Source organism: Sulfobacillus thermosulfidooxidans (genome assembly GCF_001280565.1).
GTDB lineage: Bacteria > Bacillota > Sulfobacillia > Sulfobacillales > Sulfobacillaceae > Sulfobacillus > Sulfobacillus thermosulfidooxidans_A.
The window spans coordinates 740,176-970,861 of record NZ_LGRO01000001.1 but is presented as its reverse complement, the minus strand read 5'-3'; the positions used below and the strand labels follow the sequence as shown (position 1 = coordinate 970,861).

The following is a 230,686-nucleotide window of genomic DNA, read 5'->3' as shown; positions in this document are numbered from 1 at the left end:
CCCTCTAAAATTCCTACAGCCGTTAATCGATACCCGCTCCACAGAGCTCCGCCAGCGGCGATAACGCGAAAACCGGTGTTCAATATCCCTAGTAATCCAACCCATAAATACCATCGTCCCCGTTGCAGCATCCCGACATTGGCCGCTAACGCTAGACTAGGAACAACCTCGGCCGTGAAAACTACCAACAATGTCGGATTCACATCAAATAAATGGGCTAACATGCCCCGGGCTACCCAAATCACGACCCAAAGACTCAAACCGCCTGTCCACAACCCCAAGCTCTGGAGATAAACATTGTGGCCTTCATCTTTGCCCATACGCGTGTAAATGAGCGTGACAACAGATGCCGGAATCACCATAAATGTGGTCACGTTTAAAAACGTCGCTAAGTCCCCATAGAGTCTAGGACCTAAGACATGAGCCAGAACGACGTGATACAAATAGTTGAAGACTCCGGCTAAGAGAGTTGCCAACCCAAAGATTAGATTATCTTCCCAAAAAGCTTTGAATTTGGCCATGAAAACCTCCTCGATGTGGCCTTAGGCAGTCGTTGTTCCTTGCTTTTTTACATTCTGAGTGTTTTCAGACAAAAATATAGCCCAGGTTACGGGAAAACCTGGGCGAAAAATATTATGGAGTTCATTCAGATAAGCGTCAGTTCCAATAGAACCGACATTCTGATATTGTATCTTCGACATCAACAGGGAAAATCCTACCGTTCTCGATGAATTTCTTAGTCGTTTGACGACTAAACGCGCATTTTTAGGGTTGACGCCCAATTTGATGCAATAACAATTGCATCACCGCATTATTTGCATAGCCGATGTGCCATAGGGCAATTCCTGCCAAATGATCTTTCTTGGCCAACTGAATTTTTTGATTCATCCCTTGTAGGCTTTCCCACCACGCAATATGTGGGCCTGTAGCAGTAGTGTAATCAGCATATGTTTCTTGATAGCGTGTGCTCCACTTGGCATGCTGAATCATTGGGGTTGTTAGAGCATTATAAGGGATCGTCGTAGCGTGCGTGCTGCCCACAGGCCATGAATACCCATACAAGGCTATGCCGAGATCAATCTTAGAAGCCGGAACCGAATGGAGCATTCGAGAGAGAATATTTTCGACCCATCCGAGGGCTGCTACGGGACCTGCAGGACTGCCGTCGTCGTGTTCATCATAACTCATGAGCACAAATTGATTGACTTCCGGTGCTAGTTTGCCAAAGTTATAGGCTCCGCCTGAGTGTGGTACAACATCCATGGTAATGGTATCCGTTCGCGGCAAGAAATCTCGTAAATCAATCATAAAGCCCGTGAGCTGGTTCACATAACGTGTATGAGGAGGTTCGAAATCAATATTCACTCCCTGGTAATGCATTTTGCCGACCAGATCGGCAATATTCCTGGCAGCGATTACACGGGTAATGGAACTGGCTAAGAAGGCCTGGGTTCCAGTACCGTCATTAATTAACGGCGTAATGGCAATGTGTTCTTTTTCCGCCTGATGTAAAATTGCGGAATTCACGTGACTAATTAGGCCGCCATGGGCATCTAAGGAATACCAGAATGGCGCCAGGTCAGTAATGGCATGGGAATGAGTATACAATGGTGTTAAGGGACCGGACACATCATTCGCCCAAAACGCTAAGACCTTTAACGGCGGGGATTTTGACGATGACGTTTTGTTGGCCGCATGAACACCGATGCCACAGCCTGCTGTCAGCAGACTCATCGCGGTAAGAACCGACAAAGTCTTAAGCCGGAATGCTCTGGAAAATCTCATGATTATCACCTCTCTTCCAAGTTTCACCCGTGTGAGATGGAAGCATGCTTTTAAGCGACTATGAGGTTTCAGGAAAAAATGGCGTATATTAGCGGGATGGTTTTACAAATTTGTCCAAAAATGGATTCTTCGAAAACTCTCATTTAGCTCTCATACATAAGAGGCATAGTGTAACTATGTAAAAGACCGTGCCGAGAGTGTGGAGGAGGGATTCGTATGGTTCATCAAAAACCTCTAGCCCTACCCGCACCCCAGGAAGAACATTCACACCATGTCCGGGGGGCTGCTGCTAAATGGGTTGCGAGTATTGGACTGTCAACCATGACGGCGTTAAGCATTTTTTATGCGGTTAATTGGCAGCCTCTGACCCATTTACCGGAATTAGCTAAAGCACGTGTACTGCACGAACAAGTTCAATGGACCCCGTTAAACCGGGTATCGCCATGGTTCCAAAAAGCTCTCATTGCCACTGAAGATCGTAGTTTTTACACGAATTGGGGTATTTCTTTTCAGGGCATCGCTCGCGCTGCGTGGGTAGATTTACAAACGGGGCAGTTCACCCAAGGAGGCAGCACGATAACGCAGCAATTAATTCGTAATTTAATGCTGTCGCCCGTGAAAACTATTCCCCGTAAAGTTAGTGGAATTCTCTTGTCATTGATGGCAACCGACTTATATTCCAAAAAACAAATTTTGACAATGTACATCAATGAAGTCTATTTAGGTGATCATGCGTACGGCGTTGGTCAAGCTGCTCAGTCTTATTTTGGTGTACCCGCCAGTGCACTCACGTTACCCGAAGCGGCACTCTTAGCAGGGTTACCGCAAGCTCCATCGGCGTATGACCCGCTCGTCAATTTCCCATTGGCAAAACAACGCCAATGGGAAGTATTAAATAGCATGGTCCACGACCATATGATTACCCAACAACAAGCCCTACACGCCTATCAAGCGCCCCTGCCCCTAAAATCGCCTCGGCAAAGTGCCTAATAAACGATAAGAAGCCCCCGCAGAGAGAGATCTACTGGGGGGCTTCTTTTCCGATACTAATGCTATCGACGCAACTTTTTCAATTCACCTAACAGACGGTCATTAAGAACGCGAATGTGGGTTCCCTTCATGCCGAGAGACCGCGATTCAATCACTCCAGCCGATTCAAACTTCCGTAAAGCATTCACAATGACCGAACGAGTGATACCGACCCGATCAGCAATTTTGGACGCAACCAACAGTCCTTCCTCGCCACCAAGTTCATCAAAAATGTGTTGAACTGCTTCGAGTTCGGAGTAGGATAACGTATCGATGGCGACTTTTACTGCGGCTTTCTTGCGGGCTTCCATCTCCAACTCGTCAGATTTGGAACGTAAAATTTCCATAGCCACCACGGTTGCCCCATATTCGGCCAAAACCAAGTCTTCATCATTGAATTCCCGCCCAAACCGCGAGATCACCAATGTCCCCAGGCGGTCGCCACCTCCATTGACCGGAACCACCGTCGTGATTTTGTTCTCGTACAAACATGGTTTATCATGGAAAAAAACACATTTTCGTGATTCCTGCGAAACATTGGGATAGGTCTCATCAACTTTCAAAAGACCATTATTATAATTCGCGGGAAAAATCTCTTCGCCCAAAACTTCCCGAATCATGATATCGCATTCAAACCCGTCCAGTAAGCTATATCCCAAAACCTTACCGCGCCGACTGACAACGTAGACGTTTGCTTGAATAAGTTCGCTTAAAATTTTAGCCATTTCTTCAAAGTTTACCGGATGGCCAGCCGTTCGCTGTAGTAGTCGATTAATGCGTCGTGTTTTTTCGAGTAATTCTTCCACGACATGCACCTCCTTGATTCGACAAAATCCCCTGTCGTCACAATTTTCACCACTCGAGTATACCACAGCAAAGTTCTAATGTGGTAACGAAAAAAAAATTCAGAGTATATACCGATTGATGTCAATATTCTCTGCAATCTTAGCCAGCCGTTGTTGCACATAAACTGCGGTAATCGGAATGGTCTGACCCACTAAATCGGGCGCAGAGAAATTCAGTTCTTCCAGTACCTTTTCCAGGATAGTGTGTAGGCGCCGGGCTCCAATGTTTTCGGTATCCCGATTGACCTGATAGGCATAGCGCGCCATTTCCCACAATGCGCCGTCATCGAATTCCACTTTAACGCCTTCTGCCCCCAGAAGAGCTTGATATTGCTTGATAAGGGAGTGCCGCGGTTCAGTCAGAATTTTATAAAAGTCTTCTTCGGTTAGAGCGTTAAACTCCACTCGTATCGGGAACCGTCCTTGTAATTCGGGAATGAGATCACTAGGTTTCGATACATGAAATGCTCCTGCAGCAATAAAGAGAATATGATCCGTCTTAACCGGCCCATATTTGGTATTGACCGTGGATCCCTCGACTATCGGCAGAATATCACGTTGAACTCCTTCCCGTGACACATCCGGTCCACGCCCTTCATGACTGCTAGACGCAATTTTATCAAACTCATCAATGAAGATAATGCCTTGTTGCTCAGCTCTCCACAGGGCTTCTGCATGGGCCGCATCGGTATCGATTAATTTTTGAGCTTCTTCCTGGGTCAATACCTTCCGTGCCTCGGCAACCGTCATCTTACGGCGTTTTGTTCGCTTGGGTAACAAGCCGGAAAACATTTCACCAAGATTCATTTGATTTTCTTCCCCACCAGGAATATTTCCCATAAAAGGTAATGGTGGACCGGGATCTTCAACTTCCACTTCGACCACTTCGTTTTCCATGGCTTTCATCCGAAGTTTTTCCCGCACCTTGCGCCGTTCTTCTTCGATCCGGTGACGTTCTTCAATACTTATACTGGATGTTGCCTTGTTGGGTCGATTTCCGCCCCCAAACAATGCTTCAAAGGGATTGACAGTCGTTGAGCTATCCTCAGGAAACGGAACTAAAGCATCCACTAAACGATCTTCCGCGATGCGCTCCGCTCGATCTTGGACAGCCTGACTTCGTTCTTCTTTAACCATTCGCACACTAGTTTCGACGAGATCGCGTACCATCGCATCGACATCGCGGCCGACATAGCCGACCTCGGTAAATTTTGTTGCTTCAACTTTCACAAAGGGTACATGCAAGAGCCGTGCCAAGCGACGGGCCACTTCCGTTTTTCCCACTCCAGTTGGCCCAATCATCAAGATGTTTTTCGGGGTAATATCTTCTTGCAGTTCGGGATCGAGCTGACTCCGCCGCCAGCGGTGCCTCAGAGCAATTGCAACCGCCCGCTTGGCTTCCTCTTGACCAACAATATATCGATCGAGTTCTTCGACGATTTTCTTGGGTGTCATCAATGCATCGTCCATGACAAAACCTCCTTTTTCCTTCGGCAAAAGTGTTAATTCAAGGTTTCAATAGTCAAATGGTGATTGGTATAGATACAAATATCCGCCGCAATGTCCAAAGAACGTCTAACCAAATCTTCTAAAGGCAGCGGAGGCTCAATCGACGAAAAGGCCCGCGCAGCTGCCAAGGCATAACTGCCTCCCGATCCAATAGCGGCAATATAGTCATCAGGTTCTATCACTTCGCCTGTTCCGGACAAAATAAATAAATGTTCGGTGTCTGCTACTAATAACAAGGCTTCCAATTTACCCAGCATCCGATCGGTGCGCCATTGACGAGAAAGAGCCACTGCCGCGCGTTGCAGGTTGCCGTGACTTTCTTCAAGTTTCCCTTCAAAAAGTTCGAACAAGGTCAATGCATCCGCTACCGACCCAGCAAATCCCGCCAATACTTTATTATGATACAAACGTCGAACCTTTGTCGCCGTGTGCTTCATAACAGTATTTTGGCCGAAAGTGACCTGACCATCTCCCCCAATCACCGCTTTGCCGTCTCTCACAATCCCGAGAATTGTTGTCCCATGAAATTCAATGGCTGCCACTCTCATCTCTCCTTCATTGTTTCCATTCGCTCTATGGCGCCTGCGCTCCTCAAGCACGAGGATGGGCATTTTGATAGACTTTAGCAATATGTTCTTGGGACACTAATGTATAAAGTTGTGTCGTACGTAATAAACTGTGGCCCAAAAGTTCTTGAATCACCCGCAAATCGGCACCATTCATGAGCATATGAGTCGCAAATGAATGCCTCAGCCAGTGTGGGCTGATATTTCTTTGAATCGCGGCTTTGGCCAACACATTTTTTACAATCCGCCGCACACTACGTGTAGTCAGCCTGCCACCCCGGTAATTAACAAAGAGCGCCGTGGTGCGTGTGCGGATAAGAGCCTTTCTTCCTCGAAGTAAATATTCATCCAGTGCCTGAGAAGCTTTAGTGCCGAAGGGCACCACCCGCTCTTTTCCGCCTTTGCCTTTGACGCGCACAAAACGGCTCGTCAAATCCACATCAGCTATATTTAAAGATACCGCTTCTTGACTTCTGAGTCCCGCTCCATAAAGAATCTCCATTAAAGCCCAGTTTCTAAGTCCTAGAGGACCCGGCATAGTTTTGGCGCTTTCAATCAGATCATGGGCTTCATCCATCGTTAGAGTTCGGGGCAATAAGGGGCGAAACCGTGGAGTGAGCACTCGACTAGCAGGATTGTCGGTGCGCCATCCCTGTCGCTTAACGAACCGGTAAAACGATCGAATCACAGCCAATTTTCGGGCCACAGTTCTCGGAGCCAATCCCTGTTTCATCATCGATGATATCCATGCCCGAATATCCTTGGTGCTAACCTGATCCAACGCGCCGACAAAATTTTCTAATTGGTGTAGATCCTGAGCATATGCGCGGGCGGTGTGTTCAGATGCTTGCTCCACCAACATGAGTGTTTGGATATAATACTCAATCCACTCATTAACGGGTTTCATGGTGCGATACCTCAACACCGATGCGTTCAAGATACTCTTTCAATGACGCTAAGGCCCGGTCTCTCAACCAACGCCGCCGTGCTTTTTTGTCATGGATCTGTTGAATTTCTGGAGGTAACGTCAAAAGTCCAAAATTGGCATTCATCGGTTGAAAATGCTCCGGATCAGTATGGGTAATATAGTACGCCAACGCCCCCATCATCGTGTCCTGAGGGAAAGGTTGAATTTGACCATGCTCGAGCCATTGAGCAATGTACCTCGCTACCATAATGCCTGTTGCAGCCGATTCCACATAACCCTCAACGCCCGTCATTTGACCAGCGAACCACAAGTCTTCTCGCACCTTCGCATTTAATGTCGGTCTTAGTATCGCGGGTGACTTCAAGTAGGTGTTGCGATGCATCACCCCGTAGCGCACAAATTCGGCATCATGCAACGCCGGAATAAGTCCAAACACACGCTTTTGTTCTCCCCAACGCAAATTCGTCTGAAAACCCACAAGGCTCATTAACGATCCCGCAGCGTTATCACGGCGTAGCTGAACGACGGCATAAGGTCTACGGCCTTGTTCAAACGGATTTTCAAGGCCAATGGGTTTCATCGGACCATATAGTGGGGTTTTCACACCGCGTCTGGCCAATTCTTCAATTGGTAAACATCCCTCAAAAAAGGCTGTGGATTCAAAATCATGCCCCATATGTTGTTCCGCATGAATTAAGGCATCATAAAACGCCATGTACTCATCCTTAGTTAAAGGACAATTCAGGTAATCTTGATTTCCTTCCCGTGATCCCCAAAACGCGTGATTCATATCGACGCTTTCGGCTAGAACAATGGGAGCGGCCGCATCGAAGAATGATAACATTTTCGCCCCAACTAAATCGGAAATGGCTTCGGTCAATGATTCGTGCGTTAAGGGACCGGTAGCAATAACGGTCGGCCCGCTTAAAATTTCGGTCACAACCTCATGGTGAATCACAATATTCGGATGACCTTCCAGAATCTCGGTTATGCCCTGACTAAATGCCTCACGGTCAACCGCTAACGCCGACCCCGCCGGAACCCTAGCCGATTCTCCCGCCTTAATAATAAGTGAGTCCAATAACCGCATTTCATCTTTTAATAAGGTTGCTGGTGCCAGACCGAGTGTCGAACCCAGCGAGTTGGAACAGACTAGCTCGCCAAACTTTCCACTCACGTGAGCAGGTGTCATGGTCTGGGGCCGCATTTCGAATAGGTGAACTGTGAAACCTAACTGGGCCAATTGCCATGCAGCCTCGGATCCGGCCAAACCTCCGCCAACAACATTGACGTCATTGAGCTTGCTCTTCTTCATAACCGCATCCCTCCCGCAAGCACATGAGACTTTCGTGATTGCCGCGTCGTTTAAACGCCATGCTTGATCCACAACGTGGGCATTGTTTGTCACTCGGGCGATTCCACGTCACAAAATCACATTCGGGATAACCGGCACACCCATAAAAGACGCGTCCTTTACGGGTACGACGAACCACTAAATCTTTTCCGCATTTTGGACACATCGCGCCAGTTTTTTCGACAAAAGGCTTCGTAAAATCGCACTCAGGATATCCAGAACACGCTAAGAACTTGCCAAACCGGCCATATTTAATGGTCATGGGTCGCCCACACTTCTCGCAAACTTCATCCGTCGTCTCTTGCGGCAGTTCCACTTTTTCAATATCTTCATCGGCCCGGTGTAATTCTTCAGCAAAACGGTCATAAAATGCGTACAACACATCTTGCCACTGCATATCATTGGCAGCAACTTGGTCAAGTTGTGTCTCAACATCTGCAGTAAACCGTGTATCAACAATCTCCGGGAAATATTGTTTTAATAAATCGACAACAACCCGCCCCAATTCGGTGGGAATTAATTTCTTCTGCTCCCGGTGCACATAATCCCGTTGAATCAGCGTTTCCACAATCGGTGCATAAGTTGATGGGCGACCAATGCCTAGTTCTTCAAGCGTTTTAACGAGACTCGCTTCCGTAAACCGAGGAGGTGGTTCAGTAAAATGTTCTTGAGACGTGATATCCGAGATGGGTAGTACCATACCTTGATTAACCGCGGGCAATGGACGCGATTTGGCTTCATCTTGCGCATTGGGATCGGCGTCGTCAAACGATTCTTGATAAACCACGGTAAATCCCGGGAACTTAATCCGGGAACCCGTAGCCCTAAAAATCGCGTCCTGGTCTTTGACATGCAAATCTATCGTGGTAGAATCGTACACCATTGGCGCCATTTGACTGGCAACAAATCGTTCCCAAATTAACCGATATAAACGCAATTGGTCCCGGTTGAGACTGCTCTTAAGACTTTCGGGATGACGTCTGATATTGGTCGGTCTTATCGCTTCATGAGCATCTTGAACCCCAGGTTTCGTCTTGGTTGGACGTTTCGCTTCTTCCGAGGGCACATAAGAGCGACCATAACGTTCTTCAATATATTTCTTGGCATCGTCACGGGCCACATCAGCAATACGGGTGGAGTCCGTACGAATGTAAGTCACCAATCCTACGGTGCCTTCCCCGGCCACTTCCAATCCCTCATAAAGCTGTTGCGCCAGGCTCATGGTACGTTTAACAGAGAATCCCAATTTGCGGGAAGCCTCTTGCTGTAATGTCGAAGTCGTAAAGGGTGGTGCGGCAAATCGTCTCTTTTCGCGCACTTTCACCTCAGCAACAACCACTTCCATGCCAGGTCGCACCTGCGCCAAGATTTGCTCCGCTTCCTTTTGAGATACGCGCCCCTTTTCCCCTAAAGGCGCAATATAATGAGATAATAATGTGCCTTCTTCAGTTATGGCTGTCATGTCAATGGTAAAATATTGCTCAGGCACAAACCGCAAAACTTCATCTTCACGATCCACTAACAATTTTAACGCAGCACTTTGGACCCGTCCTGCTGACAATCCTGGACGCACTTTTCGCCACAATAAGGGAGACAATTGATAACCTACAACACGGTCCAATACCCGCCTCGCCTGTTGGGCATTGACCAGGGCCATATTTATGGGCCGGGCTTGTTTAATCGCATGATTCACCGCATCTTTTGTGATTTCATGAAATTCAATACGCCGAACATCACGTGGAGCAATGTTCAAGGCTTCGGCCAAATGCCACGAAATCGCTTCTCCTTCACGGTCAGGGTCTGTCGCTAAATAGACGCGTTCTGACTTCTTAGCCGCTTCTTTGAGCTCTTTCAGCAGAGGGCCTTTCCCTCGTATTGTAATGTATCGTGGCTGGAATCCTTTAGCCACGTCCACCCCAAACTGGCTTTTCGGTAAATCACGCACATGTCCCATTGACGCTTTTACCTGGAATCGGGATCCCAAAAAGCGACTGATCGTCTTCGCCTTGGCTGGCGATTCTACAATGATTAGAGGTTTAGCTTTAGCCATGATAACCCTCCCGGGTACAAACATTTTTACATTATATCAAAATATGCTATCTTTCCATGCGTCTTTCATTTCTTGGCACGGACCCTGAGTGCGTCTTGGAAACTATTATAAAGATAGATATTAGCATGACTGTAACAGGGAAATAGGAAGGATGCAAATTACAAGGGGAAATCAACCAATTCCTGGACAGATGACATCATTTTTCGAAGAAACGATCGACGGTGCGCCATACTCGGACCATGTTCAAGAATCCTTGCACGATGATAAAGGGTGGGATATCCTTTATGTTGCTCAAACCCATATACGGGAAATTGTAATGCCAATTCCTCCATATAGCGATCGCGAACAACTTTAGCGATAACCGAGGCGGCTCCGATGCTAGCTGACACTTGATCCCCGTGCACAATCGGCAATTCATCCCAGGGACCACCAACACGCATAGCATCCGTCAGCACAACCCGTGGTCTTATAGTAAGGTGTCCAAGAGCACGGGCCATGGCCATTCGGCTAGCTTCCAGAATGTTAATACGCTCAATCGTTCTCGGGCCGACCGCCCCAACTCCAATGGCAATAGCGTTACGACAAATTTCCTTATATAATTGTTGTCGCTGTAAAACGCTAAGCTTTTTGGAATCGTCGATTCCCACAATCTCTTTATGAGGATCCAAGATTACAGCAGCAGCCACAACAGGACCCGCTAAGGGGCCACGGCCCACCTCATCCACCCCCGCTACGATCCATCCCTTGTGCCAGAATTGTTTTTCCCACTGAATCTTCGCTAACCATATGGCTTCCTGATTCCGTCTTGTTGTCATCTAGCCTTCTCCTGGTTCTTCCAGCGTTACCCGCCCAAATTTCCCATTTTGGAACGCCAGCACGATGGCATCCGCCGTGCGTTGTTCATCAAGCACACCGCCCGTTTTCAAGTAGCCCCGAGACCTTCCCCAATCCCGCCAATTTTCTGGTAAGGATATACGGGAAGTCACTATCTCCCAAATTTTGTCAACAAGAAGTATCCGTTCCTCAGCCGTACTAGGGACAATTCCTAGAACTTTCAATCGCCAATCTTCAGAGTGTCGCGGGGTCACCACCCCCGGTAAATCGAGCCACTCCCAGCCTCCCGGCAAACGAATCCACTGCGGTCCTCGGGTGACACCGGGTTTCGCTCCCGTCATCACACGGTGCCCACCAACCATTTTATTTAACAACGTAGATTTTCCCACATTGGGAACGCCGACCACAGCCAGGCGATAAGGAGGCGCTAGAACACGACGAATGGCTTTCTCCACTTCGATCTTAGCCCGCGGATTTTGCGCTGATATCGCCAGCGTTGTCACACCTTGGGATTGAAACCATGATAACCAACGCTGCGTGGCATCCGGATCGGCAAGTTCAGCCTTATTCATGACCATTATCAACTGAGCCCGGCCAATCCATTGCTGAAGGGGCTGATGGCGGCTAATGTTGGGAGCACGTGCATCAATAACTTCAATAAACGCCGATAAATAGGGCGCTAACTCACGAATGGTCCGCTGCGTGGCAACCATATGACCGGGATACCACGATTGCCGCTTTCCCATAGTTATCCTCTCGTATCTTTCATCGTTGTCCCTGCACTGTTAATGTAAGAGATGAAAATCAGATAAAGGCCACCATACCACAAAAGCCTCACCTTTTACATTTTTCATCGGTAATAGACCAAAATATCGACTGTCAAAACTTTTGGGACGGTTATCCCCTTCTACCCATAAATACCCAGGAGGCACCTTAGTAGGAGGAACGTTCATTGAACCACGGTACTTCAAAAACGGTTCATGATATCTTTTGCCATTGATATATACCACATTATTTTCTACGCTAATCGTATCACCCGGTACTCCGATGACGCGTTTAATCCAATCCTGGCTTTTAATGACCGGTGAGCGAAACACGATAATTTGACCCGTTTTCGGCGGCTCAAAGTCATAGATCAATTTATTAACCAGAACCCGTTCCCCTGTGTGCAAGGTCGGTAACATCGAAATACCTTCCACTTGATACGATTCAAAAACGAAGGTACGAATGAGAAATGCCAACACTACTGCTAAAATAACCGTTTCAATAAATTCTAAATATCCTCTGCGCCGTTGATTTGTCATTTGGGCAGCCTCCTCAAACCATAAAGATAGCGAAGACACCTCGGGAACCGGGTGTCTTCGCCAGGCAAATTAACGTCGCTCCTTGATGCGGGCTGCCTTCCCACGAAGTTTCCTTAAGTAATAAAGCTTCGCTCTGCGGACCTTTCCCCGTCGCACCACTTGAATCGATTCCAATCGCGGCGAGTGCAATAGGAAGATTCGTTCGACGCCAACACCGTAACTAACACGACGCACGGTAAATGTTTTCGACAAACCGGTTCCCTTGATAGCAATAACTACCCCTTCAAAATTTTGCACACGTTCCCGGTTACCTTCACGAATTTTCACTGCGACGCGCACAGTATCACCAGGACGAAATGTCGGGATATCTTTCCGAATCTGGTCTTCCTCTAATAATCGAATAAAATCCACAATTTTCCCCCCTTTACGGGCCACATGAAATTATAGCATCCACATAAATGCGCTGCAAATTAGCGTTATTGCAGCAAATCCGGCCGGCGAAGTCGCGTTCGGAGTTGGGATTGCTCCTTTTGCCATTGCGCAATGCGAGCATGATCGCCGGATAATAACACTGATGGTACTTCGATGCCTCGATAAATGCGAGGGCGAGTATATTGGGGACCTTCTAGTCCGCCACTTTCTCCAAAAGATTCATGGACGGTGCCCTCATCTGCCCCCAAAACCCCAGGCAATAACCGGGTTACTGCATCGACCATCACCATTGCAGGGATTTCTCCACCCGTCAAAATCACATCACCAATTGAGACCTCTTGCGCATTTAACAATGATATCGCACGGTCATCAATCCCTTCGTAGTGGCCAGCTACGATAATTATGTGGTCTAAGTGACTAAAACTCTCGGCCATGGATTGGTCAAATTTTTCCCCTTGCGCCGAAGTCATAACCACATGAGCAGGAGCCGCATGATGCGCTTGCGCCCATTCTACAGCTGGCACGACAACATCGGCACGCAACAGCATGCCAATCCCCCCGCCGAAAGGATAGTCATCTGTGGTTTTATGCGGACCAATCCCGAACCAGCGCAAAGGAATCGTCCGAATATCGACCAAGCCCTTTGATTGCGCACGTTTCATCATGCTCGTGGTTAACGGCCCGGAAAACATTTCAGGAAACAATGTCACAATCTGGATGACCATCATGTGACGTCATCCAATCCTTCGGGGACACGGACATCCATAATACCCGCCTCTAAATCGACATGGAGAACAACCGATTTGAGTGCTGGCAGTAATAAGGGTGGCTTATTGGGGCGCATAACCTCAAAGACATCTTGGTTAGCTCCTGTACGTATCACCTTGTTTAGGGTTCCGATGATTTCTTGACTGGAACTGTCCCGGATGCTCAATCCTTGCAATTGGAACCAGTAATATTCCCCTTGCCCCAAGGGTGGCAAGGAATCAATCGGAACATACAAAGTGGCGCCCCTCAAATGTTCTGCTTGTTCTCGCGTCGTAATATTCTCCAGCTGAAGAATGACCATAGGCGGATGTGCTTGCGCATGCCGGATCACTTGGGGACCGGAAAGTGACTGCACCCATATAGTCTTCCTTTTCAAAAGCCGGTGAGGATAGTCTGTTGTCGGATAAACCCGAAATGCACCATGAACCCCATGCGGCGAGGTAATTTCGCCCACCGCCACAAAGTCAGACCAATCCTCTTTAGACATTTTGTTCGGTCTTCTTGGCTTGTTTGAGCTCATGAACCTTCTTTAACACACCGGTCTGGCGCAGCAAAGACCTGGCAGTGTCTGTCGGCTGCGCACCATTTTGAATCCATCGAATCGCTTTTTCCTCGTCGATTTTCACCACGGCAGGATTTTTGGTTGGGTCATAATAGCCAATTTCCTCAAGAAATTTGCCATCTCGCGGTGAGCGTGCATCCGCCACCACTACACGATAAAACGGTCGTTTTTTTGCTCCCATTCGACGCAATCGAATTTTTACCACATTGTTCCCTCCTCTCACACATCACCATATAAACATTTTTCTCTTACCGAAGATCAGGAAAATCTTTAAAAGGAAGCTTCGGAAATTTTCTTTTATGCCCGCTACCTTTCATCTGTTTCATGACCTTCCGCATTTCATAAAACTGCTTGACAAGGCGGTTGACTTCCTGGACAGAGGTCCCACTGCCTTTCGCAATACGCAAACGCCGGCTGCCATCAATAATGTCGGGTTTCCGCCGTTCGAGTACCGTCATCGAATTAATGATGGCTTCGACTCGATCAAGTCCCTTATCGTCCACTTGATCCTTCAGTTTGTTAAGATTTAAGGGGCCCATTCCCGGAAGAAGCTCCATCACTTTGGACAAAGGCCCTAACTTCTTGACTTGCTTCAGCATGGCTTGGAAATCTTCAAAATTAAAATCCTTCGTGCCTATGCGTTTGGCATGGGTCTCAATTTCGTCTTTGTCGAGGGATTGTTCGGCCTTCTCAATCAAGGTCAAAACATCACCCATGCCCAAAATTCGCGAAGCCATTCGATCGGGTTGAAAAGGTTCTAACGCGTCAACTTTTTCGCCGGTGGCAATCAGCTTAATTGGCAATTCCGTGACGGCACGGATGGACAACGCCGCTCCGCCACGCGCATCCCCATCCAATTTGGTCAAGATGACACCTGTGACCGGGAGCGTTTCCTTGAAAGCCTTGGCCACCCGGACCGCATCTTGACCTGTCATCGCGTCGACAACAAGTAATGTTTCGTGAGCAGGCACCTCTTTTTGCATCTGTACCAACTCATCCATAAGCGCGTTATCAATGTGCAAACGGCCAGCGGTATCGACTAAAATGACATCTTTAGCCATTTGCCGGCTTCGCTGCCAGCCTTCTCGGACCAATTGAACAGGGGACAATCCATCTTCGTAGATGACCGGAACGCCGATTTGCTGACCCAAAGCTTGAAGTTGGTCCACAGCAGCTGGGCGGTAGATATCCGTTGCAACCATGAGGGGTTGACGCCCTTGCTGCTTTAACATTTTGGCCAATTTAGCTGTAGATGTTGTTTTTCCTGAGCCTTGAAGACCTACAAGGTAAATGACAGTCGGAGGATTTGAGGCCATTTTAATGCGTTCGACGTGGTTGCCCATTAGCTCCGTAAGCTGATCCCGGACAATGCGCACAACTCCCTGAGCAGGCGTCAAGCTTTCGAGAATATCTTGGCCGATAGCTTCTTGCTCCACACGACTTAAGAAATCCTTGACGACCTTAAAGTTGACATCGGCCTCAAGGAGTGCCATGCGAACATCACGGAGACCTTCTCGCACATCGTCTTCGGTCAACCGGCCCTTATTGCGCATACGCTTAAAGGTGTTTTGCAACTTTTCGGTCAGGTTGTCAAACATCTAATAGCCCCTCCTCTCCTGCCAGTTCCTCAATAATCTTCTCTGCTTCAACTTGCCACGGTCCCTTGGGTGCACTGTGAATGAGTTTCCAAAGGGATTTCAGTTGTTGTTGGCGCCGCGTCATATGATCTATAAGCGACAACTGCCTTTCCCACTGTTCTAATGTTTTCGCGCTCCGATCGAGTAAATCGTGGATCGCCGCTCGGCTAACATTTTTGGCTTCTGCGATTTCCATGAGCGACCAGTCTTCCAAATAATACAAGCGCCAAACATCTCTTTGGTGGTCAGTCAGCATTTGGCCATAGATATCATATAAGATATTGGCACGTTCACGGTTCAGACGTTCCACAGTCCCACCCCGGTCTGCTGTTAAGCAAAAATGCTTAACAGACAAAACCCATCATACTGAACGAATAGCGGAATGTCAATGTCAAAATTCCAAACCCACTGCGGTGTGGTCAAACTCACGTATTTCGTCTATCCGTCTATTCGTTTATTTATCAGATGCGCCGTAAAACTCCGCCGTTCAGGGCGGAGATATCAGGCGCTGACCCCGCAGGGGTCCATCCGGCGTTTCCTGTTGCTCGATGTATTGCTTGATGATCGACAGTGGGGCTTCGCCAGCCGACCCGGCAAAATAACTTGGGGACCAGAGGCTGCCACCCCACAGCGCTCGCTCAATGCTTGTATAGGGCTTCTTACGGATCAGTCGGGAGGAAACGCCCTTGAGGCTATTCACCCGTCGAGAAATGGCGACCTTCAGCGGGTAGGTGATCAACTCTTAAGCCCCCAAATGCTTCTAGACATCCCTGACGTCATGCGATACAATCCCCGATGATGCTGGCGGGACAAGGTGGCGAATCAGGAGGGTCACTCCGATGGTCTCACGCCCCGCGACGCAGCCATGGTGGTTCCCCCAGAATCTCCGTCCTTTAGGGCGCGGAGGTTCAAGGAAGCTAATTGGACAAAAAACCATCATGCTGCCACACAATCAGGCGTTCTTAGCATTAAAAAGACGCTCGCCGCGTTCCTGTGTTGGAGCATGATGACAAATGCCCACATGGATTATTTAAAAAGGCATATTATTGTAAGTTTTGACCATGCATAAAGGGGCTTGGCTTTGGGCTTCTTCGGACGAGTCTATGCAAGCCTCAGTCGTTATTGACTTTGTGGTTCTAACCACTGCTGCAGTCCATCTAAAACACCTAATGCGCCCGGATAGCGCGAACGCACGATCCATTCAGGCAGGCAATTTCTTACCGAAGCATCCCCATTGGCCACCAAAACACCGGGATAGTGGTTAGCCAACATATCGCCGTCATTTTCTGCATCCCCCGCGACAAAACAATTTTGCGCTTTGACACCAATGCGGCGCAAAATATACTGCAAGGCACGGCTTTTCAGTGCAGTACAGGGCAAGATATCAAGTCGGCTTTCATTGGGATACCATAACATCCGCACTGTTAAATGATGCTGGGTTAAATACGATTTCACAATCGGCAATAAACTCGGATCTTGAAGTTCAAAAGCGACACGCCAATGGGAACTGCGTCCCCGATAAATGACCCCGGACACTTCGCTTAGTGCCGTGCGAAGGCGCCGCGGCGACCAATTACGACGTTGTTCAAATGCCCAATATTCATCGACTTCGAAGTGGGGACCCCAATAAATGTCGGCTCCCACATCGGTTGCGATCGCAAGCGGTGTGGGAAACCCATAGCGTGTAATAATTGAGCAGGCATTGTTCAGCGTACGACCGGTAAGATAAATAACTCCAAGCTCGGGATGAGCCAAAAGATAATCCCGAACTGCCTGTTCTCCCCCATGGCCGATTAAGGTTCCATCGATATCAGTAGCCAACACCCGCTTGATGGCGGCCACTGGACGCCACCTCCTCATACACTACATGTAGCCGTTGTGCCATGTGGTTAACGGTGTGGTGTCGTTGAATAATTTCTTGCCCGTTAGTTCCCATTTGTCTGGCACGATTAGGAGTTTGCCACAACTCTAACGCGTTTTGCCATAATTGGTCAATACGCGAACGCTCAACGAGAATGCCCGTGAATCCGGGCTCAATCCAGTCTTCCACACCCGGCACGTTGGTTCCGACAACGGCACAACCTGACGCCATAGCTTCAATTACAGCCATACCCAGAGTCGCTCCTTGATTCGGTGCAATTAACACCGTGGATGAACCCATATAGGTGGCAATGGCGTGATGAGGCATGGGACCGAGAAACCTCACATGCCCGTTAAGTTTTTCGGCTAAAGAGCGCAAAGTCGGGTTCGTTGGCTGTCCGTCTACAACCTCACCGGGACTTCCCCCAATAACCAAGAGTGTTAAATCCAAAGGCAACGAAGTACGCGTCATCACCTCAAGTACTTCTTGAATTCCCCGTCCTTTATTCAAACGGCCGACATATAAAATCGGAGGCTTATTTAAGCCCAATCCTCGTAATAACGGTCCAGCATCCCGCACAAAGAAATTAGTGATATCGACAGCGGGTGGTACAACATAAATAGGCACTTTCGGCGCCATTTGATGAATCATTTCACTTTCTTTCAAATAGGGCACCACAACGCCCTGGGCTTGTTCAATGAGTTGGCGCTCGGTTTGTAATCGGATGGAGGACATTTCATCCCCAGGTCGCATAATCCATTGACCCATTTTATATGGCGAATGAATCCAGGGTATACCCAATTCATGGGCCAGGCGCACAGCCACCATTCCCGAAATCCAGAAATGACTATGGATAATATGGTATTCGCGATGTTGTTCGCGAATCCACGTTAACGCTTGCTGAATAATCGCGTCCTGATTGCGATGCCAATCCTCATCTGACGACAAGCGCCCTTCCCAGCCGGTCAGTCGAATGACTTGTCCCAAATGGCCAAAGGAGTAGCGTTCGGGTAAGTGGTCTTGTTGACGTAATGTAATAATATCGACGGCATAACCTAGATGCTGAAGATTTCGGCCCATTTGCCGAACAATAACTTGTTGACCTCCCGTTTCACCGCCGTCCAAGGGATTTAACGGATCGGCGCGTAAGGAGATTTGTAGAACACGTTTCATCATCGTGCATAACCTCCATCGAACCGGGCAAAACAAAGCCCCGGATATTTCCCGGGGGAAGGAGTCAAATGAATTATTAGACCTTGAGCCCCCTACGCCTGCGAAGTTAGCTGACGGGTTCGGGCTGCGAGCATGCCCGTTGCATAGCAATTCACCCCAAAAGGAACGGGTCCTCCGCTTCTTAATCGAATTCGGCGTTATCAAGGTATATTTTGAGTATACGTGGGCAGGAGAAAAGGCGTCAATCGCCTAAAATGGCACGGACATAACTTTCCGCGTCAAACGGCATCAGATCTTCCACTTTTTCTCCGACACCGATAAAACGAATGGGAACACCCAGTTCCCGTTTTATCGACAGCGCAATGCCCCCTTTAGCTGTCCCATCGAGTTTCGTGAGGACAATTCCCGTTACATGAACCGCCTCCAAAAACACTTGAGCCTGAGCTAAACCATTTTGACCGGTCGTCGCATCAATAACCAACCAGACTTGATGGGGCGCATCGGGCCGTTCGCGCCGAATCACCCGAACCACTTTTTGCAATTCCTGCATAAGATTCGATTTATTGTGCAATCGTCCCGCCGTATCAATAATTGCTAAGTCACGAGAACGGGCAATGGCCGCTTGAACGGTATCATAAGCTACAGCAGCAGAATCGGCCCCCGCCCCTTGGCTAATTACGTCAACACCGGCTCGTTGACCCCATTCCTGCAGCTGTTCAACTGCGGCAGCCCGAAATGTATCGGCCGCCCCCAATATAACCTGGTACCCTTGGCGTTTCATCATGTACGCAAATTTTCCCGCCGTGGTTGTTTTCCCCGTGCCATTGACACCAACCATTAACCATATACTAGGTCTTTGCGGATCAAGAAGGGTAGGATCAGATGCTTTTTCAAATAGGTTCACCATAATGCGCCGGAGCAATTCCATGACGTCATCTGCACGCTGGGGATGCGCAATCCGGACTTCTTCTCGCAATTGGGTCAAGAGGTAGTCCACCGTATCATATCCAAGATCAGCTTCAAATAGGATTTCTTCGAGCTGATCCCATAAGGACTCATCCCATTGGCGTCCTTGAAACAGTGTCCGCAGACGTCCACCTAAACTGTCTCGAGTACGAGTCATTCCTTCTTTTAAACGATTCCAAAAACCAGCCATTGCCATTCACCTATCCTTCCTCTGCTAATGGAGTGTGTTCAATGCGGACGGAAACTAATCGACTGCGACCTTGACCGTCCCCAGCCACACCCCACAGTGCATCCGCTATAGTCATCGTTGATTTATGATGCGTCACAATCACATATTGGGTCCGTCCGTGATGCGCGCGAATGTATTGCGCGACTCTTTGAGCATTAGCTTCATCTAATGCTGCCTCGACTTCATCCAGAACGACAAACGGAGAAGGACGAACACTTAATAAGGCAAACAGCCAGGCAATGCCTCCGAGTGCCTTTTCTCCTCCAGAAAGCAAGGTCATGGTGCTCGGCTTTTTTCCTGGTGGTCGGATCCATAATTCAATGCCCCTTTCATCACCTTGGATCCACCGAAATCCGCCTTCTCCTCCCAACAATGATAAACAGGCTTGCTTAAATGCCTCCTCTACTTGAGAAGCCGTTTCGGCCAGGCGTGCATCCACCTCATGATCAATTTGCCGCAAGGTTTCCCGCAATTCATTTTTGGCGAGTTCGACATCATGTCGTTCGGATTCGAGATACGCTAGACGGTCTTCTAACTGTGTAAAAAGGGCATACACCCCGGGCCGTATGGGACCTAGCTGATCTAAAGCGCTTTGCCATTCGTCGAGTAAGGTTTTAGCTCGAGGAATTTCCTCATCCGGTAACGGCTCGCCATCCGGTGGCTCATAGCCATCCCATCGGGTTGTGGTTTTAAGCAACTGTTGTTCAATATACGTGATCCGCCCGGACATCTTCCGGTCCTCACTGTCAAGCGATCGAATGCGGCCTCCCAACTGTTGAACAGCGTCTCCCATTTGCACCAATGTCCTTTGATACTCCTGAATGCGTTGTGATTCGACATCAATTCGCTCTATCATATTCTCACGTTCCGCTCGGTGAGCCGAAAGTTCACGGAGAACCTCTTCCCTTTGTGTTGATAATTGTTGCCGTCGCTGAGAGATTTCCTGTGCTTGCACGGTCAAGCGTTGTTTTTCTTCGGCGTACCGAGCCATTAGTTCAAGACGGTGACTATGAACTTGCTGGGAATTTAAATAGGCTTGCCGGCGGGTGTTATATGCTTCTTTAAGCGCAGAAAGTTCTTGGTCGAGGGTGTTAATATAGTGAATTTTTTGTTCTAAAGCTTGTTTAACTTCTCCGATGCGGATTCGATGATCTGCTAACGATGAGATCAGTTCCTTAACCTGGTCTTTATTCCACTTTCCTCCCTCTAAGAGCGCACGTAAATGATTCAAGCGCTCAGCGCATCGTGTCACTACCATCCGCGCTTCTTCTTCTTGGCGTTGCCATTCGGCAATTTGCCCTTCCAGTTCTTCCCGGCGTCGCTGCTGACTTGATACCGACTGGGTTAAGGTATTGATTTGCTCAACAAGTCCCGCTTCCTTTTGCTGAAAATTATTGCTTCGGCTTCGGTCACTTCCTCCTGAAATAGCTCCTCCCGACAAAACGATTTGGCCGTCAAGAGTCACCATTTTGTATCGAAACTGATGAAGACGCCCTATAGCATTGGCCACGTCTAAGGATTCGATGAGCAGAACACGGCCTAATACATAACTTACCGCAGGAAACAGGCGCTCATCAAAGTCAATATGATCAATCGCCCAACCCACAACCCCTTTTTGCTGATTTAAGGCCCTGTCGCGGTCGGGAATTCTGGCTTCGCGGATTTGGTCAAGGGGAAGAATGGTTACACGGCCAGCCCTTTGACGCTTGAGCCATTCAATAACCTGGCGCGCGTGCCATTCTGTTTCTGTCACCACATCATGACGCTGGGCTCCCAACGCGATGTCGATGGCTTGAGAATAGTCTGTAGGAACGGCAATCAACGAGGACAAGGTTCCAAGAATTCCCTCAAGATGATGCGCTTTATGGGCTTGCAAAACTGCCCGCACACTAAGAGGAAGAGTTTCCGTCTGATCTTCTAGGGATTTCAACGCCTTAACTTGAGCTTGAAGCTCCCACAGTCTTTTCTGGGAGCTATTAATCGAGGCCATAACTTTCGCAAGTTCTCCTTGCAAATTTTGCCGTTTTTCCCTTAAAAGGTTCTGAGTCTTTTGCGCTTTTCCCCATTCTAATTGAAGTTCGCGTTCTTCCTGTTCTAAGGATTCAACCCGCGAGAGCAAATCATCGTTGGCGGATACTATTTGAAAAGTGCCTTCTAACCGAGCTAAGCGTTTCTCCAACTCTTGCTGCTGATTTTCTAAACCATGCAGATCTTGTTCCAGTTGATTTCGTTCACGCACCGATGCGTCAAACGCTTGTTTTAAAACCTGAACATCCTTATCCATATCCTGAAGTTTTGCATCAGCACGAGAGTCTGACTCAACTGCCGCGTGGAGATCATGTTGAGGATATTTGGCGTCAAGTTCCTCCAATTGTTGTGCAACCCATTGGGCTTGCTGTTTCAGGCCATTAGCTTCCCGTTCCAGGCCTTCCAACTCGGCTTCTAGCCGAGCAACGCGGGTTTCAACCATGCCCAATGACTGTTTGCGACTCTCAAAATTCCCTTGAGCCTCCTCCAATTCATGCATGAGGAGTTGTCGCTTTTTCACCACTTCTTCCTGTTGCATTTGCAGCGCTTGTAATTCTTGTTGCAAACCGTGGCGTTGTGCTGATAAAGTTTGTAAAGTTTCTTGCCATTCATGTTTTTCGCGCATGGCTAGGTAATATTGGCTTAATTGATACCGCAATTGCAGCTCACTGTGACGCCGCTGCAACTCTAGGTATTCCTTTTCGATACGTGCTTCTTCAGCAATCGCATCTTTTTGCTGGCGCACATCGGCAATTAAATCGCTTAACCTTTCTAAATTCCGTTCAACATCTGCTAAATGCTGCAAGGTCTCTTTGCGTTTCACTTTGTACCGAGAAATGCCTGCCGCTTCTTCCAATTGTTCTAACCGTTCTTTAGGCTTCATCAGCAATGCCGCTTCAACTCGTCCTTGCCCGATAATCGCATAATTAAATCGCCCAATTCCGCTGTCCAGAAACAAATCCACAATATCTTTCAAACGCACAGCACGTCCATTTAAGAGATATTCCGAATCACCCGATAAATAATAGCGACGGGTGACGGCCAAAGAGTCAGGCCAATTCTCCATTTCTCCATCATGGTTATCAAATAAAAGCGTGACTTCCGCCATTTTCGCCCGTTGGTTTCGGCTGCTGGCATGCAACAAATCTTCCCAACGCTCTGCGCGTAGCTCCTTCACCCGTTGCTCCCCTAAAGCCCAACGAATGGCGTCAATGACATTACTTTTGCCGCCTCCGTTTGGACCCACGATTACGCTAATGCCTGGTTCTAAGGCAATCCGCGTATCTTGAGCAAATGATTTAAAACCATAGAGGGTGATACTTTTTAGATACATCGAATCCATCCATTTCGTACAATATTAACCATCTAATCTCTCGTGCTGCCATTGTATCATAACCTCCCACCTGCCTAAGAGGCGGGTCCCACAGCCATTGCAAGTCTCTCATACACGTCTGGTAACCGGAGCTAAACACTTCCGCAAATTACCACTATCGTTATATACACACAATCATCGTAATTTCCTGTATATTGGGAAAGCCTGATGACGGACATGCCTATTCATCACCATTCCCCATCATGGCCCATTATTGCCAGGAGGCGATTATTTCTAATGGAAGTGCTCAATCGAATGGCTTATTTAATACTCGAAGATCCTTTCATCACGGCAGCTGAACTCTCGCAAAAATTAGGGTACTCCGAGGAAAAAACAATTTATTATTGGCTGGCTAAGGCGCATTACCAGGGGTTGCAAGCCTTCAAACGGGCTGTTGTGGCGGGACGTTTTCGGTTACCGGCGCAAATTGCCAAGGAAAACGTATCCCAATACGGTCGATTGCCAGTCTTAGACGGTTTTAATGCCGACGGTAAGCCTATTCTCACCAAGGAATCACTTTCCGGCAGTCTCGCGGCCAATGTTCTAGGAAAAATGGCCTGGCGCTATCACGGGCCGTCGCAAGGGCCGGTACAAAGTGGTGATCTCTTGCTGCTAAGCCCTCTACGCGATGAAGATCCGGCTAAATGGGTTCTGGCCGGATCGACCAAATTGCCTACGGTATTGATGAAAGTCACCACAGGATCAGACACCTGCTATATTCGTCCGGATACCTGTGAGATCGCCAGCCTCAACGTGGAAATGTACCGCATTGTTCAAATCGTCCGCAATCTCTTTTGATCCCCTGGAGGCGATGGGACTGGAATTGGAATCCACCACCTCCAACCTCCTCCAAGGTCAAAAGCGTCGTATTGTGTTACAATGGTCACCAATTAGGCGCGGCCAAGCCCGGAGTGACATGGAGCCTAAAATTCCTTCAACGCCTCACGAATGATATAGTAGCGTTGATACAGGATAATAAGGCGAGGGATGTCATGGTGTATTGTCGTCATTGTGGCGATCAAATTCCGGTCGATAGTGTTTTTTGTCCTAGTTGTGGGCAGAACTTACTGCCTGAACCCTCCAATTCCCGTCCCGAGCCGGCTCCCGAGGAGATTCCTCCTCCGAAGAGCCGGAGCGGAGCGGATTGGATGACAAAAATGAAGGCGTCAACCGGTCAACGTTACCTGGTTATTAAATCAAGCGTTATACGGTTGGGACAGTTACGTCATCATGCGTTAGGATGGACCGTATCGCAGGTTTTATTTGTTGGAAGTGCTGCTTTTTCGTTGGTTGGGTTCATTTGGAACCTTTTTGGACATCAATCCGGCTTATCATGGATCGGCTTTGGGATTGTTCTCGGCCTTGGAGCATTATATACCAAGGAGCCACCGAATAATGGCACTCCCCCTAATTTTGAGGGGTAACTTGCAAACAAGGAGATGACAAGATAGCGTGCGTTGCCCAAAATGTGGACAGGAAAATACGGCCGGTTCGGCATTTTGTCGATTCTGCGGACGCAAATTGCCTGATCCCGCTAAAAAACGCCGTGCGTTCGCGATCCCTCCGTTCAATTCAGCGTCGTCGTCAAAAGCCAAGGATTCAGCCCAAAACACTAAAACCAAGAAATCCGGCAAGATCAAAGGGCGAAGGGTGCGCTGGGGGCGCGTCGTCCTGTTAACAGTAACCGGATTAATGGTAAGCGGATTTGGTTACGGTGGCTATATTGCCTATCAAGCGTGGAAATCATTACCCTCCGTGCAGTCCATGGTCTCTTTACAAGCCATGGGCCAAGATTCTGTTATCTATGATCGATTTGGGCAGCCAGTAGCCCGACTACACGGAACAGTCAATCGCGTTAATGTCCCACTTTCTGCTATTTCTCCTAATATGCAACATGCCATTATTGCCATAGAAGATCACAACTTCTATTCCAATCCCGGATTTGACATCACATCGATTATCCGGGCGGCAATTGTTGACATTGTGCATCATAGCGCTGTGCAAGGTGCCAGTACGATCACGGAGCAATTAGCTAAAGATCTCTATTTAAGTGACAAAAAAACGTTAGTGCGTAAGGCGCAGGAATTTATGATTGGGCTCGAACTCGCCCATACTTATTCCAAACAGCAAATTTTGGATATGTATCTCAACGAGGTCTACTTGGGCGATGGAGCTAGCGGGATTTATGCCGCATCCAAAGCATATTTCGATGAAACACCCGCCCAATTGACGGTGGCTCAGGCGGCAATGTTAGCAGGACTACCTCAAGCCCCATCACTTTATGACCCCTTGGTCAATTTCAAATTGGCCAAACAACGTCAGTTACAGGTCCTTAATGCTATGGTGAAATATGGGTATCTCACCCCTGCCCAGGCCAAAGCAGCCTATGCGGCCCCCGTAAATCTGCACCCCGTCTCTGTCGATGCAGCTAATAGTCAGATCTATCCCTATCCATGGTATGTGGATCACGTCATTCGCGTTTTACAAGAAAAAGGATTTACGGGTACACAAATTTTTGACGGCGGACTAAAAATCTACACAGCATTAGATCCCACTGTATACAACATCGCGCAAAATGCGGTCGACCAATGGATGAATTATAATTTTGGCGTCTCGCATTCGGCTGATCCCACCTACCAAGCTGCCGCTGTCGTCGAAGATCCTCATAATGGCTACATTCTGGCGGTTATTGGTGGCCGAACGTTTTCACAACCTTTCCAGGAAGATTTGGCTACTAACCCCAGTGTCCAGCGGTCTACGGGATCCTCTATTAAACCGTTGTTAGAGTATACCCCGGCCATCGCCAAGGGATATACCCAAATGTCTGTCATCCAGGACGTTCCCATTTTTAAGGTCAATGGGCAATGGTGGCCTCACAATGATAATCACCTGTACCGAGGTTATCTTGACTTACGTGATGCGCTTGCGATTTCTGATAATGATGTTGCCGTCCATTTACTCCATGATATTGGTCTCACTTATGGCTACGACTTCGCCAAGTATAAATTTGGATTACCTTTGACCCAAGCGGACTTACATGCTGGGCTGGGGATCGCCATTGGTGGACTCAAAGAAGGGTTCAATGTTTACGAAATGACGCAAGCCTACGCCACATTTCCTAACAACGGCGTGCGCATGAAACCTATTTGGGTAACAAAAGTTGTCAACGCCGATGGTGCCGTCGTCTATCAAGATACGCCCCACGGCACCGTAGAGTTTAGTCCCCAAGTAGCTTATATCATGGATAAAATGATGGAACGGGTATTAGATCCGAATCCTATACCCTCCATCGGTCCCGGTTCCCTTGCCACGGGATATGATTTAGGTATTGGAAGGCCGGCAGCAGGCAAAACCGGTACCAACAATGGAGAAGCTGATGCTTGGTTCATGGGATACACGCCACAACTCGTCGTAGGCGTCTGGGAAGGTAATCGCAAAGGAGAATATCCCCAGCCATCCACTCCCAATGGTCCCGCTTATGGGGACGTGGCGGCAGGCCCCATTTGGAAAACAATTATGGAGCAAGTCAATCAAGCTGAACACATACCTGTTGAACATTTTCCACGGCCTAGTGGGATGGTTTATGTGCCTGATGTGAGTATCACGTCAGGAAAAATAGCCAGTCAATATGCTCCTAGTTCGGATATTCAAGGAGCATGGTTTATTCAAGGCACGCAACCCACGTCGATTGGCAATACCCACTATCCGGTCAAGGTCGTGGCAAACCACCCCAATGAGTTATGGCAGCAGGGTTGTGGTCCTTATGTCACCTCAGTATTCCTCCGTCGAGAGTCTGATTGGCATCCCGGTGTACCGGTCCCATGGGACGCAAAGTATTGGGCCCCCACAAAAATGTGCACGCCCAATCAACAACCGTCACCATCTCCGTCCTCGACACCGAGTTCATCAACATCGCCATCGGGCCAATCAACATCTTCCTCTCCCTCGGCAACCATTCCTTCGCCACCGCCAAAAACTACTCCCTCGACTACCCCTTCCGCGCTCGCTGGTGACGTTAATAAACCTAGTCGTCCTTCTTCTAATCCACCAGGTCCCGGACACTAATCAAAACAAGACGGCGGAGCATTGCGCTGCGCCGTCTTGTTTCCTGATATGATAGTGAAGACAGTTAATCGGGTGAAGAAGCCGAAGGATGCGGAGAAGGGGAAGCCTTTTCGGCTTCCTCCATTAAATGTTTTAACGCCAAGCGGGCACTTTGCTGTTCCGCTTCCTTTTTGCTGTGGCCGATAGCCCGCCCGATAGGAATACCACCAACGGATACTTCGACTTCAAAACTCTTGGCATGATCAGGACCATAAGATCCTACGACTTCGTAGGTGGCTTCTTCCCCACGACGACGCAGCCATTCGTTCAGAGCCGTCTTATGATCGCGTCCTGTTTCCCGCTGCTCAACGCTAGTCAGCGCAAAGCTCAAGACTTCTTGAATGAATTGTCGCGCCTGTTCCAAACCGCTATCCAAGTAGATCGCACCGATAATGGCTTCCATAGCATCCGCAAGGAGTGAATGCTTAGTACGACCTCCACTGCGTTCTTCTCCACGCCCTAGTCTCAATAATTCACCCACATGCAGGTTTGTCGCGGCTTCAGCTAAAGTCGCCTCACACACGATGGCCGCCCGCCCTTGGCTCAGCTGGCCTTCTGTCCAGTGACTATTATGGTGATACAACCACTCGGTCACGACCAATTGCAAAACCGAGTCTCCAAGAAACTCCAGTCGCTCATTATGCGTCTCTTTACGAAATCCTTCGTTAGCATACGACGAATGCGTCAGGGCTTGTTTTAGAAGATTCTGATCTTTTACCCACTGACTTAAATAATTGCTATTCATGGAATATACTCCCGAGCAATAAGTGACGCATTTTGACCGCCAAAACCAAAGGCATTGGACATCACCACGTGAATATCCCGTGATTGTGGCCGGTTTGGCACATAGTTCAAATCACAATCGGGACTGGCATGATCTAAATTAACCGTTGGCGGCACAGTCTGATATTGCAAAGCTAGGATTGACGCAATCATCTCAACCGCCCCAGCAGCTCCCAACAGATGACCTGTCGATGATTTGGTGGATGACACGGCTAATTGATAAGCGTGTTCGCCAAAGACATCTTTGATGGCTAAAGTTTCCGCTAGATCGCCCTTCATTGTCGAGGTCCCATGCGCATTAATATAATCCACTTCTTCTGGTTTTATCCCAGCATCATGAATTGCGCGGCGCATCGCTTGCGCCGCACCACGGCCTTCGGGATGCGGTTCGACCACATGATAGGCATCCGCTGAACGTCCATAACCGATGAGCTCAGCATATATGCGGGCTCCACGCTTTTGCGCATGCGTCAGAGATTCCAGTACTAAAAATCCGGCTCCCTCACCCATAACAAATCCGTCTCGTTCCTGATCAAAGGGTCTAGAGGCATGTTCAGGATCCTCATTACGAGTCGACATCGCTTTCATGGCACAGAATCCCGCAAAGGATATCGGCAAAAGTACCGCCTCCGTACCTCCTGCGAGCATTACATCCGCTTCGCCGAATTGAATCGCTCGCATGGCATCGCCTAAAGCACTGCCTGATGAGGCACAGGCCGTAACCAATGTGACATTAGGTCCCTGCAGATTAAATCGCATAGCGACCTGGCCACCGGCAATATTTCCTATCATTTTTGGAATGAAAAATGGATTCACACGTCCAGGTCCTCGTGATAACAGAGTTTCGTGCTGGTCGGTTAATGTTTCCATTCCTCCAATACCAGTGCCGACCGAAACTCCTGCTCGATCTGGATCCAGATCCGATAATCCCGCGTCATCATAAGCGTCTTGTGCAGCTCCTATTGCTAGCTGCACAAACCGATCCATATGTCGTATTTCCTTTTTTTCGAGATACTTAAGAGGATCAAAATCGTGCACCTCAGCCGCAATTCGGGTCGAGAAAGGTGAGGCATCAAATCGGGTTACGGGTCCGACAGCACTTCGCCCGCTGGTGAGACCTGCCCAAAAGTGCTCAAGGCCTGACCCAACAGGGGAAATCACTCCCATTCCCGTAACCACTACGCGTTCGCGCTGCATTCGTTACTCCCTCCCCCAGTCACCGGGAATCCGCTCCCTAGACTAGGGACGTAAATTAGGCGTTTTCCCGAATATATTCCACTGCATCGTTGACAGTGCTGATTTTTTCTGCTTCATCATCAGGGATCTCCAGACCAAATTCTTCTTCCAGAGCCATAATCAATTCCACAATGTCCAACGAGTCTGCTCCTAAGTCATCAATAAACGAGGCTTCTGGAGTGACCTCTTCTTCGTCCACACCCAGTTGATCCACAATAATTTCTTTCACTTTGTCGAAAACCTGTTCTTTGTTTGCCACTTTCTAGACACCTCCAAAATTAGTCCATTACAAGGCCGCCGTCTACCACTAGCGTCTGACCCGTAATGTAATCAGCCTGAACAAGAAACCATACGGCATCGGCAACGTCTTCCGGTCGTCCCGCACGTCCCAGTGGCACTTGCCGTACCAATTGATCATACGCATCCTGGTTCATGTGTTGAGACATTTCTGTATCAATAATCCCGGGAGCGACAACATTGGCCGTAATCTGCCGAGATGCCACTTCACGTGCTACAGAACGCATAAATCCTATTACTCCGGCTTTTGCCGCTGCGTAATTGGCTTGGCCCGCATTGCCCAAAATTCCTGCAATCGAGGAAATCGTCACAATGCGTCCAAATTTGTGCTTGAGCATAGGACGCAACGCTGCGCGGGTACACGCGAAGACGCCGGTAAGGTTGGTTGCGATAACCTGTTCCCAATCATCAGTACGCATGCGCAGCAATAACGTGTCCCGAGTAATCCCTGCATTATTCACCAATATATCCAAGCGACCCCAATCTTCAATCACCGAATTGACAAGAGATTGCGCCTCATCAACATTCGAAATATCAGCGGGGTAGAGCGCACATTGCCCGCCATGCGACCGGATGATCTCTTGGGTCTCTTGTGCAGCGGCGTCATTACCCCGGTAATTGACCGCTACCGTAATACCTTGTTGGGCTAATTTTAGAGCGATGGCGCGACCTATGCCCCTGGAGGCTCCAGTCACCAACGCCGTTCTCTGTTCCCAAGGCACCCGCAAATCCTCTCCCTATCGGTCATATGGCTTCCAGGCGATAATTCTTAGCTATTATAGCCTGGGCCCTGGACGAGTTCAAGAGCTTTGTCTAAGCTCGCCTCATCTTCTACATTAAAGACTTTTTGTTTGCGATCAATCTTTTTCAACAAACTTGTCAAACTACGACCAGGTCCGAATTCAATGAATCCCAAAATATCGAGCGCCATCGCCTGTTCAACACACTGTTGAAATAAAACAGGATGAGAGACTTGGTTAATCAAGCGCGGAATAATATCAGCTGCATCATAACACAATGTCGCATCCACATTGGCTAACACCGGAAACTGGGCCCTTTGAATATCGATATCGGCCAGAGCTTTAGATACCACGGCGCCAGCAGGTGTGAGCAAGCGGGAATGAAAGGGCGCTGAAACTGACAGGCGTACCACCCGTGCTCCCCGAGCACGGGCCGCGGCTTCAACGTGATCCAGACCCGCAATCAGACCTGAAACCACTATTTGACCCGGCGCATTATAATTGGCGGGTTGGACCCACCCTACCTGAGAGGCTTCATGACAAAGTGCTTCGACCTCTTCACTTTTTAGTCCTAATATTGCCGACATCCCGCCCAACCCTTTAGGTACAGCTTCTTGCATGGCTCGGCCTCGGATTCGTGTCAGTCTCACTGCATCGCGGAGTGTAAAGGTGCCTGCAGCAACATAAGCAGAATACTCTCCTAACGATAATCCAAAACCTACACTTATCGGTAATTGGGGTTGTCGAGCCCGAAACACAGTCCATGCCGCCACACTGACTACTAAAATAGCCGGCTGTTGGACTTCAGTATCTCGTAGCCGTTCTTCTGGCCCTTCAAAAATCAGTTGAGATAACTTATAACCTAATGCGTCATCTGCCTCATAAAAAACGTCCCGAGCTTCCTGGTATTGTTGAAAGAGATTGAGACCCATACCGACATATTGGGCTCCTTGGCCCGGGAACATAACGGCCCATCCTGACACATAGTTTCCTCCTCTTTAGCAGTGGTGATAGGGATTATCGTCCCCAGCGGATGACATTGGAACCCCATGTCAATCCCGCTCCAAAGGCACAGAGAACGACCACATCCCCATCATGAACACGTCCTTGCATGCGCGCTTCCTGCAATGCTAATGGAATGGTAGCAACAGAAGTATTGCCATAGCGATCGATGTTGACCACAACCCGTTCGGGATCGAGTTCAAAGCGCCGTACTGCAGCATCGATAATACGTAAGTTGGCTTGATGAGGTACCAGTAAATCCATATCTTCGACACCTAAACCGGCACGTTTTAATCCTTCTTCGACTGCTTCAGGCATCGCTTTGACGGCAAACCGGAAGGTTTCATTCCCATTCATTTTTAAATAGTGTTGGCGGGCTTCTACCGTCTCATGGCTAGCTGGCATTAAGGATCCTCCCGCTGGCTGTATGAGCAAGTCTCCTCCTCGCCCATCTGCTTGCAGGTATGAGCCTAAAATTCCATATTCTGTATCATCTTTACCTTGTAAAACAAACGCTCCGGCTGCATCCCCAAATAAAACGGCTGTGGTACGGTCCTGGTAATCCGTAATGCTTGTGAGTTTGTCAGCCCCAATCACTAAAATATTGCGGTAGGCACCACTTTGAATGAGCGCGGATGCTAATTCCATTCCGTATATCAGCCCTGTGCATCCAGCTTGAATGTCGATACCCGGTATGGGCTTATCCGTCAACTGGTGCTGAACACGGGCTGCCGTCGACGGAAAAATGGTATCGGGCGTATTCGTCGCGCACACAATAAAATCTAAGTCTTCCGCCGTAATATTGGCGTCAGCTAAAGCCTGACGGGTCGCTTCGCTGGCCATCGTCGACGTGGTTTCATCATCCCGTGCAATATGACGTTCCCGTATTCCCGTCCGGGTAACGATCCACTCATCAGAGGTATCCACCATCTGTTCTAAGTCGTGGTTCGTGAGAACCTTTTCGGGCACATAGGTCCCTAATCCTGCCACAACAGCGCGTCTAGTCATTGATGTGCTTCTTCCTCCCTTACCCGTTCTCGGAGTCGAGTTTGGGTATTCTTTTGGCAATAATTGTAAGCCACTTGGATGGCGCTGTAAAAAGCTTTCTCTTGACTGGCTCCATGCACTTTATAGACTATCTGGTCCAGTCCCAATAGCGGTGCCCCACCGTATTCCTGGTAATCCATGCGGCGTTTTAAATCCATCAAGCCGTCTTTCAACAAATACGCCGCCATTTTGGTTTTGAAATTCTTCATCAACAGCTTTTTAAACTCGCCCATCAAGTCACGGGCTAACCCTTCAGTGAGTTTGAGGGCAATATTCCCGCTGAATCCATCAGAGACTACGATGTCGGCGCGGCCTTGCATCAATTCGCGGGACTCAATATTACCCACAAAATTCAGACCGGATTTTTGTAACCGTTCATATGTTTCGCGAATCAATGGAGTCCCTTTCCGCGGTTCTTCCCCAACGTTTAATAAACCAACTCGCGGGTTATCAATCCCATAAACTTCTTGGCAATAGTAAGCCCCCATGATTCCATATTGAACAAGTTGAGACGGTTTGGGATCCAAGTTGGCACCGACATCCAACAACAGCAATCCCCATCCATTCATAACTGGCAAGAGAGCGGACAGCGCTGGCCGTTCGATGCCTGTCATCCGCCCTAAAATAAACAGTCCGGCTGTCATCAGCGCACCAGTATTACCAGCGGATATGACAGCAGCGGCCTTTCCCGTTTTAACCAATTTCATAGCTTGGACCATCGACGAATCGGGCTTTCGCCGCACCGCTTGGACCGGCGCCTCACCCATGCCAATGACATCAGGAGCATGATGAATATGTAATCGGGTATGGCGCGGACTGTCTTGAATCAAGGGCATTATCCGGTCATGATCGCCCACTAAAATGATTTCTAGATCGGCAATCTTCTCGATGGCTTGTAAGGCTCCATTAACTGGAGCAGATGGTGCGTTATCTCCGCCCATTGCGTCGACCGCGATTTTCACGACAGGGCTCCCTCCTTGCGATCTCTTTCTGCGTGTCTGTGACCGTCAAAAGGGTCGGTCAACACAACAAACTTCCCACGAAAAACTGTCGTATCGCCGACACGACTAATCACCAGAACAACCCACCGATTGCCGCGGCGGCGAATGACTTCCGCGCCGGCCACAATCTGTTGCCCTGCCTCCACAACATGCTTAAATTTCGCATTCGCAAGGCCTGTCACAGCACTATCGCCGTCAACCACCGCTAAGGCTAAAGAATCTGCTTGCGCAAAAATAAAGTGGGACTGCACAACACCGGACCCGGCAAAAGCCATTGATTCATCCGTTGTGAGCAAAGATCGTCCGCTTTGTCCAATGACTAAATCGACTAAGTCGCCAATCATGTCTTGACGTTTCAGCGTACGCGTATGCACGACGCTCAAACGCGCAAGACCTTCCGAGCGAAGGCGCAGTTCGGGAATCCCCAGATGAAGCCGATCTAGCCGAATTGTCGGGACGCTTACTCCAAAACGTTGCGCCAGATCTTCATCAGTTTGCAAAGGATCTTCCCGAAGAGCTTCAGCTAATTTCCGTTGTCGCTCGACACGGTTTAGGCGAGCCATACGGCACCTCCACTTATGAACAAATAATATGACTATGTCATAAATATGACAATAAAAAGATTCCATGACTAAAAAAGCCATGGAATCAATAATTAGGCATCATGTTGAACAACAATGCGTCCATTGTAATACCCACAATGCGGGCAGACATGATGAGGCAACCGGTCTTGGTGGCAACGCGGACACTCAACCCATTGTGGAGCCGTTAATTTCCACATGGAGCGTCTTTTGTGCGTACGCGACCGTGATAATTTCTTCTTTGGAACGGCCATCTGCTTCCTCCTCTATGCAAATCTTAAGCACTAGTGCTGCGATGGGGACGGGTCGTCCGGAAACTTAATCCGACTTAATGCGGCCCACCGGTTGTCTGTCGGGGCTTCGCACTCACAAGAGTCCGTATTGAGATTGGTCCCACAGATTGGGCACAGTCCTTGACAGTCATCATGGCACACTGGCGCGTAAGGAATGGACACCCCAAAGGCGTCAGCAACGATATCATCGAGATAAATCTTATCGCCTTGAAAACGAAAAAAATCTTCATTGGGGTCACTATTCCCCGCTTCTTCACGGAATTCTTCCGCAGCAGAAAACGGGACAGCTAAGTCAAACGTTTCCAAACACCGTGAACACACGGCAGAAACGTGTCCAATCCCTTCCAATTCCACAATTAAGGCTCGACCAATATTTCGCACTGTTACATCCATTTCCGCTACTCCACGCATCGGATAGGCGGACCGTTCTTGAACAACCTCCGGCCAGTCCTCGGACAAGTGCTGCGTTTCTTGGCGGCCTACCCATTTCTTGACGTCAGAAACTCGGATATGCATGCAACCCACCTCGCAAAACTCCAATGAATTATAGCCACTCCCTGCTTTATCTGTCAACTTACCTCGTTCACAACTAATCGAGTTACAAGCGTTTTTTGATCACGGCTTCCACAAATACCCAGACGGCAATGGCCGCCGCGGCAAAAAAGGTAAAGTCGACAATTGGGATATTGGCGATTTGTTGGAGATGATCCTGGTGGACAACCAGAGCTGTCCCCAGAATTAGCGCGGCAAGTAACATACTCAATGCAATGCGGTTCATTAATTTCTCCCAATGAGAGAGAATCTTTTCTAAATTATTGTCTTCTAAAATAATACGAAATTCTCCTTGACCTAAGGTGGTCATTACTTGCCGTAACCCCTGAGGTAATTCCGATCCGAATTCAATCCAGTCTTTGATGGTATCTATTAAGTGTTCTCCCCACTCTGAGGGATTGAAGCGGGTCCATATCAATTGTGGAGATAGCTTTCGGCCAATTTCAACAAGGGATAATTGATCATCCAATTGACGAACCACACCATCGGCTATTACGGCGGTACGCGCAAGCAAGGTATATTCGCTAGGAATCTTAATATGATATTTTTTGGCGACATGCAATAAATCGGCAATGGCCTGGCCAATGCGAAAATTTCGCAAATCGGCATCATAATAACGGCGACGCAACACTTCCACATCGTAATAAAGACTCTGCGTGTTGATATTAGGCGGGGCGACCCCCATGGATAATAAGGCTTCCACGACCTTGTCAGATTTCCCCTGGGTTAGTCCAATGACTAAATCCAAGGATCTTTTTCGCATGGTCGGAGAAAACATGCCTACTAGTCCCCAATCAAGAAAAATAAGGTCGCCGTTTGATGTCACATGCACATTGCCCGGATGAGGGTCCGCATGGAATAGCCCCGCCACAAATACCTGTCCATAAATAGCGCGAATGTAACGCTCCGCGATATCTTTAAGATCCAGACCCATTTGCCGCAAAATAGCTGTATCGGATATTTTTATGCCTTGTAATTCTTCCAATACCAGCACATCAGGATGCGTCAGCGACAAGATGGGTTCCGGAACGAGATAATCTTTGGCACGATAGGTCTTGTGAGCCAAAGCCGTGTAGTGTGCTTCCATACTAAAATCGAGTTCATTACGTAATGCGGCAATCAATTCGCGCATGACATGACCCAAATCATATTGCTTCGCCCATTCGGTGCGCTTTTCTGCTAAATCCGCTAAACTTTGTAAAATCGCAAAATCAGACTCACTTCGTTGAACAATTCCCGGTCTGCGTACTTTCACGACAACTCGGCGTCCATCTTTTAATATTCCTTGATGAACTTGTCCAATAGACGCGGCGGCTAAAGGCACGGGATCCAAATACTCTAAAACCTCAATAATGGGTTCTCCCCATGCATTCTCGATAATCTGCTGGACCTCCTCAAACCCAAAAGGAGGGACATTGTCTTGCAAATGTGATAGCGCGTCAATAAGAGAATCCGGTAGTAAATCAGGACGGGTTGATGCTAATTGCCCGAGTTTAATATACGTGGGCCCTAAATCTGCTAAAACTAATGGAATGCGCTCAGGCCAATTCGCCCCGGTTTCCGGTTGAAACTTGCCCAATAGTCTTGTTGACCACGATAAATACCGTGACAATCCGAGCCGATCCAGCACCATAACAAATCCGTGGCGGGCTAAGACTTCGGCTATCTCACGTGTCCGGTGCCAATGGCGAGGCTTAATAGCCATGGAGATCTCCTTGTTCAAAAGTATCCCAGTGCATAATGCGTCCTTGATTCATCATAATCTGGCCTTTGGCGATGACCGTATCGATTTGGTTGTCTTTAATCAACACCGCGTGGGCGACACTACCGACTTTTAGTTGCCCAATATCCTTCTGCCCTAAAATTCGCGCTGGTGTCGACGTAATCGGCCTGATGCATCGCTCCCAAGACCACCCCGTTTTTTCGTGCAATTTGACTACCTCATCAAACAAGGTCCGAGAGGAACCGATATCCATCCGTATAAGATGTCCTTGCTCGTCGAATACTGGTATAGAACCTTGTGCGTCTGAGCTAAATGAAATGTGTTCCCAGGGAACGCCTTGTTGTTCCAACACCACGGCGCTATCTGCCGCGCTCAGACCTTCAGGTTCCCTGGCGGTAGATACAATGCCTGTGGTCAAATCGCAATAACCTCCCTGGTTTCCCCAGGTTATGGCATCCGCTAAAATGCGGGCATGCCGGTTTAAATGTGTTGGCACAAATGTTGAAATCGGCAAATCACCGATTTCCATCATGCGAAACAAACTACGAAGTCCACTCTTCCCCTCCCCAACATGCAAATGCAATATTCCCGGTTTGCCAGCGAGTAGCCCGCCCACTCGAGCTTCGGACGCTAAATGAAGCAATTCTTGATCACTGGGATGGCTTCCCCGGTGGTCATTGATCGCAATTTCTCCAATGCCGATTACGCGATCAATCAAGATAATGTCATCCCGCGCGGATCCGGTAATGGTTCGCGTAGGAATTTCATAAGCGCCTGTGTAAATCCATGTAGACAATCCTTGTTCCCCTAATGCCCGTGCTTTAGCCAACAGACCGGACACGGACCGGGTCGTGCCGTCTGTGCCTAATACACCCACCACACTCGTAACCCCCGCCCTAATCAGTTGGGATAAACGGATTTCCGGCGTGCGAAACTGAGGGCCTCCTTCTCCTCCTCCCCCGGCCATATGCACATGCATATCCACAAAGCCTGGGATTAACATGGCGTCTGGCGCATCAATAATCGTTGCTGTGATCCATTCAGGCAGCGTAATCTTAGAGCCTATGGCCACAATCCGATCATGCACCATAAGGACCTCGCCGGGACCAAGCTCCTCCGGAGCATAAATCGCGCCAGCCCGAATCAACACAGCTGAAACCTTCATTCCTTGTTGCCACTCCCCTTTTCGCCATGGCCTAAGACCAATTCAATCTTCTTAGCAATTTCTTGGCTTTGTTGAATGACGCTACGTAATTTATGCAAATTCGCTTCTAATTCTTGACTCAACTCATACTGGGCTTGCGTCAAAACTTGTGCGACGGTTTGTTGCGTGTTTGCCGATGTTTTAGGCTGAACACTTGCCTTTTTCGATTTTACCGTCTGTCCCACATGCGACGCACTCGATGATTTCGATGTTTGAGAGGAAGCACTCCCCGATGTTCCGGTGGTATTAGACCGGGTCGACGATGAACCTCCGGCATTGGAGCTTCCCGACTGTGATGAAGAAGATTGTGCAGATTGCTGTGAGCTACCTTGACTAGATGGCTGAGATTGACTATTGGCCGATTGCTGAGAATTCGAACTGCCTCCATTCCCTTGTTGCATCCGCATCAATTCTTCTTGAATAATTTGCCGTACTTTGCCAAGAGGTGAACTTCCTCCGTTTTGACTACCAGAAGTTGATTGTTGGTTGGATCCTCCTTGGCTAGAAGAATTAGTTTGATTCGTTGATCCGCCTTGACTCGACGAACCGCCCTGATTCGATGACCCGCCTTGGTTTGAAGATGACGACTGCTGAGTATTTCCCTGGTTAGAAGCCTGTGCATTGTTCTGCGACTGAATCTTCTGGAGCTCTTGACGAACGAGTTCACGCAAAGATTGCTCATTGTTATGGCTTTGCGTAGTTCCTTGTATGCCCATAACTACCCTCCTGATATCAAGATCTAGAGTAGTATGAGACAGCTTTTTCAACTTTATGCCGTTTTAGGTCGCTGATTGTTCAATATCGTGTAGGGCCTGTGTCAAATTCGTCACCGGATAAATTTTCATTTGGTAGCCCTTACGTTTGGCCATCGCTTCCGCTTTGGCATAGTTAGCGGCAGGACAGAGAAATACTGTTGCTCCCGAACGATGGACTGTAATAACCTTTTGAGCAACTCCGCCAATAGGTTGAACCTGTCCCGATGGGGTAATTTCTCCAGTCCCGGCAATGATCCGGCCCTTAGCCAAGTTTTTCCCTGTGATTTGCGAATAAATTTCTAAGGCGAACATCATCCCTGCACTTGGTCCCCCAATTCCTTCACTATTGATTGTCACGGGTCTTGGAATAACAGGAACCTGCAATGCCGAAATGAGCACGCCGATGGCCGGGGCCGAGTCCTGGGGAATATGGGTTGTGCGAATGGGAACGATTAATGTTTGATGGTGGCGCTCAATAGTAAAGGGCACAATTTCTCCATAAGTGAAATGCTTTTTCATAATCCCATGCACCTGATTGGGATTTGTTATCGGATAGGGTCCAATTTTAGTAATCAGATCCCCTGGTTGCAATTTTCCCTGAGCGTTGCCGTTTTTTAAAACGCCGACCACGAGAGCTCCCGGCACTGTTTTTACATAAGCATGAAGCCCCGCCAACCGCTCTCCCGCTACTTCTGCAGCCAATTTGCTATTGTTCATAAGACTGACATTGTATTGGACATATTGCTTCATGTTTAGTCCGCCCATCGCATAGCTCGACTTCAATAATTCCACGTTCGGATCTAAACGCGACCCTATGTACGTTAATTCATTGACGGGGGCAATACCTACGGCCACCATCAGCAAGTTGCCGTGATTGCGCTGCTTTCCCCCTTGCACCTTCACCATTTGTGCCAAGTTGCCGGTCACACCCGGATAAATGACAACGTACGAAGTGGGAATGAACCATAAAACAATAGCGACCACTATGAGCAGTACAACACTCCACACTATCCATTTAAGCGGCTTACGTTTGATCATTGAACGCCTCCTTGATCGTCATTAAGTAGCTGTTGAATATAAGGAATAGCCTGTTCACAGGCTTTCTCGCCGGCGCGAATGATCTCCTCCACATGACTCACATGCGATTCACGACTGAATCCAACGTGCGGCTCAATGACCACATCCGCATCAATGGGCTGACACTGTCGCAATTCCCGCGCCATGATGTCAAACGTCTGAAATAGTACATCAAACATCGATTGTACGCGAGGAGCCAAGTCAACTCCGACATCGACTGCTACCACAATACTATTTGGCACAGACTTAATGACATTCACCGGTACACGATTAATAATACCCCCATCCACCAAAATGCGCCCCTCCATGACCACCGGGCTAAATATACCTGGAATGGATGCTGTGGCTCGTATGGCCTGGGCTAAAGGCCCGGATTTCAAAATAACTTCTGAACCCTTTTCGATGTCGACCGCGACGACCTGAAGAGGAGGTTGACAATCCTCGAAAGTCTTGCCTTGTGTAAATAAATTAATGAGTCCTTCAAGTTTTTTTCCCGCAAGTAGTCCCATGCGTGATACAGAAAAATCAATCCAATGACTCCGTCTTATACCCTTTGCAATATCTTCAATCATATCAGCGGAATATCCTGTCGAATACAACGCCCCAATAACGCCACCCATCGAGGAACCAGCAATAGCCAAAATCGGTATCTGATAGCGTTCTAGTACTTTCAAAACGCCTATATGGGCCAAACCTCTGGCGCCCCCTGACGATAATGCTAATGCGATCCCATTCTTTCTCATCCTAATGAGATGAACTCACCTCCTCGAACAACCCCCAAGTGACCGTATTGGGTGGGCTGTTCTTTCAATGCGTCACATATACTCTGAGTAACCATTTCTCCAACTTGGTGAACGAATGCCAATACATACTCAGAAATATTCATGGAAAAGCATAGCGGATTTGTTTTCCGTATTCGGTTTCTGCCTTATCTTCTTAATATTACAACCACGCCCATTGTCTCACTTCTATGGCCTGTGGCACCATACCCTCATGTATTGGTGGGATATTCTGGTTCCTGCCTTGTTCCCGCCATTATCCCTAGCTTTGTTTCTATTTTCCCGCTCATACGAGCATTTACCACGTTTCAGCACAGCGCTTCTTGCTATTTCTAGTTTACCCGTGGTGCCATTAATCATCGTGGGTTCTAAACCGTCAGCTTCACCCAAGCAAATCGCTTTAGCCGCTCTATGGGGAAATTTGTATAACCCTTTAATCTTTCCCCACACGGTCCCTATTGTCTCATTGGATATCTGTTCACTGATGATTGCATTTCTCTTGGAAACGGCGGGATTCCCTGAAATCGACCCGAATCAACCTCTGCCGCCGTCATTTGAAGCCTCATCCAGCGTCTGGCATCATCCTATTGAACAATCGATGAATTTAACCACCACCATTGGAGGATTTTTAGCTCTGATTCATAGTCTTAGAACGTCTCTAACGCCTCTTAGCGTGCTCTTGGATCCCATTTTATCCTCAGCTTACGCACCCTATAATCTTCTCATCATCCCCATCTTACTAATGAACGGCTTCGCGTTTTTGCTTTACGGTACCATCATGGCAAAAAGAGGGTGGGCCATACTCATAACAATCCGTGTCACCCAAGTCGCCCTGGGATCAGTCCTTTGGCTCTTGCTCTCGCTATTCTTGCCGCAATTCCGCGCGATTGGCTTCTAAATTCTCGGTGACTTGATGTAACTCCGTAATGAGCCGGGCAAGAATTTCGTCAGCATAAGCCCGTGCACTAAGATGGATTTCTCGCGCGGTATTTCGCGCTTGCTCAATCATTTGCTCGGCTTTGCGCCGGGCTTCCTGTAAGACCTCAGATTCATCGGACAATTTGTCCACTTGCCCACGGGCTTGTGCAATTAAACTTTGGGCTTGCTCACCAGCTTCACGTAAAATTCTGTCACGTTCCTGAATGACCCACCGGGCTTGTTTGATTTCTTCGGGAAGAATATGCTGAATTTGTGTTAGCAAGGTCGTCAATTCCGCTTCATCAATCAGCACGCGACCAGTCCACGGCAAACGTTTAGATTGATGGACAAGCTCTTGAAAGCGTTCTAGTAAGACACTAAGTTCGGACATCATCGGTTCATTGGTCATACTCATCCTCGATTTCTGTGATATTTTTCGTGCAAGGCCGTCGCTACGTGCCGCGGAACTAAATCTTGCAAATCTGCGTCATATGATGCTAGTTCCTTAATCAGGGTCGAGCTTAAATAAGAATATTTTTCTCCAGTCAAAATGAAAATCGTTTCTAATTCTGGTGCCATTTTTTTGTTCATCAAGGCAATCTGAAATTCGTAATCAAAGTCTAAAACGGCTCGCAATCCGCGAACAATAGCATCAACGCCCCGTGTCGTGGCATAACGCACTAAAAGGTCGGTACTTCGCTCCACAACCACATTAGGCACATGTTGTGTTGCTGCCTTTACGAGTTCAAGCCGCTCGACATCAGTAAATAAAGGTGTTTTGGCCGTGTTGACAAAGACGGCCACAATTAAAGTATCAAACAATTTGGCGGCTCGTTCAATGACATCAATGTGGCCGAAATGGATAGGGTCAAAAGATCCCGGATAGACTGCCAATCGCCCCACCATATTCCTCCTTCCGGTAACGAAAATCCGGGTTGGTCATGACTCTGATAATGCAGATGAGTCGTCATGAACCCAATAGCTTAAGGTTGTCCCCCCATATTTCCGTTGTCTAGATAAACGCAACCCCTCAAAGGGCCCAAAGTCAGTCCCTGAGGGATGTTCGATTAATGCAATGCCGTCATCGGCTAATAAATTGACAAGGGCCATTCGCACCGTTTGATTAAGACCTTGACGCCAAGGAGGATCACAAATAATTAAATCAAACCTGGCATTTTGTTCTTGCAACCGTGCCACCGCTTGTTCTGCAGTAATGGGCCATAGTTCGCTCATTTCTTTTACCTTGAGGTGAAGGATGTTCGTTCGAATAGCGTTCAGAGCCTGACGATTCGGTTCAACGAAAAGGCAATAACTAGCCCCCCATGAGAGACTTTCTAATCCCATGGCTCCACTACCCGCATACAAGTCCAGCACACGAGCGCCGGACACCCAGCCCTGAAGACTATTGAATACAGCCTCTCGCACTCTTTCACCTGTGGGTCGTGTCAGTTGACCACCGGGTGCTATGATGCGAAGACCAGAAAACCGTCCCCCTACGATGCGAATCGAATAACGTCCTTTCTCTATGATGGATGCCCTGATTTATTCACTGCCAGTATAACATTGCCTTACGTCTTAATGCATCTTCATCAACTGCGAGACGGTTACAAAGCGGTAACCACGCAAACGCAAATCTTTAAGAATGATTGGCAACGCTTCAATGGTCTGTTTGCGATCGGATCCGCCGTCATGAAACAAGACAATGTCACCCGGCTGTATATGACTAAGAACTCGGCTGACGATCGTCTCCACTCCAGGATTAGACCAGTCCCGAGTATCTTCTGTCCATGACCACATCACTAAATGGAGATGTAAGACAGAAGCCGCTTTTAATACCGTACGATTATAGGTCCCATATGGAGTTCGGAGTAACGTCGGGGTAATCCCTGTCGCCTGTTTAATGGCACGATTTGCTTGTTCTAAATCCGATACATCTTCAGCATAACTATGGCGAACCAGATTAATATGGGCATAGGTATGATTGCCAACTTCCATCTTGTCCTTAATTTCTTGCCGCACAATTTGCGGATGCCGAACAACTTGTTCTCCGACAACAAAAAATGTGGCCACAGCATGATAGTGTTTCAATATGTTTAAAATTTCCGGGGTTGACGATTTCCATGGACCATCATCAAAGGTTAAAGCCACGACTTTTTGATGCGTCTGAACATACCAGGTGATGTGCGGATTATTACCACCGCGTGCCGAAGCAGCTTGGCTTCTATGCCACTCACCCAAGCCAACGACCAAGAGCATGACAGCTAGCACCAATTTCCAATGACGCCAAAGACGCCGAAACGATAAAGTAAAGAAACCCGTCATCGGGTCGTCCCCCACAAAATCATGACAACCCCTGCCCCAATCCAAGCGATTTTCGCCACCGGAACTTTCGTTGCAGCCAGTCCCGCAATACCCAAGAGCATAGTTGTTGTCAAAATAATAGGACCCGCAAGACCTAATAACCCGTTAATGCGAACAGCCATATCTAAGCGTTGATAGCGCCACATTAAAAACGCTCCCGTAAATTCAATCGATGCCGAAATCAATCGAATTAAAACCATACCTTTTAAATACATATCGCTTGACATGATTTGTCCTCCTTCGTTCTTCCCTTCATCATCAGTTAGCGCATCAAATGTCCTAACCATCCAATGACTTCAAGCATTAAATAGGTCGTTCCAGCCGCCATCAAAGGCCCCACCGGAATCCCCCCCCAAAACACAATGCCAATAATGGAACCTACAATTAGCCCAAACATCAGATGGCTGTTTTCTGCTAGCAGCTGCAATCCTCGGCCATTGAGGTTTGTTGCCACTGCTCCCCCGATAACGGCCAAGATTCCCGGTATTGTCAAGAAACTTTGAAAAACTTCTTTGATGTTGACCTTCCCTAGTGCAAAAGGAACTAGCATGGCCATGGTTAAAAAGAGTAATCCAATTTCGACACCACGACGTTCAAGGACGGGATACAAGAAGGTCATTCTCGTAAACCGAATCACCAATAAAATTGCTGCCGATGCAGCAACAAGATTGGACCGGGCCCACATTCCCAAAAGCAACAAGATCATGAGACCAATGGTTTCTGTGGTATACATAATTGCCCCCTTGTTCCTTGTCCGACGGCAATACATATGAAAAAACCACAAAAAAAAGACCGGCCCCTAAAGGAGCCGGTATCAAGCTATGGCATTTATTCGGCAATAAACCAGTTGTCTTTTTGTCGTATAGGAACGCGAGAATAGATGTTTAACGATGCAGCAAATTCAACGTCGCGTTCCAATCCTTGTGCAATCAAGGTTTTAGCATGGGATGCACGGCGTATACCTTCTACAAGATTATGGCGCCATTGGTCAAATAACGCATATGCCAATTGCGCACTATCACTGCGCGCAGTTTCCGGCCAATAATTGACCAATGCGCCGGCAGCGAGAACATCTTCTAGTGCTAAATTTCCTTCCGTTCCTGCACAGACAATCAAACCCTGATTCTCGGCCTGCATTTGCCAATCGGCACAGGCTTGGGCATTAACCAACGCACCCAATGCAACAAAGGGCGCTGAGGCAACCCGTTCGACGGCTTGAGTTCCGTTCGTCGTTGTCAAAACGACACGGTGGTCTTGCACTACCGAAGCAGGGTAATCAAATGGCGAATTACCCCCATCAAATCCGGGAAGCGGAACATTGTTCCGCTCTCCTCCTAATAATGTATTGGGATATTGGGAACGCAATGCGAAACCCTGATCGACATCTCCAATGGGCAAAACTGCCAGAGCACCCTGTTCTAGAATGGTCGCCATAGTCGTTGTGGCGCGTAATGTATCAATAACGACCACAGCCTTGTGGTCAAGCGGAGGGAGATCGTCTTGCCAACGAAATATTACGTCAACTGAGCGGATGATTGACACCTCTTTCCACGCCATTCTTCACCGATGTTGGTCCGAGAGCTGGCGTTTTGACTTGGCATACAGTTAAATAGTACTGACGAAGCGTATCGCCACGCAACCCAACACGCAATGCTTCTAATGCAAGAACATCCTGAGGTTGTACATTGCCAAGATTGACATTCGCGCCAAATCGTAAGATGAGTTCTTGCTGCTGGCTCTTCTGGGGAGCTTCCCATAAAATACGGCTGGGATCGGTGATGTGAGAAACGAGTTCTTGTAACTCTTCTTCAATGACGCGCCCTTCATCGTCATAAATAACAACACCTTCCCCACTTTCCCGACCTTCAACGATAACCGTATCGGCGCCAGCTTCAAGATCCTGATTGACTTGTTGCCACAAGGCTAAACCGGTAACTTGATCTCGAACGTCTTTTTTCCCCACTTCACTGAGTACTAAGGAGAATCCGTATGCCCGGGCCAGTTGAATGGTTTGCCACCGGGTTTCTTGATCCAGGGAAATGGTGCCATCCGAAATTTCGATTCCGGTAAAACCTAACTCGCGAGCGCGATCAAAATATTCTACAACGCGGCCTTGGAGTAAGGCTAGTTCTAAAAACGTGCCTCCAGGAAATATATCCACACCGTAAGATTTGACCAGTTCGATTTTTTGCCGCAATAACCGAGTCTTATAAAACGCCGATGTCCCAAAGGTTAACTTCACTTGATCAACATAGTCGCTGGCCAGTTCCATTAAGTCGCGCGTATCGGTTAAACCTAGCCCTTTATCAATAACCATGGTCAGGCCGCGTTGGCGAGGTTTTTCTGTCCGGTCGGGATGAGGAAAATCGAGAATATCAAACCACGCTTTATCCTGCTTACTCATGTTGCGTGCCTCCATTTCTTATGCCGTTCTTTGGCACCATATTCACGGCAAAAGCTGGAGGTGATAGAGAAATATTGGAATCATGCTGGCATCCAAACCGGGACATGTTAAACGTGTTAACGTTGACGACGAATGAAACGGAGGCGGCAATGGTATGGCTCAGCAAGCCCAGGTACACAATCAACAAAGCACAACCAGTGATAAAGATCAACGCTCACACACATGGAAGTTATGGGTGTTGGCAACGGTCCCTTTTATTATGGTTCTCGGTAATTCAATGCTAATTCCCGTTTTACCCAAAATGATGAAGGTGATGCATTTATCCCTGTTTCAAGTCGGGTTAATCATTACAATTTTTTCCATTCCTGCGGGTATTATCATTCCCTTTGCCGGCGCCTTATCTGACCGCATTGGACGCCGTGTCATCATGACCCCGGCCCTGTTAACCTATGGCATTGCAGGATTAGGAGCAGGAATATCCGCCTGGTTAATTCCTAATCCTTATTATTGGATTATGGGATTTCGGTTGCTTCAAGGTATCGGAGCGGGAGGAACCTACCAGCTAGCGATGGCAGTGGCCGGTGACATGTTTCAATCCGAAAAGCGGGCCGGCGCATTAGGCACGCTGGAAGCGGCCAATGGGTTGGGGAAGGTCATTTCCCCTATTGCAGGGTCCGCTCTCGCTTTAATCATCTGGTTTGCTCCCTTTTTTGTTTACGGCCTTCTGTCATTCCCCATTGCAGCAGGAATTTGGTTTTTGATAAAGGAACCCAAAAACCAAAAGGCTCAAGGGGGCCTTGGTGAATACTGGCAAGGATTAAAAACCACTTTTGCGACCAAGACCGCATCCATTCTCACCACCTTTTTAGGAGGTTCCGTGGTTCTTTTTATTTTGTTTGGTGTTCTGAGTTATCTCGCTGACATTTTAGAAAAAGATTTTGGCTATGGAGAATTTACGCGCGGGCTCATCATTGCGATTCCTGTCCTCGCGTCTGCTGTCACTTCGTATGTGTCCGGAACGGTCTTACAAAAGCGTTTGGCGCAATGGTCGCGTCCCATTGTCGTGATTGGCATGGGTCTTATTGCCTTAGCCATGGCCATAGAGCCTTTTTTTGCAACAACCAACCCGTTTTTAGCTATTGCCGTTTTGGTTTTTCAAGGGATTGGAACCGGTAGCGTCCTGCCGTCGATAAATACCCTCGTTACCAGTGCCACCACATCTAAAGAACGGGGCGTTGTGACAAGCCTCTACGGAAGCGTCAGATTTTTTGGGGTCGCTATGGGCCCGCCCATCTTTGCTATGGCAATGTCACATCGCTATCTCACCTTTTGGGGAGCGGCTGTTCTGGCCGCCATCACAGCTGTACTATCATGGTTCTTTATTAACGAAAAACAAATGTTGCCTAAATCAATTCGCGGAGGCGGCAGCGGTGGTGGCGGACAACCTCACCATAAAGAGAAGACCCAATCTCCTAAAAACTCTGCGCGTTCTCTCCGGCCATCGCGTTCACCCCTTCGCTAAATTAGAACGAGTTTGATAATTTGGTAAATCATTCTGATTGAATGCGAAGAGATTCCCAAAGGTTTCCGGATTAAAAAATTCACCGCGAGTCATACTAACAACACCACGCAAACAAGGAGGTGAAAACAATGGCACGAGGCAGCAACACCGGCAACCGCGCCTTGGTACAAGGAGCACAAAAGGCTCTTGACCAGTTCAAATATGAAGTCGCTCACGAACTGGGTCTGCAAGGCGTTGAAGACGGCTACTGGGGTGAAATTCCCGCCCGCCAATGCGGAGCGGTGGGAGGACACATGGTGCGCAAAATGATTGAAATGGCCGAACAAAACATGGCAGGTCGCACCAACCGTTAATCCTTCGAACTCGTCAGTAGCGTATAAAAATGGACGGGAAACCGTCCATTTTTTTGTTGTATGTTAAGACCTATTTACTTATTATGTAAGTATTCTTTTACATATAAGGAGATGGATAATGACACATAAAAAGTTTTATACGCTTTTGGTATCCTTCAGTTTCTTAGGCATCCTCACAGGGTGCGGCACCTCTTCATCTATTAATGCGCCGCATACCTCTTCTACCGTCCATGTCGCCTACGCGGGATCCTTAGAGCTTTTAAATAATCAATTTCTTGGTCCGGCTTTTGAAAAGGCCCATCACATTCATTATCAAGGACAAGGAGGAGGATCCTACGGGATCGCCCATGAAATTGCTGCAGGCAGCATTCCCGCTGATGTCTTTGAAAGTATCGGATATGGTCCCATAAAAGTTCTCGAACCCGCCAAAACCTCATGGGCCATCGCCATCGCTTCGAGTCCCCTGGTTGTAGCCTACAATCCACATTCCCGGTTTGCTCCTGAGCTTAACCAAATCCGCAGAGGGCAAAAGCCCTTGAAAGACTTGTTTGAACTCATGGCCCAAAATGGTTTTAAGTTAGGACGGACTAATCCTAACACCGATCCTCAGGGCCAAGCGTTTGTCATGGCCATTGAGTTGGCCCAGAAAACCTATCATTTGTCTCCGGATATTGTTTCGCGCATTTTGGGGCCAATAAATACCGGAGGAGAAATTTACACGGAAGAGGGCATTTTATCCCTGCTTCAATCAGGAGGGTTAGATGCTTCCAGCGCCTTCTTGTCCGAAGCTATCCAACGCCATCTAGACTATATTATGTTGCCACCAACCTTAAACTTTGCCGATCCGGCTTTGGCATCCTGGTATCATCGTGTTCATATTACGCTCTCAAATGGAACGGTCGTTTACGGCACGCCCTTGACAATCGATGTCACCACAATAGGTAAACCCGCGAATCCCAACGCGACCCAGTTCGTCCAATTCCTGTTGTCCAAGACAGGACAACGCATTTTTCAGCATGAGGGTTATCATCTGTTTTCGCCTTATGTGATTGGGAAGTCTGATGCTCTTCCCCATGCCCTGCGCCAGGAATTACATCATGCTTAGAAAAGCAGCTTGGGGAATCAGTATGGCGGTATTAATCGTCGCCGCCTTACCAGTGGTCCTATTATTTTTAGAAGGCGCCCGATTTTTTAGCAGGGCAATCCAATCTCCAGGCGCTTTATCGGCATTGTTCACGACCTTGACTTCAGGACTCATCGCCCTAGGACTATGTTTTCTTTTGGGGCTGCCGACCGCATATTGGTTGCGCAGCCAGTCGTCTCCCATTATTAAACAAGTGGCTGCAGTCCTCTTAGTGTTGGCCTTATTAATGCCGCCTTTGGTGCTGGGATTGGTATTAGCCTTTGTTATGGCACCGACAACCCTGATAGGGTCTTGGCTCAACCTTATTCACAGCGCTTCCAACAGTTTTCCCGCTCTCGTTTTGGCTGAAATCTATGAAGCGCTTCCCTATTTCATACTCACAGCATGGAGCGCTTTCAATATGATTCCCCGGCAATGGGAAGAAGAGGCCTGGAGTCTTCATAAAACACCATGGCAAACCTTTCATTTCGTATTGTGGCCGGCGTCAAGGCCGGGCCTCATGACCGCAACGGCCATGGCGTGGGCCAGAATTGTCGGCGCGTTTGGCGCCCCGGTGGTCGTCGCTTATCATCCTACGGCCTTGCCCGTCCAAATCTGGATCACGATTGAGGAATCTGGTCTACCGCAAGCTCTGGCGTTAGCGTTGTGGCTTGTTCTCATTGGATTACCTCTGCCGGCATGGCTTACGTGGCGAAAAGGAGAGATCTCATGACGCTTAAAGCTTTATTCCGTGGCCACAAATTCCTCCAAGGGGAGAGTGAATGGCACGAGGGCCTCCATGCCATTATTGGACCTTCCGGGTCTGGAAAAACTACACTATTACGACTATTGGCAGGTCTCGGTGAGAGCACTCCCTATATTGATTTGAATCATAACGTGTGGCAAGATGGCAAAAAGCATAGCCCTGCCTATCACCGCCCTATATGCTACGTGCCTCAGCATCCTAGTCTGATTCCTTTTCGCACCATTCGGCAACAAGTCCAATGGGTGATGGCCGAATCTTTTGAACCGGCCGTCTTAGCCCACTGGGCCGATCGTCTCGAAATCCTTTCCCTATTAGACCGCTATCCCCAATCTTTATCGGGAGGCCAGCAACAACGTGCTGCCGTACTGCGTGCTTTAGCCACCCGCCAACCCGTGCTTCTTTTGGATGAAGCCTTGTCTCAAGTCGAAGAACGGATTCGGCGGCAATGTTTACAATGGTTCCGAAACGAACCGCCCGTTCCATGGATCTTCTATTCCACCCATCAATTACAAGAAGCTCTCGCTTTTAGCGATACGATTACAGTTATCGTGGATGGCCAGGTGTATTCCCCCCTGTCGCCCGATCAGTTGTTGAAACATCCCCCTACTGCTCAAATTGCCTGGATGTTGGGTTACCGGGGCAGTTTCCGGCTAGACGATAACCGTCACGTACTCCTGCATCCTGCCCGGATTTTGATTGGCGCCTATCCGGAGCAAGGCCTCGTTTTAACGGCTCGCGTGGACATCTATCCCCAAGAATATAGCCTTAGAAGTCACTGGATTATCAAGCGCCATCAGCCTTATTGCGAACAATGGGAATGGGATCTCCCTCAATACCCTGCTATTTTACATGCAGACGCGATTACATTGATTGATCCACCTTATGTTTCTTACGAGCTTTCTCCCCAGGAGGTGTTAACGAATGTCTCGTCTATCGCTTGGTAACATGATTCGACTCGAGCGTCACCGTAAACAACTTACGCAGTCACAGTTGGCCGCACTCCTTGGCATCTCCCGGCAAACGCTGATTCATATGGAGCAAGATAAAGTAAGTATTCCCTTTCATATTATGGTACGCTTGCAAAAAATCCTTGATTTGTCTTTAGATAATTTGGCAACCCTTCTTCAGGTGCCGGATTCGTGGAGTTGGTTTCCGGATCCTCCGACTCATTCTGGCCCGGTTGTAGCGGCTATCGTTTTCGATCAGCTCATTGTGGCTCCCACATTGTCCACATTGACCCAAGATGCGAGTAACGGATGGTGGGATGCTGCCACGCATACGATTCATTGGTATTCGCAAGAGGCGGTGGTCTCTCAAATCTTTGTAGCAGGTTGTGATCCCTTTTTACCCTGGCTGGTGCGCAGTTTCCATGAAAATCACAGCGCTTTTCGTTTAATTCCCTTTTCCATGTCGAGCCAAAAGGCCTTTAACGCCTTACGTAACGGATTCGTACATCTGGCGGGTTCCCACTTGTATAGCCCTCAACACCGCAAATATAACCAATTAAGCACAGACCAAGAAAAATGGGCTTATACCGGATATCTTGAGTGGGAAGAAGGCCGGGTATTTTCTAATAAAGATTCCAACCCCTTATTTTGGGCATTACGAGAACCAGGCAGTGAAGCGCTAGCTCTATGGGAAAGACAGCATAATGTCGAGTCAAATTCCTATCATATTCAACACTTTTTGTCCCATCCCGATTTGATTCGATTTGTGCAATCCTCCGGTATCCAAGGCGTGTCTATAGGAAGTCTTGCTCATTTATACGGATTGTCGTTTGAACCCTGGGCACTTGAACAATATGAGTGGATTTGTCATCCCGATGCGGTAAACACTCCCTGGTTTAAGGCATTTATCAGCGTCCTTCAACAAACGTCTTTATCCCAACAGCTCGCGGTTCTCCCTCATCAACGATGTTTTAACTGGGCACAGGTTCGCACGGATTAAGCCCACTCGCTCCGGTCCAAATGAGGCTGAAGAGCACGATTCAACGACTCAGCGAGCACATCCGCCATATCATTGATTAACAGATCAATTTCTTTGGGGGTCACCATCAATCCACCCAAACGTTCAGCTAAGACTTCTTGCATCAAGCCCTTTTGATTGGATTCGCCCAGTTCCTCTAAAATTTTGTAAAATTTCACATCATCCGCAAGTTGTTGCGCTAAGATGTGCACGGCTTCTTCTGCGATGCTCATGGCTTGCACCACTGTACAGACTCCAATAGCCAATACGGGAACACCAACCGATTCTTGACTTAAGCCTTGGCGCCGGTTGCCGACACCAGAACCCGGATGAATACCGGTATCCGCAATCTGTACGCTGCCTAATAGCCGGTCCAGGCTTCGTGCAGCTAATGCGTCAACTGCAATAACAAGATCAGGATGAGTCTCATCCACAATGCCTTTGATCATATCAAGAGTTTCTATCCCTGTAGTGCCTAGCACTCCTGGTGCAACGGCCGCAACGGGTCGCATGCGTTCTCTGACGTCGTCAGGAACAATATCGCTAAGATGCCTGGTAACGAGAATCCGTTCGACTACACGAGGCCCCAAGGCATCTGGCGTGGCATTCCAATTGCCAAGGCCCACAACGAGTACCGTGTTATCCACGGTTTTGGGAATTAAATCTTTGATTTGCTCGGTGAGCACCCGGGTTAATTCCTGACGTAATGACGCATCCCGGTCGCGAAAATGCGGCACGTCTAGGGTCACGTAGTGACCTTGAGGTTTTCCCATTAAATGAGCTCCCTCATCAGTAAAAATTTCGACTCGGGTAATCTCTACCTGATGATCTTGTTTGTGATCGACCCGAACACCGGGAACTTCTTCATGGGCATCACCCCGGACAATATCTCGCGCCTCAATCGCCATGTCCGTTGTCACCTGAATGGGACGGAAATTCGCCACCCGCCATTCGCCTCCTTGCTGCGATTAAACCTTAGACTATGCGCTCTTACGGCAGTTTATGCGTTAGTCTGACACTCTTCGCGCGATGACGAGCCCAAGGCATGACTGCGGAGGCCAACAATGTTAAATCACGAAAGGCAATAATGGGCGCTGGCACAATATCCACAAATTGTTGCAAAAAAGGGCTGTTAGTCGTTCCCAACGCTAACCATCTCATCGCTAAACCAAAATCCAAGAGCCCCGCGGCATTAGCGGTTAACAACAACGGGATGTTAACATCGATCCACAAAATGGCATAATAAACCCATAACATGTACTGGGGACTATAGACTTTGTTACATAAGAACCACCAACTGAGTGCCGCAGTGCCAGCCTCAACCGCATCCAATCTTCCTTTCCATAACAGCGCCAAAAATACCAAACCTCCGGCCAAGGTCAAAACCGCACTGAGCAAATTCACCGTATCAATATGCAGTATTCCCATTTGAAAAAGCCATTGATAGATGCCTGGGTCAGGACCTCGGCCACTGTTAAAGGTAAAGAATTCCGACCATCCCTCCTCGGCGAACAGTGCAAACGGTAAGTTTATCCCGATACCAGTTAAGGCAAATCCCCAAAAAAACTGTTTCATGTGAGCGCGGTGGTATTTTTGGTATAAGGCCACCGCCATATAGGGAAATAACACCACCGGAAAAAACTTGGTCACAATCCCTAAACCTAAAAATAAGCCGGTGTGAAACCAGCGCTGCTTGCGCCAAGAGGCAATGGTCAATCCCCATGTCAACAGGCCCAGCATGTCCCAATTTAGCATCCCAAACACCAACAATAAGGGAGAAAAGGTAAACCACCATGCCGCTTTATCTCCAGCACTTTGGCGGAGAAGATACAAGGCACCCACAAAAGCCGCCATTAAACCAAGGCCCGACCCGACAAAATATCCCCAAAATCCCGGTAGCCATGACATTGCCGACATATAAAGACCAATGAGAACCGGATACTCAATAATATTTTGAAAATATGGGATGGTATGAAGAAATAATCGCCGGGCCCCATACAACGCCACCACGTCGGAATAGGCCCAATGAAGAAAACTGTAGGAATAATAGCTGACATTGGGATGCCCTCCTGGCAAGAGAAAATTCGGGGGCGCAATATGTATCATGTTCATCGTCATCAAGATGAGACCTGGGATCATCATCCAGACAAACTTATGTTTGGGTTCACTCAGAGCTTCTGCCTCCTCTAGCCATAGCGTGATGAATCCCACAACTGTCATCATACCGCATTACTACCGGATTCCCCAATGCCGTCGCCTGTAATTCTTGAACACTGAATTCGTTTTTGCCGGGACAGACGTGGCAATATCAGTCTCAGTGCATCATAAAACGTAGAGGAGGGATGGACATGCGCAAAAGACGCTCCTTGTGGTGGGGCACATTAACATTGACAGGAGCCGCCCTGGCATCCCGCGGACTCGGGTTGATCTACCGTATGCTGTTAGCTCGTTTTTTGGGTTCAGAAGGTTTAGGATTTTTTCAAATGATTTTCCCGTTTTATATCGCGTTGGTCACGTTGGCTATTGCCGGTACCCCTATAGCCGTATCCCAGTTGGTCGCTGAAGAGCATGTGAATCGCCCGCTATTAGTCCGGCGGGCACTGACGGTGGTATTTTTCACGAGTCTGCCGTTGATTGCTTTTGTGATAGGAGGAGCGAAACCCTTAGCCATGCTCCTTTATCACGATATGCGCTTTGTTCCTCTGCTGATCACCCTGGCTCCCGCCCTCATTGCCGTGGGCTTTTCTGCAGTCTTGCGCGGCTATTTTGTGGGTGTACAGCGTCTTGCTTATCCGGCACTATCGCAAGTTGCCGAACAATTAAGCCGCGTCGTCATCCTCTATACAATTCTCAATGTGTTCGGCCAACACGCATTTAGTAATGCTCCCTTAGTAGCGGTCGCATTAATTCCCCTCGGCGAGGGAATTAGCCTGATCATTTTAGGATTGGCGTATTATCGTTCCCTGTCAGGCGATTCTTTGTCAGCCACTAAACCCATCTACATATCCCAAATTCTGCGCTTGTCCATTCCCGTCACGTTAAGCCGCCTATTAGGATCATTGGTGGGTGTCATCGAAGCTTTTCTCATTCCGTGGCGGCTAGAAATGGCGGGTATGAGCACATATAACGCCATTCGCTATTTTGGTCAATTAACGGGAATGGCACTCCCTCTTATCCTCTTCCCAACGGCATTGTCAATGGCATTAGCGACCAATCTCATACCAATAATTGCTCAAGCCCAGTCACATCAGGATCAAAACAGTATCCAATTGGTCTTGGTGGAAAGTTTAAATACTACCGCGTTGTTCACCATTCCGGTCACAATTTTCCTGTTAGCGTTTGGAGTGCGCCTCGACGACCTCTTCTTTCATGCCCACATCCCATCCAATTTATTTTATCCGCTGGCCGTAGGAGGATTTTTTCTGTACTTTGACATTACTTTAGCTGGCGCTTTACGAGGCTTAGGGCGAACAGACCTTCCCATGCGCAATGACTTGATTGCCAGCGGGATCGAACTCGCTCTCATCTGGCTATTCACCATGCATCTTGAGTTGGCACCCCATGGCATCGCTGTGGCCATTGCCATCGGTTTTGCTGTTAGTCCCATTTTAAATACCTTAAGCATCCAACATTTAACCCATATATCTATTCCCTGGTTTCGTATTGTAATTAGTCCCCTGATGAGCACGATTCCGGCACTTATGACCCTTATTCTTTGGAACCTATGGAGTTTGCCGTGGCATATTAATCCCTTAATACACCTTCTTGTAGGTATGTTTCTCACCCTGGGCACCTATGGCCTCTCTCTGACTATGACAGGCCAGTCTCTTAAAACATGGATATAAGAGACCCGATGGAGGGGTCCCTTATATCCAGTGTCACAAAAAAATATTACGGGTTTAAGAGTTCGTGAAGATAAGGGGCCATGGCTTGTCTAGATAGAAATGCTCCCGTATATACGGCCAATATTTTTCCACTGGAACTGATAAATACCGACGTGGGCAAATACTGAACTCCATAAGACGCTGCCACAGAACCCTGACTATCCAAAAGCACGGGATAATTCATTTTCTTTGCAATCATATATTGAGTTACGGTAGAAGCTGGCTGTTGAATGGCGACACCGTAAATATCGATGCGATTGCCATATTGGCTCTTCACTTGCTCGATTTCGGGAATTTCTTTTTTACACCATGGACACCATGTAGCCCAAAAGTTCAGCCAGACTGGATGACCCCGCAGCTGAGCCAAGGTTACAGTATTTCCTTGCGTTGTCTTCAATGTAAAATTAGGAGCAAATTGACCCGGCACTAATCCTGACTGAGGCGTACCTGCGCTTGTACTCGCTTGCGTTGTCGCTTGCGACGCTGTCGATGTATGAGGCTTTGGCGTTGCCGTCGGGTGGGCCGTCGAATGGCCCACGATATAGCCGCCATAAATAAATGCCCCAAACAACACGCCCCAGCCCGCTACACGCTTGAGGGAAACCACCCGATTCCTCCTTTCTCGCTTTTGCATCAGGGAAGAGAATGCCTAATAGACCGGTGCATCCGCCACTTTCGAAATATCAAAGCGCAATTCGCCATTGACTTCATCCACGGTAACCGTTTGCTTTCCAACCAACTCACCGTCCAACATCTTCATAGCCAAGGGATCTTGCAATGTACGCTGAATTAGCCGTCTCAATGGTCTTGCTCCAAATTGAGGGTCATATCCCCGCGCTGCTAACCAATCAATAGCTTTTTCCGTAACGTTAAGGGTTATATCCCGATCTTTCAACCGATTTTCAATATCTTTCAAATTGAGCCGGACAATCATCCGAAGTTCTTCTTGGGTGAGTCGTGAGAATGTAATAATCTCATCAATCCGGTTCAAGAACTCGGGTCGGAATGCTTGATGCAGCACCGCGTCTAGTTGTCGTTGACGCTCTTCGGGATTATCTTCTTCCAAAATAATCTGGCTCCCCAAATTTGACGTCATAATGATAACCGTATTGCGGAAATCCACCGTACGTCCCTGGCCGTCCGTTAAACGCCCGTCATCCAACACTTGCAATAAAATGTTAAAGACCTCCGGATGAGCTTTTTCGACCTCATCCAATAATACCACCGAATAAGGCCGTCTCCTGACTGCTTCGGTTAATTGCCCACCTTCTTCGTAACCGACATATCCTGGAGGAGCACCCACTAAACGTGATACGGTGTGCCGTTCCATGTATTCGGACATATCAATACGGATTAAGGCATTTTCGTCATCAAACAGAAATGCAGCTAACGCCTTTGCCAATTCTGTCTTCCCCACACCCGTCGGTCCCAGGAATAAGAATGAACCCATTGGTCGTCTGGGATCGGATAAGCCGGCACGGGCACGACGAACGGCATTGGACACGGCTTCAACCGCTTGTTTTTGCCCGACCACGCGTTCTCCCAAACGTTTCTCCATCTCAACCAACTTGGTTCGTTCACCCTCCAAAAGACGCGTAACTGGAATACCCGTCCATTTGGCCACAACCTGGGCGATGTCCTGTTCGGTCACTTCTTCTCGTAACAGGCGATCGGACCCCTCCAGCATTTGCAGCTGTTTTTGAGCCTCTTCCAATTCCTTTTGAAGACTCAACAACTTCCCATAACGCAATTCCGCCGCTCTGGCCAAATCGCCTTCTCGTTCTGCTTGCTGTTCTTCAATACGGGTTTGATCAATCTCTTGTTTGATTTGATTCACTTTAGCCACTTGAGCCTTTTCTTTTTCCCAACGAACCATCAAGGCATCCCGTTGTTCACGAACGTTGGCCAGTTCTTCTTCTAGCTGTTGCAACCGAGCTTTAGAACCCGGGTCGTCCTCTTTCGATAAGGCTTCCCGCTCAATTTCCAGTTGCAAACGGTGCCGCTCCATTTCATCTAATTCCTCTGGCATACTATCCATCTCCACACGGAGATGGGACGCCGCCTCATCAATGAGGTCGATGGCTTTGTCCGGAAGATATCGATCGGTAATATAGCGATGACTCAAGCGTGCCGCAGCAATAAGAGCACTATCACGAATGCGCACACCATGGTGCACTTCATAGCGTTCTTTTAGCCCGCGTAATATTGCGATCGTGTCTTCTACACTTGGTTCATCAACATAAACCGGCTGGAACCGGCGCTCTAACGCCGCATCTTTCTCGATATACTGGCGATATTCATCAAGGGTGGTAGCGCCTACCGCACGTAATTCCCCACGCGCTAAAGCAGGTTTCAAAAGGTTAGCCGCATCCACAGCCCCTTCGGCTTTCCCTGCTCCTACCAGGGTATGTAACTCATCAATAAATAAAATAATCCGTCCTTGTGCCCCTTCAATTTCTTTTAACACGGCTTTTAGTCGGTCTTCAAATTCGCCCCGAAATTTACTTCCAGCGATTAAAGAACCTAAATCCAAGGCCAACACGCGTTTGTCTTTGAGACCTTCGGGAACGTCTTGTTGTACGATGCGTTGCGCCAATCCTTCAACAATTGCGGTCTTCCCGACCCCTGGCTCCCCAATCAGCACCGGATTATTCTTGGTGCGCCGGGACAACACTTGGATCACACGACGAATTTCCTCATCCCGACCAATCACGGGATCTAACTTCCCTTTTCGGGCGAGATCGGTTAAGTCCTTACTATATTTCGTTAATGCTTGATATTTTTCTTCGGGATTTTGGTCAGTCACGCGGGCTTGACCGCGAACATCCCGAAGAGCCATCAATACCGAATCACGCTTCAATCCATAATCGCGCAAAATGCGTCCTGCTACAGTTTCTGGTTGTTCGACCATTGCCAACAGCAAATGCTCAGTAGAAATATATTCATCCTTCAGCGCATCAGCTTCTTTTTCCGCATTGTCGATAATCCGGGTCAAACTTTGACTTAAATAGGCTCCCGGTTGCGTTCCGCTGACCTTGGGCAATTTTGCAATTTCCCGTTGCACAGCCTGTTCCAAGGCCGCAAGGGGAATCCCGACCTTCTCAATTAAAGGCCGGACAATTCCATCGGGTTGCGCCAAAAGAGCCGCTAACAGATGTTCCGGAGCAATTTCTTGATTTTGCATATCACGCGCGATATTTTGAGCTTCAGACAAAGCTTCTTGAGATTTGACCGTCAACTTATCGAGGCGCATGGATTTCTCCCCCCACTTCTTTATGATTGGCGCGGAGCTGTTGATAAAGTTTGTCGTCTTCAGCAGTAAACGGTTCAGGGAAACGCAAGGTAACTTCTAATAGCAAATCACCCTTAATACTTGTCCCTCTTTGGGGCAAGCCCAAGCCGCGCAAGCGTAACATTTTACCTTGATTCGTGTGGGCCGGCACTTTAACCATGACGGTTTCCCCCACTAAAGGCTTCACCGGCACTTCACCACCTGTAGCGGCCAAGGGCACCGGCACCATGAGTCTGCCGATGAGATTATTTCCTTGTCGGACGAATCGTGGATGGGGCGCAATTTCGACACGCAGACGGGCATGATTTCCTACCCGGAGTACCGATCCCGCTTCTATTCCAGGCGGAATCGTAACTGCGAACTTTTTGGGCTCCATCACTTGTCCCAATCCTCCACACCGAGGACAATCGGGATTGGTTCCATGGCAAACAGGACAAATTTGTGGCTCGGAAACCGTTAATTGGATAGTATCTCCACGAGCCACTTGTTCTAAAGTTAAGGTCACTGTTTCTTCCGGAACATTCTGAGTCCGGGTTCTGGTTGTGAACCCGTTATCCGCACCGGCTTGTGAAAAAAGATCCTCAAAAATGCTTCCCCAATCTCCGAATCCTCCATCAAAGGTCACGCGTTGATAACCCGGCCCTTGACTGCGAGCTTGACGATGGGCATACCCCAAACGCATTTGATCATACTCTCGGCGTTTTTTGGGATCAGAAAGCACTTCATAGGCTTCATTAATTTCTTTAAATTTATCTTCTCCGGCTTTACCGCTCACGTCAGGATGATATTTACGCGCGAGTCGTCGATATGATTTTTTGATTGTCTCTTGATCGGCTTTTTCATCGACTTCGAGAATTTTATAGTAGTCCTTCGGTGCAGCCATGGTCCGTCACCTCACCTCGGCAATCAGAGGGCTGGCTCAAAGCCAGCCCTTCTGTCGTGGTCTTTACATCATTCGGTGGGCCGGAAATCCGCATCAATGACATCATCGCCACCTGTTGTGCCTCCATTAGGGGGTGGGTTGCCATCTTGGGAGTTGGCCGCTTGTTGCTTGTACAGGGCTTCGGCAAGTTTATGAGAAACAGTTTCTAATTGACTTAAGGCCGATTCAATAGCCGCTTTGTCATTGCGTTCGATCGCCTCTCGAACCGATTTAATCGCCTCTTCGGCTTGGGTTTTATCCGTTGCATCCACTTTGTCGCCTAAATCCCGAATGCTCTTTTCTGTTGCATATGCCATGGATTCAGCACGGTTTTTCAAATCGGCCAACGCACGACGCTCGTCATCTTCGTGCGCTTTTTCTTGCGCTTCGCGGACCAACCGCTCCACTTCTTCTTTAGACAACTGCGTTGACGCCGTCACCGTGATCCGTTGTTCTTTGCCAGTGCCCAAATCCTTCGCCGACACATTCACGATACCATTCGCATCGATGTCAAATGTGACTTCGATTTGAGGAACACCACGAGGAGCCGGGGGAATATCGGTCAAACTAAAACGGGCCAATGTGCGGTTATCTGCCGCCATGGGTCGTTCTCCTTGCAGCACATGGATTTCGACCGAGGTCTGATTGTCTGCTGCCGTGGTAAACGTCTCACTTTTACGCGTCGGAATGGTCGTGTTGCGCTCGATCAATTTGGTAAATACGCCACCCATGGTCTCGATACCGAGGGACAAGGGCGTGACGTCAAGAAGAATCACATCTTTCACTTCACCAGCCAAGACACCACCTTGAATTGCCGCTCCTACGGCCACCACTTCATCAGGATTGACACCCCGGTGAGGCTCTTTACCCGTCAGTTTCTTGACCAATTCCTGGATAACGGGCATACGAGTAGATCCACCAACCAAAATGACCTCATCAATCTGGCTCTCCGTGAGTTTTGCATCTTGCAAAGCTTGACGGAACGGAATGACGGTTCTCTCAGTCAAATCCTGGGTTAATTCTTCGAACTTGGCCCGGGTAATTGTCATTTCGAGATGTTTGGGTCCGGTTTGGTCGGCGGTGATGAATGGCAAGCTCACTTGAGTTTCCGTAACAGAGGACAACTCAATTTTCGCTTTCTCTGCTGCTTCAATTAACCGTTGCAACGCTTGCCGATCTTGTCGCAAATCAATACCATTTTCCCGCTTAAATTCATCTGCAATGTAATCCACAAGCTTCATATCATAGTCATCCCCACCCAGATGGGTATCTCCTGCGGTGGATTTGACTTCAAATACCCCATCTCCAACCTCGAGCACCGACACATCAAAAGTGCCTCCACCGAGGTCCCAAACCAAAATTGTTTCATTCTTCTTTTTATCTAATCCATACGCTAAAGCGGCGGCTGTTGGTTCGTTGATAATCCGCAGAACATCTAATCCAGCAATTTTTCCAGCGTCCTTGGTTGCCTGCCTTTCTGCATCATTAAAATAAGCCGGCACCGTAATGACCGCTTGCGTCACGGTTTCTCCCAAATACTTTTCGGCATCCGCCTTCAATTTCGCCAAAATCATGGCGGAAATTTCTTCTGGCGTCATCTTCTTTCCCGCATTGGGGAGATCCACTAAAACCTGTTGGTTAGGTCCTTCCACCACTTTATAAGGAACTCTTTCCCGTTCTTGCGATACTTCACTGAAGCGCCGACCTATAAAGCGCTTAATAGAAAACACGGTATTTTGAGGATTCATGACCGCTTGACGCCTGGCCAATTGCCCCACTAGACGTTCACCGTTTTTCGTAAAAGCTACGACAGATGGGGTTAAACGGCTCCCTTCGGTATTCAGAATTACGGTTGGTTGTCCACCTTCCATGACCGCAATAACTGAGTTAGTCGTTCCCAAATCGATTCCTACGACCTTGGCCATAAGTCAATTCCCTCTCCTTGTCTTTCGTTGTTCTCTCTATGTAGTGCTTTGCAGGAGGTTCTGCTATCCCTAGGATCGCCCGTATTCCTGCAGCATTGATGCCTTGCTTAGTAAGCTCTCGAATTCTTACAAGACGATAAAAATCATTTTCAGAGTACAGCCGATTATTTGTCTCCGTCCGGGCGGGAATCACCAAACATTCCCTTTCCCATATGCGAAGCATTTGCGATGATACCCCGACTAGCCGCGCCATGACCCCTATGGTGTAAACGGGCTCATCAGGACCGTGAATCGGCATACAGCACCACATCCTCAAAATCGTACTCTGTCTTTAATAATAGTCTTACCTACTGATTCATGCAATAATCTTATCCAATTTCGATAAGAAATCTATAATACTTTTACATATTTTTCAACCCCTTGACATAAACTTTTTAAAACGTTATTCCCTTCACTCCAAACTGATTGAAGAAAGGACGTTCTAGCATGGCTAAGCGATTCCGACTACCCTCTGGTCGCACACCGCTGTTAATCGTATGGCGCCGTCCCTGGCAAGCCCTGTCCGCTCATGGTCTTCGGGACCTCCATGCATTATACGCGGTTTATTGGTCCAGCATTGCCATCACAGCCCTTTTAGTATCACTCTACCAGTTCTTTAGTATTCTTCCCGCGCGTGAGGTGATCATCCGTATTCTGCTCGGCATCGGGGTCGTCTATGCCGGAGGTTATGTATTTCTTCATGCCCTCATTTTTAGCACACAACAAATACTGTCCATGATCCATTATCCCGACACGTCCCAGCAAATTCCCTGGGTTGTCCTGTCTTTGGGCCCTTGGATTGCTGGAATTAGTCTTGTAGCCGTTTTGACCTCAACATATTGGATTTGCGATCTTTTAGGCATTCTTGCTCTCTTATTTTTCATGAGACAATTAGCGAGATCGGTAAACATACCCATAAGCATGGCCGCGACCGTGATTGGGATTGAAATTGTGCCAGTCCTCGCCATTTTGTTTTACTGGGCTTGGGTTAGAGGTTGGAATTTTTATCCTTTTTGGTAATGTGTTTAATTTGTTGTGGGAAAAGATTCTAGGATTTATGCGTCAACATCATCCATAATCCATTTATGCATACGCTTGTCGCCAGAGTTGTCGACTCAACAGTCGGTGTTCGTGCACCGCAGCAAGGAGATCCACTGTCACAATTTGTCCTTGGTCCACACGGACATCCCCACCAATGACTACGTAGTAGGCTTTTGTCGGCGCCGATAAGATCAAAGTATCTAGGGGATGAATGCCACCAGCATGCTCGAGATCATCGAGACGAAACAGTGCGATATCAGCATTGCGCCCGGGTGCCAGTTCGCCAATTTCCGGCCAATTTAACACATCCCTTCCTCCACGCGTCGCCATATAAAAAACATCGTCAATGCCCATATCTTTCACGCCATGCACAGCCCGAGCTAAAAATAGAGCTTGCCGCATTTCAGCTTGGAGATGAGAACTATCATTGGAAGCCGAACCATCCACCCCTAGACCAACCGGAATATTAGCTTTTAAAAATTGAGAGATGGGGGCGACGCCAGATCCGAGGCGCATATTTGAGCTCGGGCAGTGAGCAATGCCGCTCTTGGCGTGGGCCAATTTTTCCATTGTGGTCGCATCCACATGGACTCCATGCGCAAACCAAGTGCGTGCACTTAACCATCCCCATTCTTCGAGCAATTCGGTTTGCGTTTTCTGATAATAGTTCACTGCCCAGGTATCCTCGTCTTTGACTTCCCAGGCATGAGTATGCAGTCGTACCTCTAACTCTTCGGCCAACTTCGCCGATTCTTGCATTAACCGGGAAGATACCGCCGGCACTGAAACCGGTCCCAAAGCCACCTTGACCCAAGCTTGAGGACGAGGATCATGAAACTTATTGACCAAGTCCTGCATACTGGTCAAGACCTCATCTTCATCTTCTTTCAAATAATCAGGTGTGCGCCCCCCATTATTTTCACCCAGCGTCATCGCTCCTCGTGTGAGGTAAAAACGCATGCCGAGGGTTTTCGCTGCTTCCACGGAGGCGGAGAAAAAGCGCATGGCATCTTGTCCGTGCGGCACAAAATATAAATGATCAGACGTGGTCGTACATCCCGAAAGCAATAATTCGCTGAGACCAATAAGCGCCGCATAGTAAATGTGTTCTTCCGTTAAATTTTTCCAAATAGGAAACAATGTGTCAAGCCATCTAAACAAGGCCTGGTCGGTGGCTAAGGCCCGGGTCATAGTCTGAAACAGGTGGTGGTGGGTATTAATCAGGCCAGGTAGAGCAATACATCCGGAGGCATTAATCACGCGGCGAATGTCTTTGTTTCTTGTGATGTCGCCACAACCGATTTCGGCGATGGTTCCTCCTTCTTGCGATTCCTTAACCAAAATATATGCATCGCGTATAGGCTTCCCAACTCCTGAATATAGACAGTCAATATGCTCAATGGCAATCATTGCAGTCCCCTCTAATGAAGTCTATTTAAGTAAATATAGACTAGATACGCGAGGTTTCTTTGTGTCGCCTGACGAAATGTCTCAATGAACTTGTGATACGATGAAAATAGCATGAAAAAACTTTTCACCGATATCATGAGGTCAATATGCGCCAGATTCTTACGCCCAATGAGCCATGGACTCAAGATAAAGTTGAACTCCATATGCACTTGGAAGGCTGTTTGGAGCCTGACTTGTGGAATAAATTCCAACGAAAATATCCATCTTTAGGTATTGCACCCGTCACCACAGTAACGTATCCGTTTACCGATTTATCGAGTTTTTTAGCATGGCGATATCAAGGCGATCGGCTCTTGAATGAGGAAGAGGACTTCTTCGATTTAACATGGCGTTATATCGAACGAGCTTTAGATAATCACATTGTGTATGCCGAAATCTTTTTTGATCCGCAAGCCCACACGGCACGCGGCATTTCTCTCGATACCGTCATGTCCGGAATCATTCGAGCCTTAAGGCAGGCCGAGCAGCGCTACGGCTGGACGGCCCGTTTGATTCCAAATATCTTGCGAGATCATCCCCTGAACACGGCGGAAGAGGATTTAGCCCATTTAGAATCGTATGGAAAGTGGATTATTGGGGTGGGATTAGACTCTAGAGAATTGCCATATCCCCCGCGTCTTTTTCGTGATCTCTTTGACCAGGCGCGGCGTAAAGGTTGGCATATTGTAGCCCACGCTGGTGAAGAAGGACCTGCATCCTATATTTGGGAAGCCCTTGATGAACTAGGAGCCGAACGTATTGACCACGGTATTCATGCGATCGATGATCCCATATTAGTCGCCCGCCTCAAAACCGACCGCATCCCCTTGACGGTTTGCCCTTGGTCTAATAAACGTTTAGGCGTCATGACTGATCTTCGGACTTATCACCAACTCTTTCAGGAGGGAGTGGTTTTAACGGTAAATAGTGATGATCCTGCCTACTTTTCCGCCTACCTGAATGCCAATTTTGAACTCATCTCTCCATATTTCTCGACCGAAGCTCTCCAACAACTGATTGATAATAGCTTCGCGGCGTCTTTTCGCACGGATTTTTGAGACAATTCTCTAGCAATGTGGCGGAGAAATCCAGTGACCGTGCTTTAAAGTTCCTATTACCTGATAATCGTGATTAAGTTGCACTAAATCAGCATAGTATCCTTTTTCAATACGGCCATAGCCTCGTAATCCCAGCCGGATTGCAGGGGCTTCGCACCATCCATGAACAATTTCCCGCAACGAACAACCCCATTGCAACAAATTACGAACAGATTGATCCGGAGTCAAAATACTGCCCGCTAACGTACCATCGTCAAGACGAGCCGAATGCTCATCTACATGCACTAGCCATTGGCCTAAGTGATATTTTCCCGGAGGGCAATCAATGGCAGAAATTCCGTCAGTCACCAAAATAATGCGCGAAGATGCTACATGAAATACTAACCGAACCATATCGGGATGGATATGAATTCCATCAGTAATCAACTCGATCCACAATCCATCCGTAATCAGGCCGACGCCAACCATTCCGGGTTCTCGGTGATGAAGGCCCTTCATGGCATTAAATAAGTGAGTGATGCCATCTGCACCTTGCGCAATGGCTTGTAACGTTTGCTCTCGATTAGCCCCACTGTGTCCCATGTTCACATGAATTCCCTCTTGTCTCAACCACCGTATAAGCGCACCGCTCGAGGGAACATTTGGCGCAATGGTCATGAGCCGCAAGGGTACTGTGGCTGATTGGAGACGGCTGACGATACTTTTTACTTCTTGGAGCGCAATGGGACGAATCGCTTCATGGGGTTGAGCCCCTTTAAAGGCAGGGTCGATATAAGGTCCTTCAAAGTGTAATCCGATAAGATTATGGTAGGGATACTGGGGAAATTCTTGGGCGCACGCCATCACCCGTTCCAAATCATCCCAAGGTGCGGTGATAGTCGTTGCGAGGAAACTGGTCACCCCGTGACGCGCCAATGCTTCACTAATAGCTTCCCAACTCTCGCACGATGCCTCCATAACATCGTGACCATTGGCCCCATGAATATGCTCGTCGATAAATCCCGGCAAAATAATGGGAAGATCATTTGTGCGCGTATCCAGACGCTGAATGTGTTCAATGCGCCCATCATGATCCCAATGAATCCGGGCTGGCACTAAATTTCCCGTTGCCGATAAATACACTCGCCCGGTAATAGACCGTTCCCCGGAATCATGACTCAGGAACATCATAAGGCCGCCTTTCTTGACTCCATTTTTTTGCAAGCCACACTGCCCCATATACCGCAGGCTCGTCAATCACTAACAAAGACATCAAGGGATTTTCTTTTTGGATTAAACGCGCCAGATACGGTTGCCAAAACCGAGCAAGCCCTCCACTCACGCCCACAATGGGAGCATCGATGGGCAATGCAGTAATTAATGTGTCGAAATTTCTCATAATTTTTTCGGCCTCTGCCTTCAGCAATTGATCAGCGAGGAGATCCCCCATCATGGCAGCAGAAAAAACCTCGGACGCAAAATCAGCAAGGTGTCGCAGGGGAAAAGATGGACGATACAGTTGGTCTAGAACGTCTTGCATCGAGGATACAGCAAAAAATTCCAAACACTTAGGCACCAAAAGAGTGCGCGGTTGGATACCTTCCCATGATTCCATAGCTTTTCTGATTGCTTGTTGTCCCAACGATAGCCCAGAGCCCACATCCCCCAATTTCCAACCATACCCGCCTAAACGTAATGTTTTGGCGCCATGCCTACCAAAAAATATCGATCCGGTCCCCAATATACCGATGACCCCATCAGCGCCTTTGGTAAAATTGGCCCACGGCAACCAATAATCGCCTGTAATCCAGAGTCGTTTAATCCCACGCCTGGCAAAATACCGTTGCCATGAACTCAGCACTTCCAGCCGATCAGCTCCCGCTACGCCGATAACGCCTTCCACTACACTTATATCGGCCTGTTGACTGAGACGGTCAATAACCTCATCCATAGCCGCATACGCGAGATCTGGGCCGACCATTAGGAGATTCGACGCCGAAGACGTCGCCAATTCCCCGAAACGGCCGTCCTCGATTTCTATTATGCCGCGCGTAGAAGTACCCCCACCATCAACACCAATGTACATAACATAATTCCTTCCACGTGGTGGTCATTGGATCTCTAATCGTGAAAAGCGTAACCCTGTTGCCAGTGCTGATATTGCTCAAAAAACGTGGGGTAACTGATAGCCACACTACTTACATCATCCAGGATTACCGGAGATGATGCAATAGCTGCCGCCACTGCCAACATCATCGCCATGCGGTGATCACCAAAACTTCTGACAGAACCGCCATGTAGCGGGGTGGGGCCATGAATCACCATGCCATCCTCTTTCTCTTCGATGTGTGCACCGAGTTGTTTAAGATTTATAACCGTAGCTTGAATGCGGTCAGTTTCCTTAACCCGCAATTCTTCTGCTCCAGATATCACCGTGTCTCCGAGGGCTTGAGTGGCCATCAACGCGACCAAAGGAATTTCATCAATCATATCAGGAACTTGTTCCGCTGTAACCGTAACCGCGTGAAGAGGCTGGTGCGTGACCGTCAAATGGCCGATATCCTCTCTGTCCGATACCATATCGATATCAATTCGGGATCCCATTTGCTGGAGTAGTCGAAAAAACCCAATGCGCCGAGGACTAAGAGAAATTTCTTTTAATGTTAAAGAAGAACCCGGAATAAGAGCGGCTAACGCAGCCCAAAACGCCCCCGAAGAAGGATCGCCAGGAACCTGGAACGGAACAAGACTTAACGCCTGCCAATCGTCAAGTGGTTCAACCATAATATGATGGTCCGCCGTAATCATTATTCGTGCCCCCATCTGTTTCAGCATCCGTTCTGTATGATCGCGCGTGGGATAGGGCTCTATAATTTCAGATGGTGTCCTGGCTCCTAACGCGGCAAGGATCAGAGCGGATTTCACCTGAGCCGAAGCCATCGGCATCGAATAGCTAAGACCATGGTAGGGTCCGCGATTGTGAACCATAACGGGGGCATGGCCTTGCGTAGTCTCGACATCGATTCCCATTTGCCGGAGTGGACGCGCCACGCGTTCCATAGGTCGTTGCGATAATGACGCATCACCGATTAAGGTGCGACCGGAAGCCGATAAAGCTAGGAGTCCCATCCCCAGTCGCATGGTGGTTCCGGAATTCCCACAGTCAATTACTGCCCTATCGCTTTGCCACCCTGTAGGTCCTGGCGAAGTCAGGATCCATTCATCAGGTCCAGCGTTCACGCTCACGCCTAAACTTTCCACTAGTCGTCTACTCGAAAGGGTATCTTCTGCCACCAAGGGATGAGCAACGCGTACGGTACCTCGAGCTAAAGCCGAAAACAAGATCGCACGGTGAGTAATGGATTTATCACTAGGAGGACGTAAAATACCCTGGACAGGATGATTGCAGGGTGTTAATTCCATAACCATGTTCATTCCTTTCGATTACTAAAAATTGGCGGACTTAGCCATTTGGCGGTGAGGAGGTCCGGGGAAATTTTGATACGGCCTTGTTACGGATGGCTGCAGTATCCTGCAACGCTTTCGGCCATTCCCCGCGTTGAATTTGGTCGTTCCATTCGTGAATTAATTGCGTAAATTGCGCAAAAGTTTCTCTTATATGCCCTTCATTCGCTTTGAGTATTTCTTTCCATAATCGTTCATCACTGGCACCAATGCGTGTCACATCCAGAAAACCTGTTCCCACCACTTGAGGCCACAAAGGTAGCGTGTTGTCCGAGTTTTTGGCCAGCGTCAAGACGGCTGCGGAAATCAAATAGGGAGTATGGCTTACCAGACTCATCAGCTGATCGTGCTGATCCCATGGCACCCATACCGGATTACTTCCCAAAACGGTCATCCATTGTTGAACGAGATGAGGGTCTGGGCGGATTCCCTCGACCTCCACAATCAAACACGAGCGACCTTCAAACAAGCGGCTATCGCTATGTTCAAAGCCTCGAACCTCCTTGCCGGCCATTGGATGCAGGGATAATAGGGCGAATGGGGGTTGAATTTGCGCATAAATGGATTGAAATATGCCTTTGACCGAGCTCATATCAACAATCGTACAACCCGCCTGGGAGTGATTTAAGATTCGTGGGATCCATATAGCAACATCGTTCAAGGGCGTGGCCAAGACAATTTGATCAATGTCTTGAATCCACTGTTGCCATGTCGTATCGACAATAATTCCCTCTTCTCGTGCTCGTTCGATTACCCGAGAATTCACGTCATAGGCATAGACTGTCCATCCAGCCCTCAGGCAGGCTTTTGCCACCGACCCGCCAATTAACCCCAATCCAATGACCCCGACTTTCACAAGGTCCGTCCTACCGCTTCGGCAATGGGACGCAAAGACTCAACTAACTCGCTCAAGTGAGGAAGGCTGAGACTCTGCGGACCATCGGACAATGCTTCCGTGGGATTGGGGTGAGCCTCGATTATTAAACCGTCAGCGCCAGCAGCGACGGCCGCTCGTGCCATGGGTGCAACCCAGCTCCATTGTCCGGTTGAGTGGGACGGATCAATAATAATTGGGAGATGGGATAACTGCTTTACCACAGGGATTGCACTTAAATCTAGGGTGTTTCGGGTCTTAGTTTCGTAAGTCCGAATTCCGCGCTCACACAAAATAATATTGGGATTCCCATTGGCGGCAATGTATTCGGCAGCCATCAGCCACTCGTCAATCGTGGCCGAAAGCCCCCGCTTTAATAGCACGGGTTTATTCGAATGTCCTGCGGCCTTTAATAACTCAAAGTTTTGCATGTTACGGGCACCAATTTGAATAATGTCGGCCCACTCAGCCACATAATTTAAACTTTCCCGATCAACAGCTTCGGTCACGACCATCAGTCCAAATCGCTCTCGCGCTTCAGCTAAAATCTTAAGTCCTTCAACTCCCATACCTTGGAAACTGTAAGGCGAGGTTCGGGGTTTGTAGGCGCCTCCACGCAGAACCATGAGTCCCAGATCATGTACAACACGAGCGGCCTGCATAACCTGTTCATGACCTTCGACCGCGCACGGTCCGGCAATCACAACCACTTGCTTGCTCCCAAATTTGGCATTTCCCACTTGAACTACCGTATCATCAGGATGAAAATCACGGCTCACTAATTTGTAGGGCCGTCTTACGGGAACAACTTGCTCAACCGATTGCATGGATGCCAAACGAATTACCTCCTCTGTTCCTTCGCCTATTACCCCAATTATCGTTTTTTCGACTCCCCGTGAGATATGCACTTGAAATCCTTCCGATTTCAACCGTTCTGTAACGGCATCGATGTCTTGCTCTGGAGCATTTTTCTTCATGACGACAATCATGACCCATCCCTCTTCCGTGACGATTTTTCCAAAAAAATAAGGCCCATTGTCCCTTAGGGACGAAGGCCTTGAATTCTCCGTGGTACCACCCTACTGACTAGTTACCTAGCCACTCAGCTAGCTGCTAACACAGCTACTCCTCGTTAACGGTAGGACTCCGGATTCTCTACTAGTGTACAAGACACGTTCGATGCACACTCATGGGGGTACGGTCTGGAATCAAAGGATCGGCTTACACCACCCGCCGACTCTCTGCGCCTTCGATTTCCGACCCCTTCCCAATCATCGCTTTACCATGTTTTCACGGATAATACACCGTCATCTGGGTGATGTCAAGGCCTTTTTTTAATCTGATAACGCCTTGCGTAGTGCCGAGACAAATTCATACGTTTGCTTGGCCGCATCGACCCCTGCCTCGTCGATGCGGCGGACTAGCGCACTCCCGACAATGACGCCATCGGCTACGCTTCCCACATAGCGTGCATGCTCGGGGGTTGAAATGCCAAATCCGATAGCTAGAGGCAGTGAAATCTGCCGCTTAACCCGTTCCACCAGAGTTTTCACGCCGGCATCCACTTCTTGACGTACCCCTGTCACACCCGTCACGGACACGCCGTACACAAATCCGGTCGCTTTGGCCAACGATGCAATGTGCGCATCCGTCGATGTGGGCGCCACAAGGGGGATCAAAGACATTCCTAATTCTTGAGTGTCATGAAATACCTCATCGCTTTCTTCCCAGGGCAGATCGGGGATGATGATTCCTTTCACGCCACTATCCCGGGCGGCTTTAAGAAAATCCCGCACGCCATAGTGAAAGACAGGATTAAAATAGGTGAGATAGACAAGTGGGACAGAGTGCGCACTGAGCCTCTCCGTAGCCTGCAGGACATCACGGATTTTAGTCCCATTATTTAAAGCTTTCGTGGCCGCTTTCTGTAATACCGGGCCATCTGCTAGGGGATCAGAAAAGGGAATCCCGATTTCAATGATGTCGGCTCCGGCATCATTCATGGCGCGTACAAGTTCTTCCAGATCGCCTAAATGGGGATGACCTGCCGTAACATACGGGATGAGTGCTGCACGCCCTTCGGATTTGGTATGCTCAAAAACTTGTGCCACGCTGGTTCCGACATTAATCATGATGTCCCTCCTCATAATCCCTCACGGAATCAATATCTTTATCGCCACGGCCTGATAAATTAATCAGTACGCGTGCCTGTTGCTCCCGTAATGGGTCTTGTTCTTTAATAACCCAGGCTACAGCATGCGCGCTTTCCAAGGCAGGAATAATGCCCTCCAACTCCGAGAGCTGGTGAAAAGCCGCTAGGGCCTCTTTGTCCGTAATCGCATCATACCGGGCGCGTCCTATATCATGAAAATAGGCATGTTCAGGGCCCACACCGGGATAGTCGAGTCCTGCAGAAATTGAATGCGCAGGCATGATCTGACCATCATCATCTTGGAGAAGATAACTGAGACTTCCATGTAAAATACCCTTCATGCCGACGGTTATCGTCGCCGCGTGTTTTCCCGTTTCAATTCCGGATCCGGCTGCCTCGACCCCAATTAACGCGACGGGATCATTGCGGAAGGCATAAAATACGCCCATTGAATTGGATCCGCCCCCGACGGGTGCGACAATATGCGTGGGCAATGTCCCCGTGAGATTCTGAAATTGCTGTCGGGCTTCTTTTCCAATCACGGATTGAAAGTCACGTACCATCATCGGATAGGGATGAGGTCCTACAACGGAACCAATGACATAGAATGTCGTGCGGACGTTGGTGACCCAATCCCGAATCGCTTCATTGGTAGCGTCTTTTAAGGTCTTGGAACCTGAGGATACGGGTATGACCTCAGCTCCTAAAAGCTGCATCCGGTAAACATTCAAGGCTTGGCGCTTGACATCTTCCTCCCCCATATAAACCTGCGCTTTAAGCCCAAATAACGCGGCAGCCGTAGCCGTGGCGACCCCGTGCTGACCCGCACCCGTTTCCGCAATAATACGAGATTTTCCCATACGGCGGGCCAATAAAATCTGTCCCATGGTATTGTTGATTTTATGAGCACCGGTATGGTTTAAATCTTCCCGTTTTAAATACACATCAAATCCCAATTTTTCACTAAGCCGGTCCGCCCGCCGCAACGGAGTAGGACGTCCTACATAATCTTTAAGGAGGGCATCCAGTTCCTGGTGAAAAGCGGGATCGTGTTTAGCCTGTTCGTAAGCAACAGATAGTTCATCCAAGGCTGGAATTAAAGTTTCAGGAACGTAACGTCCTCCAAAAGAACCGTACCGCCCGCGTTCGTCAGGAACCTCTTTCATCATCGCCATTGTTTGGCCTCCTTAATGAATTGCCGAATTTTGCCAATATCCTTCACGCCATCCGTTTCGACGCCACTAGAAACATCCACGCCATCGGGACGCAACGTGCGGACAACCGTTCCCACATTTTCGGGCGTGAGTCCTCCGGCGATCCACACCGGTTTATCACTTGCCGGACGCTGCCAGTCCCATGTCCGGCCCTGCCCGGGTTCTGGGCCATCCATCAAAATAATATCAGCGCGCTCATCGAGTCTGGTGGCGACCGCCTTGCGGCCAGCCTCATGCACCATCGAGATCCAATCAAAATCAGCTTCTCCATGATATTGAACTGCCCAAAAGGGTACTTTTTCTAATAACTCCTGCAGTGCCTCGCGACTCATGCGACGAACAACCGCGACAAAGCGAACGGCAGGCAAGGTCATAACCAAGTGGCGTGCGTGATCAAGAGATATTTGACGGGAACTGGGAGCTAAAACCAGTCCAATGTAATCAGCACCGGCCTTGTGCGCTTCCAGCGCCGTTAAAGCATCTTTGACGCCACAAATTTTGACTTCAGGTTCCACTCTGTAATGCCTCCAATAAGTTGCCACCACGCATTAAATGTTCTCCCACCAAAATTCCGGTATAGCCATGGCGCCTTATCTGCTCAACATCCTGGGATGATTGAATCCCACTTTCACTAATCTTCACGACGTCTTGAGGAATATGGGAGCTCAATTCCAAAGAAAACGTTAAGCGCGTTTCAAAACTGTCCAAATCGCGGTTGTTTACCCCTAAAATATCAGGCTCGATAGTCATGGCCCGGTCTAGTTCGTTTGGGGCATGGATTTCGACGAGCATTTCAATGCCCACATCCCGAGCTGCTTGAGCTAAATCTCTTAGCTGCACATCGTCCACAATGCGGACGATAATTAATACCGCATCCGCCCCGCTACTTCGGCTTTCAAAAATTTGGACCGGATCTAGCACAAAGTCTTTACGGAGTACTGGCAGGCTCACGGATTGCTTCACTTGTTCGAGATGAGTCAAATGGCCAGCAAAAAATTCCGGTTCCGTCAAAACAGAAATACCATGAGCCCCGCGCTGTTCGTAACCTTTGGCCTGCGCTACCGGCTCATAATGATCAGTTAGCCATCCCTTGGACGGTGATTTTTGTTTGCATTCGGCAATAATACCTAAGGGCATCGAAGGATGTTGCCGAAGAGACTGCGCGAGAGATTTCACTGGCCCTTGGCTCTTCGCTAAATCATATAACACGGTTTCTTGCGCTTTTAACGCATCGACGCGGTCTTTAACGGATGCCACAATCTTTTCGAGGAACATGCCTATGCCTCCTGTTGCTCTTGGTGCTGGCTTTGAGAGATGAGCTCGTCAACAATCCGTGCTGCTTGCCCGCTTTGAATCGCCTCGCGCGCCATATCGACACCCTCTTTAGGTGTCGATACCGCCCCCGCCGCATAAAGCCCCACGCCTGCATTAGCCAAGACCATGTCCAGGTAAGGCCCTTCTTCCCCACGCAATACCTGGTAACATATTTGAGCGTTTTCTGCCGGATCTCCCCCACGAAACGCCTCTTTGGGATACATGGGCAAACCCAAATCCTCTGGGATCCATTGTCCATAACGGATACCCTCACTATCGGCGATACCAAAAATTGTGGGACCAGCTAGAGACACTTCATCAAGACCGCCCGCCCCATGAACCACAACAGCACGTTGTAATTTCAACCTAGACAGCACTTCAGTAATCGGCTTCACCCATTGCTCGCCGAAAACACCCAACAATTGATATTCGGGATGCACAGGATTGGTTAAGGGTCCCAGCAAATTGAAAACGGTGCGAACCCCTAATTCTTTGCGAGTCTGGGCTGCAAACCGCATCGACGTATGAATTTGCTGGGCGAATAGAAAGCCAAATCCGATTTCGTCTACGAAGCGGGCAACCTCCTCCGGATTTTGAGTAATACGAATACCTAGCGCTTCTAATAAATCGGCGCTGCCACTTTTCGATGTCGCTGAACGGTTTCCATGTTTAGCGACACGGACCCCACTAGCGGCCACCACAAATGCAGAGACTGTCGAAACATTAAACGTGAAGGACCGATCTCCTCCTGTACCACAGGTATCGAGCACTGGGCGGTTCGTTAAAACAATAGGTGTCGCATGATCTCGCATTGCTCGGGCAAATCCTGTCAATTCATCTACCGTTTCACCGCGCACGGCAAGAGCCATCAGGATGCCGGCCACTTGAACCGGAGTCGCTGCACCATTCATAATGGCGTCCATCAATGCGTATGCGTCTTGTTCATTCAATTTATTGCCTTGACTTAACAGCATAAGATCATGACGTATCAACTCTTCTTCAGTATTCATAGCGATGCTCTCCTTGATAATGAGATTGGGCAGCTTCCGATAACTCCAAGAAGTTTTTCAAAATGTCCATGCCTAAAGGGGTTAACACAGACTCAGGATGAAACTGGATGCCAAAAATCGGATAGGACCGGTGTCTAATGGCCATGACCGTGCCATCACTGCTTTTGGCCGTCACTTCCAACTCATTGCTGGAATCAACGTTGACGGCCAGCGAATGATAGCGCCCAGCCAAAAATCCTTGCGGCAAACCGCGGAAAATGTCTTCCTCATTGTGAAAAATCTTATCGTCCTTACCATGCATTAGACGCACGGCTGGTCCCACTTCGCCGCCAAAGGCGTAAGCAATTGCTTGATGGCCTAAGCAGACTCCCAAGACAGGAATTTCGGGACCTAATGCGCGGATCAGATCGACCATAATCCCCGCATCTTCTGGACGTCCTGGACCCGGTGACAGAACAATGCGAGAAGGATTCATCTGCCGAATTTCTTCCACGCTCACTTCATCGTTCCGCACTACACGCAATTCATGGCCAAGAATCCCTAAATATTGAACGAGATTATAGGTAAAAGAATCATAATTGTCGAGGACAAGAATCACAGCCATTCCTCCTCAGTGGCATGTAACACAGAAAGAGCTGCCGCCGCTTTATTCATCGATTCCTGAAATTCAAATTCCACTTGCGAGTCAGCAACAATGCCGCCCCCAGCTTGGACCGACACCGTGTCTCCCATCACATCTAGTGTGCGAATAGTAATACAGGCATCGAGATCGCCCCGGTGGGATAGATACCCCACAATACCGCCATAGGCTCCCCGAGCCTCAGGCTCTAATTCTTCAATGATTTCCATTGCCCGGATTTTTGGAGCGCCTGTTAACGTGCCCGCGGGAAAACATGCCGCTAAAGCATCGAGGGCGTCATATTGCGGTTTGAGATGTCCTTGCACTTCCGAGACAATGTGCATCACATGAGAATAGATTTCCTTGGTCATAAATTGGGATACGGTTACAGAGCCATATTCGCAAACCCGCCCCAAATCATTACGAGCCAGATCGACAAGCATCACGTGCTCGGCTTTTTCTTTGGGATCAGCAATTAACTCATTCCATAATCGCTCGTCCTCCGCTGCATTCGCCCCGCGCTTTCGCGTCCCCGCAATAGGTCGATTCGAAGCCACATGATTGGTCACGCGCACTAAGGCTTCAGGGGAAGATCCAGCCAGTGTCCGCCGCGGGGTTTCTAAATAGAATAAGTAAGGCGAGGGATTGATATGACGTAATTTCCGATATAGCGAAAATGGATCGCCCGAGATATGGGTCGATAAAGTTTGGGACAATACCACTTGAAAGATGTCACCGGCTAAGATATAGTCTTTGGCCCGCTTTATCATCTGGTTATAATATTCACGCGTCATATTTGACTTAATTGGCGTTAATTGTCTGACATGAGGTTCAGCCAACATCAGCGGCTGACGTAATGCATCGACGAGAATTTCCATCCGGGTAAATGCTTGATCCATTTGATCGCGTAATGATTCGACTATCACCGCGACTTGTTGCTTGCGGTGATCGAACGCAATAACCGCTTTCGGCCAGACCCACTCCCAATCTGGACCCCGTTTAGCGTGCCGCCGCGGCAATTTTTCCAACCGCCTTATCCAGTCATATCCGAAATATCCAATCGCTCCGCCAACAAACGGCCATTCAATCTCCTGCGGCACTGCAATGCGTTGGCGCTGTTGTTGACGACGAATGAGCTCTAATGGATCATTAGAAACTTCGGTACCTTCAGGACCGACCAACACCGCTTGACCATCAGCTTCTAGTAAACGCGCCCATTCACCAATAGCAATAAACGAATACCGTGCAACCTTATCGTCGCCTTCAACACTTTCCAAAAGGGTGTGTGCCCCAAACGGACGCAGCCGTAAAAATGCCGAGATTGGGGTAATTTGATCCACCGCAAAATTTCTAACAATAGCAATGTGTTCGCAATCCGGACTGTCCCATAATGCATTGTGGCCTATTCGGTCCATCAGCCGGCTCATCCTTTCATGTTGCTTACATAAAAAAAATAACCTTCCATCCCAATACAAGGGACGAAGGTTTCTCCGTGGTGCCACCCTAATTTAGACTGAACAATCCAGTCTCTTATTTTCCATACAGGCGAAATCACCGATATGGCTTCTATGATAACGGTAGAAGAACCCGGCCAAGCCTACTCGACAATTCGGTTGGCAGCTCCTGGGCCCATTCTCATGTACTCCCCTTACCGACCTTGCACCCACGCCGGCTCGCTAAAAAGGTTGCATACCGATACTCTTCCCAATCATCGCAAACACATTTTTATGATTTCTTTTTTCATTTTATCCATCCGTAAAATTTCTGTCAATGGGCCAATACAAAACAAACTCAAGAACTCCCAGAAAATGAATTTCATATAATGCCACTTAATGCAAAACTTGTGAAGGGACACCGTCGTCCATCGCATCTAGAACCCATGTCCGCAATGCTTGGTGCTCAGGCTTCACTAATTGGGGATCGGAGCGTATGATTTCTCGTGCCACCAGACGGGCTCGCTGCAACAAGTCTAAATCTTTAAGAGGATCGGCCAATTGAAATCCTGTTAAACCATGTTGGCGCATCCCTAAAATTTCTCCTGGACCACGTAGACGCAAATCTTCTTCCGCTAATTTCAGTCCCTCATGAAAACGGACCATAGCCTCCAGGCGTTCTCGGGCTTGATCCGTTTTGGGATCGGCAATCAGAAAGCACGTTGCCGGCTTAGCCCCCCGTCCCACTCGTCCACGCAACTGGTGTAATTGGGCTAATCCAAACCGATCAGCTTCTTCAATGACCATAATAGTTGCATTAGGGACATCAACACCGACCTCCACAATAGTGGTTGCAACCAAGACATCAATGTCACCTTGGCGGAACTGTTCCATAATGCGTGTCTTATCTTTGGAATGCATCTTGCCATGCAATAAACCAATACGCCATCCAGGAATTTTTTTCATGCCCAGGGCCAAATCCACCGCAGCTTTTGCCTGACTTTCTTCATCATCACCGCCTACTAGAGGACAGACAACATAAGCTTGTTCGCCACGTTTGACAGCCGCCATCACGCGTTGATAGGCTATACGCCGATCCTTGTGCGATAAATGAATAGTTTCCACAGGTTTTCGTCCCGGTGGTAGACCCTTCACCTCTGATACTTGCAAATCGCCATAGACTGTGAGAGCCAAAGTACGAGGAATAGGTGTTGCAGTCATCACCAACATATCTGGGTATTCGCCTTTCAAGGATAAGCGAGCACGTTGCTTTACCCCAAACCGATGTTGCTCATCGACGACAACCACGCCCAATCGTTGAAATTCCACACGGTCACCAATTAATGCCTGGGTTCCGACCACAAGTGGAATGCTTCCCGCTTTCAATGCTTCCCGGTAAGTATCTGCATGCCTGTCCTTGCCCGTTAACAAAGCAACAGAAAGCCCCAAAGGACGAAGAAAATTTTGCAGCACAAGCCACTGCTGCTCCGCCAACAATTCGGTGGGTGCCATAAAAGCCGCCTGGTGGCCGGCGTCCACCGCAGCCAACATGGTCAAAATAGCAATGACCGTTTTCCCGGATCCCACATCGCCTTGCAAAAGCCGGGCCATAGGTGTTGGCTGCCGTAAATCATGTTGAATCTCGCTCCATGCCTGTTTTTGCCCATCGGTTAAGGAAAAGGGAAGGGACGCTAAGAATTGCTGCACCAAGGGTCCGTCAGGCTTTTGCACCATACCGGGCACATGCGGATCGACTTGATGCATCAACAACACTGCCAAAGCCATACGTAAAAATTCGTCAAACACGAGTCGTTTGCGAGACGCTTCCAGTGCAAGCGTACTGGGTGGAAAATGCTGATGCAAAATTGCTTCCGGGCGTGAGATCAAGCCTTCTTGCTCTTGTATCGACGGAGGCAAGGGATCAGGAAGTTGTGGGGCAAAGCGAGGAACGATGTCCCGCATAAGTCGCTGCATAAATACCTGTTTTAAAGACCCTGATAAGGGATAAATTGGCACCAAACCTAACAGTGGTTCCCGGTCTGAAGTCATCACTTGAAAGTCAGGATGGGCCATGCTTAACTGATGGCCGCGTCGCTCGGCTTTACCGCTGAAAATCGCCGTGCATCCCGGTTCAAATTGACGTTTCAACCAGCTCGCATGGAAAAAGATAGCCGTTAATGACGTATGTCCCTCTTGAATCTGCACACGCAATATCTTTTTAATGGGATCATACTGTGCGTTTTGAATGGTTCCTTGGACGGTTACGCTCTCACCGTCTTGGAGCATCCACAATGGAGTCATGACAGAGCGATCTTCATGACGGTGAGGCCACAGACCTAGGAGTTCTTCAATTGTTTTCACCCCAAGATTTTCTAATTCTTGCGCCCGTGTTTCCCCTATCCCGGGCCATTTAGTGACCGCATCGCCTGGCCCCAAAGGTACCGAATGGGTCATTCGGCTTTTTGCCACGCCACAAATCCCTCCTACAATTCCGCCAGTTTCCCTTTTAATGGGTAGACTCGGGAGTACCGGAGCGAATGCCTTGCACTTCGACCACAACTTTAGCCGGGCGAATCGAAACCGCATCGGATAAGGCTTGGCTAATCCGGTTTACAATTCGGCGTCCCAGCACGGGAATGCGTTCTCCATAGTCCACGACCACGGCAATTTCTACAACGAGTCCTTGATCCGTGTCTTGAAAGGTTACTCCCCGTGTTGCCGTGTCTTTTTTGATCAACTCGGTAAGACCCTCTCCCAAGCCAAACGTCCCCACATCGGCAACTCCAGGCATCTCAAGAACAGCCGATTGAACAATGGCTGCAAGCACCTCATCGTTAATCGCTAACGTCCCATATTCGGTGCGTCTTTCCATGGCTTAGCCTCCTCGTTTTGTTCTTGCAGTTCACTTGTCCCTATGTTACCATAGCAAGGAATGTCATGGCATCGAGGAGGTTCCGTAATGGCGTATCGCTGTGAGGTTTGCGGGAAGCATACCGTACATGGAAATAACGTTAGCCATTCCCATCATAAGACGCGACGGGTATGGAAACCCAATATCCAACACGTTCGTGCTCGGGTTAATGGTAAAGTCCAACGGATTTATGTGTGCACACGCTGCTTACGCTCCGGACGCGTAGACCGAGCAATCTAATCTATCGCCCGGTCCAGCAATTTCTCAATATCACTTTGGGAAAATTGATAAGCGGTGTGGCAATAATGGCAGACAACTTCTGCCCCCTGATCTTTTACAAGTTCTTCAATTTCACCCCGGGGTAAACTGGATAAAATTTCCAGACTCCGGGTTTTGCTACACTCACACTGATAGTAAATCGGCTCGGGATCGTACCAATGAAGAGTAATACCCATGACCTCTTCAGCGAGTTGTTCAAGGATTTCCCCCTCTGCTAATCGGTGGCTAAGGTGGTCCAAATGGGAAAAGCGCGTACTCACACCATCAATATAGGGCTCACTACCCGGCAAGGCCTGGACAACGAGACCGCCAGCAGCTTGAACAAAAGAATCCGTGCCGATCAGAACACCCAAAGCCACAGCGCTAGGAATCTGTTCAGAAAGCGTATAATACTGGGCGAAATCTTGACCAATTTCCCCGCTCAACAATTCCACTTGCCCCTGATAAATTACGCCATTATGCTCCTCGCGCGTCACTTTAAACACGCCATCGCTGCCAACAGCTTGTCCGACCGCTAATTTGCCATCACTTCGCAGTGGCAATGTCACATGAGGATGTTCAGCGCGTGCCCGCACCCGGCCGCCAGTCCGGGCTTCCGCAATAACCCGTCCTAATGGCCCCCCACCATCTACTTCCACTTTAACGAGTGCTGCATCTTTAAAATCGGCGGCCAAAAGGGCTGCCGCTGTTAACAGCCGCCCCATGGCGGCGGCAGCCACAGGGGAGGCTTGGTGGACACGCTGAACTTGTAGCGCGGTATCTTTCGTGTTTGCTACAATGATTCGCATGGTGCCATCGGCTGCCGTCGCCTTACGTCGATAATCCGTCATAATCACCTCAGTTATGATTTCTTTTCTTTAGCCCAAAAGCTTAACACCACTTGTAGGATTTTGCCAACAAATCGGGGAACTTTCACTACTTGAACCTGCATTGTCATCCGTCCTTTCTCATTGTGCCCTGTCTTTACCACCCAGATAACAGCTTCCATCCTAACCAAATGAGCCCAATTCCTACTAATACCGGCCCGAGCCCGGCCCAAAACATCCATAAACCCACAAAGACTGGCCAAATCCATAAAGGAAACACTTTGATAACAATAATGCCACCGGCCAATGATAAACCAGCCCCTGTTAATCGGCGCGTCAATGTCTGTCGGGACCCCATTGCATAACGACGATATCTCATCCTTCTCACCTCCTTCACGGATCATTCACCATGGTACGGAATCCTCCGCAAATGGTGCATGAACCCGTCATGTCGAAAAGGTGAGTCGTCGAATGCAATGGAACATCATAAGGAAGGTCTTGCGCCTCATTTCATGATATGCGAGAAGGTGAATAAGTGAGTCGTCATCTTTGCAAGATTGTAGGCTGTCTATGGCCTGGTAAATTAATCCAGCCTTAATACCGTTTAACCCATTGGCTAAGAATGAGGCGGTAATGCTCATAACGCAGAGGATCATAGATCCCTTGCCTCACTTTCGGCAATACATCACAACCAGGCTCGTCAATATGAAAGCATCCAGGAAAACGGCAGGAGGCGTTATCCCACTCCCAGAACGCTTGCCGAATTAATTGCGGATCCTTAACTGACATATCTAAGGCGGTATAGCCAGGAGTATCCGCTAACCAGAATTGCCGAGTCTTCAAAAGACGGACCCAACGCGTAGTTTGTTGGCCGCGACCAATTCGACTTAATCCTTGAATAGAGAGGTCTTCATGCGGTAACAGCGCTTTAGCCAGGGACGATTTGCCCGCTCCACTCTCGCCCACCATAACCCATATTCCCGTCCGGGGTGCCTCCAAAAATGCCGGAATTCCTTCGCCCGTTGTCACGCTCGTAGCCCAAACCCTGTATCCAATATTTTGATACAGCGTCATAAACCGGGTTAATTTCTCGGGATTGTCGACTAAGTCAGTTTTCGTTACCACAATTTCCGCTTCCACATTTAAAATGTGCGCCATCACCAATCGTTTATCCAGCAATTCCAAACTGCCCCGGGGTTCTGTAAAGCTGAAAATGACAAATAGCCCGGATACATTAGCCACAGGAGGACGAAAGAGTGAATGGGACCGGGGCAAAACTTTGGTAATAATCGCCTCACCCGGATCCGTCGGCATGATCTCCACCCGGTCTCCGACCAAAATACGGCCAGCATCCCGTTTAATTTTTCCTCGTAAATAGCACAAAAACCGTTGTCCGTCATCCGTTTCCACCGTGGGACGATTCGCCTCTAACAACACGACTAATCCCTGCACACGTCACGACTCCTTTTTCCTTATGAGGGAGGTGTACTTGTCCCGACAGCGGGACTCGTCGTATTACCGTTTGCGGTTAGTGGCTGGGGTGCTTGTGCTTGCCCATTGAGAAATACCAACAATTGGCCGCGCGTCCCATACCACGTTACCGGAATTTGAATTTGCTGGCCCGGATCCACCTGCTGATAAATGACCTCCTCGTTGCCAGCACTGTCTGTAACCACTACTTTCAAGAGCGACTTAGGCGGTGCATTATTCGGAATTTGCCATGTCGCCACGGTGACGTTTTTTGGCAGGTTGGCACTTTGAGGACTTGGTCCTTCGGAGACTGTGACATTTACTTGGCTCACATTCGACAGTGAAGAATACGGCTCAGGATTTTGATCAATAATCGTATTCACAGGTTCCGTGCTATAACTTGATGTGGGTGTGCCGACAGAAATATTCATCCCAATGAGCAAACTAGCTGCTTGGGAAACAGATAATCCTTCCAAATCCGGCATGATTTCCTTACTGGTTGGCGGTCCATCCGACACCCAAATGGTCACAGGCTGTCCCTGTGCCAAATTAGTACCAGGGGCAGGGCTCTGCCGAATCACCTGCCCTTTGGCAGCGTGACTCTTGAGATGCTTCGTTATGGCCGTAAGCCCCTCCGTCTTAAGGTTTTGCACCGCCTGAAAAACATCTTCGCCTTTAACATCGGGAACCAGCACTTGCTGAGGGCCGGTTGATAAAATCACTTCGACACTTTGCCCTGCTTTAACCTGGGTTCCTGCTGCCGGAATCTCGTTCAAGATGTAGTCCTTGGGAAGATGCGAGGACGGCGCCTTTCCCCCTACTGTTACCGTCAAACCAAGTTTCCCCAGCTTAGCCCGAGCCGTACTCAGGGGCTCTCCCTTAACATTGGGTAATGTTACCGCTGGGGTATAAATCCAGCGATCAAACGCGTAAAGACCAGTTCCGACCAATAAGGCCACAATCAGCGCAGCAATCGCCCATGGCAACCATTTTCGCCGGCGTTTATCAGTCGATCGTGGTTCAATTCCTGGTTGTTTGGTCGCGACTTCTGGCATTGCTGTCTCTTCCCCATGCAAGGCACGTTGAATGTCTTGTTGCATGGCTTTGGCACTTTGATACCGTTCAGCGGGATCCTTTGATAATGCGCGCTGAACAATCTTTGCCACCGGCTGAGGAATATCTGGGCGCAAGGTGGTCACATCAGGGGCTTCGTCTTGAAGATGCTTAATGGCGACACCAATAGGGCTATCCGCTTCGAACGGTAATTGGCCCGTTAACATTTCAAATAAGACAATCCCCAAGGAATAGAGATCAGACTGGGGTCCCACAAGTTTTCCCCGAGCCTGTTCGGGACTTAAATATTGTACGGTTCCGAGCAGTGAACCCGTATTCACCAGCGTACCAGATGTGGCTGCATAGGCAATGCCAAAATCCGTCACTTTCACCGTACCATCAGCCGCAATTAGAATATTTTGCGGTTTGATATCCCGGTGAACGACCTTCTGGGCATGGGCGGCTTCTAATCCTTGCGCTACTTGGTCGGCAATGCGTAAAGCACATTCGACAGACAAAGGCGCATCCCGATCCAGTTTATTGCGTAATGTTTCTCCCGATACCAATTCCATAACCATATAATGGATATCAGGATCTTCGCGTCCGACATCATAAACTTGCACAATATGACGATTCACTAAAGAAGCAGCGGCACGTGCCTCTTGATCGAAACGATGCACCACTTCGTCATCTTCAGCCCATTGATGTTTGAGGATCTTCACGGCAACCAGGCGATTGAGCGTAATATCACGGGCTCGGTAGACTAAGGACATACCGCCTTGTCCAATTCGCTCTAAGATTTCATATCGACTACCTAAAATCTTACCTACCATTGCTTTCACCACGGTCTTGCACTACTTCTGCTAATACAACGGTAATATTATCTGGGCCGCCTCGCCTGAGCGCCGCATCAACGAGTTGGTCAATTAGGTCTTGGCCGTGATACCGTTCGGCATAGCGCAGAATTTCATCATCAGCAATGACGGAGGTTAGACCATCTGTGCATAAGAGTAAGCGATCCTCATAGGACCACGGCATATCAGCTACATCAATCCGCACCCGATCAAATGGACCTAAGGCCCTGGTCAGCACGTGTCTTTTGGGATGATCTTGAGCCTCTTCCGGCGTAATTGTACCGGCCCGTTCCATTTCACCTGCCACGGAATGATCCATGGTCAAACGAATAATTTGATCATGGCGTATGCGATAAGCCCGTGAATCCCCAACGTGACTGAGAAGAAGACGGTCGGGAAATAATACAGCGGCCGTCAACGTTGTTCCCATACCTTCCAACCGGGTATCACCTTGCCCCAACTCGAAAATGCGCCGATTAGCCAAGGATACCGCGGACACCAGGCGCGAAACATCAACGACGTTAACCCCTACTGCATCATCCATGGCTTCTAAAGCCATATGACTCGCGCGACTTCCCGCCGGGCCGCCTCCAATCCCATCAGCCACTGCGAGCAAGAATCCCCCATCTTCAACAGGCCGAATCAAAAAGTCGTCTTGATTTTCACTGCGCACCAGGCCTTGGTCTGATCGACCATAAGTCTTCACGGTGATAACAATTCCTCCTCACGCCGTCGTAACTGACCACAAGCCGCTTCAATTTCTTGTCCCATTTCCTTTCGTATCGTACAAGAAATTCCACGTTCCTGCACGATTCTTTGAAATTCTTCTGCCCGTTTTTTAGAGGATGGTTGGAAAGGATGTTCAGGAACAGGATTCCAGGGAATAAGATTGACGTGACAGGAAAAATCTTTCAGGAGATTCGCCAGTTGCTCGGCCTGTTGGTTCGAGTCATTAATCCCCGCTAATAAAGCATATTCGAAACTCACACGGCGACCCGTTTTGTGAAAATAGTCTTTGCAGGCCTCAATCAGTTGATGAACCGGATAAGCCTTATTAATCGGCATCAATTGCCGTCGCAAATCATCTGTGGGTGCATGCAATGATACCGCTAAGGTCAGTGGAATCCCTTCTTGGGCCAGACGATAAATATCAGGTACTAAACCACTCGTCGATATTGTGAAATGACGATAGCTCAGATTGAAACCGACCGGATCATGTGCGATTTTAATAAACTGCATTACATTCTCATAGTTATCCAACGGCTCGCCAATCCCCATCAAATCCACACGACTAATGCGGGCCTGTTGATCTGTAATCAAATCATTAGCCAAACGTACTTGGTCTAAAATTTCTCCTGCGCTGAGGTTCCTGGTCCGTTTTAACAAGCCGGAAGCACAAAATTTACAGCCCATGTTGCAGCCAACTTGGGAGGACACACAGACACTGTAGCCATAATCATGCGGGAGGACAACGGTTTCAATATGTTGACCATCATATAGACGGCCGAGAATCTTGAGCGTACCATCATGACCTCTCTGCACAGTCTCAGCCTGTAAGCGGTATAAGGGAAACCGTTTAGCCATGTCCTCCCGCAAGGCTTTGGGCCATGAGGTAATCTCCTCATAATTCTTAACCCCATGCCGCCACAATGCCTCAAAGAGCTGGGTTCCGCGATACCCAGGCAATCCTTGCGCCTTCATCCATGCACTCATCTCGTCGTTGGGCAGTGACAGCAGATCCCAACCCTGGTTTTTCAACTGATTTCACCTCATGTTCGTAAACGTGCAATAAAAAATCCATCCATTCCTAAGTCCCCAGGGAGTAATACCAAGTTCCCATCCACGACAAACTCTTCGAAAATGGGATCCGGCAAATACTCTCGAACATCCTCGTGATGTATCGTGGGATGTGTCGCCAAAACATGGTCCAGCACCATAATAGTTTCCTCAGGTTCTACCGAACACGTGCTGTAGACAATGACTCCACCTGGTTTGGCAACGGTGATGGCAGCCGTCAAGAGTTCTTGCTGGAGATTTTTGTGTTCTTGTAAATCATTCTCTTGTTTTTTCCAGCGCGCATCCGACCGTCTACGCAAGACCCCAAGATTACTGCAAGGAGCATCCAATAATACCCGGTCAAATTCATGGACATTACCCGCCGCAAAATGCCGGGCATCCATTTCCATCACCGTAACATGATTAAAAAAGCCTAAACGAGTCAAATTTTCTTGAAGCAATTTCAACCGGGTCCGAGACAGATCCACAGCCGTAACCTTCGCCTGTCCCTGTGTACGTTCCAAAATGTGACCGGTTTTGCCCCCGAGTCCTGCTGTCAAATCAACAATGCGCTCGTCAGGTTGTGGATCGAGTACCCATGTCACTAACATGCTGCTTTCATCTTGTACTGTCACTAACCCATTTTGAAACGCTGGCAAATCTTCTAACCAAAAGGACCCCGAGACCCGTATGGCTTCAGGTACATAATGGGACAGCTCAGAGCGTACTCCTTCTTGATGCAATTCTGCCAGTACAGCTTCCCGTGACGTTTTTAACACATTAACACGCAAGGACAGTGGGGGCACTTCGTTATTCACCATCAAAATCCTTCGCGTTTTTTCTGTGCCAAACCGGTTTTGCCATCGATGAACTAACCAATCAGGATGCGAAAATTCAACGGCCAAGGGTAAATTTTTCGGTTTCTTAGTCGGTGCCCGTCGTAAAATGGCGTTGACCATCCCGGTTGCCCTGGGAGATACGGCTTTTGTTTGTTCAACCGCTGCATCAACAATCGCATAAGCCGGGACTCGGTCTAAAAATCCCATTTGGAACAAAGCCATCCGCAAGATGTCCCGCACCACGGGTTCTAATTCTCCACGCAGGAAGGGAGCAAGCCAGGCATCCAGATACCGTTGATTGCGTAGGACACCATAGACAATTTGGGTCATCAACGACCGGTCGGCCGGAGACAATTGTCCAAGACGTGTTCTTTGTGCCAAAGCCTCTGCAACTGGCTCACCGCCCCGGATTAGCGTCAACACGTTTAACGCTTCGATTCGGGCAGGTCCTGGCCCCGTCATTGACACACCACCTTACCTACTACATGTAAGCCTCGTTGAAAATCTCCGGGCGTCATATCCTTCCGACCAGCCGGTTTGATTCGTTTAATAATCACCACACCATCGGCCGTCCCAATATGCCAATTATTACCCACTAATTCCGCCGTCGCTATGGGCTGTGTACCCTTATCGTATGCACTTTCTAAGATTTTGACGCGAATTCCTTGACACATAGTATAAGCCCCGGGTTCAGGGCTCATGCTTCGAATTAATCGGTCAATTGCGATAGCAGGTTGATGCCAATTAATCCGACTATCTTCTGGCGCAAATTTCCCGGCGTAGGTGGCTTGACTGTCATCTTGTGGGGTTTGTTTCGCCCGTCCCGACAATAAGCCATCTAAATGCTCTAGCAGTAAATCACGGGCTAGCAGCGCAAGTAAATCCGTTAATTGGCCCATGGTCATCTCATTGGTAATGTCCAGGGATCGTTGAGCAACAATATCTCCCGTATCGACCCCTTGATCCATCCGCATTAAGGTAACACCTGTTATGGTGTCACCCGCCCGAATCGCCCAGGCAATGGGATTCGGGCCCCGCCACCGTGGCAATAATGAGGCATGCAAATTAAAAGCTCCTTGCTGCGGCAGCGTCAGAACCCATGGCCGAAGAATTTTACCATACGCCGCAGTAATAATGAGATCAGGAGCCCACTTTAGCCAAGCTTCTTTGTATGCAACAAGCTGATCCGGCTTATCCACCACAAGCCCTACTTCTGTGGCCCGTTGAGCGACCGGAGATGGCGTTAAGCGCATATGCCGACCTTGTGGGGTATCTTGTTTGGTGACGACGCGAATCGTCAAATCGCTGCGGCTTAGCAACCCATCTAATATCACCCGTGCATACTCTGGGGTTCCCATAAATAATATCCGTGCCACGCCTAGTCTAACACCACCTCATCATCAACCTCTACAGATTCACGCGGAACCACTTTTAAGGCGAGGTCTGTAAAAAGAATACCGTCCAAATGATCAATTTCATGTTGCAAACAGCGGGCGAGCAGTCCTTCACAGTTCAACCATATTTGATGCCCATGCCGATCTAGACCTGTCACCCGAATTTTCTCAGCACGTTCGACTTCTCCTACTAAATCAGGAATAGACAAGCAGCCTTCATAGCCACTTTGAACGCCTTCCCGGTATAAAATCTGTGGATTTACCAATTCAATGAGACCGTCCCCGACATCTGCGACCACAACTCGTTTGGAAATCCCAACCTGTGGGGCCGCTAATCCAATACCGTCTGCCGCGTACATGGTTTCAGCCATTTCTTTTAATAGTGATTGAATCTCTTTATTCACCTTGCGGACCGGTTTAGCAATTTGTCGTAAGATCTCATCTCCCGCCAGACGAATCTCCATCATATTAAGTCACCTCGTGTCATCATATCTCACCATTTATAACATATAATATGGATCCACCGTAATACTACAGGATAGTTCGTCTCGCTCAATTTCCGTAAGCATGGCCATAATCCGTGGGTTTTTCGCTCCTTTTAATAGAATATGGTATCTAAATCGTCCCCGCATTTTCGGCAAGGGGGCAGGTGCGGGTCCTAGCACCTCGATCCCCATGTTCATCAACTCTGTGACTTTCTCAAAAATCCGTTCAATGGTCTCTTTCGCTTTTTGCTCCGAAGCATCAGCGACTTCTAAGAGCCATAGATTTCCAAAAGGCGGATATCCTAATTCCCGGCGATATTGAATCTCTTGGTTGTAGAAATCATCATAACCATGAGTGGCTGCACTTTGAATCGCAAAATGCTCCGGTTCATAGGCTTGTACAATCACGATTCCCGGAAGATCTCCCCGGCCAGTCCGCCCGGATGCTTGGACAAGCAGTTGGAACGTCCGCTCTGAGCGCCGAAAATCAGGCAAATGCAAGGCCACATCGGCAGCAACAATCCCCACTACGGACACGTGAGGAAAATCCATCCCTTTAGCAATCATTTGGGTGCCTACCAATACATCGGCCCGGCGGTTCACAAAATCATCATATAATTGGTAATAACTATGGCGAGACGATAAGGTATCACGATCCGCCCGTAACACTCTGGTACCGGGCCAAAGTTTCATAACTTCTTCGACGATCCGTTCTGTACCGGCCCCAAAGTAGCGAATACGCCGGCTCCCGCAATGAGGACATACTGTGGGAGGATTGACGGTATAAAAGCAATAATGGCACATAAGTTGATTCTGGTCTTGATGATAGGTCAGGGTCACTGAACAGTGAGGGCATTGCACGGCCTGACCACAATCGCGGCACATCACAAAACTCGCATATCCGCGGCGATTGAGAAACAAAATGCCTTGTTCGCCCCGATCTAACGCCTTGGTGAGGGCCTGCTGCAATGCCCGGCTAAAAATTGAGTGATTTCCCTCCTGCAATTCTTCGCGCATGTCGATAATTTCGACCGGCGGCAAGGAGCGAGTGCCAATTCGCCGGGTCAAACGAATCCAGCCGATGAGTCCTTGGCGGGCATAAAAAGCTGTTTCTAAAGACGGTGTGGCACTGCCTAAGACAACTTTGGCACCAATCTTCTCCGCAAGCCAAAATGCCACATCTCGCGTATGATAACGGGGGTGCTCCTCCTGCTTGTAAGTGCTTTCATGTTCCTCATCAAGTACAATGAGCCCGAGATTGCGAAAGGGTAAAAAAATGGCCGAACGAACACCTACGACAATTGCTAACTGACCATCCCGGACGGCTTGCCATGTCTTGGCACGTTCCGAATCAGTAAGGGAACTATGCCATAATCCTACAGCCTGCCCGAATCGACTCTGGAAACGGCGCACGGTCTGAGGCGTCAAGGCAATTTCTGGTACCAAAACGAGAGCCTGCTGACCATGCTGGACAATGGTCTCAATGATTTGCAAATATACTTCAGTCTTGCCCGATCCTGTAATACCTTCTAACAACCATTTCGATCCAGGAGGTGCTTCCACAATCGTCGTCACAGCATGCATTTGTTCTTGATTAAGAGTCAAGGGCGATTCTTGTCCATTTACCATAGGGGCGGAGGGTGAAGCGGTATCCAGCCTTGTGATGACGACAGTTCCCTCTTTAACCAAATCGCGCAGCACCGGACGCATCTCCGGCATTTCCTTTAACAAGTCTTCTTTAAGTATCGGACCCCGTTCGGCTAAAACATCCCACAAGTGTTGCCGTTTGGATGGACGTCCCTGTCTTTGCCCGACCGCCTGGCAAAATTCTTGCTTCGCCGCCGAAAAAGATCGCAAGCGAATATTCCGGGGCAACATAGCCTTATACGCTTGAATGGGAAAACAGAGATATTCCTCCGCCATCCACATTCCTAGCTCGATCATGACCGGACTTAACACCGGCACCGGATCCACCACGTTGAGCACGGGTTTTAAAGCGACTTCCACTGCCGAATCGGGTTTCGCATATTCATCCACAGCCGTGACAATGCCCAGGGTTTCTCCCTTTCCAAATGGCACCCGAATACGGTGACCCACACGGATGTCCATGCCCTCCGGTACCATATAAGTCCAAGCCCGGTCCAAACCACGGGCCGTTCGATCAATGATAACATGAGCAACTTTCATGGATGTCGCCGCATTAACATCGTGATTTCTGCACTCATTAGGGGATTCCAATCCTGATCTTCGGTCGTCATGTGAACTTGGACCAATCCCCCGTGCTCATGATGACGAAGATTGGTACAGACTAGACGCACATGAATAGCCGTACCGATTGTCACTGGACGCAAAAAACGGACATGATCTAATCCATACAGTGCAATCACTTCAGGGGCTTTTAAGGGAATCAGGCCAAAACTTATCGACAACGTGCCCAAGCCGTGAAAAATTCTTTCGCCGTACCGAGTCGTTTCAGCATAGGCCTGGTCGGTATGTAAGGGATACCGGTCACCGCTCCATTCCGCAAATATATCAATATCCTCAGGTTGAATCGTGCGGCAAGCACTAATGTATGTATCTCCTAAGTTAAACGACTCAAAATTCCGATCAAACATTTGTCGTAGTCCCCTTTTTAGGTCGGAGAATACTTAATAAATCAGCCACTTCACTCGCCAACTGCTCTTTGGTCATATGATGTAACGCCGCATTGTCATCCTCAGGTCGAATGATTGCCGCCTGATATTCGCCTTGTCCAAAACCGCGGGAGGCTCCAACCTGATTAGCAATAATGGCATCAAGACGTTTCCGCCGCAATTTATCCCGTGCTGATTGCACGACATCATCGGTTTCTGCCGCAAATCCTATGAGAATGATGGTGTCATGATATTTTTTTCCCAATTCGGCCATAATGTCAGGATTCGTTTCCATTATCCAAGTAAGATTTAATTGACTCTTTTTTTGTTTCTGCAAGTGGGGATGAGCGGGGCGAAAATCGGAAACAGCTGCCGCTCCAATAACCGTATCTATGTGCCCGATGTGATTCTCCACCGCCTTTAACATATCCCGGGCTGAAACAATTTCTTCATAGTGGACGTGATTAATAGCTCGCTTCTGGACACGTGGACCATGAATGACCAAAACCTCGGCCCCACGAGCGCTGAGTTCCCGGGCCAAAACGATTCCAACCGTTCCCGTCGACGGATTGGTCAAAATTCGTACCGGATCAAAATGTTCCCACGTCGGACCCGTTGTTATCAATATGGAACGTCCTTGTAATGTCTTGGGTCGGAATAATGCCCATAAAGCCTCGAGCATTTCCTCAGGTTCAGCCATGCGTCCGGGCCCTATTAATCCCGAGGCTAAACGTCCCATATTGGGACCTACCACAGTAATCGCGCGATCCTGCATTAAATCTTGGAGTCGGGCCTGGGTCTGGGGACTCAGCCACATTTCGCTTTCCATAGCTGGGGCCACCAACACAGGTCCAGAAAATCCTTGAAAAATAAGGGTCAGCAAATCCGATGATAAACCTAAAGATAGTCGCGCAAGTAAATTCTGGGTTAGCGGAGCCACAATCATCACGTCCGCCCAATGGGCCATTTTTACATGTGACAGTGGCCCCATCGGCTCATCGGTGGCATGAATACCTACGGGATTTCCCGTTAGGGCACGAAAAGTTAACGGCCCAATAAATTGCGCCGCACTTTCAGTCATCACCACAAATACCTCATGCCCGGCTTTCACCAGGCTACTGGCCAATTCACAACTTTTGTAAGCGGCAATGCCGCCTCCAACACCTAAGATGATGCGCATATCCTATTTAATGCCGACAGGAGGGACTTCTACCGTAATAAGTCCTTTGTGAATCTCTTCTAGAGCAATGGTTACCGGTTTACTCGCATGACTTTCAACCAACGGATGGCTGCCTTCGGTAATGGCACGGCCTCGGCGTGCTGCTGCTACAGCTAGCGCGTATTTACTTTCATGTCGTTCCGTTAATTCTTTCACTGTCAATCCACGTGGATCCATGTGCCTATCGCTCCTCTTCTTCTGCTTCGACGGTGTCATCGTCGTCCTCGTCTTCGACCGCTGACACTTCTCGGCTGGCTAATCGATTGGCGACCGTTTCCGGTTGAACAGCCGACAAAATGACATGATCGCTGTCCGTAATAATGACCGCGCGCGTTCTCCGACCATAAGTCGCATCAATTAGCACGCCGCGATCGCGGGCCTCGGTAATAATACGCTTAATAGGCGCCGAGTCAGGACTAACGATTGCCACGATTCGGTTTGCAGAAACAATATTACCAAACCCTATATTGACAAGTTTAATATCCAAACCTTAGCCTCCCGAAGTGGCTTGCAGAGCATCTTACCCACTCTGTTATCGTTTTTCATCATATCATAGATGCTGAGTAACAGACTAACTTTGCGTATTGGCAAAGCAGATCCATATTCACGTTATATGCATCTCTGAACGCCAGGGTTCTAAGACAATCATGCCACAAGACATCAAAATTCATGAGAAAAGGAGGATTTTGCCCACTTGGCTAAAATCCCTAAGGGGCGATCGCCAATAACACTAATACAATGGGCTCTATAACGAAAAGATAGTGTACTCCATAAACCATCAGTGATGCCGCTAAAGCCGGGATAGCCATGCACAGGAATATGGTAGCGACGGCATGCCTGAGCTTCCGCTGATTGCATGGATGAGACAACCACCATAATTTGATTCAATCCACGGCCGTATCGTACGACCTCCTGATTCGGCCACTTGGAAACATGGGTTTGTGTGAGCGGCCCAAAATGTTCCGGCACAATATGCTTATCTAATCCTTTTGACCACTCAACATGTGTCATAGGGTAGGTATTAAGCAAGGCCGGCCCTTTTACAGACGGACCCGGGTTCCCCGATGAATACACCAAAGCTTTAGCCTGAAATTCAAGGTGCCGGCCTCGGTACAATGCCACACCTAAGGGTTCGTCGGTACGGCCTTGAAAGAAATAGGTCATCCGGGTAAGGGATGCAGGTACCAGGGGATTGACCAAATTCACAGCATAGCAGGGCACACCCGCTACCATGGTCTGGCTCACATTCACTTTCCATTCTTGTAATTGTTTGAACGTTGGCACCATCCACTGAATCGGCCACGGCAATGGGGCGGTCAATCCTGTGCTGATCAACATTCGTGTGTGGGATTGGGGATTCACTAGCTGGATCTTGCCATCATTCGCTAACAAGGTCGACAGAATCTTTCCGTTCGTGGTGAGAGCATCGACACGCCAAAGTTGGGGAGATGCCTCATAGAAATTAATCAGCCGCGTTGCCGGATCTTCCATGATCTTGTGAACCCATGGTCCCCACTCGGCAGCAAATTGCGCATGGGTCAACCCCAACGTCTCCACAAAGTTTCCCTGTCTGACAGCTGAATAACTTCTTTGCACAATCTCTTGAGCACTTTCTTGAGGTAATGTTCCCCGGGCTTCAGCAGCCGGTGTCACATAAACCAAAATGCCAGCGACCACCGCGCCCAGGGCACTGAGCACAGTCATTATGTGCGTTTTCCTCATCTTGCCACCTCCCGAGGTTATTCTACCCGGAACTGGACAAGATATCCGGCATGTTCGCGAACGCAATGCCGGAGTCGTCTCTAATCATAAAATCTGGACCATCACCCTCAGCATACAACGTACTCTGTGCGACCCTCGTCCACAGAGTGGCTACATATGCACAATCCGCCGTAGCAATCTTAAAAGACAGGATGCCAGCACAATATGGCCTTGAAAAATTTATTAGATTTTAATCCTATCCTCGTAATGTTATTAAGAAAGATCGGATTGTGGCATGGGGGAATCAATATCATCAACATTATTTCAGCAAGGTCAGCCCATTCTTTATTGACAGCAATGAGAGTTCGCCATCAAGGAAGAACTACCCGTCACATGATATACTATGACCTAATCCACTCGATAAACTGAAGAGGAGACTGTCCTGTGCTGGCTGCTGTTCATACGGTGACTCAATGGCTTAACGAAGCGGGATATCTCGCAGTATATATTGTCTTGCTTGTGGAAAGCATTGGAATTCCCAGTCCATCAGAAATTATCTTGCTTTTCTCCGGATATGAGGTATGGTTAGGGCATTTTTCCTATCCCATAGTCGTCTTGGTCGCTGCAGCCGGAAGCACCACAGGAGCGACAGGGGCATATTTCATCGCCCGATTGGGAGGACGCCCTCTTATCCTCAAGCATTTCCGCTGGGTTTTTCGAACGCCCGAACGTCTAGCCTACTGGGAAAATTATTTTCGCACGAAAGGTGACAAAGTTGTTCTCATTGGACGCATCATCTCCGGCGTGCGAATGATCATTTCGTTTCCTGCAGGCCTTTTTGAAATGCCCTATCCACGCTTTCTCTTATACACCATTTTGGGTTCAATTATGTGGCCCCTAATCGCCGTCACCGCCGGCTACTTGCTCGGTCCCCATGTGGTATCCGGTCTCGAAGCCACGAAAAAGTACGAGACACCCGTCCTTATTGGAATTGTTTTGCTAATTGCTCTCTGGTGGTGGTATGAACGCCGTAAAAAGAAACGGCAAATCCTCACCCCAGTGGCCGAAGACGACCATGTCGATGCTCAAGACACCACAAAACCCTAAAGAGTCTCGTAATTATGGCTGACAAAAAATCGCGGACTTGTGACATCCGCGATTTGTAATTGGGCCACAATTCTATCGTAATTCAAAAACGCCTTGACAAATTTCCTGTGCTGTTCCCGTTAAATATACTACGCCCGTCCGTTCGTCCCATGATGCTTCCAGTGTGCCTCCTGGAACAGAGATGGTGGCATGGCGTTCTACGCGCTCAGTGAGAACCGCTGCAACAATAGCGGCCGACACTCCCGTACCGCAAGCTAAGGTTAAACCCGCCCCCCGTTCCCAATGCCGCATCCGCAAATGATGGGGGTCAATAATCTCCACCGAATGCACATTGGTGCGATGTGGAAACATCGGATGATGTTCTATTTCATATCCCAAGCGTGCCATGGTCTGTTCGTCCCACAACGGTCCAAAAATAATAACGTGAGGATTCCCCATCGATACGCAGGTAATATGCAGCATGGTATCATCAAGATCCAAAGGCTCGTCAATACACGTAGATTCCGGTTGACCAACCATCCCGATCTCCTGCCGTGTCAGCCGAGGTACCCCCATATTAACGCGGATAACTGAAGCCCTACCATCTTCGGTCTTCAAGATCTCGGGATACAAAAGGCCCGCGCCAGTCTCTATGGCCTGGCAAGGATCAAATTCACCTCGGTCATAGAGCCACTTGGTCATCGCGCGCAGTCCATTACCACACATTTCGGATTCCGATCCATCAGCATTAAAAATCCGCATCCGGACCGGAGCTACTTTCGATGGCGCGATCAAAATAATCCCATCACTCCCGACCCCAAAATGCCGGTCACTCATCTTGATGGCATATTCTTTCCAGACGTCATCGGGCACTTCGTCCATGTCCCGAACATCAATAAATAAATAATCATTTCCTAACCCATGCATCTTCGTAAATCGTACGGGTCCCAGTTGTCCCACCCCAAGGCTCCTCCTTTTTTCCCTCAAACTTAACCGCTTGAAGAGCATCTCGTAATCTGTTCATCAATCACCCTGGATTCCTCCCATTATATAGTTCTTGGTTGCCGGCTCATAGACCCAACAGACCATTCGAACACAATTACTGCACCGAGCCGTGAACAAGATGACGAATCGGCTTCAAGACAACGTCACGTACGGCAGCAAGCAATTGAATAAACCCAGATGCCAATACCACTATTCCCCAATCTAATAAGCTTAAGGGATCGGTCTTAAAAAGTTCCCGGAGGCTCGGAACATAGATAATCGCCAATAACATCATCACTGAAGACAACACTGCCAAAACGGCCCACATATTAGAAAACAATCCGATTTCTAAAAAGCTGCGATCCTCGGCCCGAGCATCAAATACATGAAAGAGTTGACTCATAATTAAAGTCGCTAAGGCCATAGTCCTGGCTTCTCTTAATCCCATGCCCCATAATTGTAGCGACCAAATGAACACCAACAACGTACTGACTCCAATTAAAAGACCACGGAACGCAATTTTGGTGCCGAGTCCCCGAGCAAAAATACTCTCATTCGGGTCACGAGGTGGTCGATCCATCACACCTGGGCTTGGCGGATCAACGCCTAAGGCCATCGCGGGTAAGCCGTCTGTTACGAGATTGACGAAGAGAATTTGGATGGGCAATAAGGGTAAGGGCAATCCCAAGAATGCTGCTAAGAACATCACCAAAACTTCGCCAACATTGCACGACAATAAATAGCGAATAAACTTGCGAATGTTATCGTAAATCGCTCGTCCTTCTTCAATAGCGCGGACAATGGTCGCGAAGTTATCATCAGTTAAGATCATCGCCGAAGCTTCTTTCGTAACGTCCGTTCCCGTTTTACCCATCGCCACCCCAATATCCGCTTCTTTAAGAGCTGGAGCATCGTTTACCCCGTCTCCAGTCATCGCGACGACTTCCCCATGGGCTTTCCATGCACGCACAACGCGAAGTTTGTGTGGCGGTGATACGCGCGCATAAATCCGGATGTTTTCTACACGCTGAGCCAAGTCAGTATCCGTCAACGTGTCCAATTCGGGACCGGTAATGATTTCATCGGATCCAACCACCATGCCCATCGCTTCACCGATAGCGCGAGCAGTTTTAGGATGATCTCCTGTAATCATTACTGTTCGCAATCCCGCGCGTTTGGCATCTTTTACGGCTTGCACGGCTTCGGGTCGGGGAGGATCCATCATCCCCACGAGTCCTAGGAGGACTAAATCCCGTTCCCAATGATCTTGCGGTTCCTCCGCCGTAGTGGATCGATAGGCAACTCCTAATACCCTCAGTGCCCGAGCTGCCATGTCATCATTAATGCTACGAATGCGCTGTCGCCACTCATTGTCTAAGAGAACCAGTCGGCCATCCAGTTCAAGATACCGACATAATCCCAACAACACATCAGGGGCTCCTTTAACGAAAACAGTATACCGATTGTGCCGGTCGACAGTGAGAACAGCCATCCGTTGTCTTTCTGATTCGAAAGGAATCTCTCCCTTTCGCAGATATTCTGAAGCTAATTCACTTAAATCAATGCCACCATGATTCGCTGCCCAAAGCAGAGCAATTTCCGTGGGATCGCCTTTAGCCTTATCCGGATTTTCTGGATCCTTCTCATCAACGTACGCATTATTACAAAGAGCGGACGCCGTAAACAACTTGGGCAAGGTCGGTGATGTTCGAGATCGGTCAGGAATATCAATAAAGTCGTTATCGACCCAAATCTGTGTCACTGTCATTTGATTTTTCGTAAGGGTGCCAGTTTTATCGGTACAAATAACGGTTGTGCAACCCAGCGTTTCCACGGCCGGCAATCGCCGAACGATCGCGTGTGCTTTAATCATACGCTGGACACCTAACGCGAGCGCAATCGTCACAATGGCAGGTAGTCCTTCAGGAATTGCAGCAACAGCTAAACTCACCCCGGTCAAAAACATCTGGTAAAGCGGTTCCCCGCGAAATAACCCCGTAACCACAACCACCATGACAATCAATAGAGACAAATACACTAAAATCTTGCCGAGATGTTCAAGGCGCCGTTGTAACGGCGTCTGATCTTCCACCGCTTCACGCATCAAATTAGCGATATTGCCCATTTCCGTATGCATCCCAGTTTCCACCACTAAAGCCTTGGCTCGGCCTCTGGCTACGGTCGTGCCCATATACACCATGTTACGGCGGTCAGCTATGGGAATATCGGGCCGGGATAATGGTTCTGTCGATTTGCTAACCGACTGCGATTCGCCTGTTAAAGGAGCTTCGTCGGTTTGTAATCCATTCACTTCGATAAGCCGACAATCTGCGGGAATGCGGTCGCCTGCCTCCAGTTCGATAATGTCTCCCGGTACCAGTTCTTCAGCTGGTAACATATCAACTTGTCCTCCGCGGATAACCCGAGCCTCCGGAGCGGTCAAGGCCTTTAGGGTCTCAACGGATTTCTCCGCGCGATATTCTTGGACAAATCCCAATATCGCATTCATGACGACGATAGCAACAATGGTGACGGCGTCACCAACTTCTCCAAGAAGAAACGACACCACTGTTGCCCCGATTAACACGAGTACCATAAAGTCTTGAAATTGACTAAAAAAAATACTCCACCATGGTGTCTTGTCTGCCTCTTGGATAGCATTCAAGCCGATTTCCTGTAACCGCGATTCCGCTTCGGTTGTACTCAACCCTCTGTGTGAATCTGAGCGGAGTTGAATAATGGCTTCATCGCTAGTTAAGGTATGCCAGATTTCTGCCACACCCATCCCTCCTGTCTCCACTTCGCCTTATTCTTATGAGACCGAGGACAAGATCAGAACGGAACGGGGTAGCCAGAATCCTTCCACCATCATTCTCTAAAATTGTCATGTTATTGTGCCAATTTACATGAATGCCACAATGGAAGCGACAGATCTTTGCCTGGTGCCGCGCGTTATAATCGCTTACGCAAAGGCACGATGCCAAAATTCAGGAGGGAAAAATCATGAAGAAGTTTCATTTCTACTGGATGGACCGCCCCGGAGAATATCACTGGGTACAATATGGACAGCAAATTCGTCCTGATACCAAGGATAATGCTAAGGCTTCAAACTTACCTTTCGTACCGTTTTGGCGAAACAAACTATGAGGCATGGCATTGCGGGTAAAATCCCAAATCACCACAAATAAACCGCCTAGGAACCCAACAGGATGCGTTCCTAGGCGATTTGAATTCTTCGAATATGTAACGTTACTGCATATTGCGCGTAATCTTATCACGAATTTGCGCGTCAACGTCTCCAAGAGACTCTTGCATCAGGCTTAAATCTCGTTCCGCAAGATTTTTAGGTAATTCGCCAGACGCTTTCATGCGGACAGCCAAGAACCGTTTCAACTCTTCATCCGGTAACGCTGCAGCCAACTTTAAGTTGGTCAAGCATAAGTTCTTGTATTGCTCATCATTAGCTTTTTCAGCCATTTCCTTAATTAAGTTGTGCAGAGCTGCCACTTGTTCGGATTCCGATAATGGCATCAGTTGCTGAAATAACTGTCCCATTTTCGCTTCGCGTTCACTAGGACTTAATGACGCGATAGCAAGAATGTCCATGTCCGACATTACTATTCCTCCCATCAATAAACCTCGTTCTCCCTTACTCCTACTAAGTTAAGGAGTGTCGTCAACGGGCTCGTACATCGTGTATCGAAATTCCCACACAAAAGGATTCAGGACGATTGTCGCCCTGTGTTCATATTGTAAAACGAGATATTTCTTCCGTCTAATGTCAGAAAAACCTTTGAAGTATCTTTCTGCATCACGTAGAATTATCATCACGATGCACTATTATTGTACTACTTTGTTTTTGACAGAGTCTGTCGAAAATAGAAAACCACACCGTGATAGCCGGTTGCTAGATTTAAGAGGCAGAGGTCCCTAATGCCCATGCTTCTTGTGGAGAACAAGTCTTTCCGAAATCGCCTCGTACCGCCCGCAAAGCCAGCCTTTCCCTATCTATTTCCTGGTTGGTTCGAATCCCAAATCGGCGGATTACGGGTAAGGGTGGGCACCATCCATCAAGTGCATGCGATAACAAAAAACCGCCAACAACTGCGGACAAGGCTAACCACTTTTTATTGCGTCCCGATCCCAACAATAATCCGAGCAAGACTAATGTTGATGATGTTACTTCCAGCACCCGTTCAGTATCCCATTCTTGGTCCAGTTCCTGCAACCGTTGCGTTATAGCTTGGGGCCCTATTTCGGCCCACTTCAACATCTTGGACTGACTTTGGGCATCAATAGCCTGATTGACAGTGGGAACCGTATGCGCTCTGACACGTCCGGTGGTACTGGGTAAGCGTATAATGACCTGTTTATCCACATCCTCTCCTCCTTGACTCATAGTCTAGACAAGAAGTTTGAGAACATACCGACAATCAGTTGTCACATCTGTAAAATTGTGGACCGGTGCAATCATTCGGATTACAATGACGATGCCATGCAGAAAGACGGTCTAGAATCCTATCGACACTCCGTGTTTTTGTCCACATCGTTCTGCATGAGACTTATGATCTGCGTAAGAAGACGTCACCCAAGAGAGAGCCACTACAGTTTACACCAAACCGCGAGTCAATTCCGATCGTTAGGCTGATCACAACGACTCATCCGGCCAAACGGCCCACGATGAGTCGCTCGAGTCTTGATATCATAAGGACTTGATAATCAGCAAGATGGATCATGACCTGTTTTGACGGTCTGAGGTCTCAACTCACAAACTAACTCAAATATTGGAAGACGTGTGTCTATAACCGTGTTATTCACGGTCATCTAAAGGAATGAAATTCCGGTGGCTCGGCCCGGTATACTCAGCCCGTGGACGAATAATGCGATTATGCCGATATTGCTCTAAAATATGAGCAGTCCATCCCGCAATCCGGCTTACCGCAAAAACGGGCGTATAGAGTTCAGTAGGGATGCCCAAAGCAGCGTAAACCGAACCAGAATAAAAATCGACATTAGGATATAACGGTTTTTTGGATTGGATGGTTTGGCGAATTGCCTCGAGCATTTGGTAATTCTTAATCGTTCCGGTTTGTTCTCCTAATTGGCGTGAAAATTGGCGTAATATTGTGGCTCGCGGGTCTTCTGTTTTATAAACACGATGTCCAAATCCCATAATCTTCTTATGTTGCGCCAAAGCATTTTCAATCCAGGCATCAACCCCGTCAACCTCGCCAATTTCTTGCAACATCACCATGACTTCTTCATTGGCCCCACCATGGAGAGGCCCCTTAAGGGCACCAATAGCCGAAGTGACCGCAGAATACAAATCGGATAAGGTAGCGGCGGTAACCCGGGCAGCAAAAGTCGATGCATTTAATTCATGGTCAGCATGTAAAACCAACGCCGTGTTAAAAACATGAGCCGGAAATTCTTCAGGTCGTTGACCATGCAGCATATATAAGAAATTTTCCGCTAAAGAGAGATGGGAATCGGGCGCAATAGGTACACGTCCTTGGCGTCTGCGTTCGAATGATGCGACCATGGTCGGAATTTGGGCAACAAGACGCATTGCCTTGCGCCGATTAGCTTCATATGAATTGTCTCCGGCATCGGGATCATAAATACCCGCTAGACTAACGGCTGTGCGTAGAGCATCCATAGGATTGGTTGAAGGAGGAACCGAGACGAGTAAATCATAGACCGGCTTGGCGAGCGGTCTCATCGATCGCAAAGTCGTCGTAAAGTTATTCAGTTGTTCTCGGGTGGGAAGGTTTCCTTCCCAGAGCAGATAGACGACTTCCTCGAATGTCGTCTGTTCTGCTAAATCACGAACGTCGTATCCGCGATAAACCAAACGTCCCTCTTTACCGTCAATGAAACAAATTTCTGAGGTTCCCGCTACGACATCTTCTAGGCCTTCTTTAAATTGCACTTCCGACATGGACATGGCCTCCTTTTGGTTATAGCTCAAAAAGGTTTGCGTCTTATAAAAACTTGATCCCAGCAAGTAAATTGTAAGGCGGTATTGTCGGACGGGATCCCTCGTTGTAAAAACTCATCCAAACTCATAATCTTCTGTAAAAATACAGAGGCACATTCTACAAGGAGGATGAAGTGGTTTTCAGTTCCCAAACATGTTGGCCATCAATTTGCATACCTGTGGGCGGCAGTGAACCGTGACGCATGTGTTTTGTCACCTGATTCAGTACAAACGCCTTCATTACCGCAATTTGAGACGCTTCGTCCATGACAGTCGGCGCTAACGGCACATCGACAACCCTCACGATGTATTCATCTTTTTTGTAGACACCCTCATAGACTTTTAGCGTCACGAGCCATATATCCTCCAGATGGGAAACCGATAAAATATCTACAGCCATCCTCATGTCTCCTTTTGTGACAAATTTTCTACTTTTTCGTATTGTATCCGCTAAGACGCCGAATGGAAATCATTTAATCCCCATGCCGTCCAAAAAATTCTTTGAATTTCTTGAGCCGCTTCATTCAAATCCAGATCCTGATCACGACGAATCCATACCCCAACAATTTCGGCCAGCGCCCCCACCCAACCATGGGCGCCAATCACGGCTTGCGGCTGCGGCACTCCACATTCAATGAGGTCACTGACAATAAATTCACTGAAGGCTTCGCGAACTCGCCACATGCGTTCTTCAAAAAGCGGGTCTGCTCCAGCACCTCGGACCAAAACCACCTGCGCCAATTCATAATCTCGTCGGAACACATCGACCGCAGCCTCTAAGGAACGTTTAAGTTTTTCCGCAGGATTTTCTATTCCAGAGCGCGCCCGCATAATGTGCTCCATAACGTGGGTATATAATTTTTCCACGAGAGCCAAAAAGCAATCCTGTTTGCTGACAAAATACAGATAAAAGGTTCCTGTGGCACATTGGGCTTGGTCGGCAATCATCCGAATTGTTGCTTGGTGATACCCGTATTGACTAAATATCGTTTGGGCTGCCTTAAGAATCTCCTCTTTACGGCCACCTTCATCCATGGCTCTTTTCCCTTTCCTCAGTCACAATTGCTATAATATAAATTAATACACGTTAGAGGAGCCGTCCATTGCTAAGGAATCGTATTCGACGTGTGCCCGTTACGGTAAGGGGCACACATTATATTCACGAGTATCTTGTGTTACCAGATGTCTGTGCGGTCATTGCGGAGATTCCCGAAGGGGTCATTCTCGTTGAACAATTTCGACCCGCTTTAGGGCGAAAAATTTTAGAGTTGCCCGCGGGGCGATTACGGCGGGGTGAAGAACCTGTCCAAGGAGCTCGTCGGGAATTACAGGAAGAAACAGGGTATCAGGCCGGAGATATGCGCTTGTTATCCCGTTTCTATCCTTCCGTGGGACTGTCGCGACACAAAGTGCATCTTTATTACACGGTGAATCCTGTTCCTGGACCAACAAATTGGGATCCGACAGAAGAAATCGAAGTCAAAATTATTCCGGTCAACGAAGTGCCCAATTTATTGATCGAAGGACGGGCCGCGGACGCCAAGACCCATTTAGGCTTGGTATATTTCCTTAATGCCCGTGGCTGGTTATTGCAACGGGGACGATGGCGCCCGGTTCAAACATCTCAGGGTTCACCAGGATAAAAAAATCTCCCCCAATTCTGTGTTTTGGGATAAAATATGAGGGTAAAAGTTTTTTCACTTTTACCCTACCACAGTTGTGGGATGGATGTCGTCTAGAGAGGGATGGAGATAATGACTTGTGAACATTGCGGTAGTCTTCTAAGCCGTGACGAGTCAACCTGTCCACAATGCGGCTTCGAAGTTCCTAGCCCTGCCCCAATCAAAAAAAATGCTAAAGTTGTGCCTTTTCGTCCCCGTAAAAAACGTCGCCGTCCCTCTCCGCCAAAAGGACGCTATGCAGGAGGACCGGTGTTTTGGTGGATTGTGGCAATTATCGCCATAAGTATTTTATTGCCATATATTATTCCCATGCATCCATAGCTTGTCAGTTATGAGGATTTAACTCACTTCGTCAGCCCATTTTGTTCCGTCATGGCTCGCAATATGATGCATTCCTTGCTTCATTGTGTGGATCTCCACCCGTCCACCCCAGAGTCTGTGTGCAATAGCTTTCAACGCAAAAGGTAATTCATAAAAATCTAAGTCTCTCCCATCATAATGGTGCTGAATACGAAGAGGGCCGAGAGGCTTAGACTTCTCCGCCATAACCGTTAAGAGAGGAATGCCCGCATGTTCCACATCCTGAATGAGTTGTGCACGGATATGAGCCAGATCGGCGTGGAGCGTGTTGCCATTGGGATCATGGTCTCGGTAAATGTCTAAATGACAAGTGTGGATCACTTCGTCATCTAATGCTAAACGAATCAACCCGGCATCATCTAACATATTACGAGCTTCAAAAACCGCGCCTAATCCCTTCTTCGAGTACAAATGATCATATAATTGGGACCCTAATGCATAGGGGTTTAATTGAGGTGCCTTCGTAGCTAAAAGTTTGCTATTCAGTTCTGCCACCTCCCATGCCACTTCTGGCGAGAGAGTGATTTGCCGCATTAAGCGAGTATGCCAAAAGGTTGCATATCCTTCATTACTGATTTTTGATAGTCGCTGCGGCCAAAAATATTTTGACTCCTCCCGGATCATCAAGAGAATTTCACGTTCCCAATCTTGGAGATGCGCACTATGCACGGCAATATATCCTAACACATCACTGGCTTCTTCCCCGGGTCCTCTCGCCATCACGAGAGACATTCCGACATGGTCCGCCACCACCATGGCTGCATCGAGCAACGACTCAACCGCCTCGTTCCCGTAAATTCGGCGATAATTCCCTATTTGTCTCGCATGCCGGGCGGCTTTATGCAAGATATCATGGGGTGTCCGGGCAAATAACCGGGAATGAGAAAAATAATCAACATGGGCAAAAACATGAGCCAAAATTAATAACGTTTGCGCGTCGCTGTTGAGACGATCGATAAAGGCATAAAATGGACGGGTATTAATAACGAGCTCATAAATCTGGGATAATCTATAGTCATAGGCCGTTTTTAATCGTCCGTAAGTCTTTCCAAAACTCCAATGAGAATAACGAATGGGGAGTCCATGATAAGATGCTAAAGCATGAATGTCTTCTGCATCCACTAATTCGAAATGGACATGTTCACAGTCCAATCCGGACAACTGTGCTGCAGGCAAAACTTGCTCAATTAAGCTTTCAAGCTTCGAGGGTGTGAGCATTCTTGTGTTCCCTATCCTTTCCGAAATAGTATTCCAACGCGCGAAACACATCTTCTTTGCGGCGCAAGAGTATCGCGCCGATTCCCTGGCGTTCTTGAAACGATTGGAATAAGGGTGACGGATTACGGTCCGTGTCGTGGATTTCCCCATAACCAAACAGATTGGTGCGATGTGCCAGTTCCATCCCAATTTCTACAGCCAAGGCGTTATCAGAAGTCAAATTCCCGCCATCCGTAAAATGAAAAGCATAACTATTAAACTGTTCGGCAGGATAACGCTGTTCCAAAATATCGAGACCGAGCCGGTACACTGACGACGACACCGTTCCGCCCGATGATCCCCGGTGAAAGAACGTTTCTTCATCCACTTCCCTAGCTCGGACGTCATGCGCTAAAAATACGAGCTCGACATGCGGGTAACTTCGCCTGAGAAATTCTACGGTCCAAAAAAAGAAACTTTTGGCTAAATATTTTTCGAATGTGCCCATCGAGCCTGAAGTGTCCATCATCGCCAACACCACAGCGCCCCCTTCATCAGCTGGTAATGCCTCATAGCGCCAATACCTTACATCAGAGGGCTGAATTTCAATACGTTCTTGATGTTCTTTAACATGTCGCTTCATCGCTTCACGCAATGTTGCCCTTCTGACCCACCGACTTTTTAATCCCACTTTGTCCCATGATTCTGGTTGCAATTCACGTCCATCCCCTAAAGCCCGTTTTAAGGGATCTAAGTCGGGAAGAGTCAGCCGTTCAAAGATGATGTCTGCCGCCTCTTCTAGCGTGACCGCGGTGTCTTCCACATCGGCCCCATTTTCTGTTCCGCCCTCTTTTCCCGTTCCCAGAGAATTTTTGTGCTCACCTTTACTGCCCCTTACGGTATCATCAGTCTGTCCAACGGTTTCTACATGCTGCCAATCAAAGCTAATCCGAAATTCTTTCAGCTCCGGCAACGGAACATTGATAACCCGGCGACCATCGGCAATTGTGATGTGTTCATCGGACACCATGTCGGCCAAGTTGGCCTTAACGGCTTCTTTGACTTTCTGGTCATGGCGCCACTGGTCCTGATAAATACCATGGTAACGCCACTGTTCTCCATTGCCGATGCTATATGAAGAGGTTCTCATCGGTTTAACAGGCCTCCCACATGGTGAATAGCCTTGGTGGCGCACCGTGGACAAAACCCGTGATGGGCAACAAGGTTTTGCGCGGCTTGTTCAATACGCTGGAGGGTTTTCGGATCAGGGTTTAAAGACTGAGTCGTGATTTTCACCACATCACGGAGATCATCAAACAATTTCTGTTCCAAGGCTTGACGAAGATGAGGATAGTCCTGATATGAACCACGATTCGACCGCCCTCGTGAAGCTTTTATTCGGGCATAAATTTCTTCACGGAACGCTGGAGCTTGGGTTTCTGTAATGCCCAATCGTTCTTCGATTGATCGCAGAAGTTGTTCATCACCTTGAGTATCTTCCACAAAGCGGATCACATGATCGAGGTAATTGTGATACAGCCGTTCAAGTTCATCACTCCAGTCCTCTGCGAAGGCTTGAAGAACCAGCTTTTCAATGTGCTGGTCATAGAGAGTTTTAACGCTCTGCGTCCATTCCTGAACATCTGTCCTTAGGCCCCGGTCTCCAAAAGGGGAATTGTCCAAACCGGACCGAATAGCATCTAACACGTCAAGAGCATCGACACATTCACGATCAGGGTCCGAAAACAAGGACGATAGCCGATTGATCAAATATCTGGGATCGAGGCCGGTCATGCCTTCTCCCAACGCGCGGCCTTCCTCCTGGGCCATCTTGCGTTCATGATCATTGTTCTCGGACTGATATAAGAGCAATTTGCTTAGGCGATCCCGGCCCGGCTTAGGCAATTCCTTAATCCGAGACAATATCGCCACCTCAGCGGCCGCTTGTAATGCTCCAGGCCCTTTATGAATCCCTGGTACTTCATATGGAGCTAACAATTTCTGATAGATTCGCACCTCTTCCGAAACATTAAGATTGTAGGGAACAGGTATGACAAACATGCGTGACAACAACGCTTCGTTTCGTGGATTTTGCATAAAGGTGCGAAATTCATGTTCGTTAGTATGGCCGATAATTACCTCATCAGCCGAAATGAGTTGGAAGCGCGTGGTTTTCATGTTGCCTTCTTGACTTAAAGAAAGTAACTGGTACAGAAATTTTTCATCGAGTTTCAGCATCTCCTGAAATTCCACCAGCCCACGGTTCGCAATGTTTAGCTCCCCATCAAAGCGAAACGCCCGTGGATCAGACTCTGAACCGTACCGCGCTAAGCCTTGAAAGTCCACAGCACCCGTCAAATCGGCAATATCTTGTGATTTGGGATCGGATGGAGCATAGGTACCGACCCCAATCCGTTTATATTCGGAGAGGATGATCCGTTCCACCGGGACTTGCCCGATCCGTCCTTGATAAGTATTGGCTAAATGCCATTGACAAACTGGACACAATTCGCCTTCGATTTTAACCCCTAAATCTCTTTCCCATTCTGAACGCATTGGGCCGGGGATCAGGTGCAAGGGTTCTTCATGCATGGGACAGCCTTTAATGCCGAACAATTGTCCTTCTGGCAATGCTGTGAAAGCTTCCAAACCCCGTTTTAGCAAGGTAACCAGCGTTGACTTGCCGCCACTAATGGGTCCAACGAGTAAGAGAATGCGCTTTTTAACCTCAAATCCACGAGCTGCGGGTCGTAAATAGTCTTCCACCAAGGTAGAGACGGTATCGTCGATCCCAAATAGCGAATCTGTAAAGAATGGATATTTCCGACCATCCGCACCGATTTTGCCCCGACTCATCACCATGCGCCACAGCCGATGATGAGCACTTTCGGCAACCGTTGGCATAGCACGGACAATGTCAAGATATTGACTGAACGTTCCCGACCACTCTGGCTCCACAAAATAAGCATTGTTTTTTGGCTCGTCTCCCCGTTCAGATAACATGGGCAGTTCCTCCTCAATCAGTCTTTGTTTTAGTTTCTCCATTAACGCCCACATTATCCGTTTCTTGGAAATTTATCTGGTGATATTCTACCAAGAGACCAATAGAGAGAGGCCTGGAACATCCCGCGGTTGAGAACATGATCTCGACAAACCTTCATCCGCCAATAATCTTCCCGACCCTTGACACGATGTTAGCGGAACCACCGATTGCGCTGCATATATAGAAGCAATGCGACCGTAACCAAGAACATCACGATAAGGGAATACCAATAACCGTAGTGCCAATGGATTTCCGGAATCCAGAAATTCATCCCGTAAATGGAGGCGATCGTGGTGGCTGGCAGAGCAAGAACTGAAATGATGGTCAAAAATTTCATCACCTTATTAATCTCATTGGATTGCATCCCGGAGAATGCCTCCACCATTCCTTCTAGTCCATCCCGGTATGCTTCAACATCCGTTAAAATCTCTTCGATCTGACTGTATAAATCTTCAAAATAGGGACGGTTAACTCGTTTTATATAAGGAATGTGCTCCTTAAGTAAGGCAAATATTTTTATTTCGGGACGAATGACCTTATACAACCAATAGGTTTTTTTACGCAAATCAACGATTTTAAGGGCGAGATTTTTGGTTGGTTCGCGCAACAACTCCACGTGAAGACGTTCAAAATCTTGGCCAATTTGACGAGTGGCTTGGTAAAAGTGGCGTAAATGATTATATAGCAAGTAATACAAGGCAAAATCGAGACCTTGTTCAAGCATATTTTCCTTTATCGCCTTATTCCATGTGGTATCAATCAACCCATTATCCCCATGAAAATGGGTTGTGACTAAAAAGCGTTGACCAAAAAATAAACCTATAGGTCGGCGCGTTTTGTCTGCTACATTCGCTGTAGGATCAGAAATCACCGCTACAATAGCATCCTGTTCAATCAAAAAACCTGAAGGGCGTTCATGACCCTGCAAAACCTTTTCGACGGCCACCGGATGAGCACGGTATAAGCGATTGACAATATCCTGCAGTTCGTCTTTTTCCTCATCCCCCAAATCTACCCAAAGAACGGCCTCACCCTCGGGCCACGTGTGTTTTTCCACGGTTTTGTCGTCAATCATGGCCAAATATTTTGGCACGCACGACTTCCTCCTTCCATGAATCCCCTGAATCGTGGCAACGATATCCGATCGCGCCTGTCGTTTTCAGTGTCCCTCACACAAAAGCATGTATGCCATAACTGCAAATGATCCACAATACTACCGACCAAAGCCAGACGTCACAACACGTGCACACGTACCCAAGATGTGTGCACCACAGCCAGATCGAAGTCTTGATAGTAGGAGGATGTTATGTCAGGAAGTTCAGGACCCATTGATTGGACGCCCATGATTGTTGGATTTGTGGCCGGTTTGCTGTCCCGGCTCATATCTCTGAAAAGTGGTAGCACTCATTATCCCGGATACCCATCGGGATATGTTTCGCAGGTCGCGCTCGCTATCATTGCGGCGATGATCGGTTCCAGTGTGCTGACCTCACTCATCGGCAAGGAATTTACGGCCGCAACATTTTTGACGTTAGCCGCCACACAGTTCCGGGATGTTCGAAACACCGAGCGCAAAACTCTTGAACAAGAAGAAAAACTGATTCTCGTATCCAGAGGACCAGGTTATATCGAAGGTATAGCGATCACCTATGAAGCGAGAAATTACCTCGCCATGCTGGTTGCTCTCCTAACCTCTGCAATTACCCAACTCGGCGGGTTAGTATTGGGCATTATCGGCGGCATTGTGATTCTTATCATTTCGGAAATCTTCATGTCCGGCAAACACATTGGCGATGTGGTCGATGTTCAGCCGGCCAAAATCACTTTTGACAAAGGGTCTTTGCTTTATGCAGGCGATGTGATGATGATGGAAGTTGGATTGCCCCATTCTCGGGAACGCTACGAAAAAGAAGGACTAGCTGTCGTGCTTACCCCCAAAAATGAACGGGGACAAGCCGCTCTCTGGAACATTTCCCAGCGCCAAGCCATTGCTTATGAAGCTGCTGCAGCCGTTGGCGTGCAAAAAGACGTTGGTTATCCCGAACAAACACCATTATGTCGGATGGAAATGCCCGCGGGAACGGGCAAAGCTGGCTTATCCATCTTGCCGGTTGACCGCGATATCAACAAATTAATTCGTGCCATCAAACGCACCCCCGTCTTGGAATCCAGCAAATGGAGTCGTATGACCAGTCCGGTATTAAATCGAAAGGAGATGTGAACCTTGGCTGATGCCCCGACGCCCGTCATGTTTGCTATCGTAACCACCAAAAAAGATTCCGTAACGGGTGGCATGGCTCCCATCTTCATCGCCGAAGACGATCAAGAGCGGGAAAGAATTGCCATGTGGCTCACGCGCATTACCAATGCCATTGTGCATGACTTGCATAATGGGACACTGATCTTGACCGTGAACCAGGCCACCTAGTAGCGTCCGTGACAGATTTTTGATACCATCTAATGGCATAATGGTATCAGGAGGCTACGCTCTTTATGGATCTTTATGAGGGACTCATCACTCGGCGTACGATTCATCGGTTTCGCACGGACCCTGTCCCCGATAACATTATCCGCCTGATGCTAAATGCCGCAATTCAGGCTCCGAATCATCATTTGACTCAACCATGGCGGTTTGTCGTCATCCGCGGCCAAAGTTTGGAGCAACTGGCTAATTACCGGTATGAGGTAGCATTGGACAAAGCGCAAAAACAAAATCGTCCCCACGCCGAACGCATCGCGGAACAAGCACGCCAAGACTTCGCGATGCTGAGCGTGGTCATTGCCGTTATCCAAGTATTAGCGGATGATCCATATCGCCAACAAGAAGATTATGCAGCCGTGAGCTGTGCAACGTATGCCATGATGCTCGCAGCCTGGAGTCAGGGTGTGGGCACTTATTGGGGTACAGGCGCCATCACCCGCTACCAACCGGTGTTAAAGCTCTGTCAGGTTGCCGCCAATGAAAGGATTGTCGCATTGGTTCGCGCCGGGTATCCTGAAGATATTCCTCATGTGCCCAGAATCGCAGCAGAAGACAAAACTTTGTGGTTAACGTGATTGCTAAGAGGCGAACCGTTTGACCTCTTAGAAAGGAGTGCTCTATGCCGAGCCGCATCTACACTCGAAATGGTGATGGTGGCATCACGCGTTTGAGTACCGGTCAAAAAATCGAAAAGCATTCGCAAAGAGTTAATGCTTACGGCACTCTTTACGAGCTTAATGCGTTCATCGGGCAAGCTCGCGCCTATTTGTCAGAGTCTCGGCCCTCACCCATTCCCGACGAATGGACTCATTTAGAGGAGTTTCTTCACGACCTGCAACACCGTTTGTTTATGGTCGGCCGCGACTTATCGACAACATTTGACGATGAAGCCCAGGCCAGTACGCCACCGGCTTTAACCAAACAGTTAGAACAATTAGCTGATCGGCTCCGAAACCATACCCCCCCATGGAAACCCTTTACGATTCCAGAAGGGAGTTTAGCCGCAACAAGCCTGTATATCGCCACAACCGTGTGCCGACGCGCTGAGCGGGAAATTTGGGCACTCAACAAGATAGAGAAAGTGCCCCATGCCGTTTTAACATTTATGAATCGGCTCTCGGATGTTCTGTTCGCGGCGGCCCGTTATGTGAATGCGCAATTAGGCATCCATGAAGAGGTCACCGGAATGCCACAAACATATTAAGACCAGATATCACGCATCATCTTGCCAGTTGGCAGGATATGCTGTGATATCTTTTTGTGACAAAGGCTAACTGCTTAAAAATTCCTCCCTCTTCTCAGATATCCATAAACCCCTTTGCTATAGGGGCGCCGAAGCGGCAAATGAGTCCTTCTAGTCCTTCTATTCTAGTCCTTCTAAAGGAACCTAAACATAAATTTCGCTGGCATGGTAAATCCTTAAAACAACATCCCCGAGTAAAAGGAGCTGTGGCCCATCAAATTTCTCAGTCTCCCCAAGATTGTGACACCCCTGATGCTCATCATAGGAATCTGGCTTCTCGTACGGTTTGTCAACGGTCAATGGTTTCCGGATCCTGTTATGATTACAACACTCGTGCTCACCGGATTGATCATTGGCATTACCGGAACCTTGATTGATGCGATCATCGGATACCGCACTATCATATTTGAACGGTTTTTAATATGGATGACGGTCACTTTTATGGGACTTTATCTGGCTCTCCTTCTTCTGCCAAATTCTGGGCTCTCAACCGTGATCATAGGAACCATATCCCTGTTAACAGCCCTTGTTGAAATTGTTGTTTCTTTTGGGCATTAGCTTTACACCTCAAACAAGGGTAATTTGGCTCGACCCAGTACCAAACTAAGCCACAATGCCGCCAATCCCAGCCATGCCAAACCTAAATAAGGCTCACTAACATGGAATATTAGTAAGATGCCTAGAGCCACCGAGTACCACGGAATGACTTTTCCGGCCCAGAAATGAAAACAATGGGTTTCTTTGGCTGCCATAATGGCACTGCCAGCCAAGGAGAAAGCCCATCCTCCTAAGGGCCAAATCGGCCACAGCACCAACCCCAAAATCACTAAGGAGCGAACGATCCAACGCCATTGTTTGAGCCATACTAAAAACGTCCATCCCGCAACGATGAGACTTGCACTAATCCATCCCTGCATCCAAAATTGTAATGAATGCGAATGGATAAGACGAGCAATCGCCTCGCCCACAAGCCCCACTACCAACGTGACCAAGGCAGTCCGGTAAATCTTGTCGCGCTTGGCGGGATAGGGAGGCATCGTAATCCCCGGCGGTGGTGTTAAATGTTGAACAAGTTCTTCCCGCGATATTTTACTCATATGATCCACCCCTCTTTCTGCTCTACACGTCGCCCACAGGCAATAACATTCGGTAACTGCCGGATTGCATCTAAACTCTGCCACGTGGCCTTCATCAGCATGGCCTCAAACTTCCACGCACGCCCTTTTTCATTTCCTATAATAACAGGACATGAACCCGGATAATTTTGCGCAATGTCAAATAAGGCTCTTTGCCACCATCTTACATCGATGGACCCGGTAATGCGCACATAAATTGGCCCATTGGCCACAGGCCACCGCATACCAAAACTTTTTACCGCATCTACCCTAAAATCCTCCGAAGCCTTCTCCGTGGAAAACAATTCTAATTGTGATGAGCGGGCAACACGGCCCGGTAACGCCGCGAGACACCCGGCTTCTTGTAATAGATCTGCCACCCGTGGACCAACCCGTCGAGAAATCCGGTTATATGCCTCTTGTTGGGATGAATAGCTTCCCCCTTCTTCACGATCTTTCCGGATCTGTTCGGCTATTTCGGGATTCAGTCCTCGAATAACCGACAATCCCGCATAGATTTCTTCGGCAATGACTTGAAATTCTTCAGCGCTATACCGAATGTCCGGAGGGCGTATGACGATGCCCTGACTCACAGCCGCAATCATTTCGTGTCCTAAGCGATCTGGACTTAAAGTACTTAGTTCGGCTGCCCAAAAGTGCAGTGGAAAATGCGCTTTAAGAAACGCCATGTAATAACTCAACATCCCATACGCTGCCGCATGGGACTTATTAAACCCATAATCGGCAAAGGCCGTAATGCGTGCCCAAAGATTTTGTATTTCTTCTTGTCTCCATCCCAAATGTAATGCACGGGTCATGAAGTCAGACGCCATGTTGGCAAGAGTTTGATGATCCTTTTTACTAATAGCTCGTCGAAATAAATCCGCCTCGGCTAACGAATATCCACCAACACGTTGCACCAAGCTCATTAACTGTTCTTGATAAATCATTACCCCAAAAGTATCTTGACACACGCTTCCCAGAACATCATCAGGAATAGGCTGTTGCCCCTGACGCCGTTCTAAATAGGTTTGAATTGTCTCCATCGGGCCTGGACGATATAACGCTACGACATCGATAATGTCTTCCGCTCGTTGCGGTTTCATACGTTGCAACAGCTGACGCACTCCTTTGCCGTCCAGCTGAAATATGGCATCAGTATCCCCACGGCCCAAGAGTTTTATGGTTCGTTCGTCGTGTCGATCGACCTGGTCAAACATGTCCTCATGCTCCCGGTGGATCCGGTCAATAACACTCAGAGTTCGTAGTCCTAACAGATCTAGCTTCAACAAGCCCAAATGTTCCACAGAGGTCATATCCATTTGGGTGACTAACTGGCCATCTGGGTCTTTGACACAAGGGATAAATTCGCCTAAAGGGCGATTGGATAAGACCACGCCTGCCGCATGGATTGAAGCATGACGGGGCAGTCCCTCCAGTAACCGACTCACTGTCCACCACTGCCCACTAGGATCAACCCGGTCCATCATAGTCCGCAATTCAGGCCCTCCATCATCCATGCGCTGGGCAGCCATCCCCTGAACAACATGTAAAACCTCGTCAACTTGCGTATTCGAAATCCCCAGAACACGGGCCACGTCCCGTAAAACCGCACGCACTCCTAATGTTCCATAGGTTCCAATTTGGGCCACATGGTCTTCGCCCCATCGGTCGCGTAAATACGCTATTAATTGGTAGCGCTTTTGGGAATCAACATCCAGGTCTATGTCAGGAAGATTCTTGCGGTACGGATTGAGAAATCGCTCAAAAATTAAATGATGCTCTAAGGGGTCAATGCGAGTAATTCCCAGCACCCGCGCAACCAGGCTCCCCGCAGCCGATCCACGTCCCGGTCCAATGGCAATGTGATGTCGCACCGCAAAATGCACCAAATCCTGTACAATCAAAAAATACGAGGCATATCCCATATCTGTAATAATCTGCAATTCATGTTGAAGGCGTTCTTGGTAATGAGAAAATGGCTCCGGATGCCACGTTTCGAGTCCCCTTCGAGCTTTTTTCCATAATATTTCTTCGTCATCTTTTGCGGATGAACTGAAAGATGGTATATAAAATCCCTGTCGTGGCAACACGTTAGGTGCGCGGTCTTGGAAGAGACGTGAGCGCCAGTGTGCTGGATAGGATTGCAATAGCTGCTCAGGACTTTGAATACTGCTAGCATAAACCGAAGGCTTAAAATTACCCAGACGCGTTAAGACATGATACGCTTGTGCGGCATCCGGATGGCGATTAAATCGAACAGGGCAAAAAGGAATCCACAATAAATCATGAGAGGGCATGTTAGGCACAAGTTCCTCCACAATCACACCAAAAGGAAGGGAGCGAATCAAGGGCAAAGCGGGTTCCCAATCTGAGCGTGTCTCATGCCACAACAATAAGAGAAGATGTGGCGATGCCACTTGTTCAATGTCAGCCACCATATCATTTTGGGTCATGCCACAAAGCTCTTGCCATCCGGTCTCATCTAATGCATACAAAGACACAAGACACGATGCGGTAGATATTTGCACGCGCCGGCTCAGTCCTAACCACGGCTGAATTTTCTGAAGCCGCGCCTCCCGATCGAAATATTCAGATGCCGCCAAGGAAAGATAATCGGCCAGACCCGCCGATGCATACCCTAAAGTATGTAATTCGGAAAGTCCGACCGATATATCCCATGTCGATTGCAATAACGAATAAGCTGACCAAATGTTAAGCAACGGAAAGGACAGCATGAGGCATCCTTACCTTCCGGCCTTACAATTTTTGGATCTTTTCTCGTTTGCGCAAAGTCTTATCTAATGTCGCTTTCCGCAATCGAATAGATTTTGGCGTAATCTCCACCAGTTCATCGGATTTGACATATTCTAACGCTAAATCCAGGGTTAAGGGCCTAGGCGGGGTTAATCGCACTGCTTCATCCGAAGTAGAGCTCCGCATATTCGTCACATGTTTCTTTTTACATACGTTCAATTCAAGATCGGTTGGGCGACTATTTTCACCAACGACCATCCCGGCATATACAGGTGTCCCCGGCCCCACAAAAAGTATGCCGCGTTGTTGCGCGTTGTCTAAAGCATAGGACGTCGTTACGCCATCCTCGATGGCAATTAAAGCCCCTCGAGGCGCTTCTTCAATCGGCCCAGAATAAGGCTGATAGCCTTCGAACAAATGATTCATGATGCCGTATCCTCGGGTTTGGTTGACAAAAGCGGTCCGAAATCCTAACAATCCCCGAGCTGGAATTAAAAATTCCAATCGGGTCTGATTAGGACCTGCCTGTCCCATGTGCAGCATTTCTGCCTTACGCGGTCCCAATAGTTCCATCACGGGTCCAACATATTCGTCCGGCACATCAAGATAGAGATGCTCGACCGGTTCCATCAGTCCTTCCGGCGTTTTGTGCATAATGACCTCTGGTTTGGACACTTCCATTTCGTATCCTTCCCGCCGCATTTGCTCTAATAAAATTCCCAAGTGGAGTTCACCACGGCCGGATACCCGAAACACTTCGGCATCTTCAGTTTCTTCCACTTTTAAGGCCACATTCCGCTCTTGTTCTCGTAATAGCCGTTCTCGCAAGTGACGCGAGGTAACAAATTGTCCCTCTTGACCAGCAAAAGGACTCGTATTGACACCAATTAAAATGGTCAATGTCGGTTCATCAACGACAATGGGCGGTAATGGCATGGGATTGTCCGCATCGGTAATGGTTTCCCCAATATTCACATCGGGCAACCCCGCTAATGTGACAATATCTCCGACGGTAGCTGTTTCTAATTCCACTCGTTTAAGACCGATGCGGCCAAAAATTTTGCTTAATCGCGCTCGCCGGACCGCTCCGTCATGGTCAACAATCCCTACCGTTTGATTAACGGCCACACGACCTTGGGTAACGCGGCCTATGGCCATACGTCCTAAATATTCATCGTGTTCTAAGGTCGTTACCAAGATTTGCAAAGGTGCTGATTCATCTCCTACAGGAAACGGAATTTCCCGGAGAATCGTCTCGAATAACGGTTCTAATGATCCGCTTTCCGGCAACACTGGTTCGACCGAAGCAATCCCTTGTTTAGCTGACGCATATAACACAGGAAATTCGAGTTGGTCATCCGATGCTTCCAAATCAATGAAGAGTTCCAGTACTTGGTCGACAACCTCATGAGGACGTGCACCTTCGCGGTCCATTTTATTCAGCACGACAATAGGCTTAATCCCTGCGCTCAACGCTTTTTGAAGAACATACCGTGTTTGCGGCATGGGGCCTTCATTGGCATCGACGACCAAGAGCGCTCCATCGACCATGCTTAAAATGCGTTCCACTTCCCCACCAAAGTCGGCATGCCCCGGTGTATCAACAATGTTTATTGTCGTATCGTGGTACCGGATGGCGGTAGTCTTTGACAAAATGGTAATACCCCGTTCCCTCTCTAAATCATTCGAATCCAGAACCCGATCGGTCATTTGACTAGGATCCCGAAAAATTCCACTTTGCCGTAACATGGCATCCACCAACGTAGTTTTGCCATGGTCAACATGTGCAATAATTGCTATATTTCGTATGTCGCGCCGTTCCAACTTAAAAGCCCTCCTGAATAAACAAACTCCCCGTTACTCCTTACAACCTGTTCACAATTTCGCGAAATCGTTGGCCGCGCTCTTCAAAGTTTTGAAACATATCATAGCTAGCCGCTGCCGGTGACAATAACACCGTGTCACCAGCCTTCGCCACTTGACGGGCTGTATCCACAGCCTGTTCAAATGTATCAACACGCATAACCGGTATTGTACTATACCGCGCTATAGCTTGGGCAAGCTTTTCACGAACTTGCCCGAGAACGATAACATGATGCACCGAACTGTGAGCAATTGCTTGCCCCAACGCATCGTAGTCCAGATGTTTGTCATATCCTCCAGCTATCAAGACTATCGGGTCCGTAATAGCCCGCAATGCTGCCATTGTCCGGTCCGGGGCCGTGGCGATGGAGTCGTTAATATATAAGATGTTATCATGTTTACGCACTTTTTCCAAACGATGCGGCACACCATGAAAACGCTCGATAGCCCTTCTCATCGCATGCATATCGCCTCCCGCCATTTTGACGATAGCGACTGCAGCCAAAACGTTCAGAACGTTATGAGTTCCCGGCAGCTGAATGCTATTGACAGGAAAACAGGGCGTAAGGGCATGAGAAAAGTCCCTAAACATGATCCAGTCTTGCGTGATAAAGGTTCCTGCTTGACCGTGATCCTCCAGCGAAAAATATAGAACACGTCCTTCAGGAACAGCTTCCATCATATTCAAAAAGGTCGGAGGATAGGGTAACAGCAACCAGTCATCAGGACTTTGGAATTGAAAAATATGAGACTTGGCTTGGGCATAAGAACTCATGGAGCCATGAATATCTAAATGATTGGGCGAGAGATTGAGGATAGCCGCCCCGTGTGGACTGTGTTCCACCAATTCCAATTGAAAGCTGGACAGTTCCATAACTACCCAACTGTCGGGTCTAATGTGCCTAAAATCATCCCATAATGAGTGACCAATATTTCCGCCCACAAATACAAGACGCGTACCGTCTTCACGTAGGGCTTCTCCCACTAAGGTCGTAGTTGTGGTCTTGCCTGCCGATCCAGTAATTCCCATGATGGGCGCAGGACAGTATTGAAAGAATACGTCCGTTTCACAAGAAATTTTGGTTCCTTGCTTTCTCATTTGTTCAATCGGTGGCAGATTTTTCACCATCCCCGGGGTTAAATAAACCGTGTCAAGGTGAGGAACCCGAGATAACGCGGAAAGATAGTGTTCTCCGCCCAGGACGGGAATATCCCCCAACCCCATCTCCCTCAAGGACTCGCGAATGACTTCTTCCGGCCTCTTATCAGCCACTATCACCTCTGCTCCTTGAGCGAGGAGAAAAGGGACCAGGGGTCGGTTATTAACCCCTAGTCCAACAATAGCAACCGTCTTTTGCTGACTCATTCTGCCGACTCCAACAATTTTTCCATACGGTCTAATCCCGTTTCAATACGCTCCATCGAGGTGGCATAGGACATGCGGAAATAATCAGGCATTCCAAAACCTGATCCGGGCACCACCGCAACATTGGCTTGTTCTAACCAGGCGAGAGCCAAATCATCGGCATCGCGAATAACCCGGCCTCCAACCTGTCGCCCTTTCCATGCGGCCATATTCACCCAGACATAAAATGCGCCCTGCGGTGTCGAAGCAGCTAAACCGACCATCGCATTGAGCCGTCCCACAATATAACGCCGACGTCGATCAAACTCGCGCCGCATGGCATCGACCTCATCCTGCGGGCCGGTCAGGGCCTCAAGGGCCGCATATTGAGAAATGGTCGAGGGATTGGACGTCGATTGCGACTGCAGACTCGCCATCGCTTTAATTAAATGTTTGGGGCCTGCAGCATACCCAATACGCCATCCGGTCATCGCATAAGATTTTGAGACCCCATTAATAATAAGAGTGCGTTCCCGCATTTCTTTGAAGCGGGCAATGGATACATGCACCGTGTCATCATAGACCAACCGATTGTAAATTTCATCCGAAATCACCCATAAATCATGCGCCACCGCAAACTGCGCTATCTCTTCAAGAACTGAAGGGCGGATGACCACGCCGCTGGGATTGCTCGGTGAATTGAGCATCAAGCCTCGAGAGGAATTGGTTACAACTTTCTCTAAATCGTCGGCATGCAATTCACCATCATGTTGCGGCGCAATAGGCACATATTGGACAACACCCTCAGCCAATGTAATTTGTTCGGGATACGTCACCCAATAGGGAACCGGTAATAAGACCCCATCACCGGGATTCACCAAGGCCATCACGGCATTATAGAGCGAATGTTTAGCTCCGACAGACACTAATATTTCATCGGGTTCGTAACGTAATCCTGTATCTAAATGAATCCGTTCGGCAATGGCTACCTTAAGAGCTTCAATGCCGCCCACCGCCGTATAGCGAGTATGCCCGTGATTTATAGCTTGAATAGCCGCTTCGCGAATATTTTCGGGCGTATCAAAATCTGGCTCACCCGCCCCGAAATTGACCACATCATTCCCCTGAGCCATTAACGCTTTGGCTTTAGCATCGATAGCCATGGTGGGTGACGGTTTTAATTGTGCAACTCTGTTTGCTAGGGACAACGTCTTTACCATAGGGGCCCTCCTTGAAAATGTTATGACGACGTGCGTTCGAATAGATCATCATTCCAAAGGCGTTCAAGGAGCAGGCTCAATTCTTGAACGACCACGGCCGCAATTTTTTCCCCTTTCTCCTTGGTGCCCAGTCGTCCGTCACCCGTAGTTGCATGACGGAGACTTTTATCGTTAATTCCTGGACCTTTCATTCGATAACGCGGGCGAAAAGGGTTAAATGATGCATCGTCCATATGCACCAGCTCTGGTGCAATAGCTAGCATCACCGACGTTTCGTCTTCTCCCGCATGACCTTGGCTTGTTGTGATCCTTAAGATTTGCTGGCTAAAGTCCAACCACCAATTCACAAGCACAACTCGCACATTTTCGGCGGCAATCTGCTCCATCGCGGCTTGTAATGCCGATGTATTACCGCCGTGGCCATTCAATAAGATAAGATTTTTAATACCCCATTGGGCAACGCCGATGCCGATTTCCGCCACGTATTGTTGTAATACGCTTGCCGATACGGAAATGGTGCCTGCCCACACACTTAAATCCGGTGTGTGCCCATAAGGCACTGGAGGCAAAATAAGGATCCGGTCTGAATAGGTTTTTTCCAGTTGTTCAGCAAAATACCACGGGGCCATGTTATCGGTGCCCAATGGACAATGTTGCCCGTGAGCTTCGACGCTGCCCGTAGGCAAGATAGCCGTATCATAGTGCCCGATAATATGTTCCAAGAAATTTTTTGTGGTGATCTGATCCCAGTACATTCTCATTCATCCTTTGAACGCGTTGACGGATGTTTTATCAGCCCTCTTTCCCTTTTCAGGCGGATAACCCAAGCGCCTATAGCGCCAGTTTCTTTAGCTGACAATCCTCCCCAACCAACATCCTGAACTTTGGAAATCAAGCCAAGCTGCTGTGCCGCTTCCCATTTTAAGGCCTCATTCAAGCGTTGGGAGTCGGAATCCGTCTTCAGTTTACCAGGTCCTTGGGAATTACGGGATTGTTTTGCCATGTGGTCATCAGCCTCTTTTTTATGTTTGTGAAGGATGTCAAGTAGTGACTAACTCCTTCGCCATCATCTGGAACGTGCCATGGATTTTTCCTATACTACCGGTATCTGAAAATATTACAGGGTGCTCTCATTGTTCCCCAAAGGCACCAAAAAATTTCAAACGAAACCTTATATCCTTCACCGCGTACTGTGGCTACCGAGTAATTAGGGCCAACACCAGCCCAATATACGCCAGATAAAAAAGGCCGGCCGTCAATAATTCAATAACCCGAAGACTGTGGGAGCGACTTTTCAACCAAATCCACAATGCGGCCAACCATGCCAAAACCGCCGTGGCAATCTCAAGTGGAGTGAGTTGCCACGGCGTGAAAGCGATTCCTAACGCTGGCACGATACTGGATTGAAACGCCATTGCCCCGGTGACATTGCCTACCGCCAAAGTATCTTTTCCTCGGCGAATCCAGATCACGCTATTGAGGACTTCAGGCAACTCCGTTGCGACTGGCGTCACAATCACAGACAACAAGAACGGGGAGATGGTCACAATTTTCGTGATGCCATCGAGGGCTGTCACGAAAAAATGTGCCCCTAAAATAAGTCCAATTAACGCTAACACGACTTGCACGATTACCAGCACCAACGGCGGCCGAGGTCGGGACGATAGTCTAAGTGGCTGCGATGGTGCCACATTTCGTTGTTCAGAAGTATTATGACCTTCTACCAATTTCCACGCATGGCGTCCATAGAGTGCCAATAAACCCAAAGCCACAATCGGATGGATAATTCGTGGAAGAAACGAAGCGAGAACGACCACAGCAAAAGCCCAAAGAAAAAATCCTAAATCATCGGTCATGGGGCCTGCTGTCGGCACATTTAGGGTTCGGATCTTGCGCCGGCTTGCCCATAGCCCCACCCCAATGACCGAAAATCCTATTGTTGCGAGCATAAATGGCGCTCCTAAAATAGCTCCAAGGCCGATGGCGTTTTCACTATGTCCCTGACCAAAGATGATCGCCATCACTGGCACTAATGTTTCGGGTAATGCTGTCCCTAGTGCGGCCAATAATGAACCCACCGCACCTTCTTCCAAGTGCAGATGATAGCCAAGCCATTCTACTCCATTCGTAAAGTAATCCGCTGCCAGAACGATGAGCACCATTCCGCTAACGGTGAGCAATAACAAGGACATATTCATTAAACTCCCCGCTCCCGAATCCGGTCCCGGATCTGCGGCTCTAACCAGCAATGACTCCATATGGGATAAAGAGCGCCTCTTTTAACAAAACCCTTTAGATGTGCATCGGTCCAAAGTTTTGTTGGCGTAATGCCTCATAAACCACAATGGCTACGGCATTGGACAAATTCAATGACCGAACCCGAGAATCCATCGGAATAACATACGTCGCATTTTGATAATTTTTCAATAATGTCGATGGCAACCCCGTAGATTCTTTGCCAAATACTAGAACTGAATCCGGAGTATAACGCGCCTCCGTATATAATCGCGTACTGTGTGAAGTAAAATAGTACCAAGTTTCGGGATGACCTAAATAGTCCACGACACTTTGCCAATCAGGATGAACATGAACCTCTACAAAATCCCAATAATCGACCCCTGCCCGCCGTAAATAACGATCACTGATGGAAAAACCCAGTGGTTCCACTAAGTGTAAATGAGTTCTTGTCGCTGCACAGGTCCGAGCGATGTTGCCGGTATTGGGGGGGATTTCCGGTTCAACGAGCACCACGTGCATCCCCCACCCTCCTTTTCGTTGTCTTTCTTTAATTTTTACGGTTGTTGGCGAAGATAATCAATTTGCCGGAAATCCATATATAGTTCGGCCAGCCGACCTAAAAGTTCGCCTCGCCCTAATTCGCGTAATACATCCGCTAACGCTAGAAAATAGCCCCGGGCTTCATCTGCCAAAAGTTCGCTATCTTGCATCATTTCGCCTCCCGAAGGAAGTCTTCCCGGCAAAGGCTGTTATGATACGGTGCTGGCGCGCTTCTTAAAGGCCTTCAGGAGCCTTAATGCAACCTCTCCAGCCTTATCACTGATCGTGTGGCCATCTACGGCTGTGACGGGCAAGATTTCGGTCGTCGTCCCCGTCAAAAAAATCTCGTCCGCTGCCAGCATATCATCCACCGAAAAGGGCTCAAGTATGGTAGGAAGTCCCAATTCCTGGGCGATTTCCAAAACGACTTCCCGTGTAATTCCGGGTAAGATATAATTCGTAACCGGCGCAGTTTGCAGATATCCTTCCCGGACGATGAACACATTAGCACTGGTCGCTTCAGTCACCATTCCATCGCGCACAAACACGGCATCAAACATTCCCATTTTATGCGCTTTTTCTTTAGCGAGTACATTCGGCAGTAACCCGATCGTCTTAATCCAGACTTTAGCCCACCGGTCATCCGCCACGGTAATCACTGACACGCCGTGGTCAATCATCTCTTGAGGGAATGGATTGACTGGACGTATCCACATTAACACTGTCGGAGGTACATTTGCTGGTGGAAAAGGATGCGCCCGCGGATAGACACCGCGGGTAATTTCAAGATACAATGCCCCTTCTTTCTCCTTAAAATCTTGCAATAGCTGTCCAGCACCCTCAGTCACTGCAGCGATATTAATACCTTCCAAATCAATGCCTTTCAAAGAACGTGCAAGCCGGGCCATGTGCCGATCCCATTCAAAAAAGTGGCCAGAGTAGATGTGAACCACTTCATATACTCCATCAGCAAATAAAAAGCCGCGGTCATCAAAACTAATACGGACCTCCTGGTCATCCATTACATGACCATTGAAATAGACCTTCATCCTCATTCCTCCTCCCACGGATTATTCGTCATCTCGTGGTAATTAAATCTTTGCCCTCCCTTTATAAATGACGCCGCGAATCGGATCCATGGTGACGATTTGACCGTTATGTAATCGCTTGCTAGCTCCTTGCACCCCGACAATAGCCGGAATGCCCAGGGTCACCGCAGCTACCGCAATATCAGAGGTTCTACCACTATGTTCAGCAATAATGGCTTTGGCGTGCGCAAAAAATTCCTTATCTTCGGCATTGAAGTCAACGGCTACAGCAATATATGCTTCGTCAGGCAAATCCTCATGGTTTTTGGGTTGAAACCGGACCGGGGCCGTAATAGGTTCACCATAGCCTAATCCTGTTCCGACTAACACCGGATTTGACACGGTCTCGACGCGGACTAAGTTGGTGGTTCCTGGAATTCCCGCTGGCACCCCAGCAGTCAGAACGACTAGATCTCCTTCCGTCACATAACCATAGTCAGCGGCAGCCTCAATGGCCTTGGCTGCCATATCATCTGAATGCTCCGCATCCTCTGAAATAATAGGGCACACACCCCATGTCAACTTCAGGCGTCTCACGACACCGGGATTAGGAGAAATAGCAATAATCGGAACACTCGGTCGCGAACGACTTACCATGCGAGCGGTATAGCCTGTCGCCGTGACCGTTAAAATTGCTCGGGCTTCTAAACTCTCTGCCACCTCCGCAGAAGCACGACTCACTGCATCAGCCACCCGCGTAATGGGCAATGACCGACGCGTCATAAATTCTCGCCGGTTGTCGGCGTCTTCTGCAATTTTTGCCATCATTTGAATGGATTCCACCGGATATAGACCAGACGCTGTCTCAGCTGACAGCATCACACTATCTGATCCATCCCATATCGCATGGGCAACATCAGATACTTCAGCGCGCGTAGGCCTCGGGGCATGCGTCATCGATTCCAGCATTTGAGTCGCGGTCACAACCGGAATACCCAGTTCATTGGCTTGGGCGATGATATCCTTTTGCAGCCAGGGTACGCGCTCTGGTGGTAGTTCGACGCCCAAATCACCACGAGCGACCATCACACCATTAGAAACCGCCAAGATTTCTGCGAGATTCTCAACCCCTGCACGGTTCTCGATTTTGCTAATAAGAAAAACATCAAAGTGATTCTCTTCAAAAAATTTACGGATCGTGACAACATCCTCAGCGGAGCGAATAAAGGATGCTGCAACAAAATCCATCCCCTCCTGCATTCCCATTAAAAGGGCTTCCCGGTCAGTGTCAGTCAAAATGTCTAGAGGCCATGTCAGATCCGGTGAACTAATTTTTTTTCGGTTTTGAAGAAGGCCTCCGACCACCACTTCTAAGCGGAGTGCATCGGATTTTTGATCCGCACAACGCATCACAATATTTCCATCATCAATCCAAAGCAAGTGACCGGGCTCAATCATATCAAAAATCCCATCCCAGGTGACTCCGGCCTGATAGGCACCCGGTTCAGGCGTCTTGGTTAAGACAAACGTATCGCCTTGCTTAAGAGTTAATGGCTGGGTAAGATGCGTTAAACGCACTTCGGGACCACACGTATCAAGCATAATTCCCACTTCAGTGCCCACTTGATGCGAGATATCACGTAGAAGCTGAATCCGTTGCCGGTGAGTTTTCAGATCGCCATGCGACAAATTTAAGCGTGCGACATCCATACCCGACCGGATCATATTCGCAATGACTTGGGGATCATCGCAAGCAGGACCAATCGTCGCGACAATTTTTGTACGTCTCACATAGGAACTCCTTTACTCATTATCGTAATCGACCAAGATGTTCCGTGATGATTTCTGTTGCTTCTTCTGCTTCGCCTTCAGGAACTTGAATTTCAATACTGCCACGATCGTTGTCATCTAATTCGACCGTCTTCAGGTGGACCAAAACCCCTTCATTCTCCAATATGCCTTGAATCCGTTCTGCAATTGTCTTCGTCGGAGCAATATATACGACAGTCCACATCCTCGTACCCTCCTGGCAGCGCGTTTGGTCAATATACGTTAAGCATACAATGGACGGCCTACTAGAACAACTAGCAGGCCGTCATTGTCTGGCACTTCACCGAAAACTCGCTGATGTCATGACTCCCAAATTATCTCTCACCATTCCAAGGGCATCTTTTCCGCGGGTGATTTTTTCTGTGTTACCCGAAATACGGATAGGAGAGCGGCCAAAAAGGACAACACCACCAGAAGAAACAAAGCGTAGCGTGTGGCCGGAATCCAAGGCCCTTTGGGACCTCCTGGATTTTCGACGCCGCCATTAGCCATCAAAAATACTGCCAGCATGGTACCGGACAATGCCGTCCCCATCGCCATGCCTAAGGATCGCGCCATATTCAAAATACCGCCCCCGACGCCTAGACGCGAACTCGGCAAACTTCCCATGACAGACGAATTGTTAGGCGGAGTAAAGATCCCAAGACCAGCACCGATTAAGACCAATTCAATAACCATCATGGTCACATTGGGCCTTAGCGATAAGGTCCAAGCTAAGAAGAGCGATGCCAAACCGGTCAAAGCCATCCCGGATGTTGTTAGAAGCCGAGGCCCATAACGATCCGCCAAAGCACCCGCTTTCGGCGCCGCCACAGTCATGCCTAAGGGCACAGCCGTTAAGATAAGCCCTGATACCGCCGAACTATAGTTGAGTACGCGTTCGAAAAAGAAAGGCATCAAAAACAATACGCCAAACATGGCCAAGTACGATAACAAGCCAGTGAAATTTCCTACGCTAAACACGGGAATTTTAAACAAACGCATATCGACAAGAGGAGCGCGGAACGATAATTCCCGGAAGATGAATCCAATCAATAACAAAACAGCGGCCGCAAACATGCCTAGAATAGCGGGAGATGACCATCCCCAACTGTTACCTTCCGTTAAGGCGAGCATTACTAACACCAAAAAAGGTGTCATTAACAATGTGCCCCACCAATCGAAGGTTGCTTTATGACCGGACAACTTATCTTTTGGCAAAATCATTGCGGCCATTGTTGTTCCTAAAAGTCCCACGGGAACATTTACATAAAAAATGGCCCGCCATCCAAATAGACCCACTAAAGCGCCTCCAATTGCCGGGCCTAACGACAATCCAATCGCTTGTGCCGAACCTTGAAATCCAATTGCCCGTCCCCTTACCGACGCCGGCACTGCTGCTGTGATAATTGCCACCGAATTCGCCTGCAACATCGCCGCACCTGCCGCTTGAAAGACACGCGAAACAATCAGCATAGGCAAGTTCACCGCAGCCCCACATGCTGCGGAACCAATAATAAATACCAGAAATCCAAATGTGTACAAGGGCCGTCGCCCTAACATGTCAGCTAATCGTCCAAAAAGCGTCAAGAGCGTCGCTAACGTGAGTAAGTAGGCGATTAAAACCCAACTCACCATCGACGCGCTAGCGTGGAAATATGTGGTCAAGTCGGGTAGCGCGACATTGACAATACTCGCATCTAAGGCCGCCATAAATGCGCCAATACAGACCGTCGCTACCACAAACCAGATGTAATTTTCCCGGGAGGTGAAGCGTTCCAGAGGCAACGCCTGCCACATTTCCCGGAGTCCGGTTGCTCTTGCCACTTTCGCACCTCCCTGTTGTGAAAATTTTCTCAAATAGTCCGATCGAGTTACGGAGATATTATCCCACCATTACATTGACAAATCTACTACTATACCGTACTCTTTTCATCCCTACGACAAAATCGTACAATGCATTCAATACGGCCTCAACCGCAGTTCGTGAAATCTGTTCCGGAGGTTCAAAATGCCTTTTGATGCTTTTTTACTTGAGCGATTAGCCCGCCACTGGAATACACGCTGGCAAGATGTCGAACTCTCCTCGGCTTGGGCAGATAAAACGCACGTGGTTTTCCAAGGATGGCACAAAGATGCCCACGAAAAACTTTTCATTTTAATAGCTTTCACACCCGGGCTTGCCCGCATACATGAAACTCATCACCGCTTTGAGTTGCCCAAAGCGACTCATCCTCTTTTTGCGCGGTTTTTGCCCTTAACCATTGACGCCGTGTTTACGCCGGCATTTGATCGAATTCTGTGGTTTAAAGTGCATTGGACTGATGATTGGGGACAGCCTAGCTATGGCTATTTGGTCATCGAGCTTACGGGTCACGTAACCAATCTCATCGTACTCGATTCCGAATATAAAATTTTGGAAGCCTTGCGTCACTTTCAGGACAAAAACCACCAGCGAATCATTCGCCCTGGTCAACTCTACCAAGCCCCTGCCCCGTTACCCAATGCCTGCCAAACCCATCAATTCAGCGATATCTCGCCTTTAATCCGCAAACTCGTGCCAGAACCCGGGCAGTGGCCATTCGACGCGTTTTGCCAGCAATACACAACGTCCACCCTTCCATTTGTTCTCCTTCGCCAAGACAAAATCCAAGATTTATGGGTTTTTCCGTTGCCAGGGTGGCATGCTGAACTCGTGGAAAATCCTGATAAAGTCCTGGACAATCTATTTTTTGAGAAAGAACAGGAACGGTTGCGCATCAACCTACAACAACAACTCGTAGCGTATTGGAAAGATCGGGTGCAGCATCTACGCACCAAATTGGCTGAAACCGAACAAAGTCAGCAGGAGGAGGTAGAAAAATGGAAAGATGAAGGTGATTTGTGGTTGGCCTATCAGTATCAGTTTAAGAATCACCAGGAGCTCACCATTCCCTCCTTTGCTGATCCCTCACGCTTCGTTACTCTCGCGCTGCCGGAGGATAAGACCCCCGCAGAGATGGCAGAACATTGCTATAGACTGTACAAAAAGGCCAAAAGTCGCGTTGCCGCCAGTACCCGCCTTGCGGAAATTCTTCGGGAAGAACTCACCCACGCTGAACAAGCGTTGAGTTTGGCCCAACAAAATCATCCCACATCATATTACCGCGATGAATTAAAACAGGTCGCTTCGCCGGCGCGATCCAAACACCTGGAAAATCAGCCATTTCGGCGGTTTGTTAGCACCGGCGGGTTTGACATTTTTGTCGGACGTAACCGTGAAGAAAATCAGGAATTAACCATGCGCCGAGCCCGACCGGATGATTTGTGGTTTCACGTCAAACAAGCGCCGGGATCGCATGTGATTTTGTTTAGTGGAAAACGCCAACCTAACCTCGATGATCTGTTGGATGCCGCCCATCTCGCTGCTTATTACAGTCCGGCCAAGCACTCATCAACGGTGGCTGTGGATTACACTAAACGCAAATTTGTTCGAAAACGCCCGCATGCCGACATAGGGCAAGTGCTTTATGAACGCGAAAAAACGCTCTACGTGACCCCTGATCCCGAACGGCTTAGGCGTTTAGGAGCAACGCATGACAAATTAATCGATTAAGTATTACTGTTTGGGTTTTGTCAGAGGAATCCCCTGATGACATAAGGGACAGTCATCCGGAGCCCAGTTTTGAATGCCGCTAACATTTAAGACCGAGAAAAACGGTACTGTCCAGGGAACCCTTTGGTCTTGGGTCCGGTTAACCAGGCACCCGATGGCAGCTACATGGGCTCCTTGATCCCTCACCGCATCAATCACCTTGTTGACGGAACTTCCGGTGGTCACCGCGTCCTCGATAATAATTACCGGTTCCCCTTTTTCTAATTGAAAACCCCGGCGAAACACCATGTTTCCTCCCTCACCCTTTTCAGCAAAGATCACCCGATTGGATGGTCTGAGGGCCGCCAATTGATAAGCCGGCAGAATGCCTCCCATTGCGGGTCCGACGACTGTACGAGCCGAGATATCCTGCATTTGTTCTTGTAGCAGTGAAATCCAAGCGCGCAATTTGTCGGGTCGTTCGGTTAAGCGGGCCAATAGAAAGAACGTGTCACTGTGACGACCCGTAGTCAAAAGAAAATGTCCTTGCAAATATGCCCCAATCTCCCGTAAATCCTCCAACGTTCCGGCTGCGCTCACGACTTTTTGCCCCCTTGCAATAATTTAGTCAATTCTTGATATGTCGCTTGGGGATCCTTGGCCTGCAGCAATGTTCGGCCAATCACTAAATCCGTTGCTCCATAGTTGACGGCTTTTTCTGGAGTAATTACCCGTTTTTGATCATTTGATGGATCTGGTGCTTTTCGAATGCCAGGTACAACAAACCGTGCCCCAGGCCACAAAGGGCTCAGAACTATTAACTCTTGCCCTGATAAGACGATCCCGTCAAGTCCCGTATCCCTACCGATAGCAGCTAAGCGCGTAACTTGGTCAGCCACGTTTGATGAGATTCCGATCATCGTTAAATCATCGTTGCCCAAGCTCGTTAAAACACTAACCCCCACAATACTTAACTGGGTCCGGGCCTGAACTGCCGCTTCACACATGGCCCGGCCTCCCATCAAGTGAATCGTGGTCAAACTGACCCCAAGCTCATCGAGCTGTGAGATGGCTGCGGCTACGGTCCTGGGAATATCATGCAATTTGAGATCTAAAAAGATCGATAGGCCATCTTCCCCAATCCATTTTTTAATAACATCCGGTCCCGTTCGGTAAAACAGCTCCATCCCAACTTTATAGTCTTTATGATTAGGAAAGCGGGCCATCCATTGTTCGGCCACTTTTTGGTCAGGCACGTCTAACGCAATCCAAAAACGCGTGGGCTGAAGATTTGCTGGGTTAGGATTCATATGTCATCTCCTCTTGAGGAGGCCACATGGATTTCCCGGGCAAGGCCGCTCCCACAGCATCTTGCAATGACGTAAATCCATGGGACTCGAGTACCTGAGGCAGTTCGTTAATAATTTGATTCATCCGGTCTGGAAATTGAAAGGTAATGGTCCCCACCATAACGGCACTGGCTCCAGCCATTAAAAATTCCAAGACATCAGTAGCACTGGCAATGCCCCCCATTCCTATAATGGGGATGTGAACCGCTTGGGCAACTTCATAAATAATACGTAAGGCCACTGGTTTAATCGCTGGCCCAGACAACCCGCCTGTGATGCCCCCCAAAGCGGGACGCCTATGATCAATATCAATCGCTAATCCGACAAGGGTATTAATCGCGGAAATCATATCGGCCCCGGCTGCCTCGATGGCTTGTGCAATCATAACTGGTGATGTCACATTGGGAGACAATTTGACCATAATAGGCAGGTTGGTGACTTGTCGGACTGCGTGGGTCACGGCATAGGCTTGGTCTGGATCCTGTCCAAAGCTCATGCCACCCTCTTTGATATTAGGGCAGGAAATATTCACTTCCAAGGCATGTACCCCATCGAGTCCATTGAGCCGTTCAGCGACCCGTTGATACTCATCTACTGTATGACCAATAATGTTGACGATCACACGCGGTTGATGCTGTCTTAAAAATGGCAAATCCTTTTCAATAAAAACATCCACCCCGGGATTTTGTAATCCAATGGAATTCAAAAGTCCCATCGGTGTTTCCCATATTCGCGGAGGAGGATTGCCGGTCCACGGTTCTGGTGATACCCCTTTGACACTGATACCGCCCAAAGCATCAATGTTGACAAATTGGCTGTACTCTGGGCCAAAACCGAAGGTTCCGGATGCAGCCATCACCGGATTACTCAATTCCAACCCCCTTGGCAAAACTACGCGCAAATCCATTACCACATCAGCTCCTCTGCTCGAAACACGGGACCTTCTGTACACACTCTCCGGTAAGATAGACCCCGTTCTCCTTTCGCCGGCACCACACAGGCCAAACACGCGCCAATCCCACACCCCATGCGTTGTTCTAACGCCAAATAAGCCGTTATGTGTTCATGAGCCAGGTTAGCAATAGCTTTCAGCATTGGTGTCGGACCACATGCATACACTTGCGCATTCTCATGTCGGCTTAACCACTGTTCAAGCGGTCCGAGAACGGTACCATGATGACCTGCACTGCCATCATCGGTCGTCACTTCAATCCGCAATCCAAGTGCCTTAAAATCCTCTACCATCAATACCCACGCGGATTTACGCGCCCCGATAATGACAAAAGGTGGATTTTTGGTGGTTGAGATCCACGCTTGAGCCGCACTATACAAAGGCGGAATGCCGACACCACCTCCCACCAGCACCCACGGTCTTGACGGATCCGGAGCGGGAAAGCCGTGTCCTAACGGGCCTAACACATCGAGTTCCTCTCCCACTTGACGTTCCGCCAACCACTGGGTGCCTGAACCGACAATTTGGAATAAAATGCCCACTTCGCCGTGAATGGTGTCCAAACGAGAAAACGAGATAGGGCGTCTTAACATTCCCGGTGTCAACACGTGGGCAAATTGCCCCGGAATGGCTTTCGCCAGTTCCGGGCTTTTTAATATCAATTCCACGTGCCCGTCTGCCACTTCATTCCGTTCGATAATGGGACTTTTGGACCAGGTATTCCCGATCGCCATACTATCTCACCTGCCCTACGTGCAACCATTCATTTAAGGGATGCACTGAAAATGTTTGCCGTTGCCGACCTTTCAGGGCCTCGATGGCGGCGCGGACCGTATCAAGCGAGGTAAAACACAAGATGCCTTGCTCCACAGCTGCCCGACGAATAAGAAATCCTTCTCGTTCCTGATCTCCGCCGACGGTAATCGTATTGATAACCAAATCAAACTGGCCTTGGTGGATAAGATCCACCAAATGGGGGCGTCGTTCCCGAATTTTGTAAACAGGCGTGGCAGGAATCCCTTGGGCCGATAACATGGCCAAAGTCCCGGCAGTCGCATACAACCGGTAACCTAAGTTTGCTAATTCACGTAAGTAGGGTAAGGCTTCTGCTTTGTCGGCATCAGCAATCGTCACCAAAATTTTTCCTCCCGCGGGTAAGCGGAATCCCCCGCCAATCAACGCCTTATAAAGGGCGCTAGAAAAGTCATGGTCAATCCCCATAACTTCGCCCGTTGATTTCATCTCAGGACCTAAGATAGCATCGACCTGTCCAAGTTTGGCAAAGGAAAATACGGGCATTTTCACGGAAAAATGATCGGGCGCCGCTAATAGCCCCTCACCCCATCGCTCATCAAAATGACCGGTAAGACTGGCTTCCATCGCTAAATCCACTAAGGGTACGCCAGTGGCTTTAATGACAAAGGGGACGGTTCGGCTAGAGCGGGGATTGGCTTCGATAACATAGACTTGATTATCTACCGCCACAAACTGAATATTTAACAGTCCCTTCACACCGAGACCGCGACAGAGTTTCGTTGAAATATCGACAACTTGGTCAATAATACTGTGGGAAGCGCGCACGGGTGGCAACACAGCCACAGAGTCCCCAGAATGCACCCCAGCCCGTTCTACATGTTCCATGACGGCCGGAATAAGAACACGCCGTCCATCACTCACAGCATCGACCTCCAACTCGAGTCCACTCATATAGCGGTCCATCAGAAGAGGCTGGTCGGCTCCCATTTCGTGGTTTTCCTGCAAGTACCGTTCTAATTGTCCCCGGTCCTCGACAATTTTCATGGCTCGTCCCCCTAGCACATACGAGGGACGGACTAGAAGCGGAAACCCAATTTTTTCGGCGGCTTCAAAAGCTTGATCCGGGGTTGTCACGGCTAACCCAGGTGGTCGTTTGATGTGCAGTTCCTCTAATAGCTCGTCAAATAATTCCCGGTCTTCCGCTTGTTGCAAGCCTCTTAAATCGGTTCCAACGATTTTTACCCCATGTCTTGTGAGCGCTTCCGCCAAATTGATAGCTGTTTGTCCACCAAATTGCACGACTACGCCATCAGGCTTTTCCCAGTCGACGATGTTCAAAACATCTTCTAGCGTAATCGGTTCGAAATACAAACGGTCTGACGCATTAAAATCAGTTGATACTGTTTCCGGATTATTGTTTACCATAATCGCTTTATAACCCAACCGTCGCAAAGCATTCAGAGCATAAACACTTGCGGCGTCAAATTCGATGCCTTGACCGATCCGTATAGGCCCTGACCCAATTACGAGAATTTTCGGGCCGTCAAGAGGTTCTGCCTCATTCTGTTCCTCGTAGGTGGCGTAATAGTAAGGAGTTTGAGCAGGAAATTCACCGGCGCAGGTATCCACCATTTTGTAGGTAGGTATGATGCCATGAAGGATGCGCAGACGCCGGACTTCGTCTTCGGTAGAATGAATTAATTCTGCAATCCGTCGATCTGCAAAACCTTTTTGTTTAAGTTCGCGAGCACGCTCGAGCCACTGGTCTGGATGTTGCAAGATCCATGATTCGGTCTCAATAATGTCAGCAATTCCCTCCACAAACCAGCGATCAATGGCCGTACGCCGAGCAATCTCGTCAACAGAAAATCCGCGTCTGAGACCCTCGGCAACGAAAAACAAGCGTTCATCCGTCACATCGACGATACCCGCCCAAATCTCCTCATCGGAACGTGTCTCCAAGTCGGGCCGGCTCAGCGAGATGCGCTTAATTTCCAAAGATCGCACAGCTTTTTGCAGCCCCCCAGCGAAGGTACGGTCAATGGCCATAACTTCTCCCGTCGCTTTCATTTGAGTGCCTAGCCGTCGTTCTGCCGTTGGAAACTTGTCGAATGGCCACCGGGGAATTTTGACGACAACATAATCGAGAGCCGGTTCAAACGCGGCTGTGGTATTCACTGTCACGGGATTAGCGATTTCGGGCAGAGTCAACCCAATTGCAATTTTGGAGACAATCCGGGCAATCGGATAGCCGGTCGCTTTTGAGGCTAGAGCACTCGACCGAGAAACCCGGGGATTCACTTCAATCACCCGGTAACGTCCATCGGGATGTAAGGCAAATTGCACATTGCAGCCTCCTACCACTCCTAAATGGCTAACAATGTCGATGGCTGCCGTACGTAGCATTTGGTACTCATAATCCGTTAAGGTTTGACTGGGCGCCACAACAATTGAGTCACCAGTATGAATGCCGACTGGATCAAAATTCTCCATATTGCAAACCGTAATGGTATTACCAACCTGGTCCCGGATGACTTCATACTCGACTTCTTTGTATCCGGCGATCGATTCTTCCACGAGAACTTGAGTAATAGGACTTAAGGCGAGCGCATGGGGTAAGCGTTCTAGCAATTCTTCGTCGTTATGGGCAAAGCCTCCCCCCGTTCCCCCCAAGGTATAGGCAGGCCTGAGAACGACTGGATATCCAATCTCCTGGGCAAATACTATACCTTCTTCGACTGTGGTAACCGTTCGGCTTCTGGCAATGGGATGGCCCAATTCGATCATCAAATTCCGGAAGGCTTCCCGATCTTCAGCCATTTTGATAGCCGACAAGGGAGTGCCTAACAAAGGAATACCGAGGTCAGTGAGAACCCCCGTACGCCCTAGTTCCGAAGCCAAATTCAAGCCCATCTGGCCACCTAGCGTGGCCAATACCCCATCAGGTCGCTCTTTCCCTAAGATATAGGCGAGAAAAGATACCGTAAGAGGCTCTAAATAGACAACATCAGCGACCGATAAATCGGTCATAATCGTGGCCGGATTACTGTTGACTAAGACAACTTCCAGCCCTTCTTCTTTTAAGGCCCGACACGCCTGGGTACCAGCATAGTCAAACTCGGCCGCTTGACCAATGATTATCGGTCCCGAACCAATGACCAAGACCTTATGAATATCCGATCGTTTAGGCATTCGCTAACCCCTTTCGTTGAATGACCGTATCTAAAAATTCATCAAACAGGTAATGAGAATCCCAAGGTCCTGGACCCGCTTCCGGATGATGCTGCACAGTGAGAACCGGTTTATCTTTATGCTGAAATCCTTCGACGGTCTGGTCATGCAAATTGGTCAATCGTATGCGGTAGCGGTCCAAAAGCGGCGCCGGATCCACGGCATACCCATGATTTTGTGATGTGATCAACACTTTTCCCGTTACATGGTCTAATAAGGGATGATTAGCTCCATGATGGCCAAATTTTAAAGGATATGTGGGCGCTCCTTCAGCCAGACCAATCAGTTGATGGCCAAGACAAATACCCAAGGTAGGATAATGATCAATGGCGTAGCGCACGGTTGGAAGCAGGTCCGTAAAATCACTGGGATCGCCCGGACCATTTGATAACACAATGCCGTCGGGCGCGTAATGAGCCAATTCTTCGGGAGTTACCGTACAAGGCAACACACTCACCCGCATGTTGCGTTTCACGAGTTGCGCCATAATAGAATTTTTCGCGCCATAATCAATCACCACGATATGGAGTCCATCACTGTCATGACCCAAAGAATATGCCTGGGGTGTTGTCACTTGATAGACACTTTGAGACAGGTCAATTCCGGCAAACAGGGCTTCTCGTTGTTCTTGCGTCATCTCAATCGGTCCCAATACAGCGTGTTGGGTTCCCCGTTGCCGAATATACAATGTGAGCGCCCTCGTATCCACATCCGCTAATCCACATTTGTGATAGCGTTTGAGATAGGCATCAAAACTTTCGGCGCCTCCAAAATGAGAGGGAATGGGCGTATCATGTTTGATAACAACCGCTTCGGCCCACGGAAATAGGGATTCCGCCGCGTCAGCGAAAGTCCCATAATTCCCGATAAGGGGATAGGTCAAAACGACAATTTGGCCAAAATATGAGGGGTCAGTCAAAATCTCTTGATAACCGGTCATCGCGGTATTAAAAACAACTTCCCCCGCTACACCTCGGCTAATATCCCCGATCAATCGTCCCTCGAAAATTGTCCCGTCTTCAAAAAACAATGCGCCTTTCACACAAGCACCTCCTGATCCCGCATGGTAAATCGACCGTCTAGCATCGTGGCGACTGGACGCCCTTTAAGTTTTGTCCCCTGTAAAGGCGTATTCTTCCCCCGAGAATAAAATTGTTGTCCATCGACAGTCCACGTTACTTGAGGATCAATCAAGGTAAGGTCTGCTGACGCCCCGGGAATTAGGCCTGGATAATCAAGGCCCAACACGTCTTGAGGGCCTACAGTAATAAGCCGAAACAGATGCAATGGAGAAAGTAGCCCCGCGTCCAAAAACACCCGGAAGATCGTACCAATAAAGGTTTCTAAGCCGCTAATGCCAAATGGCGCCTCTTTATATGATTGGTTCTTTTCGTCCTCATGATGAGGAGCATGATCGGACGCGATCACGGTAATAAGTCCTTTTATTACCGCTTGAATTAATAACTGCCGGGTAGTGTCCGGCCGTAAAGGCGGATTAACTTTGGTGACTGGATTATAATTCCATTCACGTACCGCCTCGTCGGTCAAAAATAAATGATGTGGTGCCACTTCAGCGCTCACTCGTAACCCGCGGCGCTTAGCATAGTCTAACGCTTCCAATGAACCCGGAGAGGAAATATGCGCCACATGCAAGATGCCACCGGTTAAACCGGCTAGTTCGACATCACGCCACACCATGACCGATTCCGCTTCGTCGGGTGCCCCCGCTAGGCCCAGTTGGTGAGAAATGCTCCCCTCATGCATAACACCGCCTGCAGCTAACAATGGGTCTTCGGCATGCTGAATAATGGGACGCCCTAATGTTTTGGAATAACTTAAGGCTGCACGCATAATGCGGCTATCCACAAGGGGATGCCCATCGTCAGAAAACCCTACCGCTCCAGCTTCCGCCATCTGATAGAGATCAGCCAGTTCTGATCCTTGTTGGCCTTTGGAAATCGCGCCAATGGGCAAAATATGCACTAAGCCAATTTCATTAGCCCGGGTTATTTGCCAATGAATTAAACTGGGAATGTCAACAACGGGACGCGTATTAGGCATGGTACACACCACGGTAAATCCCCCAGCGGCCGCAGCCTGACTCCCTGAGAATAAGTCTTCTTTATATTCCAGTCCCGGATCACGGAAATGAACATGCATATCGGTAAGCCGTGGCACCAACCATAGTCCTCGAGCGTTGATGACCCGACAATCAGTGGCCGTCGCGCGTTCTGCAATTTGGCCATTAACAACAAACACATCTTCCACACTATCGATGCCTCGGAAAGGATCAATCACTCGTACATTTTGTATCTGCCAACACGTTTCAGCCTTATTCGTCATGGCCACCTCCTAATAACCGAAATAGCACGGCCATTCTGACCGCCACCCCATTGCGCACTTGCTGCAAGATATAGGACCGGGAAGAATCCAAAACATCCGAATCGATTTCGACTCCACGATTTTGTGGACCAGGATGAAGAACCACAGCATCTGGTTTGGCATACTGTAGAGTTTTTCGAGTGATGCCCCAGCGCAATCGATATTCCCATAATGAGGGAATTTCACCCGTACTTTGCCGTTCCTTTTGCAACCGTAACACTTGAATGGCATCGGCATCTGCTAAGGCTTCTTTCAAATCGGTGGTAACCTCCACGCCCAACTCTTCATAGGTACTAGGTAAAAGACTGGGTGGGCCTACAATGCTCACGCGGGCTCCAAGCGCCAACAATGCCCAAATATCAGAGCGAGCGACCCGACTGTGCAACACATCCCCCACAATCGCCACTTTCAGTCCCGCCACGTGTCCTTTGGCCTGACGCAGTGTCAACGCGTCGAGAAGACCTTGTGTCGGATGCTCATGACTGCCGTCGCCCGCGTTGATTACCGGAATATCAAGAATTTCCGCTAACTGTTGAGGAACTCCCGATACCTGATGACGAATGATGACGGCATCCACTGCCATTTGCGATAAATTGCGAGCAGTATCCCATAACGTTTCCCCTTTTTCAACGCTCGAACCCGATTTCTGCACATTTATGACATCAGCACTGAGATATTTCGCAGCCAATTCAAAAGAATTGCGCGTCCGGGTACTGGGCTCAAAAAAGAGGTTCACAATAGATTTTCCGCGCAATGTCGGAACTTTTTTAATCGGCCTGTCCAATATTTCGGCCATATTCTGCGCGAGATCGAGTAAATCCCCTATATCTTGTCCGGAGAGACTTTCTAATGTTAGTAAGTCGCGCATTATTCCTCTCCTTCTATCACGGGAACTTTTTCCACATATACGCGATCAATCCCGTCAATTTCCTGCACTTCCACATGGATACGCTCTGACCGCGCGGTGGGAACATTTTTGCCAACATAATCGGCTCGGATGGGCAATTCACGATGTCCCCGGTCAATTAAGACCGCTAATTGAATGGCTTTAGGCCGCCCAAAATCTGATAGGGCATCTAGTGCGGCACGCACCGTACGCCCGGTATAAAGCACATCGTCAACTAATACCACCACGCGTTTATCAATCATTGCGCTTTTTATCGATGTCTGATTCACTGGCGCAAAAGGCCGGTGCGCCAGATCATCGCGGTACAGCCCGATGTCCAGAATCCCCACCTGCAGTGTTTCATTTTCTATCAAGGCCAAATTTGCGGCAATGCGTTCGGCTAGGGGCACACCCCGTCTGCGAATCCCTACTAAACTCACATTGTGCACACCGTGGTTACGCTCAACAATTTCATGAGCAATGCGCATCAGTGCGCGCCGTATTGCATCTTCGTCCATCAACAGGGCGACCTGTTTCATAAAAACCCTCCTTGGGCAATTAGCCAAAAAAAATACTCTAGCCACCCGAAGGCCAGAGCAAAAAATCTTGGTATTTGCCCCTTTCCAGCCTCACGGGACTGGTGTTAAAGGAAGTGTACCCAACTCCTATAATAATCCACTCAGTCCCGGGGGTAAAGAGGCCTATCGGTGAATTTGACGGATTTCGCGAAATTTATCCATCCCGGCTGGATAAAAGCCCACAGTTTACCCTCCGATAAAAATTGTGGTAGGGTAAAAACGTGTAACATGTTAAGGAGGAGCAGATGGCTGAACATAACGGCGATCTCAAACGACTTTGGCGCAAAACCGGTATTTTAATTCTGGTATTGTTTATCGTAGGAATCTTGCTAGCAGTTCTTGTAGATCAGGCAAAAGGCGTGCTGCATTTGCCTAAATCCGTGGCCGAACCCATGAAGGCATTGATTGTCTTGATGATTGGTGGTGCCATTTCTTACCTTTTGGAACGATATTTGTTCCAATTGATTTCCCGAACACTTGGTGCCAAAAGCACAACCTCTTTACGGTTTATTATTCGTCTTTTTTTGTTATTAGCGGTGATTTTGTCCGTATTAGCGGCATTTGGTGTGGGCCTTTCATCGGTCGTATTTGGCGGCGCATTTGTTACGGCCATCATCGGGTTGGCCGGGCAAACAATGTTTGGCAATCTTATTGCAGGTATTGCCCTACTAATTTTTCATCCTTTTGAAGTCGGTGACCGCATTAATTTCGTCGCCTGGCAATATCCTATGTTAGTTCCGTCATTCCCCCATGAAGCCACCAAACCGGTATATTCAGGTGTGGTTGTCGATATCACGCTTATGTATACATCCGTTCTTACCGACACTGGCCCTATCATGGCTGTCCCTAATGGCATAATCATTCAAGCAGCTGTGGAAAATCTTTCGCGCACAAATCGTCGTATTTTGCGTATGCGATTTGATGTCGATATTTCCTTAGACCCCAATCAGTTATTGCCCAAAGTGGAAAAAATGTTGCAAGCATTAGGGTATGTCGGCACAAAACCGCAAATCGTAGATGTAACCCCTACAACCTATTCACTATTAATTGTCGTGGACACTAAACTACGTGCGGACGACGAGATTCGGCATCAAATCTTTGCACATCTTGTCCCTATTATTCAAAAATCCAGTAAACCGCTGGCCCCAAATGAGACAAGTTCTCCCGCGAATGCTCTCCCATTAGATCAGAAGCCCTAAACCCTCTATGAGTAACTGACGTGTGCTGATATCAGGACAAGGAGGAATGGATGCGTGAAAGACGGATGGTGAGATAATGTCCACGGGTTCATCCTCTTGTATCATCGTTTTCCAATCACTAGGAGGATAAGTCCAAAAACACAACGGGACCTGGGTCACCGGATGTAAAAATGCTAGTCGCATCGCATGCAGTAATTGCCCCGGACCTGTTTCCGAGGTAGGGCCATATAAAGGATCTCCAATAACATAATGACCCATAGAACTGAGGTGAACGCGAATCTGGTGCGTTCGTCCCGTGTCTAAGGATAATTGCACTAAACTTTGGGATCCCCAAGTGGCTAAGGTATAATAGCGGGTTCTTGCTTCCCGACCATTTTTCACAATAGCCATTTTCAAACGGTTGCGCAAATGTCGCCCAATAGGCGCATCAATAATGCCATGGCTCGGAGTCATGTGTCCTTGAATTACCGCAATATAATCCCGATGAACTTGGCGTTGTTGAATCATTTGGGACAATTTTGCCTTGACATCTTCGCTACGAGCCAAGACCAAAAGGCCGGTTGTATCCCGGTCTAAGCGGTGAACCACACCCGGCCTAAAGTCTTCACCTTGATAGGGAAGAAGTGGCAATAACCGGTGCACCACACTGTCATTTTCGTGACCGCGACTCGGATGCACCACAAGCTGTCTCGGTTTATTGACAACAATCAAATAATCATCCTGGTACACAATCCATTTGGTATCGACGCTCCCTTCGATGAGAGGGGGAAGGGGGGCGGGCAGGTCGATGAAATCAATGGTGATCTCATCGCCTGTTTGAACAATAGTTCCCGATTTCACTGCCCGCCCATTAAGGCGAATGTGCCCTTGTTGAATCAGCCGTTGCCAAAATGTTCGGGAATGTTCCGGATTCCATTCGTAGATTACCCGGTCCAGTCGCTTCCCTACCATGTCAGAAGATACCTGAAAGCTTGTTGGTGTCTTAGGATGAAGACTCGCCATTTTTGTCTAGCCTCCAATAATAATAGACGAGTAAACCCATGCCCACCACTATGGCCGAATCGGCTAAATTAAAAACTGGCCAATCGATGACATGAATGTAGTCAATAACGCGTCCCCAGATGATTCGATCCCATAAATTTCCGGCCGAACCGCCCGCCAATAATCCCAAGGCAATAACCATCAAAGACGGCATGTGGGGATGTCGCCAGGTGTAAATACCAATCCCTATTAAGAGCGCAAACGCCACAAGAATAAAGAGGGGCGTTCCGCCTCGCAAAAGACTGAACGCTGCCCCATTGTTCAAGACGTAAGTCAAAGACAAAACCGGCGGTAAAAGAGGAATACTCTGACCGGGCACCATCGTGGCGGAAACGCGAGATTGAATAAATAAGTCTGACACTAAAATCGCTATTCCAATCACAACAATGCCCAAACCCGATTTGGACATTACAAACTCTCCTTCAACACGTCGTAACATCGCTCACATAGATCGGGATAATCCGGGTGATTGCCCACATCTGGTGTATACCGCCAACACCGTTCACACCGTGGCCATGATGTTTTCTCGGCATGGCACGCCAATTCTGATCCTTGCCCTGCATCAATATGGGCAACCATAACCATTTCAGTCAGAAGGCGTCTGTCCTCATCGTTCAGGACCGGATCGGTTGTCGGGACAGTTAAATGAACCATGGCTTCAAGGGAGTTTCCAATTGTCTTGTTAGCTCGTAAACCTTCGAGCGCTTTGAGAATGACTTCACGATAGCCTAGAAGGCGAGACATCCGATCTTTTTCGTCACGACCATAGCCAATCGCCCAAGGTTCCGGCCATCGCAATAAATGGACAGACACTGGCGCGTTCGGTTCTTTAGGAAGATACTGGTACACTTCATCGCTCGTAAAGACTAAGATAGGCGAAATAACACGGACCAATACATCAGCAATATATTTTAAGACATGCACTGTTTCCTGCCGTAACGGATTATCCCTAGCCAATGTATAGAGACGGTCTTTGATGACGTCCAAATAGAAACTGGACAATTCCGTTGTTACGAGCCGAACCAAGCCGTGCACCACTTGATGGAAGGTGTACGATTCATAAGCGGTTCGCGCTTCCCCCATCCATTCATTGATTACGTGAACCATCCAGCGGTTTAAGGGATCTTCCAGTGTGGGGCGCGTTGCCGTGGGCTCATAATCGGCGAGATTTCCTAACAAAAACCGAAATGTGTTACGGATCTTCCGGTAACTTTCCGACAACTGCCGGAGAATTTCATCGGAAATTCTCACATCATTGCGATACTCGGAACTGGCTACCCACAGCCGCAAGATATCCGCGCCGTACTGATTGACAATATCAAGCGGATCGATGGTGTTCCCGAGCGATTTATGCATTTCTTGACCGGATTTATCGAGAACCATGCCATGCGTCAATACCATGCGGTAAGGTGCCTCATCCTTAGCAGCTACCGCGGTTGTTAACAAACTATTAAACCAACCCCGATATTGATCGTTGCCCTCCAGCACGACATCCGCAGGCCATGTTAAATTGGCATGCCCGGCTAATACCGCCGCTTGAGAAGATCCCGAATCCATCCACACATCAAACACATCATGTTCTTGAGTTAACTCATGGCTTCCACAATAAGGACACTGGTAATCCTCAGGTAGGAAATACTGGGCCGGGTGTTCCCACCACGCATCGGAACCCTCTTGAGCAATAATGCGAGCCACATGGCGAATTAGGGACGGTTCTAAAATCGCCGAGTGACATTCTTCACAATAAAATGCTGGGATAGGCACTCCCCAGACACGCTGCCGCGACAAACACCAGTCTTGGCGATTTTCGACCATTTGACGCATGCGTTCCCCGCCCCAGTCGGGATCCCATTTCACCGGATAGGTAGCTTCTTTAAGACTATCCCGTAACCTATCAATAGACAAAAACCATTGCTTGGTGGCCCGAAAAATGACCGGATTCTTACACCGCCAGCAGTACGCATACTGGTGATTTAGGGGTTCATGTTTAACTAAATGCCCTTCCTCCCTAAGCCGATCAATGACTACCGCATTGGCATCCTGATAGAATAGTCCTTCGACTAAAGGCGTACCCTCGACAAATCGTCCTTGGTCATTGAGGGGTTGAACGATAGGCAATTGATAAGATTTACCAACCTCGAAGTCTTCCATCCCATGCCCAGGCGCTGTGTGCACAAGGCCCGTGCCACTTTCACTGGTCACATGTTCTCCAAGAATGAGAGGAACATCGTGGTGTAAATAGGGATGTTGCGTAACGATGCCTTCTAGTTCACGTCCCGCCCATGGTCCATATTTTCCGACCACGTTCCAGTTCATCAGTGCAATTAAACGCTCGGTCAAATCTTGCGCCACTAAGACCCGGCCATCTTGTTCTGTCTCTAACACCACATATAACAAATCCGGATGAAGGCTGATCGCCACATTAGCCGGAATGGTCCATGGTGTCGTCGTCCAGATCACAGCACGGGTATTGTCCGGCAAAATTCCCTTTCCATCCTTGACCGGGAATGCTACATAGATGGCATCCGACTTATGGTTATGATATTCAATTTCGCCTTCAGCTAATGCGGTTTCACAGTGCGGGCACCAATATACCGGCCGTAAGTCCCGATAAATGAGCCCTTTTTCCACCATAGAGGCAAAAATTTCTAGTTCAGCGCCTTCATACTCCGGACTCATGGTGATATAGGGATGCTCCCAGTCTCCCATCACCCCCAAGCGTTGGAATTCTTCGGTCATCACATGAATGTAATGACGCGCCACCTCTGCACACTCTTTTCGCAACGCTAAAGGATCGATTTGATGCTGAGACACCCCGAGCTTTTTCAGTGCGCGCATTTCGATGGGCAATCCATGGGTGTCCCATCCCGGAACATAGGCCACATCAAATCCCGCCAACGACCAATACCGGTTAATCATGTCTTTGAGAATTTTATTTAATGCGGTCCCGGTATGAATGTCACCATTGGCATATGGCGGCCCGTCATGCAAGACAAATTTCCTCTCATGAGCGCGTTCTTGGCGTTGCATTTGATAAATATTGTCCTTCGTCCACTTTTCCAACCACTGCGGTTCTTGCCCCGGCAAGTTGGCCTTCATAGGAAACGCTGTCTTCGGTAAACGTAATGTGCTCCTGTAATCCATAGTGTCCCTCCACCAAAAAAAATAACGCCCCTGTCAAAAAGGGACGTTGCGCCGCGGTACCACCCTCATTCCTGACACCAAGCTATCAGGCTCTCAGATGCATAACGGGCATAACCGGCTCGAACTACTGTGTGTTTCGCCCGAGCACTCCTGGGGGATGAGTTCGTGGACTTTTGGACTGGCTTCCACCATCTGCTCAGTTCTCTATGCCATCAGTCCCACGACCCGTGTCCCAGTCATCGTGTTAACGAAGTATAAATTTTTCCTGTCATCTATCCCTACCGAGGTGAGATAGATTTTTGAACTCAATTCGATAACAATCCTGTTTTGGCATCGGTTGTCTGGCTAGACATCGTACATTTTATCCCATCTCAGGGGCATCGCTACCGATTGTTTCGGTTCTCCATCTGAAACGACAAAACCCATTTTGAAAACACTCACGAATGACCTACCGGACAAATCCACTAAAACCTCTCTCAGCATGGACTGAGAATGAGATCAGACCGGATTTTTTCAGTTATTTTAACACATTTTCCTGTTTGGGCAATCCCGCTTCACGTCTACGATTCTACAGCAGCTTGTAATAAAGGACCTTCAGTCACCAACCGCAATTGAGCCTCTAACAGACTTTTAATTTGGGCACGAAACTTTTCTGTCTCATAGCGCAGTTGAGACAATTGGTTTTCTGCTTCACGCACGCGTGCTTCGGCATTGCGAACAATCTCTTCGGCTTTGGCTTCTGCTTCCCGAACAATTAGTTCGGCTTCTTTTCGCGCTGCCGCTTTGACCTCTTCTGCAGTCTGCTGCGCAATCACCAGAGTGTTTTGCAAGGTTGCTTCCAGTTTACGATACTGTTCAAGACGCTCAGTCATTCCCGACGTATTTTCCTTCAATTCGTCGTTTTCTCGAATTAATGCTTCATAGTCGCGAACAATTTCATCGAGAAATTCGTTGACGTCGTCTTCATTGTATCCACGAAATCCATGTTTAAACTCTTTATTTACGATGTCTAAAGGTGTCAGTGGCATAAAATCCTCCCGCGCTTAAAACCTTGCCAGATATAAAAATAACGTAACTAAAAGATAGGATGCAATATCCACTAGAAAAAACGCAATCAATGGCGATAAATCCAACATCCCGACTAACGGCACCCTTCGCCGGATCGGGGCTAAAATCGGCTCAGTTAGCTGCGTTGAAATAAACGTTGCTTTGTCCCACAGCCCCGCCGTCCGGGGAGGAAAAAAAGAGGCAACAATCCGGATCATCAGCACGACATAGAACACGTCTTGCAGAATATGCACAGTTTCTGCTAAGTGTGTAAAAATTATACTCACTTATTTAAGCTCCGTGTCCATCCTGGCGCTTCATCGTGATCTTCACTGGCGACTTCAACATTATTGGGGGTCACGAGAAAAATATTGTCTCCAACTCTTCGCAATCCTCCGTCCAGAGCATACGCAACCCCTGAAAGGAAATTCAAAAGCCTCTGACCGGCACGCTCTTCAGCTAAATCTAAATTGACAATAACGGGTCTGCGGCCTTTAACTTGATCGGCTATAGCCTGACCATCTTCCAACGTTCTCGGATGCATGACCACCACCCGAAATCCTCGGGTGCCCGGCAAGCTCACTAAACTCCCCCGTTTTTTTTGTGGAACCTCATCTTCCCAATCGGAAGCGGCCGCAACTTGTTGCGTGTCCAGTTCCTCTTCCTGAACCTCTTCGAGCCCGACAAAATTAAGAAATTTCCCTACAATACCTGCTTTCACGATAGCCCCTCCTCACATCACTTAGGTTTTTGGCCTTGGGCCGAAAATTGCGGTCCCGAGCCGAATCATTGTCGTTCCCGCCTCTAAGGCCCATTCATAATCCTCAGACATGCCCATCGATAGTTCGGTAAGAGGTGCCCAAGGAAATCCCTCTTGTTGAGCAATTCGCCATAATTCGCCAGTTTCCTTCATAAGATCACGAATTTTTTTCTTTTCGTTAGAACTTTTGTCTGCTGCTGCCGGAAAAAGTGCCATCATGCCTATGAAACGCAAATTCTTCCACTGTTCAGCCTTGGCTAAAAAAGGTAGAACTTCCTCGAAAAACATACCAGTTTTGCTGGGTTCCTTGCCGGCATTAATTTCAAGCATCACCGGCATTGACGTTTTCAGACGGCGGTTTAACGCGTCCGCGATGCGTTCACTATCAATACTATCAATGGCGTCAAAAAGATCTATGGCATATTTTACCTTGTTCGTCTGAAGATGTCCAATCATATGCAGAGGAGCGGGAGGTTTCTCTGGGAATTTATTGAGGGCTTCTTGCACTTTATTTTCTCCCAATAAATGGGCCCCGGCTTGTAAGGCCATCAAGGCTTCATCACGGCTACGGGTTTTGGTTACAGCCATAAGCTTAACGGTGTCGTCGGGTCGTATCCGGCGAATCATTTCGAGAATCCGTTCTACATTTTCCGTTATTTGCTCATACATATAAATCCTCCCATCCGTCCCGTGCGACCATGATCACGTCGGTAGGAAAAAAATTGGTCCCCATGACAAGCGGTACACCATCCGGAAATGTCAATATTGGCATCGGGAATTCCTAATTGCATTAACTGCTGCCGATTGGCTTCCCATAAATCAAGCAAATAATGGCCCGCACGTGTCGCCACGAGCGGCGCATCTTCTCCCATTTGGGCGCGAAATTCCGTGGCTACGCGTTCATCCACTTCATAACAACATGGGCCAATGGAGGGACCAATACCAATGTAGATTTGACTGAGATCGATTCCATCGTCCTTGAGAAGCCCAATGGCCTGACGTTGGACCCCACGTACTGTTCCTCGCCATCCCGCGTGGAGAAGTCCCACCGCATGATGCTGCGGAGCCGCAATGAAAATGGGTACACAATCCGCAAATCCCATCCCCAGGACCAAATTATCACTATGAGTTAATAGGCCGTCTAATCCCGGAAGAGCTGTTGTTGATGCTATGGAACCGGCACCAGCTTCATGGGATGTTGCCCATGCTACTCGGTTATGATGCACTTGCTCGGCCATGACAAGCTGTGACAATTCATGACCGATATCTGCCAAAACCCTGCGTCTATTCTCCATCACCGCTGAGGGCAAGTCCCCCACATTGAACGATATGTTCAACGTATCATATGGAGACAATGATACGCCTCCTTGCCGTATTGTAAAAATCGCCATAACCCCCTCACTAACCTGCCAACTTAGATAACGGGATTTATGGCGTATCCAACGGGTCATAACATGGTCCTCTCTTCCCAAATGTCAAGTTGCTGCAAGATAAGACGGCATGAATGGCGTCCCATTGCCGCCTTGGATATGACCCATTTATTCTAACATACCTAGGCCCTCAGACTGTTCAATGTTCCGGACATGTTAAAATCGCCTCCTGAGAATGGATCGGGACGTTCTCCATTCTCATGACGAGGCGACAGGTGTGAATTAGTGAGGAACAGAAACCACAATTCATGGAGTGGCGAAACCCATCCGTACCACCATGATCTTATCCTTCTGGGGATGGAGCCATTTCCACCAAGATGACGTCGTGACCAATTTTTCGGATTTGCTCCCACGAAATCACGGTGTCCCGTTCACGTCCAAACAATCCTAACAAGTGACTGGAGCCTAATATGATTACGGCCTTGATATGTCCGCGCTCAAGGTCCAGTTCCAAGTCACCGACAAAGCCTAAACGGCGCCCGTCTGTTATATTGATGACGTCTTTGGTCCGCAACTCGGAGGTTTTCACCATATGGCATCCCCCCGCTATACCATATGAACCGACCTATCCACCTAGACGAAAATTCACGGTGCCTATTAAATCCAACCGAGGAGATGATTGACAAAGCCCGGCAAAGACCAGCTCACGCGTATATGACCGTGTGGGGAAGCGGGAACGGGATGAGGAATCCGCACTGGCAGGGCTGGTACGCTTTCAGGAACCGTTGGCGATGATGCCGGCTCTTCAATCCCCGCTTGACCTTGCGAGGGAGACACAGGAATCGCTACGGCATTGCTCATATCAATAAAACACAGAGAGGGAAACAAGACACACCACCAATTGTGACCCTGTCCTTTTCCCAGAACAACCAGCAGCGCTTGATACTTTCCAGCCGGTAACACCCAGCTCCCATAGGCCTTGGTAGGGAACTCTGTCGTCGTCAGTGATACATGAGCTTGATAAGTTACCTGGTTAACCCGCAAAACATCGTTGGCAACGCGGGTAATGGTCGCGATATGGGAGGCCAGAATAGACGCTGCTTGTTGTCGGGTCTTCGCGTGACGAAGTAGCGGATCTAAAACCGCCAAAACATGATCCCGGACATCGAGTTTGACCGCTTGATCTACCGGATTATCCGAATTTGCAATCACCCGAAACCTGATAACCGGGGGCGGAGAAATAATGGTTTGCGAGACTTTGACCGAGCGGTTCGGCGTTAACGGAGCCTGACCTGGTTGAGGAGCCATAGACCAAAATAAACTCATCGCAAACAAGCTGAGGAGAATCTGCTTAATCCACATTAGATATACTTCCTCATATGATTTAGCGCTGCTTTTTCTAATCGGGACACTTGGGCTTGACTAATGCCTATCTCATCAGCGACTTCCATTTGCGTTTTCCCATCAAAAAATCGCATGGTGAGTATGAGTTTTTCCCGGTCCGTGAGGCGCCTCATGGCTTCGCGAATAGCCAAACTTTCTAACCAGTTGCGATCGTGATTCTTCTCATCGCTGATTTGATCCATTACGAAGATTGGATCGCCCCCATCGTGATAAATGGGCTCGAATAATGAAACCGGTTCTTGAATCGCATCTAGTGCGTATAACACTTCTTCGCGCGGAACACTGAGTTCATCAGCGATTTCACTAATCGTCGGTTCTTTGGAATAGCGGTGCACTAAACCATCACGGACCTGAAGGGCTTTATAAGCAATATCCCGCAAGGAACGGCTGACGCGAATCGGGTTGTTATCCCGCAAATATCGCCGAATCTCGCCAATAATCATAGGCACCGCATAGGTTGAAAATTTAACATTTTGGCTGAGATCAAAATTATCAATGGCTTTCATCAGCCCGATACATCCGACTTGAAACAAGTCATCGCTATGTTCTCCCCGATTTTGAAAACGCTGGATGACCGACAGCACTAAGCGAAGATTCCCATTAATTAATTCATCCCGTGCGGTCTCATCGCCTGATTGCATGGCCTGAAACAACTCCCGCATTTTTGCATTGCCCAAAACGGGCAACTTGGCCGTATTGACACCAGGGATTTCGACTTTGTTTAATGGCATATCCCCTTTATTCCTCCCCGGAGTTGTATCAGCAACTAACTTCATTGAGAAGTATCACCAAAGGAGGAGGAGGATATACAAAAAGCTCTGGAATTTGCCAAAAATTGGCTTCCAGAGCTGAATGAGTTTATCCGTTGAGGTGAATATGATGATAGTCTATTCCATCCGGTGAAATTCCTTACGCAGGCGTTTAATGATGCGCTTTTCTAAACGAGAAATATAGGATTGGCTAATACCTAATGAATCAGCCACTTCTTTTTGGGTCCGTTCCACACCATCAACCAGTCCAAAACGCAATTCCATAATGCGTCGTTCGCGGGCATTGAGTTTGCTTAAAGCTTTTTTAAGCATGGTGCGGTCCACTTCATCTTCTAACCGCTTGTAAATAATATCATTTTCTGTACCCAACACATCAGACAGCAGCAATTCATTACCATCCCAATCGACATTGAGCGGTTCATCAAAAGACACTTCGGAACGAGTACGCGAATTTCGCCGTAGATACATCAAGATTTCATTCTCGATGCATTTTGACGCGTAGGTAGCGAGTTTGATTTTTTTGTCCACATTAAAGGTATTCACCGCTTTGATGAGTCCGATTGCCCCAATAGAGACTAAATCCTCAATCCCAATACCCGTGTTCTCAAACTTGCGGGCAATATAGACGACAAGTCGTAAATTGCGTTCAATTAACACGGAGCGCACGCTATCTTCGCCGCTGCCCAATAAAGAGAGAAGATTGGCTTCTTCATCCCCGGTAAGGGGCGGGGGCAGTGCTTCACTGGAGCCAACATAATGAATCTCGGTGGCGGATTGGTCCCAGCCGAGAATCGCGGATAAAAATTGCCGAATCCGATGAATCCACGTCGCGCCATGCGGCGATTGCCATTCTGCAATCATGCACCCACCCCTTCTTGATTTAATGTCACAATGCAATCGGGAGAAACAAGAGCGAAATAAGAACGGTCGGCAGACACGTTGACATTCGTCAGAGCTAACGTAACCGGGACTAAAGGAAACCATCTTCCCTGAAATCGCCCTTGCGCACGATCCAGAGCAACGACAGGCAAAATGCCTTGGCCCCCGATGGATTGATACCGAACAGTGCCTAACCGTCCTCGCCAGTCTTCCGGAACCGGGTCATGCTTTCCCGCCAAAAACGATGAGACCCATGCCAACACATTCTCCGGCAACCATTCGATGGCTTGGTTGACTTCCAGGACAATGACTGGTCGGCGCAAGACCGGATCACGCATCCGATTCCCGGAATCCCACAAGCACCGGACCGTGAGCATCTTTTCTGCGAGGACGAGACGCACCTCACCATGTTGAGATTCACCTAGATACTGCCGAATCCGCTGATGCGGAACAAAGCGACCAATAAGCCACAGAACAACGGGAACCGTCAGTCCAACGAGTAGCCACGAGGGAAGCCAATTGTGAGGAATCCAGGTTAAAACCACTAGGGCAATACCACCTGCGAGAATCGTCATCGCTATAAAAATGACATAAGCCTTAATCCACAAACGCCACGGCAATTTTTCCACGGCCACGATAACAACCAAAGCAGGCCATATCATCATCATTTCCCAGGGTACGGCATAGAGATTTTGTGTCAGCAAAACCCACAAGGTCGGCAAGGTTCCCACCACGGAACCTAACACCAAACGCCAAAGGCGGATTCGTCGATCAAGCAGCACAATGGTCACGCGTAACAGCGACCAGTCCATAATGTAGCTCATCGCGAGTGTGCCTACTGCATTAATCATAGGCTCATCCCCTTTTGGCGTATTGATTAACCCTACTCGATGCATATGCGTAACATATCTGAGGTATGTCTGACGTGAAGTATTTTAAGGACAACAGATTGCAAAGACTGTCAGTTTGCCGAAGTGCTCATGAAAACTTGACGACAAAAAAGGGCCGTCCTTGCATCGGACGGCCCTGATGTTCTATAAGACTCAAGACGATACTAATTTCTTCGGCGCAAAAATGCGGGAATATCCAAATCATCATTATTCGCAAAAGGTTTAATCTCTACTTCTTCGCGTTCGCGAATTTCTTGCTCAGGCCGACTTAGAATTCGGTCTCCGGAAAATCCTGTAGCAATGACGGTGACGCGCACCTCGTCTTTCAAAGTTTCGTCAATTACCGCTCCAAAAATAATGTTAGCTTCCGGATCAGCAGCCTGAATCACAATTTCTGCTGCTTCATTGACTTCAAATAATGCGAGGTCATTACCACCGGTAATATTGAGTAAGACCCCTCTTGCCCCGTCAATGCTCGTTTCCAGTAATGGGCTAGATATGGCCGCCTTAGCCGCTGCGGCCGCACGATTTTCGCCTTGGCTTACACCCACACCCATTAATGCCGAACCCATTTCAGACATAATCGTTTTCACGTCCGCAAAATCGAGGTTGATGAGTCCCGGTACGGCAATTAAATCGGAAATTCCCTGAACACCTTGTCGCAAAACATCGTCGGCAATCCGAAATGCTTCCATAATCGAGGTGCGTTTTTCAACAACTTGTAGTAAACGGTCATTGGGAATGGTAATGAGGGTGTCCACTTTGGCCTTTAAGGTTGCGGCACCTTTTTCGGCAAATGTTTGTCGGCGCCGTCCTTCAAAGGTAAAGGGTTTGGTCACGACTCCAACGGCCAGCGCCCCCACTTCTTTTGCAACCTCCGCCACTACCGGGGCAGCCCCAGTGCCAGTCCCACCCCCCATTCCTGCAGTAATGAAAACCATGTCAGCGCCTTTTAAGGCATCGGCTATTTGTTCACGACTTTCTTCAGCAGCTTTCGCTCCAATATCGGGATTGGCTCCCGCTCCCAATCCTTTGGTTAATTTGGTCCCCACTTGCAACCGGGTGGGCGCCATGGACAATGCTAAAGCTTGAGCATCCGTGTTAATCGCGATGAATTCAACACCTTTTAATCCTGCTTGGATCATCCGGTTGACAGCATTGGTACCACCCCCGCCAACGCCAACCACCTTTATGACGGCAAAATTCTCAGCCGATTGATCAAATTCCAGCATGCAAAATCCTCCCCATCTCCGAATCCGCTAAGTTTATCCCCACAAATTTACCCAAAATTGCATAAGACGGCGCCACAAGGTTTCCGGTTCCGGTGCCACCCCGTCACGCATCATGGCCTTCGCAACCCCAACCACTGTTGCGTAACCGGGGCTCTTGGAAAGATCTGATAATCCACCTAATCCGTATGGACTGCCAATACGAACGGGCCAGCCCCACCGTGTTGCTAAATGCGAATCTAATCCTTTGAGAAGTGCTCCGCCACCAGTCATGATAACACCCGCTGCAGGTCCCTTTGTCCATTCAATTTTTTGAAGTTGCTTTTCAACATAATCTGTCCATTCATCGATTCGAGCCGCAACAATCTCTTGGAGCTCCTTAATTGGAATGAGTTTCACAGCTTGGCCACTTACCGCCCGTACTTCTAAAGTTCCTTCGCGCTCCGAGCCTACTGCTGCATGTTCCAATTTGAGTCGTTCGGCTTGGGTGGCCACCACGCCCAAGCCCACGGACAAATCTGATGTAATGGATTCACCGCCTAAAGGCACGACACCGAGATATTGCAAATGACCACCACGATAGACCGAAACACCGGTTGTTCCACCGCCCACATCGAGATGCACAACGCCCACTTGTTTTTCATCATCCGACAACACCGCATTAGCTGATGCTTCAGGAGCCGGAACAAAACTTAAGACGTTTAGTCCTGCCATGTTCACAACATGGCGCAAATTGCGGATTACCGTATTTAACCCCGAGACAACAAATACATCCGCTTCCATGGTGTGGGCTACCATACCAACAGGATCTACCACACCGCGAAATCCGTCAACGGCGATTCCTCGACGAATCACGCGAATGACTTCCCGGTCATTCCCCAGACTGACATGGGACGCCTTTGTCATAACATGTTGCAAATCTTCCTCACGAATCACCCCGGTCTTCAGCGCGATTTTGCCCTGTCCCGGTGTCAAAGCCAAATGTTCTCCATTAATGGCAACTGCAGCCTGCGTCAATTCGGTTCCCGCCATACTATTGGCCCGATTTGCCGCATCCCGGATGGCGAGAGCAACCCGTTCGACCTCAAAAACTAATCCCCGACGCATCCCCACAACAGGCGTAGCTGCGATTCCTAGAACCGCTAATTCTCCATCCGTTTTAGCCTCCGCAACCAATGCGGACACTTTGGTGGTTCCAACGTCGAGAGCAAGCATTAGTTGGCGTTTAGGCACATCACACCTCCGGCTGACTTTATCGACAATACTCCCCTCTACCTTTTCTCGCTGCTAAGCCAATATTCCTGCATTCAATGAACAGAATGATAGAATTTTGTCTGGTCTACCCACTTGCTGGAAAAATCGCGCCATACTAGTCCATTACGGCCCAAAACACCATTGACAGGCATATGCGGCTATCTGGCGACAATGTCTGCGCCTAAAGAACGCAGACGATAATCCAGATTTTCGTATCCACGTTCTATCACTTCGCGTCCACGAATCACCGTTTCCCCTTCTGCAATTAAAGCCGCATTGACCAACGCGGCCCCTGCTCGGAGATCAGGGGCCGTAACCACGGTCCCATGTAATGGATGACCGCCATAAATGAGAGCTACCCGCTGATCTGCGACAATTTGCGCTCCAAGCCTTCGTAATTCGATCGTATGGCCTAAACGATTTTCGAACACGCGTTCGGTGATTAAATGAACCCCTGGAACTTGCAAGAGAAAGCTCATAAATTGGGGCTGCAAATCCGTCGCAAATCCGGGATAAGGTGCCGTAGCAATGGACACTGGGCAGGGCTTAAAAACGCCTTCACTGACAACACGGACTGTTTCCGCATCCAGCTCCTCAATTATGACACCCAGTTCTTTCAGTCGTGTCCACAACCCGGGTAAATGATCAACCATGCAGTTTTGCACCACAATATCTCCGCCCGTAGCGGCCACAGCTAAAATAAATGTCGCCGCCTCAATCCGGTCTCCAATAATGGTGTGTTCGGTTGTACCCAGGTGAGGATTCCCGGTAACCCGGATATCTGGGGTACCGGCTCCGCGAACAGTTGCTCCCAATTTTTCGAGAAATTGCGCCAAATCCACAATCTCGGGTTCCATAGCGGCATTACGAATCCGCGTTTCGCCCTCTGCCATTGCAGCAGCCATCAGAACATTTTCTGTGGCTCCCACACTGGGAAATGGAAAATGTACTTCATTTCCACGAAGCCGCTCAGCGCGCAAGACAGTACGGCCGTCTTCATCGCAAATTCGGGCCCCCAATTGTCCTAAGGCGTATAAATGCAAATCAATGGGACGTTGTCCAATGGCACAGCCCCCGGGTTGTGTAGCTTCTGCTGCCCCTAGACGTGCTAATAACGGTCCCAATAAAAAAATTGAAGCGCGCATTTCTTGCATTAATTCCGCCGGAACCACATAGTTATTAATAGTTCTTGGGTCCACAAAGATATCGGAACCCTGTCGTTCCACTTCGGCTCCTAAGGCCTGAAGCACTTGGCTCATAACACGAATATCGCGCAAGTCCGGCACATCATGCAATAAAACGGGACGACTAGCAAGAACCGTTGCTGCCATGATCGGCAAGGCAGCGTTTTTGGCGCCGTTTACTCGCACGGTCCCTGTAAGCCGCCGCCTTCCCCGTACCACAAATTCTCCCATGTTCCCTCGGTTCCTCCCTCTCCGGGCCCGATCCAGCGCACTTCGGGCCGCAACACAATATGATAGCGCTGGAACACATGACAGCGAATCCGTCGCATCAGCGTTAAGACATCCCGAGCTTTGGCCTTGCCCCGATTGACAATAAAGTTCGCATGCACTGGAGATACCACTGCATCCCCTACATGCCAACCTTTAGCGCCAATGCTCTCAATCAACCGACCAGCATAATCGGGATGAGGATTTTTAAACACACTACCAGCGTTGGCATCTCCGACAGGCTGGGTTCGTTTTCGGTAATCCATAAAATGACGCATGTTGTCTAAAATGGCATGCATATCGCCAGGCTTAAGCGTCATGCTCGCTTCCAAAGCAATCCAATGACGCACCATAAATTGACTCCGGCGGTACTCAAATCCCGCGTCTGTGGCACTTAATGTCTTGATGCCATATCCCGGTTCCCACACCCGTATTTGCTCCACAATGTTACGCATTTCGGATCCGTGAGCTCCGGCATTCATCACCAAAGCACCACCCAAAGTTCCAGGAATACTCACCGCAAACTCTAGTCCCTGAAGCGCCGCTTGATGCGCTTTATGGGCCAATTTGGTTAGTAAGACTCCTGCCCCGGCCACGATGCGTTCCGGTTCAACCACGATGTGGCGTAACGCTCTTGAGGTCGAAATGACGACAGCATCTAATCCAAGGTCCGACACTATTACATTGGTTCCTTGACCTAATACAAAAAAAGGAATTTGATGCTGGTCAACCCAGTTCAATAGCTGAATCAAATGCTCTTGCGAATTCGGTTGAACATAAACGGATGCTGGGCCGCCAATGCGAAAGGAGGTGTGCCGAGATAATGGTTCATTTTCTAGTACCGGACCAATATCCCAGTGACGCAATTCACTAATAATCTCTGACGCGTTCAATGCACACCCCTCCTGCTAATGTTCGTAGGCTTCGAGAATCGTCCGTGCGATCTTTTCAGACGCCAATGGGTCATAAATCGCCAAAGCAGCCGACGCCATTTTACCACGTCGATCCCTATCTTTGAGGATGGCAATTAGTTCCGTTTCGCCACGTTTCAGCAAATCCGGCTCAGGTATCAAAATCCCGGCTTGACGGTTCGCAATCACTTGCGCGTTTTTTGTTTGATGATCTTCACTGACATGCGGGGACGGTACCAAAATCGACGGAAGCCCAAACGCTATGCAGTCGGCTATCGTCATTGCCCCTGCCCGTCCCAAAAAAACATCGCTAATGCGATAAAACTTTTGAATCTCATAAAAGTATTCGAAGACCCGAACTTGTTTTGGGTTCCAACTTGGGATTTGCTTCAATTGCTCCATGATTCCCGTATAATACCGACGACCGGTTGCCCATAATAAAACCCATTCGGGATGGTCCTCGAAACGTGGCAAAAATTGCAACCAAAAACGGTTGATAGCCTCGGCACCTTGACTACCACCCGTAGCCAAGATCACTACCTGGTCAGCAGCAATATCCATCTCTTGGCGTAGAGCCGCACGATCTTGTTCGACGGTGATGACCACAGGGTTGGGAATCACAGCAAAAGAGGTGCCGGCCCGAAAATATTTTTTGGCTTCTTCAAAAGGCACAATCACCCGTTTAGCCCGAGGACCCAATGTCCGGTTGGTAAACCCGGGCCACACATTTTGCTCCTGCAGGACCAAGGGCACCCCCAGCAACACCGCAGCTAATCCCACCGGTCCTGAAACATATCCTCCCGTGCCGACCACTACATCAGGCTTAAACCGTCGAATATGCCCCATCGCTTCAAACAATCCTCGTAGAGCCGCCCACATTCCCCGCATCTTCCCATTTAACCCTTTGACGAGCAGTCCTTTGGCATGAATGGTGGCAAAAGGAATATTCTGGCGGGGAACAAGATCGTGTTCTAGGCCGTGATTGGTTCCAATGTAAAGAACATCTAAGGTCCCCACCAAATCCCTGACCGACTTAACAATGGCTATCGCCGGATAAATATGTCCGCCACTACCCCCTCCTGCAATTATCAAACGCATGAACAAAATCGCTCCTTCACCGGTATCTCGGCCAAAAGATGAGACCACTTTCAGATTATGCTTTCCCTTACATTGCGTGCTTACTAATATTTAGAAGAACTCCGACTCCAGCCATACTCAGAACAAGAGAGGACCCGCCATAACTAATAAAGGGTAAGGTAATACCGGTAACAGGAAGAGTTGCTGTCACTACACCCATATTTATTGCGGCTTGGATCGCAATCATCGTCGTCAAACCGGTTGCCACCAGACTTGAAAACATGTCAGGAGCTCTCATGGCAATTCGGTAACCTCTCCAAGCAACCAAAAGGAATAATAAGACCACGGTAATCGTTCCCATGAGTCCCAGTTCCTCACCCAATATGGCGAAAATAAAATCGGTAAAAGCTTCGGGCAAATAACCCAGTGCCTGGCGAGAATAGCCTAATCCGACTCCTAAAACGCCTCCGGAACCGAGTGCTAACAGGGCTTGAATGGTGTGAAAACCCTCGCCTAATGGATGCTTCCACGGGTCAAGAAACGCCAATAAGCGTTGGCGCCGGTAGGGTTCAGCAATCATCGCCCAGGCCAGAACAGGAATTGCAGCACCTGCTAATTCAAATAAGTGCCGTTTCTTAACGCCGCTGACGAACAACATCACGAAAAATGTGCCAGCAATAGCTACCGTGGTGCCCAAGTCCGGTTCTGCTAGCACTAACACAAACACAATCGACGCTAATAAAATATGGGGCATTACGCCTCTCCAAAAATCACCCAATTGCTCCCGGTGCAAGCTAAATAACCGAGCAAACAAAAATACCATGGTTAACTTGGCTAATTCCGAAGGCTGAATCTGCAGTGATCCTACCCCGAGCCACCGACGAGCCCCATTTATGTCGATACCTACGTGAGGAATTAGCACCGCGATTAATAGCAGCACAGATAGAACAAATCCTGGAAAGATTAATTTGGTATAGCGCCAATAATCTATCCGGCTCGTAACGATCATGGCCAGAATACCGATAACTGCCCACATCAATTGATGTTCCACATAGTAATAAGGATTTCCAAATTGCTTAAATGATGTCGAGGCGCTCGCAGAAAAGACGACTACCGTTCCCAAAGCCAACAGGGCGGAAACAGCGGCCAACAACAGATAATCGATGCGTCGTCTTTCTGTATTCATCATGATTCCCCCTTCATCCGCCTTCACCGAGGACGTTACATCCACCACCATGCCAACCAAGCCCCTATGGCGGCAATTAGCCAAAACACCGCCACAACACGTTCTTCCGGCCATCCCCCCAATTCAAAATGGTGGTGCAATGGACTCATGCGAAAAACGCGTTTGCCAGTTAGCCGGAAGCTTAAGACCTGAATAATCACGGAGAGTGTTTCGAGGACAAACAATAAGCCTATGATCGGTAAAATCAGGGTTGTTCGCGAGACAATAGCAGACCCCGCCAATGCAGCCCCAAGAGCTAATGATCCCGTGTCTCCCATGAATACACGGGCTGGATGGATATTGTAGCGCAAAAAGCCAATAAGAGACCCAATAAGAGCGGTTGACACCACGGCTAGAGCCATTTGATGGTGGACAACACCCCAAAACGCAAAGAACGCCATCGTCAAGGTGACAGCCCCGGCTGCTAGTCCATCGAGACCGTCCGTGAGATTAACCGCATTACCACTCCCTAAAATGGCCAGAACGGACAATGGCCCAAAGATCCAAGGCAGTGCCACAGTCCCCCAATGAAACGGTAACACATAGGGGCCATCCGCATGGAAACGTTGTGCCGCTAACCACGTAAAAGCTACCGCAAAGAGTATTTGAAACAGCAACTTTTCGCGCGCTTTAAGTCCCAACGGTCGTTTAAATACCACTTTCAACAAATCATCGGCTAAACCAATCATGCCGTAGGACCAAATTAACGTCACTAATGCCCATGCTTCGAGATTATTGTCGGCAAATAACAAGACAGCCAACGGTAAAGGTAAAAGAAATAATAACCCCCCCATGGTCGGGGTTCCCTGTTTTTTTAGATGCGATTGGGGACCGACATCTCGAACCATCTGGCCAAATTTGAGCCGATGCAAAACTGGAATGACAATGGGTCCGAGTCCAAAGGCGACAACAAATCCAAGGAGACCAGCATAAACGACGTTCAAGATGGCCCCCCCCAATCTTTCAGCCTTTGGTACAGTTCATCAAAATTCATACCATGCGAGGCTTTCAGCAAAACAACGTCGCCCGCGCGCAGATGATTTTCAAGCCATCCATAAGCTTCATCCAAATTAGCGACCCATATTGCGATTCCCGGTTTTTCTACATTAGCAGCTTTCGCGATAATTTGCGCTCTAGGTCCGACAGCGAGAATTATATCGGCGCGGCGGCTTGCTGCAGTTCCCACTTGCCAATGTCCGGATTCTTCTTGCGTCCCCAACTCCAACATATCGCCCAGGACGGCAATGCGTCGACCCATAGCCTTATTTGCTGCTAAGACCTGAAGACTCATAGTCATTGATAGCGGACTGGCATTATAATAATCAGCCAAAATCATTAGGGAGCCTAGGGACTTCCGCTGCAATCGGCTCGTTCCCGGATCAACCTGTTCAAGGCCGCTCCGAATTTCGTCAGGATGGAGTCCTAATGCCGTGCCTACCAAAAATGCAGCCGCAACATTGGATCCATGTTGTTCCCCTAACCAGGGAATACGAATTGTCATGACATCGCCTTGATATTTCAATGTGACTTCCGTCGCCGTATCCAGCATGTGAACATGGTCAATGAGAACATCCCCCGATTTGTGGCCAAACCACAAAACCGGATGACCGGATAGATGTTCCCCTAACTCACGCACCAATGGATCATCCGCATTAAGCACTGCTGTACCTTGGGGTTTCAGACCCTGCAGAATTTCTCCTTTGGCCCGCTGAATGTTTTTGATACTCCCTAAGGACTCTAAATGGTTTGGACCAATATTTGTAATCACCGCGACATCGGGCGGTGTGATAGTTGTTAAATGCGCGATTTCTCCTAACGCCCTCATACCCATTTCGGCGACGAAGTGGGTCATCGAATGGGGACTGCGCAGAAAGGACAGAGGAATACCAATCGCCGTATTATAGTTTTGCTGGGATTTCCCTACCACAAAACGCGATTGCAACGTTGCCGCAATAAGTTCTTTGGCACTAGTTTTCCCCACACTGCCGGTTATTCCCACAACCGTTATATGCCGGGCATCCACGAGACTCCGCGTCAGTGTCCCCATTGCCATGAGAGGAGATTCGACCACAAGACTAGGACCTGTGATGGGTCCAAAAGTCTTTTCCACCATGGCAATGCCGCCTTTTTCCCAAACCTCCGGGACAAATTGATGTCCATGAGTTCGACTCCCGGGAAGCGCCACGAATAAGGATCCCGGTCGAACTTCTTGACTATGAATGGTAACATCCTTTAACACATCGTCTAATTCGACTCCCAAGGCTCTAGCGGAACAGAAATCGACGATATCCTGAACTTTCACGACCATCATGATTTTTTGAGCTCCCGTAAGGCCTGGCGTGCAACTTCGCGATCGTCAAAATGAATCGTACCGTCACGATAAATTTGATAAGTTTCATGCCCCTTGCCCAAAATAAAAACCACGTCGCCCGGTTGCGCTTTTTGTAACGCCAAGCGAATTGCCCGCTCCCGGTCTAGTTCAATTTCAAATGGTGTACCTGTTGGCGCCAATCCTTCCCGAATCTGCGCGATAATATCCATCGGGTCCTCTGACCGCGGATTGTCTGCCGTTAACATCACCCAATCCGCCAAACGCCCAGCAGCCTCACCCATGAGAGCTCGCTTCCCCCGGTCACGATCCCCTCCTGCTCCAAATACCACACGCACGGCTCCTACAGTAAATTCTCTCGCCGTCTTGAGAACATTTTCCACCCCGTCAGGAGTATGAGCATAATCCACAATAACCGTAAAGGGTTGCCCTTCGTCTATCCGTTCGAATCGTCCTGGAACTCCTGGGTAGCGTGCCAAGGCCTCAGCCATTTGCCTGGGTGACAGGCCATAAATATAACCAACACTCATTGCGGCTAAGGCATTTAACACATTAAAAGTGCCTGTCATATCAAATTCAACGGCTTGTTTCTCGCCTCCTGGGAACGTAGCCAAAAACTGTACACCACGACTTCCTACTGTAACCATGCTGCCGCGTACATCCGCTCCTTCACTCAGTCCATAGGTAATGACTGGTACAGAGCACATATTAATCAAACGCCGTCCGTACTCATCATCAATGTTAATAATCGCCGCTCGTGGTCCAGTCTTCTTGGTCTGCCCTAACCGTTTGAACAAGATCGCCTTAGCTTGAAAATAGGATTCTAAATCTTTATGAAAATCCAAATGATCTTGGGTTAAATTGGTAAACACTCCAATATCATACTGAACTTCATCCACTCGCGATAACACCAGCGCATGTGAAGAAACCTCCATAACTGCCGCTCGCATTCCGCGGTCAACCATATGACGCAAAATGCTTTGCAAATCTGGTGATTCTGGCGTTGTTCGCGTCACTTTATATGTGTCTTGACCCATTAAGGTATATAATGTACCGGTCAACCCGGTGGGAATGTCATTTGCCTCGAGTAAAGCGCGGATAATATGCGTCGTGGTGGTTTTACCATTGGTGCCCGTGACACCGATCATCGCCAAACGACTCGATGGGCTCCCGTAAAACCTGTCGGCTACCAAAGCCATTGCCTGACGGGCGTTAGGCACAACGACCCCGGCCTTGCCGCTCGGAATCGCATCTGCTCGCTCAACCAAAAATGCCACGGCCCCGCGGTTTGCAGCTTCTTGACAAAATAAATGACCGTCTGTCCGAAATCCTGGAATCGCACAAAACAAATTGCCCGCTTCTACATGCCGTGAATCATAGGCGATTCCTGTCAATTCAATATTGGTGTCGCCGACACTGGTTGCACCGGGAATCGCTGCGATAAGATCCTTAAAAGTCATCCTCGAGGCCTCCTACTTTCCTACCTTTAACCGTAACCGTCCTGGCTGTCCGACTCGTCTTATCTCCCCGTACGCGACATTATCCGGTCCAGACCTGAATGGTCGTTCCAGCTCGTACTTGTGTTCCTGGTTTGATCGATTGCCTGTGAACATGGCCTTGCTCCTTGCCCTGCGTCGAGACATTCACCCCAAGTTCCCACGCCAATTGAGTCGCTTGGCTTATCGTCAGTCCAGTGAACCGGGGAACCGTAACCCACTCTAAATAGATACGGGGAGACCGACCCAATCTCAGTTGTAGAACTGTTCCTGCCGGTCGATACCCGCCATATTCAATGGATTGGTCAACTACTACATCACCTTGCCCTACAAATTGTACCGGAAAACCAAACGCTGCGGCATCTTGTTGGGCCGTTTCCGGATCCAAATTTACCAAACTCGGTACCATAGCTGGTTCCCCTGGTTTTGGCGGTTTGATGGGTTCAGTGGCGGGAATCTTTAAATATCTAAAAATATTACGGACCAAATTTCCAAAAATAGGCGCAGCCACTTGTCCTCCATAAAAAGCTCCCACGGGTTCATCGACATTCACAATCACAGCCACTTCCGGATGGGGAACAGGACCAAAACCAATAAATGATGCAATATAAATCCCTTTTTCTGTGCGGCCGTTCACAACTTTTTGTGCAGTACCGGTTTTACCCGCAATCCGGTATCCGGGCACTTGGGCCAATTTTCCTGTGCCTTCTGATACCACGCCGACCATCATTTGTTGCACTGTACGTGCCACGTCAACGGAAACCACACGCCTAACCACTTCTTCATCAAAACTTTTGACAATATCGCCACGTTGGTTAATAATGCGTTTTGCAACATGGGGTGTCAAGAGGACACCATCATTGGCTAATGCGGCTATAGCGGTTAAGAGCCCAATAGGTGTCACGGTAAGTGTTTGGCCGAAAGCCATGATGGCTAAATCTAATGCCGTGACTCTCTTCATTGCTGGGAAAATGCCGAGAGCTTCTCCAGGTAGGTCAATATGAGTCCGCGAGCGTAATCCAAAGCGGTCAAGATACTCATAAAATTTTTGAACGCCTAAGCCTAATCCCAGGTCCATAAAACCCACATTACACGAATTCTTCACCACATCAGCCAATGTTTCACCGCCGTGTCCCTGGGGCCTCCAGCAGTTGACTCGGCGTCCCAAGACATTCTTAAAACCCGGACAGAAATAATGAGAGTGGACTGTGGCTGTTCCCTCTTGCAATGCCGCTGCGAGCGTGACGGGTTTGAAAATAGAGCCAGGAGGAATCGCATCCGAAACAGATAATACGCGGTATTGTTTAGGATTATAATCCCGAAAGTGATTCGGATCGATTGATGGTCGTTGCGCGATGGCTAGAATTCCTCCTGTCCGCGGGTGCATGACGACGATACTGACAGATTTGCCTTGGGTATGAATCATCGCCTGTTCACAAGCCCGCTCGGCCATCCATTGAATATTCTCATCTAAACTGAGTTCAACAGTATCTCCTTGCACCGAAGGAATTACCCGGGTCTGAGCAAACTTTACGGTTTGTCCGGTCACGTCAAATTCTTCTTGCAGGCTGCCTGGCTTTCCCGTCAAGTACTTGTCATAGGTTAGTTCAATACCCGACAGTCCTTGATTGTCAATTCCCGTAAAGCCTAAGACAGGACCCGCCAATGCTCCTTGAGGGTAATATCGGGCCGTTTCCGTCAATAGATAGATACCCGGTAATGCACTCAACTGGCTGCGCAGGGTTGCTAATTCTTGGGGAGATAACCGTCTTTTAATCCATACAAAACCTTGCCGGCGTTGCAATCGTTTTTGGACCGTCTTTTGCGGTATCGCCAATAATGTGGAAAGTAAGATAACCTCCTCCGTTCGGTGTTTTCGGGTCTGAATCGGGATCGCGTAAACCGAATAAGCATGATGACTGCCCGCTAATAGACGCCCATGGCGGTCAACAATATTTCCGCGAAAAGGAGCCAAAGGAACACCGCGAAAATGGATCCCATCGGCCAATGCCTTCAAATGAGCCGATTCCACGCCCTGAATATCACTCAGCCTTCCCAGCAAAACGAAATCGTACAGTCCTACCAATACCATGACAATAAAGGTACGCCGTTTAATCACTAATGTCGGCCGATTAGTCATACTATGAGCCTCCTCGCCTGGAACTCAGGCTTGGTTACTCACCATGTGTATGTCCAAATCGTCCTGAGCAGAACCCGTTACGGCTTGACGAACGGTTTGGATCCATTATCTGGTCCTGCATAAGGTTTAATCTTCCAATATTTAAATAGGTAAGAAGCAATATGCTGCCAGACTGGGGCTGAAACCTGATCGCCATAGAACAGTTTGCCAATGGGTCGATTGATCATCACAAGCATGATAAACCGAGGATGGGGAACTGGACCAAATCCCATATAAGACGACACAAACAAGTTGCTAGAGGTTTTCCCATCAACAATCTTCTGAGCCGTCCCGGTTTTCCCACCGATCACATACCCGGGAACTTGTGCAGGAACCCCGGTTCCTTGAGTCGCTTCCAAAACCATCATGTGCTCTATCTCTTTCGCCACTTTGGGCGTATCAGGTCGTGATTCCACCTGCGGTTTGACCGTCTTAATGACCTGTCCCGTGGGCGATAGGATAGCCTTAAGAATATGAGGCTGCATCATGACCCCATGGTTGGGAATGGCAGAATCTGCAGTGATCATCTGCATGGGCGTCACCGCCATACCTTGACCAAATCCAATGGTTGCTAAATCCACCGCATTGACTTGATTTTTGGGAATCCAAATCCCACTGGAATCCCCCGGCAATCCCACATTGCTGGGGTGGTCCAATCCAAATTCCTTAATATAGTGGTACATCCCGTCGACGCCGACTTTCAAGGCGACATCCATAAACACTTGGTCCGACGAGACCTCTAAGCCTCGTGTTAGTGTGATCCAACCCCATCCCACCGGATTCCAGTCGTTAATGCGCACGCCATCTACAATTTTATAACCACGCGTATCGAACATACTATTCGGAGTAAAGAGACCCAATCCTAAGCCCGCCGAAGCCGTGACCGGTTTGAAAATGGAGCCGGGAGGAACGGGATCCTGCACAGCATAATCTGTCATCTCTAACGGAGTCGCAGAATAATAGTTATTAGGATTAAAGTTCGGCCAGTTGGCTAAGGCAATAACGGAACCGGTATGAGGATTAAGGATAATGACGGTTCCATTCAACGCATGGGCTCGTTTTACGCCCCACTTTAGCCATTTTTGAGCGACCGCCTCAATATTCGCATCAATGGTTAATTGCACTGTATCGCCCGGCTTAGGTGCCTTATACGCCTCTTGCCATTGCGGCAGGGGATTGCCGCTCGCATCCGTCCGTACAATCCAATACCCGGGTTTTCCTGATAAGATCTTATTATCTTCATACTCAATACCAGCTAGCCCCTGACCATTGGCTCCCACCATCCCGATAACTTGCGAAGCCAACGTGCCATTAGGATATTCTTGGCCGCTCGAGGGAATGACACTAATTCCGGTTAAATTGAGTTGCTGAATTTTCGTGGCTAAACTTTGTGGTACCGAACGATCCAACAGAGCATACCAAGAATTATTACTCAACACTTTTTTCAACAACGACTGGGAAAACGGCAAATATTTAGCCAAAATGGCCGCTTCTTGACCCGGATGGGTGACATATTTGGGAGCGGCGACAATCTGATAGGTCGGCACATCCATCGCTAAAATTGTTCCGTTACGATCAATAATTTTGCCCCGCGGCGCCGGCAAAATGATCTTATGAACATGGATGTTCCGCGCATAAGCCTGCAGACTGGAAGCGTCAGCAATTTGAATGATGACCAACCGAATGATCAGCACTAGCATGAACACGGCTGTGAAGATTAAGGTCCATAAAGCACGCCACTGCACTGATCGTCGTGTTTTCATGATTTAACGATGGCTCCCCGAAGCTGGTTAATCCATTGATCGACCAACTGAATCCATGAGACATGACTTGAATGACGTTTGAAAGTGGACATCTCTACCACAGGTTGCTTGGGTTCAACCATGGTCACTTTCAGTTTTGATGCATCAGCGGCTAATGCTTTTGGAGAGCTTAAGGTTGTGACATCGAGTGTCAGCATCTGTTGTTGACGTTTTAATTGGGTATACTGATTCTGTAATTGGTCGACTTGGTAGCCCATGACCATGACATGAATCGCTAATACTGATGCAACCATAGCTGCTGCCCACAACGATCCAATCCACAAAATAGTGTGAAGCCATGGCTTTAGTTTCCGCCGGGGTTTGACGACTTCCTTATAGCGAAGCCTTTTTTCCCAGGTTCGTGCTAAATTGCCTTCGTTCAAGCCATTATAGGGTTCGCGGTCGATCATTGAACGTATTCCTCCTTGCGTTTTGTCGATTTTTTAAGGTTCATAGCCAATTACCGCATACTGTGTCGACACCAAAGCCATAAAGCACCCGTTTCGCTAATTGTTTCATTAAAATCAAAGGCGTTCGAAAGCCCGTAATTTTGCTGACCGGGAACGCGGATTGTCTTGAATTTCATCGTCAGAAGGAGTCAAAGGATGTTTGGTTAAAACTTGACCCTTTTGCTCTTGAGCCCATCGACGAAATGCATGCTTCACAATGCGATCTTCTAAAGAATGGAAGGAAATCACCACAATGCGTCCATGGGGAGCCAATAAACGCTGCGCCCCTTCAAGTCCCTCATTCAAAGCCCCCAACTCGTCATTTACCCATATCCGTAATGCCTGAAAAGTTCGTCGGGCGGGATGTCCTCCCGTTCTCCGCGCAGATGCAGGAATTGCCGCTTTAATTAATTCCACCAGCTGCCCGGTTGTGCGAATAGGTTCCTTTTCTCTGGCCTTCACAATAAAATCTGCGATACGTTGAGCCCATCGCTCTTCCCCCCAGTCACGCAGAGCCTGAGCAATTTCTTCTTTAGAACGCATATTAACTAAGCGAAAAGCCGTCACTGGGTTTGAAGGATCCATTCGCATATCTAATGCGGTGTCGTATTGATAAGTAAATCCCCGATCTGGATCGTCAAATTGTGGCGATGATACACCCAGATCAAAAAGCATTCCAGCAATATGCCCGTGGAGCTCAGGAGTGATTACAGTAGGCAAGTCGCGAAAATTGGCATGTACCCAACTGACCCGGTCTAGAAAGGGCGTTAACCTTTCCTTTGCTGCTTCCAAGGCGACTGGATCTTGATCGACGGCTATGAGACGTACATGGGGAAACCGTGACAACAATTGAAAGCTGTGGCCTCCAGCTCCCACTGTGGCATCAATATAAATACCCTTCTCATCGTGCGCCCAATATTCCATGGCTTCTTTACTTAACACCGACACGTGTGAAAATGTCATGCCAACACCCCGATCAAAATCCAAAATCCACCATCTTTTCCGCGACTTCTTCGTAACTTGTTTGGGCAGACTGTTGATAAGCCGTCCATCGTTCGGTCGCCCACATTTCAACGCGTGTACTTACTCCGACCAATGTAACCTCCCGGTCAATTCCAGCATGTTCCCGTAAGCGCGGAGGAATCGTTACCCGGTATTGCTTATCCATTTCAACGTCTTGCGCTCCAGCAAGGAACAGTCGGGCAAATGCTCGTGCATTAGCATTTGTCATGGGTAACGCTTTCAAACGTTCTTCTAATTTGCGCCATTCATCCATCGGATAAATGAATAAACACCCATCAAGACCTTTGGTAATCACGAAGTGGCCATTTAAATCGTCGCGGAGTTTTGCGGGAATCGTGATCCGACCTTTATCATCTAATGTGTGCTCATATTCACCCATCAACACGGTCAGATCCCCCCTTTTCCTCCACAACCCTCCACTTCGTTCCACTTTTCAATTCGCCATGGAATCCTTCATTCCTGCTTTTTCCTGAAAAGAATTTCATGCCAAAAACTGGTTCGGTACGACCATGAAGAGAGCAAGATATTGAAGATGCCGTCAAATATCTTCGAAACAGTAGGAAGATTCCTCATAGGTTAGACTCTTTATGACGGAATTTGCCAAAGGAATTCTTTGCATTGACAACACGCACGAGGCTCGATATAATATGCCATGCGTCGGGGGCGTAGCTCAGTTGGGAGAGCGCTAGAATCGCACTCTAGAGGTCAGGGGTTCGACTCCCCTCGTCTCCACCAAAATCACATTTTATATTCTTTTTAGTCCGTAACCGAAAAAGGTTTACGGATTTTTTATAATTGCTAGACGTGACGGTTTATTATTCGAACAATATTCCCTGACTTGAAGACCTCTCTTTTCTTTAATTGGCATCCCTGCCGGTAAGTGATGCCTCAATCCGGATTTACCTGAAAAATCTTATGTTGTCACAGTCCCATTCCGCTAACCGGGCTATCACACATTTCTGCCATTCAGTGCCCTTCTCCCATACATCCATCAAGATATAGTGGTCATGCATGAAGTGTAGCTAGAAACTCATACTAGAACGGATTAATTAAAGAAAGAGGGGGACAACACTTGAAGGTAAGCGAAATTATGACGAAAAAGGTTTTCACCGTTTCTCCATCCGACTCTATCCAAAAGGCTGCTGAACTGATGAAAAAGGTCGATTGTGGCAGTCTTCCGGTTTTAGAAAATGACAAGGTGGCAGCAGTGGTCACTGACCGCGATATTACGATTCGCGCTGTAGCCGAAGGAAAGGGTCCCGATACGCCTGTCAAGTCGGTAATGTTTTCCAAGGTCGTGACCATATCACCTGATGCGGATGCCAAGGAAGCAGCCAATATGATGGCGGACCACCAAATTCGCCGGTTGCCCGTTGTCGAAAATGGCAAGTTAGTCGGCATTTTAGCTATTGCTGATTTAGCTCGAGTCAATATTTTTGTGACAGAATCGGGTCAAGCATTAAGTGAAATTTCTGAACCCAGCCACCAGTCCAACGCTATTCACTAAACGCATTGTGTCGAGAGCCGTCAGTAAGGGCTCTCGTTCTTTTTGCGATGCATCATTTTAAAGACTGCCAAGGCCAGAATCCAGTTCGGGCAATTAATTTGTTCTCCTCATCATAGATAACGATTCCCATAAGAGCCCGGCCATTGATGACATTGTTTTGCGGGGACCACACCAGTTGGGTTCCATGTTCAGTATCGATGCGCTTCATCGCTTCACTTGTTACGTTATTCTTAATTTCCGCAGCGAAAAACTGGATGTCTGAAGTGATGACAAAGGTCGCCAAACGAATGGTCCACTCTGGGCGCGCACTTAGTTCCAACAAGACATGCATTTGCTCCCCGTCAAACCACCATGTACTACCTATAAGCCCAAAATCTTTGTGGATTAATTTCGGCAAGGTCACTGACTTAGGTCGCGGCAATACCACCCGCGTCCCCCAGGGAAGCGGCAAAACTTTTCCGAGAACTTCATTGCGACGGGCAAATGCCTGTAAAAAGGGTTTAATGAGTTCCACTTGGCTGTCGTAGGAGAGCAAAGCTTGGCGTTTGTTCTGAATTTCTTGTTCCGCATAATCGTCTTGAGGATACCATGTGATAAAAGGGTGAGCTTTCAATGCTTGTGGCATTTCCATACCCAATTCGGGATGATACCCCAAAGGCAACGGCCAACCTGTCCAGTGGATCAAGTATCCCCATTGCTGGGCAGATTGAGCCCATGATAGATTCTTTGCCTGGCACTGAAATAATGCTAACGTGGCAAAAGCGGATGTAGCCCAATGATCGGGATGTTGATCAACAAGAATTGGACTGACAATCCAATGCGGCTGGAACCTCTCTAGTTCATCAATAAGTAACTGCAAAAGATGATTACCCGTATAGGGTGTGTGATATGAGGGCAAATGAATATAAGGAACCGAGGCTTGCTGTGTTGTTTGGCTCTCAAAAGGTAATGAATCGCCATAATGTAAAAGTAAATGGTCAAGTCCCCCATCAGGAAACCCCAAGCAAGCCACGTGTTCAGGGCTAAGTCCCAGATGTGCCATGGCTCGTTGACTTTCGAGTTGCCGCTCATAGCCTAGATGAAGATATTCTTCGGGCGTCACATGCAACGATAAGTAGTAACGTTCCGCATCTTGGACAAACCCATCACCAGCCGTCATCAATATAACACGAACATCATTACCGGCTTGAACGGCGCGGTGAATAACGCCTCCCGCTCCTAATGCCTCGTCGTCTGGGTGAGGAGCTATCACTAAAATCTTGGCCATGGTTAAACCCGTTCGATAATCACGAGTACCTCATTCGCATCCACCGAGCTGCCTTTTTGCACTCGTAAACTTTTAATCCGTCCTGAGACGGGGGCCGTTACTTCATTCTCCATTTTCATCGCTTCTAAGATAATCAAAACCTGTCCCACCTCGACAAGTTGACCTTCTTGGACTTTGACATCAAGGACTGCCCCGGGGAGTGGCGCTTCAATCACCATCTCGCCATCTTGCATCACCACCGGCGCCGCCGCTTTAGGATGCTCTGAGGGTACAGGCGGGGTCACAACGGGGGCACTAGGTGTTGACGACGATGACGCTGACCCTGCTGATTGTTCGATAGAAATTTCTTCTGCCTCGACATCATAAACGACCCCATTAACGCGAATACGAAACTTGCGAACTGCCATGAACACGAAAACCTCCTCAAATTATCAGAAATCCACGCCATGAAAGGAATATCGAACGGCCTACCAACCGACCCAGCGCCAGGCGCTCTCTTGTGGCCAGACTTCACGAATCCGCATTCGCGTCGTATCCCAATCGATATTCTCCATACATAATAGCGCAGCTGTTATTGCCGCCAGTACTTCAGAGGATACTTCCTTAGTGATTTCTGTTTCGTTCACGATTCTCCTCCGGTGTAAACGTCATTTTTTGCCATCGCCATGCATCATCTCAATTCTATAAAGGAATATTGCCATGCTTTTTGTGAGGTCTGTCATCACGTTTATTGGTTAGCGTCATTAGAGCGCGGGCAATGCGAAATCTTGTCTCTTGGGGATCTATCACGGCATCAATATAGCCGCGGGAAGCAGCCACATACGGATTAGCAAATTCTTCACGATATTCTTCGGCTTTTTGTTGGCGCATCGCTACCGGATTTTCGGCATGATTGATAATATCTCGAAAGATAATATTAGCTGCTCCTTCTGGTCCCATCACCGCAATTTCGGCAGTCGGCCATGCCAAAACCCAATCAGCCCCTAATGAGCGGCTGCACATAGCCAGATACGCACCACCGTAGGCTTTGCGTAAAATGACAGTCACTTTGGGAACGGTAGCTTCAGCGTAGGCAAAAAGAACTTTGGCGCCATGCCGAATGATGCCGCCATATTCTTGTGCCGTACCTGGTAAATACCCCGGGGTATCGACAAAAGTCACCAGAGGAATATTAAAAGCATCACAGAAACGGACAAAACGGGCTAGCTTGTCCGAACCGTTAATATCCATGGTCCCGGCTAGAATTCGGGGTTGATTGGCCACTACACCGATGGTATGTCCACCGATCCGTGCAAAACCAATAACCACATTGTCTGCATACCCTTGCTGGACTTCCAAAAAAGAACCAGAATCTACGACATGCTCAATAATCTGTTTAACATCATAGGGTTTATTGGCATCTCGCGGAACGACCTGACCGAGGAATGGAATCATGCGGTCTAACGGATCTTGGCTAGGTACCACGATGGGGAGTTCACGATTATTGTTGGGCAGATATGAGAGTAAATGCCTCACTAATTGCAAGGCTTCTTCGTCATTATTTGCCGCAAAATGAGCCACACCACTTTTACGGATTTGTGCATCGGCTCCCCCAATTTGTTCCCCCGTTACTTCTTCCCCTGTAACGGTTTTAATGACTTGGGGGCCTGTAATAAACATTTGCCCGGTTCGTCGCACCATAATAATAAAATCCGTAAGGGCCGGCGAATATACGGCACCGCCCGCGCTGGGGCCCATGATAACGGTAATTTGCGGGATGACCCCGGATGACCACGTATTCCGTTTAAAGATCTCCCCGTACCCTGATAGGGCATCAACCCCTTCTTGAATGCGGGCTCCTCCGGAATCATTCAATCCAATAATGGGGCTACCAGTTTTTAAGGCTAAATCTTGAAGGTGTTGAATCTTTTGGGCATGCATTTCACCCAAAGATCCGCCAGCCACCGTAAAATCTTGCGAAAATACATAGACAACCCGGCCATTGATTCGTCCGGAACCCGTGACAACCGCATCCGCCGGAATGTCTTGTTTGTCTAAGCCAAAAAATGTAGAGCGATGCCGAATATGCGCTCCAATTTCTTCAAAGGTCCCTTCATCGAGCAAGAGAGCAATCCGCTCACGTGCGGTCAATTTACCTGCTTGATGTTGTTTGGCAATACGAGCAGGTCCACCCATAGCTTCAATTTTTTGTTGTCGTACTTTCAGTTCACGTAAGGGATCATGATCCACACAAAATCCTCCTCAAAGGGTTCTCATAAGGAGAACCCTTTGCTTCATCCTATTTTAACCATCCCCGGTAGCGCATAGCCTGGGCTATCCGCTCAACCGCCACCAAATACGCTGCCTTGCGCAGTGTTACACCAAATCGTTCATGCATAGTATGCATTTGTGCCATAGCCCTTGACATATACTCTTCTAGTCGCTGATTCACTTCATCTTCCGACCAATAGAATCGGGTTTGATTTTGAACCCATTCAAAATACGAAACCGTCACACCACCAGAATTTCCTAAAACATCAGGAATGACCATAATGCCCTTATCGAACAAAATGCGATCGGCTTCCGGTGTCGTTGGTCCATTTGCCCCTTCTCCCACAATACGCGCCCGGATGTTTGGGGCATTATCTGCCGTAATTTGATTCTCCAATGCCGCAGGGAATAAAATGTCCACAGGCAGCTCTAAGAGTTCACTGTTGGAAATCGGTTCCGCATGAGGATATCCTTGAAGGCGCCGATTAATGCGCTTATATTCTAACAAGTCCGGGATGTTAATGCCAGCCGGATTATACAAGCCTCCGTCCTTATCGGAAACAGCAACAACACTTGCGCCCATGTCATAAGAGATTTCGGCCGCAACCGAACCCACATTGCCAAAGCCTTGAATCGCGATACGACTTTTGGCAAAGTCAATACCCAATTCCTTAGCTAATTGTTTGGTTGCAAATACGAGGCCTCGTCCCGTAGCTTCCACACGTCCCGCCGATCCGCCAATCACAATCGGTTTTCCGGTAATCAAGCCAAATGTATTTTCGCCACGAATCCGGGAATATTCATCGACCATCCATGCCATGATTTGAGGATTAGTTGACACGTCTGGGGCAGGGATATCCTTGTCCGGACCAATCACCAAACTGACGGCACGAATATATTCCCGGCTTAGCCGTTCGATTTCGCTTTCGGACAATTGATCAACATCACAAGCGATTCCACCTTTGCCACCGCCGTAAGGAAGTCCTAGCAAAGCGCATTTGACGCTCATCCACATGGCCAGGGCTTTCACCTCATCCATGGTCACCGACGAGTGAAAGCGCAGTCCGCCTTTTGTCGGCCCTAAAGCATCATTGTGTTGGACCCGGTAACCATTGAAAACCTGTAATGTGCCATCGTCCCGAATAAAAGGTACTGCCACTTCGAATGATCGGAGTGGCTGCTTAAGAATCTCATATACCGCAGGCTCTAGACCAAGTGTCTCTACAGCTTCTTTGAATGCCTGCTGTGCTCGCAAAAATGGATTAAGTGACGAATCCGCCACTATTTCCGCCTCCCCAAGTGTGTCTCATGGAATTGCCGCAACTGCGGAATTCGCACGTATTATAGCACACCTCGGAACAAAACTAGGAACGATTACGATTCTTGATATTTTCCCCCGATAGCGGTCTTTAAAACATCGATGCGCACACCGTCGGCAATTTGTAAGACAACACGGCGTTCATCGACTTGCATAACCGTGCCAATGACTCCCCCTACGGTCACCACCCGGTCTCCTTTTTGTAGGCTATTTTGCAATTGTTGACGGCTTTTTTGTGTGCGAGATTGCTGCATAAACATCCACACTGTCATGCCAATCAAAACCGCAAAAAATATCCAATATAAAGTGCTCGTGCCATGTGTGTGCGTAATAATCTCCCCATTTCCTGACCTCACCGCTCTGAACGCTAAGGCCTGTATCTCACCATATTCTTACAGATTTTCCCCGTAACGCGCAACCATATTGTTGTCGAAGATTTTCACCTATGAACTCACCCGGTGAGGAATAGGGCGATGAGGCACGGGTGATGCCCATTTAATTGCGGGAAGGTGCCTTTTCGGCAAATTAGGCACAGTGTTAGGCATCACTACCGTTGTCACTTCTTGCACTAGCGGTACTGGGCTCCTCGAAAAATGCCCAGGCAATGTAGCCCCTCGTAAGATATGAGGAGGATTTATCGACTGCAGATGAGATGTTGCTGTTACGTTAAGAACTGTTAACGCAGGGGGATTAATCCTGGCTCTTCGAGGAAAAGCAAGGGGGCCAATTGGCATGTTCTGATATAAAGGCCGAGAGTGCGCCGGAGAGGATAATTTGTGGTTTACCAGGACACTTAAAGGAGAACTTTGTAGTTGTTGAGACATATTTAGCGGAAGACTCGCAAGCTCATGGTTTTTTTTCCATAAAAGATATCGCCCAATTGATACATCCCGGTGCGCATAATTTTTTAAAGATTTATGCGTAACCATAGAAAGGGCAATGAGATGTCCATGCCACGAACTATTGTCTGCCAAGAAGGTCTTCTCTACAGTGCACAGTTTTGTGAACCAAGCCAAATGAGACTGAGAAATTGCCCCCAACACAATATACGATGGGTGCGTTTTGAGATATCCATCGTGTTTGGCGAGACGGGTCAATGCGCATAACGCTCTACTGATGGGCAAGCCTTGCAAAGAGATTTGATGGAGCAGCTCACGCCCTGACTGATCAAGGCCCGATGCTTGTAATACTACCGGATTATTGCCACCGACGACCATATTAATACTCGGCTGAATATCAATACTAATAACGGCCGTCGCTCCCGGCAACGGATGAGCCAAATACCCATTGGCTCCCATCATGAGAGCGGCCAAGGCGGCCGCAGCACCAACAGCTCGTTTCACGGCGCGAAAATGTGGCCACGAAGAGACCCGAAACTCTTGTCCTACAACTAATGGTTCGCGCGTCACTCGTATGCGTTTAAACTGGCCCCCTGCTAACAGAACGGTAGCATAATGTTTATCAATGGCAATGACAACAGCTCGGGATCCCATCTATTATTCACCTCGTATTCGGTCCAACACGAAACTCCGTAAATAAGGCAAATCGGACATCAGAATGATGGCTACCGCTATAATATACTTTCGATGTCGTTCCAATGTTTTACGGGTAATACCTGGGTGTTTAACCAATTCTTTTAAAGGCAGCTCTTTTTTGTGTTCAAGATAGGTGCGGTAAGCTGGGGTCCCGGCGATAAGTTGGCCGATCTGAATTGATCGGTCTCGGGCGTCTTGGTGCTTGGGAGAAATGCGAGATAGCTCGTCCAACGATATTCCATAAATCGCCAACTGTTCTTGAAATTCCATGATCTCAAATATCCGATTTTCTTCATGCTGGCCCATGGCCCATCGTTCTTTAGCCAATCCATCCACTTGGGCATACAATAGGTATCCCTCATCATCTTCGCGTTCGAGTTCACTTAGGGAAATCTCTTGTAAGCGCGCTTTTTGACGCCGGAAATAATCGACCAGACGCCTAGCAATTACCGTACGAGCAAAGGCCAAAAATGTCCCTTTTTTTCCGTTGTAGGCACTAATCGCTTCATTGAACGCAAGTAAAGCGACGGAGATTTCTTCATCTTGACCGGGTTTCAAGTACCTTCCCGCCGCCTGACTGGCCACTTTCAAAATAAAGGGCGTAAAATCATCAATGAGCTGGTTGCGTGCCCCCTCATCACCCGCTTGAGCCAAAGATAATAATGCTGGAGGTTCAACACGTCGTCGTGGCAACCCTATTCCCAAGGGTCCTCACCTCCATAAAAGATCTCAACGGTCAGAAACTGGACCATCGAAAAGTCCGGGAGCTACGGGTATGCCAAGATGCTGGTACGCGCGAAGAGTTAAGACGCGACCACGCGGGGTCCGCTGTAAAAATCCTTGTTGAAGAAGATATGGTTCTACAACGTCCTCAATGGTTCCACTTTCCTCGCCCACCACAGCAGCTAAGGTTTCAAGTCCCACGGGTCCGCCCTGGTACCGTTCGGCAATCGACAATAACAAACGGCGGTCAATTTGATCTAACCCATAACGGTCGACATCCAGTAAATCTAGAGCCTCCATAGCAATCATATGTGTGACGTATCCGGATGCACGCACTTGAGCGTAGTCCCGAATACGCTTTAGTAAGCGGTTCGCCACACGAGGTGTCCCGCGACTTCGCCTGGCAATTTCATTGGCTGCCTCGGATTCAATGGGAATTCCTAAAACTTTCGCCGATCGATGGATGATTAGTGAAAGTTCTTGGGCTCGATAAAAATCTAAATGTAATAATACTCCAAATCGGTCCCTTAGGGGTGATGCTAACAGACCAGGACGTGTTGTCGCACCGATCAACGTAAAATGTGGCAAATCCAAACGGACCGATCTTGCTGCCGGTCCCTTTCCCAAAACTAAATCTAATGCAAAGTCTTCCATCGCCGAATAAAGAACTTCTTCGACCGACCGGGATAAGCGGTGAATTTCATCAATAAATAAGACTTCCCGTTCATCAATATTGGTTAAAATGGACGCCAAGTCGCCGGGGCGCTCGATCGCAGGACCTGACGTATAACGGATAGAAACGCCTAATTCATTGGCAATAATATGCGCCAGTGTGGTTTTGCCGAGTCCTGGGGGTCCATAAAGGAGAACATGATCTAATGCTTCCTTGCGCGCTAAACTGGCTTGAATAAAAATCGACAGTTTTTCCTTTAAGTCATCTTGTCCAATATATTCTTGTAAGCGGCTCGGCCGTAATTTTAACTCGTATTCCCCATCTTGGGTGCTGTGGCCTGAAATCACACGATCATCCACGTTCCTCTTTCCCTCCCTTAGCGTCGGTCCAAAGCTCGAAGCGCTTGGCGAATGCGAGTGGCAACATCACCTTGGGAATCGACTTGTTGGGCTGCATACTGAGCTTCTTCACGAGAATATCCCAGGGCCATGAGCCCTTGTACGATCTCGTCCCCTGGTTCATCAGCCAAAGGATGAGATGTTGCGGCTTTTACAGGACGATTTTGCCATTTTCCTGACAATTCCAGTTGAATGCGTTGGGCTAATTTCGCTCCTACTCCAGGAGCTTCTTTGATTCGCTGCCAATCACCCTGAGCAATAGCATCTTCTAATCCACCTACGCCAAGGACACTCAGTACAGACAGAGCCCCTTTAATTCCTAATCCGCCAACGCTCAGTAAGTCAAGAAACGTTTCTCGTTCTTCGGGACTTATAAATCCTACCAGACGCCAATTATCTTCCCGGACAACAAGATGGGTATATAAATGAACTTCATGACCGCACGCGGGTAGTTGAGCAGTCGTTATCCGCGAGGTTTCAACCAAAAAACCAATACCATGGACATTCACAACACAGGTGTCTTGATCTTTTTGGACCACAATACCCGTAATTTCGCTAATCACGCAGAACCTCCCGGTATTTCACCCATTCTAAACCTGTCATGGCAATGGCTAATGCATCAGCCACATCATCAGGCTTCGGAACTTTCGGCAAATGCAATAACCGTGTCACCATCAATTGCACCTGGTGTTTGTCTGCCCTACCGTAGCCCGTCACCGTCTGCTTCACTTCTGTCGGAGCCATTTCGACCAAAGAAACCTGTCGCTTACTCAAAGCGAGAAGGACAACGCCCCGCGCTTGTCCAACCGCTAAGGCGGTCTTGGTATTCTGACCAAAAAATAGTTTTTCGACCGCACCATATTCCGGTCGATAACGATCAATTATCGCTAATAACCCATCATACACCCGTTCTAACCGCTGGGCCGCAGACAAATCACCGGGCGTAAGGATGGCCCCATAATCCACTGCTATGCTTTCATGATGTTCTTTATCGATAATAGCCCACCCACAAATGGCCGTACCTGGATCTATTCCTAATATTCTCACGTGTGTTTCTGCTAAAGGTGCAGAATCCTCCCTTTTTGCTGTTCACGACCTTATTTACTACAATACGCTAAAAACACTTGTTTTCCTTCTTATTCTTGAGATGGGGTGCTATTATCTGAACATGAGACGAGATAATCATCAACGCCAACCTTCCGCGGTACATCATCCGTGGTTTTCACGAGCTTACATCCTCACTCAATCGCTATTGGAATCAATAGTGCACACTTGGCGAGCACAGCAAGGGCAACGAGCACGGGGAAAAACGGTCATCATTGGTGCGGGAACCGGTCTTGATATTCCTACCCTGTCCCAAAACGCTCATGAGATCATCCTATTGGAACCTGATCTCACGTTCTGCACCTTTTTAAAAAGCCGTTATCCCGCATTTCCCTGTCTCAGTTCGCCAGCCGAACAAATTCCTTTAGACGACGACAGTGTCGACACCGTGATTTCCAGTCTTGTCCTGTGTTCTGTACAAAATTTATCCCAAACTCTGCAGGAAATCTGGCGCGTGTTACGTCAAGACGGACAATTCTTGTTTCTTGAACATGTTGCGCATGATGCCCCATGGTGGCATAGCATTCAAAACACGCTGACGCCCCTATGGGAAAAGGTCGGGGGCGGTTGTCAGTTAAACCGCCCCACCCTTTTGGCACTCAAAGAGACAGGTTTTGTAATCACCGATCTCAGCCGCCCCCATCATGGGATTTTGTTTCCGGTGGTTCAAGGCAGAGCCATTAAGCCTCGTCCAGTTCAAAGTCATCCGGAAATTCGCCATTGAAGAAAACTTTTTCCACATCATCATGATCTTCGAGGAGTTCAATTAAGGTCGCGAGCTGTGTCGCATCACTTCCCGAGACTTCTGTCGTTGTCTTTGGCAATTGCACGAGCTCGGCTTCGCTAACTTTGACGTGTTGGCTTTCAAATGCTTCACGTACTTGATCCAAAGCGTCTGGAGCCGTTAGCACAACAAATTCATCATCTTCGCGCCGCAAGTCGTCAGCTCCAGCTTCAATCGCCAAATCTAGCAATTCCTCTTCACTTTTATCCGTATCAGTAATCACCAATCGCCCTTTGGGCTCAAACATCCAGGCCACGCAACCACTTTCTCCTAAGGCCCCGCCATGTCGGGAAAAAATGTGCCGAATTTCACCGGCTGTGCGGTTACGGTTATCGGTTAAAATTTGTAAGTAAACCGCGACACCTCCCGGACCATATCCTTCATAAACGGTCTCCTCATAGTGCACTCCTTCCTCTTGACCGGTTGCACGGCGAATCGCCCGATCAATGTTCGCCTGAGGCAAGTTATTGGCTTTAGCTTTTTGAATAGCTAACCGTAAACGAAAATTGGTTTCCGGATTGCCGCCACCGCGCTTGGCAGCCGCCATAATTTCTTTGGTCAATCGCGAAAATACCGTACCTTTGACGGCATCCACTTTGGCTTTTTTCCGCTTAATATTGGCCCATTTTGAATGTCCTGACATACAATCGCGTCCTCCTTAATGCACCTTCTCACATAAACCTTACCATGCTATAATCCTTTTTTGCCAGTTATTCAAATCGGCGGGTAATGGGCATCCGTCTATCCCGTCCAAAAGCACGGGGAGTCACTTTGATGCCAACGGGTGCCTGTCGCCGCTTATATTCGTTTTGGTTAACCAGCTTAATGGCCTGAGCAACGAATTCGGGATCCAATTGTTCGGCAATCAATGCCTCGGCCGATAAATCATCTTCGATATACCCCTCAAGAATCCGATCTAATATAGCATATGGAGGTAGGGTATCCTCGTCTTTTTGATCCGGACGCAGTTCTGCACTCGGTGGTTTAATCAAAATGTTTTGGGGAATCCGTTCTTCTCCTTGATTGACCCAACGCGCCAATTGAAACACTTGAGTCTTAAGGACATCTTTAAGTACAGCGAATCCTCCCGCCATATCCCCATATAACGTACTGTATCCCGTCGCCATTTCACTTTTGTTTCCCGTTGTGAGCACTAACCATCCAAATTTATTCGATAACGCCATCAGCAACGTTCCGCGAATTCGCGCTTGAAGATTTTCTTCCGTAATGTCCCGGGAAACAGCCTGAAATAGGGGATGAAGCTGCTTCTCAAAAGCCTCCATGATTGGGCCAATACTTATTTCCAACGCGTCAATACCCAAGTTATGTGCAAGCTCACGGGCATCATCGAGACTTTGTTGCGAGGTGATTTCCGAGGGCATCAGAACGCCATGAACCCGGTTCGGACCCAATGCATCGACGGCAATCACCGCGGTCAACGCTGAATCGATCCCTCCGGATAACCCAATGACCACGTCGTGAAAGCGATTTTTTTCTACGTAGTCTTTGACTCCCAGGACCAAAGCCCGGTATAATTCTTCTTCATCCCCTAAAACAGGAGAAATCTTTGGCGTCCAGGTGACTCTGGAAGATTTCCCTAAGGGACCTATAGTCATGGTACCCACATTATCCTCCACGGGACCAAGGCGCCAGCGGGGATCAATAAATCGGCGGTGCAAGCTAGGAATTGCCGTTAGCGAAACGGTTACTGAATCCTCTTGAAAGGCTTGAGCCCGTGCCAAAACTTGTCCATCGGGTCCATAAACCGCGCTCATCCCATCAAAAATGAGTTCATCCTGGGCACCAACTAAGTTAGTCCACACTAAATACGCAGCCACATCATCGGCCCTTGTACGCAACATATGTTCCCGTTCAGCTTGTTTCCCACGTGAATAGGGAGAGGCACTAATATTAATCAATAAATTAGCCCCGTGGCGCGCCTGCTGCAAATAGGGACCATCCGGATACCAAATATCTTCACAAATTGAAACGCCGATCGACCATTCTCCGGCGACAATGACCTGGGTTTCACGTCCCGGTGTAAAATAGCGCGCTTCATCAAAAACACCGTAGTTGGGCAGTAATTGTTTATTAATCCGGGTCAAGAGATTACCATTATATGCCACAGCGGCGCTATTAAAGAGTCCAAACTGCGCATAAGCATATCCAAAAATCACCATGATATTTTGGGATTGGGACACAATCTCATCGGAAGCTTGTTGCAACGCCTGCAAGAAATCGGGCCGAAATAATAAGTCCTCTGGGGGATATCCAGCCAAAACCATTTCAGGAAAAACAACAATATCGATATCATCATGACGAGCTTGAGTCACAGCGTGTAAAACTTTTTCCAAGTTTCCCGTAACATCACCCACGGTGCTATTCATTTGAACAAGCCGAATATTTAAGGGATTCACCGTTGCACCTCCCTTTGCACAAGCGTTAAAAGCAATTGGCTTAAGGCAAGACCCATCGTCGTCACAATTTGAGCGGGATCCCCCGACACATCAAGGGGAATAAAAAAGTCATCCATCTTGCCGGTTTCAAGATGAATCCCAATACGGTCGGCAGACGGCTCCCCACTTTGGTAGGACACCCCCACACCGGCCGCCTGCAAATAACGTCCGGCCAGATGCATCCATTGAGGCGGTCCTTGAATCGTAACCCGATGATTCAAGAGTCGAACCTGTCCGTCATATCCGATATCATCCACCAATATCTGCCGTGAGTAACGTTCCAATAAGGTATTATCCAACTCCATGACCGCACCTCACTGCGCTCAACCCAATTTTTCTCACTCGCTCGGCGTGTCCATCAATCAGAAATAGACCGTTAGGCCACTGCTGCGGGTCATTTTGATGCTGGTAATATTGATGGAATAATAGCATTGCCTGACCTGCAACCGCTAGCGTAACCGTTCCCAATACGCCAGCTTCATAACATCGCGGACCCTGTTGCAAGGAGCCAAAAAGACAGTATAAACACGTAAATTCGGGCGCTAAAAAGGCTGTCATCCCTTCCAAACGTAATGCTGAGGAAAAAATCCAGGGACGCCCCGCCACAAATGACCAGTTTTGGATAGCCTGCCGGGCCGTCCAGTTATCCGAACCATCAAATACAAGGTCCATGCCGCTTAAAAGATCGCGGGCATTTTCCTCCGATAAAGCTTCCGGAATGCTGAGAATCCGGTCCGATCCATAATCACCAATCACTTCTGCTTTATATTTGCCCACATCCCCAGGCGTAAACCAAGGCTGTCGGGGCAAATTGGATAACTCAACACGATCAGGATCAATCACCCGGATTTCGGAGACGGCGGATTCAGCTAATAACTGAATGACAAGAGGTGAGCCAACGGCTCCACATCCTACCACTGCAACTCGCACCTGCCTCATTCCTTTCTTATGACTTCTTGACCCCACCACCTTAGCCATTCAAAACCGGCACGAAATGACAACATGTCTTAGAGTCTGGACTACAATTTTATTGTATTTTTCCCCTCTGAAACCGGTAATACCGTCGCCGGCCGACGCGAATCCATGAACCCGACTTCACTTCTAAAAAGTCTGTCATGCCAATCTTATTACCGTCCACAGTCACGGCACCTTGTTGCAACATGCGCCGGGCTTCTTGCTTGCTCGGTATATCAGGCAATGAGGCCACTAATTCAATGGCTGAAACTGGCCATGGTTCTGTGGGTAAATTGACAACAGGCATGTCCTCAGGCACTTGATGTTCCCGAAAAGTTCGGTCGAATTGTTCCTGAGCCTCATTTGCCTTCTCTTGTCCCCAAAAACGGGCGACGAGTCGGTTAGCTAAGTCAGCTTTAACATTCCGGGGATTTTCTGTTTGAACGCGTTGATTCCATACATGGGCATCCTCACCTAATAGTAGTACCGCCCATCTGGTGATCAACGTATCGGGAATCGACATAATTTTTCCGAACATTTCTTGGGGTGGCTCACTAATGCCTACATAATTACCTAAACTCTTCCCCATCCGCCGAACCCCGTCAGTTCCTTCTAAGATGGGTAAAAACATGCCGACCTCAGGTTCCAAACCAAAGGCCTCTTGAATCTGCCGCGCGGTCATAATATTAAAGCGTTGGTCTGTTCCACCCAATTCCACATCAGCTTTCAATACCACAGAATCGTACGCCTGCATCAGAGGATATAGTAATTCATGGAGATGAATGGGGACATGCTCTGTGAAGCGATTATGAAAGTCATCGCGCTCCAATATTCTCGCCACTGTCGTCTGTGCCATTAAGCGGATGATATCTGCCAATTGCATGGGTTCGAGCCATTCGCTATTGTAATGAAGAATTAACCGATCGGGATCGAGAATTTTTTTTGCTTGTTCCACATAGGTTTTAGCAAATTGGCGGACATCGTCAGCGGATAATTGCTTGCGTGTCGCGGCTCGGTCCGTGGGATCCCCAATCCGTCCGGTCATATCACCGATCAAAAACACGACGCGATGTCCTAATTCTTGAAATTGGCGCAATTTCTCAAGAACCACTGTATGTCCTAAGTGGATGTCTGGCGCAGTAGGATCGACACCTAATTTCACGGTCAGCGGAATCCCAGTATGTGAAGATTTTTCCAATTTCTCTTTTAATTGGGCTGGGCTGACAACATCATCTGTTCCTTGTAATAACCATTGTACCTGTTGGTCAATATTTAGCACGAGAATCCTCCCCGAATATACTGGCGCGAGTATATCATATCCTGCAAATATCCGAAAAGCGTGCTTAGTCCGCGCTTCCGAGCGTCACCACCGTCACTCCATCTCCCCCTTCACCCCGTTCACCAAGACGAAACTGGCTAACACGGGGATCATCTTTCAACATTTGTGTCACAGCTTTCCTTAACGTGCCAGTGCCTTTCCCGTGAATAATCCGCACTTGAAACGCCCCCGCCAAAACAGCATCGTCTAAGTATTTGTCAACCACCTCCAGCATTTCATCGACGGTCATTCCCCGCACATCACATTCAATGCGAAGATTTTGAGCCTTCAAGGCCATTGCCGTGCGAGCATGTCCGCTCTGAGACCGTTTAGGTGCTTCTGCCCGCTCCAGTTCTTCTGTAGGCAGCTTCACCCGCAAGGTGCCTACCTCCACCAGGGCCATTTTGCCATTGACTTCAAGAACCCGGGCTAAGCCCTCAAAATCACGCACATGCACATAATCCCCTGCGGAAACCATTTGCGACGGCCGACGTTTGGGTGGTTGTAATGATTCAGGAAGAATGCCCCGCTGGCGCCATATTTCCCGTAATGCTTCAACCGCTCGCGCTTGATCGGGACCTTGAGATTGTCGGACGGTTTCAATGGCTGCCATCATTTCATCATGAAGTTGTTGCAACTCCTTCTGCCATTGATCGCGCATGTGTAATTTTTCGCGTTCATTACGCTCCAGCCATAATCGCCGCTCTTTTTCCATTTCTTGAATTTTTTGACGGAGAACACGTTGCTGATCTGCAACCTGTTGCTTAGCTTCACGTAACTCCATTTGCAGATGGTTGGCTTGTTCTATCACATCGGCCAATGTTGTCCCTTCTTCGTCCATCAACGTGCGTGCCTGTTGAATGATTTCGTCCGGCATCCCAAGACGGCGAGCAATATATAATGCGTGCGAACTTCCTGGTTGTCCCATTATTAAATGATAGGTGGGGGTAAGCGTTTCCCGATCAAATGCCACCTGTGCATTTTCTACATCTGGCAACCGGAATCCCAACAATTTTAAGCGGCTATAATGGGTTGTGACAATGGCATAAACTTTACGCTCGCGTAAATGATGAATCATGGCTTCCGCTAATGCTGAACCTTCATCCGGATCAGTCCCGGCGCCCAATTCATCGATAAGGCACAATGTTTTGTCATCCGCAAATTCCATCATCGGTATTAATCGGGCCATATGACTGGAAAACGTCGATAAGTTTTGTTCAATACTTTGTTCATCGCCAATATCCACCCAAATCCGGTCAAACAGTGGTATCGATGTGCCTTCCCGGCAAGGAACCATCATACCGCTTAGAGCCATGCTCACAATCAAACCAGTGGTTTTTAGGGTTACCGTCTTGCCCCCAGTATTAGGTCCCGTAACAATTAAAATGTGACGCGTACGGTCTAAAGACAAATCCAAAGGAACCGGATTGTCAATCAACGGATGTCGCGCTTCGGCTAATCTTAATTCATCGCCACCCACTGTAGGCAAAATCGATTGCGTCTTCAGTCCATAACGAGCAATCCCTAATAACTCATCAAGTGTTCCTAAGGCGTCTTCCACTTGGGCACATTCTTGATGATAAACGCCGACTGTCCGGGATAACTCCGTTAAAAGACGCCGGATTTCTTCATCTTCTTGTTGATGCAATTCGGTAAGCTGATTTTGCTTTTGCACCACAGGCATCGGCTCAACAAAGACGGTTTGACCGCTTGAAGACCGGTCATGAACAATTCCCGGTACTTGATGACGAAACATGGCTTTAACGGGAATAACACGGCGTCCGGCACGAATTGTCACAATCGCATCTTGGATGTATTCAGCCCAGTGACTCGAATGAAGAATGCCTTCAAGGATGCGGTCGATTTCTAGTTCGGCTTGCTGAATATTTCTGCGGATTTGCCGTAATTGAGGGCTTGCCGAATCACGAATTTGACCCTCTTCGTCTAGAATCCGAAAGATGGCTTGAGTTACAGACGTCAACGACGGGATGGCGTCAAGCATGTAAAATAAAACCGGATAATCTTCCGCCGTTACCCAGGTTTTGGCTTCTTGTGCCGCCTTTAAGGTCAATCCAATCCCTAATAGCTGTTCTTGAGACAATATGCCGCCTTTGGCCGCGCGTTTGACGTCTCGTGTAATTTCCGTAGCACCTTGCAAAGAAATGTGATGATTGTCACCCTCATTTAATAAGCGCACGATTTCTTGAAGGTAGCGGTGACGCTCGAGTAATTGGTGATAATCTCTGATGTATTGAGCAGATTTGATACGTTTTTTTCCCATTACCGTGTCGGCCAAATGGGCAATGCGTTCTAAGACTTCAGGAAACTGGACGAGATCCAGGCTCACCCTGAGACGACTCTCTGCAATGGTATCTCCGTTATTCAACGTATACTCCTATCCAGGGCACCCTTTAATGTGCCACACGAATTTGTTGACATATCTTTTCACGCTAAGACACTATTTAGGTTCACATCATCCGTCTTCAACCTCACACCAAGACCCATAACTTTCGTTTTATCCAAGTCCTTTATTTTACGCCATTTCCATAGACCCCAAGTACGTGAAGAAGCGTATTTCCGCACTCGGCAAAACAGACGCAGCCCATATAATCACAAAATATCATGAGCTGTCTCTCCTACAATCTTTTATTCTGTTATGGTGTTGATATATCTTCTATATTTTGTCGGATCAAAATTCCGAAATAATACCTTATTTTATTATAGCACCAGAAGTCAGGCCACTATGCTTATAAGCATAGTGGCCAAATTCCAAGGCTCATGAACTGCCACTTTTACCGTTTTTTACGGCGCGTGTTCGCCAATCTTCTTGCATACTGCGAACTAATTCCTCATTTTGTTCCTGAAGATGATACAAATCTTCGGCCATGTTCAGTAGTGCTAACATCGCTAATCGGGTCATACTCAAATGAGGATGACGCGATTTAAGGATTCGAAGACGGCTGTCGACATGTTGAGCTATTGCTTTAATGACATCCTCGGGCATATCTCCCTTTATTAGATACTCTTCCCCATTAATCGTCACCGTCGTACGAACCGGTTCCGTCATCGTGCCGCTCCCCCTCACAAGGTGTTTGTCCTATATTTCTCGACAGCGGCAAACATTTCCTGCCAGTTTGGGAAAATTTCTTGAGTTATTGTCGCATTGTGATACCTAAGGGCCGAAGATGGTGAAGAAATGCCGCAATCAATCCATCGACCTCTTCATCGGTCAATGTTTTCTCTGCCGACTGAAACACTAATCGTAGCGTCCACGATTCGCCAAAATCCCCGTAATAATGATCGATTGGTGCCACAGAGCGCAACACATCCGTGTCGAGTCGGCGCGATGCCTGCCAAATCTCGTCATAGGATACCGTAGAGGGAACAATCAATGACAAATCACGCACGACCTCAGGATAACGCAGGGGTTTGGCAATGTGCGATTCCATATGGTAACGAGCCGTTTTTGGCACCCGCATAATCCATGCTCCAATGCGTTTGGCATGATATTGTTGGGCTATTCGCGGGCGAATTTCACCCAAATAACCCACCAATGTGCCATCTGTCGCGTAAAGTGCCAATAGACGCCCTGGATGCATGTATTGGGGACCATTTGTGACTTGTTTCCATGTTAACCCGAGCGCACACCGCTCATTCATCCATTCCATTACCCCCTTAAGATCTAAAAGATGTGGGGCATAGTTTTTGGGATAGCGTAAAGTTTCTTCTAAGGTTTGTACCACGGCTAATTCCTCGTACTGCCACTGTGTTTGATCCCCCTTGACATAAACCGGCGCGAGTTCAAACAGCGATAGAGGAACATCACGCCGTGCGCGGTTGGTCTCGATGGTTTCTAACAATCCGGGTAATAACGAGAACCGCAAAAGACTTTCTTCTTCCCGCAGAGGATTGGCCACCGCCACAATGTCTTCCGGTACTTCTAATCCGGCTCGAAGGATACGAGCTTTTGAGGTAAAGGACCGTGTAATCACTTCCCAATAGCCTGCGGCTACCAAAGAATTTTTTATTAGCTCGTGATAGGCCACCTCATCAGACCGCTGCCCTGGACGCGCTGGCGAAGAGAAAATCGTCGTGGGAATTTCATCCAACCCATATAGGCGGGCCACTTCTTCTGCTAAATCGTGACTTCCTTCCACATCATGCCGATCTAAGGGCACGACGATGTCGTGGCCATCTTGAACAAAACCGAGTCGCCTAAGTCCCCCCGCAATCTGCTCATCACTCCACTGCACTCCCAGTAGACGTCTGATGGCTTCAGGATAAAAAGGAATGTGACGGGGTTTTGGGCGTGTTCCCAACACCTGGCTCGGACCAATATCCTGCAAAATACCCATGTCCTGCAACAAATCTTGGTACAACCGTGGAGCCGTATACACAGCCTCAGGATTCGTACCTTTACCAAAATGCAAGGCCGCGTCCGAAAAAATCTGATGCCGTCTCATCGTTTGAAAAATTAAGGACGGATTAAAATGAGCCGATTCCAAGAGAATATGCGTCGTCTCTCGAGAGACTGCAGTAGCACTACCGCCCATTACGCCGGCTAGTGCCAAGGCTTGCCTATCATCGGCAATCACTAAGTCCATTGGTGTTAATTGGCGATCGACCCCATCCAAAGTCAATAACCTTTCCCCTTCGAAAGCCCGCCGAACGTGAATTTGTCCGCGAACCTTGTCTGCATCAAAAGCATGCAGTGGTTGTCCAATATCCCATAACAAGAAATTGGTAATGTCCACAGCCGGGTAAATTACGCGTTGGCCAATGCTGCGGAGCAGAACCTGTAACCATAAAGGGGTCATTTTCCCGGGCTCGATTTGAAAGTCGACCAAACCATAGAGGGGACAATCCTCACGGTTCTCTACCGATGCCAAAGCAGCATCATCATAAATATACTCGCTAAGTTCAGAATGCCATGGTAAATCAAAAGCGGCCGCCAAATCCCGCGCCATAGCTCGCATACTTTGCCCAAACACGGCAAGGTTAGGTGTTAATTCCACTTCAAACACGGTATCTAATCCGCCGATAACGTCAATGAAATGAGTCCCAAGAGGTTCAGTCCCATCCCAAATCCAGAGATCTTGCTCACCAGCTTGAAATCCTAGTTCTTCAGCAGACAACAACATGCCCGGCGAATTAATTCCACGCATGTTCACATTTTCTAATATGCGACCATCAATCAAATGCGTCCCCACCGGAGCATACCAAACATGATCGCCGATCATACCATTTCGTGCCCCGGTTACGACGTCTATCGGAGGATGATTCTGACGTCGTATGGTTACTACAGATAAATGATCGGCATTAGGATGCTTGATCCGATTAATAATTTCAACCAATTCGACTGGTTGATACCACGTTCCCCACGTTTCTTGTGAAACAATCTCCCATCCCAGTTGGGTTAATTTGTCTGCTACAAACTGTGGAGATGGAAGTGCAGGCACATAGCGTTTAAGCCAACGATAACTCACAATCATAAATTAGGCCTCCCAATATAAGATTGAAACTGAGAGAGGAATTGCATATCGTTTTGATAGAGCAGCCGCAAATCGTCAATTCCAAAAATTCTCATGGCTAATCGTTCAATTCCTAGTCCAAACGCGAAACCGCTAACCTGATCCGGATCATAACCCCCGTTTGTCAACACGACCGGATGCACCATGCCTGAACCAAGAATCTCGACCCATCCCGTTCCCTTACATACGCGGCAGCCCGTTCCTCCACAGGATGCACACGTAACGTCCATTTCAACAGAAGGCTCTGTAAACGGAAAATACGAAGGACGAAACCGGGTACGGATATCCGTTCCCAGGAGTTCCTGAGCCATTGTCGTAAGGGTTCCCTTCAGATCCGCCAAAGTGATTCCTTGATCAATGACTAAGCCCTCGACTTGAAAAAACATGGGAACATGGGTGGCATCGTCATCACGACGAAAAGCCCTTCCCGGAGCAATAATGCGGACGGGAAGCCGGCCTTGATACTTTTTCATCGCCCGTATTTGCACAGGTGATGTGTGGGTCCGCAAGACCATACCCGGCACATTAATGAAAAAGGAATCTTGCATATCTCGCGCCGGATGATTGGCTGGCATATTGAGGGCTTCAAAGTTATACCATTCGTGTTCGATTTCTGGCCCATACTCCAAGGAAAAGCCCATTCGCAAAAATACATCTTCGATAAAGCGACGGGTTCGTGTAATGGGATGCAACAAACCCGTCTGTGGCCATGATCCCGGCAATGTCATATCGAACTGTTCATGCTGTAGCTGCATTGTTTCTTCAGCCATTTCCATCTCTGTTTGCCGGCTGTTGAATAATTCCAAAACCGCTTCACGTAGGGCATTAAGCTGTTGCCCTTGGCTTCGCCGCTCTTCGATGGATAAGCTCGATAATCCCTTCATTGCCAAGGTGATTGTGCCGCGGCGCCCGAGCCATTGATTACGCAGACTTTGCAGTTCACTCAGGGTTTGCGCCGCATGAATTTGTTGCATAATCTCGTTTTGCCACTCTTCAAATGGTTTATCCATTTTTATTCTCCTTCTAAAAAAAATATCGTTCACCTCAAGGGCGAACGATTCGCGGTACCACCTTTATTGACCCAGAAGCTTGTCCCAGATCATCTCATTGTGGATAACGGCACAACCCGTTGGCTCCTACTCTATTCAGAGTCCACTCCCCAGCGAATGTTGAATGGCAAACAGCTCCGGCTCACACCTACCCCGGATTCTCTGGCCTGTTGCGGAATTCACACGTTCTGGATCATCGCTTTACCGTAATGATTTGCGAGTTATTGTATCATAACTGGTGGTACCAAGGGAATATGATGCTGTTCGCGGACCCACATCGCATGAAATGCTAAAATAGATCCCGCCACCGCCACATTTAACGATTCAGCGGTCGGGACCATGGGAATCGTGAGGGTTTGCGCCTTGCTCACCAATTCCTGTGGCAACCCGTTTCCTTCATTGCCCATTACTATGGCAAAAGGCTGACGCCAATCAAATTGCGTATATGTTTGTCCACCCGCTACAACGGTGGAGACCACCGTGATATGTTTTTCCGACAACTCCTCAACCCAGTTGTCCGATAAGGATATAATCGGCAATTTAAAGACGCTCCCGGCAGCAGCACGAATCGTTTTAGGATTATAGACATCAACCGTTCCTTTGGTCACACCAACGATATGCGCACCGGCAGCCTGAACACTACGGATTAATGTTCCTAAATTGCCCGGATCTTGGATCTGATAAGCAATGACGATAAAAGCAGGAACGCCCTTGGGCAATGGCCATCCTGACACTGGTTTAGACAAATTAACAACCGCCAAGACCCCTTGGTGGGTTTCCACAGCCGATAGCGCATCCAAGACCTTGTCAGTAACATAAATCAGACGAACCCGGCTCATCTGTAAGCGGGCTAGCAGGCTGCGACCTGCCTCACTTTGCGTCATCCGCTTCCCATAGAGAACGAGGTGGATGGGCATTCCAACATCCACCACGTCTTTAAGCATATGAAATCCTTCAATAACTGCTTGTTGCTGCCGTTCACGAAAATGACGGTTGGTTAATAAGCGGCGGACAACACGCACTGCCTTATTATCCAATGAGTCTAAAGGCTGAATGACCGACATCTTTAGAGCTGCTCTTTGGCTTTAGCGACTAAGACTTTAAAACTGTCCATATCGCGCACAGCCATATCTGCCAAGATCTTCCGGTCTAAACCAATTCCCGCGCGGTGCAACCCATTCATAAAGCGACTATAGGACAGTCCGTGCATTCTGGCTGCCGCATTAATGCGGGTTATCCACAAGCGACGAAAATCTCCTTTTCGCTTACGCCGATGCTGGTAGGCATACCACAAAGAATGCATGACCGCTTCATTCGCCGGGCGAAAATGACGTGATCGCGCACCCCGGTAGCCTCGAGCCATTTTTAAAATCTTTTTGTGACGACGGTGGCGAACCATTCCGCGTTTGACACGTGCCATGATGAAACCCCTCCACAATTATTGATGTGCTAACACGTTAGCGTCCGTTGGGCAAAAGACGTTTGGCCCGGTGATAGTCAGCATGCGACAATAAAACATCTTGACGAAGTCGGCGACGGCGAGTCGGCGACTTGTGTTCTAATAAGTGACTCTTACCCGCATGATAACGCGCGACTTTTCCGTTGCCGGTCACTTTGAGACGCTTTGCCGCGCCTCGATGAGTTTTCATTTTTGGCATAACACTACACTCCTTTTTTAGGCGCTAATATCATGATCATACTTCGACCCTCAACCCGAGGCGGCCTTTCGATGACTCCAACATCCTTGACTAGATCAGCTAACTTAGCCAATGTTTCTTGTCCCAAACCGGCATGAACAATTTCCCGCCCTCGAAACATCATCGTGCACTTAACTTTATCGCCGTCCTCCAAAAATCGATGAGCACTCCTGACTTTGACTTCAAAGTCATGTTCTTCAATGTTGGGACGAATCTTCAGTTCCTTGACACTGACGACTTTTTGTTTCTTGCGCGATTCGCGTTCTTTTTTAGCCTGCTCATACTTATATTTCCCATAATCCATGAGCCGACAAACGGGTGGACGAGCCGTGGGCGATACTTCAACGAGATCGAGATGACGCTCCTGGGCTAGGGCAAGCGCTTCCCGAAGGGAAACAACTCCAAGTTGTTCTCCTTCCTCACCAACTAGGCGCACATCACGCGCCCGGATCTCATTGTTAATCCTGAGATCTTTGATAGCCTTGATCCCTCCTTTGTTTTTCCTGCCAATATTATCCAAACAAAAAGGGCGGGGAAACCCGCCCAAGAACAGAAACCCCTTGCATCAACCCTTTTGGTTCGTACCGGAGGGTGAGAAGCCTTTGCTTCTGCTTTGTTCGGTATACAACATCCTTATTGTAACGTCCCGCAAATATGACGTCAACTTATCCTAAAGGCATTTGCGCTTGTTCGACTAACTCATCAATATATTCTGGCCATGGCTTAGCACCAATGTCGCCTTCTTCTCGGGTTCTCACCGAAACCGTGTGATTCTCCAAGTCTCTTCCGCCCACAATTAACATACGAGGAATCTTTCGCAGCTGAGCTTCGCGAATCTTATAATTCATTTTTTGGTTACGACTATCCACTTCCACTCTAAGACCCTGTCTCTTAAGTTTTTGCGCGATTTCCTGCGCATAATTCAGTTGTTGGTCAGTTATGGGAATCACCACGACTTGTACGGGAGCTAACCACAACGGAAATGCGCCGCCATAATGTTCAACCAAAATTCCCACAAAACGCTCGACAGAACCCATAATCGCACGATGAATCATCACTGGACGCTTTTCGCTCCCATCTTGATCGACGTAGGTTAAATCAAACTTTTCGGGAAGTTGAAAATCAAGCTGTATCGTAGCTAATTGCCAGTGACGACCTAATGAGTCGATGGCCGAAATATCCAGTTTCGGCCCATAGAATGCTCCATCCCCTGGATTGATTTGATATTTAATGCCACGCTCATGTAAGACAGCTTCTAAATCTTTCTCGGCTTTGTTCCATAATTCTAAAGATCCCATGTAATCATCGGGACGAGTTGAAAAGACAACTTCATATGGTAATCCAAACGCGCGAAAGACAATGTCGACCAAATCCAGAACGCCAAACATTTCTTGATTAATTTGATCCTCACGAACAAATAAGTGGGCATCGTCTTGGTGAAATCCCCGGACCCGGAGTAGCCCATGTAATGTTCCAGACCGTTCAAATCGAGATAATGGACCATATTCCGCATAACGAATTGGTAAATCCCGGTAAGAATGCAAGCTTTCTTTAAACAATAACGCATGTCCTGGGCAATTCATCGGTTTAGCACCCAAAAGCTCATCCTCGCGCTCCATTAAAAACATATTGTCCCGGTAGTGATCCCAGTGACCCGACCGTTGCCAAAGTCCTACCCGGTAAATCCATGGCGTTGACACTTCTTCATAGCCCCGCTCAGATTGCAGACGCCGGGAAAATTCTTCAAGGGTCCGGTACAATTGAAATCCTTTAGGATGCCAAAAGGCAAAGCCAGGTGCCTCTTCTCGAAAACTGAACAAATCGAGTTGGGGACCTAATCGGCGATGATCACGTTGCTTTACTTCCTCCAACCGCTCCATATATTGTTGCAAAGCAGTTTCACTAGGAAAAGACGTGCCATATATCCTGGTCATCATCGGATTATTTTCATTACCTCGCCAATAGGCACCGGAGACATTGGTTAATTTGATGGCCCGGATCAAGCCCGTGCTGAGTAAATGCGGACCCGAACACAAGTCAATAAATTCTCCTTGCCGGTAGGCCGAAATCGTAGCTCCCTCCGGAATGCGTTGGATAATTTCCAGCTTGAAGTCCTCGTGTCGCTCCTTAAATAAAGCTAAGGCTTCCTCGCGAGACAGTTCGATACGCTCAATGTCTAAATTTTCCTGTACAATAGTCCGCATCATTTCTTCAATACGCTGCAGATCGTCCTCTTTTAAAGGAGTGGGCAACCAAATATCATAATAGAATCCATCGTCTAGTGCCGGACCAGTTCCTAGTTTAGCCTCTGGCCACAATCTCTTGACAGCTTGCGCTAATAAATGCGCACTCGAATGGCGAAAGACGCGTTGACCACTGCTATCGTCAAACGTTAGCCATTGTAATTGTCCACCGTGTGGTAAGGGTCGCTTGAGATCGACGACATCTCCATCAATCCACGCTGCTAATGCATTCTCAGGCATTTCTTCACGAAAATCCAAAGGTCTTATGCCTGGGGCTTTGACGACCAGTTCACCATGGATTTCGACCGTTAAATCATTCATGGGTTCACGCATCCTTTCGAAAAAAAATACCGTCTCCCAAATTGGGGACGGAAAATAAATTCCGCGGTTCCACCGCCATTGGCAATTCATATTGCCCAACTTTATGCGAGATATCGGTCGCACCGCTAACTTTTTGCTTTCGTTAGTCACTCCGAGTTGGTTAAATCTCCGCGTTACCCTGAGGTCTTTCAGCCGATGAACCTCATTCTCTGTAGAGAATACGGAAATTATCGTCTCTTCATCGCGATTGCTTATAGAGTACTTTTACCTTATAAGAATCTGCAGGCTCTGTCAATTCCACCGTTTTGGATTTGCCAGGACGTTCCGAAGTACGCCGAACCCGTCCAGGAAAAACATCCTGAATGGTATGATCTAATTCGTGGGGAAAATTCCCATGTAATACAATTTGAGCCGGCGCCAAAAGCACCAGGGCACTTAACAAAAGTTCATCGGCTAAGTCTTGGTCCCAAGGCAGTCCGTCCTGTAAATGTTCGATGAGACTTGTTGCGATCCTTCGACCGCGTTCATCGGTAATCCGGAGGTCACGGTATGTCACATGGACCACTGCGCAGCTAGACATTTGACGTTCACTAAACTGGCGTAAAAACCGAATGTAATCCCGATGTTCGCGTTCCAAAAAATAGTCATCCACCGCTTCACCCAGCACGGCAAGCATCTCATCGCGAATTGCAGGTAACAAAAAGTCCTGGATTCCCTCGATAACCACCGTTTGATGTTCTGCCACAAATAACATAATGGGAATGGTCATGAGATCCACCCGGTGGCGTTGACTAGTATTTTGGCGGTTATCCAAAATTTGTAAAGCTCGTCCTAATACCCATAATCTTTCATCGGATGACAAATAATCAAACTGTTGACGAAGAAGACGCCGCATCCACAATTCCCGATGCGCTTCTATAAATTCTGCAATGGCGCGGGCCAATGGATACAGACATTCCGTAATTCGGTTTTCCGGCACGTCACAAACAGTCCAAAACATCCCCTGTTCATGCCAAAACTGCCATGGGACCGGAAAATCGTGAAAATGAAGTTCAGGCATACAGATGAAACTCCCGACAACCCACCGCATATATCCCATCCAATCTGATTGTGCAATATTTGCTGTTAGTATATTCCAGTTTTCACGTGGCTATTCATTAATAGCGCCGTATCTAAAAATCATTGCCAAATCCAGAAGCCTATCGTCATTTCATTGGTCTTCCGCTTAATTGAAATAGATTCTGATCATCAAACACGGCGTAATCATCCTCAAAAAGCTATTCACTCTTTGAATGAACCTATACTGTTCTCTTAGTGAATAAAAATTTGGGAGATCTATATTTCCTAATCGATCCTTCTATATTCGCTTGTTGTCTTTTCCATGGACCAGTACTGGGTAATAGAGCGCCACACAGAAGGTGAATTTTTACACTGTACAACACTACCTCGGATCGAGAGATGCTTATGCGGTTTCCCTGCTATTGAACACGGGTTCAAATGACAACCATTGGTACTATGTAAATCTATAAAAGGAACTCTAAAACGTATCGCCGCAAGAAGGCACATACTATGGGCTTTATCTTCAAAGTGTCCTTGGAGAACACGAAGAAAACTCGTATCTCCATTTTTTCAACAGCCTATGAGGTCATGTGGGATCAATATCCCATGGTGTCGCAATGCGTAGTAAAATTTTTTGAATTTAGGTCTCTCGCCTGGCAACGAGATTCTCTGCGAGCATTTATTCGCAAAACAAAAAAAATGCCTTACGGCATAAAATGGTGGGCGGTACAGGACTCGAACCTGTGAACCTCTCGCATGTCAAGCGAGCGCTCTAACCAACTGAGCTAACCACCCACTACAACTGGAGGCGACGCCCGGATTCGAACCGGGGCATCGGGGTTTTGCAGACCCCTGCCTTACCACTTGGCTACGTCGCCTTATTTCTAAGGCGGCAGATGGAGCGGAAGACGGGATTCGAACCCGCGACCCTTGCCTTGGCAAGGCAATGCTCTACCACTGAGCTACTTCCGCATCACGCTCTGCTATTGTAACAAAACTTTGGTCAGTTTGCAAGCCTATTTCCGGGAATAATGATAAAAACCTCGTCCGCTTTTTTTGCCCAAATGTCCAGCACGCACCAATCGTCGCAAAACTTGGGGAGCAGCAAATCGATCGTCATGAAACTCGTTGTAGAGATAATCCATGACCTCCAAATCCACATCCAAACCGGTAAAGTCCGCCAACGTTAACGGTCCCATCGGGTGATTTAGACCCAATTTGACGGCTTTATCGATATCTTCCTTACTGGCCACACCTTCTTCCAATATTCGCATGGCTTCAATGAACAATGGCATCAAAATACGGTTGACCACAAATCCTGGAGTGTCTTTTTGAACAACGATCGTCTCTTTGCCCATTTGTTGCGCCAAAAGCTGTGCCTGTTCAACCGTTGTGTCGACGGTATCTTCTCCCCGCACAATTTCCACCAATTTCATGACCGGAGCGGGATTAAAGAAATGCATTCCCACGACTGTTTCGGGACGTGTGCAGACACTAGCTAATTCCGTGATCGAAAATGAGGACGTATTACTAGCCAATACAGTGCTGGGTCGAACAATATGACTCAAGTGCTCAAACACCGTTTTTTTGATGGCCATAACTTCGACCACCGCTTCGATAATGAAATCAGCCTTCCCAAAATCATCCAGAGAACTTTCGGTGATATGACTCATTATCTCGTCAATACGCCCTGTTTCCACTTGCCCGCGCTCGGCGGCGCGCATCAAGCGTTCCCGAATTTTGGACAGTGCCCGATTGATCGCACCTTCTTGACTGTCATATAACAGCACACGGATACCATGCATGGCGGCCAATTGCGCGATCCCCGAACCCATCGTGCCAGCGCCAACCACTCCAAGTGTTTTGACTGCTTCCATAGGTTATCCCCCTAAAAACCCATAATATGAAATCCGCTATCGACGAACAGAATATCACCGGTAATGTGCTTGGCCCAATCGGAAGCAAGAAACACGGCCGCATTACCAACATCGTCTGTAGAAATATTTTCGGGAATAGGAGCTCGTTCTTCCGTGTTGTGTAAAGCCTGAGAAATACCTTTAACGCCTGATGCTGCCAATGTTTTTACCGGCCCCGCAGAAATCGCATTCACGCGAATATGTTCTTTCCCGAGATCAAATGCTAAGTAACGAACGGATGACTCTAAAGCCGCCTTGGCCACACCCATCACATTGTAATTGGGCATAACCCGGGTCGATCCTTGATAGGTCATGGCAATAATACTGCCTCCCTGCGCTTTTTGCATGGATGGGTATACGGCTCGTGTTAACTCCGTTAACGAATAGGCACTCACCATTTGTGCTAACATATATCCCTCACGCTTAGTATCCAAAAATCGTCCTTCTAAATCTTGACGGTCAGCATAGGCAATAGAGTGAACCAAAATATGAACCCCCTGCGGAGCCAAGTGTTGCAATTGCTTCCCAAATTCTGCCATAAGTTCGTCATTGGTCACATCTAATAATAGTGATTGGACCGGAACATCAATTTCCGGTAGCAATTTATCCAAATTTTCTTTTAATCGTTCGTTCTGATAAGTGACAATCAGCTGTGCTCCTTCACGTACAAAGGCCCGGGCAATACCCCAGGCAATACTTCTTTTATTCGCAATCCCGGTTACGACCGCAACCTTTCCATCCAGTAAACCCACTGTCTCTCCTACCTTTCGCATTATCCCAATCGGCTGTCCGCACATTAGGATATACCGAATTTTTCCACCATCATACCCTATCAGGTCTTGTCCGGCCAGAGCTTAGGCAGCAATAAGTCCGGAGGCTTTTGTCCATTAAGATACGCCAAAATATTATGCCATGCCCGCTCGGCCATCGCTAGACGAGTTTCTACTGTTGCCGAGCCGATATGAGGCAAAAGCGTCACGTTCGGCAACTCTCGCAAAGACGAATCGGACGGTAAAGGTTCTGTTTCAAAAACATCCAGTCCAGCTCCTGCCAATTTTCCTGTGCGTAATGCTGCGATTAACGCCTTTTCATCGACGACTGCTCCGCGCGAAGTATTAATCAAAATTGCTGTGGGTCGCATGCGCGATAAGGTTTCATGATTGATTAGATGCAAAGTTTGAGGAGTTAAGGGGACATGTAGAGACACAATATCAGAGGATTCCAATAATTGTTCCCACGATACTTGCTGTACATTTTCCGGCAAATCTTTTAGAGATCGCCGAGTAAAGATGATCACTCGCATGCCAAAAGCCAATGCCCGCTTGACGACCGCTCGGGCAATACGCCCAAACCCGACAATACCTAATGTTTTTCCATATAGTTCAAATCCCAAAAATCCGTCTGGTTCCCACCCTGTCCAGTGATATTGACGTAAGGCGTCTTCTGCACTCCGCAGGCGTCTTAAAACCAAAAGCATGAGCGCCATGGTTAATTCCGCTGTGGCCTCCGTCAACACATCTGGAGTATTGGTCGCCAAAACGTGTGATTTTTCTAGCGCAGCCAGATCAAAGTTATCAAATCCTACTGCCATATTGCTAACCATTTTAAGGTGCGGAGCATGCTCCAACAATTCGGTGTCCACACGTTCGGTTAACATGGTAATCATCAGATCAGCGTCTTTCGACCATGCCAGAAGTTGTTCCCGGGAAATAATCCCTGATTCATTCCAAACTTTCAATGATAAATCAGGCCGTCGAGAGCGAATCTCTTGAATGACCCGCGGATCAACCCGCCCCGTAATGACTAATTTCACAGCATTTGTCCCCCCCTTGTTATCCATGATAATTGGGAGGGCGACTCGTTAATACATAAACTTTATGAAATTGGATGCCATACTCCGCAATTTTTTGAGCTGATTCGGGAAAGAAAATATCAATATGATCCCCAAAAATAGCAGAACCCGTGTCCACCGCCCGTGCGGGCCCAAAGCCGTCAATATAGAGATAAGTTCCCAAAGGAATCACCTGAGGATCGACAGCAACGTCTCCTTGATGAAGTGGCAACCCGTCCCACGCGGCTACTGCACCCCACGGCCCATTCATCGAAAACTGCCCATTATATGCGGTGGTAAGTGCCGTAAACACCCGGTCATAGGAATACTTGACGCCATTAATCGTAATAACATGAACGGGAGCCGTTCCTAAGGCAACAATTTGCGGAAGGGGAGGAAAAATCACTTTACTAGTCCCATTGACCCAAAAATTTGTTCCCACCCGGCCTGGTTGAATCACTAATCTTTGTCCTTGCGGTAAATTACTATCCGTAATTGTTTTCGTCGGAAAAGGAACAGAAACGAAATGCGGTTTCTCCTGAGCAAATCCTCCACTTACCCATGGCCACCGAGGTAATACATTGGCCGGAGGGGCTTCATGACTCTTTACATGCCAATTATGCCCCCACAACGCGAACGCCAATGCCACGCCCATAATACCCATGGTCCAGCGCAGTTTATTCATTCGCGTTCCCCCGCTTTCTAGACGGATCACTGTTGACTCTAGTGTTTCCGGGAACAACGTGGTCATACAGTCAACGCCGCAATATTTCCTTATAGATGGCAAGGGAGGAATAAAAAAATCCCGCACAATGCGGGTTTTCAAGAAATCTGGTGCCGCAGGGCGGAATCGAACCGCCGACACGAGGATTTTCAGTCCTCTGCTCTACCGACTGAGCTACCGCGGCGAATTATGGCGGAGGCGACGGGATTCGAACCCGCGATCTCATGCGTGACAGGCATGCGTGTTGGGCCAGCTACACCACGCCTCCGTTTAGTCCTAACCAACGGCGTAATTATCCTCGAATTCCCCAGACTTGTCAACGGGGAAAACCTCTCAGACAAAAAATGGTGCCGCAGGGCGGAATCGAACCGCCGACACGAGGATTTTCAGTCCTCTGCTCTACCGACTGAGCTACCGCGGCGAATCATGGCGGAGGCGACGGGATTCGAACCCGCGATCTCATGCGTGACAGGCATGCGTGTTGGGCCAGCTACACCACGCCTCCGCGTGCAAATGGTGGGCGGAACAGGTTTCGAACCTGTGACCCCCTGCGTGTAAGGCAGGTGCTCTACCGCTGAGCTATCCGCCCGCTCCACAAGATGCGTTGTTTATTATACTCTCTTTCACCATCTTCCGCAACGGATTACTAGCAAATTCACCATATTTATATTGCCCCCGCCTGTTCAATGATTAATCCACCAGGCATAAGTGCCACGGTGAGGACCTTCAGGCACCGTAATAAGAAGCCAATGGTCTCCCATAAATCCAAGAAGATGATATTCACTTACATCGGTAAACGGCATGTGCACATCGAGTGTATAGTGGTGACCATAGAGTAACAAATGCCAAGTACCCTGCAAATTTTGGGCCAAGGTAGCAGCCATCGTTCCATTGTTTGAAAATCTGGGTACGCCTACCCATTTTAGTTGCTTGGGTAATGGATACGCATTCCATTTCCCGTTACTCCAAAAAATTGCCTGAGTGGCCGTATGTCCCAATGCCGAGGCATATTGCCTGGAAACCCGGACTTGTTCCATTTTGGGAACCGATACGAGCCCCTGGCCTTGTTGAAGAATGCGTCCGTTTTTTAATGCCGCGATAACCGTTTGATTACGAAGAATTCCATAATTAGCAATTTGCTGCTGTCCTGCACTAAGAATAAGCGCCGGATAGGTTTGATTCGCGTGAGTCCACACATAAATCCCCCATCCTTCTGGGCCCTGTGCTAAAATGGCGGCGCTTTGCGCATCCGGTGCCCACACCACTTTTGTCACTTGACTGAGTGTCGTTCCCACTGATTGCATACCGGCGAGAGAAGGTTGGGAATAATAGAGTCGATGATCACCTGAATCAATCCATAGAGTGCCTGTGGCATTAGGAGCTGGGTAGATCGCCCCACCAATTCCAACCAACGGAACGCCCCGGGCTGTTAATGCCATACGCCAAATTCCCGCCCCCGATGGTTCTGGAACCTCCACCCAATTGAGTCCACTTGCACGGCTTGTAATACTAATTCCATTAGACTGTAACTGAAATGATGAGGAGGGTGTAACCAAATAATAATCACCATCGCGGGAAACCAATCCACCCGGTTCTGAACTGACTGCAAGCCAGCTTGTCGTTTGGACCTGATGCGCTTGAGGAATTTTCGCTACGTATAGTTGAATCATTAAAAAGGCGAATAGCAAAAATAGAGAAACGGGACGTTTCATAGGGATATGCCTCCTTACCACACTTATCCATATCCCTATGCTCGTCCCGGACATTTATGATGGTGATGATTCAGGACCGACAAAAACTTCTGACATGGTAACATTCCCACGATACGCGGGAATCGATATTAATTTGTGGCTTTTAAGGCCCGTATTTCTTCGGTTAAACGCGGTACGACCTGAAATAAATCGCCGACAATGCCATAATTAGCTACTTTGAAAATAGGAGCTTCTGGATCATTATTTATCGCTACAATATATTTCGATCCCGATATCCCTGCTAAGTGCTGGATTGCTCCTGAAATCCCAATAGCAAAATAAACGGTAGGACTCACCACTTTACCGGTTTGACCAATATGGTAAGAATGAGGAACCCATCCATCATCCGCGACGGGCCTAGACGATCCCACCGCCGCTCCCAATGCCTCTGCTAATTGATCCAATAATTTGAAGTTTTCTGGGGCCTTAATTCCCCGTCCGCCTGAGACAATAATGTCAGCCTCGGTGAGTTCTTGGACACCGCTTTGAACTTCCTTACGTTCAGTCACTACGGCTTTAAAGGACGTTTCAGAAATTACAGGCGGGATATCGAGAACAACAGGTGTCGTAGGCGAAGGCACTGCCGCATTGATATTGGGACGAATGGAGAACATCTGAATGGGGGTGTCAATCTGTACTTCAGCTAAAACCTTACCCGCATACATGGGACGCGTTGCAATGACCCGATTGTCCTCATTTGTTCGAAGAGACAAGCAATCCGTAGCCAACCCTGCATTTAGCAATTCAGCCAATCGTGGAGATAAATCTTTTCCCCACGCCGACGCCGGAAACAAGATAACCGCTGGATCAAGTTCAGGAACAACTGAAGCAATCGCATCGGCAAAGCCATCGGAACTATACTGTGTAAAGGGCTCTTGTTCCCAGAACAAGACCCGATCAGCTCCATATTCGCTCAATATGTCCAAGGTTTTAGATGCGTCGGTTCCAAAAGTTAAAGCCGTTACAGGACCTAGAGCGAGGCTACGGGCTACAGTCAAGATTTCTAATATGACGTGACGAACTTGTCCTTGGTTCTGATCAAAGATTACGAGTACACCCGAAGACATTGTGCCCCCTCCTTTCAAATAACCTTAGCCTGTTCATGTAATAGTTGGACTAATTTTTTCGCCGTTTCCTCAGGATCTCCAGTTAAAATCGTTGGCGCCGGTCTCTCAGGCGGTGGTGTCAGGTTCATTACGCGGATTCGTGGGGGAGCGTCAACTCCTAAAGACGCTAGCGGAATGCGTTTAACCTCTTTTTTCTTAGCCTTCATGATATTGGGTAAGGTTGGATAACGTGGTTCATTTAATCCGCGTTGGGCAGTCACTACAGCGGGAAAAGGCAGTTCCACGATTTCCGTGGCTCCCTCTAATTCGCGTTCGGCCCGTAACCGTTTTTGCGACTCATCAATATCCAAATGAATCACGACCGTCACCTGCGGTAATCCCAGGTGCGCCGCTAACATTGGTCCGACTTGAGCCGCATCATCATCGACAGCTTGTTTACCAGTTAGGATCAGATCAAACCCCTCATCCCGGGCAACTTTGGCTAATGCATGAGCCACTTGTGATGGATCTAAGGTTTCTTCACTTTCGACAACAACGGCCCGATCCGCTCCCATGGCAAGAGCCTGGCGGACAGCCTCATCCACACGTTTAGGTCCGAGTGCGACGATAACCGTTTCTCCACCGATCTTTTCCCGAATTCGCAAGGCTTCTTCAATGGCAAACTCATCGTAAGGATTGATGACCCACTTAATTCCGTCTTCAACAATGCCGTGATTATCTCCGCGTATCTGAATTTTTGTCGCGGTATCAGGAACCTGTTTTACCATTACTAAGACTTTCATCCCTATTCCCTCCCTTTTGTTTGTGCATACGCGAAAGCCTTAATCATTCTTTAAACCTATTCAGGGCCATCACTATAGTAGCAAGCAACTGAGATTCTTGACTAGGGAAAATTGTGCGCAAATCAAAAATTAGCGATCCGTGACTAATCCGAGCAATAACAGGAGGATCGGCTTCTCGAAGGTACCGTTCTAAAACCGCCGTATCCTTAGAATGAGATGGAGTGAGGCTAACGACGTAAGTTGGAATTCGCGTTCCCGGCATCGATCCTCCCCCAATTTGGGAGTAATCTTGTTGAATATCGATAGACATCGGCACAGGAACCTGTTGTTTTAACGATTCACTAAATGATTGTGCCCGCTGGTAAATCTGCTCCGCAGTTTGATTCATCATCTGCCATAAAGGCAAGAGGTGAGCGCGTCCTTCTAAATACCACCGGATGGTATGTTCTAAAGCAGTTAAGGTCATTTTATCCACGCGAATAGCTCGGGCTAATGGATATTTTTTGAGCTGATCAATAATATCTGTCTTCCCTACAATGATGCCAGCTTGTGGTCCCCCCAATAATTTGTCTCCGCTAAAAGTAACAATGTCTACCCCAGCTTGGACAATCTCTTTGACACTGGGTTCGGCAACATTATCGATTTGCAACGGATTGATCACACCGCTTCCTAAATCCTCCATCACACAGATTCCGTAGCGTCGTCCCAAGTCCACTAATTCACGCGTGCTTAGCCCCTTGGTAAAGCCAATAACCCGGAAATTTGACTGATGGACTTTAAGTAACAGGCCGGTATTGTCATTGATCGCAGCCACATAATCACGTGCATGGGTTTTGTTTGTCGCACCGACTTCATGTAATAGAGCGCCAGAGAGAGCCATGACCTCAGGAATTCGGAAAGACCCCCCAATCTCGACAAGTTCTCCCCGAGACACGACGACTTCTTTACCGCGAGCTATTGCTGACAATGCGATCAATACCGCGGCAGCATTATTGTTGACCACCATGGCCGCTTCGGCCCCTACTAATTCCGCTAGAACTTGCGCGACATGGTCGTGGCGTGAACCTCTTCGGCCGTGACTTAAATCATATTCGAGTGTCGAATAACCCATTGCCACCATTTTTACCGCTTCCATAATTTCTTCAGGCAATGGCGAACGTCCTAAATTCGTATGAATCATAACGCCCGTGGCATTTAAAACGGGACGAAGACTTGGCATGGATAATTCTCGCGCTTCTTGAATTATCTCATCGCAAAGGACTGTTAGAGGAGGAGGAGCTTGTCCCCGGCGGGCCTTTTCCCGCCAACGGTTGAGGACGTCATCAATCGCCCTATCGACCCAATAAGAGGGAACTGGTAAGGGTTCAGGAAGAGCACGCCAGATCTTCTGTACCGCAGGCAACTTTCGTCGGAGATCAGACTCTTCTTTCACGACACACGCTCCTAAATAATAGCCACGCGAATGAGACGCGTGGCTATTAAACATCATTAGTGTAATGATTGTAAAGAGGGTGAAGAAGGATTGTTCTTCGCATCTTCACGATTGGTCACATGTGGATAAACGAGCCCGAGAGATGAATCAATGACGACATACCCGTTGCTTTGGAAAATATCATCAGCGTTCATGTCATAAAGAAACACGGCTTCATTGCGTATCCGTTGCGGTTTTGCATCTGATATCACCGTTTTCAATACGAATCCCTCCTTTTACGCTCTTTCCACCTGGGAAATCTCTTCCCAAAAATATTGTACCCTGCTCGATATGTTTTCGCCTATTTCTGCTGAACCCAGTTAGCAAACAGTGGAGCGAAGTAGGTAATAATCATGTCGGCACCGGCCCGCTTAATACTTAATAGGGATTCTTCTACAACCCGTCGTTCATCTAACCATCCCAACTGAGATGCCGCCTTAATCATGGCATACTCGCCGGACACTTGGTATGCCGCAACAGGAACTTTCACCGATTTTTTCACATCGGATAATACATCCAGATACGGCATGGCCGGTTTCACAATCACCATATCGGCGCCTTCCTCAATGTCCAGCAACACTTCTTTCAACGCTTCCAGGCGATTGGCAGGATCCATTTGGTAGGCCCGGCGATCGCCAAACGATGGGGTATTTTCTGCCGCCTCACGAAATGGTCCATAAAATCCTGAGGCATACTTAGCCGCGTAAGACATAATTGGAATATCTTCGAATCCTGCTTGATCAAGCGCGTGACGAATGGCAGCGACCCTGCCATCCATCATGTCCGATGGAGCGACAATACTCGCTCCCGCTCGAGCCTGAACGACCGCTGTTTTGGCTAAAATGTCTATGGTCATATCATTATCAACATCATCTCCCCGTAAAATTCCACAATGACCGTGATCGGTATATTCACACAAGCATAAATCGGCTATTAATACCGCTTCGGGAAGGCGTTTTTTCACCGTTTGTAAAGCGACTTGGACAATACCTTCCGGACTATAGGCTTCGGAACCTTCCGCATCTTTGTGAGCAGGAATCCCAAAAAAAAGAAAAGAACGGATGCCTTGTTCATAGACCTCTTCTAAATGATCACTCAACAAATCCACTGACCACTGGTAAATACCTGGCATTGAAGACACTGGTAGTTTCATCCCGGTTCCTGGGCGTACGAACACGGGATATATTAATTGATCCAGCCTAATATGCGTCTCCCTTACCAAAGCGCGTAATGTTTCATTTTTTCGTAATCGGCGAGGACGTTCTACAGGAAACATCTCTCAATCACTCCTTCATAAAATAATGAACTACTTCGTCAATCATCGCATCCACAGATGATCGAATAGGTTCGCGTGTGACAGGAATTCCATAATGCATGAGCCTGCGGCTAGTTAGGCGACCAATACTGATAGCGGGGATTTGACGCAAAATATCTTGCAAATGAGGATGTTGAGTCACTACATGATCGACCGAGGACGATGCAGTATAAAAGATTGCATCAATCTTATGTTCTTCCAATAGCTCAACAATGCTCGGCGAAAGCGGCACCGCAACATTTTGATAACACTGTAGTGGGCTCACAAGGGCACCTTGTTGGGCTAAAAAGTCCTGGAGATAAGTGCGGTTGAGATTCCCTTGCGGCAACAAGATATTCACTCCCAACAGCGAATAGCGGGAAAATGCTCTGGCCAAGCCTTCTTGGCTATACTCATTTTCCGGCATCAAAACAGGGTATAGTCCATAATCTTTCACCAATGCTTCAGTTTGGGGACCAACTACCGCAATATGAGCGCGCAGCCGACGAATATCCATATTGAGACGCTTAAATGACTGAAAAAATCTGCTCACAGCCTCTTGACTGGTAAATATAACCCAATCGTAGCGTTCAATATGAATTAAAGTCTGATCGACAATCGTCCACGAAGGAGGATCTTCAATTTGACTTATCGGAGCAATATACACATGCGCTCCAAGTTCTTGTAAGCGGGTACTGGCTTTTCGGGCCGTCGCTCCACCATGTAGAAGAAGGAGAGTGCGTCCGTAAAGCGGCTGATGCGATAACCAAAAGTGCGGTTGAGGCGAATCCGTGGCAATTTTCAACACCGCCGATGATTCTTCCCTTATGTCGCCATGAGTCCATTGTCCTGTCGGCCAAAGCCTCCACGTCTCTCGGGGAACGAAAGGATTTTCTCCTTGTCCTCCTCTTAGCCGTAACGGTACCGCGGCCCGGTATTCCGCCTCAAAAGGCGAGGCCACACAAAAGCCATTCATGTCCAACATCACGGTCATATCCCATAGGCCCGGCACAATCGTCCCCATGACCTGCTGTTCTTGGGCCCATTTTACCCATGACGACATCTCAACATGATGCGCCGGAGATTGTGCAACCAAAACCGCTACCTGATCATCTTGCGCCGACCAAAATTTCATCCGTGCCAACACCTCGGATGCCGCGACATATTCTTTTTCCACGGCCCATGGCCACAATAAATAAGGAGGCCATGAATCGTCAACGATTAATGCATGCTGCACCCGTTCAAGAATATCCCAAGCTTCTTTGGTCAGCCATTCAACCCGTGTGGAAGGTCCCGTCCCAATAAAATAAATGCGTGACGCCATGACGCAATTTTTCACCTCACAAAAGCTGTAATGCTCCCGCACTAATCAGTTCTTGAGCCAATCGCTTTCCCAGTTCTTCCGCATGAATTCCTAAGCCAGCCACATCCTGCACAATAACCCGTCGGCCCGTTAAATCTGCAACTTTTCCACGAATGGTAATGGTCTTATCATCGGTCCACGCCGCATATGCGCCAAAAGGGACCTGGCAACCTCCCCCCAATTCCGCTAACACTGAACGAGTGGCCTTTGATGTAATTTCCGCCTGAGAATCATTAAACCGGGCCAAAATCGCACGGAGGTCCCTGTTGTCATCACGTACTTGAACCGCCAATACCCCTTGGCCGGGACTAGGCACACAAATCCATGGGTCGAGATAACTGGAGATTAATTCCTGCCAGTGCAAGCGGTGAACACCAGCGGCTGCGAGAACTAATCCATCCCATCCCTGTTCCTTCCACTTTCGGAGTCGAGTTTGCAAATTTCCCCGGACAGGAACAACTTCCAAATCGGGGCGAAGTGCCTTCAGAAAGGCGCTCCGGCGAAGACTCGACGTGCCGATCCGGGCTCCCTGCGGCAAAGAATCCCAAGAAACCCCAGGCTTAGCAATGAGAACATCCCGGGGATCTTCAGGCAGCACATAAGCTCCAATCATGAGGTGGGAAGATAGAGTTGTGGGCAAATCTTTGAGAGAGTGAACAGCGACATCAATCAAACCATCTAGGAGGGCTCTTTCCAGTTCCGTAGTAAATAAGCCTTTGTCACCAATGGCATCCAAAGCACGATCGAGAATTTTATCTCCTTTTGTTTCAAACAATACCAGTTCATTGTCAATTCCGGCGTTTGTTAAAAGATCACTCACCGCTTTAGCTTGAGCTTGTGCAAGCTGGCTAGACCGTGTTCCAATTTTTAACACTTTTTGCCTTCTTTCCTGTACCAGTTCTTAATATATTACGCTTCTGTCAAATATCATAAAAATGGAAGCCGTGAAAGAAGACTCCCACCACAAACAAATTTACGAACACAAATAAAAACGCTGACATCGAATAAATCGCCGCTTTATGGCCTCTTGAGCCCTTTATTCGCAAGACGGCGTAGCCAAGATACACAAGCCATGTAATAATGCTCCAAACTTCTTTGGCTGACCAAGACCAATAGAAATGAAACACCTGTTTTGCCCATAACGTACCTGCAATCAATGTCATAGTGAAAAAAATGAGACCAGCAAAAATTAAACGGCCACTGATGACATCCATCACATCCAGCGAAGGTAGCTGATAATAAAAGAGTCTAACTTTCTTCCGCTTCAACTCTCGCTCTTTTTCTGTATACATAATACTAAAGACTGCTGCCAACAAAAAAGCAACATAAGCAAAAATAGCCGTCGTTATATGGACCGCTAACAATGTGCTATCGAGATGTGGCGGCACAATAACTCGACGCGACAGCGCCTGACTGCCAAGCCACATTAGTGTGATAACGGGCATTAAAAATCCACCAAGCGGTAACGTAGGACGAAATAATTGAAACAACGCAAAAATAATGACAGATACCCATGTAAAGGTCGCTATCCAGTCATACAAGGTCTCATCAGGCCACGTTCCTAGACCAATCGCCTCTTGTATCAACCAACTGGTTTGAGCGCCCAACCCGATCAAGGTACCCGCAAATCCCCACTTGCGCCACGTATCGTTATATAACGTGGCCACGTAAAACACGGAAGATGACAAATATCCCAAGAAAACTAACGCAATGAATACGGCTCCCACACCATCGCCTCAGTTCACCGCTCAGGTTGCAATACGTGTTCTGTTTTGGGCGTTCTGGTGTTTTCGGTGGTGCCATCAAGATGAAACAGTTCGCGCACAGCTTCAATATATTCTTCTTTGTCTTTATCTGTTGCCCAGGCGCGCATTCCGACCATGGCATCATTAAGAAACTTATTTAAAATTAATCGAGTAGTTTCGGCAACGACTTGTTTATCTGCATCCGACAAATGCGATAACCTGTTTAATGCCTTATTCAACTCGTTAATGCGAATGGATTCAGCTTTCTCGCGAAGTTGCCGGATAACCGGTCCCACTTCGGACGCAGCAATGTCGCTCGACAGTGTCTCGATTTCTTCTTGAATAATTTTTTCGACTTTCACAGCCTCTTTTTGCCGTTGATGCAAATTGGCCTCAACGACGGCATTCACGTCATCGATATCGTACAAAAAGATTCCACTCCCAAGACGAACAATATCTGGATCTAAGTTCCGTGGCACCGACAAATCAAATAAAAACCGTAAACGTTCACCTTTACCTTTAATCGCCTCTTTCATCATCTGTTTTGTAACCAAAAAGTTCGAAGCATGCGTAGACGAGACGATAATGTCAGCAGTAGGCAACACCCTCATTAATTGGTTTAACGGCACATAAGATCCGTGAATTTCCTCTGCCAACAATTGACCTCGCTCGGGTGTCCGGTTGACAATGGTTAAATTGCCCACTTGGGCGGAAGACAAATGACGTGCGACAAGTGTTCCCATTTCCCCGGCACCAATTACCACCGCGTGCGTTCTCGACAGATCCCCAAACACTTTACGGCCTAATTCAACAACAGCATGCCCCATGGATAGCGCATTGTGACTGATAGCGGTTTCCGCATGGGCTCTTTTCCCTACGGTTAGTGCAGCACGGAATAAACGGTGCAGGAAACCAGTTGCCCCATATTTCTGAGATAGTTCATAGGCCTCTTTGACTTGACCGAGGATTTGCGTTTCGCCAAGCACCATCGAATCTAAGCCGGCTGCAACTCGAAATAAATGATCGAATACTTTGGTGTCTGCATACCAAAACAGCGCATCAGAAAACTCTCTACGTTCAACCCCAGCGATATGCCCCCACCAGTCAACAATAGCCGAGTAAGACACGTTACCTGCAACATATATTTCCGTGCGGTTACACGTAGACAGAATTACAATGCCCTGTTGTCCCACCAATTCATGCACTCGGTGGTATGCTTCAACGATTTGATCGGGCGTCAATCCTACTTGCGCTCGAATTTTTAATGGCGCCGTTTTATGATTTATTCCGACAACCTGAATCAGCACAATAAGCCACCTCTTATCTAGGGTGACCGGTTCACGTCCTCGTTATGTGTCGATCACTCTACGCCTATAATAACATGGGAATGTAAAAAAGATCTCTCCTTGATCTAGATTTTTTATAAAAGTTTAATTTATCGGCACTCGCTAGAGGGTTAGAATTTAACTTTTCATCACTTCTGTTAAGTTGCATGTTGATGGCCTATTTTTCTATGGTAAAAACTTCTTCCATGCTTAAACCCAACAATAATGTTCCTGCAATAAATTTTGCCCCCGGTCTTCTCTTACCGCCCAAAACCCGGTTGACGTATGAATAGGCAAGATCCATGTGCTCTGCCAAATCTCGTTCAGACCAACCGCGTTGTTCCATAAAACGCCGCAACGCTGCAACGTTAACTACCAGAGTGGCCAAAAAAATCCCTCATTATCTTTTTGGCAAAATCATAGCGTAATTTTATCATTTTGGCAATTTGTATACCGGTTGCCGTTTCCGGCCATGAATGTTGCCTATAGGCAACAGATTCGATAGGATTAGACAAGGAGGCACATCACATAGGAGGCGGACAGCATTGCAATTCGGTAAATTTCTCCGTGAACAGCGGCAGGCGAAACATTTGTCTTTAGTCGCTTTAGCCGAACGGACAGCAACTAGTTCATCCTACTTGTCTCGTATTGAGCGAGGACTGCGCAATCCACCTAGTCCCGCTGTTTTGCGGCGTTTGGCGCAAGCACTCGATATTCCCTATGAACAACTTATGGAACGAGCCGGATATCTCAATACGGCTTTACATGAAGAACCGGTTATTTATGGTGGCATTAATCATCAGCAATGGCAAGAGGCAGTTTCCACGTTATCTGATGAAGATTGGACCGATGTCTGGGCACTGATTCAAAATAAAGTGGCCCGTCGTAAACAGAGCCACTCGTCATAAAAGAAAATCCCCTGTAATCCTCAGAAAACGGTTCAATCATCCTAAGACAGAATGAACAGCTTCTGCCACCTGCCATGGCATCGTAACCACTTCAGCTCCGTGGGCTTTCAAAGCCTTTTCCTTACTGGCTAGAGTGCCTTTGCCGCGTTCAATAATCGCACCCGCATGTCCCATTCGTTTGCCGGCCGGTGCTGCTCGGCCTGCCAAATACACCACGACGGGCTTCCCCAATGTCGTCAAATATTCCGCAGCTTCTTCTTCTGCACTTCCCCCAATTTCTCCCACCATCACTACGCACCGGGTATCTGGATCCTGCCGAAATTGTTCCAACACGGTAATAAACGTTTGTCCGACAACAGGATCTCCACCCATTCCGACCACCGTGGTTTGCCCAAGATTATGTTGAGACAAACTGAAAGCGATTTCATAACTTAACGTTCCAGACCGGGCAACAACGCCAACAGGCCCTGGCTTATAAATGTGATTAGGCATAATACCCATTTTAGTATGTTCACTAGGCGAAATAATGCCAAAGGTATTCGGGCCAATAATGGTCGTCCCCACTGTTTTAGCCCGGTTGACAATATCAATAGAATCTTGGACCGGAATGTGTTCAGGTATCATGACAATTAAGCGGATCCCATTTTCCATAGCTTCAAAAGCCGCATCCTTGGCAAACGGTGCCGGAACAAAAACAATCGAAGCTGTTGCCCCGGTTTTTTCGACCGCGTCTCTTACGGTATCATATACCGGTACTCCTTCGACATCTTGTCCCCCTTTTGTTGGTGAGACACCGCCGACGACAGGAGTTCCATACGCCAACATTTGCCGGGTGTGAAACCGTCCTTGATTACCCGTAATACCTTGCACAATCACCCGGTCATGATGGGTTAATAAAATAGCCATTTAAACGGCCTCCTTTGCCAGACGAACGGCTTGCTCCGCGGCATCTGCCATGTCAGAATAGGCCTGAATCCCTGCTTCATTTAGCAAAGCCACACCTTCTCTTTCGTTGGTTCCCACTAACCTTACGACCAACGGCACAGGAATTCCCACCGTACTTTTCACTTGTAAAATTGCCTTAGCCACATCATCACAGCGGGTAATTCCACCAAATATGTTGACCAAAATGGCTTTGGGCTTCATAGATACCAAAACACCAAGGGCTTGCGCTGTGGGCTCTACCGAAGCCCCGCCTCCCGCATCGAGAAAATTAGCCGGCCGGCCGCCAAAATATTGAATGGCGTCCAATGTCGCCATAGCCATCCCGGCACCATTAGCCATAACTGCAATATCTCCATCCAGTTCGACGTATGCCAGTCCGATTTCATGTACTTGTTTTTCGAGAGACGACCCTTCATCGACACGTATCACGTCAGGATGGCGATACAGAGCACTATCATCAATATTTAACCGGGCATCGGCGGCAATTAGGTGTCCCTGGACCACAGCTAAAGGATTGATTTCGACCAGTTCAGCATCTTTTTCCCGGTAAATTTGGTATAATTTTACAACCAAATCCGCAAATTCCTTAAACAACGTGTCTTTCAATCCTAAAGCTTCAGCCATTTCCCGCCCAAAATAGGGAAGCACTCCGACGGCCGGGTCCACGTATCGCTTGACGATTTGGGCATCCGCAACCTCTTCGATTTCTACACCCCCCGCCGCTGAGGCCATGACCAGGGGACATTTAGCATTACGGTCTGTGGTAACGGAGATATATAATTCTTTTTCAATCGGCAACTTTTGTTCGGCATACAATTTTTCTACGCGATACCCTTTTAATTCCATACCAAGCATATTCTTGGCGATTTCAGCGCCTTGTTCCGGAGTTTCGGCAAACCGAATTCCTCCGGCTTTGCCGCGTCCTCCCACCAAGACTTGAGCCTTGAGTGCTACCGGGCCCAAGTCCCTAACCGCACTGGCCGCGCCTTCGGGCGAATCGACCAATCGCCCGGGCGCAATGGGAATGCCGTGCTCAGCTAAAATCCCCTTGGCCATATATTCGTATTGCTTCATCGTTGTTCGTCTCCTTCCAGGATTTTGTCCTCTTGTCCTAGAACCTGACTCACTAACTCTCGACAGTGTTTTTCCACCCAATTGGGATCCACATCTGTGGATTGCGCCACACCTGTATTTAGAGCAGCCTGCGCAACAGCTTTGGCGACGGCGGGAGCAACGCGCCGGTCCATCGCCTGTGGAATAATGTAGTCATCGCGTAATTCATCATCTCTGACCAAATTGGCTAAGGCCACCGAGGCCGCGACGCGCATGGCTTCGTTAATATCCCGTGCCCTGACATCAAGAGCCCCACGGAATATTCCGGGAAAACCTAAAACATTATTAATCTGATTGGGAAAATCGCTGCGACCAGTCCCCACAACCCGGGCTCCTGCCTCAAGCGCCAAAACCGGCCAGATTTCCGGAACGGGATTGGCCAGAGCAAACACAATCGCATCGGACTTCATTTTCCGAACCATGTCTAACGTTAATGCTCCGGCAACCGAGACGCCGATAAACACATCTGCTTCTTCTAAAGCTTCTGCAAGCCCTCCCATTCTTCGTTCGAGATTCGTAATTTGTGCTATCTCTTCCTTATATGGATTACTGTTTCCAGGTCTGCCGTCGTAAATTAAGCCTTGACGGTCAACTAATGACACATCGCGTGCACCCAGAGCCAGTAAATGTTTGGCCGTAGCAATCGCCGCCGCGCCTGCACCATTAAACACAATGCGCACGTCGCTCAGAGCTTTGCCTACATATTTCAGGGCATTGATTACCGCGGCCCCTACTACGACCGCGGTCCCGTGCTGATCATCGTTAAAAACTGGGATGGATAAGACATCCTTCAGTTTTTGTTCAATTTCAAATGCCCTGGGCGCCGAAACATCTTCCAAATTCACGCCGCCAAAACTGGGTTGTAATAATCGAACGGTCTCAACAATTTTGTCTGGATCTTTAGTGTCTAAACAAATAGGAACGGCATCCACACCGCCAAACATTTTGAATAAAATCGATTTACCTTCCATCACCGGAAGACCCGCCATGGGTCCAATGTCGCCGAGTCCCAACACAGCCGTACCATCGGTGACGATCGCGACCATATTGGCACGGTTTGTATAGACATCCACCAATCCCGGATTTTGCTGAATGGCTCGACAGGGCTCTGCCACCCCGGGGGTATAGGCCAGTGACAAATCTTCTTGGGTTTTCACTGGGACCTTACTCATCACTTGAATCTTGCCCTGATGTTCTTGATGATACTGTAATGCCCGATCTCGGCTATGCATGGGGTCCTCCTCGTATCCGTTAATAATTTAACATCGATAACGGTTTCCTTACGGCCGCCACCGATTTCGCAAACGCTGCTCGTTCTTCGTCAGTAAATTCCACCTCTAATACTTTTTCAATGCCATTGCCACCGACAATGGCGGGAACTCCCACGAAAATATCATGTTCGCCATATTCGCCATCAAGATAACTGATGACTGGGATAACCCGACGTTCATCTTTCAAAATCGCTTCAACCATTTCTGCCAAGGATGAAGCGGGAGCATAAAACGCAGATATTTTCATGAGATTCAGAACTTCGCCACCGCCAGTCCGGGTACGTTGGACAATTTGGTCAAGGGTTTCTCGCGGCAATAATTTTTCGACGGGAATTCCGCCGACTGAAGAATAACGTACCAAAGGCACCATGTCATCACCGTGGCCTCCCATCACAAAAGCGGTCACATCTTTTGGCGAAACCTGTAGTGCGTCCGCTAAAAAGGCTCTAAACCGTGCAGAATCAAGTACTCCAGCCTGCCCAATCACACGGTGATAAGGAAACCCGCTGGCTTTTTGGGCCACATACGCCATAACATCAGCCGGATTGCTCAAGATAACCAAAATGGCATTCGGAGAAAGTTGTGAGGCTTGTGCCACGACTTGATGTACAATCTCTGCGTTAACTTTTAACAAATCGTCCCGACTCATTCCTGGTTTACGTGGCATTCCTGCCGTGACCACAATAATGTCGGAGTCACGAGTCAACTCGTAATCTGTGGTACCCACAACCTTCAAACTAAAGCGTTCAATAGGACCCGCTTCCCAAATATCTAACGCCTTACCTTCAGGAATTCCTGGGGCAACATCCACTAACACAATGTCTCCAAGTTCTTTAAGCGCCATCACGTGAGCCGTCGTAGCTCCTGTTGCCCCTGCTCCAATAATGGTGATCTTGTTCCGTTTAAACATCATCATTCACCCCTTAATCAAATGGATTACCGCAAGCGACTGATAATGGCGTCAGCAAATTCAGACGTCTTAACTTCCTTAGCGCCTGGGAGTTGGCGTGCCAAGTCATACGTAACGGTTTTGGCCTGAATGGTGTCTTCCAAAGCCTTGATAACAGTATCCGCTGCTTCATTCCATCCCAAATGCTCCAGCATCATCACCGCGGATAAAATCAAGGAACTCGGGTTGACCTTGTCGAGATTAGCGTATTTCGGAGCTGTACCATGCGTGGCTTCAAAGATGGCAATCTCATTGGACATGTTATTGCCCGGAGCCATGCCTACACCCCCGACTTGTGCAGCTAATGCATCGGACAAATAGTCTCCATTCAAATTTGGCGTGGCAATCACGTCAAATTCCTTGGGACGCAATAGCACTTGTTGGAAGGTGATGTCGGCAATGCGATCTTTTAATACAATGGTCCCCTCAGGTTGATGTCCATCATATTTCTCATATAATACGCTTTCCGTTATCACCTGATCCGGGAACTCGCGTTCGGCTAACTGATAACCATAATCCCGGAATGCACCTTCCGTAAACTTCATAATATTCCCTTTGTGCATCATGGTGACAGAACGACGGTGGTGGCTAATGGCATATTGAATGGCGCTGCGAATCAACCGTTCACTTCCTAATCGAGTGATTGGTTTAATGCCAATTCCCGCTGTCAAATCAATATGTTTACCGGTCTCTTTATTGATAAATTCAATAATTTTCTTGGCTTCAGGGGAATTTGCGGGCCATTCAATACCAGCATAAACATCCTCGGTATTTTCCCGGAATATAACCATATCAACAAATTCCGGATGGATCATTGGAGAGGGAACGCCGGGGATGTAGCGCACGGGCCGCACACATGCAAAGAGATCTAATTCCTGTCGTAATGTGACGTTGAGGCTGCGGATTCCGCCACCGACCGGTGTCGTCAGGGGCCCTTTGATTCCGACTTTATATTCACGAAACATGTCAAGTGTTCGTTGAGGTAACCACTCCCCAACGGCATCATGAGCTTTTTCGCCAGCTAATACCTCTACCCAATGAATCTGTCGCTGTCCGTGATAACTAGCCTTTACCGCTGCGTCCACCACACGCTTGGTTGCCCGCCAAATATCGGGACCAATGCCGTCCCCTTCAATAAAAGGGATGATGGGATCGGAAGGCACTACAATCGTTCCGTTATGATAAACAATTTTATGACCATCCATTATCGCTAGCCTCTCCTTCCTCCTTCAAATGCATCTCCATGATGGCACAGTTTTTATCGCCCGCTCAAGGATCGTTGATAAATTTCACAAATTAAACTTTTTTGAAATCACATACGAAAAGCGCCTAGCCTAAGGGCGTAGGCGCGTATGAGCCTTCACGGGAGAATTGACCTTTAAGTCTGAAGATACCAAAGGGCTACACGATTTTTGTAACGAGCATTGCCTACATGAACTCATCCACAATTCGGAGATAATACTTCCGCATCTCGGACAGCGTCCCACCAATCCTCGTAAGGGTAAGCCACATGCCGGACAAGATTTGACTGTCTCCATAATTTTCAACCCCCGCCATAATCTATGCCAAGAATCTCAGACGGGTCCAAAACGGGCCATGAATCCTCCTACAAGTAAGGCCAAGATAATGGAGCCAACCCAAATCAATGATCCATCCCGCCAGCCGCGTTCTTTCAAAATGACGAGAGTCGATGCCATACAAGGGACAAATAGCGTCAATGTCACTGCGCCTGTGACAATTTGGTGAGGTGTCAGTCCTAATTCATAAAATCCGGCAGCACCAAAATCGCGCCGAATAAATCCTAAGAGAAATGATTGGGTCGCCTCCTTAGGTAATCCTAACCAATATTGCAAAAATGGTCCCACAAGACGATCAAAAGCGGGCAAGATACCTGTCATATCTCCGAGTTCAATGAGCCCAGAACCCACAACGAATAAAGGCCAAGCTTCTCGCAAAAATTCGATCACTTTGGTTTCTGTCTTCCATAGGACATTGTGCCAGTGAGGAAGACGTAATCGTGGCAAGTCCAACAACAATGGCGTGGGACGACCGGGTAAGCTCTTATCCAAGATTGTTCCAATGCCTATAAAAAGTCCAATAATCGTCACAGCATAAGTCAAGGCATAGATAGCCCCGACACCACTTAGTAAGCCGATAATGATTCCCATTTGGGCCGAACATGGGATTGTCCACGCCAGTAAAATGGTTGAAATCGTTCGTTCTCGTTGGGTTTCTAAAGCCCTGGTTGTGAGTGTCGCCATTGTCACGCAACCAAAGCCTAATACTAAAGGAATCACCGCGCGCCCATTAAGTCCTAACCGCAAAAACCACCGATCCAACCATGTGGCTAAACGTGGTAAGTAACCCGTGTCCTCTAAAATCGCTAAGAGCAAATAAAAGGCTGTTACCAGCGGTAACAACAATGCGACGATATAAATTAATCCGGCGGAAATCATGCCATATTGTCCCACGAGTAATCTAAAGGGCCATGACTGAGGGGGAACCATCAGCCCTATCAGATGTTGCACGACAGGAATCACGAGAAGCGACGTATACTGCTCCAAGGTATCCACAACGGTCCCGGCGACCACGATGCCGACGAAATAATAAATGACCCCCACCACTATACCTGCCGTCACAAATCCTCCCCAAGGACTGAGGAGAAACCGATCCAACCATAAATAGTTTTGACGGTGTGACGATGCAAGCGTCAGGACACGAGAAGCGATGTCATCAGCACGGCTGCGCCGGGCTATATAATGCTCTTCACGCATGCCGGTTTCTGGTTTCTGTCCCACTTTGCGTGCTAGTTCCTCGTCTTCTTCGTGCCATAACAACGATTGTAGTCCACTAAGATGCCATGACGGGGGCGTTTGCCAAGATTTTTCCGGGGTTTTAGCCTGCACATTAGATTCGATGAGCGAGCGTAACACACCAAAGTTGGATCCTTTGGTCGCAGAAATCCCCACAACCGGCACGCCCAGAATCTCTTCCAATAGTGCGGTGTTAATGGCAGCTCCCTCTTTCTCGACTTCGTCCATCATGTTTATGACGAGAATCACTGGTAAACCGGCATCAATCAGTTGCAAGGTCAAAAAAAGATCGCGGGATAAACGGGTCCCGTCAAGAACATTCAAGACAATATCAGCCTGTTCTAATGCTGAAACCGTCATTTTTTCTTCATCGGATAACCGGCTTATTCCATAGACCCCTGGTGTATCGATGATCCGGTCCTTCCCATAAACTCCTTCAAGAATCTGTACCGTACTGCCGGGGAAATTTGAAACCTCAACATAACGGCCAGTAAGTTTCTGAAATACCAACGACTTGCCTACATTGGGGTTTCCTACCAAAACAATGGTCCGTTCGGGCATATTCCAATCCCTCCTGGGACAAGCTATGCATCACAATCCAGAAAAAGACCACGGTCGCAATAAAGGAGTTCATAATTGGGCAGTCCGAGGAATTTCATCCACATACGCCATGACCGCGACGTACCATTGGAATATCTCAAGCATTTGTGGGACGAGGATCCATCAACAGCTGGAAGGGATTTAGAGACAATTGATCTGATTTGGCAACGCTCCGCTTATGTGATTCACGCATGGTCAAACAAACACCTGGTTGGCACGGCCCGAGTGATTAGTGATGGCGCATATTTTGCATTCATTTGTGATGTGGTCACAGCAGCCCGCTTTGAATTTTTGCGAACCAAACTGATGCAGCGAGCGTCCCGCCCTTTCTTATATCGCCAGTTAACTCTTTATTATCAGAGCAATCATTTAGCAGGAGACCCACAAATATTTTTTCCGGGTCTAAGTTCTCCCTAAGGGCTTGTACTATAATGGGACAGAGCACGCTGGAGAATAGGACGGGCATTAAATATGCGAGCCATGACCTTGCGGTATAATTTGCGGCGATCATTGTGGCACGGCGCATTTTTTACCGCGTCCACCACAATTATTTCGACATTCTTTCCTTTATACTTCATTGATAGTCTCCATGCGAGCACTAAACAAGTAGGCTTGCTCAATGCGTTGCCCGCATTAGGCGCACTGTTGGCCAGTATTCTTTTAATCTTTCGCTTACCCCAACTGCCCACGCTGGTACAGGGCACAACCAGGTCCTTCTTGGTGACACGTTTATCCTATGTTTTGTTAGCTTTGGCGCCGTGGCTCAGCCCACACCACGCGGCAGAATTTGCACTCATCGTCTTCACATTGGCGAATATTCCCCAAACCTGGGGGTTAATGGGTTGGCAGACGCTGATTGGTCATCTCATTCCTGCCTCGTTACGAGAGGGATTTTTTAGTCAACGCAACGTGGTAACCACTTTAGTCGCACTAGGCGCTAGTCTGTTTACAGGTCTCATTACACAGTTTTTCTCACATGGTTCAACTCGTGCTTTACAGGTATTTATTGTCTTAGCAACCGTTTTAGGCATTTTAGAAGTTATGACACTCGGTCGTCATCAATTGAAAGCGTCCACATCCCCTACTGTATCATCACGCCTACCATGGCGCACCATCATCCATAATCACGTATTCTTACGTTATGCCTTGTTATCCGCGTTCTTTAACTTTGGATGGCAGATGTCGTGGCCCTTATTTAACCTGTATCAAATCGGGCAAGCCCATGCTACAGCTTTTTGGCTTGGAATCTTTAGTGTAATGGCGCTGATCAGCCAGGCCATCAGTTTCCCTCTGTGGCGGAATTTTGCCCGTCACAAAGGAGCTATGATCGCGCTGGGATATGCAGCCATGGGATTGGCGACTGTACCCTGGTTAACCATTTTGACTAAAAATCTTGTGGTATTAAGCGGGATTAATTTTGAAGCCGGGCTTTTTTTGAGCGGGGTTAATCTTTTATTATTTACCGAATTGCAAGCGCATGTCCCAGCTCAACATCGGAGTGAATATATTGTCGTCTATAACATCATCATTGGAGCCATCGCTTTTATTGCGCCTGAATTCGGCATTTGGGCATTATCCCGAACCAACATTATCGCCACAATGCAGATATCAGCATTGTGGCGGGCGATAGGCGGTATAGCATTCCTTTTAACCGGAACCGTCATTGAAAAAACATGGCTCAAGCATGCCCGGCAAATGTCCCGCTAGACCCCAATCAGGCATATGACGCTATTTTATTTAATGATTGGCAATATCGCGTCGGCCAGAATTTCTGAAAAATCCCGAACCTTAACGTCTTGTTCTTGGCCAAGAGACTGAACCCCATCCCTTATCATCGTCAAGCAAAAGGGACAAGCGGTAGCAATAGTCGTTGCTCCTGTGTTTAAGGCTTGTTGCGCCCGATTTTGGTTAATTCGTTGGCCTTCGCGTTCCTCGAGCCACATACGCCCTCCTCCCGCTCCACAGCAAAAACTTCTGTCACGCGAGCGTTCCATTTCTTTTAACTGGACACCGGGCACTGATTGCAAAATGTCACGGGGAGCATCATAAATATTGTTATACCGTCCCAAATAGCAGGAATCATGATAGGTTAACGTTTCATCCAATTCCTTCACAGGCGTTAACTTGCCGTCCGCAATCAACTCAGCCAAATATTCAGCATGGTGTTTAACTGTATAATGTCCCCCAAAATCAGGATACTCGTTTTTGATGGTGTTAAAGCAGTGAGGACACGTGGTTATGATAATCTCCGGATTGGCAGCGTTTAATGTCTCTACATTTTCTGTTGCCAAAGCTTGGTACAAATATTCATTACCTAACCGTCTGGCTGAATCCCCTGTGCATTTTTCCAGTGCCCCAAGGACTCCCACATCGACACCAGCCTGTTTCAACAATGTCACCGTCGCCTCTGCAACTTTTTTGGCCCGATCATCATAGGTTGCAGCACATCCCATCCAATACAGCACCTTAGGTGTGTCTCCCCGGCTCACATCTTTGATACCCATTGTTTTAGCAAATTGTTGACGCGCGTCGATCCCCAATCCCCATGGATTTCCCTGGTTTTCCATGTTGCGAAAGACATTTTGAGCTTCATTAGGCATTTCACCCTGTGTCAGCACAAGATGACGACGCATCCCCACAATTTTGACCACATGTTCATCATAGACGGGGCAAACTTCAACACAGGCACTGCAAGTAGTACATGCCCACAAGTCTTGTTCCGCAATCACTCCACCCGCTAAAGGCGTTTCTAGCAATGCTTGTTGCGCCGAGGTGCGGCTAGCCGCGGCTTCATTTAAGATAGGTCCTACCAATTCTAGCTGTTGGCGTAATGTCACTATAATGTTTTTCGGCGAAAGGGTTTTCCCTGTCTGATTCGCGGGACAAACCGCCGTGCATCGTCCGCATTGAACGCACGCGTAGGTATCTAACAAATCTTTCCAAGTCAAATCAGCCACTTGTCCAATGCCATAACTTTCGACCGTGTCATCGTCAAAATTTAAGGCTGGTAAATGTCCTTTATTATCGAGATTTCGAAAATAAATGTTAAATGGAGCGACAAATAAGTGAAAATGTTTGGAATAGGGAAGATACACCAAAAATCCCAACAGGCCCAAAGCATTCACCCATATGGATATTTCGAGACCCTGTTGATCAAAACCATGACCAAAATGATGAAGCCATCCTCCTAGCAAACTCCCTAAGGGCGCCCAGAACATATGAGGATTTAAGGCCCATTGAAAACTTTCTATGCTCAATTGGGCAAGAATAATTAACGCAATCAAGATAAGCACCAAACCCGCATCCCAATTTCTTACCAAACGAGGTGTCTTGGCCACATACCGCTTATAGGCCGCCATCATCACGGCGATCAGCACGAATATGGCGGTAATGTCAAAGGCTGTATCAAGGATAGTACCGATAAGACCGGTGGGAATGGGGATCACGGGAAACAACCCGTTGAAAAAAAAGATTATAGTTTGGATTGATACAATAAAAAATCCCCAAAACATCATCACATGCATCATGCCTGAAAACCGTTCCTGCAATACGCGATGTTGACCAAAGACTTCTTTCCAAACACCTTGCCACCGGATGCCAGGTTGATCAAAACGATTAAGGGGTTGTCCTATCTGGACCAATTCCCATTTCTCGGTTACCAAAAGCCCGAACCATAAGATGGCTAAAAGAACCACCACGATAAATGCCAAATGATTCAGCGACATCATAAAGCCTCCTCTACCGACGAGGTATCCACAAATTATTTTATCATGACATCAAATATTGTTGTATACAAATATTTTACGACTCCTTCTCTGCGGATGAAGTGACACGAATATTCCTGGCCAGTTCATAACCTACTGCAATCATTCGTCCCTGGTAGTTAAGCACAACAGGCCCATGAGGCAGTTTTTGAACAACACGAACATGAGCCCCAGGAGCTAAACCCAACCGGATAGCTTGCATGCGACTATACGCCAAAGAAATCTGTTCGATTTTCACATGAGTATTGATCTCCGCCTCTAAAAGCGTCACAAGGAGCCCTCCGAATTATTTGACGGACCGGTTGAAGGTTCCTCGCTCCCTCCTAAAGGAGCCTTATAGGTAAAACGAGCAACGAGTGCGGAAATTTCATAGACCAAGTAGATAGGCAACGCCATAAGCGTCATAGACAAAGCATCTGGGGGTGCCAAGATCGCAGCAATAAAAAAAGACAAGAGAATAGCATATCGCCTGTAACGCGAAAACATTACGGGTTGCACAAGACCTAAATGCGACATGACTCCTGAGATTAATGGAAGTTCCGCTACAATCCCAAAGGGAACGGATAAATCAATAATAAAGCTGAGCAAACTACCCAGTCTCCACATTGGCTCAATGCCTTGACCGGTAAAGGACAGCATCACATGCAACACAATAGGCACGAACACAAAATAGCCGACAGCGGTACCAATGAGAAATAATGCTAGGCCCGGACCCACAATAACGCCTACGACCCGGCGTTCAACTTGGGTTAGACCAGGCAAAATAAACGCGGCAATTTCATACAAGATAATCGGCGAAGTTAGAATGAGTGACATGGCCAAATCCAACTTGATTAAAGCAAAAAATGCTTCGGTCACCCCGGTAACAATCACATGATGCACCGGAGTGTGACGAATGATCCAGTGCAAAAGAGGCCGGGTATAAAAAAATCCTACTAAAAAGACAACCGCAACCGCTCCCAAAATTACGAGGAGTCGGTTGCGTAATTCCGTCAAATGTTCTGTCAAGGTCATTTGCTTGTCGTCCATAGGCACTCCCCTACTGCAATACCACCAGCACTAGTGAGGATCAACAAGTCCTCGACGAATAGCATAGGCTGCTGCTTGCACACGGTTTTCAAAGTGTAACTTCTGCAAAATATTCCGCAGATGGTTTTTTACGGTGTTCTCCGAGATAAATAAGCGTGCAGCAATGTCCCGGTTAGAAAAACCTTCTCCAACCAATTTCAGCACTTCGAGTTCCCGTCCCGTTAACTGCGTTTGTTGCCGTTCCACATCATGCGTGGAGAAGGCTCGAATGATTTTTAAGGCCACATCGCCAGATATCGACGCTTCACCCCGAATTTGAGCCGAAAGTTCTTCGAGAAATTGTTCTGGATCGAGGTGTTTCAAAAGGTAGCCTTGAGCTCCCGCCTTGACTGCTTCGAAAAGCAAATCGTTTTCATCACTCGCAGTTAAAACCACAATCTTTACATAAGGCATCTGCTCTTTAATAATCCGAGTCGCTTCAAGTCCCCCGCCACCAGGCATATTGATGTCCATTAAAATCAAATCTGGCATGAGTTCTTCGGCAAGACGTACCGCTTCTTCCCCAGTCTCTGCTTCCCCTACCACTTCCATGTCCGGCCGACTCGCTAATAAGGATGCCATGCCAGAGCGAAACAGCGCATGATCATCCACTAACATAATTCTTGCCTTTTCCAACGACCTCTCCTCCTTTATCCCCATCAATCTGATAGGTTATCGTCACCACGGTTCCCTGACCGGGCTGTGAATGGATCGACACGCGTCCCCCGAAAGTCTGGGCTCTTTCTTGCATTATTCCCAAACCAAAATGATGATTGGGCGGAGTCGTTCCCATAACAAAGCCTTTACCATCATCTATCACTTTTAATTCTACGATATCATCATGAATTGCTGCGGTAATTTTGACATGTTTTGCTTCGGCGTGCTTACGCACATTCGCGAGGGATTCTTGGATGATCCGTAAAATTTGCACGGAAGCCATATCATTCCACGGCACGCCATCATTAGGTAAAGCTTCGACTTCCACCGCCACTTTCGTGCCTTCTTGGAAATCATTAGCCAATGTTCGAACCGCTGTCCAAAATCCTTCTTCCAACCGTTTGCCCGCACGCAAATCATATAAAGATTGTCGTACTTCCGAATAAGACTTATTCACGGCGCAACGAATATCATCTAATTCTTTTCGCAGCTCGTCCAACCGCATGCCATCTAAAAGAGTTTTTGCTTGATAAACTTTTAAATTAATAACAGCCAAAGTTTGTGCAAGCCCGTCGTGCATTTCGCGAGCGAGACGCTCCCGTTCTTGAAGCGCAAGCATGGCATCTTGATACTCACGACGCTCATTTTCCATTTTTTCAATCACATCAAAAACATAGGATGAGAATCCGGCGGCTCCGACCAACGTGACAGCCACCGCTACAAGGCTGACACTTGCGGGAGGCAAGATGCGTCTCAAATAATAAAACCGCACAGTTTCGGCAACGGCGACAAAGAGAGTGGGACCGATGGTCGTCAGTAACTTAAGCCGACGATAACGTCGACGGTCATCGTAGTCCATCACTTCCCCCTCCTGCCGCTTGTATCGGAACAAACTCCTCATATATTTTACCTGCACCTGTGAACTGGGGCAAAGAAAAAATTGTTATATCACGAATTTCTCATGCATCATGGTCACTAGTGGCCCTTAGTCGTCTGCCATATGACCATAAGTCCAAAAATACCGGCATTCATGAATGACCCGTTGAGGTTGATCCAGAACTGCCAGATGCCCACAGCGCGGTAACGCTTTCACCTCACTACCGTTAATCAATTTTTGAACTTCATCGGCTTCCGCTGGCGGTGTCCGGGTATCTTCCACACCTACCATAATCAACGTCGGAACCGCAATTTGCCGGTACACCTCTTCATTGCGTACCGTATAAATTGCTTGCATCGCCTGCAGATATTTCTCTTTGTCAACTTCACCCATTTCTAGAACCAGATTATCTTTAACTTCAGGCAACGCATATACGGTTAACGTGTTATCAGCATAATTCTGAGCAAATTCCTGCATACTCATGTGCTCCAACTGCTGGCGCCTAGCTGCAATCTCTTGTTCCCCATGAGAAAAACCACGTGTGGCTCCAATAAGCGTTAAAGAGCGCACAAGTTGGCCGGGGTTAACGGCAGCGACGCGGCTCATTACCCACGTTCCCAACGAAACCCCTAAAAGATGGGCCGGCTTATTAATCTCCCGTAAAATGTCGATCGTATCGCCGACCCAATCTTCTAAGGTCGGATAAAAGTGATCGTTATCTCCCACTCCACGGGGATCCCATAAGACAACCGTATATTCACGAGACAACGCTGGACGAATGCGATGAAATAAGAATTGTCCCAACCCCAAACTGGGGTGACAGAAAACCGCTTCAGGACCCTCACCATAAATGTGGTAGGTAATTCCTCGAACTGTTTGCATTTCCCACCATCCTTCGGGCATTCTCTTCTGCCTAGCGCTACTGATATCACTTGTGTTAGTGAAATCCCACGCCAAGCTGATTAATAATCTTCAAGGGGTCAATCGACGGAGAAGATAATCTTCTCATCCCGCTCCATGATCATCGGAGACCATAGTTATCGATAGCGATTCAGGAGTGCTTAAGACAGGATATCCCAAAATATCACGCACGTCACATGGCAATGCCTCACATATCGCCAAGGAGTGGCGATTTCAAAACTGGTAATAGATCAGCCTCCGAACCACTCCCACGGTTACATTCTGGAGCTGCTAAAAACATATTCCTGTACATTCTCGTCGCCTAACCCAAGCAGAACACACGCTGTCCCCTAGAGCGGCATTACGAATATAGCCTACCATACTTGGCCTTGTGAATAGTCGTTCGGGATAATGGATAGCCACAAGCAACCATTAGAAATAGGTCCTGATCACGCCTTAAAGTCTCATGATGGGTCAATGGCCCATCTGGATCTTGCCCTTTTGCTAGTGATTCACAACGGCCAACAAAGCTTCCGCAATCCATTCGAGACGCGATGTCTCAGATTTTTCCTGTCTCAATCCCCGACGCCTCATCTCAATGAGGCATTTTCCGAGCTCGTTTCGCTATCGCATTAAAAAATTGTCCTAAAATGACATTCCCGGCACCGGATAGGACTTTTTGCGCAAGAGAATTGGATGGATCACCAAAAATTCCTTCTCCCTGATAGTGTAAATCTGTTTGTCCCTCCTGACTACTAGTCAATGTCACAGCTAAAGACATAAAGATATCACCATTGGGTCCTTGACCTTCTAAACGCAGATGATAACTGTGCGGGACGACAACCTGATCTATACGCATTTCACCGCGGTATTGTCCCTTAAAACCCGGAATCCCTAATTCCATTTCGACGGCATAAATCCCGGGAGATTGTTCCTGCATAGCTTTTAGACCTGGCATACTTTCAATTAATACAGCAGGATCCATGAGCAAAGGAAAGACCTTATTAGGCGGGGCGTCTATAATTTTATGGGCATCAAATTGCATCATCTGCGTGCTCCCTTCTGAGCCATGTTTATAGTTGGAAAAATCCTGGTGTATATGTATTCGCTATCCTATGGGGATAGTTACCCGGAATTTTCCATTATGACCCGATCCCATCGTCAACCAAGTGCCTGGCATGTTAGCATGACTAAGAACAATGAACGTATCAAGCCGGTACCCTGGGGAAAAGGATGTGGTGGTCACAATGGCATGCATCCTAGGTAATATGCCATATGGATTAAAAGATTCACTCAACACCTTAAAGGGAGGGAAATCGAGATGAAAATTCTGGGAATCGAACAAATGCTCGAGCAAAAATTTGAATCATTTCTTGAGCCGCGGATTAATCAGTGGTTTCGCAAATATTTGGAATCGCCCAACGGAGAAGCACTGATTTCCAAAGTTTTGGCTGACGTGATGATGTCTTGGATGAAACCTGGTGCGGGAGAAGAGCGCACCTATCTCGAAAGTGTAGTTCTTGACTTAGTTGGACGCATGAAAAACAATCCGGGCTTTCGGGAACGACTTTTAGCCGTCATGTCCCAAAAAAGTGCTGAATAAGTTATGCGCGTCTTGGATTTGAAGACCGTAAATATCGGTTCATTAAAGTATCCCGATCCATAAGCAGTAACACAGGCTTCAGCCGCAAAAATCGTTTTAAGGTACTCCACCCATCCGCATGGTAAATAGCCATAAGGATAATGAGATAAAACCACATCGACCATTTGCGTATGCCAGAAACCGGTATACGATCAAATCCGAGTTTCTCAATAGCACTTGATGCGTCTAATAAGGTGATGCCTCCA

At 48.2% G+C, this 230,686-nt stretch carries 228 protein-coding genes, 9 tRNA genes, 1 pseudogene, 1 riboswitch and 2 other annotated features (2 of these 241 running past the window's edge); of the genes and pseudogenes, 32 read left to right on the top strand and 206 right to left on the bottom strand.

From position 1 onward, the window contains the following. Nucleotides 1–521 carry the 5' end (the start) of a lipopolysaccharide biosynthesis protein gene (locus AOA63_RS05115; protein ID WP_053958686.1) on the bottom strand. 682 nt of this gene lie to the left of the window's left edge, so only the first 521 of its 1,203 coding nucleotides appear in the window; the start codon lies at nt 519–521; its stop codon lies beyond the left edge, outside the window. A gap of 244 nt (nt 522–765) precedes the next feature. Then, nucleotides 766–1,785, bottom strand: coding sequence for a glycosyl hydrolase family 18 protein (locus AOA63_RS05110; RefSeq protein ID WP_053958685.1), 1,020 nt, complete (start codon nt 1,783–1,785; stop codon nt 766–768). Between the two features lie 216 nt (nt 1,786–2,001). On the opposite strand from AOA63_RS05110, the gene AOA63_RS05105 reads away from it, so the two are divergent. Continuing rightward, nucleotides 2,002–2,775: a transglycosylase domain-containing protein gene (locus AOA63_RS05105; protein ID WP_053958684.1), complete on the top strand. Its 774-nt coding sequence runs from the start codon at nt 2,002–2,004 to the stop codon at nt 2,773–2,775. Nucleotides 2,776–2,837: 62 nt separating this feature from the next. Here the strand turns inward: AOA63_RS05105 and codY are convergent, their stop codons facing one another. The 20 genes and pseudogenes from codY to smc form a co-directional block, all read right to left on the bottom strand. Next, entirely contained in the window at nt 2,838–3,620 is a 783-nt protein-coding gene (gene codY / locus AOA63_RS05100) for a GTP-sensing pleiotropic transcriptional regulator CodY (RefSeq protein WP_020374734.1), read from the bottom strand. Nucleotides 3,621–3,719: 99 nt separating this feature from the next. After that, nucleotides 3,720–5,129: an ATP-dependent protease ATPase subunit HslU gene (gene hslU / locus AOA63_RS05095; protein ID WP_053958683.1), complete on the bottom strand. Its 1,410-nt coding sequence runs from the start codon at nt 5,127–5,129 to the stop codon at nt 3,720–3,722. Between the two features lie 32 nt (nt 5,130–5,161). Continuing rightward, on the bottom strand, nt 5,162–5,716 hold the full coding sequence (gene hslV / locus AOA63_RS05090; RefSeq protein ID WP_171822614.1) for an ATP-dependent protease subunit HslV: 555 nt from the start codon (nt 5,714–5,716) through the stop codon (nt 5,162–5,164). Nucleotides 5,717–5,759: 43 nt separating this feature from the next. Continuing rightward, complete coding sequence (gene xerA / locus AOA63_RS05085; RefSeq protein WP_053958682.1) at nt 5,760–6,641, bottom strand: site-specific tyrosine recombinase/integron integrase; 882 nt, start codon at nt 6,639–6,641, stop codon at nt 5,760–5,762. Further along, nucleotides 6,628–7,977, bottom strand: coding sequence for a methylenetetrahydrofolate--tRNA-(uracil(54)-C(5))-methyltransferase (FADH(2)-oxidizing) TrmFO (gene trmFO / locus AOA63_RS05080; protein WP_053958681.1), 1,350 nt, complete (start codon nt 7,975–7,977; stop codon nt 6,628–6,630). Before trmFO ends, xerA begins: the two co-directional genes overlap by 14 nt. After that, the gene (gene topA, locus AOA63_RS05075) at nt 7,955–10,066 is read right to left on the bottom strand and encodes a type I DNA topoisomerase (protein WP_053958680.1); all 2,112 of its coding nucleotides are present in this window, start codon (nt 10,064–10,066) and stop codon (nt 7,955–7,957) included. Before topA ends, trmFO begins: the two co-directional genes overlap by 23 nt. Before the next feature lie 158 nt (nt 10,067–10,224). Beyond that, complete coding sequence (locus AOA63_RS05070) at nt 10,225–10,881, bottom strand: ribonuclease HII (protein ID WP_053958679.1); 657 nt, start codon at nt 10,879–10,881, stop codon at nt 10,225–10,227. Beyond that, on the bottom strand, nt 10,882–11,646 hold the full coding sequence (locus AOA63_RS05065; RefSeq protein WP_053958678.1) for a YlqF/YawG family GTPase: 765 nt from the start codon (nt 11,644–11,646) through the stop codon (nt 10,882–10,884). It abuts the gene before it with no gap. Nucleotides 11,647–11,685: 39 nt separating this feature from the next. Beyond that, entirely contained in the window at nt 11,686–12,204 is a 519-nt protein-coding gene (lepB, locus tag AOA63_RS05060) for a signal peptidase I (RefSeq protein WP_053958677.1), read from the bottom strand. A gap of 69 nt (nt 12,205–12,273) precedes the next feature. After that, entirely contained in the window at nt 12,274–12,615 is a 342-nt protein-coding gene (gene rplS, locus AOA63_RS05055) for a 50S ribosomal protein L19 (RefSeq protein WP_020374724.1), read from the bottom strand. Nucleotides 12,616–12,680: 65 nt separating this feature from the next. Further along, nucleotides 12,681–13,364 carry a tRNA (guanosine(37)-N1)-methyltransferase TrmD gene (trmD, locus tag AOA63_RS05050; RefSeq protein ID WP_171822613.1) on the bottom strand — a complete coding sequence of 228 codons (684 nt, stop codon included), beginning with the start codon at nt 13,362–13,364 and terminating at the stop codon, nt 12,681–12,683. Further along, nucleotides 13,361–13,891, bottom strand: coding sequence for a ribosome maturation factor RimM (rimM, locus tag AOA63_RS05045; protein ID WP_053958676.1), 531 nt, complete (start codon nt 13,889–13,891; stop codon nt 13,361–13,363). The genes trmD and rimM overlap by 4 nt, the downstream gene beginning before the upstream one ends. Continuing rightward, entirely contained in the window at nt 13,884–14,171 is a 288-nt protein-coding gene (rpsP, locus tag AOA63_RS05040; RefSeq protein ID WP_020374721.1) for a 30S ribosomal protein S16, read from the bottom strand. Before rpsP ends, rimM begins: the two co-directional genes overlap by 8 nt. A 43-nt stretch (nt 14,172–14,214) precedes the next feature. Continuing rightward, entirely contained in the window at nt 14,215–15,564 is a 1,350-nt protein-coding gene (gene ffh / locus AOA63_RS05035) for a signal recognition particle protein (RefSeq protein ID WP_053958675.1), read from the bottom strand. Beyond that, nucleotides 15,557–15,913, bottom strand: a complete 357-nt coding sequence (gene ylxM, locus AOA63_RS05030; protein WP_053958674.1) for a YlxM family DNA-binding protein — start codon at nt 15,911–15,913, stop codon at nt 15,557–15,559. The genes ffh and ylxM overlap by 8 nt, the downstream gene beginning before the upstream one ends. 177 nt (nt 15,914–16,090) lie before the next feature. Continuing rightward, nucleotides 16,091–16,342, bottom strand: a pseudogene (gene tnpA / locus AOA63_RS05025) (IS200/IS605 family transposase); the annotation flags it as partial. A 380-nt stretch (nt 16,343–16,722) separates the two neighbouring features. Further along, nucleotides 16,723–17,445 (bottom strand): HAD family hydrolase, encoded by a 723-nt coding sequence (locus AOA63_RS05015; protein WP_053958671.1) that lies wholly within the window; start codon nt 17,443–17,445, stop codon nt 16,723–16,725. Further along, nucleotides 17,414–18,640 (bottom strand): glycosyltransferase, encoded by a 1,227-nt coding sequence (locus tag AOA63_RS05010; protein ID WP_053958670.1) that lies wholly within the window; start codon nt 18,638–18,640, stop codon nt 17,414–17,416. Before AOA63_RS05010 ends, AOA63_RS05015 begins: the two co-directional genes overlap by 32 nt. Before the next feature lie 77 nt (nt 18,641–18,717). Then, a riboswitch (cyclic di-AMP (ydaO/yuaA leader) is annotated at nt 18,718–18,844 on the bottom strand. Nucleotides 18,845–18,878: 34 nt separating this feature from the next. Next, nucleotides 18,879–19,793, bottom strand: a complete 915-nt coding sequence (gene ftsY / locus AOA63_RS05000; RefSeq protein WP_053960618.1) for a signal recognition particle-docking protein FtsY — start codon at nt 19,791–19,793, stop codon at nt 18,879–18,881. 10 nt (nt 19,794–19,803) lie between these two features. Beyond that, nucleotides 19,804–23,193, bottom strand: a complete 3,390-nt coding sequence (gene smc / locus AOA63_RS04995; protein WP_053958668.1) for a chromosome segregation protein SMC — start codon at nt 23,191–23,193, stop codon at nt 19,804–19,806. Between the two features lie 276 nt (nt 23,194–23,469). On the opposite strand from smc, the gene AOA63_RS04990 reads away from it, so the two are divergent. The 3 genes from AOA63_RS04990 (at nt 23,470) to AOA63_RS04980 (ending at nt 27,297) form a co-directional block, all read left to right on the top strand. Beyond that, on the top strand, nt 23,470–24,030 hold the full coding sequence (locus tag AOA63_RS04990) for a hypothetical protein (protein WP_053958667.1): 561 nt from the start codon (nt 23,470–23,472) through the stop codon (nt 24,028–24,030). A gap of 194 nt (nt 24,031–24,224) precedes the next feature. Further along, nucleotides 24,225–24,656 (top strand): zinc-ribbon domain-containing protein, encoded by a 432-nt coding sequence (locus AOA63_RS04985; protein WP_053958666.1) that lies wholly within the window; start codon nt 24,225–24,227, stop codon nt 24,654–24,656. A 28-nt stretch (nt 24,657–24,684) separates the two neighbouring features. Then, complete coding sequence (locus AOA63_RS04980; protein ID WP_053958665.1) at nt 24,685–27,297, top strand: transglycosylase domain-containing protein; 2,613 nt, start codon at nt 24,685–24,687, stop codon at nt 27,295–27,297. Between the two features lie 64 nt (nt 27,298–27,361). Here the strand turns inward: AOA63_RS04980 and rnc are convergent, their stop codons facing one another. From rnc to AOA63_RS04905, 15 genes are all read right to left on the bottom strand, one after another. Continuing rightward, entirely contained in the window at nt 27,362–28,081 is a 720-nt protein-coding gene (rnc, locus tag AOA63_RS04975; protein WP_053958664.1) for a ribonuclease III, read from the bottom strand. Beyond that, nucleotides 28,078–29,316: a beta-ketoacyl-ACP synthase II gene (gene fabF / locus AOA63_RS04970; RefSeq protein WP_053958663.1), complete on the bottom strand. Its 1,239-nt coding sequence runs from the start codon at nt 29,314–29,316 to the stop codon at nt 28,078–28,080. The genes rnc and fabF overlap by 4 nt, the downstream gene beginning before the upstream one ends. Before the next feature lie 55 nt (nt 29,317–29,371). Beyond that, complete coding sequence (locus AOA63_RS04965) at nt 29,372–29,614, bottom strand: acyl carrier protein (protein ID WP_020374709.1); 243 nt, start codon at nt 29,612–29,614, stop codon at nt 29,372–29,374. Between the two features lie 19 nt (nt 29,615–29,633). After that, nucleotides 29,634–30,374 (bottom strand): 3-oxoacyl-[acyl-carrier-protein] reductase, encoded by a 741-nt coding sequence (gene fabG, locus AOA63_RS04960; protein WP_020374708.1) that lies wholly within the window; start codon nt 30,372–30,374, stop codon nt 29,634–29,636. Nucleotides 30,375–30,421: 47 nt separating this feature from the next. Continuing rightward, nucleotides 30,422–31,375, bottom strand: a complete 954-nt coding sequence (gene fabD / locus AOA63_RS04955) for an ACP S-malonyltransferase (protein WP_053958662.1) — start codon at nt 31,373–31,375, stop codon at nt 30,422–30,424. A gap of 34 nt (nt 31,376–31,409) precedes the next feature. Then, on the bottom strand, nt 31,410–32,402 hold the full coding sequence (locus AOA63_RS04950) for a beta-ketoacyl-ACP synthase III (protein WP_053958661.1): 993 nt from the start codon (nt 32,400–32,402) through the stop codon (nt 31,410–31,412). After that, nucleotides 32,399–33,403 (bottom strand): phosphate acyltransferase PlsX, encoded by a 1,005-nt coding sequence (gene plsX, locus AOA63_RS04945; RefSeq protein WP_020374705.1) that lies wholly within the window; start codon nt 33,401–33,403, stop codon nt 32,399–32,401. Before plsX ends, AOA63_RS04950 begins: the two co-directional genes overlap by 4 nt. Next, entirely contained in the window at nt 33,400–34,005 is a 606-nt protein-coding gene (fapR, locus tag AOA63_RS04940; RefSeq protein ID WP_053958660.1) for a transcription factor FapR, read from the bottom strand. Before fapR ends, plsX begins: the two co-directional genes overlap by 4 nt. 92 nt (nt 34,006–34,097) lie before the next feature. Then, the gene (gene rpmF, locus AOA63_RS04935) at nt 34,098–34,277 is read right to left on the bottom strand and encodes a 50S ribosomal protein L32 (RefSeq protein WP_053958659.1); all 180 of its coding nucleotides are present in this window, start codon (nt 34,275–34,277) and stop codon (nt 34,098–34,100) included. Nucleotides 34,278–34,307: 30 nt separating this feature from the next. Continuing rightward, nucleotides 34,308–34,832, bottom strand: a complete 525-nt coding sequence (locus AOA63_RS04930) for a YceD family protein (RefSeq protein ID WP_053958658.1) — start codon at nt 34,830–34,832, stop codon at nt 34,308–34,310. Nucleotides 34,833–34,914: 82 nt separating this feature from the next. After that, nucleotides 34,915–36,573, bottom strand: coding sequence for an ABC1 kinase family protein (locus AOA63_RS04925; RefSeq protein WP_053958657.1), 1,659 nt, complete (start codon nt 36,571–36,573; stop codon nt 34,915–34,917). After that, complete coding sequence (iadA, locus tag AOA63_RS04920) at nt 36,563–37,756, bottom strand: beta-aspartyl-peptidase (RefSeq protein WP_053958656.1); 1,194 nt, start codon at nt 37,754–37,756, stop codon at nt 36,563–36,565. Before iadA ends, AOA63_RS04925 begins: the two co-directional genes overlap by 11 nt. Continuing rightward, nucleotides 37,753–38,511 (bottom strand): hypothetical protein, encoded by a 759-nt coding sequence (locus tag AOA63_RS04915; RefSeq protein ID WP_053958655.1) that lies wholly within the window; start codon nt 38,509–38,511, stop codon nt 37,753–37,755. Before AOA63_RS04915 ends, iadA begins: the two co-directional genes overlap by 4 nt. A gap of 63 nt (nt 38,512–38,574) precedes the next feature. Further along, entirely contained in the window at nt 38,575–39,588 is a 1,014-nt protein-coding gene (locus AOA63_RS04910; protein WP_053958654.1) for a YlbL family protein, read from the bottom strand. Continuing rightward, nucleotides 39,585–40,370, bottom strand: coding sequence for a patatin-like phospholipase family protein (locus AOA63_RS04905; RefSeq protein WP_053958653.1), 786 nt, complete (start codon nt 40,368–40,370; stop codon nt 39,585–39,587). Before AOA63_RS04905 ends, AOA63_RS04910 begins: the two co-directional genes overlap by 4 nt. Nucleotides 40,371–40,620: 250 nt before the next feature. On the opposite strand from AOA63_RS04905, the gene AOA63_RS04900 reads away from it, so the two are divergent. Beyond that, nucleotides 40,621–41,304, top strand: coding sequence for a hypothetical protein (locus AOA63_RS04900; RefSeq protein ID WP_053958652.1), 684 nt, complete (start codon nt 40,621–40,623; stop codon nt 41,302–41,304). Here AOA63_RS04900 and AOA63_RS04895 read toward each other — a convergent pair. The 8 genes from AOA63_RS04895 to AOA63_RS04860 all read right to left on the bottom strand — a co-directional run bounded on the left by AOA63_RS04895 (nt 41,269) and on the right by AOA63_RS04860 (nt 46,089). Beyond that, the gene (locus AOA63_RS04895; protein ID WP_053958651.1) at nt 41,269–41,733 is read right to left on the bottom strand and encodes a hypothetical protein; all 465 of its coding nucleotides are present in this window, start codon (nt 41,731–41,733) and stop codon (nt 41,269–41,271) included. The two genes, AOA63_RS04900 and AOA63_RS04895, sit on opposite strands and share 36 nt — an antisense overlap. A 2-nt stretch (nt 41,734–41,735) precedes the next feature. Next, the gene (gene coaD / locus AOA63_RS04890; RefSeq protein WP_053958650.1) at nt 41,736–42,230 is read right to left on the bottom strand and encodes a pantetheine-phosphate adenylyltransferase; all 495 of its coding nucleotides are present in this window, start codon (nt 42,228–42,230) and stop codon (nt 41,736–41,738) included. Nucleotides 42,231–42,263: 33 nt separating this feature from the next. Beyond that, nucleotides 42,264–42,851: a 16S rRNA (guanine(966)-N(2))-methyltransferase RsmD gene (gene rsmD / locus AOA63_RS04885; protein ID WP_278277062.1), complete on the bottom strand. Its 588-nt coding sequence runs from the start codon at nt 42,849–42,851 to the stop codon at nt 42,264–42,266. A gap of 48 nt (nt 42,852–42,899) precedes the next feature. Further along, nucleotides 42,900–43,646, bottom strand: a complete 747-nt coding sequence (locus AOA63_RS04880; RefSeq protein ID WP_197648379.1) for a polysaccharide deacetylase family protein — start codon at nt 43,644–43,646, stop codon at nt 42,900–42,902. Further along, nucleotides 43,643–43,912 (bottom strand): YqhV family protein, encoded by a 270-nt coding sequence (locus tag AOA63_RS04875; protein ID WP_053958648.1) that lies wholly within the window; start codon nt 43,910–43,912, stop codon nt 43,643–43,645. The genes AOA63_RS04880 and AOA63_RS04875 overlap by 4 nt, the downstream gene beginning before the upstream one ends. A gap of 35 nt (nt 43,913–43,947) precedes the next feature. Then, nucleotides 43,948–44,418: a DUF441 domain-containing protein gene (locus AOA63_RS04870; protein ID WP_053958647.1), complete on the bottom strand. Its 471-nt coding sequence runs from the start codon at nt 44,416–44,418 to the stop codon at nt 43,948–43,950. 95 nt (nt 44,419–44,513) lie between these two features. Next, nucleotides 44,514–45,155 carry a 2-phosphosulfolactate phosphatase gene (locus AOA63_RS04865; RefSeq protein ID WP_242848276.1) on the bottom strand — a complete coding sequence of 214 codons (642 nt, stop codon included), beginning with the start codon at nt 45,153–45,155 and terminating at the stop codon, nt 44,514–44,516. Nucleotides 45,156–45,204: 49 nt separating this feature from the next. Then, on the bottom strand, nt 45,205–46,089 hold the full coding sequence (locus AOA63_RS04860) for a phosphosulfolactate synthase (protein WP_053958645.1): 885 nt from the start codon (nt 46,087–46,089) through the stop codon (nt 45,205–45,207). Nucleotides 46,090–46,243: 154 nt separating this feature from the next. On the opposite strand from AOA63_RS04860, the gene AOA63_RS04855 reads away from it, so the two are divergent. From AOA63_RS04855 to AOA63_RS04830, 6 genes are all read left to right on the top strand, one after another. Then, nucleotides 46,244–47,611, top strand: coding sequence for an MFS transporter (locus AOA63_RS04855; protein ID WP_053958644.1), 1,368 nt, complete (start codon nt 46,244–46,246; stop codon nt 47,609–47,611). 128 nt (nt 47,612–47,739) lie between these two features. Continuing rightward, entirely contained in the window at nt 47,740–47,964 is a 225-nt protein-coding gene (locus AOA63_RS04850; RefSeq protein ID WP_020374687.1) for an alpha/beta-type small acid-soluble spore protein, read from the top strand. A 118-nt stretch (nt 47,965–48,082) separates the two neighbouring features. Next, nucleotides 48,083–49,069: an extracellular solute-binding protein gene (locus AOA63_RS04845; RefSeq protein WP_053958643.1), complete on the top strand. Its 987-nt coding sequence runs from the start codon at nt 48,083–48,085 to the stop codon at nt 49,067–49,069. Continuing rightward, a complete protein-coding gene (locus AOA63_RS04840; protein WP_053958642.1) occupies nt 49,062–49,820 on the top strand; it encodes an ABC transporter permease subunit in 759 nt (252 codons plus the stop codon). The genes AOA63_RS04845 and AOA63_RS04840 overlap by 8 nt, the downstream gene beginning before the upstream one ends. Further along, entirely contained in the window at nt 49,817–50,797 is a 981-nt protein-coding gene (locus tag AOA63_RS04835) for an ATP-binding cassette domain-containing protein (RefSeq protein WP_053958641.1), read from the top strand. The genes AOA63_RS04840 and AOA63_RS04835 overlap by 4 nt, the downstream gene beginning before the upstream one ends. Next, a complete protein-coding gene (locus AOA63_RS04830; RefSeq protein WP_082343749.1) occupies nt 50,775–51,800 on the top strand; it encodes a substrate-binding domain-containing protein in 1,026 nt (341 codons plus the stop codon). Before AOA63_RS04835 ends, AOA63_RS04830 begins: the two co-directional genes overlap by 23 nt. Here AOA63_RS04830 and gpr read toward each other — a convergent pair. Both gpr and AOA63_RS04820 read right to left on the bottom strand, forming a co-directional pair. Further along, a complete protein-coding gene (gene gpr, locus AOA63_RS04825; protein ID WP_082343748.1) occupies nt 51,797–52,762 on the bottom strand; it encodes a GPR endopeptidase in 966 nt (321 codons plus the stop codon). The genes AOA63_RS04830 and gpr overlap by 4 nt on opposite strands. Nucleotides 52,763–52,808: 46 nt before the next feature. Beyond that, nucleotides 52,809–54,041 (bottom strand): glycosyltransferase 87 family protein, encoded by a 1,233-nt coding sequence (locus tag AOA63_RS04820; protein WP_242848275.1) that lies wholly within the window; start codon nt 54,039–54,041, stop codon nt 52,809–52,811. A 125-nt stretch (nt 54,042–54,166) separates the two neighbouring features. On the opposite strand from AOA63_RS04820, the gene AOA63_RS04815 reads away from it, so the two are divergent. Beyond that, nucleotides 54,167–55,663 carry a polysaccharide biosynthesis protein gene (locus AOA63_RS04815; RefSeq protein WP_139061498.1) on the top strand — a complete coding sequence of 499 codons (1,497 nt, stop codon included), beginning with the start codon at nt 54,167–54,169 and terminating at the stop codon, nt 55,661–55,663. A gap of 46 nt (nt 55,664–55,709) precedes the next feature. Here the strand turns inward: AOA63_RS04815 and AOA63_RS04810 are convergent, their stop codons facing one another. The 5 genes from AOA63_RS04810 to AOA63_RS04790 all read right to left on the bottom strand — a co-directional run bounded on the left by AOA63_RS04810 (nt 55,710) and on the right by AOA63_RS04790 (nt 62,139). After that, the gene (locus tag AOA63_RS04810; protein ID WP_171822610.1) at nt 55,710–56,309 is read right to left on the bottom strand and encodes a TlpA family protein disulfide reductase; all 600 of its coding nucleotides are present in this window, start codon (nt 56,307–56,309) and stop codon (nt 55,710–55,712) included. Between the two features lie 42 nt (nt 56,310–56,351). Next, a complete protein-coding gene (clpB, locus tag AOA63_RS04805) occupies nt 56,352–58,955 on the bottom strand; it encodes an ATP-dependent chaperone ClpB (protein ID WP_053958637.1) in 2,604 nt (867 codons plus the stop codon). Next, complete coding sequence (locus AOA63_RS04800) at nt 58,942–59,877, bottom strand: DnaJ domain-containing protein (protein ID WP_053958636.1); 936 nt, start codon at nt 59,875–59,877, stop codon at nt 58,942–58,944. Before AOA63_RS04800 ends, clpB begins: the two co-directional genes overlap by 14 nt. A 68-nt stretch (nt 59,878–59,945) precedes the next feature. Beyond that, entirely contained in the window at nt 59,946–61,841 is a 1,896-nt protein-coding gene (gene dnaK, locus AOA63_RS04795; protein WP_053958635.1) for a molecular chaperone DnaK, read from the bottom strand. Then, a complete protein-coding gene (locus AOA63_RS04790; RefSeq protein ID WP_020374675.1) occupies nt 61,804–62,139 on the bottom strand; it encodes a MerR family transcriptional regulator in 336 nt (111 codons plus the stop codon). Before AOA63_RS04790 ends, dnaK begins: the two co-directional genes overlap by 38 nt. A 188-nt stretch (nt 62,140–62,327) precedes the next feature. Between AOA63_RS04790 and AOA63_RS04785 the strand changes: the two genes are divergently transcribed. Continuing rightward, entirely contained in the window at nt 62,328–62,900 is a 573-nt protein-coding gene (locus AOA63_RS04785; protein WP_053958634.1) for a hypothetical protein, read from the top strand. A 63-nt stretch (nt 62,901–62,963) separates the two neighbouring features. Here AOA63_RS04785 and AOA63_RS04780 read toward each other — a convergent pair whose 3' ends face one another. Further along, entirely contained in the window at nt 62,964–64,331 is a 1,368-nt protein-coding gene (locus AOA63_RS04780; protein ID WP_053958633.1) for an amidohydrolase family protein, read from the bottom strand. A 146-nt stretch (nt 64,332–64,477) separates the two neighbouring features. Between AOA63_RS04780 and add the strand changes: the two genes are divergently transcribed. Continuing rightward, nucleotides 64,478–65,428 (top strand): adenosine deaminase, encoded by a 951-nt coding sequence (add, locus tag AOA63_RS04775; RefSeq protein WP_053958632.1) that lies wholly within the window; start codon nt 64,478–64,480, stop codon nt 65,426–65,428. 9 nt (nt 65,429–65,437) lie between these two features. Here add and nagA read toward each other — a convergent pair whose 3' ends face one another. From nagA to AOA63_RS04705, 14 genes are all read right to left on the bottom strand, one after another. Beyond that, nucleotides 65,438–66,598, bottom strand: a complete 1,161-nt coding sequence (gene nagA, locus AOA63_RS04770) for an N-acetylglucosamine-6-phosphate deacetylase (RefSeq protein ID WP_171822609.1) — start codon at nt 66,596–66,598, stop codon at nt 65,438–65,440. Beyond that, nucleotides 66,579–67,493 carry a BadF/BadG/BcrA/BcrD ATPase family protein gene (locus AOA63_RS04765; RefSeq protein WP_053958630.1) on the bottom strand — a complete coding sequence of 305 codons (915 nt, stop codon included), beginning with the start codon at nt 67,491–67,493 and terminating at the stop codon, nt 66,579–66,581. Before AOA63_RS04765 ends, nagA begins: the two co-directional genes overlap by 20 nt. A 35-nt stretch (nt 67,494–67,528) precedes the next feature. Then, a complete protein-coding gene (gene aroA, locus AOA63_RS04760; RefSeq protein ID WP_053958629.1) occupies nt 67,529–68,830 on the bottom strand; it encodes a 3-phosphoshikimate 1-carboxyvinyltransferase in 1,302 nt (433 codons plus the stop codon). 40 nt (nt 68,831–68,870) lie between these two features. Next, nucleotides 68,871–69,728 carry a prephenate dehydrogenase gene (locus tag AOA63_RS04755; protein WP_053958628.1) on the bottom strand — a complete coding sequence of 286 codons (858 nt, stop codon included), beginning with the start codon at nt 69,726–69,728 and terminating at the stop codon, nt 68,871–68,873. Then, nucleotides 69,725–70,735, bottom strand: a complete 1,011-nt coding sequence (aroF, locus tag AOA63_RS04750; protein ID WP_053958627.1) for a 3-deoxy-7-phosphoheptulonate synthase — start codon at nt 70,733–70,735, stop codon at nt 69,725–69,727. Before aroF ends, AOA63_RS04755 begins: the two co-directional genes overlap by 4 nt. 345 nt (nt 70,736–71,080) lie before the next feature. Then, a complete protein-coding gene (gene trpA / locus AOA63_RS04745; protein WP_053958626.1) occupies nt 71,081–71,878 on the bottom strand; it encodes a tryptophan synthase subunit alpha in 798 nt (265 codons plus the stop codon). After that, a complete protein-coding gene (gene trpB, locus AOA63_RS04740) occupies nt 71,871–73,073 on the bottom strand; it encodes a tryptophan synthase subunit beta (RefSeq protein WP_053958625.1) in 1,203 nt (400 codons plus the stop codon). The genes trpA and trpB overlap by 8 nt, the downstream gene beginning before the upstream one ends. Further along, nucleotides 73,064–73,627: a phosphoribosylanthranilate isomerase gene (locus AOA63_RS04735; RefSeq protein WP_053958624.1), complete on the bottom strand. Its 564-nt coding sequence runs from the start codon at nt 73,625–73,627 to the stop codon at nt 73,064–73,066. The genes trpB and AOA63_RS04735 overlap by 10 nt, the downstream gene beginning before the upstream one ends. Further along, complete coding sequence (gene trpC / locus AOA63_RS04730; protein ID WP_053958623.1) at nt 73,617–74,387, bottom strand: indole-3-glycerol phosphate synthase TrpC; 771 nt, start codon at nt 74,385–74,387, stop codon at nt 73,617–73,619. Before trpC ends, AOA63_RS04735 begins: the two co-directional genes overlap by 11 nt. A gap of 2 nt (nt 74,388–74,389) precedes the next feature. Then, the gene (gene trpD, locus AOA63_RS04725; RefSeq protein WP_053958622.1) at nt 74,390–75,436 is read right to left on the bottom strand and encodes an anthranilate phosphoribosyltransferase; all 1,047 of its coding nucleotides are present in this window, start codon (nt 75,434–75,436) and stop codon (nt 74,390–74,392) included. Then, nucleotides 75,426–76,034: an anthranilate synthase component II gene (locus AOA63_RS04720; RefSeq protein WP_053958621.1), complete on the bottom strand. Its 609-nt coding sequence runs from the start codon at nt 76,032–76,034 to the stop codon at nt 75,426–75,428. The genes trpD and AOA63_RS04720 overlap by 11 nt, the downstream gene beginning before the upstream one ends. Next, nucleotides 76,031–77,470, bottom strand: a complete 1,440-nt coding sequence (locus AOA63_RS04715) for an anthranilate synthase component I family protein (protein ID WP_053958620.1) — start codon at nt 77,468–77,470, stop codon at nt 76,031–76,033. Before AOA63_RS04715 ends, AOA63_RS04720 begins: the two co-directional genes overlap by 4 nt. A gap of 56 nt (nt 77,471–77,526) precedes the next feature. Beyond that, nucleotides 77,527–77,776: a binding site (T-box leader), on the bottom strand. Between the two features lie 108 nt (nt 77,777–77,884). Next, the gene (gene recG, locus AOA63_RS04710) at nt 77,885–79,957 is read right to left on the bottom strand and encodes an ATP-dependent DNA helicase RecG (protein WP_053958619.1); all 2,073 of its coding nucleotides are present in this window, start codon (nt 79,955–79,957) and stop codon (nt 77,885–77,887) included. A 37-nt stretch (nt 79,958–79,994) separates the two neighbouring features. Beyond that, nucleotides 79,995–80,360 carry an Asp23/Gls24 family envelope stress response protein gene (locus AOA63_RS04705; RefSeq protein WP_053958618.1) on the bottom strand — a complete coding sequence of 122 codons (366 nt, stop codon included), beginning with the start codon at nt 80,358–80,360 and terminating at the stop codon, nt 79,995–79,997. A gap of 87 nt (nt 80,361–80,447) precedes the next feature. Here AOA63_RS04705 and rpmB point away from each other — a divergent pair, with 87 nt between their 5' ends. Further along, nucleotides 80,448–80,639, top strand: coding sequence for a 50S ribosomal protein L28 (rpmB, locus tag AOA63_RS18855; protein WP_082343745.1), 192 nt, complete (start codon nt 80,448–80,450; stop codon nt 80,637–80,639). On the opposite strand, the gene hslO is transcribed toward rpmB, so the two are convergent. The 15 genes from hslO to AOA63_RS04630 all read right to left on the bottom strand — a co-directional run bounded on the left by hslO (nt 80,636) and on the right by AOA63_RS04630 (nt 94,929). Beyond that, nucleotides 80,636–81,508 (bottom strand): Hsp33 family molecular chaperone HslO, encoded by an 873-nt coding sequence (gene hslO / locus AOA63_RS04700; RefSeq protein ID WP_053958617.1) that lies wholly within the window; start codon nt 81,506–81,508, stop codon nt 80,636–80,638. The genes rpmB and hslO overlap by 4 nt on opposite strands. Nucleotides 81,509–81,641: 133 nt before the next feature. Then, nucleotides 81,642–81,863: a hypothetical protein gene (locus AOA63_RS04695; RefSeq protein ID WP_053958616.1), complete on the bottom strand. Its 222-nt coding sequence runs from the start codon at nt 81,861–81,863 to the stop codon at nt 81,642–81,644. A gap of 215 nt (nt 81,864–82,078) precedes the next feature. Then, entirely contained in the window at nt 82,079–82,936 is an 858-nt protein-coding gene (gene rsgA / locus AOA63_RS04690) for a ribosome small subunit-dependent GTPase A (RefSeq protein ID WP_053958615.1), read from the bottom strand. A 20-nt stretch (nt 82,937–82,956) separates the two neighbouring features. Beyond that, on the bottom strand, nt 82,957–84,852 hold the full coding sequence (locus AOA63_RS04685) for a protein kinase domain-containing protein (RefSeq protein ID WP_053958614.1): 1,896 nt from the start codon (nt 84,850–84,852) through the stop codon (nt 82,957–82,959). Beyond that, on the bottom strand, nt 84,830–85,567 hold the full coding sequence (locus tag AOA63_RS04680; protein WP_053958613.1) for a protein phosphatase 2C domain-containing protein: 738 nt from the start codon (nt 85,565–85,567) through the stop codon (nt 84,830–84,832). Before AOA63_RS04680 ends, AOA63_RS04685 begins: the two co-directional genes overlap by 23 nt. After that, nucleotides 85,564–86,619, bottom strand: a complete 1,056-nt coding sequence (gene rlmN / locus AOA63_RS04675) for a 23S rRNA (adenine(2503)-C(2))-methyltransferase RlmN (protein ID WP_082343744.1) — start codon at nt 86,617–86,619, stop codon at nt 85,564–85,566. Before rlmN ends, AOA63_RS04680 begins: the two co-directional genes overlap by 4 nt. An 11-nt stretch (nt 86,620–86,630) precedes the next feature. Next, nucleotides 86,631–87,938 (bottom strand): 16S rRNA (cytosine(967)-C(5))-methyltransferase RsmB, encoded by a 1,308-nt coding sequence (rsmB, locus tag AOA63_RS04670; protein ID WP_053958612.1) that lies wholly within the window; start codon nt 87,936–87,938, stop codon nt 86,631–86,633. Then, nucleotides 87,935–88,852, bottom strand: coding sequence for a methionyl-tRNA formyltransferase (fmt, locus tag AOA63_RS04665; RefSeq protein ID WP_053958611.1), 918 nt, complete (start codon nt 88,850–88,852; stop codon nt 87,935–87,937). The genes rsmB and fmt overlap by 4 nt, the downstream gene beginning before the upstream one ends. Before the next feature lie 2 nt (nt 88,853–88,854). After that, nucleotides 88,855–89,337: a peptide deformylase gene (gene def, locus AOA63_RS04660; protein WP_053958610.1), complete on the bottom strand. Its 483-nt coding sequence runs from the start codon at nt 89,335–89,337 to the stop codon at nt 88,855–88,857. A 33-nt stretch (nt 89,338–89,370) separates the two neighbouring features. After that, nucleotides 89,371–91,542 carry a replication restart helicase PriA gene (gene priA, locus AOA63_RS04655; protein ID WP_053958609.1) on the bottom strand — a complete coding sequence of 724 codons (2,172 nt, stop codon included), beginning with the start codon at nt 91,540–91,542 and terminating at the stop codon, nt 89,371–89,373. Beyond that, nucleotides 91,539–91,970 (bottom strand): MaoC family dehydratase, encoded by a 432-nt coding sequence (locus tag AOA63_RS04650; protein ID WP_053958608.1) that lies wholly within the window; start codon nt 91,968–91,970, stop codon nt 91,539–91,541. The genes priA and AOA63_RS04650 overlap by 4 nt, the downstream gene beginning before the upstream one ends. Continuing rightward, entirely contained in the window at nt 91,963–93,168 is a 1,206-nt protein-coding gene (gene coaBC / locus AOA63_RS04645; RefSeq protein ID WP_053958607.1) for a bifunctional phosphopantothenoylcysteine decarboxylase/phosphopantothenate--cysteine ligase CoaBC, read from the bottom strand. Before coaBC ends, AOA63_RS04650 begins: the two co-directional genes overlap by 8 nt. Before the next feature lie 3 nt (nt 93,169–93,171). After that, entirely contained in the window at nt 93,172–93,384 is a 213-nt protein-coding gene (gene rpoZ / locus AOA63_RS04640; protein ID WP_020374644.1) for a DNA-directed RNA polymerase subunit omega, read from the bottom strand. 4 nt (nt 93,385–93,388) lie between these two features. Continuing rightward, nucleotides 93,389–93,694: an extracellular matrix/biofilm regulator RemA gene (gene remA / locus AOA63_RS04635; RefSeq protein ID WP_020374643.1), complete on the bottom strand. Its 306-nt coding sequence runs from the start codon at nt 93,692–93,694 to the stop codon at nt 93,389–93,391. Nucleotides 93,695–93,867: 173 nt separating this feature from the next. Then, nucleotides 93,868–94,929: a hypothetical protein gene (locus AOA63_RS04630; RefSeq protein WP_053958606.1), complete on the bottom strand. Its 1,062-nt coding sequence runs from the start codon at nt 94,927–94,929 to the stop codon at nt 93,868–93,870. Nucleotides 94,930–95,352: 423 nt separating this feature from the next. On the opposite strand from AOA63_RS04630, the gene AOA63_RS04625 reads away from it, so the two are divergent. Beyond that, entirely contained in the window at nt 95,353–96,015 is a 663-nt protein-coding gene (locus AOA63_RS04625; RefSeq protein ID WP_053958605.1) for a DedA family protein, read from the top strand. Between the two features lie 72 nt (nt 96,016–96,087). Here AOA63_RS04625 and dapF read toward each other — a convergent pair whose 3' ends face one another. Together dapF and AOA63_RS04615 are read right to left on the bottom strand one after the other, a co-directional pair. Then, the gene (gene dapF / locus AOA63_RS04620) at nt 96,088–96,954 is read right to left on the bottom strand and encodes a diaminopimelate epimerase (protein ID WP_242848274.1); all 867 of its coding nucleotides are present in this window, start codon (nt 96,952–96,954) and stop codon (nt 96,088–96,090) included. Nucleotides 96,955–97,093: 139 nt separating this feature from the next. Further along, nucleotides 97,094–99,763, bottom strand: coding sequence for a calcium-transporting P-type ATPase, PMR1-type (locus AOA63_RS04615; protein ID WP_053958604.1), 2,670 nt, complete (start codon nt 99,761–99,763; stop codon nt 97,094–97,096). Nucleotides 99,764–99,981: 218 nt separating this feature from the next. Here AOA63_RS04615 and AOA63_RS19690 point away from each other — a divergent pair, with 218 nt between their 5' ends. After that, nucleotides 99,982–100,125, top strand: coding sequence for a hypothetical protein (locus AOA63_RS19690; RefSeq protein ID WP_020374638.1), 144 nt, complete (start codon nt 99,982–99,984; stop codon nt 100,123–100,125). 102 nt (nt 100,126–100,227) lie between these two features. Here the strand turns inward: AOA63_RS19690 and AOA63_RS04610 are convergent, their stop codons facing one another. From AOA63_RS04610 to AOA63_RS04590, 5 genes are all read right to left on the bottom strand, one after another. Further along, complete coding sequence (locus AOA63_RS04610) at nt 100,228–100,593, bottom strand: hypothetical protein (protein ID WP_053958603.1); 366 nt, start codon at nt 100,591–100,593, stop codon at nt 100,228–100,230. A gap of 298 nt (nt 100,594–100,891) precedes the next feature. Next, nucleotides 100,892–101,356: a DUF2892 domain-containing protein gene (locus tag AOA63_RS04605; protein WP_082343743.1), complete on the bottom strand. Its 465-nt coding sequence runs from the start codon at nt 101,354–101,356 to the stop codon at nt 100,892–100,894. Nucleotides 101,357–101,788: 432 nt separating this feature from the next. Next, nucleotides 101,789–102,919, bottom strand: a complete 1,131-nt coding sequence (locus tag AOA63_RS04600) for a citrate synthase (protein ID WP_053958601.1) — start codon at nt 102,917–102,919, stop codon at nt 101,789–101,791. Nucleotides 102,920–103,076: 157 nt separating this feature from the next. Continuing rightward, nucleotides 103,077–103,358, bottom strand: coding sequence for a hypothetical protein (locus tag AOA63_RS04595; protein WP_053958600.1), 282 nt, complete (start codon nt 103,356–103,358; stop codon nt 103,077–103,079). A gap of 50 nt (nt 103,359–103,408) precedes the next feature. Beyond that, on the bottom strand, nt 103,409–103,993 hold the full coding sequence (locus tag AOA63_RS04590; RefSeq protein WP_053958599.1) for a TetR/AcrR family transcriptional regulator: 585 nt from the start codon (nt 103,991–103,993) through the stop codon (nt 103,409–103,411). Between the two features lie 68 nt (nt 103,994–104,061). Here AOA63_RS04590 and AOA63_RS04585 point away from each other — a divergent pair, with 68 nt between their 5' ends. After that, on the top strand, nt 104,062–104,601 hold the full coding sequence (locus AOA63_RS04585; protein ID WP_028962315.1) for an NUDIX hydrolase: 540 nt from the start codon (nt 104,062–104,064) through the stop codon (nt 104,599–104,601). Between the two features lie 378 nt (nt 104,602–104,979). On the opposite strand, the gene AOA63_RS04580 is transcribed toward AOA63_RS04585, so the two are convergent. The 4 genes from AOA63_RS04580 to AOA63_RS04565 form a co-directional block, all read right to left on the bottom strand. Then, a complete protein-coding gene (locus tag AOA63_RS04580) occupies nt 104,980–106,218 on the bottom strand; it encodes a SpoVR family protein (protein ID WP_053958598.1) in 1,239 nt (412 codons plus the stop codon). Continuing rightward, nucleotides 106,196–107,347, bottom strand: coding sequence for a DUF444 family protein (locus AOA63_RS04575; protein WP_053958597.1), 1,152 nt, complete (start codon nt 107,345–107,347; stop codon nt 106,196–106,198). The genes AOA63_RS04580 and AOA63_RS04575 overlap by 23 nt, the downstream gene beginning before the upstream one ends. Continuing rightward, a complete protein-coding gene (locus AOA63_RS04570; RefSeq protein ID WP_053958596.1) occupies nt 107,344–109,200 on the bottom strand; it encodes a PrkA family serine protein kinase in 1,857 nt (618 codons plus the stop codon). The genes AOA63_RS04575 and AOA63_RS04570 overlap by 4 nt, the downstream gene beginning before the upstream one ends. A 191-nt stretch (nt 109,201–109,391) precedes the next feature. Continuing rightward, on the bottom strand, nt 109,392–110,333 hold the full coding sequence (locus AOA63_RS04565; protein WP_053958595.1) for a magnesium transporter CorA family protein: 942 nt from the start codon (nt 110,331–110,333) through the stop codon (nt 109,392–109,394). Nucleotides 110,334–110,546: 213 nt separating this feature from the next. Here AOA63_RS04565 and AOA63_RS04560 point away from each other — a divergent pair, with 213 nt between their 5' ends. The 5 genes from AOA63_RS04560 to AOA63_RS04540 all read left to right on the top strand — a co-directional run bounded on the left by AOA63_RS04560 (nt 110,547) and on the right by AOA63_RS04540 (nt 113,523). Beyond that, entirely contained in the window at nt 110,547–111,461 is a 915-nt protein-coding gene (locus tag AOA63_RS04560) for a YIEGIA domain-containing protein (RefSeq protein ID WP_053958594.1), read from the top strand. 3 nt (nt 111,462–111,464) lie between these two features. Continuing rightward, complete coding sequence (locus AOA63_RS04555) at nt 111,465–111,668, top strand: capping complex subunit for YIEGIA (RefSeq protein ID WP_020374624.1); 204 nt, start codon at nt 111,465–111,467, stop codon at nt 111,666–111,668. A 65-nt stretch (nt 111,669–111,733) separates the two neighbouring features. Next, nucleotides 111,734–112,297, top strand: coding sequence for a nitroreductase family protein (locus AOA63_RS04550; protein ID WP_053958593.1), 564 nt, complete (start codon nt 111,734–111,736; stop codon nt 112,295–112,297). A gap of 44 nt (nt 112,298–112,341) precedes the next feature. After that, nucleotides 112,342–112,926 carry a cob(I)yrinic acid a,c-diamide adenosyltransferase gene (locus AOA63_RS04545; protein WP_053958592.1) on the top strand — a complete coding sequence of 195 codons (585 nt, stop codon included), beginning with the start codon at nt 112,342–112,344 and terminating at the stop codon, nt 112,924–112,926. Nucleotides 112,927–113,217: 291 nt separating this feature from the next. Further along, nucleotides 113,218–113,523: a hypothetical protein gene (locus tag AOA63_RS04540; RefSeq protein ID WP_053958591.1), complete on the top strand. Its 306-nt coding sequence runs from the start codon at nt 113,218–113,220 to the stop codon at nt 113,521–113,523. A 2-nt stretch (nt 113,524–113,525) separates the two neighbouring features. Here AOA63_RS04540 and AOA63_RS04535 read toward each other — a convergent pair whose 3' ends face one another. The 14 genes from AOA63_RS04535 to AOA63_RS04475 all read right to left on the bottom strand — a co-directional run bounded on the left by AOA63_RS04535 (nt 113,526) and on the right by AOA63_RS04475 (nt 128,707). Continuing rightward, on the bottom strand, nt 113,526–114,062 hold the full coding sequence (locus AOA63_RS04535) for a hypothetical protein (protein WP_053958590.1): 537 nt from the start codon (nt 114,060–114,062) through the stop codon (nt 113,526–113,528). Next, a complete protein-coding gene (dnaE, locus tag AOA63_RS04530) occupies nt 114,059–116,818 on the bottom strand; it encodes a DNA polymerase III subunit alpha (RefSeq protein ID WP_053958589.1) in 2,760 nt (919 codons plus the stop codon). The genes AOA63_RS04535 and dnaE overlap by 4 nt, the downstream gene beginning before the upstream one ends. 22 nt (nt 116,819–116,840) lie before the next feature. Further along, nucleotides 116,841–118,661 (bottom strand): translational GTPase TypA, encoded by a 1,821-nt coding sequence (gene typA, locus AOA63_RS04525; RefSeq protein WP_053958588.1) that lies wholly within the window; start codon nt 118,659–118,661, stop codon nt 116,841–116,843. A gap of 40 nt (nt 118,662–118,701) precedes the next feature. Continuing rightward, nucleotides 118,702–120,066, bottom strand: a complete 1,365-nt coding sequence (gene murD, locus AOA63_RS04520; protein ID WP_053958587.1) for a UDP-N-acetylmuramoyl-L-alanine--D-glutamate ligase — start codon at nt 120,064–120,066, stop codon at nt 118,702–118,704. Continuing rightward, nucleotides 120,063–121,265 carry a pyridoxal phosphate-dependent aminotransferase gene (locus AOA63_RS04515; RefSeq protein ID WP_053958586.1) on the bottom strand — a complete coding sequence of 401 codons (1,203 nt, stop codon included), beginning with the start codon at nt 121,263–121,265 and terminating at the stop codon, nt 120,063–120,065. Before AOA63_RS04515 ends, murD begins: the two co-directional genes overlap by 4 nt. Nucleotides 121,266–121,285: 20 nt before the next feature. Continuing rightward, entirely contained in the window at nt 121,286–122,020 is a 735-nt protein-coding gene (locus AOA63_RS04510) for a creatininase family protein (RefSeq protein WP_053958585.1), read from the bottom strand. A 2-nt stretch (nt 122,021–122,022) separates the two neighbouring features. Continuing rightward, a complete protein-coding gene (locus AOA63_RS04505; protein WP_053958584.1) occupies nt 122,023–122,268 on the bottom strand; it encodes a small, acid-soluble spore protein, alpha/beta type in 246 nt (81 codons plus the stop codon). Between the two features lie 193 nt (nt 122,269–122,461). Continuing rightward, nucleotides 122,462–123,523 (bottom strand): sodium:calcium antiporter, encoded by a 1,062-nt coding sequence (locus AOA63_RS04500; RefSeq protein WP_242848273.1) that lies wholly within the window; start codon nt 123,521–123,523, stop codon nt 122,462–122,464. A gap of 34 nt (nt 123,524–123,557) precedes the next feature. Then, complete coding sequence (locus AOA63_RS04495) at nt 123,558–124,022, bottom strand: tRNA (cytidine(34)-2'-O)-methyltransferase (RefSeq protein WP_053958583.1); 465 nt, start codon at nt 124,020–124,022, stop codon at nt 123,558–123,560. Nucleotides 124,023–124,057: 35 nt separating this feature from the next. Next, nucleotides 124,058–124,216, bottom strand: coding sequence for a hypothetical protein (locus AOA63_RS19685; protein ID WP_171822608.1), 159 nt, complete (start codon nt 124,214–124,216; stop codon nt 124,058–124,060). A 36-nt stretch (nt 124,217–124,252) separates the two neighbouring features. Then, nucleotides 124,253–125,092 carry an aminotransferase class IV gene (locus AOA63_RS04490; RefSeq protein ID WP_053958582.1) on the bottom strand — a complete coding sequence of 280 codons (840 nt, stop codon included), beginning with the start codon at nt 125,090–125,092 and terminating at the stop codon, nt 124,253–124,255. Between the two features lie 42 nt (nt 125,093–125,134). Further along, a complete protein-coding gene (pyk, locus tag AOA63_RS04485; protein ID WP_053958581.1) occupies nt 125,135–126,862 on the bottom strand; it encodes a pyruvate kinase in 1,728 nt (575 codons plus the stop codon). A gap of 19 nt (nt 126,863–126,881) precedes the next feature. Then, nucleotides 126,882–127,085 (bottom strand): hypothetical protein, encoded by a 204-nt coding sequence (locus AOA63_RS04480; protein ID WP_020374608.1) that lies wholly within the window; start codon nt 127,083–127,085, stop codon nt 126,882–126,884. Between the two features lie 137 nt (nt 127,086–127,222). Then, nucleotides 127,223–128,707 carry a DHA2 family efflux MFS transporter permease subunit gene (locus AOA63_RS04475; RefSeq protein WP_053958580.1) on the bottom strand — a complete coding sequence of 495 codons (1,485 nt, stop codon included), beginning with the start codon at nt 128,705–128,707 and terminating at the stop codon, nt 127,223–127,225. Between the two features lie 184 nt (nt 128,708–128,891). On the opposite strand from AOA63_RS04475, the gene AOA63_RS04470 reads away from it, so the two are divergent. Further along, nucleotides 128,892–130,475 (top strand): Rqc2 family fibronectin-binding protein, encoded by a 1,584-nt coding sequence (locus AOA63_RS04470; RefSeq protein WP_053958579.1) that lies wholly within the window; start codon nt 128,892–128,894, stop codon nt 130,473–130,475. 3 nt (nt 130,476–130,478) lie between these two features. Here AOA63_RS04470 and pyrE read toward each other — a convergent pair whose 3' ends face one another. The 9 genes from pyrE to pyrR are packed head-to-tail and all read right to left on the bottom strand — an operon-like array spanning nt 130,479 to nt 140,549. Next, nucleotides 130,479–131,054, bottom strand: a complete 576-nt coding sequence (gene pyrE, locus AOA63_RS04465; RefSeq protein ID WP_053958578.1) for an orotate phosphoribosyltransferase — start codon at nt 131,052–131,054, stop codon at nt 130,479–130,481. Then, nucleotides 131,051–131,764 (bottom strand): orotidine-5'-phosphate decarboxylase, encoded by a 714-nt coding sequence (gene pyrF, locus AOA63_RS04460; protein ID WP_053958577.1) that lies wholly within the window; start codon nt 131,762–131,764, stop codon nt 131,051–131,053. The genes pyrE and pyrF overlap by 4 nt, the downstream gene beginning before the upstream one ends. After that, nucleotides 131,754–132,710 (bottom strand): dihydroorotate dehydrogenase, encoded by a 957-nt coding sequence (locus tag AOA63_RS04455; RefSeq protein ID WP_053958576.1) that lies wholly within the window; start codon nt 132,708–132,710, stop codon nt 131,754–131,756. Before AOA63_RS04455 ends, pyrF begins: the two co-directional genes overlap by 11 nt. Further along, nucleotides 132,710–133,489 (bottom strand): dihydroorotate dehydrogenase electron transfer subunit, encoded by a 780-nt coding sequence (locus AOA63_RS04450; RefSeq protein ID WP_082343741.1) that lies wholly within the window; start codon nt 133,487–133,489, stop codon nt 132,710–132,712. The genes AOA63_RS04455 and AOA63_RS04450 overlap by 1 nt, the downstream gene beginning before the upstream one ends. 1 nt (nt 133,490) lies before the next feature. Beyond that, complete coding sequence (gene carB / locus AOA63_RS04445) at nt 133,491–136,703, bottom strand: carbamoyl-phosphate synthase large subunit (protein ID WP_053958575.1); 3,213 nt, start codon at nt 136,701–136,703, stop codon at nt 133,491–133,493. Then, a complete protein-coding gene (locus tag AOA63_RS04440) occupies nt 136,696–137,784 on the bottom strand; it encodes a carbamoyl phosphate synthase small subunit (RefSeq protein WP_053958574.1) in 1,089 nt (362 codons plus the stop codon). Before AOA63_RS04440 ends, carB begins: the two co-directional genes overlap by 8 nt. Beyond that, nucleotides 137,781–139,085 carry a dihydroorotase gene (locus AOA63_RS04435; RefSeq protein WP_053958573.1) on the bottom strand — a complete coding sequence of 435 codons (1,305 nt, stop codon included), beginning with the start codon at nt 139,083–139,085 and terminating at the stop codon, nt 137,781–137,783. The genes AOA63_RS04440 and AOA63_RS04435 overlap by 4 nt, the downstream gene beginning before the upstream one ends. Further along, the gene (locus AOA63_RS04430) at nt 139,075–139,992 is read right to left on the bottom strand and encodes an aspartate carbamoyltransferase catalytic subunit (protein WP_053958572.1); all 918 of its coding nucleotides are present in this window, start codon (nt 139,990–139,992) and stop codon (nt 139,075–139,077) included. The genes AOA63_RS04435 and AOA63_RS04430 overlap by 11 nt, the downstream gene beginning before the upstream one ends. Next, a complete protein-coding gene (pyrR, locus tag AOA63_RS04425) occupies nt 139,992–140,549 on the bottom strand; it encodes a bifunctional pyr operon transcriptional regulator/uracil phosphoribosyltransferase PyrR (RefSeq protein ID WP_053958571.1) in 558 nt (185 codons plus the stop codon). Before pyrR ends, AOA63_RS04430 begins: the two co-directional genes overlap by 1 nt. A gap of 284 nt (nt 140,550–140,833) precedes the next feature. Here pyrR and AOA63_RS04420 point away from each other — a divergent pair, with 284 nt between their 5' ends. After that, on the top strand, nt 140,834–141,787 hold the full coding sequence (locus AOA63_RS04420; protein ID WP_053958570.1) for a mechanosensitive ion channel family protein: 954 nt from the start codon (nt 140,834–140,836) through the stop codon (nt 141,785–141,787). Here the strand turns inward: AOA63_RS04420 and AOA63_RS04415 are convergent. The 27 genes from AOA63_RS04415 to mraZ all read right to left on the bottom strand — a co-directional run bounded on the left by AOA63_RS04415 (nt 141,770) and on the right by mraZ (nt 169,902). Further along, nucleotides 141,770–142,789, bottom strand: a complete 1,020-nt coding sequence (locus tag AOA63_RS04415) for an RluA family pseudouridine synthase (protein WP_053958569.1) — start codon at nt 142,787–142,789, stop codon at nt 141,770–141,772. The two genes, AOA63_RS04420 and AOA63_RS04415, sit on opposite strands and share 18 nt — an antisense overlap. Next, complete coding sequence (lspA, locus tag AOA63_RS04410; RefSeq protein ID WP_053958568.1) at nt 142,770–143,237, bottom strand: signal peptidase II; 468 nt, start codon at nt 143,235–143,237, stop codon at nt 142,770–142,772. Before lspA ends, AOA63_RS04415 begins: the two co-directional genes overlap by 20 nt. Then, nucleotides 143,237–145,972 carry an isoleucine--tRNA ligase gene (gene ileS, locus AOA63_RS04405; protein WP_053958567.1) on the bottom strand — a complete coding sequence of 912 codons (2,736 nt, stop codon included), beginning with the start codon at nt 145,970–145,972 and terminating at the stop codon, nt 143,237–143,239. Before ileS ends, lspA begins: the two co-directional genes overlap by 1 nt. Nucleotides 145,973–146,008: 36 nt before the next feature. Further along, nucleotides 146,009–146,221: a binding site (T-box leader), on the bottom strand. 311 nt (nt 146,222–146,532) lie between these two features. Then, nucleotides 146,533–147,000, bottom strand: a complete 468-nt coding sequence (locus tag AOA63_RS04400; protein ID WP_053958566.1) for a DivIVA domain-containing protein — start codon at nt 146,998–147,000, stop codon at nt 146,533–146,535. A gap of 15 nt (nt 147,001–147,015) precedes the next feature. Then, complete coding sequence (locus AOA63_RS04395) at nt 147,016–147,306, bottom strand: YggT family protein (RefSeq protein ID WP_053958565.1); 291 nt, start codon at nt 147,304–147,306, stop codon at nt 147,016–147,018. Further along, on the bottom strand, nt 147,303–147,740 hold the full coding sequence (locus AOA63_RS04390) for a cell division protein SepF (protein WP_020374590.1): 438 nt from the start codon (nt 147,738–147,740) through the stop codon (nt 147,303–147,305). Before AOA63_RS04390 ends, AOA63_RS04395 begins: the two co-directional genes overlap by 4 nt. Nucleotides 147,741–147,761: 21 nt before the next feature. Beyond that, nucleotides 147,762–148,448 (bottom strand): YggS family pyridoxal phosphate-dependent enzyme, encoded by a 687-nt coding sequence (locus AOA63_RS04385; protein WP_053958564.1) that lies wholly within the window; start codon nt 148,446–148,448, stop codon nt 147,762–147,764. Further along, complete coding sequence (gene pgeF, locus AOA63_RS04380) at nt 148,433–149,230, bottom strand: peptidoglycan editing factor PgeF (RefSeq protein WP_053960610.1); 798 nt, start codon at nt 149,228–149,230, stop codon at nt 148,433–148,435. Before pgeF ends, AOA63_RS04385 begins: the two co-directional genes overlap by 16 nt. A gap of 262 nt (nt 149,231–149,492) precedes the next feature. Further along, on the bottom strand, nt 149,493–149,741 hold the full coding sequence (locus tag AOA63_RS04375) for a YlmC/YmxH family sporulation protein (RefSeq protein WP_020374587.1): 249 nt from the start codon (nt 149,739–149,741) through the stop codon (nt 149,493–149,495). A gap of 65 nt (nt 149,742–149,806) precedes the next feature. Further along, nucleotides 149,807–150,511: a stage II sporulation protein R gene (spoIIR, locus tag AOA63_RS04370; protein WP_053958563.1), complete on the bottom strand. Its 705-nt coding sequence runs from the start codon at nt 150,509–150,511 to the stop codon at nt 149,807–149,809. Further along, complete coding sequence (gene sigG / locus AOA63_RS04365; RefSeq protein ID WP_053958562.1) at nt 150,511–151,284, bottom strand: RNA polymerase sporulation sigma factor SigG; 774 nt, start codon at nt 151,282–151,284, stop codon at nt 150,511–150,513. Before sigG ends, spoIIR begins: the two co-directional genes overlap by 1 nt. Nucleotides 151,285–151,440: 156 nt before the next feature. Continuing rightward, nucleotides 151,441–152,184, bottom strand: coding sequence for an RNA polymerase sporulation sigma factor SigE (sigE, locus tag AOA63_RS04360; RefSeq protein ID WP_139061496.1), 744 nt, complete (start codon nt 152,182–152,184; stop codon nt 151,441–151,443). Next, a complete protein-coding gene (locus AOA63_RS04355; protein WP_053958561.1) occupies nt 152,181–153,053 on the bottom strand; it encodes a sigma-E processing peptidase SpoIIGA in 873 nt (290 codons plus the stop codon). Before AOA63_RS04355 ends, sigE begins: the two co-directional genes overlap by 4 nt. Nucleotides 153,054–153,256: 203 nt before the next feature. Next, nucleotides 153,257–154,324, bottom strand: a complete 1,068-nt coding sequence (gene ftsZ / locus AOA63_RS04350) for a cell division protein FtsZ (RefSeq protein ID WP_053958560.1) — start codon at nt 154,322–154,324, stop codon at nt 153,257–153,259. A 33-nt stretch (nt 154,325–154,357) separates the two neighbouring features. Continuing rightward, nucleotides 154,358–155,554, bottom strand: coding sequence for a cell division protein FtsA (gene ftsA, locus AOA63_RS04345; RefSeq protein ID WP_053958559.1), 1,197 nt, complete (start codon nt 155,552–155,554; stop codon nt 154,358–154,360). A 179-nt stretch (nt 155,555–155,733) separates the two neighbouring features. After that, nucleotides 155,734–156,990: a UDP-N-acetylglucosamine 1-carboxyvinyltransferase gene (gene murA / locus AOA63_RS04340; RefSeq protein ID WP_053958558.1), complete on the bottom strand. Its 1,257-nt coding sequence runs from the start codon at nt 156,988–156,990 to the stop codon at nt 155,734–155,736. Further along, nucleotides 156,936–157,919, bottom strand: coding sequence for a UDP-N-acetylmuramate dehydrogenase (gene murB, locus AOA63_RS04335; RefSeq protein WP_053958557.1), 984 nt, complete (start codon nt 157,917–157,919; stop codon nt 156,936–156,938). Before murB ends, murA begins: the two co-directional genes overlap by 55 nt. Nucleotides 157,920–157,934: 15 nt before the next feature. After that, complete coding sequence (gene murG / locus AOA63_RS04330) at nt 157,935–159,035, bottom strand: undecaprenyldiphospho-muramoylpentapeptide beta-N-acetylglucosaminyltransferase (protein WP_053958556.1); 1,101 nt, start codon at nt 159,033–159,035, stop codon at nt 157,935–157,937. 67 nt (nt 159,036–159,102) lie between these two features. Further along, on the bottom strand, nt 159,103–160,200 hold the full coding sequence (gene ftsW, locus AOA63_RS04325) for a putative lipid II flippase FtsW (RefSeq protein WP_139061645.1): 1,098 nt from the start codon (nt 160,198–160,200) through the stop codon (nt 159,103–159,105). 35 nt (nt 160,201–160,235) lie between these two features. Continuing rightward, on the bottom strand, nt 160,236–161,183 hold the full coding sequence (gene mraY, locus AOA63_RS04320) for a phospho-N-acetylmuramoyl-pentapeptide-transferase (protein WP_053958555.1): 948 nt from the start codon (nt 161,181–161,183) through the stop codon (nt 160,236–160,238). Then, nucleotides 161,180–162,550, bottom strand: a complete 1,371-nt coding sequence (locus AOA63_RS04315) for a UDP-N-acetylmuramoyl-tripeptide--D-alanyl-D-alanine ligase (protein ID WP_053958554.1) — start codon at nt 162,548–162,550, stop codon at nt 161,180–161,182. The genes mraY and AOA63_RS04315 overlap by 4 nt, the downstream gene beginning before the upstream one ends. Further along, nucleotides 162,547–164,028 carry a UDP-N-acetylmuramoyl-L-alanyl-D-glutamate--2,6-diaminopimelate ligase gene (locus tag AOA63_RS04310; protein WP_053958553.1) on the bottom strand — a complete coding sequence of 494 codons (1,482 nt, stop codon included), beginning with the start codon at nt 164,026–164,028 and terminating at the stop codon, nt 162,547–162,549. The genes AOA63_RS04315 and AOA63_RS04310 overlap by 4 nt, the downstream gene beginning before the upstream one ends. A gap of 79 nt (nt 164,029–164,107) precedes the next feature. Continuing rightward, nucleotides 164,108–166,204 carry a penicillin-binding transpeptidase domain-containing protein gene (locus AOA63_RS04305; RefSeq protein WP_053958552.1) on the bottom strand — a complete coding sequence of 699 codons (2,097 nt, stop codon included), beginning with the start codon at nt 166,202–166,204 and terminating at the stop codon, nt 164,108–164,110. Nucleotides 166,205–166,281: 77 nt separating this feature from the next. Further along, nucleotides 166,282–168,006, bottom strand: a complete 1,725-nt coding sequence (locus tag AOA63_RS04300; protein ID WP_053958551.1) for a peptidoglycan D,D-transpeptidase FtsI family protein — start codon at nt 168,004–168,006, stop codon at nt 166,282–166,284. Continuing rightward, the gene (locus AOA63_RS04295) at nt 168,003–168,455 is read right to left on the bottom strand and encodes a hypothetical protein (RefSeq protein ID WP_053958550.1); all 453 of its coding nucleotides are present in this window, start codon (nt 168,453–168,455) and stop codon (nt 168,003–168,005) included. Before AOA63_RS04295 ends, AOA63_RS04300 begins: the two co-directional genes overlap by 4 nt. A gap of 114 nt (nt 168,456–168,569) precedes the next feature. Further along, on the bottom strand, nt 168,570–169,457 hold the full coding sequence (gene rsmH, locus AOA63_RS04290; protein WP_053960607.1) for a 16S rRNA (cytosine(1402)-N(4))-methyltransferase RsmH: 888 nt from the start codon (nt 169,455–169,457) through the stop codon (nt 168,570–168,572). A 13-nt stretch (nt 169,458–169,470) separates the two neighbouring features. Further along, on the bottom strand, nt 169,471–169,902 hold the full coding sequence (gene mraZ / locus AOA63_RS04285; protein WP_053958549.1) for a division/cell wall cluster transcriptional repressor MraZ: 432 nt from the start codon (nt 169,900–169,902) through the stop codon (nt 169,471–169,473). Between the two features lie 274 nt (nt 169,903–170,176). On the opposite strand from mraZ, the gene AOA63_RS04280 reads away from it, so the two are divergent. Both AOA63_RS04280 and AOA63_RS04275 read left to right on the top strand, forming a co-directional pair. Further along, a tRNA-Ala gene (locus tag AOA63_RS04280) sits at nt 170,177–170,252 on the top strand. Between the two features lie 337 nt (nt 170,253–170,589). After that, nucleotides 170,590–171,024 (top strand): CBS domain-containing protein, encoded by a 435-nt coding sequence (locus tag AOA63_RS04275; protein WP_053958548.1) that lies wholly within the window; start codon nt 170,590–170,592, stop codon nt 171,022–171,024. Between the two features lie 52 nt (nt 171,025–171,076). Here AOA63_RS04275 and AOA63_RS04270 read toward each other — a convergent pair whose 3' ends face one another. From AOA63_RS04270 to ruvC, 11 genes are all read right to left on the bottom strand, one after another. Beyond that, nucleotides 171,077–172,291 (bottom strand): PIG-L deacetylase family protein, encoded by a 1,215-nt coding sequence (locus tag AOA63_RS04270; protein ID WP_053958547.1) that lies wholly within the window; start codon nt 172,289–172,291, stop codon nt 171,077–171,079. Between the two features lie 2 nt (nt 172,292–172,293). Next, nucleotides 172,294–172,698 (bottom strand): biotin/lipoyl-containing protein, encoded by a 405-nt coding sequence (locus AOA63_RS04265; protein ID WP_053958546.1) that lies wholly within the window; start codon nt 172,696–172,698, stop codon nt 172,294–172,296. 60 nt (nt 172,699–172,758) lie between these two features. Continuing rightward, entirely contained in the window at nt 172,759–172,917 is a 159-nt protein-coding gene (locus tag AOA63_RS19680; protein WP_171822607.1) for a hypothetical protein, read from the bottom strand. 55 nt (nt 172,918–172,972) lie between these two features. After that, nucleotides 172,973–174,466, bottom strand: a complete 1,494-nt coding sequence (locus AOA63_RS04260) for an acyl-CoA carboxylase subunit beta (RefSeq protein WP_053960606.1) — start codon at nt 174,464–174,466, stop codon at nt 172,973–172,975. Nucleotides 174,467–174,569: 103 nt separating this feature from the next. After that, nucleotides 174,570–175,823 carry a Glu/Leu/Phe/Val family dehydrogenase gene (locus AOA63_RS04255; protein WP_020374563.1) on the bottom strand — a complete coding sequence of 418 codons (1,254 nt, stop codon included), beginning with the start codon at nt 175,821–175,823 and terminating at the stop codon, nt 174,570–174,572. A 92-nt stretch (nt 175,824–175,915) separates the two neighbouring features. Beyond that, nucleotides 175,916–176,215, bottom strand: coding sequence for a preprotein translocase subunit YajC (yajC, locus tag AOA63_RS04250; protein WP_278276931.1), 300 nt, complete (start codon nt 176,213–176,215; stop codon nt 175,916–175,918). A gap of 87 nt (nt 176,216–176,302) precedes the next feature. Beyond that, entirely contained in the window at nt 176,303–177,352 is a 1,050-nt protein-coding gene (locus tag AOA63_RS04245) for an anti-sigma-I factor RsgI family protein (protein ID WP_053958545.1), read from the bottom strand. 3 nt (nt 177,353–177,355) lie between these two features. Continuing rightward, complete coding sequence (gene sigI, locus AOA63_RS04240; RefSeq protein ID WP_053960604.1) at nt 177,356–178,087, bottom strand: RNA polymerase sigma-I factor; 732 nt, start codon at nt 178,085–178,087, stop codon at nt 177,356–177,358. 36 nt (nt 178,088–178,123) lie between these two features. Then, nucleotides 178,124–179,149, bottom strand: a complete 1,026-nt coding sequence (gene ruvB, locus AOA63_RS04235) for a Holliday junction branch migration DNA helicase RuvB (protein WP_053958544.1) — start codon at nt 179,147–179,149, stop codon at nt 178,124–178,126. Between the two features lie 17 nt (nt 179,150–179,166). Continuing rightward, nucleotides 179,167–179,751: a Holliday junction branch migration protein RuvA gene (gene ruvA / locus AOA63_RS04230; RefSeq protein ID WP_053958543.1), complete on the bottom strand. Its 585-nt coding sequence runs from the start codon at nt 179,749–179,751 to the stop codon at nt 179,167–179,169. After that, nucleotides 179,744–180,235: a crossover junction endodeoxyribonuclease RuvC gene (gene ruvC / locus AOA63_RS04225; RefSeq protein ID WP_053958542.1), complete on the bottom strand. Its 492-nt coding sequence runs from the start codon at nt 180,233–180,235 to the stop codon at nt 179,744–179,746. Before ruvC ends, ruvA begins: the two co-directional genes overlap by 8 nt. A 121-nt stretch (nt 180,236–180,356) precedes the next feature. On the opposite strand from ruvC, the gene AOA63_RS04220 reads away from it, so the two are divergent. Continuing rightward, entirely contained in the window at nt 180,357–181,016 is a 660-nt protein-coding gene (locus tag AOA63_RS04220) for a class I SAM-dependent methyltransferase (RefSeq protein WP_053958541.1), read from the top strand. Here the strand turns inward: AOA63_RS04220 and AOA63_RS04215 are convergent. From AOA63_RS04215 to AOA63_RS04030, 38 genes are all read right to left on the bottom strand, one after another. Then, nucleotides 180,973–181,719: a YebC/PmpR family DNA-binding transcriptional regulator gene (locus AOA63_RS04215; protein WP_020374556.1), complete on the bottom strand. Its 747-nt coding sequence runs from the start codon at nt 181,717–181,719 to the stop codon at nt 180,973–180,975. The genes AOA63_RS04220 and AOA63_RS04215 overlap by 44 nt on opposite strands. A gap of 67 nt (nt 181,720–181,786) precedes the next feature. After that, on the bottom strand, nt 181,787–183,493 hold the full coding sequence (locus AOA63_RS04210; RefSeq protein ID WP_082343738.1) for an NAD+ synthase: 1,707 nt from the start codon (nt 183,491–183,493) through the stop codon (nt 181,787–181,789). After that, nucleotides 183,490–183,837 carry a hypothetical protein gene (locus tag AOA63_RS04205; RefSeq protein WP_053958540.1) on the bottom strand — a complete coding sequence of 116 codons (348 nt, stop codon included), beginning with the start codon at nt 183,835–183,837 and terminating at the stop codon, nt 183,490–183,492. Before AOA63_RS04205 ends, AOA63_RS04210 begins: the two co-directional genes overlap by 4 nt. Next, nucleotides 183,824–184,471: a HesA/MoeB/ThiF family protein gene (locus AOA63_RS04200; protein WP_053958539.1), complete on the bottom strand. Its 648-nt coding sequence runs from the start codon at nt 184,469–184,471 to the stop codon at nt 183,824–183,826. The genes AOA63_RS04205 and AOA63_RS04200 overlap by 14 nt, the downstream gene beginning before the upstream one ends. 88 nt (nt 184,472–184,559) lie before the next feature. After that, nucleotides 184,560–185,765, bottom strand: a complete 1,206-nt coding sequence (gene tyrS / locus AOA63_RS04195) for a tyrosine--tRNA ligase (protein ID WP_053958538.1) — start codon at nt 185,763–185,765, stop codon at nt 184,560–184,562. 64 nt (nt 185,766–185,829) lie between these two features. Beyond that, nucleotides 185,830–188,190 carry an endonuclease MutS2 gene (locus AOA63_RS04190; RefSeq protein ID WP_053958537.1) on the bottom strand — a complete coding sequence of 787 codons (2,361 nt, stop codon included), beginning with the start codon at nt 188,188–188,190 and terminating at the stop codon, nt 185,830–185,832. Nucleotides 188,191–188,580: 390 nt separating this feature from the next. Next, nucleotides 188,581–188,871 (bottom strand): cell division protein ZapA, encoded by a 291-nt coding sequence (locus tag AOA63_RS04185; RefSeq protein ID WP_053958536.1) that lies wholly within the window; start codon nt 188,869–188,871, stop codon nt 188,581–188,583. Nucleotides 188,872–188,956: 85 nt separating this feature from the next. Continuing rightward, nucleotides 188,957–191,296, bottom strand: a complete 2,340-nt coding sequence (pheT, locus tag AOA63_RS04180; protein ID WP_053958535.1) for a phenylalanine--tRNA ligase subunit beta — start codon at nt 191,294–191,296, stop codon at nt 188,957–188,959. After that, entirely contained in the window at nt 191,293–192,345 is a 1,053-nt protein-coding gene (locus AOA63_RS04175) for a phenylalanine--tRNA ligase subunit alpha (RefSeq protein ID WP_053958534.1), read from the bottom strand. Before AOA63_RS04175 ends, pheT begins: the two co-directional genes overlap by 4 nt. Nucleotides 192,346–192,605: 260 nt before the next feature. After that, nucleotides 192,606–193,448, bottom strand: a complete 843-nt coding sequence (locus AOA63_RS04170; RefSeq protein WP_053958533.1) for a TrmH family RNA methyltransferase — start codon at nt 193,446–193,448, stop codon at nt 192,606–192,608. 2 nt (nt 193,449–193,450) lie between these two features. Continuing rightward, complete coding sequence (rplT, locus tag AOA63_RS04165; RefSeq protein WP_020374546.1) at nt 193,451–193,804, bottom strand: 50S ribosomal protein L20; 354 nt, start codon at nt 193,802–193,804, stop codon at nt 193,451–193,453. 37 nt (nt 193,805–193,841) lie between these two features. Next, nucleotides 193,842–194,042 carry a 50S ribosomal protein L35 gene (rpmI, locus tag AOA63_RS04160; RefSeq protein WP_020374545.1) on the bottom strand — a complete coding sequence of 67 codons (201 nt, stop codon included), beginning with the start codon at nt 194,040–194,042 and terminating at the stop codon, nt 193,842–193,844. A 4-nt stretch (nt 194,043–194,046) separates the two neighbouring features. Then, entirely contained in the window at nt 194,047–194,601 is a 555-nt protein-coding gene (infC, locus tag AOA63_RS04155) for a translation initiation factor IF-3 (RefSeq protein WP_242848271.1), read from the bottom strand. 145 nt (nt 194,602–194,746) lie between these two features. Continuing rightward, entirely contained in the window at nt 194,747–196,645 is a 1,899-nt protein-coding gene (thrS, locus tag AOA63_RS04150; RefSeq protein WP_053958532.1) for a threonine--tRNA ligase, read from the bottom strand. Between the two features lie 238 nt (nt 196,646–196,883). Then, on the bottom strand, nt 196,884–197,705 hold the full coding sequence (gene ytxC, locus AOA63_RS04145; protein WP_053958531.1) for a sporulation protein YtxC: 822 nt from the start codon (nt 197,703–197,705) through the stop codon (nt 196,884–196,886). Nucleotides 197,706–198,421: 716 nt separating this feature from the next. Further along, nucleotides 198,422–198,499 (bottom strand) — tRNA-Val (locus AOA63_RS04140). Nucleotides 198,500–198,507: 8 nt separating this feature from the next. Continuing rightward, nucleotides 198,508–198,582: transfer RNA gene (locus AOA63_RS04135), tRNA-Cys, on the bottom strand. A gap of 19 nt (nt 198,583–198,601) precedes the next feature. Then, a tRNA-Gly gene (locus AOA63_RS04130) sits at nt 198,602–198,676 on the bottom strand. Nucleotides 198,677–198,720: 44 nt separating this feature from the next. Beyond that, nucleotides 198,721–199,581 (bottom strand): 3-hydroxyacyl-CoA dehydrogenase family protein, encoded by an 861-nt coding sequence (locus AOA63_RS04125; protein ID WP_053958530.1) that lies wholly within the window; start codon nt 199,579–199,581, stop codon nt 198,721–198,723. Between the two features lie 11 nt (nt 199,582–199,592). Continuing rightward, entirely contained in the window at nt 199,593–200,372 is a 780-nt protein-coding gene (locus AOA63_RS04120) for an enoyl-ACP reductase FabI (protein ID WP_053958529.1), read from the bottom strand. 80 nt (nt 200,373–200,452) lie between these two features. Beyond that, complete coding sequence (locus AOA63_RS04115) at nt 200,453–201,433, bottom strand: 2-hydroxyacid dehydrogenase (protein WP_053958528.1); 981 nt, start codon at nt 201,431–201,433, stop codon at nt 200,453–200,455. 19 nt (nt 201,434–201,452) lie between these two features. Then, nucleotides 201,453–202,202 (bottom strand): 3D domain-containing protein, encoded by a 750-nt coding sequence (locus AOA63_RS04110; RefSeq protein ID WP_242848270.1) that lies wholly within the window; start codon nt 202,200–202,202, stop codon nt 201,453–201,455. An 81-nt stretch (nt 202,203–202,283) separates the two neighbouring features. After that, nucleotides 202,284–202,359 (bottom strand) — tRNA-Phe (locus tag AOA63_RS04105). Between the two features lie 6 nt (nt 202,360–202,365). After that, nucleotides 202,366–202,443, bottom strand: a tRNA-Asp gene (locus AOA63_RS04100). Nucleotides 202,444–202,520: 77 nt separating this feature from the next. Next, nucleotides 202,521–202,596: transfer RNA gene (locus AOA63_RS04095), tRNA-Phe, on the bottom strand. Between the two features lie 6 nt (nt 202,597–202,602). Beyond that, nucleotides 202,603–202,680 (bottom strand) — tRNA-Asp (locus tag AOA63_RS04090). 9 nt (nt 202,681–202,689) lie between these two features. Next, nucleotides 202,690–202,764 (bottom strand) — tRNA-Val (locus tag AOA63_RS04085). A 94-nt stretch (nt 202,765–202,858) separates the two neighbouring features. Then, nucleotides 202,859–203,887, bottom strand: a complete 1,029-nt coding sequence (locus AOA63_RS04080; protein ID WP_053958526.1) for a hypothetical protein — start codon at nt 203,885–203,887, stop codon at nt 202,859–202,861. A 128-nt stretch (nt 203,888–204,015) separates the two neighbouring features. Next, the gene (locus AOA63_RS04075; protein WP_053958525.1) at nt 204,016–204,993 is read right to left on the bottom strand and encodes an electron transfer flavoprotein subunit alpha/FixB family protein; all 978 of its coding nucleotides are present in this window, start codon (nt 204,991–204,993) and stop codon (nt 204,016–204,018) included. A gap of 14 nt (nt 204,994–205,007) precedes the next feature. Next, nucleotides 205,008–205,775 (bottom strand): electron transfer flavoprotein subunit beta/FixA family protein, encoded by a 768-nt coding sequence (locus tag AOA63_RS04070; RefSeq protein ID WP_053958524.1) that lies wholly within the window; start codon nt 205,773–205,775, stop codon nt 205,008–205,010. A 43-nt stretch (nt 205,776–205,818) separates the two neighbouring features. After that, on the bottom strand, nt 205,819–207,207 hold the full coding sequence (selA, locus tag AOA63_RS04065; protein ID WP_053958523.1) for an L-seryl-tRNA(Sec) selenium transferase: 1,389 nt from the start codon (nt 207,205–207,207) through the stop codon (nt 205,819–205,821). 56 nt (nt 207,208–207,263) lie between these two features. Further along, nucleotides 207,264–207,467 carry a hypothetical protein gene (locus tag AOA63_RS04060; protein WP_053958522.1) on the bottom strand — a complete coding sequence of 68 codons (204 nt, stop codon included), beginning with the start codon at nt 207,465–207,467 and terminating at the stop codon, nt 207,264–207,266. An 80-nt stretch (nt 207,468–207,547) separates the two neighbouring features. Continuing rightward, nucleotides 207,548–208,522 carry a porphobilinogen synthase gene (gene hemB, locus AOA63_RS04055; protein ID WP_053958521.1) on the bottom strand — a complete coding sequence of 325 codons (975 nt, stop codon included), beginning with the start codon at nt 208,520–208,522 and terminating at the stop codon, nt 207,548–207,550. 7 nt (nt 208,523–208,529) lie between these two features. Continuing rightward, nucleotides 208,530–209,864: a uroporphyrinogen-III synthase gene (locus AOA63_RS04050; RefSeq protein ID WP_053958520.1), complete on the bottom strand. Its 1,335-nt coding sequence runs from the start codon at nt 209,862–209,864 to the stop codon at nt 208,530–208,532. 16 nt (nt 209,865–209,880) lie between these two features. Next, nucleotides 209,881–210,777 (bottom strand): hydroxymethylbilane synthase, encoded by an 897-nt coding sequence (hemC, locus tag AOA63_RS04045; RefSeq protein WP_053958519.1) that lies wholly within the window; start codon nt 210,775–210,777, stop codon nt 209,881–209,883. 46 nt (nt 210,778–210,823) lie between these two features. After that, nucleotides 210,824–211,630: a cytochrome C assembly family protein gene (locus AOA63_RS04040; RefSeq protein ID WP_053958518.1), complete on the bottom strand. Its 807-nt coding sequence runs from the start codon at nt 211,628–211,630 to the stop codon at nt 210,824–210,826. Nucleotides 211,631–211,644: 14 nt separating this feature from the next. Beyond that, nucleotides 211,645–212,955 (bottom strand): glutamyl-tRNA reductase, encoded by a 1,311-nt coding sequence (gene hemA / locus AOA63_RS04035; protein ID WP_053958517.1) that lies wholly within the window; start codon nt 212,953–212,955, stop codon nt 211,645–211,647. A gap of 196 nt (nt 212,956–213,151) precedes the next feature. After that, the gene (locus tag AOA63_RS04030) at nt 213,152–213,361 is read right to left on the bottom strand and encodes a helix-turn-helix domain-containing protein (protein WP_020374527.1); all 210 of its coding nucleotides are present in this window, start codon (nt 213,359–213,361) and stop codon (nt 213,152–213,154) included. Nucleotides 213,362–213,518: 157 nt separating this feature from the next. Between AOA63_RS04030 and AOA63_RS18845 the strand changes: the two genes are divergently transcribed. Then, nucleotides 213,519–213,881: a helix-turn-helix domain-containing protein gene (locus AOA63_RS18845; RefSeq protein ID WP_197648378.1), complete on the top strand. Its 363-nt coding sequence runs from the start codon at nt 213,519–213,521 to the stop codon at nt 213,879–213,881. A 36-nt stretch (nt 213,882–213,917) separates the two neighbouring features. Here the strand turns inward: AOA63_RS18845 and sucD are convergent, their stop codons facing one another. From sucD to feoB, 6 genes are all read right to left on the bottom strand, one after another. Further along, nucleotides 213,918–214,787 carry a succinate--CoA ligase subunit alpha gene (sucD, locus tag AOA63_RS04020; RefSeq protein WP_053958516.1) on the bottom strand — a complete coding sequence of 290 codons (870 nt, stop codon included), beginning with the start codon at nt 214,785–214,787 and terminating at the stop codon, nt 213,918–213,920. Continuing rightward, the gene (sucC, locus tag AOA63_RS04015) at nt 214,788–215,900 is read right to left on the bottom strand and encodes an ADP-forming succinate--CoA ligase subunit beta (protein WP_053958515.1); all 1,113 of its coding nucleotides are present in this window, start codon (nt 215,898–215,900) and stop codon (nt 214,788–214,790) included. Then, the gene (locus tag AOA63_RS04010; RefSeq protein ID WP_053958514.1) at nt 215,897–217,171 is read right to left on the bottom strand and encodes an NAD(P)-dependent malic enzyme; all 1,275 of its coding nucleotides are present in this window, start codon (nt 217,169–217,171) and stop codon (nt 215,897–215,899) included. The genes sucC and AOA63_RS04010 overlap by 4 nt, the downstream gene beginning before the upstream one ends. Nucleotides 217,172–217,190: 19 nt before the next feature. Then, on the bottom strand, nt 217,191–218,120 hold the full coding sequence (gene mdh / locus AOA63_RS04005) for a malate dehydrogenase (RefSeq protein WP_082343733.1): 930 nt from the start codon (nt 218,118–218,120) through the stop codon (nt 217,191–217,193). A gap of 26 nt (nt 218,121–218,146) precedes the next feature. After that, a complete protein-coding gene (gene icd / locus AOA63_RS04000; RefSeq protein WP_053958512.1) occupies nt 218,147–219,364 on the bottom strand; it encodes an NADP-dependent isocitrate dehydrogenase in 1,218 nt (405 codons plus the stop codon). A gap of 369 nt (nt 219,365–219,733) precedes the next feature. Beyond that, nucleotides 219,734–221,533, bottom strand: coding sequence for a ferrous iron transport protein B (gene feoB, locus AOA63_RS03995; protein WP_053958511.1), 1,800 nt, complete (start codon nt 221,531–221,533; stop codon nt 219,734–219,736). A 126-nt stretch (nt 221,534–221,659) separates the two neighbouring features. Between feoB and AOA63_RS03990 the strand changes: the two genes are divergently transcribed. Both AOA63_RS03990 and AOA63_RS03985 read left to right on the top strand, forming a co-directional pair. Beyond that, nucleotides 221,660–221,989 carry a hypothetical protein gene (locus AOA63_RS03990; RefSeq protein WP_139061495.1) on the top strand — a complete coding sequence of 110 codons (330 nt, stop codon included), beginning with the start codon at nt 221,660–221,662 and terminating at the stop codon, nt 221,987–221,989. 54 nt (nt 221,990–222,043) lie between these two features. Continuing rightward, nucleotides 222,044–223,279: an MFS transporter gene (locus AOA63_RS03985; protein WP_053958509.1), complete on the top strand. Its 1,236-nt coding sequence runs from the start codon at nt 222,044–222,046 to the stop codon at nt 223,277–223,279. Between the two features lie 26 nt (nt 223,280–223,305). Here AOA63_RS03985 and AOA63_RS03980 read toward each other — a convergent pair whose 3' ends face one another. From AOA63_RS03980 to AOA63_RS03950, 7 genes are all read right to left on the bottom strand, one after another. Continuing rightward, nucleotides 223,306–225,300: a (Fe-S)-binding protein gene (locus tag AOA63_RS03980; protein ID WP_242848269.1), complete on the bottom strand. Its 1,995-nt coding sequence runs from the start codon at nt 225,298–225,300 to the stop codon at nt 223,306–223,308. A 73-nt stretch (nt 225,301–225,373) separates the two neighbouring features. Beyond that, the gene (locus tag AOA63_RS03975; RefSeq protein WP_053958507.1) at nt 225,374–225,607 is read right to left on the bottom strand and encodes a FeoA family protein; all 234 of its coding nucleotides are present in this window, start codon (nt 225,605–225,607) and stop codon (nt 225,374–225,376) included. Next, nucleotides 225,604–226,365: a twin-arginine translocase subunit TatC gene (gene tatC / locus AOA63_RS03970; RefSeq protein ID WP_053958506.1), complete on the bottom strand. Its 762-nt coding sequence runs from the start codon at nt 226,363–226,365 to the stop codon at nt 225,604–225,606. The genes AOA63_RS03975 and tatC overlap by 4 nt, the downstream gene beginning before the upstream one ends. Before the next feature lie 30 nt (nt 226,366–226,395). Beyond that, complete coding sequence (locus tag AOA63_RS03965; RefSeq protein ID WP_026040612.1) at nt 226,396–227,040, bottom strand: response regulator; 645 nt, start codon at nt 227,038–227,040, stop codon at nt 226,396–226,398. Next, a complete protein-coding gene (locus AOA63_RS03960; protein WP_020374513.1) occupies nt 227,009–227,920 on the bottom strand; it encodes a sensor histidine kinase in 912 nt (303 codons plus the stop codon). Before AOA63_RS03960 ends, AOA63_RS03965 begins: the two co-directional genes overlap by 32 nt. A 126-nt stretch (nt 227,921–228,046) precedes the next feature. Further along, complete coding sequence (locus AOA63_RS03955; RefSeq protein ID WP_053958504.1) at nt 228,047–228,820, bottom strand: alpha/beta fold hydrolase; 774 nt, start codon at nt 228,818–228,820, stop codon at nt 228,047–228,049. A 613-nt stretch (nt 228,821–229,433) separates the two neighbouring features. Beyond that, the gene (locus AOA63_RS03950; protein WP_053958503.1) at nt 229,434–229,886 is read right to left on the bottom strand and encodes an SRPBCC domain-containing protein; all 453 of its coding nucleotides are present in this window, start codon (nt 229,884–229,886) and stop codon (nt 229,434–229,436) included. A 273-nt stretch (nt 229,887–230,159) separates the two neighbouring features. On the opposite strand from AOA63_RS03950, the gene AOA63_RS03945 reads away from it, so the two are divergent. Further along, complete coding sequence (locus AOA63_RS03945) at nt 230,160–230,441, top strand: hypothetical protein (protein WP_053958502.1); 282 nt, start codon at nt 230,160–230,162, stop codon at nt 230,439–230,441. A gap of 1 nt (nt 230,442) precedes the next feature. Here the strand turns inward: AOA63_RS03945 and AOA63_RS03940 are convergent, their stop codons facing one another. Then, nucleotides 230,443–230,686, bottom strand: partial view of a polysaccharide deacetylase family protein gene (locus AOA63_RS03940; protein WP_053958501.1) — the 3' end only. It continues 1,007 nt past the right edge of the window; the window shows 244 of its 1,251 coding nt (coding positions 1,008–1,251); its start codon lies off the right edge, out of view — the gene reads right to left on this strand; it ends in the stop codon at nt 230,443–230,445.

What these genes read in the sequence shown, in the direction of transcription:
- AOA63_RS05110 (WP_053958685.1), bottom strand. Translation starts at nt 1,785, where the DNA reads ATGAGATTTTCCAGAGCATTCCGGCTTAAGACTTTGTCGGTTCTTACC.
- AOA63_RS05105 (WP_053958684.1), top strand. Translation starts at nt 2,002, where the DNA reads ATGGTTCATCAAAAACCTCTAGCCCTACCCGCACCCCAGGAAGAACAT.
- hslU (WP_053958683.1), bottom strand. Translation starts at nt 5,129, where the DNA reads ATGGACGATGCATTGATGACACCCAAGAAAATCGTCGAAGAACTCGAT.
- hslV (WP_171822614.1), bottom strand. Translation starts at nt 5,716, where the DNA reads ATGAGAGTGGCAGCCATTGAATTTCATGGGACAACAATTCTCGGGATT.
- xerA (WP_053958682.1), bottom strand. Translation starts at nt 6,641, where the DNA reads ATGAAACCCGTTAATGAGTGGATTGAGTATTATATCCAAACACTCATG.
- trmFO (WP_053958681.1), bottom strand. Translation starts at nt 7,977, where the DNA reads ATGAAGAAGAGCAAGCTCAATGACGTCAATGTTGTTGGCGGAGGTTTG.
- topA (WP_053958680.1), bottom strand. Translation starts at nt 10,066, where the DNA reads ATGGCTAAAGCTAAACCTCTAATCATTGTAGAATCGCCAGCCAAGGCG.
- AOA63_RS05070 (WP_053958679.1), bottom strand. Translation starts at nt 10,881, where the DNA reads ATGACAACAAGACGGAATCAGGAAGCCATATGGTTAGCGAAGATTCAG.
- AOA63_RS05065 (WP_053958678.1), bottom strand. Translation starts at nt 11,646, where the DNA reads ATGGGAAAGCGGCAATCGTGGTATCCCGGTCATATGGTTGCCACGCAG.
- lepB (WP_053958677.1), bottom strand. Translation starts at nt 12,204, where the DNA reads ATGACAAATCAACGGCGCAGAGGATATTTAGAATTTATTGAAACGGTT.
- trmD (WP_171822613.1), bottom strand. Translation starts at nt 13,364, where the DNA reads ATGATGGTCATCCAGATTGTGACATTGTTTCCTGAAATGTTTTCCGGG.
- rimM (WP_053958676.1), bottom strand. Translation starts at nt 13,891, where the DNA reads ATGTCTAAAGAGGATTGGTCTGACTTTGTGGCGGTGGGCGAAATTACC.
- ffh (WP_053958675.1), bottom strand. Translation starts at nt 15,564, where the DNA reads ATGTTTGACAACCTGACCGAAAAGTTGCAAAACACCTTTAAGCGTATG.
- AOA63_RS05010 (WP_053958670.1), bottom strand. Translation starts at nt 18,640, where the DNA reads ATGATGAAACGTGTTCTACAAATCTCCTTACGCGCCGATCCGTTAAAT.
- ftsY (WP_053960618.1), bottom strand. Translation starts at nt 19,793, where the DNA reads ATGGCTGGTTTTTGGAATCGTTTAAAAGAAGGAATGACTCGTACTCGA.
- smc (WP_053958668.1), bottom strand. Translation starts at nt 23,193, where the DNA reads ATGTATCTAAAAAGTATCACCCTCTATGGTTTTAAATCATTTGCTCAA.
- AOA63_RS04990 (WP_053958667.1), top strand. Translation starts at nt 23,470, where the DNA reads ATGGAAGTGCTCAATCGAATGGCTTATTTAATACTCGAAGATCCTTTC.
- AOA63_RS04985 (WP_053958666.1), top strand. Translation starts at nt 24,225, where the DNA reads ATGGTGTATTGTCGTCATTGTGGCGATCAAATTCCGGTCGATAGTGTT.
- rnc (WP_053958664.1), bottom strand. Translation starts at nt 28,081, where the DNA reads ATGAATAGCAATTATTTAAGTCAGTGGGTAAAAGATCAGAATCTTCTA.
- fabF (WP_053958663.1), bottom strand. Translation starts at nt 29,316, where the DNA reads ATGCAGCGCGAACGCGTAGTGGTTACGGGAATGGGAGTGATTTCCCCT.
- AOA63_RS04950 (WP_053958661.1), bottom strand. Translation starts at nt 32,402, where the DNA reads ATGACTAGACGCGCTGTTGTGGCAGGATTAGGGACCTATGTGCCCGAA.
- fapR (WP_053958660.1), bottom strand. Translation starts at nt 34,005, where the DNA reads ATGGCTCGCCTAAACCGTGTCGAGCGACAACGGAAATTAGCTGAAGCT.
- rpmF (WP_053958659.1), bottom strand. Translation starts at nt 34,277, where the DNA reads ATGGCCGTTCCAAAGAAGAAATTATCACGGTCGCGTACGCACAAAAGA.
- AOA63_RS04930 (WP_053958658.1), bottom strand. Translation starts at nt 34,832, where the DNA reads ATGCATATCCGAGTTTCTGACGTCAAGAAATGGGTAGGCCGCCAAGAA.
- AOA63_RS04925 (WP_053958657.1), bottom strand. Translation starts at nt 36,573, where the DNA reads ATGGCTATTAAGCCTCGCCATTGGCACCGGACACGTGAGATAGCCGAA.
- iadA (WP_053958656.1), bottom strand. Translation starts at nt 37,756, where the DNA reads ATGAAGGTTTCAGCTGTGTTGATTCGGGCTGGCGCGATTTATGCTCCG.
- AOA63_RS04915 (WP_053958655.1), bottom strand. Translation starts at nt 38,511, where the DNA reads ATGGGCATACAAGGAACTACGCAAAGCCATAACAATGAGCAATCTTTG.
- AOA63_RS04910 (WP_053958654.1), bottom strand. Translation starts at nt 39,588, where the DNA reads ATGATCAAACGTAAGCCGCTTAAATGGATAGTGTGGAGTGTTGTACTG.
- AOA63_RS04905 (WP_053958653.1), bottom strand. Translation starts at nt 40,370, where the DNA reads ATGAGAAAGAATGGGATCGCATTAGCATTATCGTCAGGGGGCGCCAGA.
- AOA63_RS04900 (WP_053958652.1), top strand. Translation starts at nt 40,621, where the DNA reads ATGTATTGGTGGGATATTCTGGTTCCTGCCTTGTTCCCGCCATTATCC.
- AOA63_RS04895 (WP_053958651.1), bottom strand. Translation starts at nt 41,733, where the DNA reads ATGACCAATGAACCGATGATGTCCGAACTTAGTGTCTTACTAGAACGC.
- coaD (WP_053958650.1), bottom strand. Translation starts at nt 42,230, where the DNA reads ATGGTGGGGCGATTGGCAGTCTATCCGGGATCTTTTGACCCTATCCAT.
- AOA63_RS04880 (WP_197648379.1), bottom strand. Translation starts at nt 43,646, where the DNA reads ATGACGGGTTTCTTTACTTTATCGTTTCGGCGTCTTTGGCGTCATTGG.
- AOA63_RS04875 (WP_053958648.1), bottom strand. Translation starts at nt 43,912, where the DNA reads ATGTCAAGCGATATGTATTTAAAAGGTATGGTTTTAATTCGATTGATT.
- AOA63_RS04870 (WP_053958647.1), bottom strand. Translation starts at nt 44,418, where the DNA reads ATGTATACCACAGAAACCATTGGTCTCATGATCTTGTTGCTTTTGGGA.
- AOA63_RS04860 (WP_053958645.1), bottom strand. Translation starts at nt 46,089, where the DNA reads ATGAGTAAGCAGGATAAAGCGTGGTTTGATATTCTCGATTTTCCTCAT.
- AOA63_RS04855 (WP_053958644.1), top strand. Translation starts at nt 46,244, where the DNA reads ATGGCTCAGCAAGCCCAGGTACACAATCAACAAAGCACAACCAGTGAT.
- AOA63_RS04850 (WP_020374687.1), top strand. Translation starts at nt 47,740, where the DNA reads ATGGCACGAGGCAGCAACACCGGCAACCGCGCCTTGGTACAAGGAGCA.
- AOA63_RS04845 (WP_053958643.1), top strand. Translation starts at nt 48,083, where the DNA reads ATGACACATAAAAAGTTTTATACGCTTTTGGTATCCTTCAGTTTCTTA.
- AOA63_RS04840 (WP_053958642.1), top strand. Translation starts at nt 49,062, where the DNA reads ATGCTTAGAAAAGCAGCTTGGGGAATCAGTATGGCGGTATTAATCGTC.
- AOA63_RS04835 (WP_053958641.1), top strand. Translation starts at nt 49,817, where the DNA reads ATGACGCTTAAAGCTTTATTCCGTGGCCACAAATTCCTCCAAGGGGAG.
- AOA63_RS04830 (WP_082343749.1), top strand. Translation starts at nt 50,775, where the DNA reads ATGTCTCGTCTATCGCTTGGTAACATGATTCGACTCGAGCGTCACCGT.
- AOA63_RS04820 (WP_242848275.1), bottom strand. Translation starts at nt 54,041, where the DNA reads ATGATGACAGTTGTGGGATTCATCACGCTATGGCTAGAGGAGGCAGAA.
- AOA63_RS04815 (WP_139061498.1), top strand. Translation starts at nt 54,167, where the DNA reads ATGCGCAAAAGACGCTCCTTGTGGTGGGGCACATTAACATTGACAGGA.
- clpB (WP_053958637.1), bottom strand. Translation starts at nt 58,955, where the DNA reads ATGCGCCTCGATAAGTTGACGGTCAAATCTCAAGAAGCTTTGTCTGAA.
- AOA63_RS04800 (WP_053958636.1), bottom strand. Translation starts at nt 59,877, where the DNA reads ATGGCTGCACCGAAGGACTACTATAAAATTCTCGAAGTCGATGAAAAA.
- dnaK (WP_053958635.1), bottom strand. Translation starts at nt 61,841, where the DNA reads ATGGCCAAGGTCGTAGGAATCGATTTGGGAACGACTAACTCAGTTATT.
- AOA63_RS04790 (WP_020374675.1), bottom strand. Translation starts at nt 62,139, where the DNA reads ATGCCGATTCACGGTCCTGATGAGCCCGTTTACACCATAGGGGTCATG.
- AOA63_RS04785 (WP_053958634.1), top strand. Translation starts at nt 62,328, where the DNA reads ATGGCTAAGCGATTCCGACTACCCTCTGGTCGCACACCGCTGTTAATC.
- AOA63_RS04780 (WP_053958633.1), bottom strand. Translation starts at nt 64,331, where the DNA reads ATGATTGCCATTGAGCATATTGACTGTCTATATTCAGGAGTTGGGAAG.
- add (WP_053958632.1), top strand. Translation starts at nt 64,478, where the DNA reads ATGCGCCAGATTCTTACGCCCAATGAGCCATGGACTCAAGATAAAGTT.
- nagA (WP_171822609.1), bottom strand. Translation starts at nt 66,598, where the DNA reads ATGATGTTCCTGAGTCATGATTCCGGGGAACGGTCTATTACCGGGCGA.
- AOA63_RS04765 (WP_053958630.1), bottom strand. Translation starts at nt 67,493, where the DNA reads ATGTACATTGGTGTTGATGGTGGGGGTACTTCTACGCGCGGCATAATA.
- aroA (WP_053958629.1), bottom strand. Translation starts at nt 68,830, where the DNA reads ATGGAATTAACACCCTGCAATCATCCTGTCCAGGGTATTTTACGTCCT.
- aroF (WP_053958627.1), bottom strand. Translation starts at nt 70,735, where the DNA reads ATGATTGTCGTCATGAAGAAAAATGCTCCAGAGCAAGACATCGATGCC.
- trpA (WP_053958626.1), bottom strand. Translation starts at nt 71,878, where the DNA reads ATGATTAATGTCGGAACCAGCGTGGCACAAGTTTTTGAGCATACCAAA.
- trpB (WP_053958625.1), bottom strand. Translation starts at nt 73,073, where the DNA reads ATGGCGATGATGAAAGAGGTTCCTGACGAACGCGGGCGGTACGGTTCT.
- trpC (WP_053958623.1), bottom strand. Translation starts at nt 74,387, where the DNA reads ATGTTCCTCGAAAAGATTGTGGCATCCGTTAAAGACCGCGTCGATGCG.
- trpD (WP_053958622.1), bottom strand. Translation starts at nt 75,436, where the DNA reads ATGAATACTGAAGAAGAGTTGATACGTCATGATCTTATGCTGTTAAGT.
- AOA63_RS04715 (WP_053958620.1), bottom strand. Translation starts at nt 77,470, where the DNA reads ATGGACCGAATAGGCCACAATGCATTATGGGACAGTCCGGATTGCGAA.
- AOA63_RS04705 (WP_053958618.1), bottom strand. Translation starts at nt 80,360, where the DNA reads ATGGAAAGACGCACCGAATATGGGACGTTAGCGATTAACGATGAGGTG.
- rpmB (WP_082343745.1), top strand. Translation starts at nt 80,448, where the DNA reads ATGGCGTATCGCTGTGAGGTTTGCGGGAAGCATACCGTACATGGAAAT.
- hslO (WP_053958617.1), bottom strand. Translation starts at nt 81,508, where the DNA reads ATGACGGATTATCGACGTAAGGCGACGGCAGCCGATGGCACCATGCGA.
- AOA63_RS04695 (WP_053958616.1), bottom strand. Translation starts at nt 81,863, where the DNA reads ATGAGATATCGTCGTTATGCAATGGGGTCCCGACAGACATTGACGCGC.
- rsmB (WP_053958612.1), bottom strand. Translation starts at nt 87,938, where the DNA reads ATGACGGGGCCAGGACCTGCCCGAATCGAAGCGTTAAACGTGTTGACG.
- def (WP_053958610.1), bottom strand. Translation starts at nt 89,337, where the DNA reads ATGATGGAGATTCGTCTGGCGGGAGATGAGATCTTACGACAAATTGCT.
- priA (WP_053958609.1), bottom strand. Translation starts at nt 91,542, where the DNA reads ATGAAAGTTGCTCATGTTATCATTGATCGAACGGCCCGTGGTTTGGAC.
- AOA63_RS04650 (WP_053958608.1), bottom strand. Translation starts at nt 91,970, where the DNA reads ATGTTTGATCGGAATTTTGAGTCGTTTAACTTAGGAGATACATACATT.
- coaBC (WP_053958607.1), bottom strand. Translation starts at nt 93,168, where the DNA reads ATGCGCATCATCTTAGGTGTTGGAGGCGGCATTGCCGCTTACAAAAGT.
- rpoZ (WP_020374644.1), bottom strand. Translation starts at nt 93,384, where the DNA reads ATGGATCCACGTGGATTGACAGTGAAAGAATTAACGGAACGACATGAA.
- AOA63_RS04630 (WP_053958606.1), bottom strand. Translation starts at nt 94,929, where the DNA reads ATGAGGAAAACGCACATAATGACTGTGCTCAGTGCCCTGGGCGCGGTG.
- AOA63_RS04615 (WP_053958604.1), bottom strand. Translation starts at nt 99,763, where the DNA reads ATGGGTGTGGCAGAAATCTGGCATACCTTAACTAGCGATGAAGCCATT.
- AOA63_RS19690 (WP_020374638.1), top strand. Translation starts at nt 99,982, where the DNA reads ATGAAGAAGTTTCATTTCTACTGGATGGACCGCCCCGGAGAATATCAC.
- AOA63_RS04610 (WP_053958603.1), bottom strand. Translation starts at nt 100,593, where the DNA reads ATGTCGGACATGGACATTCTTGCTATCGCGTCATTAAGTCCTAGTGAA.
- AOA63_RS04600 (WP_053958601.1), bottom strand. Translation starts at nt 102,919, where the DNA reads ATGTCGGAAGTGCAATTTAAAGAAGGCCTAGAAGATGTCGTAGCGGGA.
- AOA63_RS04595 (WP_053958600.1), bottom strand. Translation starts at nt 103,358, where the DNA reads ATGGCTGTAGATATTTTATCGGTTTCCCATCTGGAGGATATATGGCTC.
- AOA63_RS04590 (WP_053958599.1), bottom strand. Translation starts at nt 103,993, where the DNA reads ATGGATGAAGGTGGCCGTAAAGAGGAGATTCTTAAGGCAGCCCAAACG.
- AOA63_RS04580 (WP_053958598.1), bottom strand. Translation starts at nt 106,218, where the DNA reads ATGCTCACACCCTCGAAGCTTGAAAGCTTAATTGAGCAAGTTTTGCCT.
- AOA63_RS04575 (WP_053958597.1), bottom strand. Translation starts at nt 107,347, where the DNA reads ATGAGAACCTCTTCATATAGCATCGGCAATGGAGAACAGTGGCGTTAC.
- AOA63_RS04570 (WP_053958596.1), bottom strand. Translation starts at nt 109,200, where the DNA reads ATGTTATCTGAACGGGGAGACGAGCCAAAAAACAATGCTTATTTTGTG.
- AOA63_RS04560 (WP_053958594.1), top strand. Translation starts at nt 110,547, where the DNA reads ATGTCAGGAAGTTCAGGACCCATTGATTGGACGCCCATGATTGTTGGA.
- AOA63_RS04550 (WP_053958593.1), top strand. Translation starts at nt 111,734, where the DNA reads ATGGATCTTTATGAGGGACTCATCACTCGGCGTACGATTCATCGGTTT.
- AOA63_RS04545 (WP_053958592.1), top strand. Translation starts at nt 112,342, where the DNA reads ATGCCGAGCCGCATCTACACTCGAAATGGTGATGGTGGCATCACGCGT.
- AOA63_RS04540 (WP_053958591.1), top strand. Translation starts at nt 113,218, where the DNA reads ATGCTCATCATAGGAATCTGGCTTCTCGTACGGTTTGTCAACGGTCAA.
- AOA63_RS04535 (WP_053958590.1), bottom strand. Translation starts at nt 114,062, where the DNA reads ATGAGTAAAATATCGCGGGAAGAACTTGTTCAACATTTAACACCACCG.
- dnaE (WP_053958589.1), bottom strand. Translation starts at nt 116,818, where the DNA reads ATGCTGTCCTTTCCGTTGCTTAACATTTGGTCAGCTTATTCGTTATTG.
- murD (WP_053958587.1), bottom strand. Translation starts at nt 120,066, where the DNA reads ATGAGTCAGCAAAAGACGGTTGCTATTGTTGGACTAGGGGTTAATAAC.
- AOA63_RS04515 (WP_053958586.1), bottom strand. Translation starts at nt 121,265, where the DNA reads ATGGTAAAGACGTTGTCCCTAGCAAACAGAGTTGCACAATTAAAACCG.
- AOA63_RS04510 (WP_053958585.1), bottom strand. Translation starts at nt 122,020, where the DNA reads ATGTACTGGGATCAGATCACCACAAAAAATTTCTTGGAACATATTATC.
- AOA63_RS04505 (WP_053958584.1), bottom strand. Translation starts at nt 122,268, where the DNA reads ATGGCAAAACAATCCCGTAATTCCCAAGGACCTGGTAAACTGAAGACG.
- AOA63_RS04500 (WP_242848273.1), bottom strand. Translation starts at nt 123,523, where the DNA reads ATGGAGTCATTGCTGGTTAGAGCCGCAGATCCGGGACCGGATTCGGGA.
- AOA63_RS04495 (WP_053958583.1), bottom strand. Translation starts at nt 124,022, where the DNA reads ATGCACGTGGTGCTCGTTGAACCGGAAATCCCCCCCAATACCGGCAAC.
- AOA63_RS19685 (WP_171822608.1), bottom strand. Translation starts at nt 124,216, where the DNA reads ATGATGCAAGATAGCGAACTTTTGGCAGATGAAGCCCGGGGCTATTTT.
- AOA63_RS04490 (WP_053958582.1), bottom strand. Translation starts at nt 125,092, where the DNA reads ATGAAGGTCTATTTCAATGGTCATGTAATGGATGACCAGGAGGTCCGT.
- AOA63_RS04480 (WP_020374608.1), bottom strand. Translation starts at nt 127,085, where the DNA reads ATGTGGACTGTCGTATATATTGCTCCGACGAAGACAATTGCAGAACGG.
- AOA63_RS04470 (WP_053958579.1), top strand. Translation starts at nt 128,892, where the DNA reads ATGCCTTTTGATGCTTTTTTACTTGAGCGATTAGCCCGCCACTGGAAT.
- pyrF (WP_053958577.1), bottom strand. Translation starts at nt 131,764, where the DNA reads ATGAATCCTAACCCAGCAAATCTTCAGCCCACGCGTTTTTGGATTGCG.
- AOA63_RS04455 (WP_053958576.1), bottom strand. Translation starts at nt 132,710, where the DNA reads ATGGATTTGCGCGTAGTTTTGCCAAGGGGGTTGGAATTGAGTAATCCG.
- AOA63_RS04450 (WP_082343741.1), bottom strand. Translation starts at nt 133,489, where the DNA reads ATGGCGATCGGGAATACCTGGTCCAAAAGTCCCATTATCGAACGGAAT.
- carB (WP_053958575.1), bottom strand. Translation starts at nt 136,703, where the DNA reads ATGCCTAAACGATCGGATATTCATAAGGTCTTGGTCATTGGTTCGGGA.
- AOA63_RS04435 (WP_053958573.1), bottom strand. Translation starts at nt 139,085, where the DNA reads ATGACGAATAAGGCTGAAACGTGTTGGCAGATACAAAATGTACGAGTG.
- AOA63_RS04430 (WP_053958572.1), bottom strand. Translation starts at nt 139,992, where the DNA reads ATGCGCGACTTACTAACATTAGAAAGTCTCTCCGGACAAGATATAGGG.
- pyrR (WP_053958571.1), bottom strand. Translation starts at nt 140,549, where the DNA reads ATGAAACAGGTCGCCCTGTTGATGGACGAAGATGCAATACGGCGCGCA.
- AOA63_RS04420 (WP_053958570.1), top strand. Translation starts at nt 140,834, where the DNA reads ATGGCTGAACATAACGGCGATCTCAAACGACTTTGGCGCAAAACCGGT.
- AOA63_RS04415 (WP_053958569.1), bottom strand. Translation starts at nt 142,789, where the DNA reads ATGGCGAGTCTTCATCCTAAGACACCAACAAGCTTTCAGGTATCTTCT.
- lspA (WP_053958568.1), bottom strand. Translation starts at nt 143,237, where the DNA reads ATGTCCAAATCGGGTTTGGGCATTGTTGTGATTGGAATAGCGATTTTA.
- ileS (WP_053958567.1), bottom strand. Translation starts at nt 145,972, where the DNA reads ATGGATTACAGGAGCACATTACGTTTACCGAAGACAGCGTTTCCTATG.
- AOA63_RS04400 (WP_053958566.1), bottom strand. Translation starts at nt 147,000, where the DNA reads ATGCCACTGACACCTTTAGACATCGTAAATAAAGAGTTTAAACATGGA.
- AOA63_RS04385 (WP_053958564.1), bottom strand. Translation starts at nt 148,448, where the DNA reads ATGTATGAGCAAATAACGGAAAATGTAGAACGGATTCTCGAAATGATT.
- pgeF (WP_053960610.1), bottom strand. Translation starts at nt 149,230, where the DNA reads ATGACCCGTTGGATACGCCATAAATCCCGTTATCTAAGTTGGCAGGTT.
- AOA63_RS04375 (WP_020374587.1), bottom strand. Translation starts at nt 149,741, where the DNA reads ATGGTGAAAACCTCCGAGTTGCGGACCAAAGACGTCATCAATATAACA.
- spoIIR (WP_053958563.1), bottom strand. Translation starts at nt 150,511, where the DNA reads ATGTGGATTAAGCAGATTCTCCTCAGCTTGTTTGCGATGAGTTTATTT.
- sigG (WP_053958562.1), bottom strand. Translation starts at nt 151,284, where the DNA reads ATGCCATTAAACAAAGTCGAAATCCCTGGTGTCAATACGGCCAAGTTG.
- sigE (WP_139061496.1), bottom strand. Translation starts at nt 152,184, where the DNA reads ATGATTGCAGAATGGCAATCGCCGCATGGCGCGACGTGGATTCATCGG.
- AOA63_RS04355 (WP_053958561.1), bottom strand. Translation starts at nt 153,053, where the DNA reads ATGATTAATGCAGTAGGCACACTCGCGATGAGCTACATTATGGACTGG.
- ftsZ (WP_053958560.1), bottom strand. Translation starts at nt 154,324, where the DNA reads ATGCTGGAATTTGATCAATCGGCTGAGAATTTTGCCGTCATAAAGGTG.
- murA (WP_053958558.1), bottom strand. Translation starts at nt 156,990, where the DNA reads ATGGGAGAATTTGTGGTACGGGGAAGGCGGCGGCTTACAGGGACCGTG.
- murG (WP_053958556.1), bottom strand. Translation starts at nt 159,035, where the DNA reads ATGCGTTTGATAATTGCAGGAGGGGGTAGTGGCGGACATATTTATCCG.
- ftsW (WP_139061645.1), bottom strand. Translation starts at nt 160,200, where the DNA reads ATGAATACAGAAAGACGACGCATCGATTATCTGTTGTTGGCCGCTGTT.
- AOA63_RS04315 (WP_053958554.1), bottom strand. Translation starts at nt 162,550, where the DNA reads ATGATGGTCGTGAAAGTTCAGGATATCGTCGATTTCTGTTCCGCTAGA.
- AOA63_RS04310 (WP_053958553.1), bottom strand. Translation starts at nt 164,028, where the DNA reads ATGACTTTTAAGGATCTTATCGCAGCGATTCCCGGTGCAACCAGTGTC.
- AOA63_RS04305 (WP_053958552.1), bottom strand. Translation starts at nt 166,204, where the DNA reads ATGACTAATCGGCCGACATTAGTGATTAAACGGCGTACCTTTATTGTC.
- AOA63_RS04300 (WP_053958551.1), bottom strand. Translation starts at nt 168,006, where the DNA reads ATGAAAACACGACGATCAGTGCAGTGGCGTGCTTTATGGACCTTAATC.
- AOA63_RS04295 (WP_053958550.1), bottom strand. Translation starts at nt 168,455, where the DNA reads ATGATCGACCGCGAACCCTATAATGGCTTGAACGAAGGCAATTTAGCA.
- rsmH (WP_053960607.1), bottom strand. Translation starts at nt 169,457, where the DNA reads ATGACATTTTCACACGTGTCGGTGTTAAGTAAAGAAGCCATGGAATAT.
- AOA63_RS04270 (WP_053958547.1), bottom strand. Translation starts at nt 172,291, where the DNA reads ATGGCCAAGATTTTAGTGATAGCTCCTCACCCAGACGACGAGGCATTA.
- AOA63_RS04265 (WP_053958546.1), bottom strand. Translation starts at nt 172,698, where the DNA reads ATGGCAGTTCGCAAGTTTCGTATTCGCGTTAATGGGGTCGTTTATGAT.
- AOA63_RS04260 (WP_053960606.1), bottom strand. Translation starts at nt 174,466, where the DNA reads ATGGGTGGACCTGCTCGTATTGCCAAACAACATCAAGCAGGTAAATTG.
- AOA63_RS04245 (WP_053958545.1), bottom strand. Translation starts at nt 177,352, where the DNA reads ATGGGATCCCGAGCTGTTGTCATTGCCATTGATAAACATTATGCTACC.
- AOA63_RS04220 (WP_053958541.1), top strand. Translation starts at nt 180,357, where the DNA reads ATGAGACGAGATAATCATCAACGCCAACCTTCCGCGGTACATCATCCG.
- AOA63_RS04215 (WP_020374556.1), bottom strand. Translation starts at nt 181,719, where the DNA reads ATGTCAGGACATTCAAAATGGGCCAATATTAAGCGGAAAAAAGCCAAA.
- AOA63_RS04205 (WP_053958540.1), bottom strand. Translation starts at nt 183,837, where the DNA reads ATGGAGTTGGATAATACCTTATTGGAACGTTACTCACGGCAGATATTG.
- AOA63_RS04200 (WP_053958539.1), bottom strand. Translation starts at nt 184,471, where the DNA reads ATGAGGCAGGTGCGAGTTGCAGTGGTAGGATGTGGAGCCGTTGGCTCA.
- AOA63_RS04185 (WP_053958536.1), bottom strand. Translation starts at nt 188,871, where the DNA reads ATGACGGAACCGGTTCGTACGACGGTGACGATTAATGGGGAAGAGTAT.
- pheT (WP_053958535.1), bottom strand. Translation starts at nt 191,296, where the DNA reads ATGATTGTGAGTTATCGTTGGCTTAAACGCTATGTGCCTGCACTTCCA.
- AOA63_RS04175 (WP_053958534.1), bottom strand. Translation starts at nt 192,345, where the DNA reads ATGGATAAACCATTTGAAGAGTGGCAAAACGAGATTATGCAACAAATT.
- AOA63_RS04170 (WP_053958533.1), bottom strand. Translation starts at nt 193,448, where the DNA reads ATGTCGGTCATTCAGCCTTTAGACTCATTGGATAATAAGGCAGTGCGT.
- rplT (WP_020374546.1), bottom strand. Translation starts at nt 193,804, where the DNA reads ATGGCACGTGTCAAACGCGGAATGGTTCGCCACCGTCGTCACAAAAAG.
- rpmI (WP_020374545.1), bottom strand. Translation starts at nt 194,042, where the DNA reads ATGCCAAAAATGAAAACTCATCGAGGCGCGGCAAAGCGTCTCAAAGTG.
- thrS (WP_053958532.1), bottom strand. Translation starts at nt 196,645, where the DNA reads ATGAATGATTTAACGGTCGAAATCCATGGTGAACTGGTCGTCAAAGCC.
- ytxC (WP_053958531.1), bottom strand. Translation starts at nt 197,705, where the DNA reads ATGCCTGAACTTCATTTTCACGATTTTCCGGTCCCATGGCAGTTTTGG.
- AOA63_RS04125 (WP_053958530.1), bottom strand. Translation starts at nt 199,581, where the DNA reads ATGGAAGCAGTCAAAACACTTGGAGTGGTTGGCGCTGGCACGATGGGT.
- AOA63_RS04110 (WP_242848270.1), bottom strand. Translation starts at nt 202,202, where the DNA reads ATGACCACGTTGTTCCCGGAAACACTAGAGTCAACAGTGATCCGTCTA.
- AOA63_RS04080 (WP_053958526.1), bottom strand. Translation starts at nt 203,887, where the DNA reads ATGAAACGTCCCGTTTCTCTATTTTTGCTATTCGCCTTTTTAATGATT.
- AOA63_RS04075 (WP_053958525.1), bottom strand. Translation starts at nt 204,993, where the DNA reads ATGTCTTCGGGTGTACTCGTAATCTTTGATCAGAACCAAGGACAAGTT.
- AOA63_RS04070 (WP_053958524.1), bottom strand. Translation starts at nt 205,775, where the DNA reads ATGAAAGTCTTAGTAATGGTAAAACAGGTTCCTGATACCGCGACAAAA.
- hemB (WP_053958521.1), bottom strand. Translation starts at nt 208,522, where the DNA reads ATGTTTCCTGTAGAACGTCCTCGCCGATTACGAAAAAATGAAACATTA.
- AOA63_RS04050 (WP_053958520.1), bottom strand. Translation starts at nt 209,864, where the DNA reads ATGGCGTCACGCATTTATTTTATTGGGACGGGACCTTCCACACGGGTT.
- sucD (WP_053958516.1), bottom strand. Translation starts at nt 214,787, where the DNA reads ATGGCTATTTTATTAACCCATCATGACCGGGTGATTGTGCAAGGTATT.
- sucC (WP_053958515.1), bottom strand. Translation starts at nt 215,900, where the DNA reads ATGAAGCAATACGAATATATGGCCAAGGGGATTTTAGCTGAGCACGGC.
- AOA63_RS04010 (WP_053958514.1), bottom strand. Translation starts at nt 217,171, where the DNA reads ATGCATAGCCGAGATCGGGCATTACAGTATCATCAAGAACATCAGGGC.
- mdh (WP_082343733.1), bottom strand. Translation starts at nt 218,120, where the DNA reads ATGTTTAAACGGAACAAGATCACCATTATTGGAGCAGGGGCAACAGGA.
- icd (WP_053958512.1), bottom strand. Translation starts at nt 219,364, where the DNA reads ATGGATGGTCATAAAATTGTTTATCATAACGGAACGATTGTAGTGCCT.
- feoB (WP_053958511.1), bottom strand. Translation starts at nt 221,533, where the DNA reads ATGCCCGAACGGACCATTGTTTTGGTAGGAAACCCCAATGTAGGCAAG.
- AOA63_RS03985 (WP_053958509.1), top strand. Translation starts at nt 222,044, where the DNA reads ATGCGAGCCATGACCTTGCGGTATAATTTGCGGCGATCATTGTGGCAC.
- AOA63_RS03980 (WP_242848269.1), bottom strand. Translation starts at nt 225,300, where the DNA reads ATGATGTCGCTGAATCATTTGGCATTTATCGTGGTGGTTCTTTTAGCC.
- tatC (WP_053958506.1), bottom strand. Translation starts at nt 226,365, where the DNA reads ATGGACGACAAGCAAATGACCTTGACAGAACATTTGACGGAATTACGC.
- AOA63_RS03960 (WP_020374513.1), bottom strand. Translation starts at nt 227,920, where the DNA reads ATGGACTACGATGACCGTCGACGTTATCGTCGGCTTAAGTTACTGACG.
- AOA63_RS03955 (WP_053958504.1), bottom strand. Translation starts at nt 228,820, where the DNA reads ATGCAAACAGTTCGAGGAATTACCTACCACATTTATGGTGAGGGTCCT.
- AOA63_RS03950 (WP_053958503.1), bottom strand. Translation starts at nt 229,886, where the DNA reads ATGATGCAATTTGATGCCCATAAAATTATAGACGCCCCGCCTAATAAG.
- AOA63_RS03945 (WP_053958502.1), top strand. Translation starts at nt 230,160, where the DNA reads ATGAAAATTCTGGGAATCGAACAAATGCTCGAGCAAAAATTTGAATCA.